General features: G+C 69.5%; 225 protein-coding genes, 2 pseudogenes and 1 riboswitch (2 of these 228 only partly in view). Of the genes and pseudogenes, 73 read left to right on the top strand and 154 right to left on the bottom strand.

Annotation, left to right across the window (positions count from 1 at the left end):
* The 3 genes in view from AB0E56_RS05800 to AB0E56_RS05790 are tightly spaced (each overlapping or abutting the next) and all read left to right on the top strand, a layout consistent with a single transcriptional unit that may run on beyond the window.
* Nucleotides 1-269, top strand: partial view of a hypothetical protein gene (locus AB0E56_RS05800; RefSeq protein ID WP_359797364.1) — the 3' end only. It extends 436 nt beyond the left edge of the window; 269 of the gene's 705 nt are visible here — the last part of the coding sequence; the start codon falls outside the window, past its left edge; the stop codon is at nt 267-269.
* The gene (locus tag AB0E56_RS05795) at nt 266-826 is read left to right on the top strand and encodes a hypothetical protein (RefSeq protein WP_359797363.1); all 561 of its coding nucleotides are present in this window, start codon (nt 266-268) and stop codon (nt 824-826) included. Before AB0E56_RS05800 ends, AB0E56_RS05795 begins: the two co-directional genes overlap by 4 nt.
* Complete coding sequence (locus tag AB0E56_RS05790) at nt 823-1,422, top strand: hypothetical protein (protein WP_359797362.1); 600 nt, start codon at nt 823-825, stop codon at nt 1,420-1,422. The genes AB0E56_RS05795 and AB0E56_RS05790 overlap by 4 nt, the downstream gene beginning before the upstream one ends.
* Here the strand turns inward: AB0E56_RS05790 and AB0E56_RS05785 are convergent.
* Together AB0E56_RS05785 and AB0E56_RS05780 are read right to left on the bottom strand one after the other, a co-directional pair.
* Nucleotides 1,377-2,777, bottom strand: coding sequence for a hypothetical protein (locus AB0E56_RS05785; protein ID WP_359797360.1), 1,401 nt, complete (start codon nt 2,775-2,777; stop codon nt 1,377-1,379). The genes AB0E56_RS05790 and AB0E56_RS05785 overlap by 46 nt on opposite strands.
* A gap of 43 nt (nt 2,778-2,820) precedes the next feature.
* A complete protein-coding gene (locus tag AB0E56_RS05780) occupies nt 2,821-3,381 on the bottom strand; it encodes an acyl-CoA thioesterase (RefSeq protein ID WP_183151003.1) in 561 nt (186 codons plus the stop codon).
* Between the two features lie 131 nt (nt 3,382-3,512).
* Here AB0E56_RS05780 and AB0E56_RS05775 point away from each other — a divergent pair, with 131 nt between their 5' ends.
* Together AB0E56_RS05775 and coaE are read left to right on the top strand one after the other, a co-directional pair.
* Nucleotides 3,513-4,022, top strand: coding sequence for a GNAT family N-acetyltransferase (locus AB0E56_RS05775; RefSeq protein ID WP_183151004.1), 510 nt, complete (start codon nt 3,513-3,515; stop codon nt 4,020-4,022).
* Between the two features lies 1 nt (nt 4,023).
* Nucleotides 4,024-4,632: a dephospho-CoA kinase gene (gene coaE / locus AB0E56_RS05770; protein WP_359797357.1), complete on the top strand. Its 609-nt coding sequence runs from the start codon at nt 4,024-4,026 to the stop codon at nt 4,630-4,632.
* Nucleotides 4,633-4,657: 25 nt separating this feature from the next.
* Here the strand turns inward: coaE and AB0E56_RS05765 are convergent, their stop codons facing one another.
* From AB0E56_RS05765 to AB0E56_RS05730, 8 genes are read right to left on the bottom strand one after another with little or no spacing between them, the layout of a single operon-like run.
* Nucleotides 4,658-5,857 carry an acyl-CoA dehydrogenase family protein gene (locus AB0E56_RS05765; RefSeq protein ID WP_359797356.1) on the bottom strand — a complete coding sequence of 400 codons (1,200 nt, stop codon included), beginning with the start codon at nt 5,855-5,857 and terminating at the stop codon, nt 4,658-4,660.
* The gene (locus AB0E56_RS05760; RefSeq protein WP_359797354.1) at nt 5,857-6,867 is read right to left on the bottom strand and encodes an NADPH:quinone oxidoreductase family protein; all 1,011 of its coding nucleotides are present in this window, start codon (nt 6,865-6,867) and stop codon (nt 5,857-5,859) included. The genes AB0E56_RS05765 and AB0E56_RS05760 overlap by 1 nt, the downstream gene beginning before the upstream one ends.
* Nucleotides 6,867-7,274, bottom strand: coding sequence for a MaoC/PaaZ C-terminal domain-containing protein (locus AB0E56_RS05755; protein ID WP_359797352.1), 408 nt, complete (start codon nt 7,272-7,274; stop codon nt 6,867-6,869). The genes AB0E56_RS05760 and AB0E56_RS05755 overlap by 1 nt, the downstream gene beginning before the upstream one ends.
* Nucleotides 7,271-7,720, bottom strand: coding sequence for a MaoC family dehydratase N-terminal domain-containing protein (locus AB0E56_RS05750; RefSeq protein WP_359797350.1), 450 nt, complete (start codon nt 7,718-7,720; stop codon nt 7,271-7,273). Before AB0E56_RS05750 ends, AB0E56_RS05755 begins: the two co-directional genes overlap by 4 nt.
* Before the next feature lie 53 nt (nt 7,721-7,773).
* Nucleotides 7,774-8,652 carry an SDR family oxidoreductase gene (locus AB0E56_RS05745; protein WP_359797349.1) on the bottom strand — a complete coding sequence of 293 codons (879 nt, stop codon included), beginning with the start codon at nt 8,650-8,652 and terminating at the stop codon, nt 7,774-7,776.
* Between the two features lie 42 nt (nt 8,653-8,694).
* Complete coding sequence (locus tag AB0E56_RS05740) at nt 8,695-9,792, bottom strand: nitronate monooxygenase family protein (RefSeq protein ID WP_359797347.1); 1,098 nt, start codon at nt 9,790-9,792, stop codon at nt 8,695-8,697.
* Nucleotides 9,789-10,547 (bottom strand): CoA-transferase, encoded by a 759-nt coding sequence (locus tag AB0E56_RS05735; RefSeq protein WP_359797345.1) that lies wholly within the window; start codon nt 10,545-10,547, stop codon nt 9,789-9,791. The genes AB0E56_RS05740 and AB0E56_RS05735 overlap by 4 nt, the downstream gene beginning before the upstream one ends.
* Nucleotides 10,544-11,380, bottom strand: a complete 837-nt coding sequence (locus AB0E56_RS05730) for a CoA-transferase (protein WP_359797343.1) — start codon at nt 11,378-11,380, stop codon at nt 10,544-10,546. The genes AB0E56_RS05735 and AB0E56_RS05730 overlap by 4 nt, the downstream gene beginning before the upstream one ends.
* A 90-nt stretch (nt 11,381-11,470) precedes the next feature.
* On the opposite strand from AB0E56_RS05730, the gene AB0E56_RS05725 reads away from it, so the two are divergent.
* Both AB0E56_RS05725 and AB0E56_RS05720 read left to right on the top strand, forming a co-directional pair.
* Nucleotides 11,471-12,097, top strand: coding sequence for a TetR/AcrR family transcriptional regulator (locus AB0E56_RS05725; RefSeq protein WP_359797342.1), 627 nt, complete (start codon nt 11,471-11,473; stop codon nt 12,095-12,097).
* Nucleotides 12,094-13,134 (top strand): phosphotransferase family protein, encoded by a 1,041-nt coding sequence (locus AB0E56_RS05720; RefSeq protein ID WP_359797341.1) that lies wholly within the window; start codon nt 12,094-12,096, stop codon nt 13,132-13,134. The genes AB0E56_RS05725 and AB0E56_RS05720 overlap by 4 nt, the downstream gene beginning before the upstream one ends.
* 12 nt (nt 13,135-13,146) lie before the next feature.
* Here the strand turns inward: AB0E56_RS05720 and AB0E56_RS05715 are convergent, their stop codons facing one another.
* Both AB0E56_RS05715 and AB0E56_RS05710 read right to left on the bottom strand, forming a co-directional pair.
* Nucleotides 13,147-14,175 carry an MBL fold metallo-hydrolase gene (locus tag AB0E56_RS05715; protein WP_359797340.1) on the bottom strand — a complete coding sequence of 343 codons (1,029 nt, stop codon included), beginning with the start codon at nt 14,173-14,175 and terminating at the stop codon, nt 13,147-13,149.
* Nucleotides 14,172-14,579: a thioesterase family protein gene (locus AB0E56_RS05710; RefSeq protein ID WP_359797338.1), complete on the bottom strand. Its 408-nt coding sequence runs from the start codon at nt 14,577-14,579 to the stop codon at nt 14,172-14,174. Before AB0E56_RS05710 ends, AB0E56_RS05715 begins: the two co-directional genes overlap by 4 nt.
* Before the next feature lie 130 nt (nt 14,580-14,709).
* Between AB0E56_RS05710 and AB0E56_RS05705 the strand changes: the two genes are divergently transcribed.
* Nucleotides 14,710-15,630, top strand: a complete 921-nt coding sequence (locus AB0E56_RS05705; protein ID WP_359797337.1) for an SDR family oxidoreductase — start codon at nt 14,710-14,712, stop codon at nt 15,628-15,630.
* Nucleotides 15,631-15,639: 9 nt separating this feature from the next.
* Nucleotides 15,640-16,245 (top strand): TetR/AcrR family transcriptional regulator, encoded by a 606-nt coding sequence (locus AB0E56_RS05700; protein WP_359797336.1) that lies wholly within the window; start codon nt 15,640-15,642, stop codon nt 16,243-16,245.
* 78 nt (nt 16,246-16,323) lie between these two features.
* On the opposite strand, the gene AB0E56_RS05695 is transcribed toward AB0E56_RS05700, so the two are convergent.
* The 13 genes from AB0E56_RS05695 to AB0E56_RS05635 form a co-directional block, all read right to left on the bottom strand.
* A complete protein-coding gene (locus AB0E56_RS05695; protein WP_359797335.1) occupies nt 16,324-17,985 on the bottom strand; it encodes a class I adenylate-forming enzyme family protein in 1,662 nt (553 codons plus the stop codon).
* Nucleotides 17,982-18,701: an ATP-binding cassette domain-containing protein gene (locus tag AB0E56_RS05690; protein ID WP_359797334.1), complete on the bottom strand. Its 720-nt coding sequence runs from the start codon at nt 18,699-18,701 to the stop codon at nt 17,982-17,984. Before AB0E56_RS05690 ends, AB0E56_RS05695 begins: the two co-directional genes overlap by 4 nt.
* Entirely contained in the window at nt 18,698-19,492 is a 795-nt protein-coding gene (locus tag AB0E56_RS05685) for an ATP-binding cassette domain-containing protein (RefSeq protein WP_359797332.1), read from the bottom strand. The genes AB0E56_RS05690 and AB0E56_RS05685 overlap by 4 nt, the downstream gene beginning before the upstream one ends.
* A complete protein-coding gene (locus AB0E56_RS05680) occupies nt 19,489-20,514 on the bottom strand; it encodes a branched-chain amino acid ABC transporter permease (RefSeq protein ID WP_359797331.1) in 1,026 nt (341 codons plus the stop codon). Before AB0E56_RS05680 ends, AB0E56_RS05685 begins: the two co-directional genes overlap by 4 nt.
* Nucleotides 20,511-21,386 (bottom strand): branched-chain amino acid ABC transporter permease, encoded by an 876-nt coding sequence (locus tag AB0E56_RS05675; protein WP_359797329.1) that lies wholly within the window; start codon nt 21,384-21,386, stop codon nt 20,511-20,513. The genes AB0E56_RS05680 and AB0E56_RS05675 overlap by 4 nt, the downstream gene beginning before the upstream one ends.
* 1 nt (nt 21,387) lies before the next feature.
* Complete coding sequence (locus tag AB0E56_RS05670; RefSeq protein ID WP_359797328.1) at nt 21,388-22,605, bottom strand: ABC transporter substrate-binding protein; 1,218 nt, start codon at nt 22,603-22,605, stop codon at nt 21,388-21,390.
* A gap of 160 nt (nt 22,606-22,765) precedes the next feature.
* Nucleotides 22,766-23,509, bottom strand: coding sequence for a CoA-transferase (locus tag AB0E56_RS05665; RefSeq protein WP_359797326.1), 744 nt, complete (start codon nt 23,507-23,509; stop codon nt 22,766-22,768).
* The gene (locus AB0E56_RS05660) at nt 23,506-24,351 is read right to left on the bottom strand and encodes a CoA-transferase (RefSeq protein ID WP_359797325.1); all 846 of its coding nucleotides are present in this window, start codon (nt 24,349-24,351) and stop codon (nt 23,506-23,508) included. Before AB0E56_RS05660 ends, AB0E56_RS05665 begins: the two co-directional genes overlap by 4 nt.
* On the bottom strand, nt 24,351-25,109 hold the full coding sequence (locus AB0E56_RS05655; RefSeq protein ID WP_359797323.1) for an enoyl-CoA hydratase family protein: 759 nt from the start codon (nt 25,107-25,109) through the stop codon (nt 24,351-24,353). The genes AB0E56_RS05660 and AB0E56_RS05655 overlap by 1 nt, the downstream gene beginning before the upstream one ends.
* Before the next feature lie 10 nt (nt 25,110-25,119).
* Complete coding sequence (locus AB0E56_RS05650; RefSeq protein ID WP_359797321.1) at nt 25,120-25,977, bottom strand: sugar phosphate isomerase/epimerase family protein; 858 nt, start codon at nt 25,975-25,977, stop codon at nt 25,120-25,122.
* A complete protein-coding gene (locus AB0E56_RS05645; RefSeq protein WP_359797318.1) occupies nt 25,974-26,891 on the bottom strand; it encodes an NAD-dependent epimerase/dehydratase family protein in 918 nt (305 codons plus the stop codon). The genes AB0E56_RS05650 and AB0E56_RS05645 overlap by 4 nt, the downstream gene beginning before the upstream one ends.
* Nucleotides 26,888-27,670 (bottom strand): MaoC/PaaZ C-terminal domain-containing protein, encoded by a 783-nt coding sequence (locus AB0E56_RS05640; RefSeq protein WP_359797316.1) that lies wholly within the window; start codon nt 27,668-27,670, stop codon nt 26,888-26,890. The genes AB0E56_RS05645 and AB0E56_RS05640 overlap by 4 nt, the downstream gene beginning before the upstream one ends.
* Nucleotides 27,667-28,569, bottom strand: a complete 903-nt coding sequence (locus AB0E56_RS05635) for an SDR family oxidoreductase (protein ID WP_359797315.1) — start codon at nt 28,567-28,569, stop codon at nt 27,667-27,669. The genes AB0E56_RS05640 and AB0E56_RS05635 overlap by 4 nt, the downstream gene beginning before the upstream one ends.
* Before the next feature lie 161 nt (nt 28,570-28,730).
* On the opposite strand from AB0E56_RS05635, the gene AB0E56_RS05630 reads away from it, so the two are divergent.
* Nucleotides 28,731-29,804: a nitronate monooxygenase gene (locus AB0E56_RS05630; protein ID WP_359797313.1), complete on the top strand. Its 1,074-nt coding sequence runs from the start codon at nt 28,731-28,733 to the stop codon at nt 29,802-29,804.
* Nucleotides 29,805-29,858: 54 nt separating this feature from the next.
* Here AB0E56_RS05630 and AB0E56_RS05625 read toward each other — a convergent pair whose 3' ends face one another.
* The 3 genes from AB0E56_RS05625 to AB0E56_RS05615 are packed head-to-tail and all read right to left on the bottom strand — an operon-like array spanning nt 29,859 to nt 32,982.
* The gene (locus AB0E56_RS05625) at nt 29,859-31,010 is read right to left on the bottom strand and encodes an acetyl-CoA C-acetyltransferase (protein WP_359797311.1); all 1,152 of its coding nucleotides are present in this window, start codon (nt 31,008-31,010) and stop codon (nt 29,859-29,861) included.
* Between the two features lie 20 nt (nt 31,011-31,030).
* Nucleotides 31,031-31,819, bottom strand: a complete 789-nt coding sequence (locus tag AB0E56_RS05620; RefSeq protein ID WP_359797310.1) for an SDR family oxidoreductase — start codon at nt 31,817-31,819, stop codon at nt 31,031-31,033.
* On the bottom strand, nt 31,816-32,982 hold the full coding sequence (locus AB0E56_RS05615; RefSeq protein WP_359797308.1) for an acyl-CoA dehydrogenase family protein: 1,167 nt from the start codon (nt 32,980-32,982) through the stop codon (nt 31,816-31,818). Before AB0E56_RS05615 ends, AB0E56_RS05620 begins: the two co-directional genes overlap by 4 nt.
* 106 nt (nt 32,983-33,088) lie before the next feature.
* Here AB0E56_RS05615 and AB0E56_RS05610 point away from each other — a divergent pair, with 106 nt between their 5' ends.
* The 4 genes from AB0E56_RS05610 to AB0E56_RS05595 are packed head-to-tail and all read left to right on the top strand — an operon-like array spanning nt 33,089 to nt 37,192.
* The gene (locus AB0E56_RS05610) at nt 33,089-33,952 is read left to right on the top strand and encodes an enoyl-CoA hydratase (RefSeq protein ID WP_359797307.1); all 864 of its coding nucleotides are present in this window, start codon (nt 33,089-33,091) and stop codon (nt 33,950-33,952) included.
* Nucleotides 33,949-35,118 (top strand): acyl-CoA dehydrogenase family protein, encoded by a 1,170-nt coding sequence (locus AB0E56_RS05605; protein WP_359797305.1) that lies wholly within the window; start codon nt 33,949-33,951, stop codon nt 35,116-35,118. The genes AB0E56_RS05610 and AB0E56_RS05605 overlap by 4 nt, the downstream gene beginning before the upstream one ends.
* Nucleotides 35,118-36,083: an acyl-CoA dehydrogenase gene (locus AB0E56_RS05600; RefSeq protein ID WP_359797304.1), complete on the top strand. Its 966-nt coding sequence runs from the start codon at nt 35,118-35,120 to the stop codon at nt 36,081-36,083. The genes AB0E56_RS05605 and AB0E56_RS05600 overlap by 1 nt, the downstream gene beginning before the upstream one ends.
* On the top strand, nt 36,083-37,192 hold the full coding sequence (locus tag AB0E56_RS05595; protein ID WP_359797303.1) for an acyl-CoA dehydrogenase family protein: 1,110 nt from the start codon (nt 36,083-36,085) through the stop codon (nt 37,190-37,192). Before AB0E56_RS05600 ends, AB0E56_RS05595 begins: the two co-directional genes overlap by 1 nt.
* A gap of 128 nt (nt 37,193-37,320) precedes the next feature.
* Here AB0E56_RS05595 and AB0E56_RS05590 read toward each other — a convergent pair whose 3' ends face one another.
* The 3 genes from AB0E56_RS05590 to AB0E56_RS05580 are packed head-to-tail and all read right to left on the bottom strand — an operon-like array spanning nt 37,321 to nt 39,115.
* On the bottom strand, nt 37,321-37,761 hold the full coding sequence (locus AB0E56_RS05590; protein ID WP_359797301.1) for a nuclear transport factor 2 family protein: 441 nt from the start codon (nt 37,759-37,761) through the stop codon (nt 37,321-37,323).
* On the bottom strand, nt 37,758-38,375 hold the full coding sequence (locus AB0E56_RS05585) for a gamma carbonic anhydrase family protein (protein ID WP_359797300.1): 618 nt from the start codon (nt 38,373-38,375) through the stop codon (nt 37,758-37,760). The genes AB0E56_RS05590 and AB0E56_RS05585 overlap by 4 nt, the downstream gene beginning before the upstream one ends.
* Nucleotides 38,375-39,115, bottom strand: coding sequence for an SDR family oxidoreductase (locus tag AB0E56_RS05580; protein WP_359797298.1), 741 nt, complete (start codon nt 39,113-39,115; stop codon nt 38,375-38,377). The genes AB0E56_RS05585 and AB0E56_RS05580 overlap by 1 nt, the downstream gene beginning before the upstream one ends.
* A 53-nt stretch (nt 39,116-39,168) precedes the next feature.
* Between AB0E56_RS05580 and AB0E56_RS05575 the strand changes: the two genes are divergently transcribed.
* On the top strand, nt 39,169-39,606 hold the full coding sequence (locus tag AB0E56_RS05575; RefSeq protein WP_359797296.1) for a VOC family protein: 438 nt from the start codon (nt 39,169-39,171) through the stop codon (nt 39,604-39,606).
* Here the strand turns inward: AB0E56_RS05575 and AB0E56_RS05570 are convergent.
* Complete coding sequence (locus AB0E56_RS05570; RefSeq protein ID WP_359797295.1) at nt 39,600-40,484, bottom strand: aldo/keto reductase; 885 nt, start codon at nt 40,482-40,484, stop codon at nt 39,600-39,602. The genes AB0E56_RS05575 and AB0E56_RS05570 overlap by 7 nt on opposite strands.
* Entirely contained in the window at nt 40,481-41,203 is a 723-nt protein-coding gene (locus AB0E56_RS05565; protein WP_359797292.1) for an SDR family oxidoreductase, read from the bottom strand. Before AB0E56_RS05565 ends, AB0E56_RS05570 begins: the two co-directional genes overlap by 4 nt.
* A gap of 91 nt (nt 41,204-41,294) precedes the next feature.
* Here AB0E56_RS05565 and AB0E56_RS05560 point away from each other — a divergent pair, with 91 nt between their 5' ends.
* Together AB0E56_RS05560 and AB0E56_RS05555 are read left to right on the top strand one after the other, a co-directional pair.
* Nucleotides 41,295-42,161, top strand: a complete 867-nt coding sequence (locus AB0E56_RS05560; RefSeq protein WP_359797290.1) for a CoA-transferase — start codon at nt 41,295-41,297, stop codon at nt 42,159-42,161.
* The gene (locus AB0E56_RS05555; protein ID WP_359797288.1) at nt 42,158-42,934 is read left to right on the top strand and encodes a CoA-transferase; all 777 of its coding nucleotides are present in this window, start codon (nt 42,158-42,160) and stop codon (nt 42,932-42,934) included. Before AB0E56_RS05560 ends, AB0E56_RS05555 begins: the two co-directional genes overlap by 4 nt.
* 28 nt (nt 42,935-42,962) lie before the next feature.
* On the opposite strand, the gene AB0E56_RS05550 is transcribed toward AB0E56_RS05555, so the two are convergent.
* Entirely contained in the window at nt 42,963-43,574 is a 612-nt protein-coding gene (locus AB0E56_RS05550) for a TetR/AcrR family transcriptional regulator (protein ID WP_359797287.1), read from the bottom strand.
* A gap of 110 nt (nt 43,575-43,684) precedes the next feature.
* On the opposite strand from AB0E56_RS05550, the gene AB0E56_RS05545 reads away from it, so the two are divergent.
* On the top strand, nt 43,685-45,286 hold the full coding sequence (locus AB0E56_RS05545) for an AMP-binding protein (RefSeq protein WP_359797285.1): 1,602 nt from the start codon (nt 43,685-43,687) through the stop codon (nt 45,284-45,286).
* Between the two features lie 139 nt (nt 45,287-45,425).
* Here AB0E56_RS05545 and AB0E56_RS05540 read toward each other — a convergent pair whose 3' ends face one another.
* Both AB0E56_RS05540 and AB0E56_RS05535 read right to left on the bottom strand, forming a co-directional pair.
* Nucleotides 45,426-46,646 carry an acetyl-CoA C-acetyltransferase gene (locus AB0E56_RS05540; RefSeq protein ID WP_359797283.1) on the bottom strand — a complete coding sequence of 407 codons (1,221 nt, stop codon included), beginning with the start codon at nt 46,644-46,646 and terminating at the stop codon, nt 45,426-45,428.
* Complete coding sequence (locus tag AB0E56_RS05535; RefSeq protein ID WP_359797282.1) at nt 46,643-47,461, bottom strand: SDR family oxidoreductase; 819 nt, start codon at nt 47,459-47,461, stop codon at nt 46,643-46,645. The genes AB0E56_RS05540 and AB0E56_RS05535 overlap by 4 nt, the downstream gene beginning before the upstream one ends.
* Before the next feature lie 73 nt (nt 47,462-47,534).
* Between AB0E56_RS05535 and AB0E56_RS05530 the strand changes: the two genes are divergently transcribed.
* Genes AB0E56_RS05530 through AB0E56_RS05520 form a run of 3 tightly spaced genes read left to right on the top strand, consistent with a single transcriptional unit; the run spans nt 47,535 to nt 49,392 of the window.
* Nucleotides 47,535-48,368, top strand: a complete 834-nt coding sequence (locus AB0E56_RS05530; protein WP_359797280.1) for an SDR family NAD(P)-dependent oxidoreductase — start codon at nt 47,535-47,537, stop codon at nt 48,366-48,368.
* On the top strand, nt 48,365-48,913 hold the full coding sequence (locus tag AB0E56_RS05525; protein WP_359797278.1) for a nuclear transport factor 2 family protein: 549 nt from the start codon (nt 48,365-48,367) through the stop codon (nt 48,911-48,913). Before AB0E56_RS05530 ends, AB0E56_RS05525 begins: the two co-directional genes overlap by 4 nt.
* Nucleotides 48,910-49,392 (top strand): nuclear transport factor 2 family protein, encoded by a 483-nt coding sequence (locus tag AB0E56_RS05520; protein WP_359797276.1) that lies wholly within the window; start codon nt 48,910-48,912, stop codon nt 49,390-49,392. Before AB0E56_RS05525 ends, AB0E56_RS05520 begins: the two co-directional genes overlap by 4 nt.
* On the opposite strand, the gene AB0E56_RS05515 is transcribed toward AB0E56_RS05520, so the two are convergent.
* From AB0E56_RS05515 to AB0E56_RS05495, 5 genes are all read right to left on the bottom strand, one after another.
* Nucleotides 49,362-49,850, bottom strand: coding sequence for an ASCH domain-containing protein (locus tag AB0E56_RS05515; protein ID WP_359797274.1), 489 nt, complete (start codon nt 49,848-49,850; stop codon nt 49,362-49,364). The genes AB0E56_RS05520 and AB0E56_RS05515 overlap by 31 nt on opposite strands.
* Nucleotides 49,851-49,886: 36 nt before the next feature.
* Nucleotides 49,887-50,606, bottom strand: coding sequence for an ABC transporter ATP-binding protein (locus tag AB0E56_RS05510; RefSeq protein WP_359797272.1), 720 nt, complete (start codon nt 50,604-50,606; stop codon nt 49,887-49,889).
* A complete protein-coding gene (locus tag AB0E56_RS05505; RefSeq protein WP_359797271.1) occupies nt 50,599-52,416 on the bottom strand; it encodes a branched-chain amino acid ABC transporter ATP-binding protein/permease in 1,818 nt (605 codons plus the stop codon). Before AB0E56_RS05505 ends, AB0E56_RS05510 begins: the two co-directional genes overlap by 8 nt.
* 2 nt (nt 52,417-52,418) lie before the next feature.
* A complete protein-coding gene (locus tag AB0E56_RS05500) occupies nt 52,419-53,276 on the bottom strand; it encodes a branched-chain amino acid ABC transporter permease (RefSeq protein ID WP_359797269.1) in 858 nt (285 codons plus the stop codon).
* Nucleotides 53,277-53,375: 99 nt separating this feature from the next.
* A complete protein-coding gene (locus AB0E56_RS05495; protein ID WP_359797268.1) occupies nt 53,376-54,599 on the bottom strand; it encodes an ABC transporter substrate-binding protein in 1,224 nt (407 codons plus the stop codon).
* Nucleotides 54,600-54,730: 131 nt separating this feature from the next.
* Between AB0E56_RS05495 and AB0E56_RS05490 the strand changes: the two genes are divergently transcribed.
* Nucleotides 54,731-55,510 (top strand): SDR family oxidoreductase, encoded by a 780-nt coding sequence (locus AB0E56_RS05490; protein WP_359797266.1) that lies wholly within the window; start codon nt 54,731-54,733, stop codon nt 55,508-55,510.
* A 30-nt stretch (nt 55,511-55,540) separates the two neighbouring features.
* Here the strand turns inward: AB0E56_RS05490 and AB0E56_RS05485 are convergent, their stop codons facing one another.
* A complete protein-coding gene (locus AB0E56_RS05485) occupies nt 55,541-56,113 on the bottom strand; it encodes a PadR family transcriptional regulator (protein ID WP_359797265.1) in 573 nt (190 codons plus the stop codon).
* A gap of 81 nt (nt 56,114-56,194) precedes the next feature.
* On the opposite strand from AB0E56_RS05485, the gene AB0E56_RS05480 reads away from it, so the two are divergent.
* The 6 genes from AB0E56_RS05480 (at nt 56,195) to AB0E56_RS05455 (ending at nt 62,604) form a co-directional block, all read left to right on the top strand.
* On the top strand, nt 56,195-57,121 hold the full coding sequence (locus tag AB0E56_RS05480; protein WP_359797264.1) for an alpha/beta hydrolase: 927 nt from the start codon (nt 56,195-56,197) through the stop codon (nt 57,119-57,121).
* Nucleotides 57,118-58,716: an NAD(P)/FAD-dependent oxidoreductase gene (locus tag AB0E56_RS05475; protein ID WP_359797262.1), complete on the top strand. Its 1,599-nt coding sequence runs from the start codon at nt 57,118-57,120 to the stop codon at nt 58,714-58,716. The genes AB0E56_RS05480 and AB0E56_RS05475 overlap by 4 nt, the downstream gene beginning before the upstream one ends.
* A gap of 84 nt (nt 58,717-58,800) precedes the next feature.
* A complete protein-coding gene (locus tag AB0E56_RS05470; protein WP_359797260.1) occupies nt 58,801-59,544 on the top strand; it encodes an SDR family oxidoreductase in 744 nt (247 codons plus the stop codon).
* Nucleotides 59,541-59,978: a nuclear transport factor 2 family protein gene (locus AB0E56_RS05465; RefSeq protein ID WP_359797258.1), complete on the top strand. Its 438-nt coding sequence runs from the start codon at nt 59,541-59,543 to the stop codon at nt 59,976-59,978. Before AB0E56_RS05470 ends, AB0E56_RS05465 begins: the two co-directional genes overlap by 4 nt.
* Before the next feature lie 71 nt (nt 59,979-60,049).
* A complete protein-coding gene (locus AB0E56_RS05460; protein ID WP_359797256.1) occupies nt 60,050-61,447 on the top strand; it encodes an MFS transporter in 1,398 nt (465 codons plus the stop codon).
* Nucleotides 61,444-62,604, top strand: a complete 1,161-nt coding sequence (locus AB0E56_RS05455; protein ID WP_359797255.1) for an NADH:flavin oxidoreductase/NADH oxidase — start codon at nt 61,444-61,446, stop codon at nt 62,602-62,604. The genes AB0E56_RS05460 and AB0E56_RS05455 overlap by 4 nt, the downstream gene beginning before the upstream one ends.
* Before the next feature lie 468 nt (nt 62,605-63,072).
* On the opposite strand, the gene AB0E56_RS05450 is transcribed toward AB0E56_RS05455, so the two are convergent.
* From AB0E56_RS05450 to AB0E56_RS05425, 6 genes are all read right to left on the bottom strand, one after another.
* Nucleotides 63,073-63,522 carry a nuclear transport factor 2 family protein gene (locus tag AB0E56_RS05450; RefSeq protein ID WP_359797253.1) on the bottom strand — a complete coding sequence of 150 codons (450 nt, stop codon included), beginning with the start codon at nt 63,520-63,522 and terminating at the stop codon, nt 63,073-63,075.
* Nucleotides 63,519-64,265: a hypothetical protein gene (locus AB0E56_RS05445; RefSeq protein ID WP_359797251.1), complete on the bottom strand. Its 747-nt coding sequence runs from the start codon at nt 64,263-64,265 to the stop codon at nt 63,519-63,521. Before AB0E56_RS05445 ends, AB0E56_RS05450 begins: the two co-directional genes overlap by 4 nt.
* Before the next feature lie 51 nt (nt 64,266-64,316).
* Complete coding sequence (locus AB0E56_RS05440) at nt 64,317-64,949, bottom strand: hypothetical protein (RefSeq protein ID WP_359797249.1); 633 nt, start codon at nt 64,947-64,949, stop codon at nt 64,317-64,319.
* Between the two features lie 839 nt (nt 64,950-65,788).
* The gene (locus tag AB0E56_RS05435) at nt 65,789-67,228 is read right to left on the bottom strand and encodes a cytochrome b/b6 domain-containing protein (protein ID WP_359797247.1); all 1,440 of its coding nucleotides are present in this window, start codon (nt 67,226-67,228) and stop codon (nt 65,789-65,791) included.
* Between the two features lie 308 nt (nt 67,229-67,536).
* A complete protein-coding gene (locus AB0E56_RS05430; RefSeq protein WP_359797245.1) occupies nt 67,537-68,508 on the bottom strand; it encodes an electron transfer flavoprotein subunit alpha/FixB family protein in 972 nt (323 codons plus the stop codon).
* A gap of 1 nt (nt 68,509) precedes the next feature.
* Nucleotides 68,510-69,286, bottom strand: coding sequence for an electron transfer flavoprotein subunit beta/FixA family protein (locus tag AB0E56_RS05425; RefSeq protein ID WP_359797244.1), 777 nt, complete (start codon nt 69,284-69,286; stop codon nt 68,510-68,512).
* 175 nt (nt 69,287-69,461) lie between these two features.
* Between AB0E56_RS05425 and AB0E56_RS05420 the strand changes: the two genes are divergently transcribed.
* Nucleotides 69,462-69,998, top strand: a complete 537-nt coding sequence (locus tag AB0E56_RS05420; protein WP_359797242.1) for a MarR family transcriptional regulator — start codon at nt 69,462-69,464, stop codon at nt 69,996-69,998.
* A 51-nt stretch (nt 69,999-70,049) separates the two neighbouring features.
* Entirely contained in the window at nt 70,050-70,493 is a 444-nt protein-coding gene (locus tag AB0E56_RS05415; protein ID WP_359797241.1) for a YdeI/OmpD-associated family protein, read from the top strand.
* On the opposite strand, the gene AB0E56_RS05410 is transcribed toward AB0E56_RS05415, so the two are convergent.
* The 4 genes from AB0E56_RS05410 to AB0E56_RS05395 all read right to left on the bottom strand — a co-directional run bounded on the left by AB0E56_RS05410 (nt 70,490) and on the right by AB0E56_RS05395 (nt 75,023).
* On the bottom strand, nt 70,490-71,266 hold the full coding sequence (locus AB0E56_RS05410) for an enoyl-CoA hydratase (RefSeq protein ID WP_359797238.1): 777 nt from the start codon (nt 71,264-71,266) through the stop codon (nt 70,490-70,492). The genes AB0E56_RS05415 and AB0E56_RS05410 overlap by 4 nt on opposite strands.
* Nucleotides 71,267-71,431: 165 nt before the next feature.
* On the bottom strand, nt 71,432-72,319 hold the full coding sequence (gene mmsB, locus AB0E56_RS05405; protein WP_359797236.1) for a 3-hydroxyisobutyrate dehydrogenase: 888 nt from the start codon (nt 72,317-72,319) through the stop codon (nt 71,432-71,434).
* Entirely contained in the window at nt 72,316-73,497 is a 1,182-nt protein-coding gene (locus tag AB0E56_RS05400) for an acyl-CoA dehydrogenase family protein (RefSeq protein WP_359797233.1), read from the bottom strand. Before AB0E56_RS05400 ends, mmsB begins: the two co-directional genes overlap by 4 nt.
* Before the next feature lie 26 nt (nt 73,498-73,523).
* Entirely contained in the window at nt 73,524-75,023 is a 1,500-nt protein-coding gene (locus AB0E56_RS05395) for a CoA-acylating methylmalonate-semialdehyde dehydrogenase (RefSeq protein WP_359797232.1), read from the bottom strand.
* Nucleotides 75,024-75,439: 416 nt separating this feature from the next.
* On the opposite strand from AB0E56_RS05395, the gene AB0E56_RS05390 reads away from it, so the two are divergent.
* The gene (locus AB0E56_RS05390; protein WP_359797230.1) at nt 75,440-76,024 is read left to right on the top strand and encodes an antibiotic biosynthesis monooxygenase; all 585 of its coding nucleotides are present in this window, start codon (nt 75,440-75,442) and stop codon (nt 76,022-76,024) included.
* A 13-nt stretch (nt 76,025-76,037) separates the two neighbouring features.
* Here AB0E56_RS05390 and AB0E56_RS05385 read toward each other — a convergent pair whose 3' ends face one another.
* Nucleotides 76,038-76,931 (bottom strand): LysR family transcriptional regulator, encoded by an 894-nt coding sequence (locus tag AB0E56_RS05385; RefSeq protein WP_359797228.1) that lies wholly within the window; start codon nt 76,929-76,931, stop codon nt 76,038-76,040.
* 94 nt (nt 76,932-77,025) lie between these two features.
* Between AB0E56_RS05385 and AB0E56_RS05380 the strand changes: the two genes are divergently transcribed.
* The gene (locus tag AB0E56_RS05380; protein WP_359797226.1) at nt 77,026-77,691 is read left to right on the top strand and encodes a type 1 glutamine amidotransferase domain-containing protein; all 666 of its coding nucleotides are present in this window, start codon (nt 77,026-77,028) and stop codon (nt 77,689-77,691) included.
* 6 nt (nt 77,692-77,697) lie between these two features.
* Here AB0E56_RS05380 and AB0E56_RS05375 read toward each other — a convergent pair whose 3' ends face one another.
* Both AB0E56_RS05375 and AB0E56_RS05370 read right to left on the bottom strand, forming a co-directional pair.
* Nucleotides 77,698-79,185: an MFS transporter gene (locus AB0E56_RS05375; protein ID WP_359797224.1), complete on the bottom strand. Its 1,488-nt coding sequence runs from the start codon at nt 79,183-79,185 to the stop codon at nt 77,698-77,700.
* A 164-nt stretch (nt 79,186-79,349) separates the two neighbouring features.
* A complete protein-coding gene (locus AB0E56_RS05370) occupies nt 79,350-80,291 on the bottom strand; it encodes a sugar-binding domain-containing protein (protein ID WP_359797222.1) in 942 nt (313 codons plus the stop codon).
* Between the two features lie 112 nt (nt 80,292-80,403).
* On the opposite strand from AB0E56_RS05370, the gene AB0E56_RS05365 reads away from it, so the two are divergent.
* Genes AB0E56_RS05365 through AB0E56_RS05350 form a run of 4 tightly spaced genes read left to right on the top strand, consistent with a single transcriptional unit; the run spans nt 80,404 to nt 84,657 of the window.
* Nucleotides 80,404-81,780: a sugar ABC transporter substrate-binding protein gene (locus AB0E56_RS05365; RefSeq protein WP_359797220.1), complete on the top strand. Its 1,377-nt coding sequence runs from the start codon at nt 80,404-80,406 to the stop codon at nt 81,778-81,780.
* A gap of 51 nt (nt 81,781-81,831) precedes the next feature.
* On the top strand, nt 81,832-82,689 hold the full coding sequence (locus AB0E56_RS05360; protein WP_359797219.1) for a sugar ABC transporter permease: 858 nt from the start codon (nt 81,832-81,834) through the stop codon (nt 82,687-82,689).
* On the top strand, nt 82,686-83,570 hold the full coding sequence (locus tag AB0E56_RS05355; RefSeq protein WP_359797217.1) for a carbohydrate ABC transporter permease: 885 nt from the start codon (nt 82,686-82,688) through the stop codon (nt 83,568-83,570). Before AB0E56_RS05360 ends, AB0E56_RS05355 begins: the two co-directional genes overlap by 4 nt.
* A 40-nt stretch (nt 83,571-83,610) precedes the next feature.
* Nucleotides 83,611-84,657: an NAD(P)-dependent alcohol dehydrogenase gene (locus AB0E56_RS05350; RefSeq protein WP_359797215.1), complete on the top strand. Its 1,047-nt coding sequence runs from the start codon at nt 83,611-83,613 to the stop codon at nt 84,655-84,657.
* A 50-nt stretch (nt 84,658-84,707) separates the two neighbouring features.
* Here the strand turns inward: AB0E56_RS05350 and AB0E56_RS05345 are convergent, their stop codons facing one another.
* The 7 genes from AB0E56_RS05345 to AB0E56_RS05315 all read right to left on the bottom strand — a co-directional run bounded on the left by AB0E56_RS05345 (nt 84,708) and on the right by AB0E56_RS05315 (nt 92,494).
* Nucleotides 84,708-86,315: an FGGY-family carbohydrate kinase gene (locus tag AB0E56_RS05345; protein ID WP_359797214.1), complete on the bottom strand. Its 1,608-nt coding sequence runs from the start codon at nt 86,313-86,315 to the stop codon at nt 84,708-84,710.
* Nucleotides 86,312-87,019 (bottom strand): L-ribulose-5-phosphate 4-epimerase, encoded by a 708-nt coding sequence (locus AB0E56_RS05340; protein ID WP_359798261.1) that lies wholly within the window; start codon nt 87,017-87,019, stop codon nt 86,312-86,314. Before AB0E56_RS05340 ends, AB0E56_RS05345 begins: the two co-directional genes overlap by 4 nt.
* A 192-nt stretch (nt 87,020-87,211) precedes the next feature.
* The gene (locus AB0E56_RS05335; RefSeq protein WP_359797212.1) at nt 87,212-88,345 is read right to left on the bottom strand and encodes a bifunctional 2-methylcitrate synthase/citrate synthase; all 1,134 of its coding nucleotides are present in this window, start codon (nt 88,343-88,345) and stop codon (nt 87,212-87,214) included.
* A gap of 2 nt (nt 88,346-88,347) precedes the next feature.
* Nucleotides 88,348-89,250 (bottom strand): methylisocitrate lyase, encoded by a 903-nt coding sequence (gene prpB, locus AB0E56_RS05330; RefSeq protein ID WP_359797211.1) that lies wholly within the window; start codon nt 89,248-89,250, stop codon nt 88,348-88,350.
* Nucleotides 89,250-90,776, bottom strand: coding sequence for an MmgE/PrpD family protein (locus tag AB0E56_RS05325; protein ID WP_359797210.1), 1,527 nt, complete (start codon nt 90,774-90,776; stop codon nt 89,250-89,252). Before AB0E56_RS05325 ends, prpB begins: the two co-directional genes overlap by 1 nt.
* The gene (locus tag AB0E56_RS05320; protein WP_359797208.1) at nt 90,773-91,453 is read right to left on the bottom strand and encodes a GntR family transcriptional regulator; all 681 of its coding nucleotides are present in this window, start codon (nt 91,451-91,453) and stop codon (nt 90,773-90,775) included. The genes AB0E56_RS05325 and AB0E56_RS05320 overlap by 4 nt, the downstream gene beginning before the upstream one ends.
* Before the next feature lie 90 nt (nt 91,454-91,543).
* Nucleotides 91,544-92,494: a DMT family transporter gene (locus tag AB0E56_RS05315; RefSeq protein WP_359797207.1), complete on the bottom strand. Its 951-nt coding sequence runs from the start codon at nt 92,492-92,494 to the stop codon at nt 91,544-91,546.
* Nucleotides 92,495-92,533: 39 nt separating this feature from the next.
* Between AB0E56_RS05315 and AB0E56_RS05310 the strand changes: the two genes are divergently transcribed.
* The 6 genes from AB0E56_RS05310 to AB0E56_RS05285 all read left to right on the top strand — a co-directional run bounded on the left by AB0E56_RS05310 (nt 92,534) and on the right by AB0E56_RS05285 (nt 97,190).
* Complete coding sequence (locus AB0E56_RS05310) at nt 92,534-93,076, top strand: CGNR zinc finger domain-containing protein (RefSeq protein WP_359797205.1); 543 nt, start codon at nt 92,534-92,536, stop codon at nt 93,074-93,076.
* Nucleotides 93,077-93,180: 104 nt separating this feature from the next.
* The gene (locus AB0E56_RS05305) at nt 93,181-94,041 is read left to right on the top strand and encodes a fumarylacetoacetate hydrolase family protein (RefSeq protein WP_359797203.1); all 861 of its coding nucleotides are present in this window, start codon (nt 93,181-93,183) and stop codon (nt 94,039-94,041) included.
* A complete protein-coding gene (locus AB0E56_RS05300) occupies nt 94,038-94,790 on the top strand; it encodes an SDR family oxidoreductase (RefSeq protein ID WP_359797201.1) in 753 nt (250 codons plus the stop codon). Before AB0E56_RS05305 ends, AB0E56_RS05300 begins: the two co-directional genes overlap by 4 nt.
* Before the next feature lie 49 nt (nt 94,791-94,839).
* Nucleotides 94,840-95,517, top strand: a complete 678-nt coding sequence (locus tag AB0E56_RS05295) for a FadR/GntR family transcriptional regulator (protein ID WP_359797200.1) — start codon at nt 94,840-94,842, stop codon at nt 95,515-95,517.
* A gap of 75 nt (nt 95,518-95,592) precedes the next feature.
* Nucleotides 95,593-96,651 carry a PLP-dependent cysteine synthase family protein gene (locus AB0E56_RS05290; RefSeq protein WP_359797198.1) on the top strand — a complete coding sequence of 353 codons (1,059 nt, stop codon included), beginning with the start codon at nt 95,593-95,595 and terminating at the stop codon, nt 96,649-96,651.
* Between the two features lie 23 nt (nt 96,652-96,674).
* Nucleotides 96,675-97,190, top strand: coding sequence for an ACT domain-containing protein (locus AB0E56_RS05285; protein ID WP_359797197.1), 516 nt, complete (start codon nt 96,675-96,677; stop codon nt 97,188-97,190).
* Between the two features lie 589 nt (nt 97,191-97,779).
* Here AB0E56_RS05285 and AB0E56_RS05280 read toward each other — a convergent pair.
* Genes AB0E56_RS05280 through AB0E56_RS05270 form a run of 3 tightly spaced genes read right to left on the bottom strand, consistent with a single transcriptional unit; the run spans nt 97,780 to nt 100,798 of the window.
* Nucleotides 97,780-98,793 (bottom strand): aldo/keto reductase family protein, encoded by a 1,014-nt coding sequence (locus AB0E56_RS05280; RefSeq protein ID WP_359797195.1) that lies wholly within the window; start codon nt 98,791-98,793, stop codon nt 97,780-97,782.
* Nucleotides 98,794-98,802: 9 nt separating this feature from the next.
* Entirely contained in the window at nt 98,803-99,315 is a 513-nt protein-coding gene (locus AB0E56_RS05275; RefSeq protein ID WP_359797193.1) for a hypothetical protein, read from the bottom strand.
* A 10-nt stretch (nt 99,316-99,325) separates the two neighbouring features.
* Nucleotides 99,326-100,798, bottom strand: coding sequence for a PLP-dependent aminotransferase family protein (locus AB0E56_RS05270; RefSeq protein ID WP_359797191.1), 1,473 nt, complete (start codon nt 100,796-100,798; stop codon nt 99,326-99,328).
* A 52-nt stretch (nt 100,799-100,850) separates the two neighbouring features.
* Here AB0E56_RS05270 and AB0E56_RS05265 point away from each other — a divergent pair, with 52 nt between their 5' ends.
* Nucleotides 100,851-101,138 (top strand): hypothetical protein, encoded by a 288-nt coding sequence (locus AB0E56_RS05265; RefSeq protein WP_359797190.1) that lies wholly within the window; start codon nt 100,851-100,853, stop codon nt 101,136-101,138.
* A 40-nt stretch (nt 101,139-101,178) separates the two neighbouring features.
* Here AB0E56_RS05265 and AB0E56_RS05260 read toward each other — a convergent pair whose 3' ends face one another.
* Nucleotides 101,179-102,666 (bottom strand): DUF4407 domain-containing protein, encoded by a 1,488-nt coding sequence (locus AB0E56_RS05260; protein ID WP_359797188.1) that lies wholly within the window; start codon nt 102,664-102,666, stop codon nt 101,179-101,181.
* A gap of 94 nt (nt 102,667-102,760) precedes the next feature.
* Nucleotides 102,761-103,333, bottom strand: a complete 573-nt coding sequence (locus AB0E56_RS05255; protein WP_359797186.1) for a TetR/AcrR family transcriptional regulator — start codon at nt 103,331-103,333, stop codon at nt 102,761-102,763.
* Nucleotides 103,334-103,398: 65 nt separating this feature from the next.
* Between AB0E56_RS05255 and AB0E56_RS05250 the strand changes: the two genes are divergently transcribed.
* Nucleotides 103,399-104,022, top strand: a complete 624-nt coding sequence (locus AB0E56_RS05250; protein WP_359797184.1) for an NAD(P)H-dependent oxidoreductase — start codon at nt 103,399-103,401, stop codon at nt 104,020-104,022.
* Here the strand turns inward: AB0E56_RS05250 and rlmN are convergent.
* The 15 genes from rlmN to AB0E56_RS05175 form a co-directional block, all read right to left on the bottom strand.
* A complete protein-coding gene (gene rlmN / locus AB0E56_RS05245; protein WP_359797183.1) occupies nt 103,971-105,260 on the bottom strand; it encodes a 23S rRNA (adenine(2503)-C(2))-methyltransferase RlmN in 1,290 nt (429 codons plus the stop codon). The two genes, AB0E56_RS05250 and rlmN, sit on opposite strands and share 52 nt — an antisense overlap.
* 53 nt (nt 105,261-105,313) lie before the next feature.
* Nucleotides 105,314-107,224 carry a 3D-(3,5/4)-trihydroxycyclohexane-1,2-dione acylhydrolase (decyclizing) gene (gene iolD, locus AB0E56_RS05240; RefSeq protein WP_359797181.1) on the bottom strand — a complete coding sequence of 637 codons (1,911 nt, stop codon included), beginning with the start codon at nt 107,222-107,224 and terminating at the stop codon, nt 105,314-105,316.
* Nucleotides 107,224-108,153, bottom strand: a complete 930-nt coding sequence (gene iolB, locus AB0E56_RS05235) for a 5-deoxy-glucuronate isomerase (protein ID WP_359797179.1) — start codon at nt 108,151-108,153, stop codon at nt 107,224-107,226. Before iolB ends, iolD begins: the two co-directional genes overlap by 1 nt.
* Before the next feature lie 18 nt (nt 108,154-108,171).
* The gene (locus AB0E56_RS05230) at nt 108,172-109,689 is read right to left on the bottom strand and encodes a CoA-acylating methylmalonate-semialdehyde dehydrogenase (protein ID WP_359797177.1); all 1,518 of its coding nucleotides are present in this window, start codon (nt 109,687-109,689) and stop codon (nt 108,172-108,174) included.
* A 16-nt stretch (nt 109,690-109,705) separates the two neighbouring features.
* Nucleotides 109,706-110,605 carry a deoxyribose-phosphate aldolase gene (locus AB0E56_RS05225; RefSeq protein WP_359797176.1) on the bottom strand — a complete coding sequence of 300 codons (900 nt, stop codon included), beginning with the start codon at nt 110,603-110,605 and terminating at the stop codon, nt 109,706-109,708.
* A 1-nt stretch (nt 110,606) separates the two neighbouring features.
* Entirely contained in the window at nt 110,607-111,563 is a 957-nt protein-coding gene (gene iolC / locus AB0E56_RS05220) for a 5-dehydro-2-deoxygluconokinase (RefSeq protein ID WP_359797174.1), read from the bottom strand.
* 61 nt (nt 111,564-111,624) lie between these two features.
* The gene (locus tag AB0E56_RS05215) at nt 111,625-114,312 is read right to left on the bottom strand and encodes a hypothetical protein (protein ID WP_359797172.1); all 2,688 of its coding nucleotides are present in this window, start codon (nt 114,310-114,312) and stop codon (nt 111,625-111,627) included.
* A gap of 43 nt (nt 114,313-114,355) precedes the next feature.
* Nucleotides 114,356-115,612 carry a CehA/McbA family metallohydrolase gene (locus AB0E56_RS05210; RefSeq protein WP_359797170.1) on the bottom strand — a complete coding sequence of 419 codons (1,257 nt, stop codon included), beginning with the start codon at nt 115,610-115,612 and terminating at the stop codon, nt 114,356-114,358.
* Entirely contained in the window at nt 115,612-116,685 is a 1,074-nt protein-coding gene (locus AB0E56_RS05205; protein ID WP_359797168.1) for an ABC transporter ATP-binding protein, read from the bottom strand. Before AB0E56_RS05205 ends, AB0E56_RS05210 begins: the two co-directional genes overlap by 1 nt.
* Complete coding sequence (locus tag AB0E56_RS05200; RefSeq protein WP_202045679.1) at nt 116,685-117,539, bottom strand: carbohydrate ABC transporter permease; 855 nt, start codon at nt 117,537-117,539, stop codon at nt 116,685-116,687. Before AB0E56_RS05200 ends, AB0E56_RS05205 begins: the two co-directional genes overlap by 1 nt.
* A complete protein-coding gene (locus AB0E56_RS05195; protein ID WP_359797167.1) occupies nt 117,536-118,480 on the bottom strand; it encodes a sugar ABC transporter permease in 945 nt (314 codons plus the stop codon). The genes AB0E56_RS05200 and AB0E56_RS05195 overlap by 4 nt, the downstream gene beginning before the upstream one ends.
* A gap of 2 nt (nt 118,481-118,482) precedes the next feature.
* Nucleotides 118,483-119,892: an extracellular solute-binding protein gene (locus tag AB0E56_RS05190; protein ID WP_359797166.1), complete on the bottom strand. Its 1,410-nt coding sequence runs from the start codon at nt 119,890-119,892 to the stop codon at nt 118,483-118,485.
* Nucleotides 119,893-119,957: 65 nt separating this feature from the next.
* A complete protein-coding gene (locus AB0E56_RS05185; protein WP_359797165.1) occupies nt 119,958-121,121 on the bottom strand; it encodes a Gfo/Idh/MocA family oxidoreductase in 1,164 nt (387 codons plus the stop codon).
* Nucleotides 121,118-122,026: a TIM barrel protein gene (locus AB0E56_RS05180; RefSeq protein WP_359797164.1), complete on the bottom strand. Its 909-nt coding sequence runs from the start codon at nt 122,024-122,026 to the stop codon at nt 121,118-121,120. The genes AB0E56_RS05185 and AB0E56_RS05180 overlap by 4 nt, the downstream gene beginning before the upstream one ends.
* 71 nt (nt 122,027-122,097) lie before the next feature.
* Nucleotides 122,098-122,793, bottom strand: coding sequence for an MgtC/SapB family protein (locus AB0E56_RS05175; RefSeq protein ID WP_183151095.1), 696 nt, complete (start codon nt 122,791-122,793; stop codon nt 122,098-122,100).
* Between the two features lie 178 nt (nt 122,794-122,971).
* Between AB0E56_RS05175 and AB0E56_RS05170 the strand changes: the two genes are divergently transcribed.
* The 4 genes from AB0E56_RS05170 (at nt 122,972) to AB0E56_RS05155 (ending at nt 125,991) form a co-directional block, all read left to right on the top strand.
* A complete protein-coding gene (locus AB0E56_RS05170; protein ID WP_359797163.1) occupies nt 122,972-123,733 on the top strand; it encodes a GntR family transcriptional regulator in 762 nt (253 codons plus the stop codon).
* Between the two features lie 146 nt (nt 123,734-123,879).
* Nucleotides 123,880-124,518 carry a bifunctional 4-hydroxy-2-oxoglutarate aldolase/2-dehydro-3-deoxy-phosphogluconate aldolase gene (locus AB0E56_RS05165; protein WP_359797161.1) on the top strand — a complete coding sequence of 213 codons (639 nt, stop codon included), beginning with the start codon at nt 123,880-123,882 and terminating at the stop codon, nt 124,516-124,518.
* Nucleotides 124,519-124,555: 37 nt separating this feature from the next.
* Nucleotides 124,556-125,248, top strand: coding sequence for an ankyrin repeat domain-containing protein (locus AB0E56_RS05160; protein WP_359797159.1), 693 nt, complete (start codon nt 124,556-124,558; stop codon nt 125,246-125,248).
* A complete protein-coding gene (locus tag AB0E56_RS05155) occupies nt 125,245-125,991 on the top strand; it encodes a sulfite exporter TauE/SafE family protein (protein ID WP_359797158.1) in 747 nt (248 codons plus the stop codon). Before AB0E56_RS05160 ends, AB0E56_RS05155 begins: the two co-directional genes overlap by 4 nt.
* A gap of 43 nt (nt 125,992-126,034) precedes the next feature.
* On the opposite strand, the gene AB0E56_RS05150 is transcribed toward AB0E56_RS05155, so the two are convergent.
* Complete coding sequence (locus tag AB0E56_RS05150) at nt 126,035-126,865, bottom strand: NAD(P)-dependent oxidoreductase (RefSeq protein WP_359797156.1); 831 nt, start codon at nt 126,863-126,865, stop codon at nt 126,035-126,037.
* A gap of 53 nt (nt 126,866-126,918) precedes the next feature.
* The gene (locus AB0E56_RS05145; protein ID WP_359797155.1) at nt 126,919-127,677 is read right to left on the bottom strand and encodes an SDR family NAD(P)-dependent oxidoreductase; all 759 of its coding nucleotides are present in this window, start codon (nt 127,675-127,677) and stop codon (nt 126,919-126,921) included.
* Between the two features lie 118 nt (nt 127,678-127,795).
* Here AB0E56_RS05145 and AB0E56_RS05140 point away from each other — a divergent pair, with 118 nt between their 5' ends.
* Both AB0E56_RS05140 and AB0E56_RS05135 read left to right on the top strand, forming a co-directional pair.
* Nucleotides 127,796-128,155 (top strand): DUF488 family protein, encoded by a 360-nt coding sequence (locus AB0E56_RS05140; RefSeq protein WP_359797153.1) that lies wholly within the window; start codon nt 127,796-127,798, stop codon nt 128,153-128,155.
* A 34-nt stretch (nt 128,156-128,189) separates the two neighbouring features.
* The gene (locus AB0E56_RS05135; protein WP_359797151.1) at nt 128,190-128,924 is read left to right on the top strand and encodes an aminoglycoside 3'-phosphotransferase; all 735 of its coding nucleotides are present in this window, start codon (nt 128,190-128,192) and stop codon (nt 128,922-128,924) included.
* Nucleotides 128,925-128,980: 56 nt separating this feature from the next.
* Here AB0E56_RS05135 and AB0E56_RS05130 read toward each other — a convergent pair whose 3' ends face one another.
* The 3 genes from AB0E56_RS05130 to AB0E56_RS05120 form a co-directional block, all read right to left on the bottom strand.
* Nucleotides 128,981-129,772, bottom strand: a complete 792-nt coding sequence (locus AB0E56_RS05130) for an energy-coupling factor transporter transmembrane component T (RefSeq protein WP_359797150.1) — start codon at nt 129,770-129,772, stop codon at nt 128,981-128,983.
* Nucleotides 129,763-131,226 carry an ABC transporter ATP-binding protein gene (locus AB0E56_RS05125; protein WP_359797149.1) on the bottom strand — a complete coding sequence of 488 codons (1,464 nt, stop codon included), beginning with the start codon at nt 131,224-131,226 and terminating at the stop codon, nt 129,763-129,765. The genes AB0E56_RS05130 and AB0E56_RS05125 overlap by 10 nt, the downstream gene beginning before the upstream one ends.
* Nucleotides 131,226-131,867, bottom strand: coding sequence for an ECF transporter S component (locus AB0E56_RS05120; protein WP_359797147.1), 642 nt, complete (start codon nt 131,865-131,867; stop codon nt 131,226-131,228). The genes AB0E56_RS05125 and AB0E56_RS05120 overlap by 1 nt, the downstream gene beginning before the upstream one ends.
* Nucleotides 131,858-131,969: riboswitch (TPP riboswitch) on the bottom strand. Its footprint overlaps the gene before it by 10 nt.
* 81 nt (nt 131,970-132,050) lie before the next feature.
* Between AB0E56_RS05120 and AB0E56_RS05115 the strand changes: the two genes are divergently transcribed.
* Nucleotides 132,051-133,937 carry a D-alanyl-D-alanine carboxypeptidase gene (locus AB0E56_RS05115; RefSeq protein ID WP_359797146.1) on the top strand — a complete coding sequence of 629 codons (1,887 nt, stop codon included), beginning with the start codon at nt 132,051-132,053 and terminating at the stop codon, nt 133,935-133,937.
* A gap of 120 nt (nt 133,938-134,057) precedes the next feature.
* Here the strand turns inward: AB0E56_RS05115 and AB0E56_RS05110 are convergent, their stop codons facing one another.
* On the bottom strand, nt 134,058-136,319 hold the full coding sequence (locus tag AB0E56_RS05110) for an ABC transporter ATP-binding protein (RefSeq protein ID WP_359797145.1): 2,262 nt from the start codon (nt 136,317-136,319) through the stop codon (nt 134,058-134,060).
* A complete protein-coding gene (locus AB0E56_RS05105) occupies nt 136,316-138,043 on the bottom strand; it encodes an ABC transporter ATP-binding protein (protein WP_359797144.1) in 1,728 nt (575 codons plus the stop codon). Before AB0E56_RS05105 ends, AB0E56_RS05110 begins: the two co-directional genes overlap by 4 nt.
* 267 nt (nt 138,044-138,310) lie before the next feature.
* Here AB0E56_RS05105 and AB0E56_RS05100 point away from each other — a divergent pair, with 267 nt between their 5' ends.
* Complete coding sequence (locus AB0E56_RS05100) at nt 138,311-139,360, top strand: hypothetical protein (RefSeq protein ID WP_359797143.1); 1,050 nt, start codon at nt 138,311-138,313, stop codon at nt 139,358-139,360.
* Nucleotides 139,357-139,752, top strand: a complete 396-nt coding sequence (locus AB0E56_RS05095; RefSeq protein ID WP_359797142.1) for a GntR family transcriptional regulator — start codon at nt 139,357-139,359, stop codon at nt 139,750-139,752. Before AB0E56_RS05100 ends, AB0E56_RS05095 begins: the two co-directional genes overlap by 4 nt.
* A 103-nt stretch (nt 139,753-139,855) precedes the next feature.
* On the opposite strand, the gene AB0E56_RS05090 is transcribed toward AB0E56_RS05095, so the two are convergent.
* A complete protein-coding gene (locus AB0E56_RS05090; protein ID WP_359797141.1) occupies nt 139,856-140,917 on the bottom strand; it encodes an enoyl-CoA hydratase/isomerase family protein in 1,062 nt (353 codons plus the stop codon).
* A 112-nt stretch (nt 140,918-141,029) separates the two neighbouring features.
* On the opposite strand from AB0E56_RS05090, the gene AB0E56_RS05085 reads away from it, so the two are divergent.
* Nucleotides 141,030-143,270 carry an ATP-binding cassette domain-containing protein gene (locus AB0E56_RS05085; protein ID WP_359797140.1) on the top strand — a complete coding sequence of 747 codons (2,241 nt, stop codon included), beginning with the start codon at nt 141,030-141,032 and terminating at the stop codon, nt 143,268-143,270.
* Between the two features lie 98 nt (nt 143,271-143,368).
* Here the strand turns inward: AB0E56_RS05085 and AB0E56_RS05080 are convergent, their stop codons facing one another.
* The 11 genes from AB0E56_RS05080 to hemE form a co-directional block, all read right to left on the bottom strand.
* Nucleotides 143,369-143,818, bottom strand: coding sequence for a hypothetical protein (locus AB0E56_RS05080; RefSeq protein ID WP_183151112.1), 450 nt, complete (start codon nt 143,816-143,818; stop codon nt 143,369-143,371).
* 147 nt (nt 143,819-143,965) lie between these two features.
* Nucleotides 143,966-145,288, bottom strand: a complete 1,323-nt coding sequence (locus tag AB0E56_RS05075) for a glutamate-1-semialdehyde 2,1-aminomutase (protein WP_359797139.1) — start codon at nt 145,286-145,288, stop codon at nt 143,966-143,968.
* Between the two features lie 13 nt (nt 145,289-145,301).
* Nucleotides 145,302-146,279 (bottom strand): porphobilinogen synthase, encoded by a 978-nt coding sequence (hemB, locus tag AB0E56_RS05070; protein WP_359797138.1) that lies wholly within the window; start codon nt 146,277-146,279, stop codon nt 145,302-145,304.
* On the bottom strand, nt 146,276-147,073 hold the full coding sequence (locus tag AB0E56_RS05065; RefSeq protein ID WP_359797137.1) for a uroporphyrinogen-III synthase: 798 nt from the start codon (nt 147,071-147,073) through the stop codon (nt 146,276-146,278). The genes hemB and AB0E56_RS05065 overlap by 4 nt, the downstream gene beginning before the upstream one ends.
* Nucleotides 147,074-147,079: 6 nt before the next feature.
* Complete coding sequence (gene hemC, locus AB0E56_RS05060; RefSeq protein WP_359797135.1) at nt 147,080-148,069, bottom strand: hydroxymethylbilane synthase; 990 nt, start codon at nt 148,067-148,069, stop codon at nt 147,080-147,082.
* 5 nt (nt 148,070-148,074) lie between these two features.
* A complete protein-coding gene (hemQ, locus tag AB0E56_RS05055) occupies nt 148,075-148,755 on the bottom strand; it encodes a hydrogen peroxide-dependent heme synthase (protein WP_359797133.1) in 681 nt (226 codons plus the stop codon).
* Nucleotides 148,756-148,853: 98 nt separating this feature from the next.
* On the bottom strand, nt 148,854-149,126 hold the full coding sequence (locus AB0E56_RS05050; RefSeq protein WP_183151117.1) for a hypothetical protein: 273 nt from the start codon (nt 149,124-149,126) through the stop codon (nt 148,854-148,856).
* On the bottom strand, nt 149,113-149,520 hold the full coding sequence (locus AB0E56_RS05045; protein ID WP_359797132.1) for a phage holin family protein: 408 nt from the start codon (nt 149,518-149,520) through the stop codon (nt 149,113-149,115). The genes AB0E56_RS05050 and AB0E56_RS05045 overlap by 14 nt, the downstream gene beginning before the upstream one ends.
* A gap of 1 nt (nt 149,521) precedes the next feature.
* Nucleotides 149,522-149,944: a hypothetical protein gene (locus AB0E56_RS05040; RefSeq protein WP_359797130.1), complete on the bottom strand. Its 423-nt coding sequence runs from the start codon at nt 149,942-149,944 to the stop codon at nt 149,522-149,524.
* Between the two features lie 151 nt (nt 149,945-150,095).
* Entirely contained in the window at nt 150,096-151,661 is a 1,566-nt protein-coding gene (locus AB0E56_RS05035) for an FAD-dependent oxidoreductase (protein WP_359797128.1), read from the bottom strand.
* A gap of 37 nt (nt 151,662-151,698) precedes the next feature.
* Entirely contained in the window at nt 151,699-152,721 is a 1,023-nt protein-coding gene (gene hemE, locus AB0E56_RS05030) for a uroporphyrinogen decarboxylase (protein WP_359797126.1), read from the bottom strand.
* 86 nt (nt 152,722-152,807) lie between these two features.
* On the opposite strand from hemE, the gene AB0E56_RS05025 reads away from it, so the two are divergent.
* From AB0E56_RS05025 to AB0E56_RS05015, 3 genes and pseudogenes are all read left to right on the top strand, one after another.
* The gene (locus tag AB0E56_RS05025) at nt 152,808-154,112 is read left to right on the top strand and encodes a glutamyl-tRNA reductase (RefSeq protein ID WP_359797125.1); all 1,305 of its coding nucleotides are present in this window, start codon (nt 152,808-152,810) and stop codon (nt 154,110-154,112) included.
* Nucleotides 154,113-154,143: 31 nt separating this feature from the next.
* Nucleotides 154,144-154,230: pseudogene (locus tag AB0E56_RS05020) on the top strand (Fe-S cluster assembly protein HesB); the annotation flags it as partial.
* Nucleotides 154,231-154,264: 34 nt separating this feature from the next.
* Entirely contained in the window at nt 154,265-155,665 is a 1,401-nt protein-coding gene (locus tag AB0E56_RS05015; RefSeq protein WP_359797123.1) for a recombinase family protein, read from the top strand.
* A 20-nt stretch (nt 155,666-155,685) separates the two neighbouring features.
* On the opposite strand, the gene AB0E56_RS05010 is transcribed toward AB0E56_RS05015, so the two are convergent.
* The 9 genes from AB0E56_RS05010 to AB0E56_RS04970 all read right to left on the bottom strand — a co-directional run bounded on the left by AB0E56_RS05010 (nt 155,686) and on the right by AB0E56_RS04970 (nt 160,774).
* The gene (locus AB0E56_RS05010; protein ID WP_359797121.1) at nt 155,686-155,988 is read right to left on the bottom strand and encodes a thioredoxin family protein; all 303 of its coding nucleotides are present in this window, start codon (nt 155,986-155,988) and stop codon (nt 155,686-155,688) included.
* Complete coding sequence (locus AB0E56_RS05005; protein ID WP_359797120.1) at nt 155,985-156,644, bottom strand: recombinase family protein; 660 nt, start codon at nt 156,642-156,644, stop codon at nt 155,985-155,987. The genes AB0E56_RS05010 and AB0E56_RS05005 overlap by 4 nt, the downstream gene beginning before the upstream one ends.
* Nucleotides 156,644-156,922 (bottom strand): hypothetical protein, encoded by a 279-nt coding sequence (locus tag AB0E56_RS05000; protein ID WP_359797119.1) that lies wholly within the window; start codon nt 156,920-156,922, stop codon nt 156,644-156,646. Before AB0E56_RS05000 ends, AB0E56_RS05005 begins: the two co-directional genes overlap by 1 nt.
* A gap of 322 nt (nt 156,923-157,244) precedes the next feature.
* Nucleotides 157,245-157,817 carry a hypothetical protein gene (locus tag AB0E56_RS04995; RefSeq protein WP_359797118.1) on the bottom strand — a complete coding sequence of 191 codons (573 nt, stop codon included), beginning with the start codon at nt 157,815-157,817 and terminating at the stop codon, nt 157,245-157,247.
* On the bottom strand, nt 157,814-158,122 hold the full coding sequence (locus AB0E56_RS04990; RefSeq protein WP_359797116.1) for a WhiB family transcriptional regulator: 309 nt from the start codon (nt 158,120-158,122) through the stop codon (nt 157,814-157,816). Before AB0E56_RS04990 ends, AB0E56_RS04995 begins: the two co-directional genes overlap by 4 nt.
* Nucleotides 158,123-158,347: 225 nt before the next feature.
* Nucleotides 158,348-159,424 carry an AAA family ATPase gene (locus tag AB0E56_RS04985; RefSeq protein WP_359797114.1) on the bottom strand — a complete coding sequence of 359 codons (1,077 nt, stop codon included), beginning with the start codon at nt 159,422-159,424 and terminating at the stop codon, nt 158,348-158,350.
* 23 nt (nt 159,425-159,447) lie between these two features.
* Nucleotides 159,448-160,176, bottom strand: a complete 729-nt coding sequence (locus tag AB0E56_RS04980) for a bifunctional DNA primase/polymerase (protein ID WP_359797112.1) — start codon at nt 160,174-160,176, stop codon at nt 159,448-159,450.
* Nucleotides 160,173-160,565: a hypothetical protein gene (locus tag AB0E56_RS04975; protein WP_359797110.1), complete on the bottom strand. Its 393-nt coding sequence runs from the start codon at nt 160,563-160,565 to the stop codon at nt 160,173-160,175. Before AB0E56_RS04975 ends, AB0E56_RS04980 begins: the two co-directional genes overlap by 4 nt.
* Nucleotides 160,562-160,774, bottom strand: coding sequence for a hypothetical protein (locus AB0E56_RS04970; protein ID WP_359797109.1), 213 nt, complete (start codon nt 160,772-160,774; stop codon nt 160,562-160,564). The genes AB0E56_RS04975 and AB0E56_RS04970 overlap by 4 nt, the downstream gene beginning before the upstream one ends.
* Nucleotides 160,775-161,507: 733 nt before the next feature.
* Here AB0E56_RS04970 and AB0E56_RS04965 point away from each other — a divergent pair.
* Nucleotides 161,508-161,996: pseudogene (locus AB0E56_RS04965) on the top strand (HhH-GPD-type base excision DNA repair protein); the annotation flags it as partial.
* A complete protein-coding gene (locus tag AB0E56_RS04960) occupies nt 161,993-162,418 on the top strand; it encodes a DUF1801 domain-containing protein (protein WP_359797107.1) in 426 nt (141 codons plus the stop codon). The pseudogene AB0E56_RS04965 and the gene AB0E56_RS04960, both read left to right, overlap by 4 nt.
* A gap of 18 nt (nt 162,419-162,436) precedes the next feature.
* On the opposite strand, the gene AB0E56_RS04955 is transcribed toward AB0E56_RS04960, so the two are convergent.
* Together AB0E56_RS04955 and AB0E56_RS04950 are read right to left on the bottom strand one after the other, a co-directional pair.
* A complete protein-coding gene (locus AB0E56_RS04955; protein WP_359797105.1) occupies nt 162,437-164,101 on the bottom strand; it encodes an ABC-F family ATP-binding cassette domain-containing protein in 1,665 nt (554 codons plus the stop codon).
* A 340-nt stretch (nt 164,102-164,441) separates the two neighbouring features.
* Entirely contained in the window at nt 164,442-165,590 is a 1,149-nt protein-coding gene (locus AB0E56_RS04950; RefSeq protein WP_359797104.1) for an epoxide hydrolase family protein, read from the bottom strand.
* Between the two features lie 68 nt (nt 165,591-165,658).
* Between AB0E56_RS04950 and AB0E56_RS04945 the strand changes: the two genes are divergently transcribed.
* Nucleotides 165,659-166,618, top strand: coding sequence for a WYL domain-containing protein (locus tag AB0E56_RS04945; protein ID WP_359797103.1), 960 nt, complete (start codon nt 165,659-165,661; stop codon nt 166,616-166,618).
* Nucleotides 166,619-166,666: 48 nt separating this feature from the next.
* Here AB0E56_RS04945 and AB0E56_RS04940 read toward each other — a convergent pair whose 3' ends face one another.
* Nucleotides 166,667-168,052: a glycine--tRNA ligase gene (locus AB0E56_RS04940; RefSeq protein WP_359797100.1), complete on the bottom strand. Its 1,386-nt coding sequence runs from the start codon at nt 168,050-168,052 to the stop codon at nt 166,667-166,669.
* 113 nt (nt 168,053-168,165) lie between these two features.
* Here AB0E56_RS04940 and AB0E56_RS04935 point away from each other — a divergent pair, with 113 nt between their 5' ends.
* Nucleotides 168,166-169,635 carry an oligopeptide:H+ symporter gene (locus tag AB0E56_RS04935; protein ID WP_359797098.1) on the top strand — a complete coding sequence of 490 codons (1,470 nt, stop codon included), beginning with the start codon at nt 168,166-168,168 and terminating at the stop codon, nt 169,633-169,635.
* A gap of 35 nt (nt 169,636-169,670) precedes the next feature.
* Here the strand turns inward: AB0E56_RS04935 and AB0E56_RS04930 are convergent, their stop codons facing one another.
* The 3 genes from AB0E56_RS04930 to AB0E56_RS04920 are packed head-to-tail and all read right to left on the bottom strand — an operon-like array spanning nt 169,671 to nt 172,389.
* Nucleotides 169,671-170,360 carry a GNAT family N-acetyltransferase gene (locus tag AB0E56_RS04930; RefSeq protein WP_220173702.1) on the bottom strand — a complete coding sequence of 230 codons (690 nt, stop codon included), beginning with the start codon at nt 170,358-170,360 and terminating at the stop codon, nt 169,671-169,673.
* 50 nt (nt 170,361-170,410) lie between these two features.
* On the bottom strand, nt 170,411-171,031 hold the full coding sequence (locus AB0E56_RS04925) for a hypothetical protein (RefSeq protein ID WP_359797096.1): 621 nt from the start codon (nt 171,029-171,031) through the stop codon (nt 170,411-170,413).
* 32 nt (nt 171,032-171,063) lie between these two features.
* The gene (locus AB0E56_RS04920; RefSeq protein WP_359797095.1) at nt 171,064-172,389 is read right to left on the bottom strand and encodes an alpha-hydroxy-acid oxidizing protein; all 1,326 of its coding nucleotides are present in this window, start codon (nt 172,387-172,389) and stop codon (nt 171,064-171,066) included.
* A gap of 61 nt (nt 172,390-172,450) precedes the next feature.
* Here AB0E56_RS04920 and AB0E56_RS04915 point away from each other — a divergent pair, with 61 nt between their 5' ends.
* Entirely contained in the window at nt 172,451-173,890 is a 1,440-nt protein-coding gene (locus AB0E56_RS04915; protein WP_359797093.1) for an MFS transporter, read from the top strand.
* Between the two features lie 91 nt (nt 173,891-173,981).
* On the opposite strand, the gene AB0E56_RS04910 is transcribed toward AB0E56_RS04915, so the two are convergent.
* From AB0E56_RS04910 to AB0E56_RS04835, 16 genes are all read right to left on the bottom strand, one after another.
* Nucleotides 173,982-175,868 (bottom strand): sialidase family protein, encoded by a 1,887-nt coding sequence (locus AB0E56_RS04910; protein WP_359797092.1) that lies wholly within the window; start codon nt 175,866-175,868, stop codon nt 173,982-173,984.
* Nucleotides 175,869-176,054: 186 nt separating this feature from the next.
* A complete protein-coding gene (locus AB0E56_RS04905) occupies nt 176,055-176,420 on the bottom strand; it encodes a RidA family protein (protein WP_183151125.1) in 366 nt (121 codons plus the stop codon).
* Nucleotides 176,417-177,379, bottom strand: coding sequence for a DUF4862 family protein (locus tag AB0E56_RS04900; RefSeq protein WP_359797089.1), 963 nt, complete (start codon nt 177,377-177,379; stop codon nt 176,417-176,419). The genes AB0E56_RS04905 and AB0E56_RS04900 overlap by 4 nt, the downstream gene beginning before the upstream one ends.
* A 34-nt stretch (nt 177,380-177,413) precedes the next feature.
* Complete coding sequence (locus tag AB0E56_RS04895) at nt 177,414-178,184, bottom strand: IclR family transcriptional regulator (RefSeq protein ID WP_359797088.1); 771 nt, start codon at nt 178,182-178,184, stop codon at nt 177,414-177,416.
* Nucleotides 178,181-179,179 carry a M14 family metallopeptidase gene (locus AB0E56_RS04890; RefSeq protein WP_359797086.1) on the bottom strand — a complete coding sequence of 333 codons (999 nt, stop codon included), beginning with the start codon at nt 179,177-179,179 and terminating at the stop codon, nt 178,181-178,183. The genes AB0E56_RS04895 and AB0E56_RS04890 overlap by 4 nt, the downstream gene beginning before the upstream one ends.
* Nucleotides 179,172-180,281: a pyridoxal-phosphate dependent enzyme gene (locus AB0E56_RS04885; protein ID WP_359797085.1), complete on the bottom strand. Its 1,110-nt coding sequence runs from the start codon at nt 180,279-180,281 to the stop codon at nt 179,172-179,174. Before AB0E56_RS04885 ends, AB0E56_RS04890 begins: the two co-directional genes overlap by 8 nt.
* Nucleotides 180,278-181,129 carry an ATP-binding cassette domain-containing protein gene (locus tag AB0E56_RS04880; protein WP_359797083.1) on the bottom strand — a complete coding sequence of 284 codons (852 nt, stop codon included), beginning with the start codon at nt 181,127-181,129 and terminating at the stop codon, nt 180,278-180,280. Before AB0E56_RS04880 ends, AB0E56_RS04885 begins: the two co-directional genes overlap by 4 nt.
* Nucleotides 181,126-182,124, bottom strand: a complete 999-nt coding sequence (locus tag AB0E56_RS04875; RefSeq protein ID WP_359797081.1) for an ABC transporter ATP-binding protein — start codon at nt 182,122-182,124, stop codon at nt 181,126-181,128. Before AB0E56_RS04875 ends, AB0E56_RS04880 begins: the two co-directional genes overlap by 4 nt.
* The gene (opp4C, locus tag AB0E56_RS04870; RefSeq protein ID WP_359797079.1) at nt 182,121-183,017 is read right to left on the bottom strand and encodes an oligopeptide ABC transporter permease; all 897 of its coding nucleotides are present in this window, start codon (nt 183,015-183,017) and stop codon (nt 182,121-182,123) included. Before opp4C ends, AB0E56_RS04875 begins: the two co-directional genes overlap by 4 nt.
* 9 nt (nt 183,018-183,026) lie before the next feature.
* Entirely contained in the window at nt 183,027-183,986 is a 960-nt protein-coding gene (locus AB0E56_RS04865) for an ABC transporter permease (RefSeq protein ID WP_183151134.1), read from the bottom strand.
* 89 nt (nt 183,987-184,075) lie between these two features.
* Nucleotides 184,076-185,659 carry an ABC transporter substrate-binding protein gene (locus AB0E56_RS04860; protein ID WP_359797078.1) on the bottom strand — a complete coding sequence of 528 codons (1,584 nt, stop codon included), beginning with the start codon at nt 185,657-185,659 and terminating at the stop codon, nt 184,076-184,078.
* A 173-nt stretch (nt 185,660-185,832) separates the two neighbouring features.
* Nucleotides 185,833-186,957: a sialidase family protein gene (locus AB0E56_RS04855; protein WP_359797076.1), complete on the bottom strand. Its 1,125-nt coding sequence runs from the start codon at nt 186,955-186,957 to the stop codon at nt 185,833-185,835.
* Nucleotides 186,957-187,877, bottom strand: coding sequence for a dihydrodipicolinate synthase family protein (locus tag AB0E56_RS04850; RefSeq protein WP_359797074.1), 921 nt, complete (start codon nt 187,875-187,877; stop codon nt 186,957-186,959). The genes AB0E56_RS04855 and AB0E56_RS04850 overlap by 1 nt, the downstream gene beginning before the upstream one ends.
* A gap of 33 nt (nt 187,878-187,910) precedes the next feature.
* On the bottom strand, nt 187,911-188,663 hold the full coding sequence (locus AB0E56_RS04845) for an SDR family oxidoreductase (protein ID WP_359797073.1): 753 nt from the start codon (nt 188,661-188,663) through the stop codon (nt 187,911-187,913).
* On the bottom strand, nt 188,660-189,391 hold the full coding sequence (locus AB0E56_RS04840; protein ID WP_359797071.1) for an MBL fold metallo-hydrolase: 732 nt from the start codon (nt 189,389-189,391) through the stop codon (nt 188,660-188,662). Before AB0E56_RS04840 ends, AB0E56_RS04845 begins: the two co-directional genes overlap by 4 nt.
* Before the next feature lie 78 nt (nt 189,392-189,469).
* Nucleotides 189,470-190,267, bottom strand: coding sequence for an SDR family oxidoreductase (locus AB0E56_RS04835; protein ID WP_359797069.1), 798 nt, complete (start codon nt 190,265-190,267; stop codon nt 189,470-189,472).
* 123 nt (nt 190,268-190,390) lie between these two features.
* Between AB0E56_RS04835 and AB0E56_RS04830 the strand changes: the two genes are divergently transcribed.
* Nucleotides 190,391-191,392, top strand: a complete 1,002-nt coding sequence (locus AB0E56_RS04830; RefSeq protein WP_359797067.1) for a Gfo/Idh/MocA family oxidoreductase — start codon at nt 190,391-190,393, stop codon at nt 191,390-191,392.
* 20 nt (nt 191,393-191,412) lie between these two features.
* Nucleotides 191,413-192,375: an acetylxylan esterase gene (locus AB0E56_RS04825; protein WP_359797065.1), complete on the top strand. Its 963-nt coding sequence runs from the start codon at nt 191,413-191,415 to the stop codon at nt 192,373-192,375.
* Nucleotides 192,376-192,403: 28 nt separating this feature from the next.
* Here the strand turns inward: AB0E56_RS04825 and AB0E56_RS04820 are convergent, their stop codons facing one another.
* The 8 genes from AB0E56_RS04820 to AB0E56_RS04785 form a co-directional block, all read right to left on the bottom strand.
* On the bottom strand, nt 192,404-193,177 hold the full coding sequence (locus AB0E56_RS04820; protein WP_359797063.1) for an IclR family transcriptional regulator: 774 nt from the start codon (nt 193,175-193,177) through the stop codon (nt 192,404-192,406).
* Nucleotides 193,178-193,265: 88 nt separating this feature from the next.
* Nucleotides 193,266-194,702: a M81 family metallopeptidase gene (locus tag AB0E56_RS04815; RefSeq protein WP_359797062.1), complete on the bottom strand. Its 1,437-nt coding sequence runs from the start codon at nt 194,700-194,702 to the stop codon at nt 193,266-193,268.
* A 14-nt stretch (nt 194,703-194,716) separates the two neighbouring features.
* A complete protein-coding gene (locus AB0E56_RS04810) occupies nt 194,717-196,003 on the bottom strand; it encodes an aminotransferase class III-fold pyridoxal phosphate-dependent enzyme (RefSeq protein WP_359797061.1) in 1,287 nt (428 codons plus the stop codon).
* 90 nt (nt 196,004-196,093) lie between these two features.
* Nucleotides 196,094-196,489 carry a hypothetical protein gene (locus tag AB0E56_RS04805; RefSeq protein ID WP_359797059.1) on the bottom strand — a complete coding sequence of 132 codons (396 nt, stop codon included), beginning with the start codon at nt 196,487-196,489 and terminating at the stop codon, nt 196,094-196,096.
* A 122-nt stretch (nt 196,490-196,611) separates the two neighbouring features.
* Complete coding sequence (locus AB0E56_RS04800; RefSeq protein WP_359797058.1) at nt 196,612-197,577, bottom strand: serine hydrolase; 966 nt, start codon at nt 197,575-197,577, stop codon at nt 196,612-196,614.
* A 112-nt stretch (nt 197,578-197,689) separates the two neighbouring features.
* Complete coding sequence (locus AB0E56_RS04795; RefSeq protein ID WP_359797056.1) at nt 197,690-199,654, bottom strand: M13-type metalloendopeptidase; 1,965 nt, start codon at nt 199,652-199,654, stop codon at nt 197,690-197,692.
* Between the two features lie 25 nt (nt 199,655-199,679).
* The gene (locus tag AB0E56_RS04790) at nt 199,680-200,840 is read right to left on the bottom strand and encodes a HAMP domain-containing sensor histidine kinase (protein WP_359797054.1); all 1,161 of its coding nucleotides are present in this window, start codon (nt 200,838-200,840) and stop codon (nt 199,680-199,682) included.
* Nucleotides 200,837-201,535, bottom strand: a complete 699-nt coding sequence (locus AB0E56_RS04785; RefSeq protein ID WP_359797053.1) for a response regulator transcription factor — start codon at nt 201,533-201,535, stop codon at nt 200,837-200,839. The genes AB0E56_RS04790 and AB0E56_RS04785 overlap by 4 nt, the downstream gene beginning before the upstream one ends.
* 166 nt (nt 201,536-201,701) lie before the next feature.
* Here AB0E56_RS04785 and AB0E56_RS04780 point away from each other — a divergent pair, with 166 nt between their 5' ends.
* Nucleotides 201,702-202,148 (top strand): DM13 domain-containing protein, encoded by a 447-nt coding sequence (locus AB0E56_RS04780; protein WP_359797051.1) that lies wholly within the window; start codon nt 201,702-201,704, stop codon nt 202,146-202,148.
* The gene (locus AB0E56_RS04775; protein ID WP_359797050.1) at nt 202,145-202,606 is read left to right on the top strand and encodes a DoxX family membrane protein; all 462 of its coding nucleotides are present in this window, start codon (nt 202,145-202,147) and stop codon (nt 202,604-202,606) included. Before AB0E56_RS04780 ends, AB0E56_RS04775 begins: the two co-directional genes overlap by 4 nt.
* Here the strand turns inward: AB0E56_RS04775 and AB0E56_RS04770 are convergent.
* From AB0E56_RS04770 to AB0E56_RS04720, 11 genes are all read right to left on the bottom strand, one after another.
* Nucleotides 202,596-203,297, bottom strand: coding sequence for a GntR family transcriptional regulator (locus AB0E56_RS04770; protein ID WP_359797049.1), 702 nt, complete (start codon nt 203,295-203,297; stop codon nt 202,596-202,598). The two genes, AB0E56_RS04775 and AB0E56_RS04770, sit on opposite strands and share 11 nt — an antisense overlap.
* A 76-nt stretch (nt 203,298-203,373) precedes the next feature.
* Nucleotides 203,374-204,603: a membrane dipeptidase gene (locus AB0E56_RS04765; protein ID WP_359797047.1), complete on the bottom strand. Its 1,230-nt coding sequence runs from the start codon at nt 204,601-204,603 to the stop codon at nt 203,374-203,376.
* Nucleotides 204,604-204,614: 11 nt separating this feature from the next.
* Complete coding sequence (locus AB0E56_RS04760; protein ID WP_359797045.1) at nt 204,615-205,625, bottom strand: ABC transporter ATP-binding protein; 1,011 nt, start codon at nt 205,623-205,625, stop codon at nt 204,615-204,617.
* Nucleotides 205,612-206,622 carry an ABC transporter ATP-binding protein gene (locus tag AB0E56_RS04755; protein WP_359797043.1) on the bottom strand — a complete coding sequence of 337 codons (1,011 nt, stop codon included), beginning with the start codon at nt 206,620-206,622 and terminating at the stop codon, nt 205,612-205,614. The genes AB0E56_RS04760 and AB0E56_RS04755 overlap by 14 nt, the downstream gene beginning before the upstream one ends.
* On the bottom strand, nt 206,619-207,470 hold the full coding sequence (locus tag AB0E56_RS04750) for an alpha/beta hydrolase (RefSeq protein WP_359797042.1): 852 nt from the start codon (nt 207,468-207,470) through the stop codon (nt 206,619-206,621). Before AB0E56_RS04750 ends, AB0E56_RS04755 begins: the two co-directional genes overlap by 4 nt.
* Nucleotides 207,467-208,639, bottom strand: a complete 1,173-nt coding sequence (locus AB0E56_RS04745; RefSeq protein ID WP_359797041.1) for a Xaa-Pro peptidase family protein — start codon at nt 208,637-208,639, stop codon at nt 207,467-207,469. The genes AB0E56_RS04750 and AB0E56_RS04745 overlap by 4 nt, the downstream gene beginning before the upstream one ends.
* Nucleotides 208,639-209,514, bottom strand: a complete 876-nt coding sequence (locus AB0E56_RS04740; RefSeq protein WP_359797039.1) for an ABC transporter permease — start codon at nt 209,512-209,514, stop codon at nt 208,639-208,641. Before AB0E56_RS04740 ends, AB0E56_RS04745 begins: the two co-directional genes overlap by 1 nt.
* Nucleotides 209,511-210,464: an ABC transporter permease gene (locus AB0E56_RS04735; protein ID WP_359797038.1), complete on the bottom strand. Its 954-nt coding sequence runs from the start codon at nt 210,462-210,464 to the stop codon at nt 209,511-209,513. The genes AB0E56_RS04740 and AB0E56_RS04735 overlap by 4 nt, the downstream gene beginning before the upstream one ends.
* 42 nt (nt 210,465-210,506) lie before the next feature.
* Nucleotides 210,507-212,129: an ABC transporter substrate-binding protein gene (locus tag AB0E56_RS04730; RefSeq protein ID WP_359797037.1), complete on the bottom strand. Its 1,623-nt coding sequence runs from the start codon at nt 212,127-212,129 to the stop codon at nt 210,507-210,509.
* Between the two features lie 3 nt (nt 212,130-212,132).
* Nucleotides 212,133-213,335, bottom strand: coding sequence for a membrane dipeptidase (locus tag AB0E56_RS04725; protein ID WP_359797036.1), 1,203 nt, complete (start codon nt 213,333-213,335; stop codon nt 212,133-212,135).
* A 148-nt stretch (nt 213,336-213,483) separates the two neighbouring features.
* Nucleotides 213,484-214,047, bottom strand: coding sequence for a DUF1992 domain-containing protein (locus AB0E56_RS04720; RefSeq protein WP_359797034.1), 564 nt, complete (start codon nt 214,045-214,047; stop codon nt 213,484-213,486).
* A gap of 95 nt (nt 214,048-214,142) precedes the next feature.
* Between AB0E56_RS04720 and AB0E56_RS04715 the strand changes: the two genes are divergently transcribed.
* Nucleotides 214,143-215,465 carry an MATE family efflux transporter gene (locus AB0E56_RS04715; protein WP_359797033.1) on the top strand — a complete coding sequence of 441 codons (1,323 nt, stop codon included), beginning with the start codon at nt 214,143-214,145 and terminating at the stop codon, nt 215,463-215,465.
* Nucleotides 215,466-215,897: 432 nt separating this feature from the next.
* Here the strand turns inward: AB0E56_RS04715 and AB0E56_RS04710 are convergent, their stop codons facing one another.
* Both AB0E56_RS04710 and AB0E56_RS04705 read right to left on the bottom strand, forming a co-directional pair.
* Nucleotides 215,898-216,365 carry a VOC family protein gene (locus AB0E56_RS04710; protein ID WP_359797031.1) on the bottom strand — a complete coding sequence of 156 codons (468 nt, stop codon included), beginning with the start codon at nt 216,363-216,365 and terminating at the stop codon, nt 215,898-215,900.
* A 64-nt stretch (nt 216,366-216,429) separates the two neighbouring features.
* Nucleotides 216,430-217,107: a TrmH family RNA methyltransferase gene (locus tag AB0E56_RS04705; RefSeq protein ID WP_359797029.1), complete on the bottom strand. Its 678-nt coding sequence runs from the start codon at nt 217,105-217,107 to the stop codon at nt 216,430-216,432.
* 121 nt (nt 217,108-217,228) lie between these two features.
* Between AB0E56_RS04705 and AB0E56_RS04700 the strand changes: the two genes are divergently transcribed.
* The 6 genes from AB0E56_RS04700 (at nt 217,229) to AB0E56_RS04675 (ending at nt 221,140) form a co-directional block, all read left to right on the top strand.
* Nucleotides 217,229-218,497 (top strand): Nramp family divalent metal transporter, encoded by a 1,269-nt coding sequence (locus tag AB0E56_RS04700; protein WP_359798260.1) that lies wholly within the window; start codon nt 217,229-217,231, stop codon nt 218,495-218,497.
* Between the two features lie 19 nt (nt 218,498-218,516).
* Complete coding sequence (locus AB0E56_RS04695; RefSeq protein ID WP_359797027.1) at nt 218,517-218,816, top strand: hypothetical protein; 300 nt, start codon at nt 218,517-218,519, stop codon at nt 218,814-218,816.
* A 57-nt stretch (nt 218,817-218,873) separates the two neighbouring features.
* Nucleotides 218,874-219,506, top strand: a complete 633-nt coding sequence (locus tag AB0E56_RS04690; protein WP_359797026.1) for a metal-dependent transcriptional regulator — start codon at nt 218,874-218,876, stop codon at nt 219,504-219,506.
* A 66-nt stretch (nt 219,507-219,572) separates the two neighbouring features.
* Nucleotides 219,573-220,385, top strand: coding sequence for an HAD-IIA family hydrolase (locus AB0E56_RS04685; protein ID WP_359797025.1), 813 nt, complete (start codon nt 219,573-219,575; stop codon nt 220,383-220,385).
* Between the two features lie 3 nt (nt 220,386-220,388).
* Nucleotides 220,389-220,967 (top strand): YdeI/OmpD-associated family protein, encoded by a 579-nt coding sequence (locus AB0E56_RS04680; RefSeq protein ID WP_359797024.1) that lies wholly within the window; start codon nt 220,389-220,391, stop codon nt 220,965-220,967.
* Complete coding sequence (locus AB0E56_RS04675) at nt 220,964-221,140, top strand: hypothetical protein (RefSeq protein ID WP_359797023.1); 177 nt, start codon at nt 220,964-220,966, stop codon at nt 221,138-221,140. Before AB0E56_RS04680 ends, AB0E56_RS04675 begins: the two co-directional genes overlap by 4 nt.
* Before the next feature lie 104 nt (nt 221,141-221,244).
* Here the strand turns inward: AB0E56_RS04675 and AB0E56_RS04670 are convergent, their stop codons facing one another.
* Nucleotides 221,245-222,037 carry the 3' portion of an ABC transporter ATP-binding protein gene (locus tag AB0E56_RS04670; RefSeq protein ID WP_359797022.1) on the bottom strand. The gene runs 836 nt beyond the window's last position, so 793 of the gene's 1,629 nt are visible here — the last part of the coding sequence; its start codon lies beyond the right edge, outside the window — the gene reads right to left on this strand; its stop codon occupies nt 221,245-221,247.

Below are 222,037 nucleotides of genomic sequence, written 5' to 3'. Positions count from 1 at the left end.
TCCGCATCGAGGGGCTCGACGAGAAGGGCGACGTCCTCCGTGCCGACGACGGCGAGCGCGCCCCACGGTTGCAGCCCGATGTCCCCGCCCGCCTGCTGCTCACCTGGACAGTCGGACCGGATGACTTCCACGACGGCGACGAGATCACTCTCACGCTCCCCGAGTCGGACCACTACGTCGGCCAGAGCGTGATGCGCGGCGACTACTGGGTGGACGTCCGCGTCGGAGCGACCCTGCCGGCGACCATCGACGAGGTGAGCGCACCGTGAAGAAGCACATCCTGATCTGGGTCGCCACGGCCGCGCTCCTCGTCTGCGCGTGGGGCGTGTCGAAGGCGACGCTTCCCGACGACGCCCCGAACGCCCCGTTCTCCACGGTCGCGCAGATCGGCGAGGAGGCCTCCACGCGCAATCTGGTCGTGACCGTGACCGACGTGCACCTCGCCGACCGGGTCACGGATGCGGAGGGCTGGTCGGCCGACGGCACCTGGCTCGTCGTCGACCTCGAGGCCGCCACCGGCGTGACGCAGGATCAGAGCTCGTCCCGGCTTGCGGAGCTCACGATCGGCGACCGCACGTTCAGCGCGACGGATCGCGGCACCACCTTCGTCGACCAGCGCCTGGTCACCGGCGTCCCCCGCTCCGGGAGCCTCGCATTCGAGCTCCCCGACGACGTCACCGGCGACCGCGCGACGCTCCGACTGGGCATGCCCGGGTCCGGCCTCGGAGAGGTGCGGCGCGACACCGTGATCGACCTGCCGATCGACCTCGCCGCGCTCCCCGACGAGGCTGAGGTGCTCCTGGACGAGAACGGCTGGGCCCGATGACCATCCCGCCGCCACTCGTGCCGCCCGCGCCCCAGGAAGACCCGGTGCCGGCGGATGCCCCGGCGAAGTCGCCCTCCTGGTGGCGGCGGAACACCCTGGCGCTGGTCGCACTCGTCCTGCTCTTGCCGGCGACCGCCATCGCGGTCGGGTGGCAGGAGTGGTACCAGTACTTCGGATTCGGGGCCCGCGCGGTCACGCCCGTGGTGGTCGCCGAAGACGAGACGACCGATCTCGCCGGCGCAGACTGGGGTCCGGTGCGCGGCGGAGAGATCGAAGAGCTCTCGGGTCTCGACGTCCCTCCGAACACGCGCCTGATCGCGGTCGGGGTGCCGGTGGATCCTGACACGGAGGGGATCGGGTGCGAGACACCGACCCTCGTCGAGCAGTCGACGGGGCGCGAGTGGAGTCCCGTCCGCGCCGAGATCGGGCTGGACTGGAGCCCGGACGAACCGGACACCTGCCTCAGCGAACAGGCCGGCGCCTACGAGCTGATCGTGCCGTTCGTGGTGCCCGATGACGCCGAGGGCCCCTTCTGGGTCGACGTGCGCCCTTACGACGCCGGCGGCTCCTTCGTGAGGTTCGAGTTCGAGCCCTGACCCTCGACGCTGTCCCTGGCCGGTGCGGTGACCATCGCGGCGGCGACGGCGTCCACCGATGAGGGCAGGAGTCCTGCGGCATCGGCGACCGCGCGCATCTCCCCTTCCGCCTCCGAGACGCCCGCCGTGTCGGTGCGGTCCTGCTGGCGCTTGCGGAGCCGCGCCAGAGTGGCGTCGTACGCCCCGCTGATCACCGCGATGCGCACCGGCTCCATCAGCAGGAGCGGCACGAGCGACACGAGGGGCGCGGCGATCGCCCAGAACACGAATTCCTGCGGCCCCACCAGCCGGGTGATGCCGAAGCCGAGGTACGACTCGAGCGCCTTGACGATCACGTACAGCAGCGCATAGGACCCGACGAGCAGCGGGCCGGCGCGCCACATCAGCAGCAGTGCCCGCCCGATCGGCCGGAAGCGGGCACCGAGCTCCTCCCCGAGGTCCTTGAGCCGGCGCACGAGCGGATTCGGGATCACCGCCGCGTGGGCACGCACGCGGGCGATGAGCTCGCTCTCGACCCGCAGCTTCTCGGCGACGATCGCCTGCCCGAAGACCACGCCGGCGATCGTGAGCCAGGCGAGCGGGGCCAGGAGCACCGGCCCCGCCTCGGAGAGCAGCCAGCCGATCCCCTCCCACAACCAGCGCAGCGGGGCGACGGCATCCAGGACCTGCTTCCTGACGGTCTCGAGGAAGGCCATGGCCGCGCGGCTGTCGACCCACCCCTTGATCGCGTCGAAGATGTCGCCGAGCACCATCACCGAGAAGAAGACCCAGACGACCTCGAAGTAGACCGCCACCGGCGACAGCCACTTCGCGAGCTTCGGCGACCACTTCGACCAGGCCCAGCGGCCGGCGAACGCGAGCACGATGATCGAGATGGTCCACACATTGATCGGCAGGTTCAGCACGGTGTCATCCGAACTCACGGGCGGTTCGCCGTTCACGCTCGCCGTCCAGATGATGCCGTTGCGCACCTCTAGAGCGCGCATCGAGTAGGCCCGCACGTCCTCGCCGAGCAGCCCCTGCGCCCAGTACACGGCGAAGAAGGGGAGGATGCCGGCGAGAAGAGCCGACAGGAAGGTACGACGCCGATCCGCCGCGGCCTCCGGCAGCGGGGCGACCTCCTGCAGGTTGCGCAGCCCGTCGCGCAGCACGAGGAACATCGCGACCAGGCTGATCAGCCGGGCGAGGATCGCGATCGGCAGCACCAGGAATCCGAGCGTCGCCGACGAAGCGCCGACGAAGCCCGCGATCTCGGTGATCACGTAGTGCACCAGGACGCCGGCCAGGTACCACGCCATCAGCGCGGGCCAGTGCCGCCAGAGCACACGCCCGGTGGTCGTCAGGATCGCCAGCACACGCCTAAGCTACCGCGCCGGACGCGCGACGACGGCGCACGGCTCAATTCCAGATGCTCGGCGCCTTCGTCCGCACAGGCGGGAGGGCGGACGCCGCAGCCCAGTCGTGCACCCACGCGTCGATCTCCGGCACGCCCTCCGGCTTGCCCACCGCGGCGAACAGCTCCTCGTTGCTGACGGTGCCGCCGGTGCGGCGCAGCATCCGCGCCCGCACGATGGCCCTGGCATAGACCTCGCCGTCGACCACGGCCCTGTGCTCCATGAAGAGGGCCTTGTCGTCGTGGCCGATGAACCGCGACTGCACCTCGAACCGCTGCCAGAGCTGCAGCGACTTGCGGAACGTGATGGTCTCGCTCGACACCACCGCGTACCAGCCGCGCTCCTTCATCGCGTCGAACAGACCGGTGCGGATGAGCTGGTCCCAGCGCCCGAGGTCGAACAGCGACAGGTAGCGGCCGTTGTTCATGTGCCGCAGGATGTCGAGGTCCGTAGGGAGGGTGGTGACGCGCACACTGCCCACCGCGGTGGGATCGAGAGTCTTGCCCTGCCGTACGCGACGGCGAGCGCCGAGGATCACCAAGAGGGTGCGCCAGATCACATTCACGAGGATCGATCGTAGCCAGGCGTGTACGAATCGCGAACATCGTTGTGCAGATCCTCCATGCAGCGGTTCCGCGTCTCGTCACGCGTCCCCTCGATTTCCCCTTCTCGGATGCCCCGCGTAGAGTCGCGACCATGAGCGCCGAAGCCCAGCCTGAAGTCATCGTCCGTCCGGTCCGTGATGTGGATGCGGAAGCCCTCGGTCGCGTGCACGCGCAGTGCTGGCACGAGACCTACGACCACCTGATCAGCAAGGCTGCGCTCGAGAAGGTCTCCCCTCGTCGCATGGCCGAGCTGTGGACCCACTGGGCCGCCCAGGGACCCGAGTTCAAGATGAACGCCGCGCTCGTCGACGGCGAGATCGTCGGGTTCGTCGGCTCCGGCCCGGCCCGTGACAAGGACGCCCCGGCGTTCCGCGAGCTCTACTTCATCTACCTGCTCGACGCGTATCACTCCACCGGCATCGGCCAGAAGCTGTTCGACGCCGCCGTCGAGAAGGACGAGCCGCTGTATCTGTGGGTCGCCGAGGACAACCCCCGCGCGCACCGCTTCTACACGCGCAATGGATTCCGTCTCGACGGCGCGACCCACACCGAGCCCTTCCTCGGCGAGACCCTGACCGAAGTCCGCTTCGTCCGCCCGTGAGGTGAGGCTGGTCGCGGTCACCGGCGGTATCGGAGCCGGCAAGAGCACGGTCTCGCGTGCGCTGGCCGCGCGAGGAGCGCAGGTGATCGACGCCGACGCGACGGCCCGCAGAGTGGTCGACCCGAACGACCCTCGAGGGCCGCGGGTGCTGGCGCAGATCGCCGCCCTGCTCGGCGCCGAGGTGCTCGCCGACGACGGTTCGCTCGATCGGGAGCGCGTCGCGGCCGTGGTCTTCCACGATGAGGAGCTGCGGCACCGCTACAACGCGATCGTGCACCCGGCGATCATGCAGGCCACGGCCGAGGAGATCGACGCCCACCGCGGCACGGAGGCCGTCGTCGTGCACGAGATCCCGCTGCTCACCGCCGACACCGCCGCCCTGCCGTGGACGTACGACCTGGTCGTCACGGTCGAGGCCGACGCAGAGGCGCGTGTGCGCCGGCTTCAGGACGGTCGCGGATACACGCGCGAGCATGCGGAAGCCCGCGTGCGGGCTCAGGGCGGCGAGGAACGGCGCCTCGCGATCGCCGACGTCGTGATCCGCACCGACGGCTCGCCGGCCGACACCGAGCGGCGCGCCGACGAACTGTGGCGACGCCTGACCGCCTGATCCGTCGCCCGTCGGCGCCGGCAGCTCACCGGTACTTGCGCAGCTCCTGACGGGCGACCGAACGCAGGTGCACCTCGTCGGGGCCATCGGCGATGCCCAGGATGCGGGCGCTGGCCCACATGCGCGCGATCGGGGTGTCATCCGTCACGCCCTTGCCGCCGAACGCCTGGATCGCCCGGTCGAGCACCGAGCGGGCCGCCCGCGGTCCGACGATCTTCACGGCGGCGATCTCGATCGCCGCGCCCTTCGCTCCGACCTCGTCGATCATCCACGCGGCCTTGAGCACCAGCAGGCGCGCCTGCTCGATCTCGAGCCGCGACTCGGCGATCCAGGTCTGGATGACGCCCTGATCCGACAGCGGACCGCCGAACGCCTCGCGCTGCATGACCCGCCTCGCCATCATCTCCAGCCCGCGCTCGGCCATGCCGATGCAGCGCATGGCGTGGTGGATGCGCCCGGGTCCGAGCCGTGCCTGCGCGATCGCGAATCCGTCGCCCTCGCCGGCGAGCAGGTTGCCCACGGGCACGCGCACATCGCTGAACACGATCTCGGCATGGCCCTGCTGGTCGTGATAGCCGAAGATCGGCAGCGAGCGGATGACCTCGACACCCGGGGTGTCGATCGGCACGAGGATCATCGACTGCTGCCGATACGCCTCCGCCGCCTGGTCGGTCTTGCCCATCAGGATGAGGATCTCGCAGCGCGGGTCGGCCGCCCCCGTCGTCCACCACTTGCGCCCGTTGATGACGTACTCGTCGCCGTCGCGCACGATCGAGGTCGAGATGTTGCGCGCATCGGAGGACGCGACATCCGGCTCGGTCATCGAGAAGCCCGAGCGGATACGGCCGTCCATGAGGGGGGCGAGCCACCGCTCCTGCTGCTCCCGGGTGCCGAACATGTGCAGGATCTCCATGTTGCCCGTCGACGGCGCCGAGCAGTTCAACGCCTCGGGGGCGATGTAGGGCGAGCGGCCGGTGATCTCTGCGACGTGCGCGTAGTCGAGGTGGGTCAGGCCGGACAGGGCAGGCAGGAACAGGTTCCACAGCCCCCGGGCGCGGGCCTCGACCTTGAGCTCCTCGATGATCGGGGGCACCTCGTGGCTGCGGGGCCCGTGTGCCTCGAGCTGCGCCTGATACACGGGCTCGGCCGGGTACACGAACTCGGTCATGAAGGCGTTCAGACGGTCGATGACCTCCTGTGCCGCGGGGCTCGGTGACAGGTGCATCAGCTCTCTCCTCTCTCGTCGCGCTCGACGGTGTCGGTCGTGGTCGCCAGGATCACCTTGCCGAGCGCCCCACGACCCATCACGACCTCCAGCGCCGCCGCGGCATCCGCGAGGGGATGCACGGCGTGGATGTGGGGACGCAGCTCTCCGCGGGCGTACCACTCGAACATGCGCGCCATGTTCTGCGCGTTGGATGCGGGATGGCGGCGGGCCCATGCTCCCCACAGCACCCCGAGCAGCGAGCCCCCGCACACCAGGAGCCGGTTCATGCCGACCCGGGGGATGTCGCCGGAGGCGTAGCCGACCGTCAGGTAGCGACCGCCCCAGGCGAGGGCACGCACCGCGGTCTGTGCGTGCTCTCCGCCGACCGGGTCGTAGACCACGTCCACACCCCCCGGCGCGAGTCGTCGCAGCTGTTCCTGCAGCGCGCCCTCGGAATAGTCGATGACCTCGTCGGCGCCGTGCTCGAGGCACAGGCGGCGCTTCTCCTCGCTCGACGCCGCGGCGATCACACGGGCGCCGAGCGCCGCGGCGATCTCGACCGCGGCCAGGCCCACTCCGCCCGAGGCTCCGAGCACCAGCACGGTCTCGTCCTTCCTCAGGTCGGCCCTGTCGACGAGGGCGTGGAACGAGGTGCCGTACGCCACCGGGAAGCCGGCCGCATCGACGAACGACATCTCGTCCGGTATCGGGAAGACCATGTCGGCCGCGACGAGCACCCGCTCCGCATACCCGCCCATGCCCGTGAAGGCGAGGACCCTCGCGCCGGGGCCGACGCCGGAGACATCCGCCCCCACCGCGACCACCACCCCGGCCACCTCGGATCCGGGTGTCAGGGGCGGCTCGGTCCTGGTCTGGTAGGTGCCGGCGACGATGAGCCCGTCGGGGAAGTTCACCCCCGCCGCACGGACGTCGATGACGATCTGACCGGGCCCCGGTGTCGGAGTGTCGACCTCGTCGAAGCGCAGCACGCGCGGAGTCCCCAGCCGGTGGGCGACGTGCGCACGCATCAGGAGTCGCCCTCCGGCGCGACGAACGTGGCCCACGCCGTCGCCGCGATGCCGCCCGTCTGGCGGGTGCAGTCGAGCTCGACGTCGATCAGCGCGACGCCGTCCTGCTCGTACTCGCGCAGGACGCGACCGGTGCAGGTGAGCACGTCTCCCGGCCACACCTGCTCCCTGAACCGCGTCCTGAACGAGCGGACCCCATCGGCGCCCAGCCAGTCGGTGGCGTACGTGCCGAGGAGTCCCGCCTGCAGCATCCCCACCGAGAAGGGCGAGGGGTAGCCGGCGGCCTCGGCATAGGTCTGATCGTGGTGGATCGGGTTCATGTCCCCCGACGCGCCCTGATAGCGGACGAAGTCGGTGCGCGTCTGCGGCTCGATGATCCACGGCGCAGGACTCGGGCGAGGGGTCATGACTCCTCCTTCGCGGCGCGGGCGGTCTCGACGCCGGTCATGGTGGAGCGCGCGACGAGCACGCCCTCCTCGTCGACGAAGTCGGTGACCATGACGACGAAGGTCAGCGCGCCGCCTCGCCTCCCCTCCTTGACGTACATGTCCGCGATCCGGGAGGTGCAGTGCAGGCGCGTGCCGGCGGACGGCGGAGGGCCGAAGAACTCGTACTGCTGCTCGGCGTGCAGCACCCGCTTGCCGTCGAGCTGCGCCGCCTCCCACGGGTTGCCGGCGGGCGGCTGCCAGAGGTTGGTCACCGTGAGGAACGTGGGAGGGCTCACCGGCACCTCACGCTCGAGATAGGCGGGGTTGCCCGAGCGGGTCGCTCGCGCGAACTCCCGTATCTTGCCCCGCTCGACATCGAGCACGTACGTCTCACCCACGGTTCCCACCGCATCGAGATCGGCCATGTCCGCTCCTCTCTCAGGCGTGCCGGCTGCGGACCGACACGGGAACGATCTGCTCAGACAAGGTCGACCATCTCCGTCTTCAGCTCTTCGACGGTCCACCGATCACCCTTGTCGATGACCTTGCCGTAGCTCCACGGCAGGAATCTGCGGACCTCACCGCCCTTGGCGTAGAACACCGCGCCGGTCGCGGGGCAGTCCGCGGTGAGCAGATAGGCCACGAGAGGCGAGACGTTGCCAGGGTGGAACACGTCGAAGGCGTCGGGATCCTCCGGTGCCGCGACGAGCTCCTTGATGCCCGGCACATCCTGCGTCATCCGGGTGCGGGCCACGGGAGTGATCGCGTTGGCCCGCACGCCGTAGCGACCGAGCTCCTGCGCGATGATCTGCGTGAGCGAGGCGATGCCCGCCTTCGCCGCACCGTAGTTGCTCTGACCCACCGCGCCGATGAGCCCCGACGTGCTCGACACGTTGACGATCGACGCCGAGACCGCGTCGCCCGCTTTGGAGCGGTCGCGCCAATGCGCGCCGAACATGCGGCACGGCGCGAAGGTCCCGCGCAGCTGCCCGGTGATCACGTCGTCCCACTCCTCCTCGCTCATGTTGACGAACATGCGGTCGCGCAGGATCCCGGCGTTGTTGACCAGCCCATGCACCTCGCCGTAGACCTCGAGCGCGGTGTCGAGCACCTGTTGCGCCCCTGCCAGCGTGGTGATGTCGACGGTGCTCGCCACCGCCGAGCCGCCAGCGGCGGTGATCTCGTCCACGACGGCTGCCGCGATCGTGTCGTCGGCGCCGCTGCCGTCCGCAGCGGTGCCGTTGTCGTTCACGACCACGCGCGCGCCCTCTCGCGCCGCGAGCAGCGCGTGCTCGCGGCCGATGCCGCGGCCCGCCCCCGTGACCACGATCACGCGGCCGTCCAGTTGCTTCGTCATCGTTCTCTCCTCATCGGTGTCTGCGTCGCCGGTGCGGCGCCGTCATTCGTGTGCGGTGCCGGACATCCGCCCGGCACCGAGTCGTTCGAGAACCGTCTGGGCCTCGGTCATGATCCGGTCGATCAGCTCGGCGACAGTCGGGACGTCGTCGATCAGCCCGACGACCTGTCCCGTCGCCATCACGCCGGTCTCCGCATCACCGTCCCGCAGCGCCGCGCGGTAGAGCATCGGCGCATTCGCCGCCATGATCACCTGGCTCCAGGTCAGCCCCTCGTGGCGACGCATCGCGAGCCCCTCGCGGATCATGTGCGACCACGGCGTGCCGGACAGCCGCTGGAATCGGACGGCGTTGCGCGCGGCGCGAAGCATGCGCTGCGGTCCGCGCGTCGATTCGAGGGCATCGATGGTCCCCGCTCGGAGCACACGCTGCGGCACGCCGTCGATCTCGCGGGTGACGACCGTGTCGGTGACGCCCTTCGACAGGTACACGTCCTTCACCGCCTGTGCGACCGGGGAGTCGGTCGTCATCATGAAGCGCGTCCCCATGGCGATGCCGTCGGCGCCGTAGGCGAGCGCGGACACGAGGCCGCGTCCGTCGAAGTAGCCGCCGGCCGCGATCACCGGGATGTCGACGGCGTCGACCACCTGGGGCAGCAGCAGGCTGGTGGGCACGGCGCCGGTATGGCCCCCGCCCTCGCCGCCCTGCACGATGACCGCATCCACACCCCACTCGGCGACCTTCTCGGCATGCCGACGCGCTCCGATCGACGGCACGACCACCAGGCCGGCATCCTTGAGGTGGTCGATCAGCTCGCGCCGCGGGGCGAGGGCGAAGGAGGCGACCTTCACGCCCCTGCGGATGAGGAGGGCGACCCGCTTGTCGACGTCTTCCTGGTTGGCGCGGATGTTCACGCCGAAGGGCGCGGAGGTGTGCTGCTGCACGTGGTCGATGGCCTGAGCGAGCTCGTCAAGCGAGAGCATGCCGCCTGCGATGATGCCGAGCCCACCGGCACGCGCGGTCGCGGCGGTGAGCGTCGCATCGGACACGTACCCCATGCCCGTCTGCACGACCGGATGGCGCACGCCGAAGAGATCGGTGACGCGGGTCCGCAGCGACGGCACGACCACCGGACCGGTCACCCCCGCACCTCGAGGTCGCGCAGGCCCCGCGGATCGATCACGGTGCGGATGAGGTCGAGCTCGTCCGCCGTCGGCAGGCGGGTCTCGGGAACCGCATCGGGAAGCACGAGGTCGAACCCCGTGGCCGCGACCACGTCGTCGACGCTCACCCCCGGATGCACCGATTTCAGGCGCAGCCGCCCCGAGCCCTCCTCGTAGTCGAACACGGCGAGGTCGGTGATCACGTATCGCAGATCGTGGTGCTTCTGCGCCGACGGTCCCGCCGCCCGCGCGTTGTCGTTGCCGACGCCAGACACCATGTCGACCGCCGGCACGAACACGCGGGTGCTGTGAGCGGGAACCCAGTAGCTGGTCGGGTGGTACACGGAGTTGCCGGGGGCTCCGCGCACGCCGAGCAGTTGCACCGTCGGCTTCGCGTGGTCGCCGATGGCCGAGATGTTGGCGTTGCCGTACGCGTCGAGCTGCGTGGGGATCATCGTGATGTGACGCTTGCCGTGCCACACCAGGGTGAAGATCTGGTTGAACGGCAACCAGGCCTCGACCTCGCCGTCGGGCGGACCGCCGAGCGCCCAGGTGCCGCGCATCGCGGTGGCCTCCCCATCGGAGAGCACGAGATCCGGAGAGAACGTGTGACGGGCGAGGCGCACGCCGATCGCGGGGACCGTCCCGAATGCACTCGCGATGATCTCGCCGTCGTCGCGATAGGCGTCGGCACAGGCCACGGCGCAGACCTCGGCGCGGGTGGCGTCGCTCATGAGAGTGCTCCGCTCGCGGTGGCGGCGGGCTGGGCGAGATAGCGGTCGAGGAATCCCTGCCACTGCTCTGGGTCCTTCGCGGCGGCGACGTATTCGCGTTGGAGCTGTTCGTCGCGGTCGTAGTCGGGAACGCACGAGGTGAAGTGGGCACCACCGGGGGCTTCGACGACCCCGCTGACGAGCAGCCGGGGGATGCGGATCGTGGCGGGGTGGGCGTCGGCTGTCAGCTCGGCCGTGGCGACGATGCGCTCCACCGAGACGTAGGCGTTCTCGGCGGCGAGGCAGAAGAGGTCGTCGAAGTACAGGTCGGGCCCGAGGTACTGCGCGTTGCCGTGGATGTCCGCGCGGTTCATGTGCACGAGGGCGGCGTCGAGCGGGATCGCCGGCATCGCCACCAGGGTCTCGCCCTCGTAGGGATCGACGACCGTCTGCAGATGGGGGTTGACCCGCATCACGTCGGAGCCGAGTCCCGCCCGGGTCGGCAGATACGGAAGCCGTATGCCGGCGGCCTGAAGCCCCCACTGCAGCATTCCCTCGTCGTACTCCTCGACCTCGATCGTGCCGTTCTGGCGTGCGGCGCGGAAGTGCGGGTCGAGAGGGATGGAATCGAGCGACACGAAGCCGAAGACGACCTTCTTGACCTTGCCCGCCGCGCACAGGATCCCGACGTCCGGCCCGCCGTACGACACGATCGTCAGCTCCTCGAGATCGGAACGGACGATCTCCTTGACGAGCGACATCGGCTTGCGCCGTGAGCCCCATCCGCCGATTCCGATGGTCATGCCCGACCGCAGCCGGCCGACCACCTCCGCTTCCGTCATCGTCTTGTCCACCACTGCGATCCTCACTGACCCGTCGACACCTAACAAGTGCTTGCTTTTCATCAACGTAGCAAATGCTTGATTGGTTGTATAGTCGGCGGCATGGAGACACCACACGAAGCACGCATGGAGCGGTCGGAGCGCACCGACCTGATCCTCGAGTGCGCCGCCGAGCTGTTCGCCGAGAGGGGCATCGCCGGCACCACGGTGCGTGACATCGCCGGGCGGACGGGCATCCTCTCCGGCAGCCTGTATCACCACTTCCCATCGAAGGACGCGATCGCCGACCGCATCGTCACGCTCTACCTCGATGAGCTGATCGCCCGTTACGAGAGCGTGCTCGCCGCGGGGGGCGACGCCCGCTCCACGCTCGGCGGGCTGGTGCTCGCATCATCACGGGTGAGCCGCACGAATCCCCACGCCTCGGAGATCTACCAGCGTGAGACGGCCTACCTGCGCCAGCTCCCCAGCCGCGACCGCATCCGCGAGGCCACCCGCGCGATCAGGGAGACCTGGATGACAGCCCTCGAACGCGGCGTCGCCACAGGTGATCTGCGCCGAGACGTGCCGGTGGAACTGCTCTACCTGCTGGTGCGGGATGCCGTGTGGCTGACCTCCCGCTCCTTCTCCCCCTCCTCCACGCTCGACCAGGAGGGGATCGCGCGGTCGATCCTGTCGGTGTTCCTCGACGGGGCCACCGCGCAACCGGAGGAGAGGGCCCGCCGATGAGCGCGCACCCGACCGACCGGGGACTCCGCCCCGACGCCGTGTCGGCCTGGTTCGCCGAACACATCGACGGGGCATCAGGTCCCCTCACGTTCGCGCAGATCGCCGGCGGGCGCTCCAACCTCACCTACCTCGTGCAGAACGACTCCGGCGCGCGCTGGGTGCTGCGCCGCGCGCCCCTCGGGATGGGCGACTCCCGCTCGCACGACGTCCTGCGCGAGGCCGGAGTGCTCACACGACTCGCCCCCACCCCGGTGCCGGTTCCCGCCGTGGCAGGGCGCACCTCGGATGACGCGATCACGGGTGCTCCCTTCTACGTCATGGAGCACATCGACGGCGTCGTCCTGCGCGACCCCGCCGCCGTCGAATCCGCCGTGACTCCCCCGCGACGCCGCGCCTTCGCCGCCTCCCTCGTATCGCGCCTGGCCGACCTGCACGCGGTCGACCCCCGCGATGTCGGCTGGGGCGAACTCGCCGAACGCGACGACTACCTCTCGCGCCAACTGGGCCGATGGCACGCGAACTGGGCCGCGGACCGGGTTCGGGTCCTCGACGACATCGGCCGCGCGCACGACCGGCTGCGCGAACTCGTCCCCGCCCAGACCTCGGCGCGGATCGTGCACGGCGACTACCGGATCGACAACTGCGTGTACGGGCCGGACGGCTCGATCCGCGCCGTGTTGGACTGGGAGCTCACCACGGTCGGCGACCCCCTGGCCGACCTCGGTCAATTGCTGACGTACTGGGCCGAGCCCGACGACGAGGTGCGGGCCCTGCAGAACCCCCCGACCCTCGCACCCGGCTTCCCGACGCGCGAGGAGCTGATCGGGATGTACGTCGCGGCCGCCCCGTCCACCGATGTCTCCCGCCTCGACTTCCACGTCGCCTACAACTGGTGGAAGGTCGCGTGCATCGTCGAGAACGTGTACACGCGGATGGCCCGCGGGGCGATGGGCGCGAGCGACCGCCCGCCGGCGTCGTTCGCCGCGCAGGCCGAACGCATCGCGGCGGAGGCGTGGCGCCTCACGCGTGAGCTCTGACGGCCCGAGCCCTCACGCGGACGCGGCCGACAGGCGCCGGCGCGCGCCCTCGGTGCGCGCGTACTCGCGATGCAGGGCGGTCTGACGCAGGGCCGAGTGCAGCCAGAATCCGCGCATGCCCGCCCAGCCCGCCGTCCAGGTCAGCCGCCGCGCGTACTCCCAGACGGGCGCGTCACCCAATTCGTCCTGCAGGGCCGCGACCTCCGCTGTGCGGCGCAGGTGGTGCGCGATCAGCTGGGCCCGCCGCGCGGCGAGGCCACGGAAGCGGTACTCGTGGCCGGGGAGCACCGTGTAGCGGTCGTAGGGGGCGAGCCGATCGAGCGAGTTGAAGTAGTCGCCGAGGGGGTCGCTTCCCGGCAGGGTGCCGATCCCGATGCCCGAGTAGATGCGCGGGAGCACGTGGTCTCCGGAATAGAGGAGCCCGCGCTCCTCATCCACGAGACAGACGTGGCCGTCGGTGTGCCCCGGCGTCGCGATGACCCTGAGCCTGTGCCTGCCGAGTTCCAGCACGGAGTCGTGTCCGATCGGCAGATCCGGCGCACCGGACGAGACCAGACTCGGTCGATCGAACGACGCGAGCAGCTCGTCCCACTCGCTGTCGGGAACACCCCACTCGCGCAGCGTGGTGCGGTAGGTCTCGGCGTCGGTCGCCTCCGGTGCGGTCTCGCTCCGGAGCACGCGCTGCTCGACCGCCGAGAACACCACCCGCGCGCCGACGAGTTCCCGGAGGACGCTCGCAGCCCCGAGATGGTCGGGGTGGAAGTGCGTGGCGATCGACGTGCGCACATCGCCGAGTCGCGATCCCGCGCTGCCGAGCCCCGCCTCCAGCGCCTCGATTCCGGCGTCGTCACCCCATCCTGGGTCGATGAGATGGACGCCCCCGTCATCGAGCAGGGCGTAGCAGAGCGTGTGCGGGATCGTCCCCGCGGGAATGGGCACCGGGATCGCCCAGACGTCGGGCGCCACCTGCTCCGCCACGGGCGTCGCACCGGCGTCCCACGCGGCCAGCTGGGGGACGCTCAACGGTTCGACGACGGTCATCGCGCCCACTCCTCCAACCGACTGCGGAAGTCCGGAGGAATGGGGATCGCACGCTGCGCACCGTCGACCAGGACGATCGTGGTGGTCGCCCGGGACACGAGCGCGTCGTCGTCGAGGCGCACCATGCGGTATTCGAGCGGGAACGACGTCGTGCCCGCCGGCCCGATCCGCAGCTCGAGGCGGATCTCGTCGAACAGCCGCGCGGCCACGAGGTACTCGCACTGCGTGGCCCGGGTCACCGTCGTCCATCCGCGGGCCGCGAGCGAGCGATCCTGCCGGAAGCCGTTGCGGAACAGGAAGTCGCTCCAGAGCGCCTCCATCTTGGGGAACCAGCTCGCGTAGTACAGGATGCCGGCGGGGTCGGTGTCGGCGTACGTGAGCCGACGAGTGTCGCTGTGCAGCATCGCACCCCTCCCTGCCAAGCAAACGCTTGTCCCGAGATCGTATCGCGACGCGCGGGGCGCCACAAGGTCTGCGTTTACCTAGCGTTTGTTTGGTACAGTCGCCCCATTCAGCCCCTCGAAGGAGACGGGAATGGTCGGCACCCTCGACGAGCTCGGCGGTCGCAGCGTCGCGATCACCGGAGCCGGATCCGGCCTCGGTCGCGCCTACGCCCTGGCGGCCTCGCGCGCCGGGGCCCGAGTGCTCGTCGCCGACATCGACGAGCACGCTGCCGAGAAGGTCGTCGAGGAGATCGTCGCGGGCGGCGGCGATGCCGTCGCCCTCGCGGTCGACATCTCCACCGTCGGAGCCGGCGCCCGCATCGTCGACGCGGCCCTCGCTGCGTACGGACGGCTCGACGGCTTCGTCGCGAACGCGGGACTGCTCAGCCCCGGCCCCCTGCTCGCTCAGAGCGCCAGCACCATCCGCCGCACCCTGTCGGTGAACATCGACGGCACGATCGACACGGTCGTCGCCGCGGCACGGGCGATGCGCGCGGGCGGGAGCATCGTCGTGATCGTGTCGGGTTCGCTCCTCGGCTCGGCGGACCTCGCGCTGTACGGGACGACCAAGGCTGCGGCCCTCGGACTCGTCTACGGCCTCGCCGTCGAACTCGAGGGGACAGGCATCCGCATCACCGGTCTCGCGCCCCGCGCCCGCACCGGCCTGTCGGGGCAGATGGGCACGGCCGGCGAAGACAAGGGCGGTGCGCCGGAGGGCGTGGCTCCCGCCGTCACGTACCTGCTCAGCGACGCATCGGTCGCCCTGCACGGGCACGTGCTCCGCTTCGACGGCGAGCGCCTCGCCCTGTTCCGCCCTCCGCACATCGCGCGGGACCTCGCCGCTGAGCGATGGGACGCCGCCACGGTCGCTGCGGCGATCGCCGGACCACTGCGCGACGAGGTCGACGCGGCTCTGCCAGGAGTCGCACGCCGCGCTGGTGGCGGAGCCGACGATGTGCTACACGTTGATACCGCGCTCTCCGGCACGAGCTCGAGCGCAGAGGGGGGCTAGGTGCGTCGAATGCCTGCAGCCACGAAGAGCAAGGCGGAGCAGAGCTCCGAACGACGGGACGAGATCCTCGCGATCGCCGCACGACTGATCGCCCATCACGGGTACTCGGCGACGACCGTCCGCGACATCGCGGACGAGGCGGGCATCCTGTCGGGCAGCCTGTACCACCACTTCTCCTCGAAGGAGGCGATGCTCCAGGAGATCCTGCACGGCTTCATGAGCAGACTCCTCACGAAGTACGAGGAGATCGCCGCCGAGACGACCGACCCCCGCGCGGGGATCGACGCGCTCGTCGAGTGCGCCTTCGCCACGATCGATCGCGAACCGTCCGCGGTCGGGCTCTACCAGAACGAGGCCGCGTTCCTCGCGACCCAGCCCGGCTTCGAGTTCCTGGTCGCCGAGAGCGAGCGCATCGAGAAGATCTGGATCGATCAGCTCAGCTCCGGCGCCGAGCAGGGCATCTTCCACGTCGGAGACCCGTCGGTCACGTACCGCTTCATCCGCGACGCCGTGTGGTCGACCGTCCGCTGGTATCGCCCGGGCGGACGCCACACGGCCGCCAGCCTGACCGAGCAGTTCCTGCAGCTGCTGCACGGCGGCCTGCTCGCGCGCTGACGCCGAGCCGCTCGCGCCCCGGCCAGGGGACGGGAGAGGGCTGCGCTCCGGCGACGCCTCTCCCGCCCTCAGCGGGCCTCACTCGGCGAGCACGCCCCGCAGATCGGCGTCCGCCACGGTCTGCGCCGCGACGATCTCGCGCACCGCACCCTTGGCCACCTTGCCGCCCGCGGCCCGCGGGAGCTCGTCCAGGACGACGATCCGCTCGGGATACAGGTGCTTGGAGATGCCGCGGTCTGACAGGTACTGCGTGATGTCGGCGACCGTCACCGCCGGGCCGTTCACCGTCACCGCCACACCGATGCGCTCTCCGAACACGTCGTCGGGCACGGGCACCGCCGAGGCCATCAGCACGCCGGGATGCTGCTCGACGAGCTCCTCGACCTCGACGGCGGAGATGTTCTTGCCGCCGCGGATGATCAGGTCGCTCGTGCGACCGACGACGCGCAGGTAGCCGTCGCTGTCGACCGTGACGAGATCGGGCATCATGAGGCGTCCGTCGTGGAACAGCTCCTCGTTGGCAGCGGGGTCGCCGTAATAGCCCATGCAGATCGTCGGCCCGCACACTCCGGGGCGACCGGGGCCCCCGGTCTCGGTGATGTCCCTGCCCTGCGCGTCGTAGAGGCGCATGTCCATCACGTCGATCACGCGTCCCGCCGTGCGCAGGCGCTGGTCGGCCGTGTCGCGCAGGCTCGTGTTGCTGATGGCGCCCGACTCGTTCGAGCCGTAGAACTGCAGCACCTTCGCCCCCACGCGTTCCTCGAACTGCAGCGCCCGCTCGTAGGGGACGGCCTCGCCGCCGGTGAACATCGCGCGCAGGCTCCCGAGCGACGCCGAGCCCAGCGCCGGCGCATCGAGCATCATCTTAAACTGCGTGCTCACGCACGCCAGGATCGTGACCTGCTCCGCGTCGATCAGACGCAGCATCTCGTCGACGGTGAACCGCTCCATCAGGACGGTCTTCATCCCGAGCATGGCGCTCGCGTAGTGCGCGGTCCACAGCCCGAATCCGAACGGCCCGGGGACGGCGCCGAGCATCACATCGTCAGCGGTGAAGTCCGCGGCCTCGAACGCCATCTTGGAGAAGGCGATCATGCGATTCGCGAACTGGGTCACGAGTTTCGGCCGTCCCGTGGTCCCCGAGGTCGAGTTCAACATCGCCAGCTCGTTGGGGCCCGCCGCGCGCGCCCTGGTCAACTCGATCGACGCGTGCGGGACCTCTTCGACCGTCGCGGTGCCTCCCTCGAACCGGTGGACGCGGACGGGGCCGGACGGGTCGACGATGATGAGCGTGTCGACGGTCCAGCCGTCCTCGGCGAGATCGGCGACGTGATCGAGGGCAGCGCGATCGCGGTGGCTCTCGCGCATCACGAGCACGGTGGCCTCCGACCGCGACATCAGATGCCTGACCTCGTCGCGACCGGACCGCGCGCCCATGCCGACCGCGACCGTTCCGCTGCGCTCGGCCGCGCACAGGGCGACGTGGAACTCGGCCGAGTCGGGCAGCAGCATCCCGAAGCGGGCCCCGCGGGGCATCAGGGCGACGAGCGCGGTCGCGAGCAGGTCGATCTGCTCGTCGTACTCCTTCCAGGTCAACCGGGTGCCGTCGGCGACGTAGGCGACGCGGTCGGGGGTCTCCCGCGCGTTCTTCGCCACGTAGTCGGCGACGGTCAGGTCACCCCACCACCCCTGTGCGACGTACTCGGCCGTCAGCTGCGCGTCCTGTGCCGGGATCTTCATTCCGCTCCCATCTCCTGTTGGATGATTCCCATCGCGCGCTGATAGCCGTCATCGAGGGCCGCGACGTCGTCATAGGCCCCGCTGAGCTGCGCACGCAGCAGCACGTAGCCGCGATCGATCACGCGCTGCAGCGGCCCGATCGCCGGATCGACGATCAGCACGCTGGCTCCCCGATCGGCGATCTCACGGATCGCGTCGGCGAGTCCGCTGACGATCTTGGGCGCGAGGCCGGTCATCATCTCGTCCAGCACGAGGCAGTGGGGCTCGCCCATCAGCGCTCGGCTCACGACGAGCATCTGCTGCTCGCCGCCCGACAGCACTCCGGCGAGGCGGCTCTCGCGTTCCCTGAGCACCGGGAAGCGGTCGAGCGCCTCGTCGACGGCCGCCTTCTTCAGACGGAGCATCTCGGCCATGACCTGCAGGTTGTCTCGGACGGTGAGCTTGGGGAAGAGCTGACGCCCTTGCGGGACGATCGCCAGCCCGGCCCTCGCCCGCTCGATCGATGCGAGCGACGACAGGTCGGTGCCGCCGAGGTCGATCCCGCCCGTGGCCGCGACGGCACCGTAGACGCCGAGCGCGAGGCTCGACTTCCCGGCGCCGTTGGGACCGACGACCGCCGTGATGCGCCCGGCCGGCGCGGTCAGCGTCGCCTTCTCGACGGCGGTCGCGCTGCCGTAACGGACGGTCAGGTCGGTGATGGTGAGATCAGCGCTCATGCGGCATCCTCCTCCGTGGTCCCGAAGTACACGCGCTGCATCTCCGGGCTCGCGAGGCAGTCCTCCGGAGCACCCTCGAACACGCGTCGGCCCTGCGCGAGCAGCATGACGCGGTCGGCGAGGGAGGTGAGCAGATCGACGTTGTGGTCGACGAGGATGACCGCATGCCCGCGGGACTGGACCTGCCGGATCGCGTCGATGATGCCCGCGATCGAGTCGGCGTCGGCTCCCGCGAACGGTTCGTCGAGCAGCATGACCTGCGGGTCCTGCGCGAGGGCCCTGGCGACCTCGACGAGGCGCTGCTCGCCCAGGGAGAGGTTGGCGCACAGCTCGTCGAGCCCTGGCACGCCGAGTTCCTGGGCGACCCGCGTGACGCGGTCCTGCTCCTGGTCGCGGTGCCGGATTCCGTCTGTGATCACGCCGGCGGTCATGCGCCACCACGAAGGGAACCGCTCAGCGGAGGCGCCGACCAGGATGTTCTCCCGCACCGTCAGCTCGAGCGCCAGATGCGGATGCTGGAACGTGCGCGAGAGCCCCTTGCGCGCGCGGACGGCCGTCGGCCCGCTCAACCGCTCCCCGTTCAGGGTGAGCGTACCCGAGTCGGAGCGCTGGATGCCGGTGATGAGGTCCACGAGGGTGGTCTTGCCCGCACCGTTGGGGCCGACGAGCCCGAGGATCTCCCCCCTGCCCACGTGGAAGGAGACGTCGTCGAGGGCGACGAGACCGCCGTATGCCTTGCTCAGACCCTCTCCGCGCAGGACGACATCGTCCCTGGTTTCGCCGATGTTCATCCGCGTGCCTTTCCGATGCGGCCGCGCACCCAGCCGACGAGGGCCTTCCCGTAGCCGATGAGTCCTGCCGGTGCGATGAGCAGGATCAGCAGCACCCCGATCGCGAGCACGAGCTGGCCGGAGCCCTCGAACGCCGACGGCATGTTCGACGTGAGCTGGATGACGACGATCGCCCCGATCACGCAGCCCCACGCTGTGGCCTGCCCGCCGATCAGCGGGACGAACAGGGCCATGAACACGATGGACAGCGTGAAGGTCTCCGGAGTGATGCTCAACATGAAAGACACGAACAGCGCGCCCGCCAGCGAGGCGACGGCCGCGCCGACCGCGAGGGTGACCGTGGTGAGCGTCGTGGTGCGGGTGCCCATCGCCTCGACGGCCGACGGCACGTCGCGCATGGTGCGTACGGTGACGCCCCATGCCCCGGTGCGGATGCGCTCGATGAGCGTCGCGACCACGACCACCAGCAGCAGGGCGATCGCGAGCAGCAGCAGTCGCGGCGGCTCCCAGCCGAAGAAGGTCGGCGACGGGATGCCGCCGATGCCGGCCGACCCGCCCGTGATCGGCTCGAGCGCGATCACCCACGGCTCGAACGCCATGCTGAACAGCAGCGTGACCGCCGCGAGGTAGAAGCCGTTGAGCCGCCGGGTGAGAAGGCCGAGCACGACCGCGACCGCAGCGGAGATGAGCGGTCCGATTATCCACCCCAGGATCGGCGGCAGTCCGGTCTCGGTGGTGACGATCGCGACGCTGTAGGCGCCGATGGCCGCGTAGGCGGCGTAGGCCATCGACATCGAGCCCGCCATCACGAACGGGATGTACATGCCGAGGGCGATGAGCGCGTACACGGCGACCATGACCAGCAGGTCCTGACGGAATCCGCTGTTGCCCGCCCAGACGAGGGCGATGGCACCGACGGCGACCGCCACGGCAGGGACGATCAAGGCACGCGATCCTGCGCGACGTCTGGCGCCGGGAGCCGGCGCGAGCATCGAGTTCACGGGCATCTCCTGAGTGGTCATATCCGGACCCGCGTCGAGAACAGGCCCTGGGGGCGGAAGGCGAAGAACAGCAGCGCGATCAGCAGGACCATCGTGGTCGGCCCCATGCTGCCGAAGTAGAACGGTGCGAACACCTGGATCGCTCCGAGCACGAAGCCGCCGAGCAGCGGTGCCCAGGTGCGCCCCGTGCCGCCGATCACGAGCGCGAGGAAGCCGACCAGCGTCCACGACAGTCCGCTGGTGAAGGCCACGCCGGTCTTCGGTGCGTACAGCAGCCCGGCCGCGCCTGCGATCAAGCCCGCGAGCAGGAAGGCGATGAGCCGGATCCGCCCGACCGGGAGCCCCAGCAGGGCGGCGGCGCCACGGTTGTCACCCACCGCGCGCAACAGGCGCCCGGTGCGGCTGTGCCTCATCCAGAGCGACACGGCGAGGAAGATCAGGGCCGTGGCGACGATGAGGACGACGGCCGTTCCGGAAATGTACGCCGACCCGATCTGCCACGGCCCGAAGGAGAAGAGCACCTGCCCGGGCAGAGCGGGGCGCCCGAAGATGGCACCCGCGCCCTGCTGGACGATGAACAGCACAGCCGTGACCGCGACGAGGGCAGGCAGCTCGCCGCGCCCCGACCGCTTCTGCACCTGGCGCACGACGAGGAGCTCCGTCAGTCCGCTCGCCACCACCGCGATCACGAGCCCCAGCACGAGGCTGAGGGCGATCGGCAACCCGATCTCGAGCGTGAGCCAGCTGGCGCCGAGAGCCGCCGCCATGGCATACGGCCCGATGGCGAAGTTGAAGAACCCGGCGCCGATGAGGGTGAGTTGATACGCGAGGGCGATGAGTCCGAAGAAGCTGCCGATCTCCAGGACCGAGAGCCACAGCTGAGGGTCGGTCATGTCACTCCGACTCGCAGGCGACCTGGTAGTCCTCCCAGGCACCGCTCGGCTCGTTGTCCTCGTCGAACCCCGAGAGCACGAGGCCGCACAGTCCGTCGGCGCCCATGTGCTTGTCGGGACTGAACGAGAGCGTGAAGCCGGGCTGCCCGAACGAGGCCTCGAACCCGGTGATCTCGTCCAGCGCATCGCGCACGGCGACGGGGTCGTCGGCCCCGCCGGCCGCCTCGATCGCCGCCTTGAGGAGGTAGACCGAGTCATAGGCCTGGGCGTCGTAGGCCGTCAGCCGGTAGTCGTCGCCGTTGGCCTCCTTCAGCTTCTTCTCCAGCTCCTGCGTCTTCGGGTTGTCCATGTCGAGCGCGCCCATGTAGACGACATCGGCGAGCGCACCCTTGTTGGTGCGGGCCCACGAGTCCGGCTGGTTGCCGATCGATGCGAGCGAGAAGCGCAGCACTCCGGGGATCTGCTGGTGAAGCGTGTTGTGCGCGAGCACCTCGAAGTTGCCACCGAGGCTCGAGACCAGGATCGCGTCGGGGTCGGCCTGCTTGATGCGCGCGGCCTGCGCCGTGAGGTCGGCGGCGTCGACCGGCGCCGACTCCTCGGCGACGACCTCGACGCAGTCCTCGAGGATCGGGATGATGAGCTTGTTGATGTTGTCGATGGCCGGGGAGGCGTCGGACAACACGGCGATGCTCTCGTAGCCCTTGGTCTCCATCGCGCCGCAGTAGGCCTCGGCGAACTGGTCGACGCCGTTCGCGAGCATGTAGGTGAACTCGTTGTCCGGGGCCTCCGCGACCGAGGTGGTCACGGCGGTTGGGGCTATGGCCGGGATACCCGCCTGCTTGACGACCGACTTGCCCTGCAGCACGGCCCCGCTGCCGGTGTCGAGCAGGATCACCTGCGCCCCGTCGTCGACGAGCTTCCGCACGACCGTCGGGGTCTTGGTGGGGTCGGACTCGTCGTTGCCGACCACGACGCGGATCTGCTGGCCGTCGATCCCGCCCGCGGCGTTGATCTCGTCGATGGCGAAGCGGATCGTCTTGCCCGCGATCACCGCGTAGGCGGCGCCGGGACCGGTGCTGTCCTCGTCGAGACCGAACACGATCTCGCCGTCCGCGGCGCCGGCGTCACCCGAGCCCGATGTGTCGTCGGCCGCGCAGGCGGCGAGTGAGACGGCAAGTGTGGCAGCTCCCAGCAAGGCGAGCAGTCGCTGTGACTTCACGTGAAACCTCCATTGGTTTCCTCGGTGCCTGGCGCCGCTGTGCGCCAAACAAATGCTTGGTTGCTGCAACCATACCCAGCACGACGGATGACGTCAACGCCGTCGTCGACACGAATCCGGCAGGGGCCACGCACCCGGGTCACCCGCTGCCGGGGGCTCGTCAGACGTCGGGAACCTCTCGCGAACGCAGGCCCCGCGGGTCGAGCACCGTACGGATCAGGTGCAGCTCCTGCTCGTCGGGCACGCGGGTGAGCGGGACATCGGTCGGGATGTCGAGGGGGAAGCCCGTCGCGGCGACGACCTCGTCGACCCGCACCCCCGGATGCACGCTGACGAGCCTCATGGTGCCGTCGGCGCCGGCGAGATCGAGCACCGCAAGGTTCGTCACCACGCCGCGCAGATCGTGGAACCGCATCCCCAGCCGCGCGGCACGATCGGCGCCGACACCCGTCACGGTGTCGACCTCCGGCACGAAGACGCGGGTCGAATGCCGCGGGACGAAATAGCTGGTCGCGTGATTCGCCGTGTTGGTCGCCGCGCCCCGCGCACCGACGAGCTGGTGCGTCGGGCGATCGCGGGGGCCGATCGCCGAGAGATTCTGGTTGCCGTGCCGGTCGATCTGCGGCGCCCCCATGATCACGTGGCGCCGCCCGGTGGCGATCAGCTCGAACAGCTTCGCGTAGGGCAGATGGCCCTCCGGTCGCGTGAAGGGCCGGTCGACGGCGGGGGTGTCGGCGAACAGTGTCGCATCGCCGTCACTGAGGAGGAGTTCCGGCGCATGCGTGAGCCGCGCCAGGCGCACCCCGATGGTCGGCACCACACCGAAGGAGCTCGCGAGGATCGCCCCGGAGCCGCGGAACAGGTCGGCGCAGGCTGTCGCGGCGACCTCGGAACGCGTGATCATCGCGCTTCGCCTCCTTCCGCGGCGGACACCGCGTCCCCACCGTCGAGATACCGCTCGAGGTACCGCTGCCAGGCCTGCGCATCGCGCGCCGAGTCCGCGTACTCGCGCTGGGCCTCCTCGTCACGCGGATATTCCGGGAGCAGGGCCGTGAACCCTGCGCCGCCTGGGGCCGCGGTCACGACGCCCGTCTCGGTACGGTTCAGGATCAACGTCGACGGGTGCGCGGCGGCGAGCTGCTCCGTGCCGACGATGCGCTCCGCCGAGACGACGGTGAGAGTCGCCGCGCGCGCCATGATCTCGTCGAAGAAGGGATCGGGCCCCAGGCACTGCGCGTTGCCGACGCCATCGGACTGCTCGACGTGCACGAGCGCGATGTCGAGCGGGATCGCGGGCATCGCGACCAGGGTCTCCCCGTCGTCGTAGGGCGACACGATGGTCAGGATCTCCGGGTTCTCGGTCACCGCATCGGAACCGATCCCGTTGCGGAGCGCCTCGAAGGGGAGACGCCGCGAAGCCGCCCGCAGACCCGCGACCAGCATGGCCTCGTCGAGCTCGGTGGTCGCCACCACACCGCGCCGTCGTGCGGCGGCGAAGTGGGGGTCGATCGGGATCGAGTCGAGCGACACGAACCCGTGCACGATGCGCGCGGCCTGTCCGGTCGCGCAGAGGATGCCCGCATCCGGACCCCCGAACGTCACCACGGTGAGGTCGCGCGCACCGCTGCGCACGAGCTCTCGCAGCAGCGCCATCGGTTTGCGACGCGACCCCCACCCGCCGATCCCCACCGTCATGCCGTCGCGGAAGAGCCCGGCGATCTCCTCGATCGGCCGCAGCGCCGCCATCAGGTCTCCAGCGTGTTGCCGGTGGCCACGAACTCGTCGCGATGTTCGTCGGCGACGCCCGCCAGATTGAGCTCGAACGTGAAGCCCTGCTCGAAGCGGTAGCTGCGGTTGACGTCGATCGGGTCGATGCCGTTGAGCGCCTCCTTCGCCGCGCGGATCACCCTCGTGTCCTTCGCGGCGATCCGGGCGGCGAACGCGAACGCCGCATCGTCGAGTTCGGCGCGCGGCACCACCTGATCGACCGAGCCGAATTCGGCCAGTCGCTGGGCCGTGACAGTGCGGGCGGAGTAGTACATCGCGCGCAGCATGTGGTGCGGCACGAGCCGCGCGAGGTGCGTCGCGGCGCCGAGAGCACCTCTGTCGACCTCCGGAACCCCGAAGTACGCGTCGTCGGAGGCGATGATGACGTCGGAGTTGCCGACGAGCCCGACCCCGCCGCCCAGGCAGAAGCCGTTCACGGCCGAGATCACCGGGACCGGGCATTCGTAGATGGCCTTGAACGCGTCGAAACAGCCGCGGTTGGCGCCGAGCAGACCGCGGAACCCCTCGATACGCTGCATCTCCTTGATGTCGACTCCGGCGTTGAAGCCCTTGCCCTCTGCCCGCAGGACGACCACGCGGGTCGACCCGTCGGCACCGGCTTCGCGCATCGCGTCGGCCACATCGAACCACCCCTGCACCGGCAGTGCATTCACGGGGGGATAGTTCATCGTGACGACGTGTACGCCCTTGTCCTGCGTGGTGATCTCGATCGACATGAGTGCCTGCCTAACTCTGCTTCCGGTTGTTCTGGTTGTCCTGCCGGTCCGGTGCCTGGGCGACCTGCGACCGGATCCAGGAGACCGATCGGCGAAGCGCCGACTCCGGTCCTTCCTCCTCGATCGCCGGGCCGATCAGCTCGGCATCGACGATGCCCTCGTACCCGGCACGCAGGACCAGGGCGAGAAGCTGCCGCATCGGCAGATCCGCGTCGCCCGGCACCCATCGGTTGGGGAACGACGACGTGCCGAGCACGAAGTCGGAGACCTGCACGATCTCGATCTGCGCCGTCCTACCGGCGACGAGGGCGCCGAGGCCGCGCTCCTGCCAGCAGCAGTACAGGTCGAGGCACACGCCCATCCCCGCTCTCTCGGCGAGCGCGAACGCGTCGGCAGCGGTGTGGGTGAAGCTGATGTCGCTGCGCAGCGACATGGTGTTCTCGACGGCCAGACGCACGTCGAGCGACCCGGCGAGCTGCACGAGAGGTGCCAGGCGTCGGGCGAAGAGGTCTGCCGCACGCTCCCAGTCCAGGTGCCCCGAGGGACCAGAGGTGAGATACACCGTGCCGGCGCCGAGGTCATGCGCTCGGCGCACTCCGTCGGCGAGCACCCCGAGCTGCCTCTCCCACCCCGCGTCGTCGTCCGGGTGCGCGCTGAGCGGATGCACCAGGTAGCCCAGGCGCACGCCGTGCCCCTCGAGCAGGTCGTACACACGCGCGGTGTCATACCCTGCTGTCTTCGCCACGGGCAGTCCGACGAGATCCGTGCCGGTGCGCCCGTACATCGCGATCTCCTCGTCGAGGTCCCAGGACAACGCCGCCATGCCGCTCACGCACACGGCAGGACCGGGGATGCGGGCGTAGATCATGGTCGCGCGTCGACGCCGGCCACGATCTCGGCGAGCGCGCGCTCGACGTCGTCGCGGTCGTATCCGAGCACCGCGGTCTCGTCGGCGTCCGGCTCGAACGCGATGACGGCTCCCCGCCCCTGCACGATGAAGCGGTCCGGCTGGAAGGGGTGCTCTTCGTCGCGCTCCTCGATCACGTGCCGGCTGCCTGCGGCCTCGGCCAGGAGCTGGAAGTACTCGCGGTAGGTGAGGTTGCGATCACCCACGAGGTAGGCGTGCCCTGCGGCCCCCGAATCGAGCGCCCCTTGCACGGCCTGCGAGAGCGAGCGGACCGACATGTAGTTCGTGCCGCCAGGAGGGGCGACCAGCGCCGGGTCTTCGACCTCTCCGCGCACCCACGCCACCATGCGGGCGAAACGTCGGAGTCCGCGCTCATCGGCCCCGACGATCGAGGGCGGATTCAGCGTGATCGCGGAGAAGCCGTCTCCGCTGAGAGCGCGCGCCCCGTCATCGGCATCCCGGCGCGCCGCCACGTAGGGGATGCGCTCCGCCCACTCCGGGTGCAGCTGGTGGTAGTAGCTGCCGATCTCCACGAAGCGCGAGACCCCCGCGGCCTTGGCGAGGGCGGCGAACCGCGGCACGCCCCCGCTCTGCGTCCGCTCCCAGAAGTCGGCGTCCTCCTGCTCCGCCGGGACATGACGGATGTCGTTGCCCGCCGAGAACACGATCGCGTCGAAGCCCTCGAGCGCCACGGGAGCGGACTCGGTCTCGGTGTAGTCGCCGATCAGCCGCGGCATGCCCGCCACGGCGCTCGGGTCGCGGTCGGAGGGGCCACGGCGCGACATGACCGTGACCTCGTCGCCCCGCGCCGCGAGGTCGGCCGCGATGCGACTCCCGATCATGCCGGTCGCACCGACCACGAGCACCCGACTCATGCGAACACCGCCTTCGCGTCCGAGATCACCTGCGCACCATGGCGGCGCAGCTCGAAGGCGCCGTCCGGCCAGCTCTCCAGCTCGAGCACATCGCCGGGCACGACGGGACCGCTGAAGCGTCCGTGCAGCGACGTGAGGTCGGCGGGGTGGGCGCCGCGGTCACGCGCCATCACGAGCGTCGCGGCGGCGAGGGTGCACAGTCCCTGGAGGATGGGGATCGGCTGACCGATGCGCGCCGACGCCTCGGGGTCGATGTGGATGTGGTGGCGGTCTCCGGTGAGTCGGTAGAGCGCGGCCTGCGTGGGGAACGTCGGCACGGCGCCGATCGTCCCGGACCCGCGGTCGGCGGCGGTTGCGCGTGCCGGCCCTCGTTCTCCGCCGAAACCGCCCGTCCCGGGGGCGAACAGCGACCACATCGCGGTGAACTGCGCGCACTCGACGATCACCTCGAAGACCGAGGCGGTGCCCTTGTCCCACACGTCGCCGACGCGAGCGTTCAGGGTGATCTCCCCCGACCTGGGCAGGGGGCCGTGCACCTCGAGCGTCTGGGATCCGTGCACCGCGGCATCGCCGTATGCACCGGCCTCGGCGAGGACGTCGGGTGCCCATTGCGCGAGAGTGAGGCCGAACGACGGCAGCACGCGCAGGCGGTCCTCGAACACGAGGTCGAGATCATCGGCGCGAGCCCCGACCGCGAGGGCATAGAGGATCGCGTCCCTGTCGTCGTAGCCGACGACGCGCGTGCCGAGCGAGCGTCCCGCCCATTCGCCGCTGTTCATGCGCCGTACACCGCCTCGGGGCTGGCGCCCTCATCCACGAGCGCGCGGACCGCGTCGCCGATCTCGGCGGCGGCCCAGCGGCGATCGAGCTCGCGCACCGGCCCGTGGCGCCATCCCTCTTCGAGACAGATCCGACCGCCCTCGATCTCGATCACACGGCCCGTGATGTCGCAGTCGGGGCTCGCGAGCCAGGCCACGAGCGGCGAGACGTTGGCGGGGTCCATGCGGTCGAAGCCCTCGACGGGCGCGGCCATCGCGTCGGCGAAGGGCCCCTCGGTCATGCGTGTGCGGGCGGACGGCGCGATCGCGTTCACGGCGACCCCGTAGCGGCCGAGCTCCTGCGCGGCGACGAGGGTGAGCGAGGCGATGCCGCCCTTGGCCGCGGAGTAGGCCGCCTGGCCGACGCTGCCCTGGAGCCCTGCACCCGACGAGGTGTTGATGACGCGGGCTACGGGGACCCTCCCCTCCTTGGCCTCGGCGCGCCAGTACGCACCGGCGTGCCGGAGCGGGGCGAAGTGTCCTTTGAGGTGCACGCGGATCACCGCGTCCCACTCGTCTTCATCGGCGTTGACGAGCATCCGGTCGCGCACGAAGCCCGCGTTGTTGACGAGGATGTCGAGGCGCCCGAAGGTGGAGGTCGCCTGCGCGATGAGCTCCCCCGCCTGCAGGAAGTCGGCGATGTCGGCACCGTTGGCGACGGCTTCGCCCCCCTCGGCGCGGATCGTGTCGACGACGTCCTGAGCGGGGCCGACCGAGTTCCCCGCTCCGTCGAGCGCCGTACCCAGGTCGTTCACGACGACCCTGGCGCCCTGCCTGGCGAGTTCGAGCGCGTGCTCACGGCCGAGACCGCGTCCGGCGCCGGTCACGATCGCGACCCGTCCATCGAGAATTCCTGCCATGTCCGACTCTCCTTCGAGACCGCGCCGGTGTGTGCGACCGACGGAACACCCTCACCCTAGCAACCAAGCAAACGCTAGGGCAAGTGCGGTAGGCTGCACGCACATGGTCGGTATCCGGCCTGGCGCGCGACACGATGCACGACACAGAGAGGTGTTCCGACATGACCACTCCCCCTATGCTCTCGACGGCACTCACGCGCCTGACCGGCGTCGACCACCCCGTCGTGCAGACCGGCATGGGCTGGGTGGCGGGCGCCCGCCTGGTCTCGGCGACGGCCGAGGCGGGCGGCCTCGGCATCCTCGCCTCGGCCACCATGGACACCGCCGAGCTCGAGCGGCAGATCATCGAGGTCAAGGAGCGCACGGACCGGCCGTTCGGCGTGAACCTGCGCGCGGATGCCGGCGACGCCGAGCAGCGTGTCGACATCATGATCCGTCACGGCGTCAAGGTCGCCAGCTTCGCCCTCGCCCCTCGACGCGAGCTGATCGAGAAGCTCAAAGAGCACGGGGTCGTCGTGATCCCCTCGATCGGGGCGGTGCGTCACGCCGAGAAGGTCGCCGCCTGGGGCGCGGATGCGGTCATGGTCCAGGGCGGCGAGGGCGGCGGGCACACGGGCGCCGTGCCCACGTCGATCCTGGTCCCCTCCGTCATCGCGGCCGTGGACATCCCGGTGATCGCCGCCGGCGGCTTTCATGACGGGCGCGGGCTCGCCGCGGCCCTGGCGTTCGGTGCCGCGGGCGTCGGAATGGGTACGAGGTTCCTGCTCACGCGCGACAGCGCCGTGCCCGACGCCATCAAGCGGCGCTACCTGGGCTTCGGGCTCGACGGCACGGTCGTCACCACGAAGGCCGACGGGATGCCGCACCGCCTGCTGCGGACGGAGTACATCGAGGGTCTGGAGCGGCGAGCCGGCATCCGGCAGCTGCTTCCGACACTTCGTCGCTCGCTCGAGTTCAAGCGCATGTCGGGGATGAGCTGGCGCGGCCTCGCCGCAGACGCCGCCTCGATGAAGAAGGCGACCGGCCGCTCCTGGTCGCAGATGACTCTCGCCGCGAACACACCCATGCTGCTGAAAGCGGGCCTCGTCGACGGCGACACCCGCGCGGGGATGCTCGCGGCCGGACAGGTGGTCGGCCTGATCGACGATCTGCCCAGCTGCGAGGAACTCGTCGACCGCATCGTGCGCGACGCCGTCGTGCACGTGCGCGCCGCAGCATCCTGCATCATCGACTGAGGCCTCGGCGCCGAGACCGGGACCCCGCCGTCCGCGGCGAGGTCCCGGGAGCCGTCAGAGGCGTTCGATGATCGTGACGTTCGCGAGCCCGCCGCCCTCGCACATGGTCTGCAGGCCGTAGCGGCCGCCGGTGCGCTCGAGTTCGTTGAGCATCGTGGTCATGAGCCGCGTGCCGGTCGCGCCGATCGGATGCCCGAGCGCGATGCCGCCGCCGTTGACGTTGACCTTCTCCCGCGGCACTCCGGTCTCCTTCATCCAGGCGAGCACGACCGACGCGAAGGCCTCGTTCACCTCGAACAGGTCGATGTCGTCGAGGCTCATGCCCGCACGCTCGAGGGCGTACTTCGTGGCGGGGATCGGCGCCGTCAGCATGAACACGGGGCTGTCTCCGCGCACCGACATGTGGTGGATGCGGGCGCGCGGGGTGAGTCCGTGGTCCGCGACGGCCTGTGCGCTCGCGACGAGCACCGCGCTGGAGGCGTCGCTGATCTGCGAGGCGACCGCCGCCGTGAGTCGCCCGCCCGGGGTGAGGGTCTGCAAGCCTGCCATCCGCTCCAACGAGGTGTCCCGCCGCACGCCCTCGTCGTGGTCGAGTCCGTTCAGCGGCGCGATCTGGCTCAAGAAGCGGCCCTCGTCCTGTGCGGCCGCAGCGCGCTGGTGGCTCTCCAGCGCGAACTGCTCCATCTCCTCGCGGGAGATGTCCCACTTCTCGGCGATCATCTCGGCGCCGACGAACTGCGAGATCTCCTGGTCGGGGTACCGCTCCTGCCATCCGGGCGACTCGGCGAACGGCGTGGTGAAGCCGTAGGCCTCACCGGCGACCATGGCCGACGAGATCGGCAGCCGCGACATGTTCTGCAACCCGCCGGCGATCACCAGGTCGTTGGTTCCGCTCATCACGGCCTGCGCCGCGAAGTGCACGGCCTGCTGGCTCGATCCGCACTGGCGGTCGATCGTGACGCCGGGCACGTGCTCGGGGAATCCGGCGACCAGCACGGCCGAGCGGCCGACGTTGCCCGCCTGGCCGCCGATCGTGTCGGTCGCACCGATGATGACGTCGTCGAGGGCCGCCGGATCGATGCCGGTGCGTTCGACCAGAGCCTTCAGGCTGTGCGCGCCGAGGTCGGCCGGGTGGATGCTCGAGAGCGAACCGCCGCGCTTGCCGACGGGCGAGCGGACGGCGTCGACGATGTATGCCTCTGCCATGTTCTTCCTTCTTCCTGATCTCACGCGTGCTGACTGCTGACGGCGACGACCTCGCCGGTCATATAAGAGGAGTATGCGCTGGCGAGGAACACCATGACGTTGGCGACCTCCCAGGGTTCCGCCGCCCGGCCGAAGGCCTCTCGGGCCTTGAGCTCCTCGAGCAGTTCGGGCGTCGTGACCTTCTCGAGGAACGGGTGCATCGCCAGACTCGGCGAGACCGCGTTGACGCGTATGCCATGCGGGGCGAGGTCCATCGCTGCGCTGCGGGTGAGCGCCATCACGCCGGCTTTGGCCGCGGCGTAGTGGGCCTGTTCGACCTGGGCGCGCCAGCCGATGACCGAGGCGTTGTTCACGATCACGCCCGCGGTGCCCGCAGCGACCATGCGACGCCCGACGGCGCGGATGCAGCGGAACGTGCCGGTCAGCGTCACGTCGAGCACGATCCCCCACTGCTCATCCGTCATGTCGAGGATCGAGACGGAGCCGCCGAGGCCGGCGTTGTTGATCATCACGTCGATCGGACCGCCGTCTTCGGCCAGATCGAGGAACGCGGTGATCTGCTCCTCGACCGTCACGTCGCACACGGCGGTGCGCACCCGGTCGGCGCCGAAGCGCGCGCCCAGCTCCTGCTGCGTCTGCTCCAGCCGACCTGCATGCGTGTCGCCGAGCACGACCAGTGCGGCGCCCTCCTCAAGACAGCGGACTGCGGCGGCCTGCCCGATTCCTGCTCCGGCGGCCGCGGTGATGACGACGCGCTTCCCGGTCAGAAGGCCGTGGCCGGAAACGTACTCGGGGGTGGTGGAGCTCATGGACGGGCCTCTCGGGGTAGGCCGAGCACACGCTCGGCGATGACGTTGCGCTGGATCTCATCCGAGCCGCCGTAGATGGTGTCGGCTCGGCTGAACAGGAACAGGGTCTGCAGGTCGTCGAGCGCGTAGTCCGGCCCGACCAGGAGCGATGCGGGGCCGGAGACGTCCATCGCGAGTTCGCCGAGCGAGCGATGCCAGTTCGACCACAGCAGCTTCGTCACCGAGGCGCCGTCACCCTGCGCGCCGCCGAGCGTGCGCAGCGCGTGCTGGCGGATCACCTCGAGCTCCATGCGCGCCCGAACCAGCCGGTCGCGGAGCACGGCGTCGTCGATCGCTCCGGTGCGCGTGGCCGTGTCGATCACGGCATCCAGCTCGCGTCGGAAGGCGATCTGCTGGGCCAGGGTCGACACTCCGCGCTCGAAGCCCAGCGTCGCCATCGCGACCTTGAAGCCGTCGCCCTCGGCGCCGACCACGAGATCGGCGTCGGTGCGGGCGTCGTCGAAGAACACCTCGTTGAACTCGCTGGTCGCCGTGAGCTGCAGGATCGGCCGCACCTCGACGCCGGGCTGGGCCATCGGGACGAGCAGGTACGACAGTCCGCGGTGACGGGTGGACCCCGGCTCGGTGCGGGCGATCACGAAGCACCAGTCGGCGTGCTGGGCGAGAGAGGTCCACACCTTCTGCCCGGAGATCGACCACTCGTCGCCGACGCGGTGCGCCCTCGTCGACACGGCGGCGAGGTCGGAACCCGCACCCGGCTCGGAGTACCCCTGGCACCAGAGCTCTTCGACGGCGATGATGCCGGGGAGGAAGCGTGCCCTCTGCTCGGGGGTGCCGTGGGCGATGAGCGTCGGCCCGAGCAGCTCCTCGCCGAGATGGTTCACCCTGGCCGGAGCGTCCGCCCTGGCGTATTCCTCGTGGAAGATGACCTGCTGGGCGATGCTGAGTCCGCGACCCCCGTGCTCGACGGGCCAGGCCACGCAGGTCCATCCGGCGGCAGCCATGTGACGGTTCCACTCCAGCCGCGCCTCGAAGTCCTCGTGCTCGCGTCCGGAGCCCCCGCGTCCCCGCAGCGCGGCGAAGCGACCGGCGAGGTTCTCCTCCAGCCAGCCGCGGATCTCGGCGCGGAAGCGTTCATCCGCGTCGTGCTGCGTCGCGTCCATCTGTGCTCCTCATCGAGTCGTGGTCTTCGGCATGCCGTTCACGTATAGTATCAAGGAAACCAAGCGATTGTTTGGTTTGATGCTGGAGTTCAGAGAGGAACCCGTCATGCCCGTCGAATCCGCCGATGCCGTGGTGACCTACGAAGTGCGGGGGTCGACCGCGATCGTCAGGTTGAACCGCCCCCAGTATCGCAACGCGCAGAACTCGAAGGTCACCTATGCGCTCGACGCGGCCTTCACCCGGGCGGTCGACGACGAGACGGTCAAGGTCATCGTGCTCGGCGGCAACGGGAAGCACTTCTGCGCCGGCCACGACATCGGGACTCCGGAACGCGACATCGACGAGAGCTTCGAGCGCAAGGCCGTGATCTGGTGGGACCATGTCGGCGCGCAGGGCGTCGACTCCCGGTTCGCCCGCGAGTCCGAGGTGTACCTCGGGATGTGCCGCCGGTGGCGCGAGATCCCCAAACCGGTGATCGCGATGGTGCAGGGCGCCTGCATCGCCGGAGGACTCATGCTCGCCTGGTCGTGCGACTTCATCGTCGCGGCAGACGACGCCTTCTTCCAGGACCCCGTCGTGGCGATGGGCATACCCGGCGTCGAGTACTTCGCCCATCCCTGGGTGACCAACCCCCGCGCGGCCAAGGAGATGCTGTACACCGGGGACCGGATGCCCGCTGCCCGCGCGCACGAGCTCGGCATGGTGAATCACGTCGTGCCCCTCGACGAGCTGGAGCAGCGGACCCTCGAGCTCGCCGACCGCATCGGCCGGATGCCGCGCCTCGGACTCGCCCTGGCGAAGAAGGCCGTCAACCAGGCGGAAGACCTCCAGGGCATGCGGGCCGGCATGGACTCGGTGTTCGGCCTGCACCACGCCGCGCACGCGCACAACGCCGAAGTGGGCGGCGACTCCCTCGGCGGAGTCGACGTGCGCTCCATCAAGGCCGATACGAAGGGGGCCGCGCAGTGAACCTCGATCTGACCCCGGAGCAGGAGGCGTTCGCCGCGGAGGCACGCGCCTGGCTCGCGCAGCACGTCCCGGCCACACCGCTGCCGTCGATGGACACCGAGGGGGGATTCGCCGCCCACCGCGAATGGGAGGCGACGCTCGCGTCCGGCCGCTGGTCGGTCGTCTCCTGGCCCGAGCAGTACGGCGGGCGCGACGTCGGCATCACCGAGTGGGTGCTGTTCGAAGAGGAGTACTACCGCGCCGGCGCTCCGACCCGCGTCGCCCAGAACGGCATCTCGCTGCTCGCGCCCATCCTTTTCGAGCACGGCACCCCGGAGCAGCACGAACGGTTCCTCGGCCCCATGACCGATGGCTCGCTGATCTGGGCGCAAGCCTGGTCGGAGCCGGGCGCCGGCAGCGACCTGGCCGCGATCCGCAGCACCGCGCGCCGCGACGACGCCCGCGGCGGATGGGTGCTCAACGGTCAGAAGATCTGGAGTTCCAGAGCCGTCTGGGCAGACCGCGGTTTCGGACTGTTCCGCTCCGACCCCGAGGCGCAGCGGCACCATGGGCTCACGTACTTCCTGTTCCCGATGGATGCGGAGGGCATCACGGTGCGGGCGATCGCCCAGCTCGACGGCACCACCGGGTTCGCCGAGATCTTCTTCGACGACGTGTTCGTCCCCGATGACGACGTGCTCGGCGCCCCGGGCGACGGCTGGCGGGTGGCCATGAGCACCGCCGGCAACGAGCGTGGACTCTCGCTCCGCGCTCCTGGGCGCTTCCTCGCCGCGACGGATCGGCTGATCGCCCTGCAGTCGGGGTCGGGTCGCGACAGCGAGGACTCCGCGGTCGTCGATGCCTGGATCGGCGCAGAGGCCTATCGGCTCTTCACCTGGCAGACGGTCAGCACCCTGCTCGAAGGCGGATCGGTCGGCGCCGAGGGCAGCGTCAACAAGGTCTTCTGGTCGGAGCTCGACGTGCACATCCACGAGACGGCGCTGCGCATCCTCGGCCCCGAGGGCGAACTGCGCGGGGCCACGGCCGTCGACGGGGGCCGCTGGGTCGACGACTATCAGTTCTCGCTCGCCGGCCCCATCTACGCGGGGACGAACGAGGTCCAGCGCAACATCATCGCGGAGCGGATCCTCGGACTCCCCCGCGGCGGAGACGGAAGGCGTGCATGATGCGGTTCCTGCCCACGGAAGAACAGGTCGCCTTCGCTGAGGCGATCGACGAGATCGTCGAAGGGTCGGGCGGCGCGGACATCGCGCGCAGCTGGGCCGACGGCGACACCGCGCCGGGGCTCGCCCTCTGGGAGCAGTTCGCCGAGCTCGGCCTGCTCGGTCTGCGGGTGAGCGAGGGGGCAGGCGGCTTCGGGGGCACGGTGAGCGATCTCGTCGTGGTGTTCGAGCGCCTCGGCTACCACGGTGTGCCCGGCCCCTACCTCGAGACCGTCGCCCTGCTGCCCGGACTCGTCGACGATGACACGCGCGGCGAACTCGCCGCGGGTGCGATCGCCACGGCTGCGGTCGACGAGGTCGCCCCCGCGGCGCTCGATGCGGCTCTCGCGAGCAGGCGCTACCTCGTGCGAGACGGAGCACTTCATCGGGGCGACCTCGCCGATGAGCTGACCTCGGTCGCGCCCACCCGGCGCCTCGCACGCCTGACCCCGCGCGGCGACGCGACGCCCCTCGAACCCGGCGCGCTGGACGCGGCGCTGAACGAGGCCGCGCTCGCTGCGGCGGCCACGCTCGTCGGCGTCGGTGAGCGGCTGCTGGAGGAAGCGGTGTCCTACGCCAAGGTGCGCGAGCAGTTCGGCCGCCCGATCGGCGAATTCCAGGCGCTCAAGCACCAGCTCGCCGATGTGCGCATCGCCCTGAGCTTCGCGCGCCCGCTCGTCTGGAACGCCGCCCTCCGCGTCGACGAGCCCGACGAGGACCGCGCGATCTCCGCAGCGAAGGTCGCGGCGGGCGACGCCGCCCTGCTGGCCGCCCGCGTTTCTCTCCAGGTGCACGGCGCGATCGGCTACACCGCCGAGCACACGCTCCGCATCTGGCTCGGCCTCGCGCCCGCGCTGTCTGCGGCCTGGGGCACACCCGACTTCCACCGGGCGCGGATCGCCCGCGACATCCTCACGAAGGAGCGGTGATGTCATTCGACCCCGATGAGGACCAGCGGGAGCTCGTCGCGCTCGTGCGCGGAGTCCTGGACCAGCGCGCCGACAGCGCGGCGACGCGTCGCGCACTCGACACCGACGAGCGCTTCGACGTCGACCTGTGGCGCCTGCTGTGCGAAGAGATCGGGATCGCCGGCATGGCCATCCCCGAGGAGTTCGGCGGCGCCGGATTCACGCTGCGAGAGGCACAGCTGGTGCTCGAGGAGATCGGCGCCTCCCTCGCCCCGTCGCCCTACCTCGGCTCCGTCGCCATCGCCGCGCAGGCGGTCCTCGCGAGCGGCGACGCCGAGGCCGCCGCACGACTGCTGCCCGGCATCGCTGAGGGATCGTCGTCGGCCGCCTTGGCCTGGGCGGCCCCCGACGGGCGCTTCGCCCCGGAGCGGATGGGCGTGCGCGCCGAGAACCGCGACGGCTGGACCCTCAGCGGGACGAGCGGCTTCGTGCTCGACGGCGCCTCCGCCGACGTGCTGCTCGTGATCGCCTCGTCACCCGAGGGCCCTCGCCTGTTCGAGGTGCAGGACGTGTCCGCCGTGCGCCGCGAGGACACCGCGACCATGGATCAGACCCTCCGCCTGACGACTGTGCACTTCGACGCGGTGCAGGCTCGCCCGCTCGGGGCCGCCGATCCGACCGTGCTGGAGACGGTGCGCGCGCTCGCCCTCGCCGCGGTCAGCGCGGTGCAGGCGGGGACGGCCACCCGAGCCCTCGACGAGACCGTGGCATACGCGAAGCAGCGCGTGCAGTTCGGACGCACGATCGGCTCGTTCCAAGCCATCAAGCATCGCCTCGCCGACATGCACGTGCGGGTCGAAGTGGCCCGGACCGCGTCGCGCGCCGCATCCGACGCCCTCGCCTCGGGCGCCCGCGACCGGTTCGAACTGGCCGCGATCGCGAAGGCCACCTGCTCCGAGGCGCTGGAGCACGTCGCGGCGGAGATGATCCAGCTGCACGGCGGCATCGCCATCACGTGGGAGCACGACGCGCACCTGATCTTCAAGCGCGCTCATGCCCTGGGGCAGCTCTTCGGCACCGCCGGGGAAGAGCGCGAGCGCGCGGCGGACTGGGCTCTCGCTCACGGCTGAGCGGATCGGTTCAGCGCGGCTCAGCGCTCGTACACGTCACGACGGTGCCCGGCATGCACGACGACGACGGTGAGCACGCGTTCCTCGGAGGTCACGGACTCAGACCGACCTCCGTCGCCGGTGATCGGTCAGCGCCGCAGCAGCGACGTCTCGGTCCAGTCGGTGTACTTGCGGCGCTCCCGGAAGAGCCAGTCCTGGCCGACACGGACGAGCGCGTCGTTGTAGCGATCGGCGAGCGTGAACCGCACCCGGCCTTCCGAGGTCTCCCTGATGTGATGCGACATGCAGTAGGTGTGCGCCCGTGCCGTGTCGCCCTCGATCTCGATGTCGCTCGGGGAGAGCACATGGCTGGTGGCCACGAAGGCGGCGAGCGCGTCGAACGCCGCGATCAGCTGCTCACGCCCCTGGGGCGACTCGGCGGGCTCCACGGCGCGCGGTCGGAACATCAGCATCCGCCCGTCGACCGTGAACAGGTCGGCCATGTCGGCGGAGCGCCGCTGGTCGGCGTAGCGCCCGTACCGGGAGATCGTTCGCGTGATCGCGACCCAGTCGTCGAAGCCCTCGTTCACGATGCGCCCTCGGCGCGCTGTCGGTGCAGCGGGGTCGCGGCATCCGGCGGCCAGGAGGTACGCCGGCGGTCCGGCTCCACCGCGACCAGGGGTTCGACCCGGCGCAGGGTCTCCCGACTGCGCCGGGCGAGTTCCTGATAGATCCGCACCCCGTTGCGCTTCCACGCCAGCGCCTGCTCATCGAGGGCGCCGACCACTCTCGCCGGGGCACCGAGCACCTTCGAGCCCGGAGGGACCACCGTGCCCGCCGTCACGACGGCTCCGGCGCCGACCAGGCAGTCCGCGCCGATCTCCGCACCGTCGAGCACCGTCGAGCCGATGCCGATCAGGGCGAACGACCCGATCCGGCAGCCGTGCAGCACGACCCCGTGGCCGACGTGACTGTTCGGCTCGAGCACGGCATCGGCACCGGGGAAGGCATGGACGACGCACGAGTCCTGCACGTTCGCCCCCTCCCCCACGACGATCCGTCCGAAGTCGCCGCGGAGGCTCGCGAACGGGCCGATGTAGCACCCGGGGCCGATGATGACGTCTCCGATCAGGCTCGCGGTCTCGTGCACGAACGCGGTCGGATCGACCACGGGCACGACGCCGTCGAAGGCGTAGCTCGGCATCAGGCGACCTGCCCGCCGTCGATGATGAAGTCCTGGCCGGTGCAGTAGCTGCTGGCAGAGCTGGCGAGGTAGGCCACGAGGTTCGAGATCTCCTCCGGGCGTCCGGCGCGCGGGATGGGGATGCGGGAGATGAAGCCGACGCCCGCCCTGGCGTCTTCGCTGATCATGGGCGTGTCCACCGCTCCAGGGCACACCGTGTTCACGCGGATGCCCGTGCCCGCGAACTCGCGGGCGAGAGCGCGGGACACCCCCCGCAGGCCCCATTTCGAGGCGGAGTACGGAACGCGGTTCGCGTACCCCGCGACACCGGCGGTGGAGGCGATGTTCACGATCGACGCGCCGTCCCCCATGAGGGGCAGCATCGCCTGCACCCCCAGCATCGGGCCGATCAGGTTCACATCGAGCGTGAGGCGGATGACGCGCTCCGTCGTCTCGGCCAGGGGTCCCTCCGGACAGAATCCGGCATTGTTGACGAGCACGTCGACGTGCCCGAACTTCTCCTCCGCCGCAGCCGCCACCTGCGCCCAGGCCTCAGCCGACGAGACGTCGTGGGCGAGTCCGATGGCGCGGTCGCCGAACTCCGCAGCGACGTCGACGACGGCAGCTCCGTCGAGATCGGTGAGCACGAGGTTCGCGCCGAGCGCGTGGAACAGGGCCGCGTGCGAGCGGCCCTGACCGCCGGCTGCTCCGGTGATCACGGCGACCCGGCCGGTGAGGTCGATGACGGGCGTTGCATTCATGGGTGTCCTCCGGGATAGTTATCGAACAAGCGCTAGTTTGACAAGGAGTGAGGATGCCACGGCTCCACCACATCGGCATCACGGTGAGCGACACGGCCGCAGCGACCGCGTTCTACGCGGCGGCGACCGGCGGCGACGTCATCGGTCCCCTGTCGAAGAGCGGCCCCGCGGTCGAGGCCGCCACCGGCTATCGCGGAGTCGAGATCCTGCTCACGTTCATCCGCCTCGACGACGGAGTCTTCCTGGAACTCGCCGAGTACCAGGGCGCCGACAACCCCCGCATCGACCCGGACAACGGTCATACCGGGGCCGCGCATCCTGCCGTGGTCGTGCCCGACATCGAGGCGAGTCTCGCCCGACTGGCGGCGCTCGGCTACGAACCCCTGTCGCAGACGATGACGGCCACGGCCGGGCCGCTCGACGGTTACCGCTACGTCTACGTGCGAGGCCCCGACGACGTGCGGGTGGAACTGCTGCAAGAGCCTCACTGAGCACTCACCGCCGGCGCGGCCACGGCATCGAGCAGACGCAGATCGTCGTCGTCGAGCACCAGGCCGAGCGCGGCGGCCGAGTCCCGCACGCTCTCCGGCCGACTCGCACCCGGGATCGGGATCAGCACGGGCGAGCGTCGGAGCAGCCAGGCGAGCACGACCTGCTGCGGGCTCACCCCGTGCCGCTCGGCGACGAGGGCGACAGACGACGACGACGTGCCGAGCCCCTTGGCCGCACGCATGCCGCCGAAGGGACCCCACGCCAGGAAGGCCAGGCCGTGCGCCTCACAGAGCTGCAGCACGGGATCGCTCGAGCGCTCGAGCAGCGAATACTCGTTCTGCACGCTGACCAGGGCATCGCCGACCACCCGGATCGCCGTGTCGAGTTGGGCGGCATCGACGTTCGAGACGCCGACGCGGACCACGATCCCCTCGTCGACCAGCTGCCGCATCGCCCCCATCGACTCCGCGAACGGCACCTTCACGTCGGGGCGGTGGTGCTGATACAGCGGGAGGGCATCGAGCCCGAGGCGCTGCGCCGAAGCCCTGGCCGCGGCGGCGAGGTGCCCCGGAGAGCCGTCGACCCACCAGGTCGCTGCCGGACCTCGGGTGTGACCGCCTTTCGTGGCGATGACCACCCGATCGAGCGCGGACGGATGCCGTCGGAGCGCCTCGACGAGCGCCCGCTCGTTCACGCCCATCTCGCCCGACGGTCCATACGAGTCGGCGGTGTCGAACAGGGTGATGCCGGCGTCCACCGCGGCGTGCACGGCGCGGATGCCGCGAACGGAGTCCACACCCGGCACCTGGGTCAGGGTCATCGCGCCCATGCCCAGCGCCGAGACCTCGAGGTCGCCGAGCGCGCGGGTCGGCATCATCGTCCGACGGCCGTCCAGCCGCCGTCCACCGGCAGGCACTGTCCGATCACGTGGGTGGCGTCGCGCAGCATCCACACGATCGCGGCCGCGATCTCGTCGGGGTCGGCGAGGCGCCCGCGCGGGGTGCGCTGCTCGACCGCCGCGAGGTCGTACCCGTGGTCCACCATGTCCTGCACCATCGGGGTCAGCGTGTGTCCGGGGGCGACCGCGTTGACGCGCACGCCGCGGGGCGCCCATTCGATCGCGAGGTTCTCCATCAGCTGACGTTCGGCGGCCTTGGCCGGCCCGTAGTCGGTCTGGTTGGCCCACCCGCGGTATGCGGTGGTCGACGACACCAGCACGATCGAGGCCGGCGCGGCATCGAGGCGGCGCACGAGCGCCCGCGAGACCGCGAGCGCACCCACCACGTGCACGTCGAACAGCAGGCGCAGCTGGTCGAGGTCGATCTCGAGCGCCGGAACATACGCGCCGCGCACACCATGGCAGGCCACGAGTCCCCCCACCGGCGCGTCGGCCCAGGTCTCGGCCATCGCATCCTCCACCGCGCCCTCGTCGCGCAGGTCGACGATGCGGGTGGTCACCCCGGCTCTTGCGCTCGGCCGCAGGTCGAACACGGTCACGGCGATACTCCGGTCGAGCAGCTGCGCGACCACCGCATCGCCGATTCCACTCGCTCCTCCGGTCACCACGACGTGGTCGGCGATCGACTCTGCGGTCATGCGCAGCTCCCTTGCTGGTCGTCCTTCTGGGCATGCTACTGTGATTCCCAAACAAGCGCTAGGTCAGCGCGGGTCGCGCGAAGGAGCGGGGATGTCGGACAAGCGGGTGAGCATCGAGGAGGCGGTCGCCACCATCGAGAGCGGGATGACGATCGGCATCGGCGGCTGGGGCTCGCGACGCAAGCCCATGGCCCTCGTGCGCGAGGTCCTGCGGCGCGACCTCACCGACCTCACCGTGGTGGCCTTCGGGGGACCCGACGTCGGGCTGCTCGCAGCCGCCGGCCGCATCCGCCGCCTCGTCTACGGGTTCGTGTCGCTCGACAGCATCCCGCTCGACCCGCTCTTCACCCGGGCACGCGAACGCGGCGACCTCGAGATCGAGGAGTACGACGAGGGCATGTTCGTCACCGGCCTCCGCGCCGCGGCCTCTCGCCTCGACTTCCTCCCCATCCTCGCCGGCCTGGGGTCGGACGTGCTGCCGGCGAACCCGCGACTGCGCACGGTGGCATCGCCCTACTCCGACGCGCAGTACGTCGCCATGCCTGCCCTTCCCCTCGACGTCGCGCTCGTGCATGTGAACCGCGCCGATGCGCAGGGCAACGCGCAGTACCTCGGACCGGACCCCTACTTCGACGACCTGTTCGCCATGGCCGCGACGCGCACCATCGTGTCGGCCGAGAAGGTGATCCCGACCTCGGCGCTGCTCGACGAGGGCTCGTTCCACACGCTGCTGTTCAGCCGCATCTACGCCTCCGCGGTCGTCGAGGCTCCGGGGGGAGCCCACTTCACCACCTGCGCTCCCGACTACGAACGCGACGAGGTCTTCCAGAAGCACTACGTCGCCGCCGCGAAGGATCCGAGCGCCTGGGCGGAGTTCGAGCGCACGTTCCTGCAGACCGACGAGGCCGGTTATCGCGCGGCCGTCGCCCAGTTCCACGCCGATCGAGGAGAGTCATGACCAGCGTCGCCACCCCCGAGACAACGCTCGGTGCCAGCACCGCGGAGGTCTGCATCGCGGCCTGCGCCGACACCTACCGCGACTCGGGCGAGATCCTCGCGCACGCGGTCGGCATCATCCCCGCCCTCGGCGCCCGCCTGGCGAAACTCACCACCGCCCCCGAGATCGTGCTCAGCGACGGCGAGGCCTTCTTCCTCTCCGATCCTCCGATGCCGGGCGACCCCGCCGCTGCGGCCCCCGCGATCGAAGGATGGGCGCCGTTCCGTCGCGTCTTCGACATCGTCGCCACCGGCCGACGCCAGAGCATGATGGGCGCCAGCCAGATCGACCGGTTCGGCAACCAGAACATCTCGCTCATCGGCGACTGGGCACGCCCCACCCGTCAGCTCATCGGCGTGCGCGGCGCACCGGGCAACACCGCCAACCACCGCGTGGACTACTGGGTCGCTCGGCACAGCACCCGCGTCTTCGTCGAGGCGGTCGACATGGTCTCGGGAGTCGGCAACGACCGCGCGCGCGAGGCCGGCCTCCCGCACCATCACCTCGGTGTGATCGTGACGAACCTCGCCGTACTCGGTTACGGCGCCGACGGCATCGTCACCGTGCTGTCGGTCCACCCCGGGGTCGATCCGCAGACCGTGACCGACAGCACCGGATTCGCGCTCGACGCGACGGATGCTCCGCTCACGCGGACTCCCGACGCGGAAGAGCTGCGGTTGATCCGCGAGGTGCTCGACCCGCGCGGCACCCGCAGCCGAGAGGTCGCGGACTGACGGACCCTCCGTCCCGTCCCCGGTGCACTCAGTCGGCGAGGAGGCCCTTGTGCAGCAGATCCAGGAAGTTGTCGGTCAGGCTCGTCGCCGTGTGACCGCGGCCGGGTCGGTACCAGGCGACCGTCGACCACACCGCGTCGCGGATGAACCGATAGGCGATCGGAGCGTCGATCGAGTCGCGGAACACCCCGACCTTCTGCCCCTCGGTGATCTGCGAGAGCCAGAGCGCCTCGATGCGCTCGCTGTTCTCGCCGAGGAACTCGAAGCCGGGCTGACGAGCGAGGAACGACAGCTCGTTCTGGTAGAGACCGACCGCGTCGGGCTGGCTCTCGATGGTCGCGAAGGCGTGCGCGATGAGCTTGTCGAGGATGTCACGCGGGCTGCCGCCTTCGGCGACGATCTCCTCGAAACGTCCGAGCAGTCCCGTCATGAAGCTGCGCAGGATCTCCTGGAGGATCGCCTCCTTCGAGGAGAAGTGGTGGTACAGACTGCCGGAGAGGATGCCCGCCTCATCGGCGATGTCGCGGACCGTCGTCGCGGAGTATCCGCGCTTGGCGATGAGCCGAGCGGCGATCGAGATGATCTGATCCCGTCGCTCGGAGCTCTGCTCCTGGCGGCCCCCGCTTCTGGTCGTTGCCATCACTGCTCCTTCACCGAAAAAATTCACAAGCGCTTGCTCAGTGTGTCGCACAGAACTGTTTTCCCGAAACACCCTCTCGGAGTGTACGCATGATATTGGAAAGGACGACCATGACAGTCTCGGAAGCGACGACAGTGCCCGCCCTCCTCGCGGAGGTGGAGACTCTGGGCGATCATCCCGCCATCGTCGACGGCGAGACCGTCATCAGCTACGCCGACCTGCACGACCGTGTGCGTTCCGTCGCCAGGGCATACCTCGCGCAGGGAGTACGACCGGGGGACCGCATCGGTCTCTGGGCCCCCAACCGGCACGAGTTCATCCTCGCGATGCTCGGCGCGCAGCTCGTCGGCATCGCGGTCGTGCCCCTGAACACCCGCTACACGGGACACGAGGCCGCCGAGATCCTCGCCCGCTCCCGCGCCACCGCGTTGGTGCTCGCCGACGGGTTCCTCGGCAAGTCCTACAGCGCGGCGCTCCGCACGGCTGCGGCCGAACGCGTCACCGACGGGTCGACCATTCAGGGGCTGCCGCACCTGCGAACCGTCGTGACGCTCGACGAGACACGAGACGCCGGAGTCCTCTGCTGGACCGACTTCCTCGCCGCCGGCGAGACGATCGACGAGAACCTGGTGTCGGCGGCGGCCGCTGCGGTGACGCCGGACGACATCATGGACGTGCTCTTCACCTCCGGCACGACCGGCGTCCCGAAGGGGGTGCTCAGCGCGCACCGGCAGACCCTCTCCGTCGCCAGGGCGTGGGGTCTCGGAGCGCGACTGACGCCAGAAGACCGTTACGCCGTGGTCAACCCGTTCTTCCACGGCTTCGGCTACAAGGCGGGAATGATCGCCTCGCTGATGGGAGGGTGCACGATCTACCCGCTCGCGGTGTTCGACGTCGACCGGGTGCTCGAGCTCGTGCAGTCGGCGCGCATCAGCGTCCTCCCCGGCGTGCCCACGATCTTCACTTCGCTGCTCGACCACCCCCGCCTCGGGGAGTACGACCTGTCGTCGCTGCGGTTCGCGATCGCCGGGGCCACCGCCGCACCGGCCACGCTCTTCCACGACATGGTGAACGTGCTCGGTTTCGAGACCGTGGCCCAGGCCTACGGACTCACCGAGTGCGTCGTCGCCACCCTCTCCCGATCCGGCGAATCGCTCGAGCACACCGCGCAGACCACCGGCCCGGCCGTCGAGGGCGTCGAGATCCGGGTCGTCGACGAAGACGGGAACGATGCCGGGCTCGACACCGATGGCGAGATCCTGCTGCGCGGCCCCAACGTCATGCTCGGCTATTTCGAGGATCAGGCCGCGACCGACGCGGTGCTCGACGCGGACGGCTGGTTCCACACCGGCGATGTCGGACGCCTCGACGAGCACGGCTGCCTCAAGATCACCGACCGTCTCAAGGACATGTTCATCGTCGGCGGCTTCAACGTGTATCCCGCCGAGGTCGAGAACGCTCTGCGCAAGCATCCGGCCGTCAACGAGTCCGCCGTGATCGGGGTGGACGACGAGCGCCTCGGCACGGTCGGCCGCGCCTACGTCCTGCTGCTGCACAACGCCGACCCTCGTCCGGACGCCGCCGACCTCGAGGCCTTCTGCCGCACGCACCTGGCGAACTTCAAGGTGCCCCGCGAGTTCGTCTTCGTCGAGGACTTCCCCCGCAACGCGACCGGCAAGATCCTGAAGTCGGAGCTCCGCGCCCACGCCTGACCCCCTTCCCTCCTCCCCCTCCCCATCGATGCCGAGCGCACGGCATCGTGTCGAGCGCACGGCTTATCGGCGCAGGCATCCCGTGTACTCGGCGCGAACCCGTGCACTCGGCTGGGGCGGGGCGGGGGCGGGGCGGGGGTCAGCTCAGGCGCTCGAGCACCATCGCCATGCCCTGGCCGCCCGCGGTGCACATGGTCTCGACGGCAAACTGCTCATCGCGCTCGCGGAGGGCGTTGATCGCGGTGGTCGTGATGCGGGCGCCGGTCATGCCGTAGGGGTGTCCGAGGGCGATCGCACCTCCGTTGACGTTGACGCGCTCGGGGTCGATGCCGATGTCGGCGATCGAGGGGATGACCTGTGCCGCGAAGGCCTCGTTGATCTCCAGGATGTCGATGTCGCCGATCGACATGCGGGCGTACGCCAGCGCGCGCTCGACGGCCTGCACAGGGCCGAGGCCCATGATCTCGGCCGACAGCGCGGACACCCCCGTCGACACGACACGCGCGAGCGGGGTCAGGCCGAGCTCCGCGGCCCGGGTGTCGCTCATGATCACGAGTGCGGCGGCGCCGTCGTTGAGCGGGCAGCAGTTCGCGGCGGTCACGGTCCCGTGCGGACGGAACACCGGCTGCATGCCGCTGATGCCTTCCAGGGTCACACCCGCTCGCGGCCCGTCGTCCTTCGTCACGAGCGTGCCGTCGCCGAGGCGCACCGGGGTGATGTCCGTCTCCCAGAAGCCCCTCGCGGCCGCGGCTTCGGCGCGGTTCTGGCTGAGCACCGCCCACTCGTCCTGCTCTCGGCGCGACACTCCGCGGAACGAGGCCACGTTCTCGGCGGTCTCCCCCATCGCGATGTAGATGTCCTCCAGCTCGCCGCGCTCGAGCGGATCCGACCACACGAAGTCGGGGTCCTGCGCCTCCCGCGCCGTGCGCGCGGCGGCATCGGCCCACCGCGGATTCTTGGTGTCGGGCATGCCGTCCGACTTTCCTGACGCGAACTGCGACACGGCCTCGACCCCGGCGGAGACGAACACGTCGCCCTCGCCGGCCTTGATCGCGTGGAACGCCATCCGTGTGGTCTGCAGCGACGACGCGCAGTAGCGATTGACCGTCGTCCCCGGCACCGCATCCCAGCCGAGCTGCAGCGCCAGCATCCGCCCGATGTTGTACCCCTGCTGGCCCGCGGGCTGTGCGCATCCCACCATCAGGTCGACGATCTCGTTCGGGTCGAGGCCCGGCACCGCGTCGACCGCCGCCCGCACCATCTGCGTCGCGAGGTCGTCGCCGCGCATGTCCTTCAGGCTGCCCTTGAACGCGCGCCCGATGGGCGAACGCACGGCGGAGACGATGACGGCTTCGGTCATGAGGGGTTTCCTTCGGTGATGTCGAGACGATCGGCCTGCTGCACGATGTCCGCGTTCGGGGTGTGGGTGAGGAAGGCGGGCCATTCGCCACCGCCGTCCACAGGGACGACGGCGCCGGTGACGTGCGCGGAGAAGGGAGAGGCGAGCATCACGCACACGGCGCCGAGCTCCTGCGGTGAGGCGAGACGACCGCGCGGGATCGTGCGCGCGATCTCGGCGTACTGCTCGGGGGTGCCGTAGTGGTCCACCGCGCTCTCGGTGTGCACGAGTCCGCTGCTGACCGCATTGACGCGGATCTCCGGCGCCCACTCGACGGCGAGACTGCGGGTCAGACTCTCGAGCGCAGCCTTCGCGGCCCCGTACACGGCCGTGCCGGGGCTGGGTCGCCGCGCGCTGATCGAGGTGATGTTGATCACACTTCCCCGGTGGGCGCGCAGCGGCTCGAATGCGGCTCTGGTCGCGACAGCGGCCGACAGGAAGTTGATCTCGGTGATGGCCTGGAAGTAGCGGGGAGACCCGGCCTCGAAGCGACCGAACGGCGAGCCGCCGACGTTGTTGACGAGGACGTCGAGGCGGCCCCGTCGATTCACGATGCCGTCGATCCACGCCTGGTTCTGCGCGGCGTCTCTCACATCGACGGGGCGGAAGGATGCGGTGCGGCCATCGCGCGAGGGAAGGGTCTCCGGCTCGGCTCGGCCGCAGAACTCCACCTCTGCCCCGGCGTCGAGGAACGCCTCGACCACGCCGCGCCCGACGCCGCGGGACCCGCCGGTGACCGCGACGACCTTGCCCGCGAAATCCATGACCAGGCTCACTCCGCCTCCTCCGTGAGCGGTGCTCCGATGCACCGACCTGTCCATGCTACCAACCAAATGCTAGGTTAGTCGCATGAGTCACGATGATGTTTCTCCAGGGCATCCGCGCACGGTCGTCGTCACCGGCGGCGCGCTCGGCATCGGCGGCGGGATCAGCCGTCGTCTCGCCGCAGACGGAGACCACGTCGTCCTCGTGGACATCGATGCGGATGCCGCTGCCGCGACCTCCGGCGAGATCGAGACGGCCGGCGGACGCTGCACTGTCCTGGTCGGCGACATCACCCAGGACGAGACGGTCGACCGGCTTGCGGCCCTCGTCGAGCGTGAACAGGGCCACGCGGACGTGCTCGTCAACAACGTCGGCGACTTCCGACCGGCGAAGTCGTTCTTCGGGAAGAGCCCGCCGGAACAGTGGCGCCGCCTGCACGAGCTCAACCTGTGGCACGTGTTCACCGTGACCCGCGCACTGCTGCCCGGGATGATCGCCGCCGGTGGCGGGAGCATCGTCAACGTCTCGACCGTCGAGGCGTTCCGCGGCATCCCGGGCAACGCCGTCTACTCGGCATACAACGCCGGCGTGTCCGCCTTCACGAAGAGCCTCGCCGTCGAAGTCGGTCCCTCCGGTGTCCGTGTCAACGCGATCGCCCCCGACCTCGCCGACACTCCGCAGACGCCGGCGGATCTGATGCTGGGCGGTCGCGACCCCGCCCTGCTGCGCTCCTGGCTCCCGGCCGGACGATTCGGACGGCCGGAGGACTACGCGGGGGTCGTGGCTTTCCTCGCCTCACCGGACGCCGCGTTCATCACCGGTCACACGATCCCCGTCGACGGAGGGACGCTCGCGGCATCGGGCTGGTACGGCAAGGCATCAGGGCGCGGGTGGACGAATATGCCGGATCAGGCATGAACTCGCTCGGCGAGCTCTCCGACCGTCAGGAGATCCATGACCTCGTGCTGCGCTACTGCTCGGCCGTCGATCGCGCCGACTACCTGATCGTCCGCGGCGTCTACGCGCGCGATGGGGTCGACCACCACACCGGCTTCTCGGGAACGGCCGACGACTACGTCGCCTGGCTCCGCGAACGCACGGCCGTGTTCGACGGCACCATGCACATCGTCGGCAACCACCGGGTCGAGCTGTTCGGCGACCACGCCTTCGCCGAGACCTACGGCACCGCTGTGCATTGGGGGCGGCCATCGACCGACGAGAGCCTCAACTTCACGAGCGGCTTCCGCTACCTCGACCATATGCGCAGAGAGCCCGACGGCTGGCGCATCGTCGAGCGGACAGCCGTGCGGGAATGGACGCGGTCGGATGCCGGGCGTCTGCGCGAGCCGGAAGGTGAGGGGCCGCGCGGCCGACGCGGACCAGACGATCCCTCGACCGCATGCCGCGACCGCGTGCGTCGAGCGGCGACCGCGCACCCCCTCGAACGAATGGAGCGACCATGACCCGCAGCATCGAGCAGCGCCTGCAGGCACTCGAGGACCGCCTCGAGATCATCGACCTGGAGGCCTCGTACGCGCGGTCGTTCGACGAGCGCGACGGCGACGCGTGGTGCAGCCTCTTCACCGAGGACGGCATCTACCAGTCGAGGCCGATCGGCGAAGCGGCGCCCGTGACGTTCGTGCAGGGGCGTGCAGCCCTCCGTGCCTTCTGCAGCGACGCCGCCTTCGCCGGCATCCACTTCCTGCATCTGCCGCAGCTCATGCTCGACGGCGACACCGCGACCGCCCGCATCCATCTGGAGTTCCACGGCGACTACGCCGAGGATGCAGGCGCTCCGCGTCTGGCGATGCGGGGCTTCTACGACGTGTCGTACCGTCGGGTCGACGGCCGCTGGCGCATCGCCCACCGGGTGACCTCGGCCTTCAGCCGGGAGCAGTCGACGGTGCTCGGCTACCCGGCGGCCTCCGCGCTGCCGGGCTGAGCCGGAAGCAGCAGGCGGAACCGCTCGCACACCACCGGCATGTCCGGCTCGAAGCCGCGAGGGTTCTCGGAGTGCTCCCGCCAGTACCGCTCGTGCACCTCACGCCAGTGCGCGAGCGTGCGGTCGCCCTCGCCCTCGGAGAACGCGTGCTCGGCGCTCACTTCGTCGAAGGGCACGATCGCGATCGCGGTCGTCTCGATCACGGCCCGAGGAACGCCGGCGCCGTCGAGGATGATGCTCACATCGCCCGCGGCCGGAAGCGGATCGCCCGTCGCGTCGTAGTCCCACAGCGATGACGCCGTGCCCGTCTTCACGCCGTCGAGCACGAGCGCCAGCAGTTCATCCGCGTGCTCCGGGATCGCCCCGAAGCCCCACGCCTCCGGCAGGGTCTCCGGCAGGTCGGGCAGCGCCGCCAGCGCCTGGCGCCAGAAGGTCTCGATCGCAGCGTTCTCGGTCACCGATCCAGCGTAGGCGACCGACCATCCGTCCTCCGCCTACGCGACGGCGCCGAAGTACGCCTTCTGCAGATCTTCGAGCGAGACATCGGCTGCGGCGCCGGCCAGGGTCGTGCGCCCCATCTCGATCACCGTGACCTCGTCGGCGATGGCGACGGATTCCTGCACCGCCTGCTCCACCAGGAGGATGCCGATGCCGGTGGCCTTGAGCTCGTGCACCCGCTCCATGACCTCCTTCACGATGACGGGGGCCAGGCCCTGACTCGGCTCGTCGAGGATGAGCAGCTTCGGCTTCGCCATGAGCGCCTGGCCGATCGCGAGCATCTGCTGCTGCCCGCCCGACATGCTCGCGGCAGGCAGGGCACGCTTGCTCCCGAGGATCGGGAAGAGCTGGTAGATCTCGTCTGCGGCCGACACGAGTGCGCGCTTGCCCATCCCGCGCGAGAATCCGCCGAGGATGAGGTTCTGCTCGATCGTGAGCTCGCGGAAGACCTTCTTGCCCTCCTGCACGTACGAGATGCCGCGCGCGACACGCTTGTGCGGAGCATCCGCCAGCGGTTCCCCGAGGTAGGAGACCGTGCCACCGGACACCTTGTTCAGTCCGGTGATCGCCCGCAGCGTGGTCGTCTTGCCGGCACCGTTGCGACCGAGCAGCACCGTGATCTCGCCGGTGCGCACCGTCAGCGAGACGTCGCGCACCACCGTCAGGTCGCCGTAGCCGGTCTGCAGGCCCGACACCTCCAGCAGCACATCACTCATGGTCGCCGCCTCCTGCCGCGTTGGTCTCCGCCGTGACACCGAGGTACTCCTCCATGACACGCGGGTTGCTCTCGATCTGCTCCGGTGTGCCGTGCGCCATGACCGCGCCCTGTGCGAGCACGTAGATGTCATCGGCGACGCGCAGCACCAGCTGGAAGTTGTGCTCCACCAGGATGACCGTCATCCCGGCGTCGCGCAGCCGCATCACCAGACCCTCAAGGACCTCGAGCTCGTCCTCGTCCAGTCCGGAGGCGACCTCGTCGAGGAGCACGACCTTGGGCGAAGCGGCGAGGCTCCTGGCCACTTCGAGCAGACGCCGGTTGCCCAGGGGCAGGGAGTCCGCCGGCTCGTCCCGCTGCGCGCTGAGGCCGACGAGGGCGAGCGCCCGCTCCGCCGCGGCGCGGTTCTCGGCGCGGGTGCGCCAGAACGTCGGAAGACGCAGCACCGAGGCGACGATGGTCGGCCGCTCGGTCGCGTACCTGCCCGCTTCCACCGCCTCGAACACCGTCAGCTTCTCGGGGATGTTCGGCGTCTGGAAGGTGCGCGACACCCCCGCCCTGGCGACCCGGTACGACGACAGTCCCTGGATGGACGTGCCGTCGAGCTCGATGGTCCCGGCATCCGTCTTGTAGAAGCCGGAGATCATGTTCAGCAGGGTCGTCTTGCCCGAGCCGTTCGGACCGATGATGGCCGTCACGGCACCAGGTGCCGCGTCGATCGACACCTTCGACAGCGCCTGGTTGCCGCCGAACGCCTTGGAGACCCCTTCGGTGCGCAGCAGGGCTCCGTCGAGCTTCTCGACCTCGGCGGGCGCCGCCTCGATCGGCTTCATCCCGACCTTGGCCTTCGCCGCATTGTCGGCCTTGCGCAGGAGGCTCCGCAGGAGCCCGGCCAGTCCGCCGGTGAAGGCCACACCGCCGATGAGGAGGAAGGCGCCCGAGATGATGAGGCCGAACTTGCTGAAGTTGGTCGACTGGTTCATGCCGAACTGCAGCACGGCCGCGCCGATCAGAGCTCCGTAGATGCTGGCGGACCCGCCGAAGATCGAGGCCGCGAGCACCGTCATCGCGAAGGAGAACGCGAAGGCCTCCGGCGAGATGAACAGGTCGAGGTTGGCGAACAGCACGCCGGCGATGCCCGCGGGGACCGCACCGATCGCGTACGCGGTGAGCTTGGCGCGGAACACCGAGATGCCCATCGACGACGCCAGGACCGGGCTCTGCTTGAGCACGCGGAGAGCGGTGCCGTGACCGGAGAGCACGAGGTTGCGGATCAGCGCGAACGCCACGATCGTGACCCCCACGATGATCACGTAGTAGGTGCGCCCGTCGATCATCTGCCCGAAGGAGGTGGCGGGCATGATGCCCGCCAGGCCGTTGCGCCCGCCCGTCTCCTCTTTGAAGATCGACAGCACGTCGGGGACGATCAGGATCAGGAAGAACGACGTCATCGCGAGCGACCAGCTGCCGAGGCGAAGACCGGGGATGCCCGAGATGAGTCCGATCACCAGGGCGGCCGCCGCGCCGATGAGCAGCTGCAGCCAGATGTCGGTGACACCCGCCTTGTTCGCGAGGCCCGCGGCGTATGCGCCCGCCGCGTACATGGCGACCTGCCCCATCGCGAGTTCACCGGCGTAGCCGAGGGAGAGGTTCAGGCCCAGCACGATCAGCGCCAGGATGAGCGTGAGCTCGATCTGCCGTGTCGCGGCATAGCCGAGACCGAGGAAGGGGAGGGCGAGCAGCACGACGCCGACCGCGAGGGGCCAGATCCAGCCGGGGACGGCACGCAGTTTCAGCCAGAGAGCAGCCATGGTCACACCGTCCGTTCCACGCGACGGGTGAAGAGTCCCGTCGGTTTGACCATCAGGATCACGATGAGGATGAAGAAGACCGTCAGGCCCGCGTAGTCCGCGCCGATGTAGCGCGTGGCGAGGGCCTCCGCGAGACCCACGATCAGACCGCCGACGAGCACCCCGCCGAGCGACCCGAACCCGCCGATCGCGAGGACCACGAAGCCCTTGAGCGCCAGCGACGCGCCGAGGGTCGCCACCGCGTAGGTCTTGGGCCCGACGAACACCCCGAGGAATCCGGCGAGGATGCCGGTGAAGATGAACGCCATCAGGGCGAAGCGCCGCACGTTCACACCGCGCAGCTGAGCAGCTTCGCGATTCTCGCTCATGCCGAGCAGGGCGATGCCGGTCATGCTCCGTTTGGCGTACTGCGTGAGCACGACGACCAGGACGATGACCAGCACGATCAGAGCGAGCTCGACCGGGTAGACGCGCCCCCCGAGGAACTCCAGAACCTGGTCGCCCATGAAGAAGGGCACCCGCTTGGGCTCGCCGCCCCAGATCACCTGGGCGACACCCTCCATGATGATCGAGGCGCCGAGGGTGGTGACGAGCAGGTTGTGCGGGTCTTTGACGGGCCGGATCGCGACGCGCTCCTCGAGGGCGGCGATGGCTCCGACGATGACGGCGGCGGCGATGGCGACGAGCCACCACGGCAGACCCCAGACGACGATGCCCACGTACGCGAGGAACGCCCCGAGCATCATGAGCGCCGCCTGGGCGAAGTTGAAGGTCTTCTGCGAGAGGAAGACGATGTTGTAGCCGATCGCCACCAGTGCGTAGATCGCACCGAGAGCCAGGCCGGACCAGATGATGGTCATTGCGGTCGGGTTCCTTCCATCACTTTGGCTTGGTGTGCCGACGGCTCGGATCCGAATCGAGATCCGAGCCGTCGGCGGTGTTCACGGCGCCAGCTGCCGTCAGGGCTGGAACTGGCCGTTGACGAGCTCGCCCGGCGGGATGAACGCGAACTGGTCGGGGCTCACGTGGGGGCTGTGTGCATCATCCTCGAACGCGTAGTTCGCGAGGATGGCCGTCTCGGCCGCCTTCTGCACCTCGGGGTCGATGAGGGCTGCCACCAGGGCGTCCGGGTCGTCGACGCCGCCCGCCTTCTCCGCCGCGGCCTTGAACAGCAGGGCCGAGTCGTAGTTGTAGGCGAGGATCAGCGACGACTTGATGTCGCCCGCGGCGAGCATGCGCTCGACCGCGTCGTTGACCTTGGTGTCGTCGGGGTCGTACTGCGTGCTGGAGTACACCTGCATCGTGAGGTTCTTCACCTGGTCCGTGCCGAGCACGCCGTCGGGGGCGGGCGTGGCGATCAGTCCGGTCGCGGCGACCGAGGAGTTGCCCATCACCGGGACGTCCCAGCCGAGCTTCTCGAGGCTCTGCAGCACGTAGCCGAGCGGGGCGCCGTAGGCGTCGAGCACGAGGACGTCGGGGTCGCCCTGCTGGAGGGCGGACAGCTGCGCGGTCATGTCGAGCGCCGCGTTATCGAAGCCCTCGTTCCCCGTCACGGTGAAGCCCGCGTCGGCGAACGTGGTCTCACCGAGCGAGCCGAAAAGCTCGCCGTAGGCGCTGGAGCCGTGCAGGATGGCGACGTCCTCGTAGTCGCGGTCCTCCATCTCGGCGACGAACGATCCGAGGTAGTCGGGAACGGAAGCGCTGAGGTCGAAGCTGTAGGGGTTGACCGAGGGGTCGCCCGAGCCTGTGGTGGGGCCGATGTTGAACGACACGATCTTGTTCTGCGTGAGGATCGGCAGCATGGCTTCGGTGATCGTCGAGGGACCGGAGTTCATCACGAGGTCGGGCTTGCCCTCGGTGGCGATGTATTCGCGGAGCTTGGTGACGGCGACCGTCGGGTCGGCGTTGTCTTCGAGGTGGGTGATCTCGACCTCGCGGTCGAGGATCCCGCCCATGTCGTTCACGGCGTCGACGGAGGCGAGTGCCGCCGTGACGGCGGTCGTCGCGTTGTCCGCGAGGATCCCCTCGGCACCCATGCCACCGAGGACCACGAGCTTGATCGGGTCGCCGCCTTCGCCGTCGCCCCCGTCGCCGGACCCCTCCGCGTCGCCGGCGCAACCGGCGAGCACCACCGTCGAGACCACGATCCCTGCGGCGACTGCCGCGAGTCTGTTGAACCGCATATCCGAACCTCTCTCATCGTTGAGTTAGAGCGACCAAACGCTTGCTTAGTAAATCACACACCGACGCCACCGGCAACGCCCAACCGGTCAATTGCTTGGTTACGATCCGGACACCTGTTAGATTCCGGCTCATGGACAGTGCACAGACTCCCGAGAACCGCCGCCTCCGCGACCTGCCCGGCATCGCCGTGGTGACCGGAGGGACCGGTGGGATCGGCTCCGCGATCGCCAGGACGCTCGCCGCGGAGGGGGTTCGGGTCGCGATCACGCACCGCTCCGACCCCGCGCCCGAACTGCTCACCGCGCTCGGCGAGCAGGGTGAGGCGCATCGGCTCGACGTGCGCGACGATGCGGGCGCCGCAGCCCTCGCCGACGACCTCGTCGCGCGGCACGGCGCCGTGCACACGGTCGTGCATGCGGCGGGTCCGCACGTGCCGATGGTGCACCTGTCGAAGGTGTCCGTCGAGCAGTTCGCCCGACAGGTCGACGACGACCTCGTCGGCTTCTTCGCCATCGCCAGGGCCTTCCTTCCCGCTCTTCGAGACGCGGCCGGCTCCCTCACGGTTGTCACGAGTGCGGGCACCCGTCGATACCCGGTGCGCGACGGCCTCTCGGTCGCCCCGAAGGGCGGTGTCGAAGCCCTCGCGCGCGGACTCGCCGCCGAGGAGGGGCGGTTCGGTGTGCGTGTGAACGCCGTGGGTCCGGGGATGCTGTGGGATGGGATGTCGGCTCGGCTGATGGCGTCCGGCGATCTGGACGAGCGTGCGCTCGAGGTCGCCACCGCCAACATCCCGCTCCGCCGATTCGGGACAGCAGGAGACATCGCGGCTGCCGTCGCGTTCCTGGCCTCGCCCGCCGCAGGGTTCATCACCGGGCAGAAGCTCGACGTCGACGGCGGATTCGGGCTCTGAAGCCCTCGGCGGTCGCTCGCGCCGACGCGCTCATCTCATGCCCTTCAGACGCTCGATGAGCCAGTCGATGCGGGCGGCCTCGTCGCGGTAGAAGCGCTCGGACCATTCCAGGGCGACACCGGAGAACCGCCAGTCCTCCTCCCGGCGCGCTCCGACCGCGTGAGCACCCGCCTCGTCCGCGGTGCGCAGCGCCTCATCGCGGTACGCGGCCAGACTCTCCCGCAGCCGGTCGAGGTCGCCGTTGTGCGCCGCCCACAATCGCAGGATCTGCGAATGCTTGAGCACCACGGGCTCGGCAGCGACCTCGTCGGACCACTGCCGCATGCTCCGACGCCCGAGCTCGGTGATGCCGTACAGCCGACGGCTCTTCGCCGCGTGCGTCTGCTCGACTCGCGAGACCGCCATCCCCAGCTGCTCGAGCCGTCGCAGTTCGGTGTAGATCTGGCTCTGCGACGGCGCCCAGTAGAAGTACGCGAGGCTCTGATCCGCCCATTGCTTGACGTCGTAGCCCGACAGCTCGGTGCCGAACGACAGGATGCCGAGCACGGCCCAGCTCGTCGCCGGCAGTTCAGGTCGTCGGTCGGTGTGCTCACGGTCGCTCACTTGACCTCCTCGTCGATGAGTGAGATATTCCTGATCGTACTATGACTAACAGTCATACCGCTGCTGATCGAAGGAGATCATGTGGACGAGACGACGCGCATGCTGGACCTGCTGAATGCGACGTTCCCCGCGCTGGCGACGATGGACCCGCTCGCCGGACGCGCAGCCGCCGACGAGCGGATCCGCCCCGCGAGCAACGTCGACGACGTCTCGTCGACGGACGACCTCGTCATCGATGCCGGCACCCACCGCATCCCGATCCGGGTGTACCGTCCGCACGAGTCACGGCCGGACGCGCCCACGACCGTGTACGCCCACGGCGGCGGCTTCCTGCACGGGTCGATCGCCGGACACGACGGTTTCTGCCGTCGCTGGTCGCGCGCCACGGCGAGCGTGGTGGTCTCGGTGGACTATCGGCTCGCCCCGGAAGCGGGGCCCGGCGCCGCCCGCGACGACGTCCTCGCCGCCGTCGACTGGACGGTCGCCGCCGGCCTCGCCGATCACGGGGTCGTCCTCGCCGGCGACAGCTCGGGCGGGAACGTCGCGGCGGGCGCGGCGGTCGGCCTCCGCGACCGCGGTGCGAGCCCGGTGGTGGGACAGGTGCTGCTGTATCCCTTCCTCGACCCGACGATGTCGGCGCCGAGCCACCGCACGAGAGCGAGCGGGTACTTCGTGACATCCGAGCTCCTCGCGCACTACTGGCGCACCTTCCTCGGCGACCGCCCCGACCGCTTCGACGCCGACGTCACCCCGCTCGCCGTCGACGATCTCGGTGGCCTCCCGCCGGCGATCGTGGTCACAGCCGGCCTCGATCCCCTCTGCGACGAGGGCGCCGTCTTCGCCCGTCGACTGCGCGAGGCCGGAGTCCCGGTCATCCTTCGTCACCACCCCGACCAGTTCCATGGCTTCCTGACCATCCCCGGCTACGGACCGGGCGTCAGCGCGGCCGACATCCTCTGGAGCGACCTGCACTCCCTGACCACCCTCGACGCGAAGGACCGCACATGATCCCCGAACACGACGTCATCATCGTCGGCGCCGGCTTCGCCGGCCTGTACTCCACCATCCATGCGGCGGCAGCGGGCCTCGACATCCTCGGCATCGAGGCGGGCGACGACGTGGGCGGCACCTGGTATTGGAACCGCTACCCCGGCGCACGCTGCGACGTCGAGAGCATCGACTACTCGTTCTCGTTCGACGACGACCTGCAGCGCGAGTGGCGGTGGAGCGAGCGCTATGCGACGCAGCCCGAGATCCTGCGCTATCTGAACCACGTCGCCGACCGTTTCGATGTCCGCCGGCACTACCGGTTCGGGGAGCGCCTGTCGGCGGCGTCCTGGAACGAGCCGGAGCAGCGGTGGGATGTGCGCACCGAGTCAGGGTTCGAGGCGTCGGCGCGCTGGCTGGTCATGGCCACGGGAGGACTGTCGAAGCCGCAGCTGCCCGACCTCGCAGGCCGCGACACGTTCACGGGCACCGTGCTCCAGACATCGGCCTGGCCCGAGGACCCCGTCGACCTGCGTGGCAAGCGCGTCGCCGTGATCGGCACCGGATCCTCCGGGGTGCAGACCATCCCGCTGATCGCCCGCGACGCCGCGGAGCTCACGGTCTACCAGCGCAGCGCCAACTACAGCGTCCCGGCGTTCAACCGGATGCTCGACGACGAGGAATGGCAGCGCCAGCAGGAGGAACTCCCGCGGCGACGCGAACTGTCCTGGAACGGCGCAGCCGGCTCACCCTGGACGAGCCACCCCACGCCCTTCGCGGAGGCCGACGAGCAGGAGCGCGCTGAGGTGTTCGAGGAGAGCTGGACGCGCGGGGGCGTGCTCTTCGCCAAAGCCTTCCAGGGCCTCACCGTCGACCCGGTGATCAACGATGCGGCCAGGGTCTTCTTCGAGCAGAAACTCGCGGAGCGCGTACCCGATCCGCAGACTCGGGCCACACTGACCCCGCAGGACCATCCCGTCGGCACGAAGCGCATCTGCACCGACACGGGGTACTACGAGACGTTCAACGAACCGCACGTCGAACTGGTCGACCTGAGACGAGAACCTCTCGCAGAGGTCACTCCCACCGGCATCCGCACCTCCGAACGCCACCGCGAACACGACGTGATCGTCTACGCCACGGGGTTCGACGCCATGACCGGAGCGCTCACCGCGATCGACATCCGCGGCCGCGACGGGCTCTCGCTGCGCGAGGAGTGGGCAGGCTTCCCCTCGACCTATCTCGGCGTCGCCCTGCCCGGCTTCCCGAACCTGCTCGTGCTCAACGGGCCCGGCAGCCCCAGCGTGCTGTCGAACATGGCGCTCACCTCGGAGCAGCAGGGCGACTACGCGCTGCGCATCATCGCGCACTGCCGCGCCGAGGGGTACACGTCGATCGAGGCGCGGGCAGATGCAGCGGCCGCCTGGACGGCGCACTCGCTCGAACTCGCCGACCGCACGCTCTTCGGCGCAGCTCCGTCGTGGTACACCGGCGCGAACATCGCGGGCAAAGCCAGGGGTTTTCTGCCCTACATCGGCGGCTTCAAGAACTACATCGACCACTGCGAAGAGATCGCGGCAGCGGACTACCGGGGGTTCGTGCTGTCATCCCGGTGATGCGGCATGGAGAAGCGGGGCTGGTCTTCGATGCGCAGCGGCACTAGAGTAAAACAAGCAAACGCTTGGGCAAGGGAGCACGGGATGAGTGCAGTCGACTTCGGATTCGCAGCAGGAGACGCGGTGCTCATCACCGGCGCAGGCAGCGGCATCGGGCGGGCGACAGCCCGGCATGCCGCGGAGCTCGGTCTCGCCGTCAGCCTGTGGGACCTGAATCCCGCGGGACTCGCGGAGACCGCGGACGAGGTGCGCGCGACAGCCGCCGCCGTGCACACCTGGGCAGCCGACGTCTCCGATGACGCGGCGGTCGACGCCGGCTTCACGGACGCCGTGCGCACGCTCGGACCGATCCGCTACCTGCACAACAACGCCGGGCCCGCCTCGAGCTCCGACATCCCCTTCGACCGGGCGCTGGAGATCTGTGTCGGGAGCGTCCGCCGCATGACCGATACGTGGGCGGCCACCGGTCCGGGCAAGGGCGCGGCCATGGTCGCGACGACCTCGGTCGCGGGCAATCTCGTCGGCACGGACAACGCCTGGTACTCGGCATCCAAGGCCGCGATCATGGGGTACATCCGCCACCTCGCTGCCCACCGCGCCGCGGAGTTCCGCTCCAACGGCGTCGCACCCGGCATGACCGACACCCCGCGCCTCGCGGGCTTCGCCGGCAGCGAGACGGGGCAGCGGGTACTGACCCGCATCCCTCTGAAACGCATGGCCACGCCCGACGACATCGCCTGGGCGACGCTCTTCCTGCTCTCCCCGCTCGCCGGCTACATCAACGGCGTCTTCCTCCCGGTCGACGGCGGATGGACGGTGACGCAATGACCGAGGTCGATCTGCGGACGATCGGCGACCGCCAGGACATCGCGATCCTCCTCGCCCGCATCGCGCAGCTCGCCGACGCGGGAGACCCGGAGGAGTACATCCAGTGCTTCACCACGGATGCCGTCTGGGACCTCACCGATGCCACCGACCTTCCCATGGACGTGCAGAGCATCACAGGGCGCGAGGCGCTCCTGGCCGGCGTGCACGAGCGCAGGGCCGCGGGCATCCAAGGGCCGGGCAGTCACACCCGCCACGACGTGTCCAGCATCACGGTCGAGGTGCACGGCGACCGTGCGAGCGCCCGCTCCTACTTCCGCTATTACCGCGGCACCGACGGCATCCCGTCGCTCGCGGCGATGGGCGTCTACGCCGACACGTTCGTGCGGGGCGAGGCGGGGTGGCGGCTGCACCGTCGCACGATCACGCGGGGCTGAGGGCACCCCCTGCCTTGGGGATCTCGCCAACGGAACGAAGGGGACGCCGCTCCCCCGAGGGAACGGTGACAGTGAAGTCGGAACGAGAAGGCCAGGAGCGCGTGGTGGTGGGTCTCCTCGCCGCGTGCGGCATGCTGACGTCGCTGCAGTTCACCCTGATCGTCCCTCTTCTCCCCCTGATCCCCTCTCTGCTCGACACCACCGCCGCCGATGCCTCGTGGCTCATCACCGTCACGCTCCTCGCCGGGGTGGTAGGCACCCCGGTCGTGACACGCCTCGCCGACATGCACGGTCGACGCCGCATGCTCCTGCTGTCGATGGGGCTGCTCGTGGCCGGCTCGGTCATCGCCGCGGTGATCCCCGGTTTCACGGCCGTGCTCATCGGTCGCGCCCTGCAGGGTTTCGGCACCGCGGTCGTCCCGATCGGCATCGGTCTCCTGAGCGCGCTCGTCTCCCGCCGCCGCGCCGTCCTCGGCATCGCGCTCATGAGCGGCACGCTCGGCATGGGGTCAGCGCTCGGTCTCGTGCTCGCGGGGCCTCTGCTCGACGGAGGAGGGCTGCCGACCGTGTTCTGGTGCTCGGCGATCGTCGGCGCGGTGTTCTGCGCCCTGATCCGCTGGCGCATCCCGGAGGCTCCGGCCGGAGACTCCCGCGGGTTCGACCTCGTCGGAGCGGTGCTCCTCACCGTCGGTCTCACCTCGCTGCTGCTGGCGATCTCCCGCGGACAGTACTGGGGCTGGACCGCTGCGCTCACTCTCGGACTCGCTGCTCTCGCCGTCGCGACCCTGGTGCTGTGGATGCTGTGGGAGCGACGACATCCCGCCCCGCTCATCGATGTGCGCACGGCCATGCGTGCACCGATCCTGCCGATCAACGTCGCGTCGTTCTTCGCGACCTTCGGCATGTACGCGAATCACCTTTTGACCACTCAGGAAGCCCTCGCACCGCGATCCACCGGGTACGGCCTCGACGTCGCCACCGCAGCGGCCGGCATGTTCCTGCTGCCCTCGGCGCTGACCATGATCGTCCTCGCACCGCTCGCCGCGCGGGTGATCACGCGTTTCGGCGGGCAGCGGGCCCTTCTTCTCGGGTCGGCGATGATGGCGCTCGCTTTCGTGTTCCGGATGCTGTTCCACGGCGGCGCCGTGCCCGTGCTGATCGGCTCCGCGCTGGTCGGAGCCGGAGTCGCGTTCGCCTTCGCCGCGATGCCCTCTCTCATCACGGCATCCGTCCCCGCAGACGAGGTCGCCACCGCCAACGGCGTGAACTCCGTCATCCGCACCCTCTCCGGAGCCGTCGCAGCCGCCCTTTTCGGGTTCGTGATCGCGGCACTGCCCTCCGAGACCGATCCCGCGTTCCTCTCGGAGCAGGCGCTCCAGATCTCGCTCGGTTTCGCGGCGGCCTGCGGTGTCATCACCGCGCTGTTCGCGACCTTCCTCCGCCGCCCGCACCCCCAGGAGCCCGCATGACCCTCTTCTCGCCGCTGCACCTGCGTGAGGTGACCCTGCCGAATCGCATCGGGATCTCCCCCATGTGCATGTACGCCTCACAGGACGGTCAGGTCTCCGACTTCCATGTCGCTCACCTCGGCCGGTTCGCCCTCGGCGGGGCAGGACTGGTGATCGCCGAGGCGACGGCCGTGCACCCCCACGGCCGTATCTCCCCCTTCGACACGGGGCTCTGGAGCGACGAGCAGGTGCCGGGATGGCGACGCGTCACGGCGCTCGTCGCCGCATCCGGATCCGTTCCGGGCGTGCAGCTCGGTCATGCCGGAAGGCGCGCGGCCGTGCGGGAGCCCTGGCGTGCAGGAGCCCCGCTCGACGAGACGGATGCCGCCGCGGGCTTCGCGCCATGGCCCCTCGTCGCACCCAGCGCGCTGCCGGCGGGACCGGGTCACGCGATGCCCGCAGAGCTCACAGCGCGGCAGATCGCCCATTCGGTGCAGGACTGGCACGACGCGGCCGTGCGCGCGGTCTCGGCGGGCTTCCGCTTCATCGAGCTGCACGGCGCGCACGGATATCTGCTGCACTCGTTCCTCTCCCCGGTGTCGAACCGCCGCACCGACCGTTACGGCGGCAGCGCCGAGAACCGCCTGCGGTATCCGCTCGAGGTCGTGGCCGCCGTCCGCGATGCGATCGGCGACGGCATCCCCCTGTCGTTCCGGGTCTCGGCCGTCGACGGCGCGGAGGGCGGCTCGGGCATCGAGGAGACCGTCCACATCGCCCGCCGTCTCGCCGCGGCCGGGGTCGACCTGATCGACACCTCATCCGGAGGCATCACCACCGACCGTTCCACCGACACCCGCATCCGCCGGGGCTTCGCGTTCCACGCCGACTTCTCCCGTCGGATCCGCGACGAGGCCGGAGTCCCCACCGCGACCGTCGGCCTTGTCGTCGATGCAGAGCAAGCCGAACGGCTCCTCGACCACGGCGACGCCGACATGGTGCTCCTCGGCCGCCAGGTGCTCGACGACCCGAACTGGCCGCACCACGCGCGCATCGCCCTGGGCGACGACAGCCACGACTCCTGGGATGTGCGATACGGCAGCGCGCTCGGCCCCCGCGCCCGCACACTCGCCCGCCTCACCGCATCCGGCGAAACCCCTCTCACCCGCTTCTCCCCCTGACCCCCACCCCGGCACCCCCGGCACCCCCGGCACCCCCGGCACCCCCGGCACCCCCGGCACCCCCGCCCGGACCCTACCCGCGGGCACACCTGCACGACCCGGGCCCACCTGCACGACCAGACCCACACATCCGTCGTGCATCCGTCCCTCCGTCGTGCACCCGTCCCCCGTCGTCCCCCGCGGCTACGCCCGCCGCGCACCCTGCACCCGAGCACGCCTGCACGATCCGGGCACACCTGCACGACCAGATCCACACCTCCAACGTGCATCCGTTTCCCCGTCATGCATACTCGTCCGCCGTCGCCCACCCCTCCGTCGCCCGCCCCCTCCATCGCTCGACCCCGGGCACACCCGCTCGACCCCGGGCACACCCGCACGACCCCGGCACACCTGCACGACCAAACCCGCGCATCCGTCGCGCATCCGTCCCTCCGTCGCGCATCCGTCCCCGCCACCCACACCTCCGCGTCAGGGGCCGAGCAGCTCCCGCGCAGCGGCATCGCCGTCGAGCAGACGGTTCCGACGACGGTGCACACGCCACCCCTCACCCGTGCGAAGAAGCTCCCACCTGTTCGCGCTGACCCGCTCGCCGACCCACCGCTCCCCCTCGCGCAGCATCACGACCGAGTGCGTCACCGCCACCGCGCGGTCGCCGTCGATGTCGATGCGCGGCGCCGACACGATGTGCGCGCAGCCTCGACGCATGTACTCGCGGTGCGTGGGGATCGTCACGAGCGAGCGGATACCCTCGGCATCGAGCACCGTCTCGTCGAACTGGTAGGTGCCGTCCGGAGCCCAGAGCGCCGCCACCGCATCGGCGTCTCCGGCATCGGCGGCCGGGCCGTACCGCGCGATGAGTTCCGCGATCTCGGCACGATCCTCGAGTGCGCGCAACCGCCGCTCCAGCGCCTCGCTCACCAGTCCTGCCAGGGGATGATCGTCTTCACCGGGGTCGACAGCATCGGCTCGCCCGCCGAGGGGAACCGGTCCTCCACCGCTCGGAGTGCGGGCGCGACCACCGCCGGATCGTGTTCGAGGTACACGAGGCGGATCCGGATGCTCCCCGGCGCATCGGACGGCGACTCGTCGAAGGGAAGCGAGGAATGCCGTTGCGGGTGACTGTAGGAGAAGGTCCACACGCCCGCCACGCCATCGACCTCGAGAAGTGCCGGGATGATCTCGCGGTCCTCGCGTTGGTGGGCGGCATGGGCCTCGGAACTGTGCGGGTCGGCGAAGCGCGTCGCGGTGAGGTGCACCCCGCGATTCGGCCGATACGGCAGCACCTGCGCGTCGACCAGGGCGCGCGGCGCCGCATACCCCTTCACGGGTCGGAAGAACGCCAGCAGCGGACGATGGATGCCGGGGATCAGCGGACCACGCCCCCACTGGAACGAGGCTTCGCCGAGTGCATCCCAGGCGGCGACGGACTCCTCCACCGGATCGCGGAACCAATACATGGCGACGAAGTCGACCTCTCCCGCGAGGGAGCCGCTGCCGAGGTCCACGTACTCCGGCCGCACGTCCCACCGGTCGCCCCAGGCCACCCCGGGGAGGGCGAGGTTCTCCGGCCGATGGTCGAGTTGGTGCCAGCGGCTGTACTCCCCATGCAGGGAGCGGTCGTCGACGCGGACGAAGGAGAAGAAGGCGAGAGGCGCGAACACACCGTCAGTCAAGCGCTTGCTTGGTTGTGTGTCAACACCGACGGCCGGTGTCTACGAGTCCCCCGACGGGGATGCAGAAGCGGGATCCACCGAGGACGGCAGACCGAGCGACAGCAGCAGACTCACGAAGCCGAGGCCGAAGGTCGCCACGAGAACCCCGAGCACCCCCAATGCCACGAAGAGATCGGCCGTGTGGATCAATGCGGTGGGCGCCGCAGTTCCGACGAACTGGGGAATGAACCACACCGCGACCTGGATTCCCAGCACCCACAGCGGCATGCGGTTCCACGGGGCCGGGACGACACGAGCGCGAGCGATGTGGGCCGAGACGACCAGCCCGGCCCCCAGCGCGACCAGGGGTGACACATAGTTCCAGGCGACCCCGGCGCGCGCCTCCGCCGGCGTGTCCGGACCACCGAAGAGGTCCATCAGAGCGTCGACCGTCGGCCACACCGCGAGGACGGCCGACGCCACCAACGCCGACCGCCGACGCCCGACGACGCTCTCCCGCCGATGGAGACCGAGCGTCAGGGCGAGGACCGCCACTCCCCACAGCACCGCACCCAGAACCGCCAGCGCGGCCGCCGCTGCGGACGAGGCGATCGAGATCCGGACCACCTCGACGGCACCGCTCACCGTGAACCCGACACCGCCGATGAGCCCCGACACGCTGCGCAGTTCCATGTCCATACGTTAGGACGGCCACCCCGAAACGTCAATACCATATAAAACTATAAATCTCTTGTTTAACACGCTAGATATTGCAATAGTGAGGGCAGGCGGGCAAGAGCGAAGGAATGATCATGAGTATCAGAGCAGTCGCCGTAGCTGGTTTCGCCGTCGCTGTCGCACTCGCCGCCGGCAGCCCCGCACTCGCTTCGGAAACCCCGCCGGTTACGTCGCCCGACGTCGCTACCGACCCCATCCCCGTCGAGCCGCTGGACGCCACACTGGTGATCGACGGCACGCCCACCGACATCGCGGTAATGCCTGACTTTGATCCGCGGGCTCCGGCCTTAGTTCTTGACAGCGGCGGCAGCCCAGTCGCGGTTCACGATATCGAGCTCGTGCGAGGGAATGGAACGAGGGCGACGGTCCGACTTGTGGATACGACAAGTAGATCCGCCCTCGCGGGCTGCAGCTGGTACTCCTGGGTCGCGCCGGGTACGGGCACCTGGTACGGCTCTGTGAACGGTTGCTCATTCATCGGTCTGACCGCAGCGACCCCGGTCGGCTACAGCTGGACCGTCGATGCTAACTCCGTCGGCTCTGCCTGCCTCAAGGGCCGGGGCTATCAGTACCTCACTTGGCCGGGTGGCGGCGGATACTCCGAATTCTACGGACCCATCGGCTGCGGGAGCGGCGGGAGTGCGGGTGGCGACTCACTCCCCTGGGGGAATGTGGCGTCGACGAAACGCCTACAGATGATCTCCTACTCCGCTCCAGCAGGCGCCGCAGGCATGTTCCAGTAGCCCGGGGTATAGAGGGCGGGCGCGGGCAAGAGACTCGCGCCCTGCCCGCCGTCAGCGACCCGAGACCTTGCCGAAGACCTTCGCGATCGGTGCGAGCACGAGCGGCCGAGCCGCGACCCACCCGATCGCGATCACCACGAGCGACACGATGAAGACCCAGAAACCCGTCCACGTGACCGCATCCTGCGACGCGAACATGTGGTTCAGGTTCCGCAGGAAGCCGGTCAGCATCACGAGCGCGACGTGGGCGATGATGAACGCGACGAAGTACAGCATGATCGGGAAGTGCAGGGCGCGCGCCCACTCGACCGGGTACGCCTTCGACAGCCGCTCGGCCCTCTTCGGCCACAGCCCCGACATCCGGAAGCCCGTGATCGCGGCCAGCGGCGCGGCGATGAACACCGTCACGAAGTAGGCGAGCTGCTGCAGGCTGTTGTAGTTGTTCCAGCCGTTCTCGTGCGGCCAGTCGAACGAGACGTACTGCAGTGCAGCCGAGAGCGCGTTCGGGAACACCTCCCAGCTCGTGGGCACGATCCGCACCCAGTGCCCCGTGACGAACAGCAGCACCACGAAGATCACGCCGTTCACGAGCCACAGGATGTCGAGCGACTGGTGGAACCAGAGGTTCAGGCTGATCTTGCCCTTGGCGTTGCCGCGCGGCGTCCAGAAGACGGTCGGCCGCTTCTCGGTGCGCACCTGGAGTCCCGAGCGGATGATCAGCACCATCAGGAACATGTTGAAGAAGTGCTGCCACCCGATCCAGGGGGCGAATCCCGGCTCGACGGCGATCGCCGGCTCGTACTCGCCGGGGAACGCCGCGAGGAAGTCCTGCATGAACGGGAAGCTCAGGAGCGTGCGCACGAGAGCGATCGCCGCCCCCGCGAGCACGCCGAGCGCGGCGGCGCCGAACAGCACGGCGATGGCCTGCGTCCAGGTGGGACGACGACGGTCGGATGCCGGAGCCGTGGCGATGCGGCGCGGAGCCCGTCCGTTCCACACCGTGCGACTCGACGGCAGGGGAGCGCTGAGGTCGGCGACGGCGGGGACCGCGACGACGGACGTCGCAGCGGCGGCACTCTCGGCCCCGACGCTCTCCGACGCGGTCGGAGCGGGGGCGAGCGCGGCGTCGGTCGCAGACACCGTGTCAGAAGCGGCCGATGCCTGCTCGACACGCACGGCCGGAGCTGTGCCCGCTGGCGGCCAGGGCTCTCCCCCGACGACGCGCGGCAGGCCGCGACGGACGCCCGAGGCGACGGCAGCGGCCTGTGCGGTCGGCGTGCGTGTCGACCGCACAGCAGTCGCCGGCGCCGCAGCGGTGGGAGCCGTCGTCTCGGTCGTCGCACCGGTCGTCGGAGCAGCAGCGGCAGTCACCGGAGCTCCGGTCGCGGCGGCCGGTGCCGCTTCGGAGAGGACGGCTGCGTCGGCTCCGGCCACCGCGTCGACCGGCGGCCAGGGCTCGCCGCCCGGCACACGCGGGAGGCCACGACGCACGCGCGATCCAGCCTGAGCGGACCGCGCGTCCGTCGAAGGCCCCGCGACAGACGCGGCACCAGCTGCGACGGACGCAACCGCAACGGGCTCAGCCCCAGCGGACTCAGCCCCGACAGGCTCAGCCCCGACAGGCTCCGCCGCAACGGACCCAGCCGCGACAGGCTCAACCCCGGCTGATCCGTCGACGACCTCCGACTCCGCAGCACGAGGAGAATCGTCCACGACCTCGGCGGACGCATCCGCAGGGGGCCACGGCTCTCCACCGGGCACACGCGGAAGACCGCGTCGCAGCATCCGCGTCGCCATGCCTACTTCTTCCGTGCCTCGAGGGCCGCGATCACCTGCGGCACCACGGCGAAGACGTCGCCGACGATGCCGAAGTCCGCGACCTCGAAGATCGGCGCCTCGGGGTCCTTGTTGATCGCGACGATGTTCTTGGAGGTCTGCATGCCCGCACGATGCTGGATCGCACCCGAGATGCCCAGGGCGACGTACAGCTGGGGCGAGACCGAGACGCCGGTCTGCCCGACCTGATGGGACTGCGGGATGTACCCGGCGTCGACCGCCGCCCGTGACGCACCGACCGCGGCACCGAGCGCGTCGGCGAGCTGTTCGACAAGCACGAACTTCTCCTTCGACGCGAGACCGCGACCCCCGGACACCACCCGGGTCGCACCGCGCAGCTCAGGACGGGAGGAGGCGACCTCGAGGACCTCGACGGGTCCGGCCGTCGCGGCGACCGCACCGGATGCCGTGACGGAGAGTGCTTCGACCGAGTGGTTCGCCACAGCTTCGGCACGCGCCTCCACGGCGCCCTGACGGACCGTGATCACCGGGGTGCCGAACGTGGGAGCCGAGTCGACGAGGTAGGCGCCGCCGTAGACGGAGTGGTGGGCGACGACGCCCTCGTCATCGCGCGAGACCCCGACCGCGTCGACCGACAGCGCGCTCTTCGTCCGCACGGCGAAGCGTCCTGCCACGTCGCGGCCCGAGATCGAGTTCGAGATGAGCACGGCGTCGGGGCGCACCTGCGCGGCGGCGGCCTCGAGGGCATCGACGATCGGGACCGTGAGCGATGCGGCCTCGCCGTCGGCGGTCAGCACGACCGCCGCACCCGCCGCAGCGACCTGGTCCACGGCCGCCGGGCTGCCGCCGACGATCAACGCGACGGGCGAGCCGATGGTCGCGGCCGCGCCGATCAGGGCCGCCGTGCTGCTCGCGGCAGACCCGGAGGGGTCGATGTCCACGAGGACGAGGATCGGGTTCTCGGACGAGGTCATCTCACACCAGCCTGTTCTGCACGAGGAACTCGACGAGCTTGTCTGCGGCGTCGCCTTCGTCCGTGATCTTCACGCCGGCCGCCCTCGGGGGCTTCTCCGACACCGCCGTCATGATGGTCCGCGGAGCGAGGGATGGGTCAGCCGACACCCCGAGGTCCGCGAGGGTGAGCACCTCGAGGGGCTTCTTCTTCGCCGCCATGATGCCCTTGAAGTTGGGGAAGCGCGCATCGGGGAGCGCCTCGGTGATCGAGATCACGGCGGGCAGCGGAGCACTGACCTGCTGTCCTCCCGCGTCGGCGGCCCGTGTTCCGGAGACGCCGTCGGCGGTGATCTCGACCGAGCCCAGCGCCGTCGCCTGCGCATATCCGAGGTGCTCGGCCAGCATCGCCGGGATGACACCGCCGGAGCCGTCTGTCGAGAGGTTGCCCGTGATCACGAGGTCGGGCGCACCGCGACGGATCGCCGCGGCGAGCACCTCTGCGGTGAGACCCAGATCCGCGCCGGCGAGGTCCTCGTCGGCGATGTGCACGGCAGATGCCGCGCCGATCGCGAGTGCGCGGCGGACGGAGGCCGTCGATCCTGCGGGAGCCATCGACACGGCGACGACCTCGGTGCCGTCGTTCTTGTCGGCATAGCTGAGCGCGACTTCGAGGGCTCGTTCGGTGATCTCATCGAGCACGACATCGCCTGCCGCCCGATCGGCGAGCCCGGTCTCGAGATTCAGTTTGCGATCGCCATAGGTGTCCGGCACCTCTTTGACCAGGACGAAGATCTTCATCGAATGCTCCTCACGACACGGCGAGTCTATCCGTATCGCCCTCTATGTAGCCAAAAGCGAAGTTATTCACGGCCGGAGGGCCCGAATCCGGGTGACAATGTATACATAATCGACAACGCGACGGATGCTTGGCCCAGCGCCCTGCCGCATCGTCCCGCGCCGGTACCGTAGAGACGTGACCCGACCCCGCCCCCTCCCCGTGGACCCGCTCGCCGAGGCGAAGAGGCAGTGGATCGCGCACGGGTGGGCGGATGCCGCCGACGGCATGGCGGTGGTCACCTCGGTCATGCGCGCCCAGCAGCTGCTGCTCGCCCGCGTGGATGCGGCGCTCAAGCCGTTCGCGCTCAGCTTCGCCCGGTTCGAGGTGCTGCGCCTGCTGGCGTTCAGCCGCGCCGGTCGCCTGCCCCTGTCGAGCGTCGTCGCACGTCTCCAGGTGCACCCGACGACGGTGACCAGCACGGCGGAGCGTCTCGTCCGTGACGGCCTGGTGGTGCGCGAGCCGCACCCGCACGACGGCCGCGCAGCCCTCCTCGCCCTCACGGACGCAGGACGCGAGCTGGTCGAGCGCGCCACCAACGCCCTCAACACCGAGGTGTTCGCCGATCCGGGGATGGACGACGGCGATGCGGCTGAGCTCGTCGCGATCGTGGCACGGCTGCGCAAGGCGGCCGGCGACTTCGCCGATCCGCGTCCCCAGCCCGACGCTCTCTGACCGGTCTCGGCTCCTCCCGCGATGGGTTCCCTCGGGGCGTACGATCTCGGCATGAGCGAACTGCGCCTGCACACCACCCTCACCGGCCGCGGACCCGCTGCGGCCATCCTGCTCGACGACGAGCAGGTCGCATCCCTCGGGGCGGGGAAGGCGTTCCCCGTCGCGGTCACGATCGGCGGCCGCACCGCCCGACTGCGACTGGCGCGCATGGGAGGCGAGAACATGATCGGGTTCAGCAAGGCGGTGCGCGCCGAACTGGGCGTCGAGATCGACCAGGAGATCGATGCCGTGATCCGCGTCGACGGCGCGGAGCGCACGGTCGACGTTCCCGCCGAGCTCGCGACGGCGCTCGATGCCGACCCGAAGGTGCGTGCCGCCTTCGACGCGCTCAGCTACAGCGTCCGCAAGGAGCACGCGCGCGCGGTCTCCGAGGCCAAGCAGGATGCGACCAGGGAGCGGCGCATCGCGAAGATCGTCGACGGCCTCACCGGCTAGCGGTTCTGAAAGTCGGGCGCCCGCTTCTCACGGAAGGCCGACATGCCCTCCTTCTGGTCCGCGGTGTCGAACAGTGCGGCGAAGGCCTGCTTCTCGTGCGCGAGGCCGTCGGTCAGGGTCGTCTCCATCGCGGCATCCAGTGCCGCTTTGGCCGCGTACACAGAGGGCAGCGACTTCGAGGCGATCGTGTCGGCGAGGGTGGTCGCCTCGGCGAGGAGGTCGGCTGCCGGCACGACGCGTGACACGAGACCAGAGCGCTCCGCCTCCTCGGCGCCCATGAACCGGCCGGAGAGCACGAGCTCGGCCGCCTTGTAGTAGCCGACAGCGCGGATCAGACGCTGTGTGCCGCCCATGCCGGGGATGACGCCGAGGTTGATCTCGGGCTGACCGAACTTGGCCGTGTCGGCAGCCAGGATGATGTCGCACATCATCGCCAGCTCGCAGCCCCCGCCGAGGGCGAAGCCGGACACCGCCGCGATGACGGGCGTGCGCACCGCCGCGAACTCGTGCCAGACGCCGAAATGGTCGGTCGAGAGCATCTCCGCCGCGGACATGCTCTCCATCTCCTTGATGTCGGCACCGGCCGCGAACGCCTTCTCCGAGCCGGTCAGCACGATCGCACCGACGCCCTCGTCCGCATCGAACGCGACGGCGGCGGCGGTGACCTCGTCGGCGAGCCGGCTGTTCAGCGCGTTGAGCGCTTCCGGTCGATTCAGGGTGATCCACCCGACCCGTCCGCGCTGCTCGACCAGGATCGTCTCGTACTCGCTCATATCGCCTGCCTTCGTGTCGTGTCGTGTCGCGTCGCTGTCCAGTATCGTCCTTCGCCTCTCGCGCGCCCCGCACCCGCACCCGCCGCGCTGAGGGGTCAGGACACGCCGCATACCGCACGGCGGCGCGGCGTGTTGTGACCCCTCACGGCCGCGCTCGCACGGGACTCACACGACGCCGTCGCGGATATCGGTGATGATGCCGGAGAAGTCCCTGGTCGCACCGTCACCCGCGGCGAAGGCGGCGTACAGCTCCTGCGCGAGCCGGCCCATACGCGCATCCGTCGAGGTCTGCTCGATCGCCTGCAGCGCGAGGCCGAGGTCCTTCGCCATGAGCGCCCCCGCGAAGCCGGGCTGATAGTCGCGGTTGGCGGGGCTCGTCGGCACGGGGCCGGGCACGGGGCAGTTCGTCGTGATCGACCAGCATTGACCGGACGCCTGCGACACGACGTCGAACAGCGCCTGGTGCTCGAGCCCGAGCCGCTCGCCGAGGACGAACGCCTCGGCGACGGCGATCTGCGACACCGCGAGCACCATGTTGTTGCACACCTTGGCCGCCTGTCCGAGCCCCGAGCCTCCACAGTGCACGATGCGCTTTCCCATGACCTCGAGCAGCGGCAGAGCGGCGGCGTAGTCCTCGTCGGAGCCGCCGACCATGAACGCGAGCGTCCCGTTCTCGGCACCGACCACCCCGCCCGACACCGGAGCGTCGACGTTGCGGTGCCCGGCGGCGAGCGCGAGTGCATGCGCCGCCCGCGCCTCGTCGACCGCGATCGTGGACGACTCGATGAAGAGGGTGTTCGGCCGCGCGGCCGCGAGCAGTTCCGTCCGGTAGGCCTCGATCACGTGCTTCCCCGCGGGGAACATCGTGATGACGACGTCGGCGTGCGCCACGGCATCCGCTCCGCTGGCCGCCACCGGGATCCCGGCCGCCTGTGCCGCCTCGATGGCCGCGGGCACGAGGTCGAAGCCGTGCACCTCGTGGCCGGCAGCGACGAGGTTCACCGCCATCGGCAGCCCCATGTGTCCGAGACCGAGGAACGCCACGCTCGTCACGATGCGCTCCTCATCGACGCCGACCCCGCCGGCCTCAGCATCTCGCGTCCGACGATGAGTCGCATGATCTCGTTCGTCCCTTCCAGGATCTGGTGCACCCTGAGGTCGCGGACGACCTTCTCGATGCCGTAGTCCTGCAGGTATCCGTAGCCGCCGTGCAGTTGCAGCGCACGGTTGGCGACGTCGAAGCCGGCGTCCGTCGCGAAGCGCTTGGCCATCGCACAGCGCATGGTCGCGTCCGGCGCCTTCTCGTCGACCGCCTGGGCCCCGTCGCGCACCATCAGGCGTGCGGCGTGCAGGTCGGTGCGCATGTCGGCGATCGCGAACAGGATCGACTGCTTCTCGGCGAGCGGCTCTCCGAACGCCATCCGCTCGTGCACGTACTGCACGGCCCTGTCGAGCGCCCACTGCGCCCCGCCGAGCGAGCAGGCGGCGATGTTGAGGCGTCCGCCGTTGAGAGCAGACATCGCGATCGCGAAGCCTCGTCCCTCGTCGCCGAGCATGGCGGATGCCGGAACCCGGACGCCGTCGAAGATCACCTGGCGGGTGGGCTGCGCATGCCAGCCCATCTTCTTCTCGGGAGCCCCGAAGCTCAGCGCCTCCGCATCACCGGGGACGAGGAAGGCGCTGATCCCGCGCGCTCCCGGTTCCCCTGTGCGCGCCATCACGACGTAGACGGCGGCCTCGCCCGCGCCGGAGATGAACTGCTTCACGCCCGTGAGCACGTAGTCGTCACCGTCGCGGACGGCGCTGGTGGCGACGTTCGCAGCATCCGAGCCGACGCCGGGTTCGGTGAGGCAGTAGCCGCCGAACTCCTGCATCGCCGTGAGCTGCGGCAGCCACTGCGCGCGCTGCGCATCGTCGCCGTAGCTGTCGATCATCCACACCACCATGTTGTGGATGGAGATGTAGGCGGCGACCGCAGGATCGCCCTTGGCGAGCTCCTCGAAGATCGCCACGGTGTCGGTGCGGCTCAGGCCCGTGCCCCCGAACTCCTCGTCGACGTAGATGCCGCCCAGACCGAGCTCGCCGGCGCGGTTGAGGGATTCGCGGGGGAACAGGTGCTTCTCGTCGCGCTCGGCGGCGTAAGGGGCGAGTTCGGTCTCGGCGAACTCGCGTACGGCGCCGAGGATCGCCTCGCGCTCCTCGGCGGTGGTGGTGACGGTGGTCATGGTCATCGCGATTCCTTGGGGAGATTCCGGGCCTAGTGCATGGTGGGGATGACGAAGCTGGCGCCGTCGCGGATGCCGCTGGGCCACCGGCTCGTCACCGTCTTGGTCTTCGTGTAGAAGCGGAAGGCGTCGGCGCCGTGCTGGTTGAGGTCGCCGAACCCGCTGCGCTTCCAGCCGCCGAAGGTGTAGTACGCGATCGGCACCGGGATCGGCACGTTCACGCCGACCATGCCGACCTCCACGCGCGCCGCGAAGTCGCGGGCCGCATCGCCGTCGCGCGTGAAGATCGCGACACCGTTGCCGTACTCGTGCTCCGACGCCATGCGCAGCGCCTCCTCGTAGTCGGCGGCGCGGGCGATCACGAGCACGGGGCCGAAGATCTCCTCGCGATAGATCGCCATGTCGGTCGTCACGTCGTCGAACAGCGTCGGTCCGAGGTAGAAGCCTTCTTCGTGCCCGTCGACCCTGAAGCCGCGTCCGTCGGCGAGAAGCGTCGCCCCTTCGTCGATCCCCTGCTGGATGTACCCCTCGACGCGTTCGACCGCGGCGCGCGTGACCAGCGGTCCGTAGTCGACGTCGGCGGCGAGCGAGGGTCCGACCCGCAGCTGCGCGACGCGCTCGACGAGCTTCGCCGCCAGCGCGTCGGCGGTCTCCTTCCCGACGGGGACGGCGACCGAGATCGCCATGCACCTCTCTCCCGCCGATCCGTAGCCCGCGCCGATCAGGGCGTCGACGGCCTGATCGAGGTCGGCATCAGGCATCACGATCATGTGGTTCTTCGCGCCGCCGAAGCACTGGGCCCGCTTGCCGTGCGCTGTGGCCGTGGCGTAGATGTACTCGGCGATCGGTGTGGAGCCGACGAATCCGACCGCACGGATGCGGTCGTCGGTGAGCAGAGCATCGACGGCTTCCTTGTCGCCGTGCACCACGTTGAGCACCCCGGCCGGGAGCCCGGCCTCGAGGAACAGCTCGGCCAGGCGCACCGGCACAGAGGGGTCGCGCTCGCTCGGCTTGAGCACGACGGCGTTGCCTGCCGCGAGTGCCGGACCTGCCTTCCAGAGCGGGATCATGGCGGGGAAGTTGAACGGGGTGATCGCCGCCACGACGCCGAGCGGCTGCCGCATCGAGTACACGTCGATCCCTGCGCCGGCGCCCGTGGAGTACTCGCCCTTGAGCAGGTGCGGGGCTCCGGCGGAGAACTCGATGACCTCGAGGCCGCGCTGGATGTCACCCTTCGCATCGTCGACCGTCTTGCCGTGTTCGCTCGCGAGGAGCTCGGCCAGCGACGTCATCTCCTGCTGCACCAGGTCGAGGAAGCGCAGCAGCACGCGGGCGCGTTTCTGGGGGTTCGTCGCCGCCCAGGCGACCTGCGCCTCCTCGGCGTTCGCGATCACGCGCCGCACCTCCTCCGCCGAAGCGAGAGGGACGCGCGCCTGCACGGCACCTGTGCTCGGATCGAACACGTCCGCGAAGCGACCCTCATCCGGCGTCAGAAGCGATCCGCCTACGAAATGGGCGATGGTACGAGTCATTGTGTGACACCCCTCCGTGCCGTCGTTGGCACTTTGACGAGTTTACTCGGACGACCGGAGATTTACTAGGACATCCTTGCATCGACGCGTTCCGGACGTTCACTGCGACCCGTGGGTTGTTCGCGCCGCGTTCACCGTCCGTCCATCTCGTCCGACTACAACTGCAAGTGCGCGGACAAAGACTCAGACCGGATCGGGTGTCACGTCATCCGCGCGATGGTGAGCGCTCTTGCTCCCGTTGCGGCGCCCACGCCGCAAGACCCCCGCCGAATCGGGTCGGCGGGGGTCTTTCTCGTGCGGCGCCGGACGGCCGGCATCGCGCGGCCGCCGAACTAGAATCGACGATGCGCCGCCACCCTGGCGCATCCGCCTCGACGCCCCGACCCAGGGCGCCCGTTCCGCCCGAGGAGCGCACCATGTCCGAACCCGTCACGGTCTCCATCCGCCGCGAAGTCGACCCCGGCCGCATCACGGAGGCGACCGCCTGGGTGCAGACCGGCGTGAACCTCGCGACGAAGTATCCGGGCTTCCTCGGCTCCGGCTGGGTGCGCGCCGGCGAGGACTCGCAGGTGTGGCACATGCTGTACCGGTTCGCGAGCGAGGAGTCGCTCGTCGCGTGGGAGCAGTCCGCCGAGCGTACGTGGTGGCTGTCGATGGGCGAGGGATTCGTGCGCAGCGAGCGCTCCAAGCGTCGGACAGGGATCGAGGGCTGGTTCGATGAGCCGACGACGGGGACCATCACGCTCCCGGCAGCCGACGGGAGCACCGAGACGGTGACGGTCGCTCCCGCTCCCCCGCGGTGGAAGCAGGCGACCTCGATCTGGCTGGGGTTCTTCCCGGTCAACGTGGCCTTCACATACGCGATGAGCCCCGTCCCCGGGTGGGACTCCCTGCCGATCTGGCTGCGGGTGCTGGTCACGACGCTCGTGCTCACGCCGATCATGGCGTACTGGGTGCTGCCGTTCGTCACGCGTTCGCTGCGGAGCTGGCTCACCCGCTGATCGTCGGCGCCGCTCACCCCACGGCGAGCCGGAGCACTCTGTCGATCTCCGCCACCGCATCGGTGAGCGGGCCGGGTCGACGCACCAGGTAGAGCGTGTTGATCGGCGCATCGTCGGTCTCGCGCAGGACGACCAGGCGGCCATCCTCCAGCTCGTCGGCGATCAGATACGTCGGCAGCACGGTCGCTCCCGCCCCGGCGACCGCCGCTGCCGCGAGCGCACGGAGGTCGGGGACGATGAGCGTGGGCGTGCGCTCGAGCCGCGTGGCGAAGACGTGCCGCCAATACCGGCGCAGGATCGGCACATCCCCCGCATAGGCGAGGAGAGGCACGCCCTCGAGGTCGGCGGGGCCCAGTCCGGTCGACGGAACCACCCCGAGAGACGGGGCGGCGACGAGAGCGAACTCCTCATCGATCAGCGCGGCACACGGAAGGGCGCGGCCCCGGGGGCGCACGGCCGAGACAACGACGTCGAGGCTCCCGGCCCGAAGCTGCGTGAGCAGTTCCTCTGCCAGGTCCTCGACGACCGTGATGCGCCGCCCGGCCGCGATCATCGGCGCCACTGCGGGCATCACCACACGCTCGACGAACTCCGCCGCTCCGCCGATGCGCACGGGCGGAGTCTCCGCCGACCCGCGGGTCCCGACGGCGAGAGCGAGCGCATCGAGCGGGCCTGACACCCGCACGGCCAGGTCGTCCGCGCGGGGCGTCGGGCGGATGCCTCGTGCATGGCGGACGAAGAGAGGCTCCCCCACGATCCGCTCCAACGCCTGCAGCTGCGTGGTCACCGACGACTGGGCGACGCCGAGCATCCGTGCGGCGGCGGACACAGACCCCGAGCGGTGCGCGGCGAGGAAGGTGCGCCAGAGACCGAGGTCTCGCAAGCCATCGCCATTTCGATCACTCATATCGCGAATCTATCGGAAGCAGGTGTGATCACCCGCCGTTGTCCCAGGTATCGCATCCGCACGGCCTTCGCCGTCCGACCATCTGGGAGCACCAATGTCTTCTGTCCTCTTCGTCGTCACCGGCGCCCGCACCTGGACCCTCGCCGACGGCACGATCCATCCGACCGGCTACTGGGCCGAAGAGCTGCTGGTCCCCTATCGCGCCCTGCTCGACGCCGGGCACACGGTGACCTTCGCCACCCCCGGTGGCGTCGTGCCGATCGCCGACCCGGCCAGCATCGGCGATCATGACACCGCGGCGATCGACGCGATCGCAGGCCTCGACGCTCCCCTCGTCCTGGCCGACATCGACCCCTCCGCGTACGACGCGGTCTACTACCCCGGCGGTCACGGACCGATGCAGGATCTCGCGACGGACGAGGACTCGGCATCGCTCATCACCGCCACGGTGTCGGCAGGCCGCCCGCTGGCCGCCGTCTGCCATGGGCTCGCCGCGCTTCTCCCTGCTCGCACCGCGGCGGGCGCACCCGTCGTCGCGGGCAGACGCATCACGGCGTTCACCGACGAGGAGGAGCGCATCGGCGGTCTCGCCGAGCGGGCTCCGTTCCTCCTCGAGAGTGCTCTGCGCGCCGAGGGGGCCGACCTCGCCGTCGCGGAGCCGTGGAGCGACCACGTCGTGGTCGACGGGCTGCTGATCACCGGCCAGAACCCGCAGTCGTCGGCCTCCACCGCCGTCGCACTCATCGCCGCACTCGGCTGAGCGCGTCTAGGACGTCGTCCCCGCGCCCCCGGGCGTGACCGGCGTGTCCGCGGGTTCCACAAGAGAAAGAGGATCCGCGATGTCCTCGAGCGACTTGCCCGCGGCGCTCACCCCGAACACACCGCACACGATGCCGCCGAACATCATGATCGCAGCCCCGAGCACGTAGCCCCAGAACAGCGGGCCGCGGTCGCCCGACTCGGCGCTCGCGCCGATCAACGCGCCATAGAGCACCGGAGCGACCGCGCCGACGAGCTGGCCGATCGAGAAGACGTAGGAGATCACCTGGCTGCGCAGCTCCAGCGGGAAGATCTCGCTGACGGTCAGGTAGGCCGCAGACGCACCGGCGGAGGCGAAGAAGAAGGAGGCGCACCAGAACGCGGTGTGCGTCGCCGCGTTCAGCACGCCCGCGTTGAAGAGGAATGCGCTGACGAGGAGGATCGCGCCTGCGAGCACGTACGTCGAGAACAGCATCCGGCGCCGGCCCCAGGTGTCGAAGAAGTGGCCGAGGATGAGCGCGCCAGCGAGGTTGCCGACCGCGAACACGATGAAGTACTGCGATGCCGACGCCGGAGGCGTGTCGTAGAAGTTCTCCAGCACGAGGGCGTAGGTGAAGAAGATCGCGTTGTACAGGAACGACTGCGTCACCATCATCGTGATGCCGACGAGCGTGCGCCGCGGGTATTTCTTGAACAGCACCTTCGCGATGACGAGGAACGGCACGCTGCCGTACTCCTTGACCGTGATGGCCTTGCTCTCGTCGACCGGATCGATGGTCTTGCCCTCTTTGCGGATGCGCTCCTCGATCTGATCGACGTTGCGCTCCGCCTCCTCCTCACGGCCGTGCGTCATCTGCCACCGCGGGCTCTCCGGGATGTGCCGACGGAGCCAGATGATGAGGATGCCGAGCACAGGACCGACGAAGAAGCTGAGCCGCCACCCGAGGTCGGCGGGAAGGAGGTCGGTGTTCAGGAAGAACATGTTCGCGACGGCACCGAGAGCCGCACCGCCCCAGTAGGTGCCGTTGATGGCGATGTCGACACGTCCGCGGTACTTGGCGGGGATGATCTCGTCGATCGCCGAGTTGATCGCCGCATACTCGCCTCCGATACCGGCACCGGCCACGAACCGCCAGATGTAGAAGAACCAGGGTGCGAAGGCGAGACCGGCGACGGCGGACCCGACGAGATAGACCGCGAGCGAGACGAGGAACAGGTTCTTGCGCCCCAGCCTGTCGGCGAGGCGTCCGAACACCAGGGCGCCGAAGACCTGCCCCAGGAGGTAACAGGTGCCGGCGAGGCCGACTTCCGCCGGCCCCATGCCCAGGGTCGCCGCGTACCCGTTCGCCGCGACGATCTGCACCTCGAGCCCGTCGAGGATCCACGAGAACCCGAGGCCGACGATGATCATCCAGTGGAATCGCGACCAGGGAAGACGGTCCATGCGGGCCGGGACGAGAGACCTGACCTCCGTGACGGCGTCGGGAGCAGACATGGATCCTCCTTCGCGGGCGACCCGTTCGCCCCGCATCTGTCTTACTCCCCGGAGGAATTCGTCGCATGGTCTTGACCGGGGCGTCGTCCGGGCGCTACACGACAGGCGCGGCAGTGCCGGCCTGACCCGCGGGAACTGCCGACCGACCCCACCGCCGGAGCGGATCAGTCCGCCGCCGCGTCCAGCGCGAGCGACGCCGAATGCGCATCCGTGATGACGACCTGTGCGATGCCGGAGTCGAGGACCGCCCGCACCGCGCGCGCCTTGTCGGCGCCGCCGCCGACGGCGACGCGGAGCGGGATCGCACGGGTGGCGTCCTCACCGATTCCGACGATCAGGTCTTCGAAACCCGAGATCGAACGCCCGCTGCTGTCGAGGAGCACCGTTCCGATCTCCGCGACCACGTCGCGGTCCGCGAAACGATCCATCTCGCCGACCTCCGCGACCTGCGTCGCCAGCAGCGAGGCGTCCGGCCATCCGCCGATCGTCAGATACGCCGCCGTGACCGCGGAGAAGCGCTGCACCGTGCGGGCGTTCGCGGGGTGGCGGAGAATGCCCTCCTTCTGCCCGTCCGGGACGAAGATCGGCGCGTAAAGGGGGAAGGTCGCTCCGCCGCTCATCCGCCCGATGTTGAGGATCGCCTCGACGCCGTTCGCGAGGTTCGGATCCCCGACGCCGGTCAGCTGCACGACATCCAGCCAGGGCAGCTGCTCCACGCACCGGGACATCGCGACGGAGGTCCGGCCGGGGGTCATGCCGACCACATCGTCTTCGACGGCGTGCTCGACGAAGAACCGGGCCGCCACCGCGGCGAGCGCTGCCCGTACGTCGGCGACCCCCGTCGACGGCGTCGCCACGACGATGGCGGACTCCAGACCGTACCGGCGTGCGAGACGAGCGGACAGATCGACCTCGACGGGATCATCCACCACAGCTCGGACTTCGATCAGTCCGAGCTCCCGCGCACGCCGCACCATCCGCGCCGCGGCGAACCTCGATATGCCGAGCTCCTCGGCGATCTCGTTCAGGGGCCGCCCTTCGGCGAGGTTCTGCATGGCCACGTACACGTAGGCGACCCGCTGATCGATTCTCGGTTTTGCGCTCATATGTGCACCATACCTTCCAGAGCGAGCGGTCGAGACACAATGATCCGGTGATCCTCCCGAGCAAGGCCCGATCACCCGCACGACCACACCCCGATGACCAGAGGAGGTCATTTTGCTGCGCTCAGCACACCACCGCCACCGCCGTTCCGCACTCGCCGGCATCGCGCTGCTCTCCGCGGGGCTCGTCCTCAGCGGCTGCGCCGCCGACGGATCCGCATCGGAGACGCAAGCCCCGCTCGACGGGTTCGACTGGAAGAACTTCCAGGGGCAGGAGCTCAACCTCCTGATGAGCGAGCACCCGTACTCGAACGCGATCAAGGCGCACCTCGACGAGTTCGAGGACCTGACCGGAATCGACGTCAACCTCGAGACCCTGTCCGAGACCGACTACATGGTGAAGCTCCTGACCGAGCTGCAATCGGGCTCGGGCAACTACGACGCGTTCATGACCTCCCAGCCCATGAACTACCAGTACGCCGCGGCGGGGTGGGTCGAAGATCTGCGTCCCTGGATCAAAGACGAGACGCGCACGTCGCCCGACTGGGACTTCGACGACTTCTACCCCGCGCTCATCGACTCCCTCCGATGGGACAAGACCGAGTACTCCGGCGCCGGCAAGGGCGGGCTCTGGGCTCTGCCGGTGAACGAGGAGGGGTACGCGCTCTTCTATCGGAAAGACATCCTCGACGCCGCGGGCATCGCGGTGCCCCAGACGATCGACGAGCTGCTCGCGGCCGCGAAGCAGTTGAACGGCACCGAGTACGACGGACACAAGATCTCGGGATTCGTGAGCCGCGGCGACAAGACCTACCCGACGCTCAACCCGTTCAGCACCTTCCTGCTCGCCCACGGCGCGAAGGACATCGTCGACGGGAAGGCCGCGGTGAACTCACCGGAAGCCGTGGCTGCGACCCAGCAATGGGTCGACCTCATGCAGTACGCGCCGAAGGCGGCGAGCACCTACACGTGGTACGAGGCTCAGCAGGACTTCATCGCCGGCAATGCCGCCTTCTACATCGACGCCGACCACATGGCACCCGACTTCGAGAAGAGCGCGATCGGCGGCAAGGTCGGCTACGCGCTGCCTCCCGAGGGTCCGGCGGGCCGCGGCTCGAGCATGTGGGTGTGGTCGCTCGGCATGAACGCCGCGTCGGAGCACAAGGACGCGGCCTGGCTCTTCATGCAGTGGGCCTCGTCCAAGGAGACGCTCACCAGCGCCATCGCGAACGGGAACATGAACCCGACACGGCAGTCCGTGGCGCAGAGCCCCGAGATGTCCGACGCCACCGCCGACTGGGGCGGTTACAACGAGACCTGGCAGAAGATCCTCTCCGACTACGCCACGTGGGCGTACACCCCCTCGTCCACGTGGCCCGAGATCGGCGACGCCTGGGCCATCGAACTCCAGTCCGCGGTACTCGGGCAGAAGACCGCGAAGCAGGCGGCAGACGACGCCGCCGACGAGATCGATCAGATCATCTCCGAGTGAACCAGAGGGGGCGGCCCGGTTCGGGCCGCCCCCTCTGCGGGAAAGAAGCCGATGAAACACAAAGCGTCCCTGCCCTACCTGCTCGTCCTCCCCGGCCTCGCCGTGCTCGTGGCCATCATGTACCCCTTCCTGACGGGTGTCGCCTGGTCGTTCACCTCGTACCGGCTGAGCCGCGGAGCGCCGGAGATCAACGGAGGGAAGAACTTCCTTGTGCTGTTCAGTTCGGGCGACGGGTGGCATGCGATCCTCGTCACCCTGCTGTACGCCGTCGGCGTGGTGGCCGTCGAGCTCACCCTCGGGATCCTCATCGCTCTCGCGCTCAACCACGGTCGCTACGGCAGCGTCTTCCGGATCATCGTCGTGCTCCCCCTGCTGATGCCGCCGGTCATCGCGGCACTGATGTGGAAGGTCATGCTCACCGAGAACGGCGTGACGAACTGGCTCATCGAGGCGCTCGGGGGCACGGGTTCGCTGTGGTTCAACGGACCCGACACCGCGCTGCTCTCGGTGATGCTCGTCGATGTCTGGCTCTACACGCCGTTCGTGGTCCTGCTGATGCAGGCGGCCCTCAAGAGCGTGCCTCCCGAGCTCCGCGAGGCCTCGGCGGTCGACGGCGCCGGCAACGTCCGCCACTTCTTCGCGATCACGGTGCCGATGATCACCCCCGTGCTCGTCGTCGTGGTCGCCTTCCGCGGGATCGACTCCCTCAAGATGTTCGACGTCATCTACACGACGACGAAGGGCGGTCCCGTCGACGCCACGACGAATCTCCACGTGCTGGCCTACCTGGACGGCATCCGGAACCTCAACTTCGGAGCTTCGATGGCCGCGCTGGTCGTCCTGTGGGCGATCTGCTACGCGCTCTCGTTCCTGCTCCTCAAAGCGCGCCGGAAGGAGATCTCCGCATGACCACGCCGGAGAACGCCCGCACGATGACCATCCCATACGTCTCCCGCGGCACCAGACGCTCTCGGCGCACCACCGCTCACGGACTCGTGGTCGCCGGCCTCTCCCTGTGGTCGCTGTTCACCCTGGGGCCGATCGCGTGGATCTTCCTGATTTCGCTCAAGACACCGGACCAGATCGTCTCCAATCCGCCGCTCTTCCTCTTCGCCCCCACGCTCGACAACTACATCGAGGTCTTCAGCGGTCCCGAGTTCCTGACCCCGTTCGCCAACTCGCTGATCGTCACCGCCGGCTCGCTCCTCGTCACCCTGGTAATCGGGCTGCCCACCGCCTATGCCCTCGCGCGCTTCTCGTTCCGTGGCAAGGAGAACATCGCCTTCGGCATCCTCTCGCTCCGCTTCGCGCCCGAGCTGCTGATCATCCTGCCGCTGTACCTGATCTTCCAGAAGACGCACCTCGCCGACAGCTACCTCGGCCTGATCCTGGCGTACCAGCTGGTGACGCTGCCGATGCTGGTGTGGATGCTGCGCTCGTTCATCGAAGATCTGCCGGGCGAACTCGAGGAGGCGGTGGCCGTCGACGGCGGCACCCGCTGGACGGCGTTCCGGCACGTGCTGTTCCGCCTGATCGCTCCCGGCCTGGCGGCGAGCCTGATGCTCTCGTTCGTCTGGGCGTGGAACAACTACACGCTGCCGCTCGTGCTGGCCGGTCGCCACACGCAGACGGTGACGACGGGGTTGCAGCAGTACATCGGCTACCAGTCGATCGAATGGGGCCCGATGGCCGCCGCCACCATGGTCTCGATCGTCCCCGGCATCCTCTTCGCGGTGTTCTCGCTGCGGTGGATCGTCGGTGGCCTGACGGCGGGAACCGTCAAGGGCTGACCATCGCACATCCGTCCCCGAGAAGAAGGAGAGAACCACCATGACCGCCACCCACCCCGAAGACATGCTCGCGAGCGTGCTCACCGCGCCGCGCACCGTCGAACTCCGCCGCGTCCCGGTGCCGCCGGTCGGTCCACGCCAGGTGCTCGTACGCGTCGAAGCCGTCGGCGTCTGCGGATCCGACACCCACTTCTACGAGACGGGGCGGATCGGCGACATCGTCGTGCACGGCGACGTCGTGCTCGGACACGAGTCGGCGGGCACGATCGTCGCGGTCGGCTCCGACGTGTCGGCAGACCGGATCGGGACGCGCGTCTCCGTCGAACCGCAGACCGTCTGCCGTCGGTGCGAGTACTGCAAACGCGGGGACTATCACCTGTGTCGCGCGGTGGAGTTCTACGGCGCCTGGCCCTGCGACGGGTCCTTCGCCGAGTACGAAGTCATCGACGACGACTTCGCGCACCGCCTGCCCGACGGCGTCTCCTTCGAGCAAGGAGCGCTGGCGGAGCCCGTCTCCGTCGCCGTCCATGCCGTTCGGAGATCCGGCATCACCGCCTCCTCGCGCGTCTTCATCACCGGGGCGGGTCCGATCGGCGTGCTGAACGCCCAGGTGGCTCGCGCCTTCGGCGCGACCGAGGTCGTCATCAGCGATCCCGTGGCAGGTCGGCGAGAGCATGCGCTCGCGCACGGAGCGACCGCGGCGATCGATCCGGCTGACGTCGATCCAGCCGACTATCAGGAGCGCTTCGACGTGTACATCGACGCCTCGGGCAACGCCGCCGCGATCGTCTCGGCGATCCCGACGCTGCGCCCCGGCGGCACGGCCGTCCTGGTGGGGATGGGAGCGGACCGTCTCGAACTGCCCATCGCGATGATCCAGCACCGGGAGATCACCCTGACCGGAACGTTCCGCTATGTCAACACGTGGCCGACGGCGCTCGATCTCATCGCCACCGGGACCGTGAGCGTGGACTCCCTCATCACCGGTCGGTACGGACTGCAGGACGCAGGCGAGGCGCTCATGAAAGCCAAGACGGACCCCACCGCGATCAAGACGATCGTGGTCCCTGCGCTCACCGCCCGGTGACGTGCCCCGCGGGTCGGAGACACGCTCGACGACTCCGACCCGCGGCGGTCTCAGGTGCGCGGCGTCATCGCGTCGACCGCAGCCGCCTCGATCGCGAGACCAGCCTGGTACCGCTCGAGATAGCTCGCGAAGCCGGCGGCATCCCGCTCGTCCGGGGCGATCACGACGGCGTCGTTCTCGGGGAAGACGCACTCGTCCAGGTACCTGCCCAGTCCGGTCCGCTCCGCGTGGGCGAGATACGACGCCAGGACCGCGATCCCCCACGCGCCGCCCTCTCCGGCGAGACTGCCGACGGCGACAGGAACGTTCAGCGCCCCGGCGAGCAGCCGCTGCGCCACCCCGCGCGTGCGGAACAGACCCCCGTGCGCGAACAGCCGGTCGAGCCGCACGCCCTCCTCCGACAGGACCCGCATGCCGAGGGCGAGCGCCCCGAACACGCCGTAGAGGTGCGACCGCATGAGATTCGCCAGCGTGAAGGAGTCCGCGGGCGAACGGACCAGGAGCGGATGGCCGGCGGAGAGACCGGCGATCGGTTCGCCGGCCAGATAGTGGTAGGAGAGGAGGCCCCCGGCATCCGCTTCCCCATCGAGAGCTTCACGGAAGAGCACGTCGAAGGCCACGTCGTCGTCAACCGGGCGGTCCGCCGCCGCAGCGAACCGCACGAAGAGGCGCGCCCAGGCCGCGATGTCACTGGCGCCGTTGTTGCAGTGCACCATCGCGACCTCGTCGCCCGCCGGAGTCATCACGACGTCGAGCTCTCGGTGGGCCTTGCTCAGCGGCCGCTCCAGCACGACCATCGCGAAGATGCTGGTGCCGGCGGAGACGTTGCCCGTGCGCGGTGAGACCGCGTTGGTCGCGACCATGCCCGTCCCGGCGTCGCCCTCGGGAGGACACAACGGGATGCCTGACTGCAACAGCCCGGACGGATCGAGCAGCAGGGCGCCCTCGACCGTGAGCTGACCCGCCGGCGTCCCGGCGCGCTGGACCTCGGGGAGGAGGTCGCGGAGGGGGCGCGGCAGCTGATCGCGTACGAGGTCGTCGTACGCCGCGAGCATCCGTTCGTCGTATGCGCCTGTCGCCGGATCGATCGGGAACATGCCCGATGCGTCGCCGATGCCGAGCACGCGATGACCGGTGAGGCTTTCGTGCACGTATCCGGCCAGCGTGTTCAGCGCGGCGATCCGCTCCGTGTGCGCCTCTCCCGCACGCACGGCATGATGCAGGTGCGCCACCGACCAGCGCTGCGGCACGTGCACCCCGAAGAGTGCGCTGAGTTCGGCTGCCGCGGCGGCCGTCCCGGTGTTCCGCCACGTGCGGAAGGGCGTCAGGAGTGCCCCGTCGGTGTCGAAGGCCAGGTAGCCGTGCATCATGGCGGAGATCCCGATGGCGCCGAACGTGGTGGGTCGGATGCCGTACCGGTCGTGCACATCGGCCACCAACTCCGTGTACACGGCGCGCAGCCCCTCCCACACATCGTCGATGTCATAGCTCCAGACGCCGTCGACCAGGCGGCTCTCCCACGAGAACCCTCCCGTCGCCAACACGTCTGCCAGGTCGGCCCCGACGAGACAGGCCTTGATGCGCGTGGAGCCGAGCTCGATGCCCAGACTCGTCCGCCCAGCGAGGATGTCTGCGCGTGCCGTGCCCTGCGCCCTCATCGCCGGACGTCCGTGCTCTGCCCGTACACATCCTGGTACCGCGCGTACAGGCGGTCGATCGTGTCCGCGGGCAGGGTCAGGAGCTCACCTCCCGCGCGCGCGTGATGGACCGTGCGCGCGATGTCCTCGACCATGACGGCCGCCTTCACCGCGTCCCTCGCATCCGCTCCGATCGTGAACGGCCCGTGGTTGCGCATCAGCACCGCGCGTGAACGCCGACCGCTGAGGGTCTCGACGATGCCGCGTCCGATCGAGTCGTCTCCGATGACTGCGAGAGGTCCGACGGGCACCGGTCCACCGAACTCGTCGGCCATGGCCGTCAGCACGCAGGGGATCTCCTCCCCCCTGGCCGCCCAGGCGACCGCGTATGTCGAGTGCGTGTGCACCACCCCACCCACCTCGGGCATGTTCCGGTACACGTAGGCGTGCGCGGCGGTATCGCTGGACGGCGCGAGGTCGCTGCCCGGTGTCCCGGCGATCGCGCGACCATCGAGATCGCACAGGATCATGTTCTCCGGGGCGAGGTCGTCGTACGACACCCCGGAGGGCTTGATCACGAACAGCTCGTGGCCCGGCACGCGAGCGGAGACGTTGCCCCCGGTCCAGACCACGAGTCCGTAGCGCACGAGCTCGCGATGCAGACGCGCGACCTCGACGCGGAGCTCGTGGATCGAGCGACGGAGTTCGGGCGAGAAGTGGGGTATGTCGACACTCAAGAGGGACCTCGGGCTAGCTACCGGTAAGAAGGGTCGCCCGCGCGGGCGACCGTGACATGTTACCTTCCACCTGTCCGAGACGGCGACTCCGAGACGGATCAGCGTGCCGCATGGCTGCCGGCCCCCACACGCGACGGACGCGCCCCCCGAGCGGGAGGCGCGTCCGTCGAACTGTCGAGATCAGTCCTCGATGTGCCGCTCCTCTGGACCGTCGTAGTGCGAGAGCGGACGGATGAGCGCGTTGGCTCCGGCCTGCTCGATCACGTGCGCCGTCCATCCGGTCACGCGCGCCGCCACGAACAGCGGGGTGAACGTGAGCGTGTCGAAGCCGATGAGGTTGTACGCGGGTCCCGAGGGATAGTCCAGGTTCGGGTAGATGCCCTTGCGCGCCACGAACTCCGACTCGAGCGCGTCATACAGCGCGGCGACCTCCGGGCGGTCGTAGTGCTCCACGAGGGTGTCGAGCGCCGCCTTCATGGTGGGCACACGGGAGTCGCCCTTCTTGTAGACGCGGTGCCCGAAGCCCATGATCTTGCGCTTCTCGGCGAGAGCCTTGTCGAGCCAGGGCCCCACGTTCTCGGCCGAGCCGATGTCGTCGAAGATATGCAGCACGGCTTCGTTCGCACCGCCGTGGAGCGGCCCCTTGAGCGCACCGATCGCGCCGACGACCGCCGAATACAGGTCGCTGAGCGTGGAGGTGATCACGCGAGCCGTGAAGGTGGAGGCGTTGAACGAGTGCTCCGCGTAGAGGATCATCGAGCGGCTGAAGGCATCGACGACGACCTGGTCGGCCTCTTCGCCGAACGTCATCCACAGGAAGTTGGCGGAGTAGTCGAGGTCGTCGCGGGGGGCGATGGCCTCCTGGCCGCGACGACGCCGCTGCCCGTAGGCCACGATCGCGGGAAGGGCCGCGAAGAGGCGGATGCTGCGCTCGAGGTTCTGCTCGGGGCTGCCGCCCGCATCGAGCACGGATCCGCCGGCACCGGGGTCGGACGCGCCGATCAGGCTCACGGCGGTGCGGACCTCGTCCATCGGATGCGCCTCCAGCGGCACGAGGTCGATCGCGGCCTTGACGTTGTCGGCGAGCGCGCGGTGTATGCGCTCCTCGACGCGGAACGCCGCGAGCTCCTCCGGCGTCGGCAGCTCGCCGTGCCACAGCAGGTAGGCCACCGCCTCGAATGGCTGCGTCGCCGCGAGCTCCTGCACCGGGTAGCCGCGGTACAGCAGGCTGTTCGTCTCGGGGTTCACCTTCGAGATCGCGGTCGTGTCGACGACGACGCCCGCAAGGCCCTTTTTGATGTCCGGCTCGGTCATGGTCACTCCTTCGTGATGGTGAAGTTGAAGACGCCGGAGTCGAAGTGGTTGTACGACTCGTAGTCGATCAGGTCGTAGAGATCGGCGCGGTGCTGCATCTCGCCGAGCTTCGAGGTCAGGTGCCCCTCGTCGTTCAGAGTATCCAGTGCACGGCCTGCCGCCCCCATCGAGATGCGCAGCAGCGACACCGGCCAGATGACCAGGTTCACTCCCGCGTCTCGCAGCTGATCGACGGAGAACAGCTCGCTCTTGCCGAACTCGGTCATATTCGCCAGGATCGGCACGTCGAGCGCCTCGGCCATGGCCTCGAACTCGGCGAGCGTGCGCATGGCCTCGGGGAAGATCGCGTCCGCCCCCGCATCGACCAGCGCCTTGGCGCGGTCGATCGCGACGTCCAGACCCTCGATCGCGCGGATGTCGGTGCGCGCCATGATGAGGAAGTTCTCGTCGCGGCGGGCGTCGGCTGCGGCACGGATGCGCTTGATCGCGGTGTTCTCGTCGACCACGGCCTTGCCGTCGAGGTGGCCGCACCGCTTGGGGTTGATCTGGTCCTCGATGTGCGTGCCGGCGAGACCCGCGTCCTCGAGCTCCTGGATCGTGCGGGCGACGTTCATCGGCTCACCGAAGCCCGTGTCGGCGTCGACGATGGCGGGGAGGTCGGTCATGCGGGCGATCTGCTTGGCGCGGCCGGCCACCTCGGTGAGCGTGGTCAGGCCGATGTCAGGCAGGCCCAGGTCGGCGGACAGCACGGCTCCGGAGATGTAGACGCCGTCGAAGCCCTTCTGCTCGATCAGGCGGGCGCTCAGCGGGTTGAATGCGCCGGGGAAGCGCAGCAGCTCTCCGCTCGCCAGCCGCTCCCGGAACAGTCTCCGCTTCTCGGCCGGTGTGATGGTGGAGTACAGCATCAGAACAGTCCCTGGGGAGCCGGAGCGGCGTCGAGCACGCCGGGCTTCGCGACGATCGAGAGCTCGCCGACCTCGGCGGCCGTCAGCTCGGGCAGGCGCTGCACGAGGGCGAGGAACCGCTCGATCTCGGCGGGTTCGAGCACGGGTTCTGCCAGCAGACGGAACTTCGCGATGTAGTTCTCGCGCGCGAACGGACGTGCTCCCAGCGGATGCGCGTCGGCCACGGCGATCTCGTCGACCACGGTCGACCCGTCGGTCAGACGGATCTCGACGCGGCCGCCGAACGCCTTCTCGTCCGGGTCCTCGGAGTGGTAGCGGCGCGTCCACTCGGCATCCTCGGCCGTGGTGATCTTGTGCCACAGGGCGACCGTGTCGGCACGGCCGGCGCGCTCGGGGGCGTAGGAGTCGACGTGGTGCCAGCCGCCGTCCTGCAAGGCGACCGCGAAGATGTAGGGCACCGAGTGGTCGAGCGTCTCGCGCGATGCGGTCGGGTCGTACTTCTGCGGGTCGTTCGCGCCGGAGCCGATCACGTTGTGGGTGTGGTGGCTGGTGTGGATGACGATGGCGTCGATGTTCTGCGGGTCGCGCAGCGCCGGGTTCTCGATCCCGAGCTTGCGGGCGAGGTCGATCAGCGCCTGGGCCTGGTACTCGGCCGAGTGCTCCTTGGTGTACGAGTCGAGGATCGCGCGCTTGGGCTCGCCCGCGGCGGGCAGCGGCACGTCGTAGGCGGCACCCTTGCCGTCGAGCATCCACGCGATCACGCCGTCTTCGCCTTCGTAGATCGGCGCGGGGCTGGTCTGCCCGCGCATCGCCCGGTCGACCGCCTCGACGGCCATCTTGCCGGCGAAGGCCGGGGCGTGCGCCTTCCAGGTCGAGATCTCGCCCTTGCGGCTCTGACGCGTGGCGGTCGTGGTGTGCAGACCCTGTCCGACGGCCTGGTAGATCGTCTCGACGTCGAGCCCGAGCAGGGTGCCGATGCCGGCGGCGGCCGACGGGCCGAGGTGGGCGACGTGGTCGATCTTGTGCTTGTGCAGGCAGATCGCGCGCACCAGGTCCATCTGGATCTCGTAGCCGGTCGCGATGCCGCGCACGAGCGCCCGTCCGTCCTTGCCGGTGTGCTGCGCGACCGCGAGGATCGGCGGGATGTTGTCGCCGGGGTGCGAGTACTCGGCGGCGAGGAAGGTGTCGTGGTAGTCGAGCTCGCGCACGGCCACGCCGTTCGCCCACGCCGCCCACTCCGGGCTGGTGCGGCGGTCGAGTTCTGCGCCGAAGAGGTTCGCGCCGACGCCGCCGGTCGAGACGGGGTGGCTGAAGGCCTGTGCGCGGGCCGCGTTGATCGGGGCACGGGTGAGCGAGGCCGCCGCGACCGACGCGTTGTCGATGATGCGGTTGATGATCATGTCGACGACGTCCTGCTCGACCTCGACGGGGTCGGCGGCGACCTCGGCGATCTTCCAGGCCAGCTGGTCTTCACGGGCGAGGTTCTCGTCGCTGCGGTGCACGCGGACGTGGTGGGTGACGGTCATGAGCGTCCTTCGCTGTTGTGGGGAGAGTCGTCGGGGAGGGAGTCGAGGATGCCGGCGAGCGCGTTGTGCAGGTGCACGTGCGTGGCATGGGCTGCGAGGTCGCCGTCGCGCGCCGCCAGGGCCTCTGCGATGATCCGGTGCTCGGCGGCCGAGGCAGCGAGGCGGGCGGGCTTGTCGCGGGCCATGCGTCGCACGCGCACGAGGTGCGTGCGCACGGTCCGCAGGGCCGAGGCGATGTAGTCGTTGTCGACCGCCGCGTCGAGCGCGGCGTCGAAGCGCGCGATGAGCGCGTAGTACGCATCACGGCCTTCGGCGGCGTGGAGGTCGACGTGCGCGAACTCGTCGGCGAGCGCGGCGAACAGCGCGGAATCCCCTCGTGCGGCGGCGAGGCGGGCCGAGCTCTCCTCGAGCGCACGGCGGATCTCGAAGAGCGAGCGGATGTCGTCGGCGTCCAGATCGGCGACGACCGTGACCCGCGGCGACTGCTGGACCACGAGGCCGTCGGCAGCGAGACGACGCAGCGCCTCACGCATGGGCGTGCGGCTCACGCCGAGCCGTTCGGCCTGCTCGACCTCGCCGAGCACGGCGCCGGCCGCGAGCACGCCCGACTGGATGTCGTCCAGCAGGGCCGTGTACGCGCGATCGCTCGCGGAGGTCCGCTCAGCGGGAAGGGTCATCCCCTCAGTGTATACATAAGGTTGATCCGGATGCCCCTTTTCCTCGTAGATGCGTTCCGGCGTATACATTCTCCGCAGAAGCCGGCGGCGTCAGGACGGGGGTGCGACGGGTTCGCCGAGCTTGACCACGATGACGCCGACGAGCACGAGCACCCCGCCGAGCGCCTGCAGCAGGTCGGGGAGCTGCCCGAGCAGCAGCCACCCGTACAGGAGCGCGGCGACGACCTCGGCGAGCGCGACGAACGAGGCGAGCCGGGATCCGAGCATCCGCGTCGAGGCGATCCCGAGCCCGTACCCGAGCGCGGTGGCGATGACACCCATCGCAAGGACAGGGACGAACCAGGGCACGCTGCCGAATCGGTAGGAGACGTCATCCGTCGTCCACGCGATCGGGGGGATGCCGACGGCACCCGCGAGAGCGAGGGCGACAGCACCGAGCAGCAGACCGCTGCCGGCGAGGGCGATGGGCGGCAGACCCGTGTCGGCCTTGGCGGAGAGCACGAAGTAGGCAGCCGCCCCCACCATGGCCCCGAGCGCCCACAGGATGCCTGGCACGTTCACCTCGGCGCCGGTGACGACGTCGAGCATCAGCACCAGCCCGACGAAGGCGATGACCGCCCCGATGACGCTCTTCCTGCTCGGCCGCTCCCCTCGGCGCAGCCACAACCACAACAGCACGGCGATCGGGGCGGTGTACTCGACGAGCAGCGCGATGCCGACATCCATCACCGCGACAGCCTGGAAGTAGAAGAGCTGGGTGGCCGCCACCGCGAGCAACCCGTAGGCGAGGATCATGCCGAGGTTGCGCCGCAGGAGACCCCAGCGGCCGCGGAGCGCCAGGATCGTCGGGACGAGGAGGACGACGGCGGCGACGCAGAGACGCGCAGTGACCGCCGCCCCCGGCGTCCATCCGGCGTCGATCAGGCCGCGCGCCCACCCGCCGGACATGCCGAAAGAGAACGCGGCGGCGATCGCGAGCGGCATTCCGAGGCGCACCCCGCCCGCCGAGGCGATCGCCGTGTCACTCGTCAACCTCCTCATGATCGATGACGCTACGCGCGCCCCAAGTAAGATGTCAACATGATCTTCACCGATGACACGGAAGAGGCTCTGCGGGCTGCCGTCTGGCTCGTGAACTCCGCCGAAGAGCCGGACACCCTGGCCGACCTCGACGACGAGGCGGCATTCCTCCGGGAGTTCCCTTACACCGGGCGGCTCGATCGCGACGACCGCGAGGTCTCCGCCCTCCGACGTCTGCGCCCGCGACTGCGCGCGATGCTGCTCGCCGGACGCGACGAGATGGCCGAGCGGGTCAACGATGCGCTGGCCGAATCGCGCCTCACTCCTCGACTGCGCCGCCACGACGGCGCCGACTGGCACCTGCACGCCGTCGCCGACGAGCAGCCGCTGGCCGAGCGCATCCTGATCGAGACCGCGATGGCTCTGATCGATGTCATCCGCACCGACGAGGGATCCCGCCTCAGCGTGTGCGAGGACGACACCTGCCTGTCCATCGCCCTCGACCTCTCGCGCAACCGCTCGAAGCGGTACTGCTCGACGACCTGTGCGAACCGGAACGCCGTCGCCGCGTATCGTGCGCGTCGCGCGACCACGGCTCCCTGAGTCGACTCGTTCGCCCCGGACCTCGACACGCGTAAACATCCGATGTCTATACTGGCTACGACACGGGCTGCGGCGTCGCGGCCTCCCGATCGATCAGGAGAATCATGAAGTTCGCGCGGCTCGGCACCCTCGGCTCGGAGATCCCCGTCCTCGTGGAGGATGACCGTTACCTCGACCTGCGTCCCGTGACATCCGATGTCAACGGCGATTTCCTCGAGAGCGATTTCGTCTCTCGTGTCGCGTCGGCGCGCGACGCCGGCCAGCTGCCCGAACTCCCGGATGCCGACGGGATGCGCATCGGCGCCCCCATCGCCCGTCCGAGCGCCGTGATCTGCATCGGGATGAACTACGCGGCGCACGCCGCGGAATCGGGCTCGGAGCCGCCGACCATCCCGATCCTGTTCCTGAAGACCCCGAACACCGTCGTCGGGCCCAACGACCCCGTGACGATCCCGCGGGGCAGCGAGAAGACCGACTGGGAGGTCGAGCTCGGCATCGTGATCGGCGCCCGCGCCGCGTACCTGGACTCCCCTGCGGACTCGCTCGCGCACGTCGCGGGTTTCGTCACCGCGAACGACGTCTCCGAGCGCGCGTTCCAGATCGAGGTGTCGGGCGGACAGTGGTCCAAGGGCAAGATCGCCCCGGGGTTCAACCCCACCGGCCCGTGGCTGGTCACTCCCGACGAGGTCGACCACCAGGCGCTCGGCCTGCGCAGTTTCGTCAACGGAGAACCGCGGCAGGACTCGAACACGAGTGACATGATCTTCACGGTCGAGCACATCGTGCATCACCTGTCGCAGTACGTGACCCTCGAGCCGGGCGACCTGATCCTCACCGGCACTCCGCAGGGTGTCGCACTGTCGGGCCGGTTCCCCTACCTCGCCGCGGGCGATGTGGTCGAGATCGAGATCGACGGTCTGGGCCGTCAGCGCCAGGAGTTCGTCGCCTGGGAAGCACGGCGATGACCGGATCGCTGGAGGGGCTGGTCGCGATCGTCACGGGCGGCTCCTCCGGCATCGGTGCGGCGATCGCTCGACGCCTGGACGCCGACGGAGCCACGGTCGCGGTGCTCGACCGTGGCCGCTCGACAGCCGCCCCCGCGTTCCCCACCTTCGTGGCTGACGTCTCGGACCGTGCGAGCGTCGACGCCGCGGTGGCTCGCGTCGCCGAGGCGTTCGGCCGCATCGACATCGTCGTGAACAACGCCGGAGTCGGCGCACAGGGCGATATCGCCGCGAACGACGACGACGAGTGGGCGCGCGTGCTCTCGGTCAACGTGACCGGCATCGCCCGCGTGACCTCGGCCGCGCTCCCCTGGCTGCGGCAGTCGCCGTCCGCCGCGGTGTGCAACACGGCATCCGTCGCGTCCACGATCGGCCTCCCGCAGCGCGCGCTGTACAGCGCCTCCAAGGGCGCCGTGTCGGCTCTGACCCGCGCGATGGCCGCCGATCACCTGCGCGAGGGCATCCGCGTGAACGCCGTCGATCCCGGCACCGCGGACACACCCTGGGTGGGCCGACTGCTCGACGCGTCCGCCGATCCGGCAGCGGAACGCTCGGCGCTCGAAGCACGGCAGCCCCACGGCCGCCTGGTCGACCCCGACGAGGTCGCCGCTGCCGTCGCCTATCTCGTGAGCCCGGAGGCGGGCTCCACCACGGGCGTCGCCATCGAGGTCGATGGCGGCATGTCACGGCTGAGACTCCGACCGGAGTGAGCACGGCACTCGACCGATCCGACTTCGGATCATGCACCAGGAGGACGCCATGGCGGTGACAGACGACGCGATCGCGAAGATCAAGGCGATGATCGTGTCGGGCGAGCTCGCCCCAGGCGATCGCCTTCCCCCGGAGAAGGAGCTGTCCGAACGGCTCGGCCTCTCCCGGAGCTCCATGCGCGAGGCGGTCAAGGCGTTGGAGGTGATCCGTGTGCTCGATGTGCGCCGGGGCGACGGCACCTACGTGACGAGCCTCGAACCGCATCTGCTGCTCGAGGCCGTCTCGTTCGTCGTCGACATGCACGACGACGACTCGATGCTCGAGATCTTCGCCGTCCGCCGGATGCTGGAGTCGCAGGCGTCGGGCCTTGCCGCCACCCTCGGCTCGGACGAGCAGATCGCGGCACTGCAGCGCGAGGTCGACGGGGTCGACGCCTCGGTCAACATCGACGAGCTCGTCGACCACGACATCCGGTTCCATCGCGACATCGTGGAGATGGCAGGCAACGCCTACCTCGCCAGCCTGATCGAGCACATGAGCAGCCAGACGGTCCGCGCCCGCGCCTGGCGGGGTCTCACCGAGGCCGATGCGCTCGACCGCACGCTGTCGGAGCACCGAGCGATCGCCGACGCCATCGCGATGCGCGACCCCGCGCTGGCCACCTCTCTCACCACCGCGCACATCGCCGGAATCGAGCGCTGGCTGCGTCACGCGACCTCTCCCTGAGCGTCACCGTTTGCGCTCCGCTGCGGCGACCGTCCGCCCCGTTCGGCGTCGGATGCGGCCGGTAGTGTCGATGGCATGACCTCCTGGACCAGCACCGCCATCGCCCTGCTGGAAGCCGACGCGAACCGCAGCGCCGACACGCACCTGCACCTGTTCCCGCTGCCGCCGGAGTGGGGCATCGACCTGTACCTCAAGGACGAGTCCGTGCATCCGACCGGTTCGCTCAAGCACCGCCTCGCGCGCTCGCTCCTCCTCTACGGCCTGGTCAACGGACGCATCCGTGAGGACACCACGCTCGTGGAATCGTCGAGCGGATCCACCGCCGTCTCCGAGGCGTACTTCGCCCGGATGCTGGGACTGCCGTTCATTACGGTCGTCCCACGGTCGACCGTGCAGGAGAAGATCGACCTCATCGAGTTCTACGGCGGCACCTGCCATTTCGTCGACCGTGCGGAGGACATGTCGTCCGAGGCGCAACGGCTCGCCTCGGACTGCACGGGCCACTACCTCGACCAGTTCACGTTCGCGGAACGCGCGACCGACTGGCGCGGCAACAACAACATCGCCGAGAGCGTGTTCAGCCAGCTCGCACAGGAGCGGCACCCGAGCCCCCGGTGGATCGTGACCGGCGCGGGTACGGGCGGGACCAGCGCGACCTTCGGGCGCTACGTGAAGTACCGCAGGCATGAGACGCGGATCGCCGTGGTCGACCCCGAGGGCTCGGCCTTCTACGACGGGTGGGCGGGCACCGTGGATCCCCCGGTCGGACGCCCCAGCCGCATCGAGGGCATCGGCCGCCCCCGCGTCGAGGCCTCGTTCGTGCCGACCGTGATCGACGAGATGATCCGCGTCCCCGATGCGGGCTCGATCGCTGCGATCCGGCTGCTGCGCGAACACACCCTGCACTGGGCAGGAGGCTCGACCGGCACCAACCTGTACGGCGCGTTCCAGCTCATCGCGCGCATGCGTGCCGCGGGCGAGACGGGCAGCGTCGTGACACTCATCTGCGACAGCGGCGTCCGTTACGCGAACACCTACTACTCCGACGAGTGGGTGGCCGCGCAGGGCTGGGACCTCGACCCGCACCGTGCGCGGATGGAACGCTTCCTCACGGACGGCCTCTGGGTCGAGTGAACACCGCGGGCTACGCTGGCCGCATGACAACTCTGATCCTCACCGTCGCGGGTGCAGACCGTCCTGGCCTCGTGGCCGCCGTCGCCGATGTGGTCGATTCCCACGGGGGCAACTGGGAGAACAGCTCACTGGCGGAACTGGCCGGAACGTTCGCGGGAGTGATCGAGGTCTCGGTCGGTGACGACAGGTCCGACGAGTTGGCCTCTGCGCTGCGCGGGCTCCAGGGCCAGGGACTCCTCACGGTCGCCGTGCTCACGGGGGCACCCGAGCGAGGGGCCGACGACGATCAGGTGCTCGAGATCCAGGTGCTCGGCAACGACCGGCCGGGCATCGTGCGAGAGGTGTCCGGCGTGCTGAACGCGCACGCGCTGAGCATCGAGGAGCTCACGACCGAGACACGGGATGCCGCGATGGCCGGTGGCCGACTCTTCGAGGCCTCCGTCGTGGCGAAGGTCCCGGCCTCCGTCGATCTGGATGCTCTGCGTGCAGACCTCGAGCGTCTCGCCACCGAGATCCAGGTCGACATCACCCTCGGCTGAGACCGCCCCCGTCTCACCGAGACCCCGCTTTCACGCCGCGATCCCGCCTTTGCCGGCGTCGGTAGGGGGCGGTTCGTACGTACGGGGCCGGGTCGGTGCGGCGCCGACGTTCAGGCCGGGCGCGAAGGATCAGCCTTCGCGCTCCGGGCCGGCCAGACGGCCTAGGCGAGAGCCTGCCCAGAAACCAATCAGCAGCATGCCCGCGCCACCGACGATCGCCGATGCCACAGAGAGGTTTGTGATCGCGTACGTCGGCTGTATGGGGTTGGCGAACGCCATCGACGGAATGCCCGCCCATCGAACTCGATCCGCAATGAGACCCACACCCGCCCCCAGCGTCAAGACGACACCGAGAAACACCGATGATCAGTTCAGCGCGCACCTTGAACGCCATGTCGCCCCCTCGCTTGTTGTCGTCACCCAGGCCCACTCCATGGGGAACACCAAGTGAATCATACGTGGTAGAACGTTACATGTCTTGGCTGCAGGAGGTCGAAGGAGCGCCGACCCACCCGCATTGCACGAACCGGCCCCCTGCGAACATCCGCAGGGGGCCGGTTCGTGCGTCAGGGCCCGGTCGGTGCGGGCCTCAGACCAGGCGTGACTTCGGCGAGACCGAGTACGTGCTCTCGGCGTCGCGGTTCACGGTGTCGCCGAGGGCGGTGTCGATCGCGGCGAGGGTGTCGGCATCGAGCTTCACACCCGAGGCCTTGACCGTCTCGGCGAGCTGCTCCGGACGCGAGGCACCGACCAGCGCCGCCGCCACGTTCGGGTTCTGCAGCACCCACGCGATGGCGAGCTGCGGCATCGACAGCCCCGCCTGCTCGGCGATCGGCTTGAGGCGCTGCACCGCCGTGAGGATGTCGTCTTTGAGGAAGCTCTTGATGAAGTCGGCGCCGCTGTGCGGGTCGGTCGCTCGCGAGCCGTCTGGCACCGGCTGACCGGGGAGGTACTTGCCGCTGAGCACGCCCTGCGCCATCGGCGACCACACGATCTGCGAGATGCCGAGCTCTTCGGACGCGGGCACGACCTTGCCCTCGATCACTCGCCACAGCATCGAGTACTGCGGCTGGTTCGAGATGAGCTGGATGCCGAGCTGCTTCGCCAGTGCGTGGCCCTCGCGCAGCTGCTCCGCAGTCCACTCCGAGACGCCGATGTAGAGCGCCTTGCCCTGACGGACGACGTCGGCGAAGGCCTGGAACGTCTCCTCCAGCGGGGTCTCGTAGTCGAAGCGGTGCGCCTGGTACAGGTCGACGTAGTCGGTGCCGAGGCGCTGCAGCGAGCCGTTGATCGACTCGAAGATGTGCTTGCGGCTCAGACCGGTGTCGTTCGGGCCCTTCGGTCCCGTCGGGAAGTACACCTTCGTGAAGATCTCCAGACCCTCGCGGCGCTGCCCCTCGAGGGCCTTTCCCAGCACGACCTCCGCCGCGGTGTTCGCGTACGTGTCGGCCGTGTCGAAGGTGGTGATTCCGGCGTCCAGGGCGGCGTGCACGGTCTTGACCGCGGCGTCGTCCTCGACCTGAGAGGCATGGGTGACCCAGTTGCCGTACGTGATCTCCGAGACCTTGAGACCGCTGTTGCCGAGATAGCGATAGTTGACCATGGATCAACGCTACTGGCTGCCCGCGACGGCGGGGCCGGGCTCGGCCGGTCGCCGACGCGCGGCCGTCACGATCGCCCCCACGAAGAGGGCGATCGCGGCGAGGGCACTCACGACGTACAGCGGCCGCGCCCAGGGCGAATAGTCCGCACCGCCGATGCCGAACGTGTCGGCGAGCGCCATGCCCGCACCGAACGATGCGACGAAATACCCGATCGCACCGAGCATCAGGAGCACGAGGAACCCCATCGCGACGACCAGGGGATGCGCCCGCGTGAGGACGGCGAAGAGCGCGAGGCCTACGGCCAGAGCCACCCCGATGCCGAGGATCACGAACGCCGGCACCGGCATCAGGCTCTCCCCCGCTTCCGACATCTCGAACCGGATCTGCGCGAGCGTGAGGCCAGGGGCGGCGGCGAGCGGATTGAGCACCAGGATCTGCACCGCGGCGAGCGCTGCATAGGCGGTCACGGCGAGTACGCCGACGATCGAGATCCACAGGGTCGTGCGCAACGTCGCTGTCATGCGGGTCATCCTAGGAAGCCATCCCGAGAGTCTCCCGATATTCTCGCCAGGCGGCTCCGAGCCGGCGGATGCCTTCCGCCAGCACGTCGTCGGAAGCGGTGAAGGGGATGCGGATGTGATCGTCGGGAGAGGCCGACACCGCGAAAGCGGCGCTCCCGGCGATCGAGACGCCGTGCGTGGCGGCGACCCTGGCGAGGGACGCCGCCGACCCCGCCGGCAGCCGGACCCAGAGCGAGAGTCCGCCGCGGGGAGGCTCGACGTTCCAGTCGGGCAGGTGCTCCGCCATCACCGCCTCGAGCAGACGCAGCCGCTCCTGGTGGATGCGGCTGTTCGCCCGACGGAGGTCGTCGGCACGGGCGATCAGGTCGAGTGCGAGCAGCTGACCGGGGACGCTCGTGGACTGATCGGCGAGCTGCCGAGCGCCGCGCAGCCGCCGCACGAGCACGGGGTCGGCGCGCAGCCACCCGATGCGCAGCCCCGCCCACACCCACTTCGACACCGACTCGACGACGATGATCGGTGCATCGGCGCGTTCGGCGGCGAGGGAGGGCGGCACGACGCCGTCGAAGGAGATGCCGGCGAGCACCCGGTCTTCGATCACGGGGACGCCGTACTGGGCTGCGAGTTCCGCGACACGGTGCCGAGCGGCCGCGGGCAGCCGCGTTCCCGTGGGGTTCTGGTGGTGCGGATTGAGCGCGACGAGCACGGGCCGGAGCCGCGCGATGGCCTGCTCCAGAGCATCGACGTCGAGCCCGTCGTCGCCCATCGGGACTCCGTGCACGGTCCCCCCACGCAGACCCACCGAGTCGGTGACACCCGGCCACGTGATCTCCTCGGCCAGCACGACGTCGCCCGGACCGACGAGCGCGTTGACGACCAGGCTGATGGCCTGCTGAGCGCCGTGCGTGACGAGGATCTGCTCGGGCGTGGTCGGCGTGCCCTCAGCGGCGTACATGTCGGCGATCAAGGTCCGCAGCGCAGGGAGGCCCGCAGGGTCAGTCTCCGGCAGCAGCGCGAGCTCGAGGCGCGGTGTGTGCTCGCGGATGAGCTGCACCCCGAGGTCGGAGATCTGCGGCACGGTGCGCAGCAGGTCGATCGCATTCGGCAGTGCGGAGAACAGCGCCTCTCCCCTGCCGGGACGCTGCACCGGGGCGACAGCTGCCGCAGCTCCGGCGATGCGTGTACCGCTGCCCTGACGCCGTTCCACGAGTCCGCTCTCGGCGAGCGCGGCGTAGGCGGCGACCACGGTCCCGCGCGACACCGAGCTCATCGCCGCGAGCGCACGCTCCGCCGGCAGCCGATCTCCCGGTCGCAGTTCTCCGCTCGCGACGAGACCCTCGATGCCGCGGGCGAGGCGGGCGGCCAGGGTGCCGTCGCCCTGCGTCCAGCGACCGAGTCGCGCGGACAGCGACTCGGACGAGACCTCGCCTGCCTGCACGAGCGCGGCCGCCCGAGCCGGAACCGTGGCCGAATCGTGGACCACTGGCCGGGTATTGGCCCTGTCATCGCTGCGCATGACATCCGATTCTGGACCAATGAACAGGCCATTGACCACCAACGACGTCGAACTCGGTCCAATCGACCCCGATTGGACCATCACCGAGCTGCTCGACTGGCTGAGCAGCGATGACGCACGCCAGCACGACGTAACCCTTCAGCACCCGCTCGCCCGCATCGAGGCAGCGCTGACCGGGGAGGACTGGTCGCGGATGCCGTCGACGGTCGCGCTGATCCGCGCCCTAACGCTCCTCGCACCCGCTCACGGGTCGACCGTGATCGCGGACATCCTCCGCGCATCGCAGATCCTGGCGAGGGTCGCATAGATCGCATCGGAGGCTGCGACGCGAGGGCAGGACGGCGACGTCAGGTGGCCTGCGCGGAAGGAGGCGTCGTCACGATCTCGGCGCGGTCACGGAACCCCTCGGCCGTCACCTTGTCGAGCGCGACCTGCTTGCGGATCGCGGCCGCCTTCTCGTACAGGCTCGGATCGCCATAGCTCGTGAGCACCTTCACCAGCACCGGCAGCAGCTCGATCATGAAGAACAGCGCCGCGATGAGGATGTGAGCCCACAGGATCGCGGGCTCCTTCTCACTCAACCGGTTCAGGCCGCTGATCTGGCTGAGCAGGCCGACAGCACCCGCGTTGCCCTGCGCGACGGCATCCGCTCGGGCGTTGTAGGCCGCGAGCGCCTGGTCGTAGGTGTCGCGCGCGGTCGGGAGCTGCGACTTCGCCTGCTCGCGGTTCTGCGCCTCGGACGAGGAGGTGTTCTCCTTGGCCGCAGTCCCGGCGGCGGCGAGCTCCTCGTTGGCCGTGCGCAGCTGCGCGGCGAGCGCGTCGTAGGTCTGCTGGGCCTCGGCGAGCTGTGCCTTGGCGGCATCCGAGCTCGCACCCTCGCCGTTGACTCCGGTGCAGCCCGGAACGGTGCCTGCGCCTTCACCCGTCAGCTCGCACTGGTACAGCACGCGTGCCTGATCGATCACGGCCTGCTGCGCCGTCATCTTCGCGGTCACGTCGTCGACCGTGGCCTGGGCTGCCGACTCCGTCGCCGAAGAGGACTCCGTCCCTGCGACGATGCCGGTCGCGGCCTGGTTCTCGAGCTCGGCGACCTTGGCGGATGCCGCATCGAGCGCGATCTTCTCCGGCCCCGACTCCAGAGCCTCCTGGTCGGACTGCGACTGCGTGATGTTGGTCGACGCGACCTCCCGGGCGATGTCGTTGTGGAAGACCTGGAGCACGAGCGGCTCGGCCACGACGAAACCGATGATCGCGGCCATGATCACCCGCGGGATCGCGAGACCGATGAGCCGCCAGACGTTGCGCGTCGAACTCATGGTCGAGGTGAGGAAGCGGTCGAGGTTGAAGATGATGAGCGCCCACACGATCGCCAGCGGGACGGCCAGCCAGATCGCCGCCTGCACACCGGTGGTGAGGGCGAAGAGCATCGAGATCGCCGAGACGAGGGCGGTGCCGGCGAGGACGAAGAACATCTGCACGAAACGGGGTGTCTCACCGGGGACGCGGTCGAGGATCTCGCCTTCCGCCCCACCGAGGATCGCCAGCGTGCGTGCGCGCGAGCCCGGAGTGCGCGGGGCGCGCGTGCGGCGGGGCTTGCGGACACGAGGCTCGCGCGCGGGCTTCACCGGCGCGGGCTCGTCGGCGGCGACCGCATCGGCGATCGGGGTCGCCTCGGCAGGGTCTGCGACGGGAACCTCGCGGGTGGCGTCGTCGGTGCCGGTGGGCTCGAATTCGCGCAGGAAGTCGAGGTCATCCGTGACGGCTTCGGGCTCGCTGTCGAGGATGATCCGACCCTGCGAGTCGTAGCGACCCGGTCGGTGGGCGGAATAGGGCATCCGAACAATCTACGAAATACCGCCTGTGGATACCGTGGAAAAGTCCTTGGAGCGCCTCACAGGAAGCTCCCGCTCCTCCGGAACTCGAACGCGGTCAGGATGCCGGGAGCAGCCGGTCGAGCGCCGCGGCGTAGGCGGCGAGGGCGTCGTCGAGCGTGAAGTGCCCGGCCGCGGCGAGCGTGCCAAGGCCATGGATCTGGCCCCACAGGGCGACGACATCGGTGGGACGGTCGAGTCCGGCCGCGGCGGCGGCCTCGGCGAGCACGGCCTCGAGCCCGTCGATCAGAGGCGCCATCGTGGCGGTCGGAGACCCGGGGATGCAGACCGTGGGGTCGTAGACGGCATCGAACGCGTGCGGGTGCTCCACGGCGAAGCGGATGTACGCGGCACCGCCGTCCTCGAGTGCCGCCCGCGGAGTCGATGCCTGCGCGGCGGCCGCACGGACCTGCGCGAGGAGGTCGGCCATGCTGCGCTCCGCGAGCGCCTTGAGCAGCCCGAGCCGGTCGGAAAAGTGGTGGTACGGCGCGTTGTGACTGACGTTCGCGGCGCGCGCGACCTCGCGGAGGCTGATCTCCGCGGCCGGCATCCGCTCGAGCAGCTGCATCGCCGCATCCTCCAGCGCGCGGGCGAGATCGCCGTGGTGGTACCCGTCCTTCGAACTTGACATGAGCAACATCCTCTCCTATCTTGACAGTGTCCACCAGCTTGACACTGTCCAGATAGGAATCCGCCATGTCCACTCTCGTCATCGACGGCCACCCCGACGCGCACTCCCTGACCGCCTCGCTCGCGCAGCGCTACGCCGCGGGCCACGGAGATGCGCGGGTGCTCGCCCTGCGCGACCTCGACTTCGACCCGCACCTGCGCTTCGGCTACCGGGAGCGCATGACGCTCGAGCCCGACCTCGTCGATGCGAAGCAGGCTCTGCACGACGCCGACAGCATCGTCGTCGCCGCCCCGCTCTGGTGGGGATCGGTCCCCGCGCTGCTCAAGGGATTCTTCGACCGCGCCCTGCTGCCGCAGCAGGAGTACCGCTACTCGAAGCTCGGTCTTCCCGAGGGCCTGCTGCCCGCTCGACGGGGACGGCTGCTGCTGCTCGCCGACACCCCCTGGTTCGCGGTGCCCTTCACCGGGCTGCCGGCGCAGACACAGGTGGTCCGCAACACGCTGCGCCTGTGCGGCGTGAGCTCGGTGCGCACGACGCGCATGCTCGGGGTCAAGGGGGCGGACACGGCGACCATCGCGCGGTGGCTCGACCGGGCCGAGCGGCTCGGTGCGATCGACGGCAGCCGGACGCGGGCGCCTCAGGCCATCGCGGCCGACGCGGCCTCGTCTTCCGTCGTCGCGACCAGCTGACCGCAGGCGCCGTCGATCTCCTTGCCGCGGGTGTCGCGGAGGGTCGTCGGGATGCCGGCGTCGTTGAGCCGGCGCACGAACTCGTTCGTGACATCCTTCTCGGATGCCGTCCAGATCGAACCGGGCGTCGGGTTCAACGGGATCGGGTTCACGTGCACCCAGCCGCGGCCGCGCTGGTTGAGCTTCTCGGCCAGCAGATCGGCACGCCAGGCGTGGTCGTTCATGTCCTTGATCAGCGCGTACTCGATCGAGACCCGGCGGCCGGTCTTGGCGTAGTAGTCGTAGGCGGCGTCGAGGGCCTCGTCGACCTTCCACCGCGAGTTCACCGGGATGAGCTCGTCACGCAGATGGTCGTCGGGCGCGTGCAGCGACAGCGCGAAGGTCACCGGGATGTTCTCGTCGGCGAGCTTCTTGATCGCTGGCACGAGGCCGACCGTCGAGACGGTGATGCCGCGAGCGCTCATGCCGAGGCCGTCGGGCTGCGGGGCGACCATCGAACGCACCGCATCCATGACGCGCTTGTAGTTGGCGAGCGGCTCTCCCATGCCCATGAAGACGATGTTCGACACGCGGTCCATGCTGTGGTCGTCGGCCTTCTTACCCCCGAGGCCGCCCTCGGCGATCAGACGGTTCGCTCGCACGATCTGCTCGATGATCTCGGCCGTCGACATGTTGCGGGTCAACCCGGCCTGACCGGTCGCGCAGAACGGGCAGTTCATGCCGCAGCCCGCCTGGCTCGACACGCACAGCGTGATGCGGCCCGGGTAGCGCATGAGCACCGACTCGACCAGCGCGCCGTCGTGCAGTCGCCAGAGGAACTTGATCGTGTCGCCGCGGTCGGTCTCGAGGCGCCGGACCTCGGTGAGCAGCGGGGGCAGGAGTCCGGCCACCAGCTCGTCGCGGATCCCCGCGGGGAGGTCGGTCATCTCGGCGGGGTCCGACGTGTAGTGGCGGAAGTAGTGGGTCGACAGCTGCTTCGCGCGGAAGCCGGGCAGCCCGAGCTCCTTGACCTTCTCGGTGCGCTCGGCCGGAGTGAGGTCGGCGAGGTGCACGGGCGGCTTGCCGCGCTTCGGGCTCGCGAACTGCAGGAGCGGACGCCCCTCGGCGTCCTTCTGCTGCGTCCAACCCTCGGTCGCAGGGCGCACCTGGGGTGAACGGGTCTCGCGGATCGCCCCCGAGCGGGACGACGCGGGCGCTGCGTGTGGCCGCGTCTCGCGCGTGCGGGGGTTCTCGGTCATACCTCCAGGGTACCGGCGCCAGGGTGGGAGACGGCTGGGCCGGACGGCCCCGCTCAGCCGAGCAGGGGGCGCTGCGCCGCGCGCTGCCGCTCGTACTCGGCCCGCGCGTGCTGCGCGGTGGCGGTGTCTGCCACCTCGGCGACCGGTACGTCCCACCACCCCTCGCCGTCGGGTCCATAGACCAGCGGGTCGCTCTCGATGTGGATGAGCGTCGCCCGGTCGGACGCCTTCGCAGTGCGCATGGCCGCACGCAGGTCGTCGATCGCCGTTGCCCCCGGCGCGATCTCGATCACGTCGATGCCGTAGCTGCGGGCGTTCATGGCGAGGTCGACCGGCAGCGGATCGCCGTCCTGGAAGCTGCGGGCCTCGGGATCGTAGCTGCGGTACTTCGTGCCGAACCGCTCGGAACCGACCGTCTCGGACAGGTGCCCGATCGACGCGAACCCCTGGTTCTGGATCAGCACGACGATGACCTTGAGGTTCTCGGCGACGATCGTCGCGAGCTCGGAGCTGAGCATGAGGTACGAGCCGTCGCCGACCATGACCACCACGTCGCGTTCGTCGCCCGCCGCCTCGAGCCCGCGCTTGACCCCGAGACCGCCCGCGATCTCGTAGCCCATCGTGGAGAACGCGTACTCCACGTGATAGCCGAGCGGATCGCTCACGCGCCACAGCTTGTGCAGGTCGCCGGGAAGGGATCCCGCCGCCTGCACGACGACATCGGCGTCGGCGACTTCGGCCCGCACCGCGCCGATGATCTCGGGCTGGCCCGGCAGCGCTCGTCCGGTCGGGGTGAGAGCCGCGTCGACCACGGCGTCCCACTCGCGCTTCTGCGCGGCGACATCGGCCGCGAGCTCCCCGCTCACCCGTACGTCTTCGAGTTCGGCCGTCAGCGCGACGATGGCCTCCCGTGCATCGGCGATGAGCGGAAGCGAGGTCCCGTGCTTGTACGCGTCGAAGGCGGCGACGTTCACGTTGACGAACACCGCGTCCGGATGCTGGAACGCCGTGCGCGAGGCGGTCGTGAAATCGCTGTAGCGGGTGCCGATGCCGATGATCACGTCGGCCTGGGCGGCGAGGCGGTTCGCGGCCGTCGACCCCGTGGCACCGATCCCCCCGACGTACTGGGGGTGATCCCAGGGCAGCGCGCCACCACCCGCCTGCGTCGTGCCGACCGGGATGCCGGTGGCCTCCGCGAACGCCCGCAGCGCCTGCTCGGCGCCCGAGTAGATCACCCCACCGCCCGCGACGACCAGGGGCCGTTCGGCACTCCGGATCGCGGCGACGGCCCGAGCGAGCGGTCCGTGCTCGGGCAGCGGGCGGCGGATGTGCCACTCGCGGTCCTGCAGGAACTCGAGGGGCACGTCGAGCGCCTCGGCCTGCACATCCTCCGGAAGCGCGATCGTCACGGCGCCGGTCTCGACCGGGTCGGTCAGCACGCGCATCGCCGCGAGCGCGATCGAGAAGAGCTGCTCCGGGCGCTGCACGCGGTCGAAGAACACCGAGAGCGGACGGAACGCGTCGTTCACGGTCAGCCCGATGTCGTGCGGCCGCTCCAACTGCTGCAGCACGGGGTCGGCGACCCTCGTGGCGAAGGTGTCGCTGGGGAGCAGCAGCGCGGGGAGCCGGTTCGTCGTCGCCAGGGCGGCTCCCGTGAGCATGTTCGTGGCACCGGGACCCACCGACGCGGTGCTGGCGAACGTGGCACGTCGACGGTGCATCCGCGCGAAGCCCACGGCCTGATGCACCATCGCCTGCTCGTTGCGCGCCTGGTGATAGGGCATCAGGTCGGGCTGTTCGAGGTTGTACTGCTGCAGCGCCTGGCCGAGACCGGCGACGTTGCCGTGCCCGAAGATGCCGAACATCCCGGGGATCGTCCGCTCCCGGATGTCGCCGTCGACCGTCCACTGGTGCGACAGGAACTCCACGAGGGCCTGCCCGATCGTCATCCGCTTCGTCGGCATCACTGCGCTCCTTCTGCTCGTCCGGAGGATCGTGCGCGATACGGGAGTCGGGGGTCGAAGTCCTGCCCGCTCCAGCTGTCCCGCACCCAGGCGTGTGCGGGGTCGTCGGTGATGAGCCAGGCACGATCGCGATCCGGGCCGGCCATCACGTTGAGGTAGTAGAGGTCGTAGCCGGGCGCGGCGACGGCGGGGCCGTGGTACCCGAAGGGCACCAGCGCGATGTCTCCCGTGCGGACGCGCTCGGCGATGTCGATCTCGCCGGCGGCCGAGGAGTAGGTCGCGAACATCCCGAACGCCGCATCGGCGCGCGCGGGGTCGCCGTAGGTGCGCGTGGGTGCGGCCTCGAAGTAGTAGATCTCCTCGAGCCGCGACTCCCGCCCCGGGACCTGCTCGTCGTGCTTGTGGGGAGGATACGACGACCAGTTCTCGGCGGGGGTGATGACCTCGCACACGATCAGGCGCTCGGCATCGAGGGCCTCCGGCGTGCCGAAGTTGTGCACCTGGCGGCTCGAGGCGCCGGCGCCGCGCAGCTCCACGGGAGTCTCCTCGGCTCTGACGTGCCTGGTCGGATGCACGACGTCGGTGCGCGCGGCGGCGACGGCGACTCGCCCCCGGCCGCGGACGACGGCGGTGGACGCGCAGGACAGATAGAGCACGTCGGTCGGCCCCTCGAACACCGACGCGCGTCCGGTCAGGACGGTCTCGGAGACGGCCCCCTGCTCGGTGTGCTCCACCGTGAAGGAGCCGTGGAGCGGGACGATGATCCGCTCCATGCCGGTGTCGGCGAGGGCCAGCTGCTCCCCCTCGGCGAGCGTACCGATGCGGATGGCGGTGTGCTGCCACCCCGGTGTGCGCTCGTCGACCACGCTCTCCCAGCCGTCACGGCCGAGCGTGCCGCGGCGGTGGAACCACTCCCGATCCTCGGTCATGCCACTCCTGTCCGTGCGTCAGCTGTTCTGTGGGAAGCCGAGGTCGATGCCCCCGTGGGTGGCCGGGTCGAGCCAGCGGCTCGTGATGGCCTTCTCGCGCGTGAAGAACTCGAACCCGTGGACACCGTACGCCTTGGCATCCCCGAACAACGACGCCTTCCATCCGCCGAACGAGTGATAGGCGACCGGCACGGGGATGGGGACGTTGATCCCGATCATCCCGACCTGCACCTCGTGCTGGAAGCGACGTGCGGCACCTCCGTCGTTCGTGAAGATCGCCGTGCCGTTGCCGAAGCGCCCCGAGTTGATGAGGTCGAGCCCCTCCTGGAACGTCTCGACGCGCAGCACCGAGAGCACAGGGCCGAAGATCTCGTCGCGGTACGCCTGCGAGGTCGTCGGAACCGCGTCGAGCAGTGTCGGCCCGAACCAGAACCCGTCCTCCCGGCCCTCGACCGTCAGACCGCGGCCGTCGACCACGATCCTGGCGCCGTCGGCCTCGGCGACGTCGACGTAGCCGGCGACCTTGGCGCGGTGCTCGGCGCTGATCAGCGGGCCCATGTCGGGCTCGCCCGCACCGTCGCCTGCGCCGTCGCCGATCCGCAGGCGGCCGATCCGCTCCGAGATGCGTTCGATCAGCGCGTCCGCGACGGGCTCGACGGCCAGCAGCACCGAGACCGCCATGCAGCGCTCACCCGCCGCCCCGAAGCCCGCGTTCACCGCCTGATCCGCGACGAGATCGAGGTCGGCATCCGGCAGCACCAGCATGTGGTTCTTCGCCCCGCCGAGCGCCTGCACGCGCTTGCCGTTGCGCGCAGCGGTCTCGTAGATGTACTGCGCGATCGGAGTGGAGCCCACGAACGAGATGGCCGACACCTCGTCGCTGTGCAGCAGTCCGTCCACGGCCTGCTTGTCGCCCTGCAGCACCGTGAACACGCCGGCCGGAAGCCCGGCCTCCGACCAGAGCTCCGCCATCCACAGGGCGGCCGAGGGATCCTTCTCACTGGGCTTCAGGATCACGGCGTTGCCCGCGGCGATCGCGATCGGGAAGAACCACATCGGCACCATCGCCGGGAAGTTGAAGGGAGAGATGATGCCGACCACGCCCAGCGGCTGCTTGAGCGAGTAGACGTCGATCCCCGTCGACGCGTTCTCGGAGTAGGCGCCCTTGATCAGGTGCGGGAAGCCGGTCGCGAGCTCGACGACCTCCTGCCCCCGCAGGATCTCGCCCATCGCGTCCGAGAGGACCTTTCCGTGCTCGGCGGTGATGATCGCCGCGAGCTCCTTCTTGCGCGCGTTCAACAGCTCCCGGAAAGCGAACAGCACGCTCTGCCGCTTCGCGATCGACCACCCGCTCCACTCGTCGAACCCGCGCCGCGCCGAGGCGATCGCGGCCGCGATCTCGGCCTCGTCGGCGAGGGCGACACGGCCGCTGATCCGCCCGGTCGCGGGATTGAACACCGGCGCCGTGCGCGTGCTCGCCGACGGACGCGGAGCACCATCGATCCAATGGCCGATCTCGGGGATGTCGGAGGTCATGGAGTCCTTCTACGGGTCAGGCCGTGCGGCCGGGGTGGACGAGGGAGGCGGCGACGTCGATGGCCGCTGCCACGTCGATGTCGGAGGAGTACAGCAGCGTGCGGCCGACCGTGAGGCCGCGCACACCGGGGAGGGACAGGGCGTCCTCCCACGAGGAGAACGTGTCGTCGGGGTCGGCGCCCGCGTCGCCGCCGAGCAGCAGCACCGGCATCGTGGTCGCGGCCAGCACGCGCTCCATGTCGTCCACCACGGGGAGCTTGAGCCAGGTGCTGGCGCTGCTCGCCCCGAGGCCGCTCGCGATGGCGATCGACAGCATCACGGCGTCAGGACTCAGGTCGTTGACCACTCTTCCGTCGAGGCGGCGGCTGAGGAAGGGCTCGAGCATGATCGGGAGGTCGGCACGCGCGGCCGCGGTCACCGCGTCGGCCGTGGAGGCGAGTGTGGGCGCCGTCCCGTCGTCGTCGAGGTTCACGCGGAGCAGGGCCTTGGCGAAGTCGATGCCGGAGTCGACCATCGCCGGCACGTCGTACCCCGTGTAGCGGTCGTCCATCTCGAAGCTCGCGCCGCGCAGCCCGCCGCGGTTCATCGAGCCGACCACGATCTTGTCGTCGAGCAGGCCGAGCACGGCGAGGTCGTCGATGATGTCGGGGGTGCCGAGCACGCCGTCGACGCCGGGGTGTCGCAGCGCGATCGCGAGGCGGTCGAGCAGCTCGTACCGGTCGGCCATGGCGTACGGCGATCCGCCCACCGCCAGGGCCCCGCGGGCGGGGTGGTCGGCGGCGATGATGAAGAGCCGTCCGTCGTCGCGGATGATGTCACGGCGACGGCGCCCGGCGAGGGTCTCGCGGATCGTGTGCGGCGACTCGGCACGCACGGCGCGAAGCCGCTGGAAGTCCGCCTCGGTCAAAGCTGTCATCTCACGCATCTCCGTTCACGACCTCGGCGACCTCGCGCTCTGTCGGCATCGCCGTCGAGCACTCCCGTCGGCCGGCCACGATGCCGCCCGCCGCGTTCGCGTAGGTGAGGGTCTTCTCGAGTTCCCAGTCCGCCAGCAGCCCGTGGCACAGCGCTCCGCCGAACGCGTCGCCGGCGCCGAGCCCGTTCACGACCTCGACCGCGGTCGCGGGGATCTCGACCTGTCGCGACCGCGTCTTCGCGAGGACCCCGCGGGGGCCCTGCTTGACGATCGCCAGCTCCACATCCCGTTCCAGGAGCGCGTCGGCCGCCCGCTGCGGGTCGGTCTCGCCGACGGCGACCTCGCACTCCTCACGATTGCCGACGGCGACCGTGGCGAAGCGCAGGGCGTGCTGGATCTGCGCCCTGGCGTGCTCCGGCGTCTCCCAGAACATCGGCCGGTAGTCGAGGTCGAACACGGTGTGGGCGCGTCGGCCACGCCTCTCGAGCAGGTCGAGGTGCGTCTGCCGGCTGGGCTCCTCGCTCAGGCCGGTCGCGGTGAACCAGACGAGCGCCGCCTCCCGCACAGTCTCGTCGTCGACGTCGTCCGGGCGGATCTGCAGGTCGGGTGCGGTCGGCTCGCGGTAGAAGTACAGCGGGAAGCCGTCGGGCGGGAAGATCTCGCAGAACGTGATCGGCGTCTTGTAGGTCGGGTCGGTCGCCACGAAGTCGTTGCGCACCCCGAGCCGCTGGAGTTCGTCGCGGAGATACTGCCCGAAGGGGTCGTCTCCGACGCGCGAGAGGAGGGCGGTGTCGTGCCCGTACCGCGCGGCGGCCACCGCGACGTTGGCGGCGCTGCCTCCGAGGTACTTGCCGAAGCTGGTGACCTCGCCGAGTCCGACGCCGTCCTGGAGCGGATACAGGTCGACGCCCAGCCGACCGATGGTCAGGATCTCGGTGATCGATCGTTCCTCTGTCATCGCGCCCCCTCTCCCTCTCGCATTTGTCTTAACATTAGCACTTAGTTGACCTTCCGAGCACTCAGTCGATCGCGCGACGGATGCTGAGCATCCCACCGCCCACCACGCGGGCGGCCGCCGCATCGAAGGCGCCCCCCTGCGCCTCACCGGCCAGGTCGACCCGCGTCCACTCGCCGGGCGATGTGAACTCCAGGTCGCGCTCCTCGTCGAGGTAGTTCACGAACCGCAGCTCGGCCTCTCCCCCCACGCGCCGCGCCGACTCGAGCACGACATCTCCGGAGACCACGGCCGGGAAGGCCGCCTCGGGCAGCGGACCATCGACCTCGCCGGAGCCCCGGACCACGAGCGGGTCGTACCGGAAGAGGTCGCCGGCGCGCACGGCACCCGCGTCGTCGGCACCGACCATGATCGCCAGGTCGGTGTGCACCGCGACGCCCAGGTACTGCGCACCGGGGACGGGGATCTCGGAGCCGGCCGGCTCATCGCGCAGCGGGTGCACGTTCACGCTCATCATCCCCACCGAGCGCGACAGGGTGACCGCGAGCGCATCGGGGGCATCCGGCGTCGAGACCAGCTCGTACTCCGACAGCTTCTGCACCAGCACCGCCGTCGACCCCGCGGCCGCGAAACGGTAGGCCGGATAGGTGGGCAGCGGGAACTCGCCCCAGCCGCCCTCGGCCTCGCGCCCGCGCACCGTCGTGCCGTACTGCCCCGCGCTGCGGGAGGAGTCGAGCCCCGTGCCGTCGACGGGGACCAGCACCCGGAGCCGGTGGTCGGACGCGGTGTTCACGTAGTCGATGCCGACCCGCAGGAACCCCTCGCCCTCGCGCAGCTCGATCGTGGTCTCGGTCTCCAGCGGCACCGTGCGGGTCGAGCGGCGGCGGTCCTGGTCGAGGCTCACCGGCAGGTCGTAGGTCCGGCGGATGCGGATGCGACCGCGCAACGGACCCTCCTCGACCACGGTCACCTCGACCGACGACGGCGTGGACACCGCGGAGGCCGCATCCACCGGACCGTAGTTGTACGAGTCGCCGCAGTCGCCCTCGTCGACGAAGGCGAGCGCGCCGTCGATCGACGATCCGTCCGCCCCATCGATCCGGACGGTGCCGTCGGGGTTCACGGTCGCCGTCAGCGCCGCGTTGGAGAGCGCCTCCGCGGTCACCGTGACCGGGTCGGCGGAGGCCGCAGCGCTCGTCTCGTCGACCGCGGCGAGCGCGAGTCCGTCGACGTCGACCGCGAGCAGAGCGCGGTGCCGCTGGTCGGCGATGGTCTCGACGTGCCAGAGGCCTTCGCCCCCGGCATCCGCCGCCACGCGTTCCTCCAGCTCGACGGTGAAGGCCGCCAGGTCCCACACGCCCTGCGCGCTCTCGGCGACCTGGAAGCGCAGCGATCCGTCGCCCCACTCGTAGCCGTTGATCTGCTGCCCGAACAGCTCGCGACCGTGGATGCGACGGAGGATCTTCGGCAGGTCGGCGGTGCGCATGCGCTCGTCGCCGAGCACGGTCGGCAGCGGGTCGAGCAGCTGCACGCCGGGAGCGAGCGCGCCGGGGTCGACGCCGTGCAGCGTGACTTCGACCTGTGCGCGCCGCGCGAACCCCGAGGGGTTGAACACCAGATGCCGTGCCGGCGAGACGGCAGCCGACACGTCGCGCAGCACGCTGTCGATCACGCCACGGGCGATGTGCCCCGCGGTGTGGATGCGGGTGCCGACCTGTTCGGCGGTGGCGTCGACGCCGCAGCCCGTGACCGAGTCGTGCGCGGTGCTCTCCACGATCCGGTACCAGGCGGTGTCGAAGAAGGAGCGGTGGTCGCGCGTGCCGTACAGGAGGTCGAGGCGCTCCGCCGCAGTGAGCGCCTGCTCGGACCGGGCCATCTCGCGCTTGAGGTTCGTGCGGATCGAGAAGACACCGGGCAGCAGGTTCCCCCTGGCGTGCGAGCGCATCTCGCCGTGCACCTGCGGGAGGGCGGCGAGCGCGTCGGCGTCGGTCGCGTACCGCGCGAGGTGCTCGTCGAGCGTCGCGATCGAGAGGTGCGGCTCCTGCCCCGCGGCGTCGTACTCGCGGATGACCTCGGCGAGGTCTTCGGGCGGTGCGGAGTGGTCGGTGCCGAGCATCGCGAGCACCGGGTCATCGCCGTACCACGACGCGGTGCGCTCGGCGTAGTCGGGGGCGAGCGCGGGGAGCTGACCGGGCAGCGCGAACATGTCGAGCCCGTTGCCGTACCCGTCGAAGAGGTACTCGCAGCGCACGGCGTCGCCGTTCGGAGCCACCCAGGCGAACGCATGCTCGGCGACATCGGCGGGGACCCCGCGCCAGAGGGCGCTGTGGCGGATGCCGAACCCGGCGAGGATCTGCGGCATCTGCGCCGCGTGACCGAACATGTCGGGGAGGTAGCCGACGGGCATCGCGCGACCGAGGCGCGCGCTCGCTGCCCGGCCGAGCTCGAGGTTGCGGATGATGGTCTCGCCGTCGCAGCCGAACTCGTCGAGCAGGATCAGGAACGGTCCGATGCTCAACTGCCCGCGCTCGACCAGGGTGACCACGCGGTCGCGCATGTCGGGGCGCATCTCGAGGTAGTCCTCGACGGCCGCGGCCTGACCGTCGAGCGTGAACCGGTACGACGGCTCCGCCTCGAGGATGCCGATGAGGCGGTCGAGCATGTGCACGAGCCGGAGGCGGAACACATCGTGCGGCTCGTACCACTCGCGATCCCAGTGGGTGTGGGGGACGACGACGATCTCACTGCTCACGGGCGGGGACTCCTGAATCTCTGGGTGGGACGTTCGGGCGCGGTCAGGCGCAGAGGGCGGCGATGCTGCGGTCGGCGTGCAGCAGGTAGTAGGGGCCGGAAGCGGGATCGCCGTCGAAGGAGGCGCTGTCGCCGTGCACCGAGCGTCGCTCCCCCTCGCCGTCGACGAGGATCAGGCCGTCGGCGTCGATCGCGAGCAGCTCTCCGTCGACCCGCAGCAGCACCGGCGCGGTGAACAGGTCGGGCACGCTGAGGCCGTCTCGCACCGAGACCCCGCCCATGATGGCGGTGCGACCGGCGGCGACCCCCGCCAGGATGGCCTCGACCGAGTCGTCTTCCGCCGCCACCCAGGTGGTCGGCGTGCCGGGTCCGACGCCCTGGCTCCGCATGTGGAAGTCGGCGCCGCCGAGGAGCACGGCGCTCTTGTCCCACCGCTCGTGGAAGGCGAGCGGTGAGGTGGCGATGAGCTCGCGGTACCAGGTGGAGTGCCACAGCTCGATCGCGCGCGGGGTGCGGTCGAGGGGGTGCAGCCACGAGCAGTCGCCCGAGATCGGGTGGTTCACGCTCAGCACGCCGCCGCGTCGCTCGACCTCGTCGACCCACTCCTGCGCCGGTCGGCGGAAGTCGATCCAGCCGATGTCGCCGAACGCGTTCGCGTGACCACGGTGCGTGGTGACCTCCTGTCCGGGGAGCAGCGTGATGCCCTGCTCCGCCCCGACGACGGGCAGGTGCGCGTGGTGGCTGACCGTGTTGTGGTCGGTCACGGCGAGGAAGTCGAGCCCGGCGCGCACGCCGAGCGCTGCGAGGCCGGCGATGCTCTCCCGGCCGTCGGAGTGCAGCGTGTGCGCGTGGAAGTCGCCCGCGTACCAGCGCAGACCGTCGGCCGCAGGGAGGTTCCTGCTGCTGCCGCGAGGCACACCGTCGACGCGGTCGGGCACCGGACCGTGATCGATGCCGGACTCCGCGGGCAGCAGGATCTCGACCACGACGTCGGCTCCTCCAGCGCTCAGCCGGTGCACCCCGAGGATCACGTTCCACTCGCCCTCTTCCGGACGACCTGGGAGGTAGCCGGGGGTGGCGTCGTCGGCACGGATCACGTAGTCCTGCCGTGCACCGCCCGACCATCCGCGCCACCCCGCGGCGCCCTCGCAGCCGAGGTCGATCACCGCCGCCTCCGCGTCATACGAGATGCGCACCTCGAGCGAGTCCGTGCCGCGGGGCACGTCGAACGGCACGCGCACGTAGCGGTCCTCGTTCTGGATCTCGTGAGTGAGGTGGAGGGTGGTGCGGATGCTCGCCATCAGCCGATCCGCTCCGTGCTCTCGGCGTCGAACAGGAGCGCGCGGTTCAGCTGCGGCACGACCCAGCCGCGGTCGCCGGCGACCGGCTCCTGCTCCTCGGGGACGACGACCTGCATCTTGTGCTCGCCGGCGCTCACCAGCACGAGGCTCGTCGCGCCGAGGGTCTCGGTGACGACGACCTCCGCCGCGATGCCGCCGTCGACCGGCTCCGTCGACCAGCGCAGGTACTCCGGGCGGATGCCCCAGCTCACCGTCTGGCCGTCGCGCACCGTGGCCGCTGCCTCGACGGGAACCGGCACGTCGGCGTCGCCGATGCGCACGGTGCCGCCGGTGACCGTGGTCTCCAGCAGGTTCATGGGCACCGAGCCGATGAACCCGGCGACGAAGGTGTTGTTCGGGCGGTGGAAGATCTCCCTCGGCGAACCGATCTGCTGCAGCTTGCCGGCCTTCATCACCGCGATGCGGTCGGCGAGCGCGAGCGCCTCCGCCTGATCGTGCGTCACGAACACCGTGGTGACACCGAGGTCGCGCTGCAGCTCCTTGAGGAAGGTGCGCGCCTCGAGCCGCAGCCGCGCGTCGAGGTTCGAGAGCGGCTCGTCGAGCAGCAGCACGTCGGGGCGCGTCGCCACGGCGCGGGCGAGAGCCACGCGCTGCTGCTGACCGCCGGACAGCTGTCCAGGGCGGCGCTCGATGAGTCCGTTCAGAGACAGGCCGTTGGCGACGGACTCGGCCGTGGTGCGGCGCTCGCCCTTGGCCACGCGGCGGATCCGCAGCGGATAGGCGATGTTGTCGCCGACGTCCATGTGCGGGAAGAGGGCGTAGTCCTGGAAGACCATCGCCACCCCGCGCTCGCCTGGCTCGGCGTTCGTGACGTCCTTGGTCCCGATCGTGAGCTTTCCCGAGGTGATGCTCTCGAGGCCCGCGATGGAGCGGAGGAGCGTGGTCTTCCCGCATCCGGACGGACCGAGGAGGGCGAAGAACTCGCCGTCCGCGATCTCGACGTCGACGCTGTCGACGCCGCGCACCCCACCGGGGTACTCCTTGACGAGTTCTGTTGCGATGATGGCGGCCATCAGGACTTGATCCCTCCGTGGAAGCGGAAGCCGTAGCGGCGGTTGACGAAGAAGTAGATGAGGAGGACGGGCACCGAGAACACCAGCGAGAACGCCGAGATGAGTCGCAGATCGGCCTGGCCGCTCTCGGTGTAGAAGGTGTACATGAGCACGGCGGCCGGCTGCATGTCGGGCGTGCGCAGCAGCAGGAACGGCACGAGGAAGTTGCCCCACACCTGCACGATCGTCCAGATCGCGATGAACGCCAGGCCCGGCCGGGCGATCGGCACGACGACGTCCTTGAGGATGCGGAACGGCCCTGCACCGTACAGTCGCGCCGATTCCTCGTACGACTTCGGGATCGAGTCCATGAAGTCCTTGAGGATGAAGATCACCGTGGGCAGGATGCCGCCGGCGAGCACCAGGATGACTCCGACGTGCGTGTTGATCAGCTGCAGCTGGTTGATGAGCTGGAACGTGGGGACCATCGCCGCGGTGCCGGTCACGATCGACGACAGCAGCAGCAGCCCGTACAGGATGCCGTCGCGCCCGGGGATGTTGATGCGGCTCATCGCGTACGACGCCAGAGCGCCGAGGACGATCACGAGCGCCATCGTCCCGATGCCGAGGATGAGCGAGTTCAGGATGGACTTCATCGCGTACGGGTTCTCCACCAGCCGCGCGAAGTTGTCGAGGGTCCAGTCCGGCCACGACACGGTCAACGAGGGGGTCGCGTCGAACGGCGCGAGGATCAGCCACACCATCGGCAGCGCGAAGAACAGCGACACGAGCACGAGCACGAGCGTGAACAGGATCCGCGACACGAAGTGGGTCACCGAGCGGTCGCGAGCCACCGTCTTGATGGTCGTCATCATGAGCGCACCTTCTTCTTCGTGCTCCGGCCCCGCGAGACGCGCGTGTACATCAGCGCGATGACGAGGTTGATGAGGAGCATGATCAGCGAGATCGCGGCGCCGAGTCCGAGCTGTCCGCCCGGGATGGCGGTCTGGTAGATATACACCGAGAGGATGTCGGTCTGGCCGTTGGGCCCACCGGCCGTGAGCAGGTACGGCGTGAACGTGTTGAAGGTCCACAGCGTGATCAGCAGCGTGTTGGTCAGCAGGTGGCCCTTGATGTTGGGCAGGATCACGTCGCGCAGCTGCTGCCACGTGTTGGCCCCGACCATGCGGGCGCTCTCCAGCTGCGACGGCGGCACGGCGCTGATCGCCGAGGAGAACAGCTGCATCGAGAACGCGGTCCCGACCCAGATGTTGAAGATGATGATGCACTCCATCGGGTGCTCGATCAGCCACGCCGCTCCCTCGGTGCCGAGCAGGGCGTTCAGCGTCCCGGTGCGTCGGTCGAGGAGGGCGAGCCACAGGAATGACGCGACCGAGGCGGGGATGACCCACGCGGCGAGCACGAGCGTCTCGACGAAGGTCTTGACCCCGGCGCGCACGTTGCGCAGCATCCAGGCGAGAGCGAACCCGAGGACCGTCTGCCCGATGATGCCCGAGACGAGCACGAACACGAGCGTGAGCCACAGGGAGTTCCAGAACCGCGGGTCGTTCAGCGCGGTCGAGAAGTTCTCGAGTCCGACGAACTGCGGGCTGGCGGCCGCGAAGCCGGTCAACCGGTAGTTCGTCATCCCGAGGTAGACGGTCCAGATCGCCGGGAAGAGGAGGAACAGCCCAATCAGGAGCAGGCCGGGCGCCGCGAACAGCGTCGCCCGTGCCCGCCCGAGACCGGCGACATCCTCCGCGCGGCGCCGGCGGGGAGCGGTGACGCTCCCCGCCGGCATCGTTGCGTGCGTCATGGTCACTCGGAGATCGAGTCCGGACCCACGACGCCTTCGAGTCCGCGGACGTACGTCTTCAGGGTGTCGTCGACCGAGGTTCCGGTGGCGACGTCGAGCGTGGCCTGCTGCAGCAGCACCGAGACCTGCGGGTAGGCCGCGAGGCCGGGGCGGTATGCCGTGATCGGCAGCACCTCCTCGCTCACGAACGTCAGCATCGGGTCGGACGAGAGCAGCTTCTCGTTCACGTCGTTGCGCGGCGAGATCGCGAGGGTGCCGGCGGCGCGGGCCTCGTACGCCTCGGGCGAGTTCATGAACGCGAGCAGCTCCCACGCCAGCTCGGCGTGCTTCGAGTTGGGGTTGAGCACGCGGCCGGTGCCTCCCGACATCGACACGTAGTCCTGGCCCTCGATGCCCTCGCCCGGTTCGATCGCCGGGATCTTGGCGTAGCCGACGACGTCGTCGCGGTCTGCCATCGGCGCGGTGCCGACGCCCTCGGCGGGGTTGATCACCGAACGCCAGAAGTAGTCACCCTCCAGGAGGATGCCGATCTTACCCTCGGCGAAGAGCTGGAACGAGGTGTCGCGGCCCGAGGCCTCCTGCTGCAGCACCGGATCGCCGAGCCCCTCGTCGACATAGATCGTCTTGTAGAGGTCGAGCACCTCCTCCATGCCGTCGGTGGCGCCGATCCACTTGCCGTCCTCGAAGACCTGCTCGCCGGTGCCGACCAGCATCGGCAGCAGCCCCTGCATGGTCGTCGCCTCACCCATCGCGGTTCCGGCGTTGAGCTGGATCGGCGTGACGCCGTCGAGCTTCTTCAGGTCGCCAGCCGCGTCGAGGATGTCGTCCCAGCTCTCGGGAGCCCAGTCCTCGTCGAGGCCGGCCTGCGCGAAGAGATCCTTGTTGTAGTAGAGCACCCGGCCGTCGGCGCCCTGCGGCACTCCGTAGCGCTCACCGTCGAACGACAGCGCGTTCTGCACGGCATCGGGGATCTGCGCCCAGCCGTCCCAGTCGTCCACGGCGCTGCCGCCCACCTCGGCGAGCGGCTTGATGTACCCGGCCTCGGCGAACTCGCCGACCCAGATGCCGTCCATGCCGATGATGTCGGCGCCCTTGCCCGACTGGAGGTCGAGGGCGATCTTCGTCTTGTAGTCCTCGTCGTCCACGCCCTGCGGCTGGAACTCGACGGTGACGTCCTTGCCGTCCTCCTCCATCGCCTTCTCGAACTCGGGGATGACCCAGTCCGCGATCCAGTCCGCTTCGGCGGCGTTCTTCCCGCCGGTGATGGAGTTGGTGGTGAGGGTGAGGGTGACGGGGCCAGACGACTCCTCCGTCTCGGGCTCCGAGCTTCCGGAGCAGCCGGCCAGGACGACCGCACCGACGGTGGTGAGGGCGAACGCCGCGAGCAGGCGGCGCTTTCCATACGTGACCATTTCCGACCTTTCTGTGTCGCTGATCGCCGAGCGGGAACCGCTCGGATTCGGGTGTTGCGGGGTGTCTACTGCGCGGCTTCGGCGCCCGGTGCGAGTGCGAAGCCCTTCGAGAGCGCGAGAGCGCGGATCATCCGCTGCCCGACGCGCACGTCGGCGACCGACTCCTCGACGCCCGCCCCGGAGGGGCGTTCGCCGCGGACCAGCGCCGCCAGCGCGTACAACTCGTTCTCGAAAGCCTCTTGCTGCATCCAGCGCGATTCGCTCACGCGGATGCCGAGCTCCGGGTGACTCTCGGTCACGCGGAGGATGGTGGGGAGGTTGGTCACGTACGGCACTCCGAAGACGAGCTCGATCGTTCCGGTCTCGTGGTGGAAGGTGACGGTCTCCTGGTAGTCGGGGTAGCCGTCGATGTAGTGCCAGTCGACGGTCCACGGCGTCTCGTCGCGCGCGAGCGCTCCCCGCAGGTGCACGGAGCCCGGCATCTTCGGCCCCCAGTGCTGTGCGAACGACACCTCGCCCAGTCCTCCGACGAGCGACCGGAGCAGGCCGACGTCGTGCACGATCGAGCCGAGCACGACGTTCGTGTAGAGCGTGCGGAGGTCGGCGGGCAGGTCCGAGCCGACGGCGCCGTCGACGATCGAGGAGGTCGCGGCGAGGAGGGGTTCCAGCGCCTCGCGCGGAACGTCTCCGGTGGGCGCGGCGAGGCGTGCGTAGGCGAGCTGCGAGCCGTCGAGCGGATGCATCACCTGCACGCTGACGGCGCGCAGGCTCACGTCGGCCAAAAGGTCCTTCGCACGCAGCGAGGCCGTGTCGTACTCCTTCATGTAGCCGACGCGCACCCAGTCGCGCAGGTCGATACCCGCGTCGTCGGCGTACGCGGTGAGTGCATCGAGCTCGGCCACGGAGTAGGCCAGCGGCTTCTCGGCGAGCACGCGGATGCCGGCACGGACGAGGCGCAGGGTGTCTGCGGCATGCGACCCGGTGGTGGCGAGGATCGCGGCGTCGACCTCGAGCGCACCGTCGACCTTCGCGGCGACGAGGTCGTCGACCGAGGTGAACCTGTGCGCGTCGGCCACGCCGTATCGCCCGCCCATGTCGGCGGCGCGCTCAGCGGAGAGCTCGACGAGCGCCGCGATGGCGAACGTGTCGGCGTTCCTGCGCAGCAGGGGGAGGTGCACGCTCTGGCTGATCGCACCGAGACCGATGACGGCGACGCGTGTGACGCTCATGCGAACCACCGCCGCAGGGCCTCGCGGTTGGCGACCTGGTCGGCCTTGGCGCGCTCGACGTCTGCCGCCGAGCGCGGCACGACGTCCTGCTCGACGATGAGCCAGCCCTCGTATCCGCTGGCGACGATCTCGTCCAGCAGTTCGGTCACCGCGAGGTCGCCGTCGCCGAGCGGCACGAAGACGCGCTTCTCCCACACGGAGCGCATCGGATCGTCGTCCTGGAGCGCCTCGTCCAGGATCCCGGTGCGGGCGTCCTTGAGGTGGAGGTGGTTGATGCGGTCCCGCCAGCGACGGAAGTCGGCCAGAGGATCTCCCCCGCCGATGAGCAGGTGACCGGAGTCGAAGGTGAGGCCGACGTCGGTCGAGGCGAGGAGCGCATCGACCTCCTCGGGAGTCTCGACATGCGTGCAGGCATGGTGGTGGAACGTGGGTTCGAGTCCGCGTTCGCGCACCCGGGAGACCGCGGCGTTCACGCGGTCGGCGAATCGCGCCCAGGCGTCGCCGCGCAGCGTTAGCTCCGGCGCTCCGCCCGGCTTCGCCTTGCGCTCCGCGCTGCCCGAGTCGGCGAGCGTCGGCAGGGGCGCCATGTCCTGGTCGTTCTCGGCGGCGGTGACGAACACATCGAGGATGTCGTCCAGCGCGGCGAGAGCCGCGGCGAACTGCTCGTCGTCGGCCGCGAAGGGAAGATCGGCCCAGCCACCGGCGAGTTCGAGGCCGTGTCGGTCCAGGCGATCCGTGAGATCCGCGCCACGCCCGAGCAGCCCCACGGGGCCGAGGTCGATGCCCTGGTAGCCGGCCTCGCTGATCCAGCGGGCGAGCTCCTCCCCCTGCGGCAGAGCGACGAGGTCCGGCCGAGCCAGCTCGAAGACTCCGTAGCTGACCGGAGCGTTCGCGATGCGGATCACGCGTGTTCCTTTCTCCATTGAATGGTCGGACCCAGGTCCGTTGAGAATGTTAGCAGGTCATGACATATGCATCAATCGTCTTCCGAGAAGCCCTGAACGACCACCGATCGCACGCCGTCCAAGCGGGCGATGTCGTCGATCAGATCCGATCGCGCGTCCGGCGCCGCCTCGGCGAATTCGAGGGTCGCCCGCATGTCCGAGTCGCCGTGGATCCGGGCAGCGCCCAGGAGCGTCGCGGGCAGTCCGCGCCGCTCAGCCGCCGCCATGACCTCGCGGAGCGCGCCGCGATCCGCCGCATACTGCAGCGTGACGCGCAGGCGCTCCGGCTCAGGGCGCACCCGATCGCGCAACCGGGACAGCGGCCCCACCGTCAGCAGATGCAGGGCGGTGCCCGCGATCGCCAGCAGGGGCATGTTCGCGCCGCATGCCATGCCGATCGCGGCGACCACCCAGATGGTCGCGGCCGAGGTGAGCCCCGAGACGGCGTTGTTGCGTACGAAGATCACTCCGGCACCCAGGAAGCCGATCCCGGAGACGACCTGTGCAGCGATGCGCGAAGGATCGACCGCGACGTCGGGGCCCAGCACGCCCTCGAACCCGTAGGCCGAGATGAGCGTGAAGATCGCCGACCCCAGCCCCACCAGAACGTGTGTGCGGAGCCCCGCGTTCTTCTGCTTGCGCGAACGTTCGACGCCGACCGCGAGCGAGAGCACGAACGCGAGACCGAGGAGCCCGAGCTCGACGAGGAGGTGCGGATCGCCGATCACGCTCCTGTCCCGTCATGCATGTCAGCACAATAGCACTTTAAGCATATCCGCCGGCGCGCTGCGGCCTTTTCGACGCCTGAAGGCCCCCTCAACCCCGGAAAAACGGGGGAAGTCGAGGATGGATCGGATCGTATGATTGTCGCTACAATGTGACTCCCTGACACAGAGTGGAGCACCCATGGCCGATGTCGTCACCCCGTGGCCGAACGACCTCTTCGCGGACATCGACCGCACGGGCCCTGTTCCGCTGTACTTCCAGGTGTCGACCCGCCTCCAGAGCGCCATCCAATCGGGGGCCATCCCCGCAGGCGCCCGGCTCGAGAACGAGGTGTCGATCGCCGAACAGCTGGGACTCTCCCGACCCACCATCCGGCGCGCGATCCAGGAGCTCGTCGACAAGGGGCTGCTCGTGCGGCGACGAGGGATCGGCACGCAGGTCGTGCAGGGGTCCGTGACGCGGCAGGTCGAGCTCACCAGCCTGTTCGAGGATCTGCAGAGCGCCCATCACGAACCGGGCACGCAGGTGCTCACCCACGAGGTGATCGCCGCCTCCGACGAGATCGCGGCCGCGCTCGCCCTCCCCGCCGGTACCGAGGTGCTGCATCTGCGGCGTCGACGCAGCACCGACGGCGTCCCGGTCGCCGTGCTCGAGAACTACCTGCCGAAGGAGTTCGCCGACATCGCCGTCGAGCAGCTCGAGTCCCGGGGTCTCTACCAGGTGCTGCGCGCCAGGGGCGTCGCCATCCGCGTCGCCAAGCAGAAGATCGGCGCCCGCCGCGCGGAGGCGGACGAGCCGGAGCTGCTGGAGATCGAGGCGGGCGGACCGCTGCTGACGATGGAGCGCATCTCGTTCGATCAGTCCGGCGCGGCGATCGAGTTCGGGCACCATTGCTATCGTCCAGACCTCTACCGGTTCGAGACGACGCTCGTCGCCAAGTAGCCCCGCTGCTGCGGCAGCACACCAGCCTCGGGCTGAAGGAGTCGAAGGATCTGATCGACACCTGGGAACCGGCGGGCGCTGACCCTGGGCGACGAACCCCGCCGGCGCAGAGGAGAATGGGACCGTCCCCCACCGCAAGGAGTCTCATGCCCGACCGTCTCGCCCATGCCCGCACGACCGGGATCCTCGCCGTGCTCAGAGCTCCGTCGCCCGAGCTGGCACTGGAAGCATCCGAGGCGATCATCCGCGGCGGAGTCACCGGCATCGAGGTCACCTTCTCCACTCCCGACGCGCCCGCCGTGATCCGCGAGCTGATCGCTCGGCACGGCGATGCCGCGTACATCGGTGCCGGCACCGTGACGACGGCGGCCCACGCGGAGCAGGCGGCCGACGCGGGCGCGCAGTTCCTCGTGAGCCCGGGGACTCTCCCGCACCTCACCCGCACGATGCTCGACACCGACCGGGTGGTCATGACCGGCGCGATGACCCCGACCGAGGTCATGAGTGCGCTCGAGCTCGGCGTCGATGTGGTGAAGATCTTCCCCGCCTCGCTGGGCGGACCCGGCTACCTCGGCGCCCTGCGCGGCCCCTTCCCCGATGCGCCTCTCATGCCGACCGGCGGCGTGAACCCCGACAACCTCGCCGCCTGGTTCGCTGCGGGAGCCGTCGCCGTCGGCGCGGGCGGAGACCTCGCGAACGGGGCGTCGATCGCCTCCGCCGACTGGGCCGACATCGAGCAGCGCGCGGCCCGGTTCACCGCGGCTCTCTCCGCCGCACGGAACTGAACGAGCGCCACTGCGCCGGATTTGGTATACCGGATGCATGCGCGTGCTACGGATGTTGAGGGCGGGCGTCGCGGCCGCGATGCTGCTGACGACGGGCTGCACGGCCGCGCCGCATCCGACCCCGCCGACCCAGGAGGCCCCCGTGACCGACGCCACGATTGATCTGCTCGACGCCGCCACTGCCGGGGATGCCGATGCCGTTCGCGTCGCACTCGACGAAGGCGCCGACATCGAGGCGCGGGGGGACTCGGGGATGACGGCCCTGGTCGCCGCGACCAAGGCCGACCACGTCGAGGCCGCCCGAGCGCTGATCGAGGCCGGCGCCGACGTCAACGCGAAGGACGACATCCAGGACTCCGCGTACCTGTACGCCGGCGCGCGGGGGCATGACGAGATCCTGCTCCTGACGCTCGAGAACGGCGCCGACCTGACGAGCACGAACCGCTTCGGCGGGACGGCGCTGATCCCGGCATCCGAGCGGGGACTCCTCGCGACAGTAGAGATCCTCCTCGACGCCGGCGTCGACCCCGACCACGTGAACAACCTGAACTGGACGGCCCTGCACGAGGCGATCGTGCTGGGAGACGGATCCGCCCGCTACGTGGACGTCGTGCGCGCGCTCATCGACGGCGGTGCGGACGTCGGCATCCCCGACGGCGACGGCGTGCTGCCGGTCGACCTCGCCCGTACCCGCGGCTACGACGCGATCGTCGCCGAACTCCAACGGTGATCGCCCTCGACCCCTGGGCCTGGGCGGCTCTCGTCGTCGCCGCGGTCGCGATCGGCATCTCCAAGACGGCACTGCCCGGCGGCAGCATCCTCGCGATCGCCCTGTTCGCTGCGGTGCTGCCCGCCCGCACCTCGACCGCCGCGACCCTGCTCCTGCTCATGGTCGGCGACGTGTTCGCGTTGATCGCCTACCGCCGCCACGCCCACTGGCCCACTCTGCTGCGCCTCGCTCCGGCGGTGATCGCCGGACTGCTCGCGGGGTTCGCCTTCCTCGCCCTGGCGGGTGACGGCATCGTGCGCCGCGCGATCGGCGTGATCCTGCTGCTCATGATCGCCGTGACCCTGTGGCGGCGGTGGAGACAGAGCAGGACGGATGAGACGCCACCGGGGTCAGGGATCCTGCTCGCCGGCGCCTACGGCACTCTGGGCGGCTTCACGACGATGGTCGCCAACGCGGGAGGACCCGTGATGTCGATGTACTTCCTCGCCACGCGGACCCCGGTGCAGGTGTTCCTCGGCACGTCGGCATGGTTCTTCGCGATCATCAACGTCGTCAAGGTGCCGTTCCTCGCAGGACTGGGCCTGTTCGAGGCTCCCGTGCTGCTGATGGATGCCGTGCTCGCCCCGCTCGTGGTCGTCGGTGCGCTCCTCGGGCTCGCTGTCGCACGCCGGATGAATCAGCGCGTGTTCGACCGCATCGTGATCGTGCTGACGATCCTCGGCGCGGTCTACCTGCTGATCTGAGCGACCTGGCCCGGCACTCCCGGCCGCGCCTCCTTCCCGGCGCTCAGTCGAGGAAGATGTCGGGGAAGAGCGCGGTGTCCGGTGTGCCGGGTACTGCCGCGTACCGTGAGAAGTCGGTCACGCCGTCGGCCTCGAGCACGTCCTCGACGATGAGCGTCTGTCCTGTGTACGACGCCGCGGGCTTGAGCAGCACGGCATAGGCGGCATCGGCGTAGATGTCGGGCGTGCGGCTCGCCGCCATGACCTTGTCTCCGCCGAGGAGGTTCTGCACCGCCGCCGTCGCGATCGTGGTGCGGGGCCACAGCGTGTTGGCGGCGATCCCGTCGCGCGCGAACTCCGCAGCGAGTCCGAGGGTCGCCATGGTCATGCCGAACTTCGCGAGGGTGTATCCGGTGTGCGCGCCGAGCCACTTCGGCGTGGGGTTGAGGGGCGGCGACAGGGACAGGATGTGCGGGTTCTCGGCATCCTTGAGGATCGGCACCGCGGCGCGCGACAGCATGAAGGTGCCGCGCACGTTGACGTCCTGCATCAGGTCGTACTTCTTGGCGTTCAGATCGAGCGAGCGCGAGAGGTCGATCACGCTGGCGTTGTTGATGACGATGTCGATGCCGCCGAACTCGCCCTGGGTCTTCATGACCGCTTCGGTGATGTCGTCGTCGTCGCGCACGTCGCCCACGATCGGCAGCGCCTGTCCGCCCGCCGCCCTGATCTGTTCGGCGGCGGTGTGGATCGTGCCCTCGAGCTTGGGGTGCGGGGTGTCGGTCTTCGCGAGCATGGCGATGTTCGCGCCGTCCGCGGCTGCCCGCAGTGCGATCGCGAGTCCGATGCCGCGGCTGCCACCCGACATCAGGATCGTCTTTCCAGCCAGTGTCATGAGTTCTCCTAGGTTCTGATCGCGAGTGCCGTTCGTTCCCGTCGAGGCGTGGGTCAACGCGGGGCCATGCGGATGGCCCCGTCGAGGCGGATGGTCTCGCCGTTGAGGTAGCCGTTCTCGACGATCTGCTGCACGAGGGCGGCGTATTCGTCGGGGCGACCGAGCCGTGCGGGGAACGGCACCTGCTGGCCGAGCGAGTCCTGCGCCTCCTGCGGCAATCCCATCAGCATCGGGGTCTCCATGATGCCGGGCGCGATCGTGCAGACACGGATGCCGTGCCTGGCGAGTTCGCGGGCGACCGGGAGCGTCATGGCGTGCACGCCGCCCTTCGATGCGGAGTACGCGGGCTGCCCGATCTGCCCGTCGAACGCGGCGACGCTCGCGGTGTTCACGATCACGCCGCGCTCCTCATCGTGCAGTTCGTTCTTCGCGATCACGGCAGCAGCCTGAGCGACGACGTTGAAGGTGCCGACGAGGTTGATCCGGATCACACGCTCGAAGTCGGCGAGCACGGCGGGGTGACCCTCGCGGTCGAGCACCTTGGCCGGCGGTGCGATCCCGGCGCAGTTCACGACGATGCGCAGGGGCGCCGCGGCCTGCGCAGCGGCGACGGCGGCTTCGACCTCTTCGGCACTCGTGACGTCGGCGGCGACGAAGAGCCCGCCGAGCTCGGTCGCGATGTCGGCGCCCTTCGACGAGGCCAGGTCGATGATCGTGACGTGGGCGCCCGCGGCGACGAGTCGGCGCGCGGTGGCCAGGCCGAGGCCGGAGGCCCCGCCGGTGACGAGTGCGCCCTGTCCGCTGATCTGCATCTGATGTTCTCCTTCGAACGTCGACGTGCGACTGAGTCCCAGCCTACGTGGTTCCTGGTTCCAGAACGAACCGCCTCACACGCTGGCGCGAGACCCCGTTCGGGTGTTGGCTGGACGCATGGAACTGCGTCGAAAGCGAGCCTACGACACCGCCTCGGCAGACGACGGGTTCCGCGTCCTGGTCGACCGGCTGTGGCCGCGCGGCGTATCGAAGGAACGCGCCGCGATCGACCTGTGGGCGAAGGACACGGCGCCGTCGCCGGAACTCCGTCGCCAGTGGCACGGCGCCCCTGCGGAGGAGTGGAGCACGTACGCGGATCGCTATCGCGCAGAGCTCGCAGAGGACTCGGCGCACGCGCTGGAGGACCTCGCCGCACAGCTGCGGAGCCACCGCGTGGTGACCCTCGTGTACGCCGCACATGACCTGGAGCACAACCACGCCGTGGTGCTCGAAGAGGCGCTGCGCCCGCTGCTTTGACCCTCGGTCCGGGTGGCTCAGGCAAAATGGGGGCATGTCGATCCCCGTCGAAGACATCGCCGTGCCCGACCGCGTCCGCCTTCTCGCCGGAGACGCCGACCTCGAATGCGTCTGGCGCAACGACTACGGCGGCCTGACGTTCCGTGCCACCGGAGTCTCCGAGCCCTTCTTCGTCAAATGGGGGCCGCGGAACCTGGAGTTCACCCTGAGCGACGAGGCCGAGCGGATGCGCTGGGCGTCACGCTGGATCACGGTTCCCACCGTGCTCGACAGCGGCTCGGATGAGACGCACGAGTGGATGGTCACCGCCGCGCTCGACGGACTCAGCGCCGTGGACCCGCGGTGGGTCGCCGAACCGGCGACGGCCGTCCGCGCCGTGGGCGAGGGGCTGCGCGCGATGCACGATGCCCTGCCCGTCGCGGAGTGCCCCTGGGAGTGGAGCGTGCCTTCCCGCATCGCGAATGCGGAACATCGCGGCATCGTCGTCCCGGAGTCGTTGCGCACAGCGCCCGAGGTCGACCGTCTCGTCGTGAGCCACGGCGATGCGTGCTGCCCGAACACCCTGGTGGGCGACGACGGCCGCTGGCTCGCGCACGTCGACCTGGCGCTGCTGGGCGTGGCCGACCGCTGGGCCGACCTTGCCGTCGCATCCATGAGCACCGAGTGGAACTTCGGCCCCGGCTGGGAGGACGCACTGATCGAGGCTTACGGCCTCGAGCCCGACCGGGAACGCCTCGCCTACTACCGCGACCTCTGGAACGCCGCCTGAGCCCAGGCCCTCTTTCGCGCGCGCTTCCTGTGTAGATCTGCGCGCGCCGGGCCGACTCAGGCGCCGGGTCCCAGGATGAAGTTCCAGGCGCCGGTGGCGACGGCCGCGGCGATCGCGACACCGGAGATCGCGGCCCCGACGGCGAGCAGCGCCCACTCGGGCCCGCCGAACCGCGACTCGCGCGCCCAGGTACGACGCCCTGGCGCCCCGAAGCCCCTGGCCTCCATGGCGGTGGCGAGCTTGGCGCCGCGACGGATGGAGAGCACGAGCAGTGCGAAGGCCATCCCGAGGAACCGGCGGATGCGCCCTCGGTCGGCGACGCCCCTGGCGCGGCGCGCGAGTTCGAGCGCACGCCAGTCGTCGAGGAACAGGCCCACCATGCGCAGTCCGGCGAGAGCACCGAGTACGAACCGCGCCGGCAGCCGCACGATCTGACCGAGGCCGTCGGCCAGGTCGGTCGGGTCGACGGTGATGAACAGCACGACCGAGGGCAGGGCGATCGCGAGCACGCGCAGCATCGTCGCGAGCGCGAGAGCCAGCGACCCCTCGCTGATGCGCAGCACGAACCAGTCGACGTAGACCACGCCACTCGTCTCTCCGTAGAGCGCGATGGTCAGACCTGTGAGAGGGGCGGCGAGCCACACCGGCCAGGTGCGAACCCAGAACTCGCGCCACCCGATCCCGGCGAACAGGAACAGCACGAACTCGAGCACGAGGGCGACGGACGCCGACACCGGATCGAGGGTCAGGATCAACGGCACCGCGATCAGGGCGCTCACCCCGAGCTTGGCGACGGGATTGATCGCGGCGACGGCTCCCGTGCGTGCGCGTGTGTCGATCAGGGCCATCGTGCGCCCCCGAGTTCGAACCTCTCGGCGTGCAGCGCCCTCGCCACATCCAGGTCGTGCGTGATCGTCACGATCGCCGACCCCTCCTCGCGCAGCATGGCGAGCATCGCGACGAGCTCGGCCCAGGTGCGGGCGTCCTGCCCGAAGGTCGGCTCGTCGAGCACGAGCACCCGCGGTCGGGTCGCGATGGCCGCGGCGACCGTCAGCCGGCGCTTCTCACCGCCCGACAGCGTGTACGGATTGGCGGCGGCGAGATGCGCGAGCCGCAGGCGGGAGAGCAGTTCATCGCTGCGTGCGGCGATCTCATCCTCACCCACGCCGAGCGCACGGGGGCCGACGGCCAGCTCATCGCGCACGGTCTTGCTGAGGAGCTGGTGCTCCGGCTCCTGGAACACCATGCCGATGCGGGTCAGCAGCTGCTTCGATGCCCAGCGGATCGGCGAGGGACCCGCGCCGGCGGCGAGCACGTCCGACGCGGTCAGGTCGCCGCTCGCCGGAGGGAGGAGTCCGGCCACCGTCAGCCCCAGGGTCGACTTGCCCGCCCCGTTGGGTCCTGTGATCGCGAGCACCTGTCCCGCGTGCACGTCGAGGTCGATGTTCTCGGCGACCGGTCGCCCCTTGACGCGCGCGACAGCCAGGTCGCGCGCCGACAACAGCGGAGTCCCCGGCGCTCCCCGCGGGGGCGGCGGCTCCGCCGGCGGATGCCCTGGCACCCAGACGCCGTCCGCGGCGAGCTGCGCGCCCTGAGCTCCGAGGACCTCGGCCGGGGCCCCGTCTGCGACCACGCCGCCCGCCCCGAGCACGATCACCCGCGTGATGAGGGGCAGCCACACGTCGAGGCGATGCTCGACCACGATGAGCGTCGCCGGGTGTACCCGCAGCATCCGTTCCACCGCGTCGCGCACCTCGCCGACTCCCGCGGGATCGAGGTTCGCCGTCGGCTCGTCGAGCAGCACCAGCCCCGGTCGCATCGCGAGCATTCCGGCGAGCGCGAGCCGTTGCTTCTGCCCGCCGGACAACGCCTTGGTCGGGTGGTCCAGCGGCACGTCGAGGCCGACGGCGGCCAAGGCGGATTCCACGCGCGGCCAGATCTCCGCACGGGGAACCCCCAGGTTCTCGCAGCCGAACGCGACGTCGTCGCCCGTGCGCGCCAGGATGACCTGCGAGTCGGGATCCTGCAGCACGAGGCCCGCGCGCCCCCGGGTGGCGACGGCAGGGGCGTCGCCGACGAGCAGCTCGCCTGCGCTCTCGCCCTCTTCCTCGCCGCCGAGAACGCCCGCAAGTCCGTGCAGCAGCGTCGACTTGCCCGCGCCGGAGGCCCCGAGCACCAGGACGCGCTCGCCGGGATCGATGCGGAACGAGATGTCGCTCACCGCCCAGGCGAGCCGACTCGCATGACGCCACCCCCAGCCGCGCGCCTGCACGGCGGCCGGGGTGGACCGATCCGTCGACATCAGACCCGCACGCGCGCCTCGCGGCCGGAACCGAAGCGGTCGAGGGCCCCGGTCGCGGCGATGCCGCGCGCCAGCACCCAGGACAGGGCACCGGCGATGACCGCACCCGAGATGACCGTGCTGACGAGATAGATGATCGTGAAGGCAGGACCCGAGCCCGCATACCAGAGCACGAGGTTGTTGATGCCGCCGGCCAGCGCGGCACCGGCGCCCGCGAGGATCGCGACCGGCAGCGACCAGCGACGGTAGAAGAAGAGCAGGAAGATCAGCTCGGCGCCCAGGCCCTGCACGAGACCGGCCTCGAGCGTGAGGAACCCGCCCCACTGGTTGCCGATGAGGGCCGACACGACCGCGGCGAGGAGCTCGACGTAGATCGCCGCGCCCGCCTTGCGGATGATGAGCCCGCCGAGCACCCCGGCGAAGAGCCATGGTCCGTCGAGGAGGCCCTGGATGCCGGGAAGCAGCGGCTCCAGGAGCGCCTTCGGCCCGAGGTAGCCGACGTTCCAGGCCAGGAAGATCAGGCCGGCGGCGACGCCGATCACGCTGGCGACGACGATGTCGACGATGCGCCAGCGCAGGAAGCTCCTGGCGGGGGCAGCGGTCTGCGTCGTGGACGCGGATGTGGATGTGGACGTACTCATCTGAACTCCTCCCTGCGCTGGCATTACCCAGATCAGGTTCGACGGTCGAAGCGCGATTCGCTCCCTCTCAGCCCGGCTCGCCGGACTCCCGTGGTTGTGGTGAAGATCTTACCCGCTGACGACACCCGCGTGGCGACAGGGCCAGCGCCGCGGAACACGCCCGGGATTGGGTACCGTAAACGAGTGACTGCTTCAGATCCCGCCGACGAGGCGACGGGCGTCGTTCACGACGACGACCCGTCGGACACCCCCGCCGACGCTGCGGTCGAGCCGGCGGTCGCTGCGGCAGCGGGTCCGCGCGGCGGTTCGGGCTTCGCCGCCGATCGCCTGTTCGCGGGCGACGCACCTCCGCCCGACACTGCGATCGCTCCCGCGATCCCCGTCGATTCGGCTGCTCTGGGTGCGCTGTTCACGGTGGACGACGCCGGTCGCGATGGCGAACCGGAACCCGTGGGCGACGGGGACCGCGCGATCGTTCCGGAGGATGTGATCGCCCCCGAGGACGTGATCGAACCTGAGCACGTGATCGAACCTGAGCACGTGATCGACCCGGGGCCCGCTCCCGAGCATGTGATCGACCCGGAACCCGTGACAGAGCCGACCCTCTCGCCTCCTCTGACGAAGCCGCCGTTCACGCCGAAGTCGCCCCGCGTCGAGGAGATCGCACCCGAAGACGCCGACGCCCTGCTCGACGCGAACGCTCCGCAGTGGGCGAACGACGAGACCACGGCGACGGCCCTGACCTGGGTCGACGCCTCGGCGGTCGCCGCGCACTCCCCCACGGCGACTCTCGACCAGGCCGCGGAGCCCGAGCGGAACGGTGGCCTGCTGCGCGGAGCCCGACTGCGTCCGGCCGTCGCCCGCCCCGGGATCCTGGCGCCGTTGGCCACGCTCGCCGGTCTCGTCGCGGTGTACGCGGGTACGACGCTGCTCTGGCCGTTGCACGAGGTACCCCCGACTGTCGCTGTGGTCGAGTTCAGCGCCGCACCGGCTCCCCCGGCGGCGCTCACCTGGCCGGGAGAGGGCAGCGCAGCCGTCGGCATCGCGGGGTTGAACACCGCCGCGTCCATCGCCGACCCCGTGAGCATCGCGAGCATCACCAAGGTCGTGAGCAGCCTGATGGTGCTCGATCGCATGCCGCTCGCGCTCGGCGAGCAGGGCCCCGAGTTCGGCTTCACCTATCGCGACAGCGTCGAGTACTGGGACTATCGGCGCAGCGACCAGTCCGCCCTCGACGTACCGGTCGGCGGCGTGCTGACCGAGTACCAGCTGCTCCAGGGCACGCTCCTCGGCTCGGCCAACAACTACATCGACCGCCTGGCGTCGGAGATCTGGGGCTCCGACCGGGAGTTCGCGGCGGCTGCCGAGGTCTGGCTGCGCGAACGCGGTCTCACGGGCATCACTGTGGTGACCCCTTCCGGCTTCGACGAGCGCAACGTGTCGACCCCTGAAGCCCTGATCGCGCTGGGCGAGCTGGCCATGCAGAACCCCGTGTTCGCCCAGATCGTCGGCACCACGTCGGTCGACCTCCCCGGCGCGGGAACCGTCGTCAACACCAACGGCATGCTCGTGGACCCGGGCGTCGTCGGCATCAAGACCGGGACCCTCGTCGGGTGGAACCTGCTCACGGCGAAGGACGTCACGATCGGCGACACGACCGTTCATCTGTACGCCGCGGCGCTCAACCAACCCGGTGACGACGAGCGGCTGGCCGTCACGCGCTCCCTGTTCTCCGAGACCGAGGCGGCGCTCGCGGCCCAGGCACCGGCTGTCGCCGAGGGCACGGTCGTCGGTCGGGTCACGACGCTCTGGGGCGAAGATGTCGACGTCGTCACCGAGAGCGATGCCGATGTGGTGCTCTGGAACGGCGCCCTCGCGACCACCACCACGACGTTCGATCTCGGTGACGAGCGCGATGACGGCGGTCGGGTGGGTACGATGACCGCGGCCGGCCCACTCGACAGCACGACGGTGCCCCTGGTGCTGGCCGAGGACGTCGAGGGGCCGAGCCCCTGGTGGCGTCTGACCCATCCGCTCGAGCTGCTGGGCGTCACCGCCGACCGTCCCTGACACCCGCTCCGCCGACCGCCGACCCGACCGGGAGCACAGGCACGGAGCGCAGACACGGCGTGCACGCGACAGCGCCCCACCCCGGCATGCCGGAGGGGGCGCTGTCGTGACGTCTCTCGCTCAGGTACGGTCGGCGGTGCCGTCCGCTCCGTCGTCGAGAAGCGCCTGGGCTGCCGCGGTCTCGGCCGCGGGCAGGTTCGCCCCGACGGACGCGCCGGCCACGGCGGCCACCGTTTCCGACTCGGCCCTCTCCTCCGCTCCGGCGTCGCCTGTAACGACGACCGGCGTCGATCCGGTGAGCGCGTCTTCGGCGTCGATGTCGGTGGCGGCCTGCTCGAACTGCGACTGGTACAGGCGCCAGTAGGCCCCCTGCGCCGCGATGAGCTCATCGTGCGTGCCCTTCTCCACGATGTCGCCGTGCTCCATCACGAGGATGAGGTCGGCGTCGCGGATGGTCGACAGGCGGTGCGCGATCACGAACGACGTGCGTCCTTCGCGGAGCGCGGCCATCGCGTGCTGCAGCAGCAGCTCGGTCCGGGTGTCGACCGCCGACGTGGCCTCATCCAGGATGAGGATCGACGGCTGCGCGACGAATGCCCTGGCGATCGTGATGAGCTGACGCTCACCCGCCGACACGTTCGCGGCATCCTCGTCGAGCACCGTGTCATAGCCCTCGGGGAGCGCGTGCACGAAGCGGTCGACATAGGTGGCCTTGGCCGCCGCGAGAACCTCGTCGTCGGTCGCGGTGGAGCGACCGTACCGGATGTTCTCACGGATGCTCCCGGCGAACAGCCACGGGTCCTGCAGCACCATGCCGGTGCGCGACCGCAGCTCGTCGCGGGTGACCTCGGCGATGTCCTGCCCGTCGAGCATGATGCGCCCGCCGCTGAGCTCGTAGAAGCGCATGATCAGGTTGACCAGGGTGGTCTTGCCCGCACCGGTCGGACCGACGATCGCGACGGTCTGACCCGGCTCCACGCGGAACGACAGGTCACGGATGAGCGGCCGCTCCGGCGTGTACGAGAACGCGACGTTCTCGAACTCGATGACGCCCTTGCCGTCCACCAGCTCGGGGGCATCGGCGTCGTCAGCCTCCTGTTCGTCCGCATCGAGCAGTTCGAAGACCCGCTCGGCCGACGCCGTACCGGACTGCACCACCGCGGCCATGCCGCCCAGCTCGGACAGCGGCTGCGTGAACTGCTGCGAGTACTGGATGAACGCCTGCACATCGCCGAGTCGCAGCTGCCCGTTCGCGACCATCAGACCACCGAGCACCGCGATGCCCACGTAGCTGAGGTTTCCGACGAACATCATCGCCGGCATGATGATGCCGGAGAGGAACTGCGCCTTGAAGCTCGCCTGGAAGAGCTCTTCGTTCTCGACCTGGAACTTGTCGAGCGCATCCTTCTCGCGTCCGAACACCTTCACCAGCGCGTGACCCGAGAAGGCCTCCTCGACGCGCGCGTTCAGTCGGCCGACCTTGCGCCACTGCGTGCCGAAGGCCTTCTGCGACCGCGGCCCGATGATGCCGAAGATCACACCCATCAGCGGCAGCGTGACGAGGGCGACGAGGGCGAGCTGCCACGAGATGGAGAACATCATCACGAGCACGCCGATCACGGTCAGCACCGAAGTGAGCGCGCCGGAGAGCGACTGCTGCATGGTCTGCGTGATGTTGTCGATGTCGTTCGTGACACGCGAGATCAGCTCACCGCGCTGCACCTTGTCGAAGTACGACAGGGGCAGGCGGTTGATCTTCGCCTCGACCGACTCGCGCAGACGCCACATGGTGCGCACCATGATCACGTTGATGACGTAGCCCTGGATCCAGGTGAGGAAGGCCGCGGCCACATAGATCCCGAGAACAGCGGCGATGACCAGACGCAGCGCATCGAAGTCGATGCCCTGGCCGACGGTGAAGTCGCCCAGCGCCCCGACCTGGTTCGCGAAGTCGTCTTGACCCGCACCCCGCAGCGCATCGACCACGACGTCTTGCGGCGTCCCCGCCGGGAACCCGGGGAAGTCGTCGGTCGGCTGTCCGAGTTGGATGGAGATGAACCCCTTGTAGACGAGGTTGGTGGCCTCGGCGAGCACCTTGGGTGCCGCAACCGTGAGGACCACGCCGATCGCACCGAGGATCGACACGAAGACGAACCAGATGGCTGAGGGCTTGAGCAGCCCGATCATGCGCGCGAAGCTCGGACCGAAGTTGTCGGCCTTGCCCGGAGCGACGCTGTCCCAGTCGCCGGAGTTCTGGCGCGCCTGCTCGGCGAGCTCGGCCTCGTACTTCTCCTCGGCGCTCAGCTCGACCTCGGCGACCGCGGCTGCCGGAGTGCCGCGACCGCGCCTTGCCTTGCGCTTTTCGTTGTTCTGCTCGCTCATGCGTCCACCCCCAGCTGCGACTCGACGATCTCTCGGTAGGTGTCGCTCGTCTCGAGCAGCTCCTCATGCGTGCCGACGCCGACCATGGTGCCTCCGTCGAGGACGACGATGCGGTCGGCATCCGTGATCGTGGAGATCCGCTGCGCGACGACGATCTTCGTCACGTGCGGCAGTTCCCGCCACAGCGCCTGGCGCAATCGTGCGTCCGTCGTGAGGTCGAGAGCCGAGAACGAGTCGTCGAAGACGAGGATCTTCGGCTGGTGGACGATCGCGCGCGCGATCGCGAGACGCTGACGCTGACCGCCCGAGACGTTCGTGCCGCCCTGGGCGATGCGGGACTCGAGGCCCTCCGGCATCTCCTCGACGAAGTCGCGACCCTGCGCGATGTCGAGCGCGTGCCAGAGTTCTTCGTCCGTGGCCTCTTCCCGCCCGTAACGCAGGTTCGACGCGACCGTGCCCGTGAAGAGGAACGGACGCTGCGGCACCAGGCCGATGCTGTCCCAGAGCGACTCGACGTCGGCCTCGCGCACGTCGGTCCCGCCCACGCGCACGGAACCGCCCGAGACGTCGAAGAGTCGCGGGATGAGCGAGATCAGGGTCGTCTTGCCAGAGCCGGTGGAGCCGACGATCGCCACGGTCTCGCCCGGCTGGGCGGCGAAGCTGATGCCCGTGAGCACCGGGGAGTCGGCTCCGGGGTAGGTGAACTCGACGTCGTCGAGCGCCACGGATCCGGGAGCCGGGAACTCGGTGACGCCGTTGTCCGGACGCACGAGCGTGGACTCGGAGTCGAGCACCTCGCCGATGCGCTCGGCCGACACCGCGGCGCGCGGGATCATCATCGCCATGAAGCTCGCCATGATGACGCCGCCCATGATCTGGCCGATGTACTGCATGAAGGCGAACAGCGTGCCCACCTGCACCGTGCCGTTGTTGACCTCGATGCCGCCGAACCAGATGACCGAGACGACGGTGACGTTGAGGATCAGCATGAACAGCGGGAACAGCAGCACGAAGAGCGAGCCGACCTTGCGGCCGACGACCATGATGTCGGTGTTGGCGCCGCGGAAGCGCTCTTCCTCGATGCGCTCGCGCACGAACGCACGCACCACGCGGACGCCGGTGAGCTGCTCGCGCATGATGCGGTTCACGTTGTCGAGCTTGCCCTGGTAGCTGCGGAACAGCGGCACCATGCGCCCGATCACGAGCGCCGCCAGGATCAGCAGCAGAGGGACGGAGACCGCGATGAGCCAGCTGAGGCCGACGTTGGTCTGCACGGCGAAGATGATCCCGCCGATCGCGAGGAGCGGCGCGGTCACCAGCATCGTGGCGCCCATCATCGCGAGCATCTGCACCTGCTGCACGTCGTTCGTGTTGCGGGTGATGAGCGAGCCGGCGCCGAACTGAGAGACCTCACGCTCGGAGAACGCGCTGACCTTGCCGAACACGTCGGCGCGGATGTCACGACCCGCGCCCATCGCGGCGCGTGCGGCGAAGTAGGTCGCGGTGACCGAGGCGATGATCTGGCCGAGGGACACGGCGAGCATGAACAGCCCGGTGCTCCAGATGTAGGCGGTGTCCCCTCGGGCGACACCCTTGTCGATGATGTCGGCGTTCAGGCGAGGGAGGTAGAGGGTCCCTGCGACGCTGGCGAGTTGGAAGACCAGGACGGCGAGCAGCAGCCATCGGTATCGGGAGAGATAACGGAAGAGGATTTTTCCCAGCACAGGCGGACTTTCTAGGAAGGATGAAGCGGCGGATCTCCCGGCAGACGGATGCCGACCGACGATCGGCCACAAGACAGAGTGCCACGTTCCGCCGACATTCGTATCCCCCTCGGGGCTGACCTTCGCTCACAGCGAACCACTTCCCGCGGCGACCGGAGGTTCCTGCACGCAGGAGAACAAATGCGGAAGCCGACGCGTACGCATCTTGTGTTCCCCGGCTGGCACAACTTGTGATAGACATATGGCACAAGACAGAACGGACCCCGCATGCCTGCTCACCTCGCATCCCTGATCGACCCGGCGCAGCTGGCGGGTGCGCTCTTGTCGCTGCCGTTGGTCTCGCTGCTCCTCGCGGCGATCATCGCGGTCGGGATCTCCGTCTCGCCCCGATGGGCGGAACGGAGGCGGAGCCGCGTCCGGCTCACCCCGTCGGCCGCGGCCGCGGTGTCGGCCCGCTACGCACCGGAGCACGTCGCCCTCGGCATCGCGGCGATCGCCGTGATCGTGATCTTCGCCGCAGAGAACCTGATCACCGGATACGTCCTCGACCTGTTCGGCGTGAGCCTCAACGGGGTCGTCTCCTGGTGGCGGTACGCGACGCCGGTGTTCACGGCATCCGTCGGCGTCGCCGTCCTTCTGGCGCTGATCGCGACACGAGGCAGCACCCCTCCCGAGCAACCCGTCGTCGCCGCGCGCCGGACCTGGCTGACCTTCACCTCCCCGGGGGCATGGGTGGGCACCGCCCTCGCCCTTCTCGCCCTCACGACGACCACGCTGCTCGCCGGAGTCTCCTCATCGAACATCGACGAGGGCCCGTACGTCTATCTCGAGATCGACGTCCCCAACGAGGCCATCGATCCGATCCGCCCCTGGTTCTACGGCTGGGCGTACGGCGTTCCCGTCCTGATCTGCGCCGCCGTCCTCGTCGCCGTCACCGTGGCGGCACTGCGCGCCAACGCGGCCCGCGCTTTCCTCCGCCCTGAGACGGTCGACGCCGAGCAGCGCGAACGTCGCGACATCGCGAGCGGGATCACCCGACTCACGACATCGGCAGCGCTGCTCGCTCTGGCGGGGGCTCTCCGGTTCATCGCCGAAGCGGGATCCGTCGCCGGGCTCACGGTCGAGGGCGACGGCCGCAGCGACACTTACGACGCCGTCTGGCGATACGGAGAGATCGCGGCTGTCGGCGGCTGGCTGGCACCGGTGCTCGAGGTCACGGCGTTCGTGCTTCTATTCCTCGTGACCGCTCACCTCGCGCACGTCTCCGAGTCCGCCGCCTCTGCCCAGCCCACCGCCGACGCGAGGGCCGCACGGTGAGCCCGAGTCCGAAGCTGTCGCCGGCCGACGAGGCGAATCCCGCCCTCGACATCTACCGACAGCTGCGCGGCCTCATCGTCTCGGGCCAGCTCGGCGCCGGCGAACGGCTGCCGACCGTACGCCAGACCGCGAGCGACCTCGGCGTGGCTCCCGGCACGGCCGCCCGCGCCTACAAGATGCTCGAGGCCGAGGGACTCGTGGTGTCGCGTACCGCGGCGGGCACTCGGGTCGCCGAGTCCGCAGGGGTGCTCCCGGCAGCGGTTATCCGGCGCATCCGCGATCTCGTCGACGAGGCCTCCTCGGTCGGCGCGGACCCCGACGACGTGGTCGACGTGCTCCGGACGATCTGGCAGACGCGCACGGCCGACGCGCCCGCGGTTCCGAATCCGTGACGGGCCACCTGTCGGGAGCTTCGACGCGGATCGCCGCGAAACGTGTCGGTCCGCCCGACAGGCGTGCATCCGTCCGACGAGTGCGCGGGCGGAAGACGGGGACTCAGAACAGCGGAGGCTGCGGCACGTAGGCGCGGGCGGGGGCTCCCGCGTCCGGGGCGAGCTCGGCCAGCGTCGGCGGATCCCACCGAGGGTTCCGATCCTTGTCGACCAGCTGCGCGCGGATGCCCTCGACGAGATCCGGATGCTGGTTCACGAACCACATCACACGTCGATACTCGCCTTCCAGCGCGGCGCGGAGGCCAGGAAGATCGCGCGCCTCGCGCACGGCATCGAGCGTGACGGTGAGGCCTGTGGGCGCGAGCCCTTCGAGGAGGTCGGCCACGGCGACGGCCTCCGTCGTCCCCTGGGCGTGCAGGCGCTCGATGATCTCGCTCACCGTCGGGGCGGAGAACGCGGCATCGATCCAGTCCTTCGACTCCGGCAACCGGGTGGGCTCCGGCGTCTCGTCGAACAGCAGCACGATCTCGCTCGGTCCGGTCGGATCCGCGCGGAAGGCGAGGGCCTCGCTCAGCGCCTCCAGGCGGTCGGACGGGACGAAGTGGTCGGCGAAGCCCAGATACACGGCATCCGCGCCGCTCATCGTCGCGCCGGTCAGACCGAAGTACTCGCCGAATCGCCCGGGCGCCCGGCCGAGGAGCCAGGTGCCGCCGACATCGGGCGTGAACCCGATCCGCGTCTCGGGCATCGCGAGCTTCGAACGCTCCGTGACGATCCGGATGGCCGCGTGACCGGCGAGCCCGATGCCGCCGCCCATGGTGATGCCGTCGGCGAAGGCGACGATCGGCTTCGGATACTCGGCGATCATGGCGTTCAGGGCGTACTCGGCGCGGAAGAACTCCGCCGTCTGCTCGGCCTCTCCCGCCACGATCTGCGCGTGCAGCGCACGGACGTCCCCGCCGGCGCACATGCCACGGTCCCCTGCTCCGTCGAGCAGCACGATCTGCACGTCGGAGTCGTCGCGCCACGCGTTCAGGGTGTCGGTCAGGATCTCGATCATCCCGACGTCGAGCGCGTTGATCGCCTCCGGGCGATGGAGAGTGAGTCGCCCGAGCGCTCCTTCGGTGCGGACGAGGACTCGCGATGCAGCCAGAGAATCGGTCACGCGTGCCAGGCTACCCCGTCGGCGAGGGCGGGGATTCCGCGCGAAATGCGGGATCCGACAGGCTTTTCCGGCAGGATAGGGAGGAACTGTTCACTCCGAAGAGAGGTCACGGATGCCTGAAGGACAGGTGCTGGAGTTCACGCACGTGACGAAGCGCTTCAATGAGGTTACCGCCGTCTCGGACTTCTCCGCGCGCGTCGAACCCGGCGCTGTGACCGCCTTCCTCGGCCCGAACGGTGCAGGCAAGACGACATCGCTGCGCATCCTGCTCGGTCAGGTGCGCGCGACCTCCGGGACCGCCACGATCGGTGGCACCGCTTACGCGGAGCTGCGTCAGCCGCTGCGCACCATCGGCTCCGTGCTCGAAGAGACCGTGTATCGCCCCCGGCGCACGGCCGAGCGGCAGCTGACGATCGCCGCCAAGGCGAACGGCATCCCGCTCGCGCGCGTCGGCGAGGTCCTCTCCCTCGTCGGGCTGGAGGGCGAGGGCGACTCCCGGATCGGCGGATTCTCGCTCGGTATGCGTCAGCGGCTGAGCGTCGCGCACGCGCTTCTCGGTGACCCAGGCGCACTGGTGTTCGACGAACCGGCCAACGGCCTCGACCCCGAGGGGATCCGCTGGATGCGGCTGCTGATGCGCCGCCTCGCCGACGAGGGCCGCACGGTGCTCGTGTCGTCGCACGTCCTCAGCGAGGTGGAGCAGGTCGCCGACAACGTGCTGGTCCTGTCGAAGGGCCGCCTGGTGCTGTCCAGCGGCATCGAGACGCTCGCCGACCCGAAGGGCGGTTCCGTCGTCGTCGACGCCGCTGATCGAGGGGCGCTCACGGCCGCCCTGGCCCAGGCCGGGTTCGACATCGAGGTGCTGCGGTCGGGCCTGACCGTCCGCGGGGGTGACGCCGGCACTGTCGGAGCCGTCGCCGCCGAGGCCGGGATCGCCCTGAGCACGCTCGTGCAGCGCGGGCCCACGCTCGAAGACGTCTTCATCGATCTGATGCGCGGAGGACGGCTCGCTTCTCCGACTGGAACACCTCTCCCGTCCGAGTCCTCGCCCGCAGTCGCTGGGACCGCCGTCGACAACACCGCCGAGACCGCAGAGGAGCCCTCCGTACCGGCCGAGACCCTCGTCGCCGTCCCCGTCGCAGCGGCCGCCGCCTGGGCGGCGCAGGCCACCGCGGCACCCGCCGATTCCGAGGAGTCCGCGGACGCGCTCGCAGCCGCGGATGACGCGACGCAGAGCCCTGCCGACGAGACTCCGGCGGCTGAGGATTCGCCCGCGGCGGAAGAGACGACGACGGCTGACCTCGCGACGTCGACGGAGGAGGCGACGTCGTCGGAAGAGGCGGAGACGTCGGAAGAGGCGGAGACGCCCGCGGACTCCGCCGACTCAGCTCAGACGGACGAGGGAGGGGAGCCGGCGGCGGTCATCACCTCGGACGAGGAATCGCCCCGGCGATCGTTCGACGAGATCCTCTTCGGCTCGGCAGCTCCGGTCGCCCCCGCGACCACGAGCGCAGGTGAGGCGAGTCACGGCGTCGCCGAGATCTTCGAGAGCACTCACGACGCCGGCGATGGGTCGGTCGCGCGCGCAGGCGATGAAGACGACATCGCGACCCCGGTCGACGCCGACCCCGACGTGGATGAGACCGCGTCGAACGTGGACGGCACGGACGCGGACGCCGAAGCTGCCACCGAGGCTGCCGCCGACACCGACGCTGCCGACACCGACGCTGCCGACACCGATGCGACCGACGCAGAAGCAGACGCAGCTGACACCGATGCCGGCGACGTGAGCGACGACATCGAAGGCGAGCACGTGGGTGTCGAGATCTTCGCCGACCTCGCCGACACCGACATTGACACCGACGCCGACACCACCGAGGATTCAGGTGCCGACGACTCGAGTGGCGACGGGTCGGGCGCCGACGCCGTCGATTCCACAGACGCGGACGCCGTCGATTCCGCAGAGACCGACGACGCCGATCCGCGCTCGGCGGCCGTCAGTTCGATGCTCGCTGCTGCGGCTCGCGCCTATTACGAGGACGAACCGAAGGACTACCCGCTGGGCGACGAGTCCGAGGCGACCCCGGCTGAGTCCGGCGACGAGGGTGCGCACTGGAGCATCGCCTCCACGGGCGTCATCGACACCGTGCCGCTGTCGGCATCCGACACGACCGCCGAGGAGTCTGCGCAGCCGGTTGCCGACGGGAGCCCGGCCGAGGACGGCACGCAGGCGGAAGGCGCCGATGCCGAGGTCGACGGCCAGCACCACGACGGTGAGCACCACGACGGTGAGCACCACGACGGTGAACACCACGACGGCGATCGCCACGACGGTGAGCACCACCGCGACTGAGGCCTCCGCATCGACGAGAACGCCCTCCCGACCCGACGGTCCGGAGGGCGTTCTCGATTCCTGAGGCGCTGGATACGCGACTCGCGCCCTTGATCGGATCAGGCAGGCCGAGGGCGGATGACCGGTCGCCGACTCCCCTTCGTCACCGGCGTCGGCGCTGTGGCGACGATCTCCTCGACGTTCGCCGGCTCGGCAGAGACATCGAGTCGCAGAGCCTGAGTGAGGGCGAGTCCGTGGCGCGTGGTCAGGATCAGCCGACGGTACTGCTCGTCGCCGTCGAGGTCGATCACGACGCTCGGCCGCCGTCGTCTGATCAGGACGAAGTCGAGGCTCCCCGCTGCCTTCCAGCTGCCGGCCGCGAGGACGCCAGGGATGTGCGTGCCGGGGTTCGGCACACCGCGAAGCCAGGTCCACGCGTCTTCGGTCAGCTGAACCTTGGTGATGGTGTCGCGGGCGATACGGAGGTTCTCCCGGTGGAAGGTGGCGGCACGCTCGATCGGCGAGAGCACGACCTCGAGTTGCGTCTGGTCCAGCAGCAACGTCACCATGCCACTCAGTCTGCCAGCGCCGCCCTGCCAGTTGTCTGGAAGTTGCTCACAGGAACGCAACGATCCCTTGTCGATGAGCACCAGTCTCGACCTTCCCGCTACCGACTTTCGCAGGAAGGCTCCACACGTGACCGGCGCCCGCGGCAGTTACGGGCGCGCGGCGGCCGCGGCCGCGGCGGCAGCGGGGAGGGCGGCCTCGATGTGCTGCAGCTCCTCCTCGCCATGCGCTGCCGTGAGGAACCAGGCCTCGAACACACTCGGCGGAAGAGCCACACCCTGCTCGCGCAGCGAGTGGAAGAACGGAGCATAACGGAACGACTCCTGCGCCTGCGCCTCGGCGTAGGTGCGCGGCGCCGACGCGCGGAACGACGCGCTGAACAGGTTGCCCGCTGAGGCGACCGCATGAGTCACGCCCGCCGACGTCAGTGCGGCATCGAGGGCAGCGGACACGCGTGCGGATGCCGCGTCCACGGTCGCGTACACCTCGGGCGTCGCGAGTCGCAGCGTCGCGAGCCCGGCCGCGACCGAGAGCGGATTCCCCGACAACGTACCCGCCTGATACACGGGTCCGAGCGGCGCGAGCAGGTCCATGACCTCGGCGCGACCACCCAGCGCGGCCAGCGGCATCCCCCCGCCGACGACCTTGCCGAACGTGAAGATGTCGGGGAGGTACTCCTCACCCGCCGCGGCCTGGAGACCCCAGAAGCCCGCCGGATGCACGCGGAAGCCGGTCAGCACCTCGTCGAGGATCATCAGGGCGCCGTGTGCGTGCGCGGTCTCGGCGATGAGGCGGTTGAACCCGGGCAGCGGAGGCACGACCCCCATGTTCGCGGCCGACGCCTCGACGATGACCGCGGCGATGCGCTGACCGTGCTCGGCGAACACCGCAGCCAACGCCTCGGGGTCGTTGTACCCGATGACGAGGGTCTGCGCGGCGATCGGCGCAGGCACACCCGCGGATCCGGGAAGAGCGAGCGTCGCGACGCCCGAACCCGCCTCGGCGAGGAGTCCATCCGAGTGGCCGTGGTAGTGCCCGGCGAACTTCACCAGCAGGTCTCGGCCGGTGGCACCGCGCGCGAGGCGGATCGCCGTCATCGTCGCCTCGGTCCCGGTCGAGACCAGGCGCACGCGCTCGATCGGACGGGTCTCGCCGAACCTCACACGGTCGGCGATCAACGCCGCGAGCTCGACCTCACCCTCGGTCGGGGCACCGAAAGACAGCCCCCGTGACGCCGCCTCCTGCACCGCGGCGACGATCTCGGGGTGGGCGTGCCCGAGCAGAGCCGGACCCCACGACGCGACCAGGTCGACATACTCGCGCCCGGCCGCATCCGTCACCCTGGCGCCCTTCGCAGATGCCAGGAACCGCGGCGTCCCGCCGACGGAGCCGTACGCGCGCACCGGCGAGTTGACGCCACCGGGGATCACTGCACGGGCAGCGGAGAACAGGTCGTCGTTGCGGTCGGTCATGAAAACTCCTCAGTCAGCCGCGCAGCCAGCCCGCAGCCTCGGTCGCCCAGTACGTCAGCACCGCATCGGCGCCCGCACGGCGGATCGAGAGCAGGGACTCCAGCACGGCGGCTCGGCGGTCGATCCAGCCGTTCGCGCCGGCGGCCTCGATCATCGCGTACTCACCCGAGACCTGGTATGCCCACACCGGAATGCTCACCGTGTCGCGCACCTCGCGCAGCACGTCGAGGAAAGCCATCGCGGGTTTCACCATCACGATGTCCGCGCCTTCGGCCTCGTCGACGACAGCTTCGCGCACGCCCTCTCGACGGTTACCCGGGTCGAGCTGGTAGGTGCGCCGGTCGCCGGTCAGCTGCGAATCGACGGCCTCGCGGAACGGTCCGTAGAACGCACTCGCGTACTTCGCGGCGTAAGCGAGGAGCAGAGTGTCGGTGAAGCCTTCCGCATCCAGGGCGGCGCGGATCACGGCGACCTGACCGTCCATCATCCCCGACAGACCCAGCAGCTGCGACCCGGCCCTGGCCTGCGCGAGCGCCATGGATGTGTAGCGCTCGAGCGTCGCATCGTTGTCGACCGAGCCGTCTGCCGCGAGCACACCGCAGTGGCCGTGGTCGGTGAACTCGTCCAGGCACAGATCGGTCTGCACGACGAGCGCATCACCGACCTCGGCGGCCAGCGCCTCGGTCGCGATGTTGAGGATGCCACGGGGATCGTCGGCCCCGGAGCCGCGCGCATCGCGCACGGCCGGCACACCGAACAGCATCACGCCGCCCACGCCGGCTTCGGCGGCTTCCACAGCCGCGGAACGCAGGGAGTCGAGCGAATGCTGGGCGACTCCTGGCATCGAGCCGATCTCGACCGGCTCGGAGAGACCTTTGCGGACGAAGAGCGGGAGCACGAGCTGTCGGGGCTGCACCGAGGTCTCGCGCACGAGATCGCGCACCGCCCTCGACTGGCGCAGTCGCCTCAGGCGGACATCCGGGTAGCTCACGGCGCGAACTCGTCAGCGGCGTGCGGAAGTGTGAAGTGCGAGACCGCCTCGATCAGGGCGTCGACGGTCTGACGATCGGCGACGACCGACACCGGCAGGCCCGCTCGCTCGGCGTCCTTCGCGGTCCGCGGCCCGATCGCGGCGAGCAGCGTCTCGTCGGGGATCTCCGGGAACTGCTCGCGCACCTGCTCGGCGACAGAGCCGCTCGTGATGAGGATCGCGTTGATCCGACCGTTCTCGACATCGCGGCGGATGCGCTCCGTGACCGGCACGCCGACCGTGCGGTAGGCGACGACACCGTGCACGTCGTGCCCGGCTTCGGACAAGAGTTTGCTGAGCACGGGCTTGGCGATCTCGCTGCGCAGGGCGAGGATGCGGCGCGGCTCCTTCTCGAGGGCGATGAGCTGCTGAGCCATCCCCTCCGCCGAGTTGTCCTGCTCGGGGACCAGCGTGACCTCGTAGCCGACCGCCTGCAGCGCCGTCGCCGTCGTCTCGCCGACCGCGGCGATCTTGGTCGAGCGGGGCACCTGTGCCCGGTGTGCGAAGAGCACATCGACCGTGGTGGCGCTCGTGACGGTCAGCCAGTCGAACTCCCCCGCCGCCAGCTGCGCCAGGGCGGCGTCGAGCGTGGCCTGGTCGGTCGTCGGGGCGAAGTTGATGAGGGGCGCCACGACGGGGACGGCACCCAATGCACGGAGGCTCGCGGCGACGCCGTCGCCCCAGGGCCCGCCGCGGGGTACGAGGATTCGCCAGCCGTCCAGCGGTCGGTCCTGCTTGATTTCGGAAGTGGTCATGAGGATTTATTGCTCTCGGGGTACGAGGCCGGCCGCCCCTTGATCGAGCAGCCGACGGGCAACAGTGAACCCGAGCTCGCGCGCTGCGTGCATCGGGTCTGCACCATCGGCAGCATCCGCTCCATTGCCACTGCCGTTCCGACGAATATACTCCCCGTTCAGGGCTTCGGTGACGTCGAGGCCGATCCGGCGGCTGCCGTCGAGGGCGTAGACCACCGTCCTGACGCGGATCGAGGAGCCGTCGACGACGGCGTGCGCTGCCATGGGAGCCTGGCACCCCGCGTCCAGTCCTTCGAGGATCGCACGCTCCACCGTGATCGCCAGGCGGGTCGGCGCATCGTCCAGTTCCGCGAGAGCCGACAGCAGTTCGTCCGGGGCATCAGTGCGCGTCTCGACCGCGAGCGATCCCTGCCCCGGAGCGGTCGGCCATTCGGCGAGACCGAGCTCCTCCCGGCGCAGCGGCGAGTCGGTCTCGAGCCGTGACAGACCCGCGGCCGCGAGGATCACCGCGTCCAGCTCTCCGGAGGCGACACGTGCCAGGCGGGAGTCGACGTTGCCGCGGATGTCGACGACCTCGGCACCGGGCGCCCTGCGGTGCACCTGCGCGATCCGACGCGGCGAACCCGTGCCGACCGTGCTCCCGGAGCGCAGTTCGTGCAGGGGGACGCCGTGACGGGTGAGGACGACGTCGCGCGCGTCTTCGCGCCGGGGCGTCGCCGCGATCAGCAGCCCATCGGGGACGGCCGTCGGCAGGTCCTTCAAGGAGTGGACGAGGAAGTCGCACTCGCCCGCGAGCAGTGCTTCGCGGAGCCGGGTGGCGAAGATGCCCTGCCCGCCGATCTCGGAGAGCGACGCACGGTTCGTGTCGCCCTCGCTCGTGATCGGAACGAGTTCGACCCGGCGGCCGGACACCTTCTCGAGTGCCGCGGCGACGTGACCCGATTGCGCCTGCGCGAGCGCACTGCGACGGGTACCCAGACGGATGGCGGTGCTCATGACGTCTACTGGAGCACGTCCGCGATCTCGTCGAAGCGGAGTCTGCGCCCGGTGTAGAAGGGCACCTCCTCCTTCACGTACATGCGCGCATCCGTGTAGCGGAGGTCGCGCATCAGGTCGACGAGGTCGGTGAGCTCATCGGCTTCGAGCGGAAGCAGCCACTCGTAGTCGCCGAGTGCGAAGGATGCGACCGTGTTGGCGAGCACGCCCGTGAACGCGGCACCACGGCGGCCGTGGTCGGCGAGCATCGTGCGGCGATCCTCCTCGGGAGCGAGGTACCACTCCGGAGTGCGCACGAACGGATACAGGCACAGCCATTCCTTGGGCTCGACACCGCGGAGGAAGCCCGGTACATGCGCGCGGTTGAACTCGGCGTCGCGGTGCACGCCCATCACGTTCCACACCGGGAGCAGCGACCGCAGCAGTTCGGTGCGACGGAGCCGGCGCAGCGCCTTCTGCAGCTCTTCGGCGGTGTCGCCGTGCAGCCACACCATGAGGTCGGCGTCGGCCTTGAGCCCGGAGACGTCGTAGAAGCCGCGGACCGTGACGCCGGAGTCCTCGATGTAGGAGACGATCGTCTCGAGCTCGGTCGAGTCGTTCTCGGTCACCGGCACGTCGGGATTCCGTCGCCAGACGGCCCAGAGGGTGAAGCCGGACGGGTTCTCATCGCGCTCTTCGGACATCATGCTCCCCAGTCTGCCTCGTTTGCGGAGGAGCCGCTAATCACCCCAGGACGAGCGGACGACGGCCTCCGGAATGACGGGTCCTCGTGTGCGCAGGTGCGTCAGCGGGCGATCGCGCGTGCGATGGCCCACACGGCGCCACCCACGACCGCCGCGACACCCACCGCGGCGGCGATCGCGCCGATCGGATTGCGGTCGGCGAAGACTCTGGCTTTCGCGGCGCCGCGCACCGATGCCTTCTCGATGCGACGAGGGATGTTCCCCTTCACCTCGATGGCGGCGAGAGCGGCCTTGAGCTCGGCGCGGGCCGACGCGACGGGATCGACGATGCCGCCGGGGACAGCAGTACGCGGCAGCGACTCAGAGTTCGTCATCGCCGGCCTCCTTCACGAGTCGGATGTCTTCGGCCACGGCCTGCGCCGGGTTCTGGCGCCGGAGCACCTTGCGGAACTTGAGGATGCCGAGCAGGGCGAACAGCAGCACGGCGAGGATCAGGATTCCGAAGACGGCGATCGCGGAGAGCCACACCGGCCACCAGGACGACAGCCCGGCGATCGCGAAGACCAGGATCACGGGCACGGCCCAGAACAGGAAGAACAGGGCGACGAGGAACCACACCGAGCCGATGCCGGCGTCTTTCGAGGTGCGCGAGATCCAGGCCTTGGCGGCATCGATCTCCGCCTTGACGAGGTTCGTGACGAGTTCCGGAAGATCCCCGAGGAGGGTCAGCAGACTGTCGTCGGCACGATCTCGGTATCCGCGGGGCATGTCAGGCGCCGGACTTCTTCGGGGCCGACTTCGCGGCCGCCGGCTTCTTCGCGGCGGGCTTCTTCGCGGTGGAGGTCGACGATGCGGTCTCCTTCGCGGCCTCGACCGCCTCTTCGGTTGCTTCGGCCAGATCCTCGGCTGCCTCGCGACCGGTGGCGATGGCGGAGTCGAGGCGCTGCCCCGGGGTACCGGAGCCGGTCACCGACTTCGCGACCTTGACGACACCGGTCCAGAGCGCTCCGGGAACAGCCGCGGCCTTGTCGCCGACGAAGCCCTTCACCTTGGAGACCTGCTCCTGCACCGGGTCGAGGTGCCACACCTTCAACCACTGCGTCTTGATCTGCTCGTAGCGCTCACGCCCGGCACGGGTGCCGAGGACGTAGCCCACGCCGAGCCCGACGACGAGTCCGATCTTCCCCTTCATGGGGTCTCCTCACCTTGTTCCGGTTGTCCGGCCAGATTCGCCCGGTTGGGATGTGGCCGCAGGCTTCCGCTCCCCTCGGCCAGGTACCCAGCGTAACCCCGTATGCCGATTTCGGCATCTACGGGTCAGAGGGTTGACACGGAGCGTTCGATCACTCCCACAACAGGGCGCGACGGATTCGGTCGGCCTCGTCACGCGCATCGGGAATCACCTGTGCGAGCCCCGTGCCGGCGAGCCAGGCGCCCACCACGGCGACACCGGGAACGGCCCGGATCGCGGCGCGCGCCGAGGTGCGCCGTTCGCCGGAGCCGATGATCGAGGCCGGCTGCGACTGGACGAAGCGGCCGCGGTGCGACGCGATCACGGACTCCGGGGCGAGTGCGACTCCGAGCAGGGCTGCGGCTTCGCGCCGCGCGAGGTCTGCCGCCTCGTCATCGGTCATCCCTGCGGTCGCAGCCGGCTCCCCCTGAGCACCGAACGAGACGCGGACGATCTGCCGGTCACCCGCAGCATCGCGCACCCATCCCCACTTCGCGGTCGAATGCGTGAGGGCCTTCGCCGTGTGGCTGCCAGGGACGGTGAGCACACCGGTGCCCCGCGGGGCGGCAGCCAGTCCGGGTGCGTCGAGGAGGAGCGTGACGATCTCGATCTCGGGCGACGAGGCGGCCTCGGTGCGCTTCAGCGCGGGCACCGCGACCGCGAGGATCTCCCGTGCGACGGCCTCGGGTGTCGCGACGATGACGGCGTCGGCCGCCACCTCCTCGACCGTCGGTTCCGCCGCCAGGTCTTCCACGATCCGCTCTGCGATGACGGGGTCTGCGTCGTCCAGCGCGGAGACCTCGCCGGGAGCGACCTCCATCTCGATCGACCACGCGTCGCCGACTGCGCGGACGCCGCGCACCCGCACGCCGGTCCTCACCTCGGCCCCGAGTTTCGCGAGGTCCTCCGAGAGCGCGTCGACGAGAGTGCTCATGCCTCCGGCCAGCCCCTCGACCGCAGCGCCGGGCGTCTTCGCTGCGGCCGGGGGGCCTGCGACCGTCGCGGCGGCCTCATCCCGAAGCGCCTGCACCGCACCGGAGAGCGAGCCGACCCGGGTCAGTGCGGCGTTGAGTCCCGGCGCTGCGACGTCGATGTCGACGTCGTCGGGGGATGCCGAGTAGACACCGGTCGTCACAGGTGCGACGAGACGGTCCCGCACCTTCGTCCCCATCCGCGAGGCGACGAGCTTTCCGAGGCTGAGCTGGTGTCCGATCGTGAGCGGCGGGCGGACGCGATCGAGGTAGGCACGCCAGACGCCGGACCATCCGATGATGCGGCGGACGTCGTCCTGGAACGGATTGGCGGGGATGCCCAGGATGCCGCCGGCCGGAAGAGGGGCCGCCCCTGTACCGGGGATGCCCGCGAGCCATGCGCCGCCGGCCTGCGGCACCACGATGCGGTCAGCGAGGTCGAGCTCCTCGACGAGCGCGCGCACGATGCCGCCTCTCGTGGCGTAGCTCTCGGCCCCGGCATCGACGGTGACGCCGTCGAGATCGACGCGGCGGATCGCCCCGCCGAGCACATCGGCGGCTTCGAGCACCGTGACACGCATTCCGACCTTCGCGCACTCCCTCGCCGCGACGAGGCCCCCGATGCCGCCCCCGACCACGACGACATGCTTCTCCGCCGCGCGGGCGGCGAGGTCGGACGGCTCGGACGAGGAAGGCTGGGTGGTCATCGGTGTCGATTCTCCGATCGAGGTGATCCGGTGGATGTCAGATCGTGTGGGCCAACTCGACGATGCGGGTGAGCTGGTCGGGGTCGGTCTCGGGCGGAACGCCGTGCCCCAGATTGAGGATGTGCGCGCGTGCGGCTCGCCCGCGTTCGACGACGTCGCGCACATGCGCCTCCAGCACGGGCCACGGGGCGCCGAGCAGTGCCGGGTCGATGTTGCCCTGCACCGTGACGTCCGGTCCGAGGATCGCGGCGGCCTCGTCGAGGGGCTGCCGCCAGTCGACCCCGACGCCGTCGGCCACGCCGTCGAGGCGCATGTCGTCGAGGAACCGTCCGGTCCCCACGCCGAAGTGGATGGTGGGGAGACCGATGCCCGACAGCGCGGCGTGGGAGTGCGGCGCGACGAAGGCGCGGTAGTCGGCCGTGCTGAGGGACCCGGCCCAGCTGTCGAAGAGCTGCACGACCGAGGCTCCGGCATCGCGCTGCGTCTCGAGGAACCGCCGAGAGACCTGCGCGAGCCACCCCGCGAGACGGTTCCACGACGCGGGATCCGCGTGCATCATCGCCCGCGCCCGCAGGTGCTCCTTGGAGGGCCCGCCCTCGACGAGATAGGCCGCGAGAGTGAAGGGCGCGCCGGCGAACCCGATCAACGGGGTGTCGCCGAGCTCCGCCGTGACGAGTCTGACGGCTTCGGCGATCGCCGTGCCGTCCAGGTCGTCCGGATCGATCGCGGTGATGCGGTCGACATCCGCTGCCGTGCGCACCGGATCGGCGAACACCGGGCCGCGACCGGGCTCGATCTCGACGTCGACACCCGCGAGCCGCAGCGGGATGACGATGTCGCTGAAGAACACGGCGGCGTCGACGCCGTGACGGCGGACCGGCTGCAACGTGATCTCCGCCGCGAGGTCCGGGGTGAGGCACGCGTCGAGCATCCGCGTGCCGACCCGCAGGTCGCGGTACTCCGGCAGCGACCGACCGGCCTGGCGCATGAACCACACCGGGGGGTGGTCTGGACGGTCGCCGGCGAGGGCGCGCAGGAGCGGGGCGTCGGAGAGGGCCATGCCTCCATCCTCCCATTCCTCCCTTGTGCGCCTGCCGAATCGGGCCGTGCGAATCCGGTCGGCGGACACTCCGGTACAATCGGTATGTGCTGCTGTGTGTGACGGCGAGTCACAAGACCGCCTCCTTCGAACTGCTCGAACGCCTGAGCCGCACCCCCGACGACGTCGCTCCCACCATCGTGGGCATGACGCCGTGCGTGCAGGGTGCCGTGGTCCTCGCGACGTGCAACCGGTTCGAGGCGTACGTGGAGATGGATGAGCCGGTCACGGCCGCCGGCGCCATCGGCGTCGAAGCCGTGATCGAAGCGGTCGAATCCGCGACCGGCATCCCGGCCGCCGACCTCGACGGGGCCTACACCGTGCACTCGGGCCGCCGCGTCGCCGAGCACCTGTTCTCCGTCGCCTCAGGCCTCGAGTCGGTGGTCTCCGGCGAGGGCGAGATCGCCGGACAGGTGCGCCGCGCGCTGAAGTCCGCGCGCAAGGACGGCACGACATCGCCCGAACTCGAGCGCCTGTTCCAGCGCGCCAGCCAGGCCCAGCGCAAAGTCAAGAACGTCACCGCCCTCGGCCGCGCCGGCCGTTCACTCGTCCGCCTCGCGCTCGAGCTCGCGGACAGCCGCATCGCCGACTGGTCCGCCGAGCGCGTGCTGTTGGTCGGCACCGGATCCTATGCGGCGGTCACCCTCGCCACCCTCCGCGAGCGCGGCGCCGTGAACATCTCGGTGTACTCGCCCTCCGGCCGTGCCGAGGTGTTCGCCGCGAAGCACGGCATCCGGGCGATCACCGCCGAGGAGTACGCCCCGACCGCCGCCCGGTCGAGCCTGCTCATCACCTGCACCACCGCCACGGAACCGGTGCTCGGACCGGAGCACCTTCAGCTGCCGACCGGCCTCGCCCCGGCGGGCTGCCCCGTCGGCGCGCACAGCCAGCTGGTGGTCGACCTCGGCATGCCCCGCAACGTCGACCCCGCGGTCGCCGCTCTCGAGGGAGTCGCACTCCTCGACCTCGAGACCATCCGCCTGCACGCACCGCTCGAGGAGCTGCAGGCGACGGACGCCGCGCGCAGCGTCGTCCGCGAAGCCGCAGAGACCTTCCATGTGGTGGGCGCACGTCAGAGTGTGACCCCGTCGGTCGTTGCCTTCCGCTCGCACATCTTCGAACTGCTCGAGCGCGAGATCGATCGTGCCCGCGCTCGCGGCGACGAAGACGGCAAGGTCGAGCAGGCTCTGCGGCACCTCGCCGGGGTGCTCCTGCACACGCCGACCGTCCGCGCGCACGAGCTCGCCGCCTCCGGTCGCGCCGACGAGTTCGCCTCCGCGCTCGCGGCCCTGTACGGCATCGCGCCCGAAGCCGACGGCGACTCGGCGATTGGCGACGCCGCGACCGCCTGACGCGCTCGGCCGCAGGTGGGACACTGGAGGCATGGCCCTTCACATCACCGGAGACACCGCCGCCGACGAGCTGCTGACCGAGAATCCCCTGGCCCTGCTGGTGGGCATGCTCCTCGACTAGCGTGTTGGCTAACCATAGTTAGTATGTAACCGTGACAAAGGCAGCGATCTACACGCGGATATCTCTCGACACTGAGGGCGAGGCGCTCGGGGTGGCCCGTCAGCAGCAGGACTGCCGGGAGCTTGCAGCCCGTGACGGCCTCGACGTGGTGGCGGTGTTCACTGACAATGACACCGGCGCTAGCACCCGCTCTCGGAAGAAGACGCGCCCCCAGTACGCCGACATGCTGCGCCGCGCACGGGACGGTGAGTTCGGGGTGATCGTGTCGTACTCCAATAGCCGCCTGACGCGCCGCCCCCTGGAGCTTGAAGAGATCATCACACTGTACGAGCGCCATGGGGTGCGGTTCGTGACCGTGGTGTCGGGCAATGACGACCTAAGCACGGCTGACGGCCGTATGGTGGCGCGCATCAAGGCCTCCGTGGATGCAGCCGAGGTGGAGCGCACCGCTGAGCGCGTGGCCCGGAAGCACCTGGAAAGCGCGCGTGAGGGCAAGCCGGTAGCCGGAACACGACCGTTCGGCTGGCAGCAGGGAGGGCGGGAGCTTCACGCCAAGGAGGCCAAGCTGATCCGTGAGGCCGCAACTGACATCATCGCCGGTGTCGGCACGTACGCCATTGCCAAGCGGTGGAATGACGCAGGGGTGACGACCTCGACGGGGCGACCGTGGCAAGGGCACGTACTGACGCGCATGATGAAGTCCCCCCGGCTGGCGGGCTGGCGTATCCATCAGGGCCAGATCGCTATCGGGCGTGACGGGCAGCCGGTACGGGGTCAGTGGGAGCCGGTGCTGGATCAGGCCACACACGACGCCGTTGTCGCTGCCCTCAGCCCGGAGGACAACCGCTCCCGCGTGCCCCGGAAGAACGCGCGTCACTACCTGCTAACGGGCACGCTGCGGTGCGGCCTGTGCGGGGCGGTGATGTATGGCAACGCTGCGAAGTACCCGACGTACGGGTGTTCAGGAAACGGGCACGTGGTGGCCGCGAGCGTTGCGCCGGTTGATGACCTTGTCACCCGCGTGGTGCTGACACGACTGGCCGATGTGGCCGTGAAGTCCCCCAAGCTGGAGTTCGACGGGGCCGCGCGCCTTGCTGAAGTCGAAGGTGATATCGCGCGGCTCATGGCCTCGTTCACGGCGCGCGAGCTGTCCGCCGAAGTGGTGTTCCCCGCCGTTGCCCAGCTTGAAGAACAGCGTGACGAGCTGCGCAGCCAGAAGCGCCGCGTCGAGGCAGCGGGGGCAGGGCCAGACTTCACGAACGTGGACCGCGCAGCGTGGGGCCAGATGGGCGTAGATGAGCGGCGAGCGGTAGTTGAGACACTGCTGGCTGCGGTGCTGGTCCGCCCGGCCACACGCAAGGGGAATCAGTTCGACCCTGACCGCATTGAGTTCGTGTGGCATGACACCCCGGCAGCCGAGGGCATGGCCTGATCAGGCGGCTGCACCTCCGGTCATAGCGCCGCCGCGAGGGCGTCTGAGACCTGCTGTTGGGTCGGTAGTCCCGCCAGCCCTGCCGGGGTGATGTAGACGCGGCAAGCGAGGTCGGCGGTCTGCTCGCCGGGGAACAAGTCGGTGCCGTCAAGCGTGATCGTCGGCGAGCCTCCGAATCCCGAACTTGTCGCTTCTTCGGGACTGTTGATCAATCGATAGGTGACGCTCTCGGAGCGGCCGAGCGAGGCGAGCGCGCGCGATACTCGGGCTCCCGCTTCCTCCCAGTTCGGGCAATCCACGATGTGCAGCACTTCAAGGTTCATGAGTCTATTGTGGCGCGGTCGGCGAGAAGGAGGCGCTTCTGCGCGGCGGCGACCGTGCCGACTGTCCACGTGGTGCCGGTGGCCGTGGTGAGCCCCTCGGCATTGAGCGCGTCAGCCGTGGCAGCGAGCGTGAGGGTGCGCCGTAGCTCCATGAGCCGTTCCCCCGTGGCCTGTGGCAGCACCGAGACCCGCCCCATGTGACGCCCCGCCCGCTTGGCTGCCTGCATGGCGACGGACGTGCGCTCACCGATCACGCGGCGCTCCCACTGTGCGACGGACATCATCAGGTTGGCTACGAGCTCACCTGTCGGGCTTGAAGTGTCCACCCCGAGGTCGATAGCGACCAGTGCCCACCCCCGCGCACGGGCGAGTTCAAGCACGCCTGCGAAGTCCACGACGCTGCGGCTCAGGCGGTCGAGCTTGGCCACCACGATGCCGTCAACGTCGCGCCGCTTCGGGTGCAGCCGGGTGAGCGCGGCCTGTAGCTGCGGGCGGTCGAGGGACTTGGCGCTGAGGCCTTCGTCTACGTGCCAGACCATGTCCCAGCCGTGCGCGTCTGCATACCGCTGGATGGTGTCACGCTGCGCATCCAGCCCGAGGCCGCTGCTGGCCTGCTCCTCGGTGGACACCCGCAGGTAGCCGATCATGGTGGTCATCACTTGGCCTTGCGCGCCGGGGCGGTCTTGGCGGCAGGCTTGGTCACCTTCTTGGCCGGTACAGCCTTGGCGATGGGCGCAGGTGAGCCCTCCCGGCAGCCGTCACAGAAGTCGATGCCGTGGGTGTAGTAGGCAGCTGACTGGGTCGGCGCGTAGACGTGCGTCTTGTGCTCTTCGCAGAAGGTGACCCACTTGCCGCCTTCCGGGTCAAGCCCGATTTCCTCAGGGTGAGCAACGGTGAGCTTTTCGCCCGTGGCGCGGATGGTGCGAGTGAACATGTTGGCCTCCTTAGCGGATTCGAACGTTTGTTCGATATATGACACATTACATGGAAGGGGACCCTTCAACAAACACAATGTTCAAACTTGCCTCTTGACACTGAGCAATGTGCTGAGCCCACAGGACCAGCGCGGGCCAGGTGCGCCGCTGCCTACCCGTCGGCGAGCGCTTCTGAGTGCCCTCTCACGGACCTAGCGCCATGCCCTGCCCCCAGGTACGCCAGAGGCCCCCCAGCATGTGCCAGGGAGCCTCTGGGTGCCGGGCGATGCACCGCCCAGCGGGTGAGGGCAAAGGAGTTGAAATCCCTCACCCAGTCAGGGGTCAGATGTTCGGCGCCGCGTACGTCATCTGGTTCGCCATGTTGTAGGCAGCTCCCGACGTGTTCGCCTCGACGTAAGCCAGCGCAGCCGCAGCACCGGCCGTCTCCGGGAACGCAGCCTGCCACGTCTCGACCACACCGGACATGCCCGTGTTGCGAGCACGGTTCCCGATGGCGTGGGCCATCTCGGCGTCACCGTTGGCGATGGCGTCGTTGAGCATGTCCACCGCCTCCTGCTGGTCGATGATCTTGCGGGCACGGTCGGCGGCGTCACGGCGCAGCATGATCGAGTTGGCATCCGTGGGCTGGTTGCCACGGAACTCCTTCTCGACCTGGTCGCGCAGGTTCTTGACGAACGCCTCCTGCTCGGCCTTGATCCCGTCGAGCTTGCTGCGAGTGTCCTTGTCCAGCGCTTCCCGCTTGTCGCGCTTGGCGAGGTCGCTGGTCATCGGGTCATCCTTGATCGCCTGGAGAGCGGCACGGTGCGCCTCCTTCACCTGCGCGGCCTGCTCCTTGAAGCCGTTCAGGGCGGCGGGGAGGGTCTGCTCGACGGACTTGGCGGTTGCCTTGCTCATGATGGTTCTTCCTTCTGTGTGATGGGTGCCGGAGGTACCGCCCCGGCGTCGGTGGTTGATGTGCGCGGGCGACCGCTGCCCCGTCCTGCTCGGTCGATGCCAGCCCAGAAGCCGGAGTCAACTCGCGAAGCGACGGCGAAGTGGTTGCACAGGTCACGGATGGGACAGCGCGCACATATGACGGCGCACGCGTCCCGCTGGTCGTCGGTCCGAGAGTCGGCGGTAAACAAGTGCAGGCCGCTGCAAGGTGGCGCGTAGTGTTCCAGCGCGGCTTTCAGGTCTTCCCATGCCTCATCAGCGCTCATGGCAGCCCTCCTGCGTGCTGCTGTGAACCGCCGTACAGCCGTGAAGGTTTTTCATGGCCCGCGCCCACCTATACGCGCTGCGCAGGCGAAAACGACTCGGAGTCATTTCCCACCCCCGCCTGGACCCGTTTACCGTTTTGCCTAAGGGCGGCAAACGGGAAAACGGCTCGCTGGCACCTCTTGGCAAACCGCTGAAAACGGGTGCAAACGACAAACGACGAGTGCTCATTCGGAGTCCTCCGAGCTGTCTTCGTACATGCGGATGAGCGTGTGCAGCAGCCCGCCCCGCGCACCCGGTGATTGCTCGATGTAGCCGCTGTCAACGAGCCAGTCGATAGCAGCGCCCGCCTTCGTGGAGTCACCCCCGGCTGCCATGCGCAGCGCCGTCTTCGACATGGGCTTGTCGGCCTCGACCAGCACCTTGCAGATCTTCACGAGCCGCGCCTTGTAGGCGATCTCGTCAGCGAGCTCACGCGGCATCGGTGCGACCAGGCTGAACCTGCTGCTCCGGCCGGCGACCACATCAACCTTCAGCTCGGCTACCGTCTCGCCCTCCGCGAAGTTGCCGAGGCGATCCTTCGCGCACACCAGCCGCGCCCTGCCTGACTGCTTCTTGCTGAACGGGGTCACGACCTTCTGCAAGTACTGAACGCCGGTGATTGCCGACCGCTTGCGCTGGCTGCCGATAGGCCAGAGGCTGTCACCCTCGGTGTTCTTCGGGCTGTGATCCAGCAGCAGCACCGCAGGCCCGAGCCGGGACACGTAGCGCGGTGCCAGCTGGAACCACTCGACAATGTCGTCATCGTCATTCGGCTTGAAGCCTTCCATCGCGAGGGATTCGCCCGTGGAGTCGAACACGACCAGCGACGGTGACAACCGCTCGATCAAGTCACCCACGACCGCAGGCGCGAACCGGCCTGTAGGCGAGATGTACGTGAACCGGTTGCGGATCACCTTCGGCGGCACCTTGTAGTTGTGAACCAGGCGCTCCAGGATGCCCTGCGTCGTGTCCTCGTAGTCGATGTAGACCACGCGGTTGCCCGCATTGAGCTCCTGCGCGCAGGCGATCAGGGCCGTCCACGACTTCCCCGCGTTGCTGTGCCCGTGGATGCCGTTGACGCGCCCCGCGTACAGCAGGAACTCCGCGCCCTCGACGGCCAGTAGCTCCGGCTCGATGGGTGCCAGCGTGCCGTTGACGATGCCGCGCAGCACTTTGCTGAAGTCCTCCGGCAGCCAGCCCGACGCCTCCGCTTCTAGCTCCTGCACTTCGTCCTCCGGCACCAGATCGGCCTCCGGCACCACGGGCGCGCTCTTCTTTCGGACGGTCATGCGCCCAGCCCCTTCCCGGCCGACTCAACTACACGGCGGGCCTCCCTGGGATCCATGCCGATGTCCTCGGCAGCGTCGATGAGGCGATCCAGCCCGCGCTGATCTACCCCGGCTTCATGCGCACGGCGCGCGGCCCAGTGCAACCCGTCATGCTTCTCCCCCGGCTGCAAGGTGCGAACGAACGCGGCCAGCGCGACAGGGTCGGTGGCCCGGGGGTTGCGGCGCGTGATCCGGGTGCGCGGCAGCATCAGCGCGACGACCTGACGGGGCAGCCGAGCAGCCTCGCGGTAGACCCACTCGTAGGGCTTTCCGGTGTCCGGATGAACGCTCGGCGGCATGACCATGTAGCCGTTGGTCTTCAAGTCGATGCCAGCGGGGATGCCGCCCCTGTACGGCTGCCGGAACGGGCGCAGGAAGTACAGGTGACGCCCGCCGTCACGGCGACCGCTGATGACCTCGAGCGTGGGCGGTAGCTCAACCCCGGCGCGCTGCTCCAAGGCTTCGAGGCTGCCACCATTGCGGGGGTCGACGTCGAACACGAGCAGACTGTCAGGCACCGGGGAGCCGATGTTCCAGTCACCATCAGCCCACATGCGCCGGATGATGCGGGGATCGGTCGAGGCGTCCAGGTGGCCGTGAGGCGTGACGGGGCGCTTGCCGTCGAGCGGCAGTACCGCCCATCCGTTCTCGGCGAGGTTGAGCGCAGCGCGCAGCATGGGGGTCATCGGGTCACCCCCATCGGCAGCCGCAGCAGGCGCGGATCGGAGGGGAGCCACCAGAACACCCCGTGGCATTCGTGATCGTTCAGGTACCCGTTGACGTCGAACAGGTGCCAGTCGTGCGCGGCGTAGAGGCGTTCCATCCCCCAGCGCAGCTCATCCGGCGACCAGAACCCCACGTTCTCCCACACGGGCGGCTCGTCCCATTCGCCGTGAATGTGGATGTACCCCCACGGCGGGGCGGTGCGCGGAGCTACGCCAGCATGCTCAGCGAACGGACGGAACCATTCGATCTGGGGACCGAGGCGCAGCACGACCATCGCCTCGGAACGTGACAGCCTCGGCTTCGCTGGGTACTCGACTTCGGTGAACGGCGCGGCTGCCAGGGTGCTCATTTCACACCTCGCAGCAGGGCGGTCAGCCGGTGGATCTGCTGGTTGGTCAGCGGGGGCGCTGCGGCAAGCGCACGCTTGACGGCGTCGGCAATCTTGGCTTCGGCCAGGTCGCGACGGCCCTTGGCTTCACGTTCGGGATCATCGAGGCGACGCCCGACCATGATGTCGGACTGTGCCTTGGCACGGGTTGGAGGCTTGGAGCTAGCCATGGGAGCTTCTTCTTTCGCGGGATGAAGAAGCTCCCGCTAAGAAGCTCGACCGGTTGGTCTAGGCACCGAGGTTGTGTGTCCGCCCCTAGTGCGGCTCCCGTCGGCTTGTATGCCATGTCATGAGGCCATAATGTTTACCGCGCCGACCACCAGCGCTATTCAGTTGTGGGTACTGCAAGCCTAGATGAAGAGCACACCCTCCGCCGCAGCGGCGCGGTGTAGCTCGTCCTGGAAGGTGTAGCTCGTCCTGGAAGTTGTCGTGCTCGTACACCCGTTCCCGTTCGCACCCGGCGACCGGGCACTTGAACTCGGGGCGCGGGTACTGCTCCACATCGTCGTCTGCCTTGCGCACGAACCATTCGTCGTGGCGGCCGTCAACGCGCACGAACGCGCCCTCAGCGTCGTCCCACACGTATCGGCGCAGCCGGACAAGTCGCTTGTGTGCCGTGCCCTTGGGGCAGGCGACAAGGACGCCCTTCGCCTTGACTGCGGATTCCATGTACGCTATTGTGCCCCCCTCGGTCGCCAATGGCACAATTCGGTTCTCTGCGGCGTGTTTAGCTCTGAGGCGTGCGCTGGCCCCGGAGCAGGGGGTAAGGGCGGCGAGGGGCCGTTAGACCGCCTCGGAGGCGCTCAGAGCCGCTCGCTACGACCCCTGCTGCTCCGCCCGATGGGCCGGTAGAGTCGTGGCATGCCCTCGCCGCAGGCTGTAGGTGGCCAACGCACACGCTGTGACCAGCAGGTTCCGATGGAGACCGCGTTCGCCGGTCCGCTCAAGATCGAGCAGCGCACCGGGGCTGCGGATGCTACCGCGATCGCCACCATGGCCCCCGATGAGTTCCTCGAGGCGTTCCGGCAGACTCCCGCCGTGCACCGGTTCCCGGGGTCGATGGCGACGCGCGTGCAGACACTGTGCCAGACCCTCGTCGACGACTGGGGCGGCGACGCCGCGGCCCTGTGGACCGAGGGCGATCCGGACGGACCCGAGGTGCTGAAGCGCCTGAAGGCCCTCCCCGGATTCGGCGAGCAGAAGGCGAAGATCTTCCTCGCGCTCCTCGGAAAGCAGTACGGCTTCACGGGCGAGGGCTGGCGCGAGGCGTCGGCGCCCTATGGCGAGGACGGCTCCTACCGCAGCGTCGCCGACATCGTCTCCCCCGAGTCGCTCACGAAGGTGCGTGAGCACAAGAAGGCCATGAAGGCCGCGGCGAAGGCGCAGAAGTGAAGCCGACGGGCCACGACGTCGCCGGACTCATCGCCCGTTCCTCCCCCGCGATCCGCCGTCGCGACGCCGAGACGCTGACCGCGCTCATGCAGGAGATCACCGGCCGCGAACCGCAGACGTGGGGCACGATCATCGGTTTCGGCTCGTGCCATTACCGCTACCCCACCGGCACGGAGGGCGACAGCGGACTGCTCGGCTTCGCCCCGCGCAAGGCGGCGACCACGATCTACCTCTTCGACGGCGCCGACGCGCACGCGGACGCCCTCGCAGAACTCGGCCCGCACACCACGGGCGTCGGGTGCCTGTACATCAAAGACCTCGAGCAGGTCGACCTCGACGTGCTGCGGGGCATCCTCGAGCGTTCGCTGGCCTGGGTCGAAGCCGGGGGAACGCCCGAGGTGCAACTCACCGTCACCGGATGAGTGTGCGAGCCGACGCAATCATCCGCGGAGCACGACAGCTCCCCCCTCGGGCACTCGGACGTGCCGGACGCCCTGCCGCTCCGCGTGTCGTCGCCACCGGCGATCGTGCGTGACCGTGACGATCGCCCCGGGGTGACCGATCAGGGCTGACTCGAGCTGATCCACCAACTCCGGGTCCAGGTGGTTCGTCGGCTCGTCCAGCAGGATCACGTCCGCGGGCGAGGCGAGTGCGACGGCGAGATCGAGTCGGCGACGCTGCCCCACGGAGAGCGAGCCGACCGACCGGGCGGCGTCCTCCTCGCGGAGCAGACCCTGACCGATCAGCACGCCCAGAGCGTCTGCGAGAGGCACCCCCGACCGGGTCGCGAAGGACTCGACCGCGGTGGCCGTGCCGCGACCCCGCACATCCTGGCGGAGCCATGCCATCCGCACCCCGGCACCACGATCGACCATACCCGCGTCCGGTGCGAGCTCGCCGGAGACGAGAGCGAGGAGTGTGGTCTTGCCCGCCCCGTTGGGCCCGGTCACCAGCCACCGCTCCCCAGGACGCAGCGTCCAGTCCTCCAGGCGCAGACGTCGGTCACCGTGGTCCAGACGAAGGCCGTCCACCCTGATCAGGGCACTGTCCGAAACCGTCTGCTCCCCCGCCGCCATGCGGAAGCGCAGCGGCTCCGGGGGCGGCGGACACGGGTGCGCGCGCAGTCGGGCGACGCGCTCCTTCGCCATGCGGATGCGTCCGGCAGCGCCGTGCTCCCTGCTGCGGGCCCGGAACGCACCGTGTCCGAATCCGTCGAGTTCGAGCTTTCGCGGGATGGCATCCATCCGGAAGGCGTTCGCGGCGATCAGGGCCTCGTTGCGCGCAAGATCGGCCTTCCATTCCTCGTGACGCTCCGCCAGCCGCCGCCGCTCCGCCAGCCGCGCGCGGAGGAACCCGGCGTACCCGTCCCCGTACCGACGCAGCGCCCCGTCCTGGACCTGGACGATGTCGATCGCGAATCGCTCGAGGAAGTCCCGGTCGTGCGTGACGACGATCAGCGCACCGCGATGCCCGTCGAGCCGCTCCGCCATCCACGAGAGCGCCTGGTCGTCGAGGTCGTTCGTCGGTTCGTCGAGCAGTAGCAGCTCCGCATCGGCCGACAGCGCCACGGCGAGCGCCAGCCGCGCGCGTTCACCGCCGGACAGCGTCGACACGGGGCGGCCGCGGCGCAACCCGCCGACTCCGAGCTGATCGAGCGCGGCGTCGATGCGATGATCCACGTCGTAGCCGCCGCGCGCCTCGAAGCGATCCTGCAGCACGGTGACCTCCGCCATCGCCCGCTCCTGGTCCTGCCCGGTGGTCGCGGTGACGAGCGCGTACGCGCGTTGGAGGTCGTGCTCGAGGATCCGCAGATCGCCGAGCAGCAGGTCGATGGCCGCGTCGATCGTCGCGCCGGGAGGGAATGTCGGATCCTGCGCGGCGTGCGCGATCCCACCGGGGACCTCGATCACCGCCTCTCCCGCGTCGGGCGTGATGACCCCGGCGAGGAGATCGAGGAGGGTGGACTTCCCGACGCCGTTGTCGCCGATGATCGCCAGCCTGTCGACGGGGCCGACGACGAGATCGACGCGGTCGAGCACGATGCGATCGGCGAAGCGGACGCTCGCGGAACGGAGCTCGCAGCTCCGGTGGGCGCGGGAGCGCACGAAGGGAGTCGACGAAGATGCAGGGGTCGATGAGAGTACAGGGAACATGGGATTCCTCTCCGACGGCACGTTCGTGCCGTGGGACACGCGTCCGTGGACGCAGTTCGGGAAGGGACCTCGAACGCACCGGCGCCCGGCTGCGTTCGCTCAGGACCCGCCGCGGAGAGGAGCTCTCGACGCGGCGTCCCGATCTATCGGATCAGAGTACCCACGAGGAGAGAACATAGCAGGCTCCGACCACTCAGCACCAGCATCGGGTCCGCGTCGACCTCGCCACACGCGAACCACCCGCACGGACACCGTGCGGGTGGTTCTGCGAGAGGGTCATCGCGAGAGGTGCTCAGCGCCCGTCGGCGAAGAACGCACGGATGTCGGTGGCCAGCACATCCGGACGCTCCAGGGCGGCGAAGTGCCCGCCCTCGTCGAAGCGGCTCCAGTGCACGATGTTCGCGTTGTCCCGCTCGGCGAAGACCCGGATCGTCTGGAAGTCGTCCGCGAAGACGGCGACCCCCGTCCGTGCGGCGTTGATCCGGGGCTCGGCGCCCTCCGCGGCGGCATCCGCCCTGGCGTTCTCCAGGTAGCTGCGGCTCATGCCCGAGGCCGCGTTCGCGAACCAGTTCACGCTGACCTCGAGCAGGATCTTCTCCAATGGCACGAGCGACGTGCCGTTGCCGAACGAGTTGAACAGTTCGCTGTACGCCAGCAGCCCCACCGGGGAGTCGCTGATGCCCACCGACACGGTCTGCGGGCGGGATGCGTTCATGGCGTTGTATCCGCCGACCGACTGGAACCACTGCATGTGCTCGAGGCCGGCGTAGTCCGCGGGCTCGAGCTTCTCGAACTCCGCCGGGTCGCCCGAGGGGAACGAGAACAGCTGCAGCACGTGCAGTCCGAGGAATCCTGCGGGTTCGATCAGGCCCAGCTCGCGCGCCACCATGGCGCCGTTGTCCGAGCCGTGGATGCCGTAGCTGTCGTAACCGAGGGCACGCATCAGACGGTCGTACGCCGCCGCGACGCGCGCCGTCGTCCACCCCGCCGCGGCCAGAGGCTGCGAGAAGCCGTAGCCGGGAGCATCCGGGATCACGACGTCGAAGGCGTCTTCGGCACGGCCGCCGTGTGCCACCGGGTCGACGAGACGGTCGATCAGGTCGAGGTAGTCGACCGAAGAGCCGGGGTAGGTGTGCGCGAGCAGCAGTGGCGTCGCGCCCTCGTGCGCGGAACGCACATGGATGAAGTGGATCGTCTGCCCGTCGATCTCGGTGGTGAAGCGCGGGACGGTGTTGAGCCGGTCCTGGGCGGCCTTCCAGTCGAACGCCTGCCAGGCGGCGACCGCCTCGCGCAGATAGGAGTTCGGGGTGCCGGCGTCCCAGTCGTCCGTCGGCGACGGCTGCGGGAGGCGGGTGCGGGCGAGACGATCCTGGAGATCGGCGACCTCGGCGGCGGAGACCGAGACGGTGAAGGGGCGGAAGGTGAGCGTCGTGTTGTTCATATCTCGAAGGTAGAAGCGCATTAGGCTGGATTCGTTCCTAACTACGAACGACTTTCGGAAGGGGCCCGGTGGCTGATCCGACCGCGCGGCTGCTCGCACTGCTGGCCCTGCTGCAGACCGGCCCTGCGCGCTCGGGTGCCGATCTCGCCGCGCGACTCGGCGTCTCCTCCCGCACCGTGCGGCACGACGTCGAGCGGTTGCGCGCCCTGGGCTACCCGGTCGACGCCACGCGAGGACCCATCGGCGGATACCGTCTCGCCGCGGGCGGCAGCCTCCCTCCCCTCCTCCTCGACGACGAGGAGGCCGTGGCGGTCACGGTCGGGCTCCGCGCCGCAGCGGGCATCGCGGGCGTCGCCGAGTCGGGAGCCAGGGCTCTCGCCAAGCTCGAGCAGGTTCTGCCCTCCCACTTGCGCCCTACCGTCGATGCCCTCCGCTCGAGCGTCGACCGCGCCCCGGAGAACAACGACACCGACGCCCCCGACCCCGAAGTCGACGCCGCAACCCTGCGGGCCGTCGCGAGTGCGATCCGCAATGCGGAGTGGCTGCGCTTCGACTACGAAGGCACACCGGTGCTGGTCGAGCCGTATCGACTGCTCACCTGGGTACGACGCTGGTACCTCGTCGCGCGCGACCCGCGGACCGAGGACTGGGGAACGTATCGCGTCGACTGGATGGAGCTTCGGATGCCGACGCATCGGCGCTTCGATCCGCAGCCGCTCCCCGGCGGCGACTACACGGCGTTCGCGATGCGGACCATCGCCGTGAGCGGCTGGAAGGTGCACGCCCGACTCCGGATCGACGCCCCGGCGGAAGCCGTGCTGGACCGCATCCATGCCGCCGTCGGCGTGGTCGAACCCGTCGACGACGAGCACTGCATCCTCGTCACCGGCGCCGACAGTCTCGATACCGTCGCCGCGTACATCGGCATGCTGATGATGGACTTCACCGTCGAGAGCCCACCCGAACTGCTCCCGCGCCTGCAGCTTCTCTCCGAGCGCTACGCGCGGGCGGTCGCGGGGAGCAGCTGAAAGACCCCGCCGGCCACTCGGGTCGACGGGGTCTCGGGCGCTGCGTGCTCAGGCGCCGCGGAGGCGCTCCGCGAGGTACGCGTGCAGCTCGTCGATCGAGACGCGCTCCTGCGCCATGGTGTCGCGATCGCGCACCGTGACGGCACGGTCGTCGAGCGAGTCGAAGTCGACCGTGACGCAGAACGGGGTGCCGATCTCGTCCTGGCGGCGGTAGCGGCGGCCGATCGCGCCCGCGTCGTCGAAGTCGACTGCCCACGAGCTGCGCAGCGTGTCGGCGACCTCACGGGCGAGCGGCGACAGCTTCTCGTTGCGCGACAGCGGCAGCACGGCGGCCTTGACCGGGGCGAGGCGCGGGTCGAGCTTGAGCACGGTGCGCACGTCGGTGCCGCCCTTGGCGTTGGGCACCTGCTCCTCGCGGTAGGCGTCGACGAGGAAGGCCATCATCGCGCGGGTGAGGCCGAACGACGGCTCGATCACGTACGGCGTGTAGCGCTCGCCCGTGGCCTGGTCGAAGTACGTCAGGCTCTGGCCCGACGCCTCGCTGTGGCTGGAGAGGTCGTAGTCGGTGCGGTTGGCGACGCCCATCAGCTCGCCCCACTCCTTGCCCGCGAAGCCGAACTTGTACTCGACGTCGATCGTGCCGGCCGAGTAGTGCGCACGGTCGTCTTCCGGTACGTCGAACTGCCGCATGTTCTCGGGGTCGACGCCGAGGTCGATGAACCAGTTCCAGCAGGCCTCGACCCAGTGGTCGAACCACTCCTTCGCCTCGGCCGGCGGCGTGAAGAACTCGATCTCCATCTGCTCGAACTCGCGGGTGCGGAAGATGAAGTTACCCGGCGTGATCTCGTTGCGGAACGCCTTGCCGACCTGGCCGATGCCGAACGGCGGCTTCTTGCGACTCGCGGTGAGCACGTTCGAGAAGTTCACGAAGATGCCCTGGGCGGTCTCGGGGCGCAGGTAGTACAGGCCGGACTCGTCGTCGACGACGCCGAGGTACGTCTTCACCAGACCGGAGAACGCCTTGGGCTCGGTGTACTGGCCCTTGGTGCCGCAGTTCGGGCAGGGGATGTCGGCGAGACCGTTCTCGGCCTTGCGCCCCTTGCGCGCCTCGAAGTCCTCGATGAGGTTGTCCGCGCGGAAGCGCTTGTGGCACTGCAGGCACTCGACCAGGGGGTCGGTGAACGTCGCGACGTGACCGGACGCCTCCCACACGCGCTTGGGCAGGATGATGCTCGAGTCGAGGCCGACCATGTCACCGCGACCGCGCACGAACGTCTGCCACCACTGACGACGGATGTTCTCCTTGAGCTCCGTGCCGAGGGGGCCGTAGTCCCAAGCCGACCGAGAACCGCCGTAGATCTCACCCGCTTGGAACACGAATCCGCGGTGGCGGGCGAGGGCGATGACCTTGTCGAGACGGGACTGTTCGGCCATGGTGGCTCCAATGGTCGGATGCGGAGAAGCCCGTGAGCACGGGCACCGTTATTCTACCGGTGGTCGCAGCGCGTCCCCTGGTCGCGGCCGCCCCCGGAGAGTAGCTTCCTGGCATGAGCACCGCAGCTTCCGCACCGCGTACCCGCGACGACGACACCCGCTTCTTCGGGCAGCCCTGGTCGCTCGTGCACATCTTCGGCGTGGAGATGTGGGAGCGGTTCAGCTTCTACGGCATGCAGGGCATCCTGCTCATCTACCTGTACTACTCGGTCGCCCAGGGCGGCCTCGGTATCCCCGAGGCGGTCGCGGGCGGCATCGTGGGCGCGTACGGCGGCTCGGTCTACCTGTCGACCATCCTCGGCGCCTGGCTGGCCGACCGGCTCTTCGGCGCGGAGCGCGTGCTGTTCGTCAGCGCGATGGTGATCGTCGCGGGCCACCTCGCGCTCGCGCTCCTGCCGGGGCTCGTCGGGGTCGGCGTGGGTCTCGTGCTGGTCGCCCTCGGCTCCGGCGGCCTCAAGGCGAACGCGACCTCGGTCGTGGGCAGCCTGTACACGCCGGAGGACCCGCGCAGGGACGCCGGCTTCTCGCTGTTCTACCTCGGCATCAACCTCGGTGCGTTCCTCGGCCCCATCCTCACCGGCATCCTGCAGTCGACCCTCGGCTTCCACTGGGGCTTCGGGCTGGCGGCACTCGGCATGACCCTCGGTCTGGTGCAGTACTCGTTCGGACGCCGGGCGCTCCCGGCCTCCGTGCGCGAGGTCCCGAACCCGCTCCCCCGGTCGCGTTATCCGCTGGCCGGGATCATCGCGGGCGCCGCGATCCTCGTCCTCGTCGTGCTCGTGCTGACCGGCGTGATCCGCGCCGACAACCTGGCGACCATCGTCATCATCGGCACGGTCGTCGCTGCGGTCGCCTACTTCGCCGTGATCCTCTCGAGTCGCCGCATCGACGCGACGGAACGGTCGAGGGTCTGGGGGTTCCTGCCGCTGTTCGTCACGAGTGTCGCGTTCTGGTCGCTGTACCAGCAGCAGTTCACGGTGCTGACGGTGTACTCCGACAAGCGCCTCGACCGGAACCTGTTCGGCTGGGAGATGCCGGTCTCGTGGGTGCAGTCGATCAACCCCGTCTTCATCATCATCCTGTCCGGCGTCTTCGCCGCGATCTGGACCCGGCTGGGAAAGCGTCAGCCCTCGACACCGGTGAAGTTCGGACTCTCGGCGATCATCATGGGGTCGGCGTTCCTGCTGTTCCTGCCGTTCGCCGGTGGGGGCGCGAACTCCACGCCGCTGCTGGCGATCGTCGGCATCCTCTTCGTGTTCACGGTCGCGGAGCTGCTGCTCTCGCCCGTCGGGCTCTCGGTGACGACCAAGCTCGCACCGACGGTGTTCCACACCCAGATGGTCGCGCTGTTCTTCCTGTCGATCGCTCTCGGAACGGCGATCTCGGGCGAGCTCGTGAAGTTCTACAACCCCGACGACGAGGTGCCGTACTTCTCGATCCTCGGCGGCATCGCCATCCTGGTCGGCATCGGCCTGCTGCTGAGCGTGAAGCCCGTGCTCAGGCTCATGCGCGGGGTGCGCTGAGCACTGCCGCGTGAGCGGATCAGGGGCACCGGGCTTCAGACGGTGAAGAGGTAGCCGCGCGCGTTGTCGTAGCCGGCGACCTTGAGGCCGCTCCCGAGCAGGCCCTCCATCTGCGCCCGCAGGCGGAGACGCCACTCATGGGCGGCCGCCGGATCGGAGACGCGCAACGACTCGATGTCGTCCGGGATCTCGAGGGTCTCGACGACCGCGTCGTCGGCCGGGGGCTTGGCGATGTCCGCGAGCGCCCACTCGACGTCGAGACGGTCGCTCTCATCGCCCGCGTCGCCGCCGCCGAAGATGCCGTAGCGGTTGACCGAATAACCGGTGGCGCGGGCGCCCAGCACCGTGAAGAAGAAGTGCGCGTTGCGTGCGACCAGCGGATCGAAGACCCACGTGATGCGGCCGACATCACGCGAGAAGGCCCACTGACGCTGGTGCTCCTTGAGCTCGCGCCCCCACCCGCGTCCGCGATACTCGGGCAGCAGCGCGGTGATGTGCGAGTGCATCGCACGCCGGGCCGGCTCGCCGAAGAACGCGATGGAGGCCCCGACCATGCGCTCCTCGTCGCCTTCGCCGTCGAAGAAGCCGACGACGTAGTTGCCCGATTGCTGCAAGGCGCGCAGCGTGCCGGCATCCACCACGCGCTGCGGGCCCCGGATGGAGTCGAGCAGGCCCTGCGCGTCGAGGATGAGTTCAACGGTGTCGAGGTCACGGATGGTTCGCACGCACCCAGTCTGCCCCTCCCCGGCCCGTTCGAGGAATCGGGATCGCCGGATCACCGGTACGGGAACGCCTCGCCTCCGCCAGCGGCGAGCGCCTCGGCGACGATGCGGATGTGCTCCTCCGCCATCTCCGGTGGCAGCGGAGGGAGGATCTCGTCCCAGAACGCGAGCACGGCTCCGCGACCCTGCATCATGCCCGCTGGGCGTCCCAGCGCCCACAGGTGCATATGCGCCGAACCGTCGTTCCAGCGGCCGAAGTGGCAGCGCGCGACACCCGGGACGCTCTTGACCGCCTGCGAGACGCGCTGCAGGAGCGGGCCCAGTGCGGCGAGCACGTCGTGCGGGGCGTTCTCCAGGAGCCAGTGCTCACGCGGGGCGACTCCGCCGATGAAGGGCAGCCCGCCGACGTCCCATCCCGCGCGGACCTGCCAGAGCTCGTCGTGCCAGAGCGTGTACTCACTGGGCCCGCAGTGCCCGCACTCCTCCGGGTCCGTCTCTCCGGCGCGGGGCTTCTCCGGCACGAGCATCGGCTCGAGCGGCCGCATGGTCACCGTCTCGAAAGCCCAGGGCAGGCCGTCCGCGATGGCCGAGGCATCGAGCACCTCGCCGATCGGGAGTCGGCGGTGGTACGCGGAGTCGGCGGGGTGCTGTTCGAAGGCGGCGTCGTCGCTCATCCCGCCATGCAATCATGCCGCCGGCGCGGGAGTCAGACCTTCCGCAGCGCGTCGCGATCCAGCTCCGCCACCGAGGTGAGCCCGGCGAGACCGAGCGTGATGTCGAGTTCGGCGAGCACGTTGCGCACGACTTCGCGCACCCCCGTCTCCCCCGCGACGCCGAGACCGTAGGCGTAGGGGCGCCCCAGCGCGACGACGGTCGCCCCCAGCGCCAGCGCGATCACGGCGTCCGCCCCACCTCGTATCCCGGAGTCGAACACGATCGGCATCCGTCCGGCGACGCGCTCCGCGATCTCGGGCAGCACGTCGAGCGTCGGCACCGACCGGTCGATCTGGCGGCCGCCGTGGTTCGAGATCCAGATCCCGTCCATGCCCGCGTCCAGCGCGGCCTGCGCGTCGTCGGGGTGCACGACGCCCTTCAGGATGATCGGCAGGCTCGTCCACTCGCGGGCCTTCGCCAGATCGGTCCAGGTCAGCGCCGGGGTGGAGAACACGTCGAGGAAGGTCTCGACCGCAGCCCGCGGCAGCGGGGATCGCAGGTTGTCGCGCAGAGACCCGCCGCCCGTGAGAGGCGCCCCCTTCCGTGCGATCGTGAGCGCGGCGGCGACCGCCTTCGGTGTGACCTTGACGCCGGGAGCATCGCCCTTCGGCACGGCGGCGCGCTCACGCACCAGCTCCTGGAACACCGCATCGCTCGTGTACTGCGCGATGCCCATCCCGCGGGTGAACGGCAGGTAGGCGAGATCGAGGTCACGGGTGCGCCAGCCGAGCAGGTGCGTATCGAGCGTGACGACGATCGCCTCACACCCCGATGCCTCGGCGCGGGCGAGCAGCGAGCGGTTGAGGTCGTCCGACGCCGACCAGTAGAGCTGGAACAGCCGGGAGCCGAAGGGCGTCTCCCGAGCGATCCGTTCCATCGGGAACGACGCCTGGTTCGACAGTGTGTACGGGATGCCGAGGGACGCCGCGGCACGCGCGACCGCGAGGTCGGCATCCGGGTGTGCCATCTCCATCACCCCGAGCGGCGCGAGCAGCAACGGGGTCGGACGCGTCTTGCCGAGGAACTCCACGCCGAGATCACGGGTCGAGACGTCGCGCAGAGGGCGGGGCCAGACCTGCCAGCGGTCGAACGCCGCACGGTTCGCGGCCATGGTGCTCTCAGCGCCCGCACCACCGGCGATGTACGCGAAGGCCTCGGCGCTCAACGCCTTGCGGGCGGCCGCCTCGAGTCCCGCGGCGTCGATCGGCACTGCCGGCCTCGTGCCGCTGATGCCGGCGCGGTAGATGTCGGACTGGGTACGCCGGGAGATGCCGCGGTGGGCGGCGGGATCGTCCGGAGCGACGCTGCTCGTGACCATGTCGACATGCTAGCCAGGCGCGAACGGCCCCGCACCGTCCGATCGCCGATAGCCTTGGCCGGTGGGTGCGAACGACGAGAGAGCCAGGAAGCGCCTCTCCCGCACCCCGCCGAAGTGGGCGATCGTCGCCGTCCTCGCCTTCGCCGGACTGTGCTCCTCGTTCATGTTCACCCTCGTCGTGCCGCTGCAGGCCGAACTGCCGCAGCTGCTGAACGCCTCGCGCGAAGACACGAGCTGGGTCGTCACGGTCACCCTGCTGGTCGCCGCCGTCGCCACCCCGATCTCGGGACGCCTCGGCGACATGTACGGCAAGAGGCGCGTCGTGATCGCACTGCTGACGATCCTCGTCCTCGGTTCCGTGATCGCCGCGGTGTCGGGCTCCATCGTCGGCGTGATCATCGGACGCGCACTGCAGGGAGCCGTGACGGGTGTCGTCCCGCTCGGCATCGCGATCATGCGCGACGTGCTGCCGCCGGAGCGTCTCGGAACTGCTGTGGCCCTGATGAGCGCGACCATGGGCGTCGGTGGCGCGATCGGGATGCCGGTGGCGGCGTTGCTCGCCCAGAACGCCGACTGGCACATGCTGTTCTGGCTCGCCGCAGTGCTCGGGGTCGTCGGGCTCCTGCTCGTGCTCGCTGTGATCCCGGAAGACGTGCTCCGCTCCCCCGGCCGCCTCGACGTGCTCGGCGCCATCGGCCTCGCAATCGGCCTCACCGGCATCCTGCTCTTCGTCTCCCGCGGCGCCGAATGGGGATGGACGGCGCCGCTCACCCTGGTCTGCATCATCGGCGGGGTCGCGGTGCTCCTGCTGTGGGGCTGGTACCAGTTGCGCAGCAAGGACCCGCTGCTCGACCTGCGTGTGGCCGCTCGACCCGCGGTGCTCTTCACGAACATCGCCGCCATCGGGATGGGCTTCGCCCTGTTCGCGTCGAACGTGACCTTCCCGCAGATGCTCGAGATGCCCGCGGTCGGCGGCGCCGGATTCGGGCTCGACATGGTCGCGGCATCCCTCGTGATCATGCCGGCCGGTCTGGTGATGATGATCATCTCCCCGCTGTCGGGCTGGCTCGAGCGCACGGTCGGCCCGCGCCCGCTGTTCACGGTCGGCGCCGCCGCGATCGTGCTCGCCTACGTCTTCGTGCTGCTGTGGTCTTCCGAGGTGTGGCACATCTTCGTCGCCAACATCTTCATCGGGGTCGGCATCGGCTTCACGTTCGCCGCCATGCCGATGATCATCATGCGCTCGGTCCCCGCGAACGAGACCGGCGCCTCGAACGGGCTCAACGCGCTGTTCCGCTCGGTCGGCACCTCGAGCGCCTCGGCCGTCATGGGCGGGATCCTCGCCGCGATGAGCGTGGAGGTCGGCGGTGTCGCCGTGCCCACCCGCGCGGCCTTCGAGGTGTGCTTCTGGCTCGCGATCGCGGCGGGCGTGATCGCGGTGGTGCTGTCGCTGTTCATCCCGAAGCAGCGCAGCTCCGAGCAGCACCCCTCCCTGCCCTGAGCCCCCGCCGAGTACGGTCGCAGATTCGCACCGAGGGCGCAGGTCCTCGCGGGGACCTGCGACCTCGGGCGGGGTCACGACGACGCCGCGATCACTCGATCGTGACGGTGACGTCCTTGTGCGTCTGGGTGACGAGCGTGTACCCGCCGGCCGTGTCGGAGAAGCGCACCTTCACGTAGGGCGTCGCGGCGTCGATCGCGTCGATCGTCACGACGCTCCGTCCGGAGACCGTCGCCTTCGACACGGTGAACCCGGTCACCGGCGTCCAGTTCGTGCCGTCGGAGCTGCGGTACACCTGGATGTTCGACGCGGCGATCGCATTGCTGCTGTTCGAATCGCGCAGGTGGATCGCGGCGATGACCTCTCCCGCGGAGAGGGGGTGGTTCACCACGAGGCTGCGTCTCTTGATGTCCCATCCGGCGTTGATCCCGAGGGCGTCGTCGAAGTTGCTCGCCCGCCGTGTGAGGGGCCGGTCGTCGTGGTCGACCATCCCGACCCGCAGCTGCGATCCGCCGGTGCGGGGGGAGGATGCCGAGATCACGTCGCCCGAGACGAGCCCGGCACCGCCCACTGTTCCCGTCGTGGGAAGCGCGACCCCGTCATGGTGCAGGGCGAGGGGACCAGACCCTGCGGACATGAGGCTGACGGCCGTGGTTCCGAGCGCGCTCATCGTGGTCGCGGGTGTGACGGTGGTGCGCCGGTACGCGTAGGGATAGTCCCAGTCCACCGCGTCCGACCGTTGCACGAAGAGGGTCGGGTTGGCCGCGTTCGCCGCGTCGCTGGCCGCCTGCTCCGCCGCGCACTCCGTGGCGTCCGACTCGTTCAGGATGTTGAACGCGAGACGGTTGTTCCCGGTGAAGAGCACGAACAGTCGCCCGTCCGACAAGTATTCGGCGTCGGCGTAGATCGGGTTCGTGACCCCGGTGGGCAACTGCACGTCGGTCGCATTGCCGAATGTGGTGCCGTCGTCGTAGGTGGTGTACATCTTCAACGCGGAACCGACGGCCGTCGTGAAGAGCACCTTGGAGCGATCGGCCGTCAGCCCGTCCGAGCACGAGGCGACGAAGGCGGCAGGACCGCGGGCGGCGAGGCCGGTCGGAACCGGCTCGGACCAGGTGAGGCCCTCATCGTCGGAGTACATGCGGAAGCCGGTGCGATCGACGAGACGCGAGTCGTAGCGCATGACAGCCATCAGGCGACCGTCTCGCAGGGGGACGATGGTCGTCTCGTTCAGCCCCGCGGGCATCCAGGACGAGCCGAGGGGGCGCAGCGGTGCGTCGAGCTGCGGATCGAACGGGCTGAAGTCGCCCCAGGTCGCTCCGGCATCCTCCGATCGCAGCACTCCGCTGAGCAGCGGCTCGGGGTTGAGATTGGCGTAGTCGGTCGACGCCGGTGGCTCGGAGCTGCCCCAGACCGGCATGAGGAGGGTGCCGTCGTCGAGCTCGACGATCTCGCCGAACTGGAACGCGCCGTACCAGTCGGGGGTGATCGTCACGGGCGCGCTCTTGCCGGTCCACGTCGTGCCGCCGTCTGTCGACCGTGCGATGAAGATGTCGGTCTCCCGATCGAGGTAGTGCTGGTGGATCGTCTGCAGGTTGTACGGCAGCAGGATCGTGCCGTCCTCCAGGGTCGTAGCCGATCCCGCCGAAATGCGCGACTCGGGGTCGGTTGGCGCCGCGAACTCGACCGGGGCGGTCCAGGTCGCACCGTCGTCCGCGGAGCGTGTGGTCATGATGCCCACGTCGGCGGCGCCGTCGTTGCCGGTGTTGTAGAACGCGATCAGGTCGCCGTCGGCGTTCTTCGCGAGAGTGGAGATCACGACCGGAGCGGCGCTGCTCCCGGTGTGGATCACCCCGCTCGAGACGATGTGGATGGCTGGGTCGGCGGCATACGCCGCAGCGGGAGAGAGGAGGGCGATGGCGCTGCCCGCGATCACCGCGAGGGACAGGGCTCTGAAAGGGCGTGCGGATCGTGACATGTCAACTCGTTTCATTAGGTGAAACTGCTGTTTCATTATCTACGGCGACACTAACCAGCACATCCGCATCGGTCAAGGACCTCCGCCTCGGGCGCGACCCGGTTCGCGGGCTCGACACGGAGGCGGGAGACGAAAGGCACTCAGCCGGGAATTCCTCACGATCCCGCCCCCGTGGGCTTGCAGGGTTCAGTCGCCGAGGTAGGCCACGGCCTCGATCTCGAACTGCAGGAACCCGAACCCCATCGCGATGGTCGTCCTCGCAGGACGCGGATGCGCGAAAGTCTGCAGATACAGCTCGTTGTATCTCGGAAGCGCGTCCTCGTCGCGCACGAAGACGCCGAGGCGCACCAGGGCGCCGCGGTCGGCACCCGCCTCGGCGAGCGCTCGGTCGAGGTTCTCGACCGAGCGTCGGAACTCCTCGTCGAACGTGCCGGGGACGAACGCCCCGGTCTCCGGGTCGGTGGACGCCTGCCCCGACACGTAGAGCCAGTCCCCCGCTCGCACGGAGCGGCTGAGCACGCGGTCGGGGTGGGCCCCGAAGTGGTCGATCATCTCTTCTCCATCCCGGCGCTGATCGCGCCGATCGCCCTTCTCAGGGGTGCGAGCCTGTGCTCGAACTCCACGGAATCCTCGGGGTCCTGCACCTTGGCACCCAGGAACAGCATCCGTTCCCAGGACGCCGCATCGATCTCGTCAAGGGTCATCCGCACGCCGTCGCCATCCAGCAGAGATGCCGGATCGTCGGACCGCAACGGGTTGTGAAGGTCGTCCCAGGCTGCACCGAGCGCTCCCGCCGTCGCCGGCGCCCCGGAGAACATCAGCCCTGACAGAGTCCCCGCCCGGACGAGCTGCCGGACGTGTTCGACCGGGGTGCGCGCCGAGCGACCCTCGATCGCGGATCGGCCCCAGTTCACGGACTGACCGGACACCGCGCCCGCTGCCTGCGCCTCGGCGACCGCGGCCTGCTCCGCGGCCAAGGACAGGTATCCCTTGACCGGTGTCTGCCCCGCGAGGAGGGCGTCGCAGTGCTCGACGATCAGCGCAGTCCCTTCGGCCGCGTCCGTGAGCTCGCGCAGGGACAGGGCGAGCGCCGACGCGTCCGCACTCACGCTGTCGACCGCCCGCGGAGCCGAGTGCAGCTCGATCGCGCGCACGGCCGTCCTCCCGAGCACGGCGTCGAGGCGCCGCGCCTCGGCGAGAAGCCGTCTGATGTCGTCCACGGCCGCACGCCGACCGTCGGCATCCGACGAGGCGAGCCCATAGCGAGGGTCCGTCGCGCTGCCGGCGATGGCCTGGGGAAGTGCAGTGACGACAAGATGCCACCCCTCAGGAAGCAGCTGCGCGAGATGCTCCGGTCCGCGCGGGTGCAGCGTCCCCCGGAAGAAGACCTCGAGGCCGCGTGCGCCTTCGATGGCGGCGAGCGCTTGGAACCACCTCCGCTCGGATCGCTCGTCGAACGCAGGCCTTCGCGGCTCGGCGGCGTAGGCGCCGAGGGTGAGTCCGTCGATCATCGTGGTCGTCGTTCCGACCCGACTCGCGCCCTTCTCACGCGGGGACCCCGGAGGCAGCGCCGAGATCGCTGTCGGCGAAGGCCGCTGCAGCGCCGATCATCTCGCTCATCCCGCGGGCGACGGCGGCGGTCTCCGCGACCGACAGACGACTCGTCGGCGCCGACAGGCTCACCGCCACCGGCAGCGTGGTGCGCGGCACGAGGACAGCAAGGCAGCGTCCGCCGATCTCGTTCTCCTCGTCGTCGAGCGCATACCCCCGTTCCCTGGTGCGCTCGACCTCCGCCAGGTACTCGTCCTGGTCGACGATCGTGTTCTCCGTCAGCGCGGGCATGCCCTCCTGGTGCAGGATCGCCCGCACCTGCGCGGTGGTCATCCGCGTGGCGAGGACCTTGCCGAGCGCCGTGGCGTGGATGAACTCCCGTTCCGCGGCACGTGGAGCGTTGCGGATCGACGCGCGGCTCTCGACGATCTCCAGGTACGCCACCCGCGAGCCGTCGAGGAGTCCGAGGTTGATCGTCTCGCCGAAACGGTCGCGCATGGCGACGAGCTGAGGGCGCAGGCGCCGCGAGAGGGTTTCGAGCCGATCGCCGTTCAGGGAGATCCCCATGCGGTAGTCGCCGCTGTCATCGCGCTCGACGTACCCCCGCTGTTCGAGCGTGCTGAGGTAGCGGAACACCGAGCTCTTGGGGAGCTCCGTGGCCTCGGCGAAGTCCATGAGACTGAGTCCGTCGGAGGTCGCCTGGACCAGGTCCAGGATGTCGCAGACCCGCTGCACGGAGCGGATGGAGTAGTTGGCGTCGCTCATAGTGGATTCCTTGTCGTGACGAGGTCGTCGGAGGCGAGACCGAGCACTCCGGGCCGGACGGGCGTCACACCGACCACCGGCTGACCGGAGACGATGGCGGCCGCGCGCTGCAATGTGGTGACGATGCCGTCGCTCGGGGCGATGACGATCTCCTGCTCCCGCCCGAAGACGTCGATGACACGACCGACCGGATCGCCTCGACGGACGGGGTCGAGGAGCGCCACGATCCGTTCGAAGAAGCCATCAGACGTCACGGCGGAGAACGCATCGGTGTCGCCGTCCCCATGCACCCACAGCGCAGGGGTGGGACGCGTACGCGGCGGGGTCTCGGCGGCGACCAGCCCGCAGGCTTCGAGCACGGCGCGCACGCCGTCTGCGTACGCGTCGACGTATCTGCGTTCCAGGACCCCGCCGAGGGGCGACTCGACATACAGCGCCGGGATCCCCCGCTCCGCCGCGACGGTGAGCGTGCGGCCGGGACCGAGGCGCGGATGTGTCCAGAGCATCGGCATTCCGAGCCCGAATGCGAGGCGGACGGCCTCGTCCGCAGCGGCGCTGCCGTCGTCGAGGCAGCCGACGAAGAGCGGCATGTCCGCCGCGCTGTTGGAGGTGTGAAGGTCGACGATCACGTCGGCGTGCGCGAGCACCTCGGACGTGAGGAGGTGCGCCAACTGCTCCGTCTGACTGCCATCCGCACGGCCGGGGAAGCTCCGGGCGAGGTTGCCGCCGTCCTCGGGAGATACCCGCATGTCGGCGCGGCGTGCGGCCTCGTGCGCGACCGGGATCACGGTCACCCGACCGGCGCGCAGGGTACGGATGGTGTCGGCGACGGTCCCTGCCGCGACGATCCCCCCGATTTCGTCACCGTGCACGCCTCCGAGCACCACGACGTGCGGGCCGTCCTGGCGGCCGCGCTGCTCGAACACGTCCACGCCGATGCGTCCGTCGGCGGTCGAGAGCCGCCGAGCCAGCGGATCCGCTCCGTGCTCACTCATCCATCTGCCTCTCTGTGAGCCGTGCGAGCACGCCGGCGACGGCATCGGCAGGGATCACCGGGACCTCGTGCGCGCCGGCGATCCGGCGTAGCGCCTCGACGTCCTTGTATCCGGCGCCGGTGAGGACCACGGCGACCCGATCGTCGTGACCCACCTTGCCCGAGCGGACGTCGGCGATGACTCCGGCGAGCGCCGTGGCACCGGCGGGCTCCACGAGGATGCCGTGCTCCCTGGCGAGCAGTCCCTGCACGTCGCGCACATCGTCATCGCTCACGGCCGTCGCGTGTCCGCCGGAGGAGAGCACCGCGCGGGATGCGCCCTCGGCGTCGTACAGGATCGCCATCTGCAGACCGGAGATCGAGGTCTGCACGGGACCTCGCATGCCGGACAGATCGCCCCCGAGCGCTGCGGGCAGCGCCGCCGCCCCCTCCGGATGCACCCCGACGACGCGCACGGATCCACCCGCCGTTGCGAATCCCCTGCCCAGGCCCGTGAGCAGGCCACCGCCGCCGACCGGGGCGTACACCACGGAGAGGTCTGGCACGTCCTCGGAGATCTCGTACGCGATCGTCTCGACTCCGCTCATCGCCTCGGGCGCGTAGTGGAAGCCGGTCAGCATCGGGTAGTGCCCGCTCGTGCGCGCGGCTGCAGCGATGGCATCGGCAACGGCCGCCGTCGAGGCGGCATCATGGCCGACTCCCTCGACCCGGTACGCCGTCCCTCCGGCTGCCGTGATCTCCAGCAGCTTGACCGGCACGGTGTCGGAGAGGGTGAAGAGGACGGCTCGACTCCCGGCCGCGGCGGCGTAGGCGGCGGCTGCGGCTCCTCCGTTTCCCGACGACGTTCCGACGAGGCCCGCGAGGCCGTCCTGCCGCACGAGTGAGGCGGCGACAGACGCGATCCTGGCTTTGAAGGATCCGGTCGGATTGCGGTCCTCGGCCTTCAGGTGCAGCGAGCCGAGGCCGAGCCGTCTCCCCAGAGTGTCGCTGAGGTCGAGGAGGGGCGTGTCGCCTTCCCCGAGCGAGACGATGTGTCGCGGGTCGCGGATCGGCAGGCGGTCGTGGAATCGCCACATGCCCCGGCACGGGAGGGGAGCGCTCATGTCGTGACCTCCGTCTCGTGACGGACGCCTCGGCGCCGCAGGCGGGGATCGGGCACCGGCACGGAGGCCAGGAGGCGACGCGTGTAATCGTGCTGCGGGTCGTCGAACACCGACTCGGTCGACCCCTGCTCCACGATCTCGCCGAGGTACATCACCGCGACGCGATGTGCGATGTGGCGCACCACGGCGAGGTCATGCGCGATGAAGAGGTAGCTGAGCCCCAGCTCCGCCTGTAGATCGGCGAGGAGGTTGATCACCTGCGCCTGGATGGAGACGTCCAGCGCCGAGACGGGTTCATCGAGGATGAGCATCCGCGGTTCCAGGGCGAGCGCACGCGCGATGCCGACCCGCTGCCGCTGTCCGCCGGAGAACTCGTGCGGGTACCTGGCGGCGAACTCCGGGCGCAGTCCGACGAGGCCGAGCAGTTCGCGCACCCGCGCGCGCCGTGCGTCCCGGTCGCCGACGCCGTGGATCCGCAGGGGCTCCGCGATGATGTCGCCGATCGGCATCCGGCTCGGGAGCGAGGCGTAGGGGTCCTGGAAGACGAACTGCAGCTCTCGGCGCAGCGGGCGCCAGGCCGCGGGGCGCAGCCGGGTGATGTCGCGTCCCTCGAACTCGATGCGCCCCTGGGTCGGGGCCTCGAACCCCATGATCGTCTTGGCCACGGTGGTCTTGCCCGAGCCGGACTCGCCAACGATCGCCAGGGTCTCACCCGGTGCGACGTGGAAGGAGACGCCCCGGACCGCCTTGACGGCTCCACGCTCGCGTCCGATCAGTCTCTGACGCCCCGGGTACTCCTTGACGAGGTCCTCCACCAGGAGGATCGGCGTGGTCGTGTCCGCGCTCATGACAGCACCTCGATCCGCTCGCTCTGCGCATAGGCCGGGTCGACGTAGTGGTCCTCCCCCACCCGCACGAGCCGATGGTCCCCGGAGGGCGCTCCGCTCCCCGGGAGGGCGACGGTGCCGGTCGGCGGCAGCTCGGGGCGCGCCCCCACGGTCGCCAGACGTGTGGTGCTGCGATCCATCCGCGGAAGGCTCGAGAGCAGCGACTGCGTGTACGGATGCCGGGTGTCGTGGAAAAGAGCGTCCACGGGCGCCTGCTCGACCACCCTTCCGCCGTACATGACCACCACGCGATCCGCCATCTCGGCGATCACGCCGAGGTCGTGGGTGATCAGCACCAGCGCGGCATCGACCTCGTCGCGCACGCGCACCAGCAGGTCGAGGATCTGCGCCTGGATGGTCACGTCGAGCGCGGTCGTCGGCTCGTCCGCGATGATGAGCTTCGGCCGGTTGGCGATCGCGATCGCGATCATCACGCGTTGTCGCATTCCCCCGGAGAACTGATGCGGGTACTGTTTCGCCCGCCGCGCGGCGTCGGCGATGCCGACGTCGCTCAGCAGCTCGTGCACCCGGGCTCGGACCGCCGGTCTGCCGAGTCGCCGGTCGTGCCGCCGGATCGACTCGGCAATTTGCTCACCGATGGTCATGACGGGATTCAGGGCCGTCATCGGGTCTTGGAAGATCACCCCGATGTCACGACCGCGCCGACGGGAGAGCTCCTTCTCCGATTCCGTCAGCAGGTCGTGTCCGGCGAAGTAGGCATGGCCGCCACGGACGACGGCCGACGGCGGGAGAAGACCCAGCGCCGACATCATGGTCACGCTCTTGCCCGAGCCCGACTCCCCGACCACGCCGAGGCACTCCCCTGGGCGCACGTCGTAGGACACGCCGTCCACCCCACGGACCGTCCCCGACTCGGTGCGGAACTCGGTCACGACGTCCTGCAGCGAGAGGAGAGAGCCGACGGGGTCGGATGTGAAGTAGGTGTTGTCGATCATCGGTGGCTCCTCGGGTCGGAGGCGTCGCGGAGGCCATCGCCGATGAAGTTCACCGCGAGAACGGTGATCGCGATCGCGCATCCCGCAGGTATCCACAACCAGGGCATCGATTGGAGGACGGTGAACGACTGCGCTTCGTTGAGCATGTTCCCCCAGCTCGCGGTGGGCGGCGGCACGCCGAGTCCGAGGAACGACAGCCCGGCCTCGAGCAGGATCGCCTGCGCCACCAGGATCGTCGCGACCACCGTGAGGGGGGCGATCACCGAGGGGATGACGTGCCGGACGAGGATGTGCGCGGTGCTCGCGCCGAGTCCGCGCACCGCCCTGATGCTGTCCTGGTCGCGGAGCGAGAGCACGAGTCCGCGCACGATGCGGAACGCTGTCGGCCACTCGAAGAGCCCGACGGCGAGGATCATGGTGGTGATGCTGGGCCCGGTGAACGCCACGATGATGATCACGACGATCAGGGTCGGGAACGACAAGACCACGTCGGTGATGCGGCTGAGCACCGAATCGACCCAGCCGCCGAAGAAGCCGGCGATCGCACCGAGCACGAGTCCGATGACAGTCGCGGTCAGGGCGACCGTGAGCCCGACCAGCAGCGAGACCCGCCCACCGGCGAGCAGACGCGCGAGCACGTCGCGACCGGCGGAGTCGGTGCCGAGGAGGTGCTCGGCGTTCGGGGGCTGACGGATCGCCGACGGATCGACGGCGTTCGGATCGAACGGGAGGAGTAGCGGCCCCACGACGGCGGCGAGCACGACGACAAGCAGCACGACGGCGCCGACGACGGCGAGACGATGGCGGAGGAACCGGCGGAGGGCGAGCCTGCGCGGACTCAACTCCTGAGGTGCGCCGGGCGAGGAGACGGGTGCTGCGACAGTATCGGTCATGTCACGGCCTCACAATCTGATCCGCGGGTCGATGATCGCGTAGAGGATGTCGGCCACCAGGTTGCACAGCAGCACCAGCAGCGCGATCATCATCACGAAGCCCATCAGGATCGGGTAGTTGCGCGCGAGGATGGCGTCCAGCGCCATGCGGCCGACGCCCGGCCAGGAGAACAGCTGTTCGATGATCACGGCCCCGGCGAACAGCACCGGGATCTGCAGGGCGACGACCGTCACGAGCGGGATCAGCGCGTTGTGCAGACCATGACGCAGCACGATCCGACCGCTGCTGAGCCCCTTGGACCTCGCCGTCGTCATATAGTCCTGACCGAGCACCTCGATCATGCTCGACCGGGCATAGCGCAGGTACGGCCCGGCGAGCATGAGACCGAGGATGCTGCCGGGCAGCAGCAGATAGTAAAGCGCATCGAGGAATCCTCCGCCGCCTCCTGGTGACCCCATTCCCGCGGTGGGCAGCCAGCGCAGGGTGAGTCCGAAGACGAAGATCCCGACCAGCGCGACGAAGAACGGCGGCACCGAGATCATGATCAGGCTGACGAAGCTGAGTCCGTAGTCGGCGATCGTGTTTCGGCGGAGGGCGGCGATGATTCCCAGCGAGATGCCGACCACCAGGGCGATGACGAGCGCGAAGCTCACGAGCCGCACGGTGGCGCCCAGCCGCTCCGACAGGACGACGGCGACCGGGCGCCCGTCCGTGTAGGAGTAGCCCAGGTTGCCCTGGAGCAGCTCGCCGATCCACCGCACATACTGCACGGGGAGCGATTGCGTCAGGCCGAGCTGTTCCCGCAGGCGTTCGAGAGCGGCTTCACGGTCACCCACGAAGCCGATCGGATTGAGCATCATCTCCGCCGGATCGCCCGGCATCGTGCGCACGAGGATGAAGAGGAGGAGGCTGATGCCGAACAGCACGGCGACGGAGATCAGCAGCCGACGGACGAGGAAAGCCGCCATGTGCGCCCTTTCTTCGGAGTGGGAGGGGATGCGGGGATCGGCGCCGCGGGATCATCGAGCCCGCGGCGCCGATCGATGGGTGTGTCAGCTCACTCGACGGTCCATTCCGCGATGTTCCAGAAGGCGTTCGTCGGGAGCGGGTTCACCTTGAACCCCTTGAGCCGCTCGCTGGTCGCCGCCAGCGTGTCCGGCACGTAGAGCGGGAAGATCGGCAGCTCGGTGTTGATGATGTGCTGCGCGTCGGCGTACGCCGCCGCCCGTTCGTCCTGGTCCGTCGTGGCGATGCCCGCGAGCAGCGCGGCGTCGAGGTCGGGGTTGCAGTAACCGGAGAGGGCGCCGTTGTCGCACAGGAGCCGCACGTTCAAAGCGGCAGGGTCGACGTTGAACAGTCCGTAGCCCGAGATCAGCAGGTCGAAGTCGCGGTTCTTGATGGCTTCGCCGAGCGCGGCGTTGTCGTACTGCGTCACCTTGGCGTTCATGCCGATCTCCTGCAGCTGACCGGCGATGATGGTCAGCGCCTGCTCGCGGTCCTTCGGACCGGGGACGATCTCGAGGCGGACCTCGGTCGCCGGGTCCCAGCCGGCCTCGGCGAGGAGTTCCTTGGCCTTGTCGACGTCACGGGTGTAGTGGACCAGATCGTCGGGCACAGCCCAGTCCGGCCCGTGCTGGACGGTGTCGACGACTTCGCCGTACCCGGCGATCACCTGGTCGACGAGGGCCTCACGGTCGATGCCGTACATGATCGCCTGTCGCACCCGCGGGTCGGACAGCTTGCCCGCGTCCCACGCGTTGTGCAGCGCCATGATGCCGGGGCCGCCGATCTCGTGGAAGGACACCCCGGAGAGCTCGCGGATGCGATCGGCGTCAGAGGCGGCGACCTGCGAGAAGTCGATCTCTCCGGTCTGCAGCTGCGCCTGAGACGCGTCCGTGGCCATGAACTTCGCGTAGACGTGGTCGAGGCCCAGGTCTTCCCGGTACTCGGGGTTCGGAACGAACTCGACCTCCTCGTCGGTGACCCACTTCGAGAACAGGTACGGTCCGATCCCGACCTCCGGCTCCCGGAAGGCGGGGTTCGTCGCCAGGTCGGCGACGGGCATCTCGCCGTAGACGTGCTCGGGGAGCATGAAGTACTGCGGCTCGGCGAAGTCGATGATCTTCGCCGAGTTCGGGTGGGTCAGGGTGAGCGTGACCGTGGTGTCGTCGACGGCCTCGATGCCGCTGACGGAGTCTGCTGTACCTGCGGCGACCTCGGCCGCACCGACGATGTCGGCGAAGACCCCGGAGATCTGCGATCCCGACTCGGGGTCGGCCATCAGGTTGAGCGTGTACACGACGTCGTCGGAGGTGAACGGTTCGCCGTCGCTCCAGTTCACGCCCTCGCGGAGGTGGAAGGTCCAGACCGTCGCATCGTCGCTGACCTCCCAGCTCTCGGCGAGGCGGGGTTCGAACTGACCCTGGTCGTCGACGCCGACGAGGCTGTCCCAGTGCAGGGTCTGGATCAGCTGGTTTCCGCCGACCTGGAGGATCAGCGGGCTGAAGGTGCTGGGGGCGTTGTAGAGCTGGACGCTGACATCGCGGGATCCCGTCTCGTTCGGCGTGCTCGGCGATGAACAGCCGGCCAAGGAGAGCGCGACAACGCCCGCGACGACCGCGAGCAGTGTTCTCTTCTTCACAGCGGGTACCTTTCTCGGAATGCGTTTCGGGAGGTGGCTCCGTGAACCCCGCGAACCGGCGTCTCATCTGTCGGCACTACAGGTTTCATTTCGCAATACTCCCGCGTCTTCTTCTCAAAGGGAAGAGGAGATTGTCTCATTCTTGTAAACTTCGCGTTTCATTTACTGAAACCTCACGGTCTCGCGAGTGTGTTCCAGCCGACGTAGCGACCGCTGCGCTCGTCGTACGAATAGAAGTAGACCCGGAAGGCGGAGCCCTCGCGCACGACGGCGGGATACCCGCACTGGTACTCGGCGGTCAGCCGTCCGTCGCGCGGGTCCCGCAAGGCCACGGGTTCGCTCCACGTGGCCCCTTGCGGGTCGCCGACCCGGGCCTCGACGGCCGGCTCGATCCCGCTCCCCTCCGGCGCGCAGCGCCGCGAGACGAGCAGCAGCCGCCCGTCGCCGAAGCGCGCCAGGGCCGGGGACATCCCGGAGAACGCCAACTGCTCGTACGGCGTCCAGGTCGCACCCCTGTCGGCGGAGTACGCGCGATGGAACCGCAGCGTCTCGTCTCGGCCGACGCCCTGCTGCCGCAGGACCGCGAGGAGTCGACCGTCCTCGAGCAGGCACACGCTGGTCTCCGAGAATCCGTCGGTGGGGTCGTGCGGGCGGAAAGACGGGTCCGATGTGTCCTCGTCGCCGTCCGCCCTGTCGCCGTTCCCGGTGTCGACGTACGCACCCGTGAGAGAGGCATCCGGGTCGAAGGCGATGGTCCCGGCGATCCGCCAGGATGCTCCGGCGTCCCGCGAGCTCAGCACGGCCGAGCGCCACTTCTCCTCCGCTCGCTGCCGCCCCCAGATCGGCCACAGAAGCTCACCGTCGTCGAACTCCAGGATCTCGCCGTAGACCGCGGGCCAGTGGAAGTCGATCCGCACGTCGTCGCCGGCGTCCCAGGTCGCGCCGTCGTCGCGGGAACGCACCAGCCGGAGGGCGATGCGGCGACCGGCCGTGCCCTCCCCCGGGGTCCAGCGGACGGTGTTGACCGGGAGGAGGATCGTGCCATCGGACAAGCGCGCCATGCCGATCGCCCCGAGCACCGCCTCCTCGTCGCCGCGCGGCACCGCGACAGGCACCGCGCGGGTCCACGTCGCTCCGCCGTCGAGGGAACGGGTGACGTGCACCTCTCCCCCCGGCCAGCCGTCCGGCACCGTCGAGTAGGCCACGACGTGGGCGGTCGGGGTGCGCACGGCTGCGGGGAACATCGCCGGCGCGTCGGCGACGATGCCGACATCGTCGATGCGGAGGGCGTCCGACATCATGACTCCCGCGCGGCGTCGACGATGCCTCGGATGCGGGAGGCGAAGCCGTCGGTGGGCGCCGTGAAGGGCTCGGCGACGGGAGACACGGGAAGGCCGAGCGTGTGAGCGGCCCCGACCTTCAGCGCGTTGATCGCCGCCGCCGGGCCTCCCGCTCCGTCGAGGCTCACGCGCAGCACCTCGAAGAGCGCCAGGTATCGGCGCACGGATTCGAGGTCGGCCGCGCCGTCGCGGTGCGCGTCGTACATCGCCACCGCCGGCGCGGGGAGCACGTTGGCGAAGCCCGGCACGATGCCGTCGAAGCCGAGGACGAATGCCGCATCGATCGTGATCTCCGACCCGATGTAGGTGCGGAACCCCTCGATGCCCGACACAGCCTCGACCAGGAGCCGTCCCGCGGTCAGGTCGCCCGATGAGTCCTTGACGCCTGCCAGCGCGCCGTCGGTCGCGAGCCGGGCGATGACGCCGGCCGGGAGCTTCCTCGGCGTGCGCGGCGGTACGTCGTAGGCGACCACCGGCACATCGACCGCTGCGGCGACGAGCGAGAAGTGCCGCTCCAGTTCGCTGTCGCTGGAGTCGAAGAACAGAGGAGGGAGCACGAGCACGGCATCGGCACCGGCGGCGACCGCATCGCGCGCGGCGACGACGGCCTCGTCGGTGCCGAGTCCGGCGACCCCTCCCCAGACCGGGACACGGCCGGCAGCGGCATCGACGACGACCTCGATGGTCCTGGCGCGACGAGCAGGCGTGAGCGAACCGAGCTCGCCGGTCGAACCGACGGCCAGGAGACCGTGGATACCGGCGGAGATCTGCGCCTCGGTGAGGACGTTCATCGCCGCGGCGTCGGGTTCGCCGTCGGGGGTGAGGAAGGTGACGAGAGGAGTGACGATTCCAGAGGGCAGCGCGTCACGGGTTGTCATTTGAGACTCCAAGGTCGGGTTGGGTGGTGGAGGTCAGGAGAGGAGGAAACCGCCGTCGACGAGGATGTCGATTCCGGTGAGGTATCCGGCGTCCACGCTCAGAAGGAATCGCACGACCGCGCCGATCTCCTCGGGGCGTCCGCGACGTCCGGCCGCGGGGGTGCGCACCGCACGCTGATCGGGCGGACTCGGCGGTGCGACGCTGGAGGGCGTGTCGATGTCGCCCGGCGAGACGGTGAGCACGCGGATGCCATACGGAGCGAGCTCGAGAGCCGCGCTCCGCGTGAATCCGAGGAGCCCCGCCTTGGTGGCCGAGTACACCGCCGCCGCCGGTGCGGCGGTGTGGGCGAGGACGGACGCGGTGCTGACGATGACTCCGCCGCCCGCCGCGATCATGTGCCGGGCCGCGGCCGCGCTGCACCGGATCGCGGCGCCAAGATTCACGGCCAGCATGCCGTCGACGTAGACATCGTCGACGTCGAGCAGCGCGCGATGGGCGGGCGGCCCGGTGATGGCCGCGTTGTTGACGAGGCCGTCGAGACCTCCGAGGATGTCGGCCGCGTGATCGACCAGGCGCTCGGCGGCCCCCGCCTCCGAGAGGTCCGACACGACACCGTCGACCCGATCGCCGAGACCGGAGGCGGTGAGGGCGTCATCGAGCTCGGCCCTGGTGCGTTGCGCCACCACGACACGGGCTCCCGCCTCGAGGAGCGCGGCACTGATCGCCGCCCCGATGCCGGTCGCGCCGCCCGTGACGAGCACCCGACGCCCTGCGAGCGCGGTCATGCGACGAGTCCCGCCGGTCGCCCGCCCTGCGCGTAGGCCGCGACGGCTGCCCGGATGTGCTGGTCACCCGCACTGAGCGCGACGGCCCCGTGTCCGGGGAAGAGCTGCGCGACACCCAGCTCGTCGACGGCGCGGAGGCTGCGGAGGTAGGCGACCTCGTCCGTGTCAGGCGTGTCGAGCACGGCGGTCCTCCCCTGCGCGAAGACCAGATCGCCGCTGAAGAGCGCACGCCCGCTCGGCAGCTCGGCGAGGTACGCGGTGTGATCGGCGCTGTGACCGGGTGTCGGCACCGCATGCACGACGACCGAGCCGACCGCGATCCTCTCGGCGACCTCGACGCCGGCGACGGCGTGCAGCACCTGATCGGCGGGATACACGCCCGTCCGGCGCGCTTCCGGCAGACCGATGGCCTCCTCGTCCGCGACCGCGAGCCACTGCGCCGTGAGCGCCGAGGCGAAGACGGGCGCGCCGAGCTCGCCCGCGAGATCAGCGGTCCCGCCCGAGTGGTCGACGTGCCCATGCGTCACGAGGACGCCCATCAGCGTGCGCCCTTCGAGAGCGGTGCGGACGCGAGCGAGAAGCTGCTCCGGCGCACGCCCGGCACCGGTGTCGATGAGCACCGCCTCACGGCCCGAGGTGAGCAGGTAGGCATGCCCATCCCATGGATCGCTGATCCCGAATCCGAGATAGCCGCTCGCGACGAGCGTGCAGTCGGCGGTCAGCTGCACCGGAGGCTCCCTTCAAATGAAACTTCCTGTTTCATTTCCATGCAGTCTGTCGGCCACCGTCGCCGGTGTCAAGAGAAATCACATCGACGACCAGCCGCCGTCGACCGGGATGACCGCGCCGGTGACGTACGAGGCCGCATCCGAGGCGAGGTAGACGAGCGTCCCGGTCACGTCGTCCTCGTCCGCGAGTCGGCGCAGCGGCACGCGGCGCTCGTAGGCGTCGACGAACCGTTCATCCTGGCCCTCCGAGCGCAATCCGCCGGGGCAGATGCAGTTGGCGCGCACACCGAGGGGACCGAGGGCAGCGGCGAGGTACCGCGTGAAGCCGACCATGCCCGCCTTGTCGAACGAGTAGAAGGCCGGCATCGTCATACCGGTCCCCTCGTAGATCGAGAAGTCGGGGGCGACCACGCCGTAGATCGATCCGATGTTGATGATCGACCCCGACCCCCGATCCGCCATACCCTTCGCGAGGGACTGCGTGACGTGGAAAAGACCGCGGGAGTTGACCGCCGACGTCGACTCCCAGTCGTCGACGCTCGTCTCGAACAGCCCTCCCCCCGCGCGATGGACGGCGTTGTTGACCAGCACGTCCGGCGCACCGAACCGCTCGAGGAACGCCGAGGCGAAGCGTGCGGTGCTCTCGGCGCTCGCCAGGTCGAGCGACATCGCCGACGCCTCCAGTCCGTCTGCGCGCAGGGTGTCGGCCGAATGCTCCGCACGCCCCCCTTCGCGCGAGGTCACGACGACGTGGGCGCCCGCCTCGGCGAGGGCACGGGCGAAGAGGCTGCCGTAGAGGCCGCTGGCCCCGGTGACGACGACCGATCGCCCGCGCAGCGAGAACCGATCGAGGAAGGAGGAAGGCGAAGCAGACAAGGAGTCGATCCTTTCGGGAGGGCCGATTGACAGCGCCCCGGGGACGCGATATCAATGTGTCTCATAGAGTGGTGAAAATCATTCCACAGAATGAAACACTTCGAAAGCCCCGGAAGGACCCCTGTGCACCCGACCCGTCGTGTGGCCCTGAGCGGCCTCGGATCGATCGCCCGCCAGCACGCCCAGGCGCTGCGTCGGACCGCTGGCACGCGGATCGTCGCCTTCGACCCCAGCCCGGAGATGCGGGAGGAGGCGCTCTCCCGAGGTCTCGTGGACGAGGTCACGACGAGCTTCGACGCACTCGTCGACGGCGACCTCGACGCCCTCATCATCGCCGGGCCCGACCACGTGCACATCTCGCAGCTGTCCGCGGCCTCGCTTCGGGGTATCCCGACCCTGGTGGAGAAGCCGGTCGCGGAATCCTCGACGGCACTGACCGACGCCCTCCCGTCGCTGCGCGCGTCCGCCGCACCCGTGCTCGTCGGCTATGTGCTGCGACATCGACGCGTGGTCGAGACCGCCCGACGGATGATCCTCGACGGCGAGATCGGCCATCCCGTCTCGTTCCAGGTGATGCTCGGTGCCTATGGGACGATACCCGCGGCAGCCTCCCGCTTCGCGACAGCATCCGCCGACCGGCTGTACCGCGACTACTCGCACGAGTGGGACTACCTGCGGTGGATCTTCGGACCTGTGGGCGAAGTCGTCGCAACCGCCCGCACCGTGGATCACGTGCCGCATGTCGAGTCACCCAACCTCGTCGACGCGCTGCTGCGGCATCAGAGCGGCATCGTCGGCGCCGTGCACCTCGACTACGTCGACCAGCGCGGCACGCGCACGCTCCACGTGGTCGGCAGCGGCGGCACGCTGTTCGCCGACATCGCCCGCGGCACGATCTCGGTTCGACGTGCGGGCGAGAACCTGGAACGTCACCACGACTTCGCCGAGTCGCCGGCCGAACCGCTCGCCCGACAGGCCGCGCATCTGCTCGAGCTCGCGGGCGACCGCGGCGTGACACCCCGAGTGGGTCTGGACGATGGGCTCGCGGCCCTCAGCACCGCGGAGGCCCTCGTCCGCTCGGCGGCCGACGACCGCTGGACCGCCGTCGACGCCTCGGCCCCCTGACCGCGACCCGAAGGGACAGCATGTTCACGGATCTCGCCGAACCCGAGCTGCGCGCGTACCGGAGCGTGCAGCAGGAACCGGAGGACTTCGACGCCTTCTGGTCGGAAACGCTCAGGGAGAGCCGGGAGGCAGCGTGGACGCCGCGACGGGAGCGGGTCGACGCCGGCCTCACGACGCTGTTGGTGTACGACGTCACGTTCTCCGGCTACCTCGGCGATCCGGTGCGGGCCTGGCTGCGCCTCCCCCGTGGTGCACGAGGCCCCCTCCCCGCGGTGGTGCAGTACGTCGGTTACGGGGGTGGTCGCGGGCATGCGACGGACGATCTGCTGTGGGCGAGTGCCGGGTTCGCCCACCTCACGATGGACACCCGCGGCCAGGGCTCGTCGTGGAAGGCCGGTGCGACCGAGGATCGTCACGGCACCGGGCCGCAGTTCCCCGGAGTCATGACCCGAGGCATCCAGGATCCGCGCACCTACTACTACCGACGACTCTATGCCGATGCGGTGCTCGCGGTCGACGCCGTCCGCACCATGGCGGAGGTCGATCCGCAGCGGGTGGGCGTACTGGGCCGCAGTCAGGGCGGCGGTCTCGCCCTCGCGGCAGGAGCACTCGCCGACGACGTCAAGGCCGTGATCGCCCAGGTGCCCTTCCTGTGCGACTTCCCGCGGGCGCTCGGCCTCAACGACGAGCCGCCGTACAGCGAGATCACGCGCTTCCTCGCCGTGCACCGCGAGGAAGCCGCCACCGTCCGCCGCACGCTCGCCTACTTCGACGGCGTCAACCTCGCGCGCCGCGGCACCGGGGCGGCGACCTTCAGCGCAGGGCTCATGGACGCGACGTGCCCGCCGTCGACCGTGTTCGGTGCTTTCCACGAATGGCGCGGTCCGAAGGAGATCGAGGTCTGGCCCTTCAACGGTCACGAAGGCGGAGGCCCGACGTCGGATGCCAACGCACTCGCGACACTTCGACGACTGCTGACCTGACCCCCGCGGCAGCGACGCGCACAGGGGCTCAGGCGGGGCTGGCCAGCTCCTTCGTGAGGGCTTTGGCGACGCGGGAGAGCTGGGAGACCACGGTCGGCACCTCGTCGAGGGGCAGCTGCGTGTCCGGTGCGCTCACGCTCAGGCCGGCCGGGATCGCCGTGCCCTGCAGAGCGACGGCGACGCAGCGACCGCCGATCTGGTTCTCCGACTCGTCCATCGCATAGCCTCGCTCGCGCACCTCGGCGAGTTCCGCCAGATAGGCGTCGGGGTCGGTGATGGTCTTCTCGGTGTACCGCGGCATGCCGTGCATCGCGAGGATCGAGCGCACCGACTCCTCGCCGCGCACCGCGACCATGACCTTCCCCAGCGCCGTCGAATGGATGAGGCTTCGCTCGCCAACCCGCGCCGCGAGCCGCATCTGACGCGGGCTCTCGTACACCAGCGCGTGCACGACCTGACCGCCTTCGAGGTAACCGAGGTTCACGGTGAGGCCGAGGTCGTCACGGAGCCGCGTGAGGCGCGATTCTGCGAGGCGCTTGAGTCGCTCCAGCCCCACAGAGTCGGGGGCCTGGAAGGCGAGGCCCAGCCGGTAGAGCGAGGTGTCCGCGTCCCGCTCGACGAAGCTGCGTTCCTCCAGCACGGTCAGGTACCGGAAGGCCGTGCTCTTCGGCATACCCGTCTCGGTCGTGACCGTGAGCAGCGAGACCCCTTCCGAGCTGGCACGCACGAGATCGAGGACGTCGCACACCCGGTCGACCGCTCGAATCGAGTACCTGCTCGGGGTCGACGCCTCTGGGGCCACCGTGTGCTCTTCTCTCCTGGGCGAGTCCGGCCGGGAGAGCCCGACCGCGGTGCTCCATCGTACCCCCCGTGCCCCCTGCGGCCCGGGATCACGGGAGCTGCGGACGCGACCTCCGGTAGTCCAATCGCTCGAGCACGGAGTCGGTCTCCCCCGGTGTACCCGCATCCACGAAACCGGAGACGAGCGGCGCCCATCCGGCACGCAGCGCCGCGGCACCCTTGAGCAGGAGGACGTCGTACTCGCCGACGTCGATCCCCATGCTGCCGAACAAGTGGGGGTCGTTGGGCTGCCGCGCCTCCCCTTGCACGACGAGGTCCAGTCCGCCGGCGCGCACCCAGGCTGCGCCACCCATACTCACCTGCACGCCGGTGGCCATGGGACCTGTGTTGGCGAACACGCCGTCGGTCACCCTGAGCACCTCGACCTCGAGGTCGAGCGGCGGGCCGGATCGCGGCGATGCCCATCCCCCGAGACGGACCCCTATCGTGGCACCCTCGCCCGCTTCCTGGAGCAGAGCGAGCGCACGCGGATCCGCGATCGTCCCGAGGAACCGTCGTCCCGGATGAGCGCTCGCCTCGTGCGCGAGCCACGTGGTGTCTCCCGGTGACCCGCCGTTGATGTTGTCCCCGGTGTCGGCGATCACCTGAACCCCGGTAGCTCCCAGCGCGATCCGCACGGCCTCCGCTGCCCCCGGCAGGTCGCGTCGGAAGAGGGACGCCGTCCCGGTCGCGAGAGCGAGCAGCTCATCGGCGGCAGCCTCGGCGGCCTCGGCGTGATCCGGATCGGCCGTGATCTGGAATCCCATGCCCGTGAACGCGGTGTCGGCGTACGCGTAGCCCCCGTGCACGGTGGCGTTGCGGATCCCCGGACGAGCTTCGATCCGATCTGCCAGCTCCCAGAGCGAACGGAGCGGCTCATCCTCGGTCCGCTGCGCCGCCGGGGCAGCGACGAGCGGAAGCCCACGATGCGCCCGGTGCGGCACCGGCTCGCCGCGCAGCAGCGGTGCGAGCATCCGTGCCGCATCGACACCCCGCTCATACGTGTCGACATGGGGGTTGGTGCGGTAGCCGATCACGATCTCGACGTCGCGGAGTCGAGGCGCCGCCATGTTCGCGTGCATGTCGAGTGCGATCGCCACGGGGCGGCCGGGGAGCACCGCCCGCACGAGCTGGACGAGGGATTCCTCGGCGTCCCGCTCGCCGTCGACGAAGAGGTCGCCGTGCACCTCGAACAGCACGCCGTCGATGTCCTCCGCAGCCGACAGGGCCGACTGCAGCTCGGCCCGGATCGCCTCGAACGCCGCACGCTCGACCGTGCCGGAGGGCGTGGCGAAGGTCGCGAACAGGGGCACAGTCTCCAGGCCCGCCGCTGTGGCGCCGTCGAGGAACCCGCCGATCATCGTCCTCGTACCCTCGAACGCAGTGACGATCTCCGACCCGCGGTACCAGCGTCGGGCGAAGGCGTCGAGGCCGGTGCGCAGGGGCGAGAAGGTGTTGGTCTCGTGGTAGACGGCGAGGACCGCCACCCGAGGGTGCGATGTCACCGTCGACCGGCCGCGAACGCCGCGATCGACTCGTCGACCCTGGCGAGCGTGTCGTCGACCAGAGCCTCGTCGTGCGCGGTGGAGAGGTACCAGCGCCCACCCGGCACCGCGAAGACCCCCCGACGGAGCAGCTCGACCAGGAGGTCGGCGTACCCCTCCTGGTCGGTTCTGCGGAAGTCGTCGAAGTCGGTGATCGCCGCCACGCCGAGTCCGACCTGCACAACGGGACCGACCTGGTTGACTGCGGCGACGATGCCGTGCCGGGCCAGAGCCTCCCTCAGTCCGGAGGCGAGGCGCCCGCCGAGCCTCTCCAGCTCGTCGAAGGCACCGGGAGCAGAGAGCTCGGCCAGGGTGGCGGCGGCCGCTGCGAGCACGAGCGGGTTGCCGTTGTAGGTTCCGGCGTGCGTGACCCCCTCGAGCGTGAGGTCGAGATAGCGCGCCTTCCCGAGGAGCGCGGACAGGGTGAGCCCGCCGGCGACCGCCTTCGCCAGCACGACGATGTCGGGGATCACGCCGTAGCGTTCGACCGCACCGCCGCGCGCGATGCGCAGACCGGTGATGACCTCGTCGAACACGAGCACCAGCCCGCGCTCGTCGCAGATCCTCCTGACGCCTTCGAGGAAACCGACGGGTGGCTCGATCACCCCCGAGTTGCACAGCACGGGCTCCAGGAACACCGCTGCGATGTCATCGCGCGACGCGAGGAACGACTCGAGAGCCGCGAGGTCTCCCCACGGCAGGGTGTGCGCGTAGTCCGCCGAGCTGCCGAGCTGCCCGCGGCTCTCCACGGCGCCCATCGAGGCATCGCCCGGACGATAGCCCACGAGCATCGGGTCGGACCAGCCGTGGTAGTGCCCGCCGAACTTGACGAAGTGATCGCGACCCGTCGCGGCACGCACGATCCGCAGCGCCGCCAGGTCGGCTTCGGTGCCGGTGTTGGACCACAGCACCCGCTCCATTCCAGGGAATGCTTCGAGCAGCTGCTCGGCGACTTCGTACTCGAGGTGATGGCCGGACCCGTAAGTCGCTCCTCGGACGATCTGATCCTGCACGGCGGCGACCAGGCGAGGATTGCCGTGGCCGAGGATGTTCGGACCCCAGCCGAGCACGTAGTCGTGGTAGTCGTTGCCGTCGATGTCGGTGAGGATCGCCCCGGCACCGCCACGGAAGTAGATAGGGTGCGGTCGGGCGCTCGCGCGGAGCGCCGTCGCGACGCCGCCGCTGAGCGAGTTCCGGGCTCGCTCCCATGCTGCGCGGGAAGCAGGCCATTCGGTGATCGGCATATGGAGCAGTCCCTCACGTTTTGTCTAGTGCAACTAGGTGTTTCATAAACACTAGACAGCCGACGTCGGCGGCGTCAACTGTGCGCGAGGTCAGAGCACGCGCGGGTCGGGATCGCCGTCCTGGGGCGGACGCAGCCGGGCGGGGATCGGCCAGGCGAGGACGAACTGCGCGGTGGCCGGGCGGGTCATGTCGCCGAAGTCGTCCACCTTCACCACGATGCGTCCGGGCGCACCTTCCTCGTCGGGGGTGACTTCGAGGATGCGCACCCGCAACGGACGCTCATCCTCGCCCTCGAGCATCCACGGCTCGGCCAGCCAGGCGATGCCGTGGTCTTCCAGCGCCGCCTCGGCGTCGAGCCACTCGATCGGCGCGGACACCGGTCTGCCGAGCACGTCGACGGCGACCCAGTCGTCGCCGTCCGGATGTATCCACCCGAGCAGCTCGCCGTCGTCGCGGCGGTGCGGGGTCCAGTCTGGTCGCGGCATCCCCCGATGCTAGCGAGAGCAGGCGAACACGCGAGAACAGGCGGATTCGCGCGCAACCTGCCTGATGCGGCGCGAATGCCTGATGCGGCGTGCGCGCGTGGATGCAGAAGGAGGGACAACAGCTAGTGCGTGTACTCCATGAGCTCCACGCCGAGGACGCGGAAGACGTCGTGGGCCCGGAGCCGGTGCGTGATGGACAGGTCGTCGAAGCACACGATCAGCGCGTAGGCGATCCCGGCACGGGGACCGGCGAGGACGCCCGCTTCGGCACGGACGCCGCGGTCGCGGCCGGTCTTGTTCACGAACAGCAGGCCGTGGGCATCGTGGTCGTGGGCGAAAGGGTCGAGTCCGGTCGCCGACGCCACGAGGCTGAGGTCCTGGTTGAGGCTCAGCCACTCCGACACCTGCGCGCTGACCGCGGCGTCGACGACTTGCGAGTTGACGAGGGCCGAGAAGAGTCCGGCGAGTTCGCGTGCAGATCCCACGGCGACCTGGGGCGCGTCATCCGGTCCGCGCCGGTCGCGGAAGCGATCGAGCAGGGCCGTGCGACGCAGCCCGAGCGCTTCGATACGGGCGCGCACCCGGTCGTGCCCGACCTTCTGCAACAGGGCGTTCACGGCGATCGGGTCGCCCGCCGTGGCGGCGAGGACGGCGAGGTCTTCGAGAGGAAGCGCCGGCGCATGCAGGTGACGCCACAGGCCCGAGGTCTCGACGGCATCCACATCCGACCGCTCCACGATCTCGAACGGGTCGAGGGTGCCGTTCTCGAACCCCGCGGCGACCTCGATCAGCAGGGGTACGACGCCGAGACCCGCGACGGGCATGGTCACATGATCGTCGCCCGCGAGCACGTGGACGTGGCTGTCGAGGTCGACGACGTGCACCGACACCTGTGCCCCGGCCTCGACCAGCTCTTCCAGCGAACGCAGCGTCGACGTGAAGGACCGGCGACCGAGCGCTGCGCGACGCGGCAGGCGACGACTCGTGCGCTGGGAACGACGACCCGCGGGAGCGGACTCCTGCGCGGCACCGAGAGACTCGGGGACCGAGGAGTTGCGGAACCCTTCACCAGGCTCGAAAGCGCCCACGCGTGATCCTTAAGGAGGGGGGATTTGCGGGATGCCGAGGGGATGCGCTCCCCAGCGGCAGGGATATCGTAACCCCACCGCCGGGGGATGGCTCACAGAGTGCGCCGATCGGTCACCAGATGGTCACTCGCGACGCGGCAGGCAGCCACAGCGCATCGGCCTCGGTGACGCCGAACGCCTCGTAGAACGCATCGATGTTGCGCACGATCTGGTTGCAGCGGAACTCGTTCGGCGAGTGCGGGTCGATAGTCAGCAGTCGCAGCGTCTCGGCGTCGCGGCTCTTCTGCTGCCACACCTGGGCCCACGAGAGCAGCAGGCGCTGCACGCCGGTGTATCCGTCGATGACGGGAGCCTCCGCGCCGCCGAGTGAGAGCTCGTACGCCTTGAGCGCGATCCCGAGGCCGCCGAGGTCGCCGATGTTCTCGCCGATCGTGAGGGCGCCGTTGACGTGATGCTCCGCGTCGAGGCCCTCCGGAACGAGGGCGTCGTACTGCGCGATGAGCGCCGTGGTCCGCTCCTCGAACGCCGCGCGGTCGGCATCGGTCCACCAGTCCTGCAAGCGCCCGTCGCCGTCGTAGCGGCTGCCCTGGTCGTCGAAGCCGTGACCGATCTCGTGGCCGATCACCGCGCCGATGCCGCCGTAGTTCGCTGCCGCATCGCGCCCGGCGTCGAAGAACGGGTACTGCAAGATGGCCGCGGGGAACACGATCTCGTTCATCGACGGGTTGTAATAGGCGTTGACCATCTGCGGGGGCATGTGCCACTCCGCGCGGTCGATAGGCTTGCCGACCTTGTCGACGTTGCGGTCGTGCTCGAACATCGATGCCCTGCGGACGTTGCCGAACAGGTCGGTCCGGTCGATCTCGAGGCTCCCGTAGTCGCGCCACACCTCGGGGTGGCCGATCTTCGGGGTGAAGGCGTCGAGCTTCGCGAGCGCGCGCTCCCGTGTCTCGGGGGTCATCCACTCGAGGTCGGTGATGCTCCGGCGATAGGCCTCGACGAGGTTCGCGACCAGTTCGTCCATTGCAGCCTTGGCCGTCGGCGGGTAGTGCCGCTCGATGTAGACCTTGCCGATGGCCTCGCCGAGGGCCCCCTCCGTGAGGGAGACAGCACGCTTCCAGCGTTCCCGGATGGTGGGGACGCCGGTGAGCTCGGTGCCGTAGAAGGAGAAGTTCTCCTGCACGAGGTCGTCGGTGAGGTACGGCGCCGCCGCGTGCACGGCCTTGGACCGGAGCCACGCCTTCCAGTCGTCGAGGCGCTCGGCGGTCAACAGCGTCCCAAGTCCCTCGAAGAAGCTCGGCTGCGACACGACCACCTCGTCGAAGGCGGTGGGGTTCGACGGCGAGACGGACTCGCGCCACGGGACGAGGTCGACGCCCGCGAGCTCCTGCAGCTCGTCCCAGGTCTTCAGGTTGTAGGTCGCCACGGCGTCACGGCTGCGCACGTTGTCCCAGTGATGTGCCGCGAGCTCGGTCTCGAGCATGATCGCACGCTCGGCGTTCTGCGCGGCATCGGGGACGCCGGCGAGGTCGAGCAGCCGCTCGAGGTGCGCACGGTACGCGGCCCTGGTGTCGGCGAAGGTGTCGAGGCGGAAGTAGCTCTCGTCCGGCAGCGACAGCCCGGCCTGGACGAGCACCGGAAGGTAGCGCTCGGGGTCGCCGGGGTCGCCGTCGACGTAGAGACCGATGATCGCCGCACGACCATCCCGGTCATAGGCGCCGACCGTGCGGAGGAACGCGGGGATGTCGGCGATCGCGTCGATCTCGGCGAGGGTCTCGGCCAACGGTGCGACCCCGGCGGCGTCGATGCGCTCGGTGTCCATGAAGCTCGCGAACAGGTCGCCGATCTTGCGGTCGAGCGTGCCCTCCGCGGCGTCCTGCGACTCCTCGATGATCGTCCGCACGTCCTTCTCGGCCTGTTCGGCGAGCAGGTGGAACGACCCCCAGCGCGCTTTGTCGCCGGGGATCTCGGTGCGGGCGATCCAGGCGCCGTTCACGTGACGGTACAGGTCGTCCTGCGGGCGGATGTCGGAGCTGAACTCGTCGAGGGCGAGGCCAACGGGAAGAACGTCAGTCATGCGCACCAGCCTAAGACCCACCGGGTCACGTGAGGTCGGGGGCGCCGCCGAACGGAAGGAGCACGTTCATGCGGAAGCCCTCGTCCGTGTGCTCGGCGAACACCTCGCCACCATGGGCGCGTGCGAGACCGCGTGCGATCGACAGCCCGAGACCGGCTCCCGACGCGACGCCGTCGTGATCGACCGGGGATGTGCGCGCCGCATCTTCGCGCCAGCCCACGTCGAACATACGGTCGAGGTCCTCCACGGCGACGCCGGTCCCGTGATCGAGGACGCCGAGCACGAGCCGGTTCCGCTCGATCTCGGTGGCCGAGACGACGATCTCGGTGCCACGCGGGGCGTGCCGGATGGCGTTGGTCAGCAGGTTGACGATGATCCTGCCGAGGTGGTGCGGGTCCGCCCAGAGAACATGGCCACCCACTCCCCTCTCCACGATGCGCACACCGTGTCGGTCGGCCGCAGCGGCGACGTCGGCGACAGCGTCGGATACCACGTCGAGAAGCTCGACCTGCTGCGTCTGCACCTGCACCGCCCCCGAGGTCAGTGTGGAGAGCTCGAACAGGTCGTCGACCATGCGACTCATCGTCTCCACCTGCACCCGCACCTGCCCGGCGAAGAGCTCCGGCGCGTCCGCCGCGCCCACCTCGATCGACTCGGCGAGCGCACGCACCGCGGTCAGCGGGGTTCTCAGATCGTGCGAGATCCAGGCGAAGAACCGTCGTCGCGCCGAGTCGAGGCGTTCCAGCTCCGCCTTCGCGGCATCCACCCTCGCCGACGCATCCGCCAACTGCACCGACAGCTCGTCGAGCTCGCGGGATCCGCCCTGCGCTGCCGTGATGACGCCCCCGCGCCCCACCTCGTCGAGCGATGCCGAGAGGCGGCCGAACGACGACCGCATCGCCCGCGCGACGACCCACGCGGTGGCCAGCCCGAGGATGAGGGACACCCAGATCACGACGAGGAGAACGGTCAGGTCGTGCGGGGAGATGTACATCTCCACCGAGATCGCGACGACCCCCGCCGCCATCGCGACGACCCCGGCACTCGCGACGAGCATCAACTGCGCGCGGACCGACCGGCGTCGCATCAGACGCAGCAGCGCCAGTGTGACTGCGGCCACGCAGACCGCGGCGATCACGCACGTCAGCACGATCGTCAGGACGTCGGCGGCGGCGAGCTCGATCATGAACCGTCGCCCAGCGTCGAGAAGCGGTAGCCCACGCCCCACTCCGTGCGCAGGTGCACCGGGTCCCGCGGATCGCTCTCGATCTTCTCCCGCAGCCTCCGCACGTGCACCGTCACCGTCGACGGTTCGCCGAAACTCCAGCCCCACGCCTCACGAAGGATCTCCTCACGACCGAGCGGCCGCCCCTCGTTGCGCGCGAGGAAGAGGAGCAGGTCGTACTCGCGCCCGGTGAGCGCGATCTCCTCGCCACGCACGCACACGCGACGTCGAAGCGGATCTATCGCGAACACGCCGACGCGCACCTCCCCGGCCGATGCCTGCCCCCTCTGAGAGCGCCGGACGAGCGCGCCGACCCGCACCAGGAGTTCACGCAACGAGAACGGCTTCGCGAGGTAGTCGTCGGCACCGAACTCGAACCCCTCGATGCGGTCGTCCAGCTGCCCGAGCGCCGTGAGCATCATGATCGGCACGTCGGAGAAGGACCGCAGGTCGCGGCACAGCTCGTCGCCGCTGATGCCGGGCAGCATCCGATCGACGACGACCACGTCGGGGGTGCCGTCGCGCAGCGCCGTCCGCGCGGAGACGCCGTCGCCGAAGGTGGAGACCACGTAGCCGTTGGCCCGCAGATACGCCCCCACGGCTTCGCGCACGGTGGGGTCGTCTTCGACCACCACGACCTCGGCTGCCTCCTGCATGGGGTCGACACTAGTCGCGGCCGCTGCGGCCCCGACCCGTTCCTTACGGTTCCGAAAGGTCTTCCCCGCCGGGGGCGTCGGCTTCCTAGCGTTCTTCGAAGTGCGATCCGCCGCGGCATCCGTCGCTCAGGGCACAGACATCGCACACCGTGAACAGGAGATCCTCATGCGCAAGACAGCTCTCGCCGCCACCGCGGCTCTCACCCTCGCCCTCGCCCTCTCGGCGTGCAGTTCGCCTGCCGCGACCGAAGACCCCGCACCGGAGTCCTCGATGTCGCAGAGCACCGACGACGGCACGGCGATGACCATGACCGAGATGACCGGTGAGTTCATGGGCCTGAACGACAAGATGGTCTCCGGCACAGTCACCGTGTCGGACGACGAGATCGCCCTCTCCGACTTCTCGTCGGACGAAGGTCCCGACCTGCACGTCTACCTCACCAACGGCACGGACGAGGCCGCCGTGTCCGAGGGCATGCTCGTCGATGCCGTCTCGTTCGACACCGCCTCGCAGACCTTCATGCTCGACGATGTCGACACCTCGAAGTACTCCTACGTCGTGATCCACTGCGACAAGGCGAAGGCCGTGTTCGGGGCAGCCGAGCTGTCATGACCGGATCGCGACCGGCGTGGCACCTGATCGTCTCGGCGCTCGGGGGCGGGGCCAGGGTGGCGGTCGGGGTCCTGTGGCTGAACGAGGGCTTCGTGAAGTATCGGGCGGGCTTCGGGGCGGCCGACATCGCCTTGGTGGCCGGGAGCACGGAGGAGAACCCTCGGGTGCCGTGGTTCTTCGCGCCCGTCGGGTCGTTCATGCAGACGGCTCCGGGACTGTTCGGGGTGGTCATGCCCGCGCTCGAGGTCGCCCTGGGGCTCCTGCTGGTCGCGGGGCTGCTGACCAGGATCGCGGCGTTCCTGTCGATCGGGACGCTGATGCTCTATTGGAGCGCGGATCAGCTGACCGCCGCGTACCCGGCGATGGTCGTGCTCTCCGCTGTCGTGCTGCTCCTGCCGGCCGCGGGACGCTTCGGAGCGGACGGCTGGCTCCGAAGGCGGAGGCGGGTCAGCGCGTGATGCGCATCCGGAGCACGTCCGTGCGCTGCAGCGTCACTCCGTAGGCGAGAACCTCGCCCTGGACGTCGGTGGTCACCTGCTCCGTGCGCAGCACCGGCGTGCCGGCGTCGACGTCGAGCGCGGTGGCCTCCGGCTCCTCGAGCTGCACCGCCTCGATGTCGGTCGTCGTGTGCGAGACGACGTCGTCGATGTGTCCGTTGAGCATGTCGAACAGGCCGGAGTCGACCGTCGTCATGGGCGCGGGGTCGATCGCGACGCCGTGGATCGTCGCAGGGATGTGCTCGATCATCTGCGCAGACGGGGTGTCGTCGACCGCGAACAGCCGGTAGACCCGCCACACCCCCGACTCCGGCTCGACGCCCAGCACCTCGGCGATCTCGGGTGGAGCGGGCACGAGCGTGTACCCGGCCTCGCGCAGCGCGACCGTGCGTCCGACGGCGTGCACGCGGTCACGGTACGAGGCGATGGCCGACATGCTCAGCGACGACGAAGGTCGAGGCGCGCTGACGAACGTGCCGACACCCCAGTTGCGCGTCACGAAGCCCTCGGCCTCGAGCACCCCCAGCGCCTCACGCACGGAACCGCGGCTCACGTCGAGGCTCTCGGCGATCCGTTTCTCGTTGGGGAGCCTGTCGCCCACGACGTAGTCGACATCGATCAGCTGTCGCAGCGCCGCGACGGTGTTCCTCACTACGCTGTCACGCTTGGCCATCGGGTCCCATCGAGAAGTCTGCTGTCGTACGTCGAGAAGTTGTCCTCTCGGATTTCTACCAGACCTCGCCGAGAACACGCATCGCGTTGCCGCCGATGACCTTCGCGATGTCCTCGTCGCTGTAACCGTGTTCGACGAGCCAGGCCGTGATGTTCCAGAAGTTCTCGCCCGGGTTCTCGAGACCCTCGACGTACTCGACGCGCGGGTGCTTCTCATGCTCCGGCGACTTCTGCGCGTAGTTGCCCGCGTAGGCCTTGTGCACGGCGACGTGGTCTCCGAACATCGTGTCGGGGCCGAAGGAGACGTGATCGATGCCGACGAGGTCGACGCAGTAGCGGAAGTGGTCCATGACCGAGTCGATCGAGTGCGTGAGGTGGTCGGACGAGATCGTGGTGTGCGGAGCCGCCTCCAACCCGATGAGCCCGCCGCGCTCGGCGCACGCGATGATGGTCTCGTCGCTCTTCATGCGGTCGATCGGCCAGACGGCGCGCGCACCGGCATGGGTGATCATGACGGGCACGGCCGAGTGGTCGATCGTCTCCAGGCAGGTCCGGTCCCCCGAGTGCGAGATGTCGATCAGCATGCCGAGCTTGTTCATGCGATCGACGGCCCGACGACCGAAGTTGGTCAGACCGCCGTCCGCCGGCTCCGAGAGGCCGGAGCCGAGCATGTTCGACTGCGAATAGGCGATGCCCAGCTGACGCACGCCGAACCCGTACAGCATGTCGATGCGGTCGAGTTCGTTCTCGATCATGGTGGAGCACTCGAAGCCCGCGATCAGTGCCACCCTTCCGTCGCGCTTGGCGGCGTGGATGTCGTCCACGCTCGTGGCCAGCCGGACGTAGTCCTGCTTGGCGAGGTCTGCGAGGCGGAATCCGAGCGCGTAGATCATGTCATCCCACTTCCAGCCGCTCTGACTGGTCACGCAGGATGCCCCCGCCATGAAGTTGTCGATCACGGCGGTCAGCCCCGACCGCGACAATCCCTCGTAGCCCGTGCGCTGACGGCCGGTGCGGTTGTACCGCCGTACCTGGTCGCCGTCGTCCGGCAGCACGATCGCGTGCTCGTGCAGGGAGAGCACGATGTTCTCGTCCATCAGCCGACGCATGCGGGCCCGCTGCTCCTCGTCGAGGTCGAAGGCCCGTGCGGGGACGCGATCGACCTCCGCTGCGAGGTCGAAGTGCTGGTAGTCGCGGCCGGCCTCCAGGTAGCCGTACGCCGTGTATCCGGAGTACTGCGGGGCGTTCCCTGCGGGGAGGACGGGCGAAGAGGACGAAGAGGACATGACGGTGCTTCCTAGCGTGCGAGGGTGTTCTCGGGGATGAGGGGGAAGTGGCAGGCGACGTCTCGGTCGCCGGATGGTGCTGTGGCCCGCAACGGCGGCGCCTCGCTCGCGCAGACGTCCTGCGCCCGCACGCAGCGCGTGCGGAAACGGCATCCGCTCGGGGGATCGACGGGGCTCGGCGGATCGCCGGCGAGCAGCGAGCGGCGACCGCCCCGTCGCGTCGGGTCGGGCACGGGGACGGCCGCGAGCAGCGCGTCGGTGTACGGGTGGGCGGGGGTGTCGTAGACCTCGGCTCGGTCTCCGATCTCCGCGACGCGCCCCAGGTACATCACGCCGATGCGATCCGAGATGTGACGGACGACGGACAGATCGTGTGCGATGAAGACGTAGGCGAGGCCCAGTTCGCGTTGCAGCCGCTGGAGGAGGTTCACGACCTGCGCCTGCACCGAGACGTCGAGTGCCGAGACCGGTTCGTCGCAGATGATGACCTCCGGTGAGAGCGCGAGCGCACGCGCGATCCCGATGCGCTGGCGCTGACCGCCGGAGAACTGGAACGGGTAGCGATCGAGGTGGTCCGGGTTGAGGCCCACCAGCTCCGCCAGCTCCGCGATCCTCGCCTCTCGTCCGCCCCGCGGCGTCACCTCGGGATGGATCTGGAACGGCTGGAGCAGCGTCTCGCGCACGGTGCGGCGCGGGTTGAGCGAGGAGTACGGATCCTGCAACACGATCTGCACGCGCCGGCGCATGTCGTCGCGCTGCGCGCCCCGCAGGCGGTGCAGGTCGGCCCCGCGGAAGCGCACCGCACCGGAGGTGGGCGTCTCCAGGCCGACGATCGTGCGCGCCAGGGTCGACTTGCCGCATCCGGACTCGCCGACGATGCCGAGCGTCTCGCCCTTGCGCAGTTCGAAGCTCACGCCGTCGAGCGCGCGCACCACACGTCCTCCGCCACCGAATCGGCCGCCTCGCACCGGGAAGTGCTTGGTGAGGTCCTCGACCGTCAGCACCACGTCATGCTCGTCCACTGAGCACCTCCTCACGTCGATGGCACGCCGAGACGCGTCCGGTGTCGGCGCCGACGGGCCGTAGCTCCGGCCGCTCGGTCGCGCAGATGTCGATCGCCGCGTCGCAGCGGCCGCGGAACGCGCACCCCTGACCGAGGTCGAGCAGGTTCGGCGGAGCGCCGGGGATCGCCCACAGCACGTCGTCGTCGCGGTCGGGGCGTGGCATCGAGCGCAGCAGGCCCCGCGTATAGGGATGCGCAGTCCGCTCGAACAGCTCGAAGATGGTGCCGCGCTCGACGATGCGGCCGGCGTACATCACCGCGACCTGGTCGGCCACCTCTGCGACGACGCCGAGGTCGTGCGTGATGAGGATGAGCGCCATGCCCGTCTCCCGCTGCAGCTGCACGAGGAGGTCCATGATCTGCGCCTGGACGGTCACGTCCAGGGCGGTGGTCGGCTCATCGGCGATGAGCACCTTCGGCTCGAGGGCGATCGCGAGCGCGATCATGATCCGCTGCCGCATCCCGCCGGAGAACTGGTGGGGATAGTCCTTCGCGCGCTCCGCCGGCGAGGGGATGCGCACGCGGCCCATGAGCTCGACCGCACGCTCCCACGCCGCCCGACGGCTCATCCCCCTCCGCACACGCAGCAGCTCGGAGATCTGGCCGCCGACGGTGTACACCGGGTTCAAGGCCGACAGCGAGTCCTGGAAGACCATCGCGATGCCCTCGGCGCTCACGGTACGACGTGCGGCAGGATCCATCGTGAGCAGGTCCTGCCCCTCGAACAGGATCTCGCCCGCCGAGACCCGCCCCGGCGGGGTCTCGATCAGGTTCATGACGGTCTGCGCCGTGACGGACTTGCCCGACCCCGACTCGCCGAGGATGGCGAGCGTGCTGCCGGCCGGCACCTCGAAGGTCACGTCCTGTGCCGCGCGCACGACACCGTCCCGTGTCGTGAACTCGACGCTCAGGCCGCGCACGCTCAGCACCGGATCGCTCAGCACCGGATCGCTCATCCGCGCACTCCCGCTCTGTGCAGGAAGTCGCGCACGACCGCCTGGAACCTCTCGGGCTCCTCCAGCTGCGGCGAGTGCCCCGACTCCTCGAACACCACGAGCTCGGCGCCGGGGATGCGATCGACGATCTCCTGGGAGGCGGGGACGGGCGTGCGCCAGTCGTGCCGTCCGACCACGACGAGGGTCGGACACGCGATCTCCCCCAGCCGCGGAAGGAGGTCGTACTTCGGCATGTTCACGCCGAACGCCGCGTTGTGGGTCGCGTGGTGGTAGGTCGTCGCCCTCGCCTTGCGCTCGGTGGCCTCCGGGTCGTACGCGTGGTCGTAGAGGGGCAGGATGCCGCGCCAGTACCGCTCGAATTCGGCGTCGTCGGCAAAGTGCCCCGTCCCGATCCGCGCGATGGTCCAGTCGTCGATCACGACCCTGTCGGTCTGGCGCGCCCGTTCGACGGCCAGGTGGTCGTAGGCGGTGTTGGCCGCGGTGTCGCGCAGGATGAGCGCGCTCACCCGGTCCGGGTGGGCCAGCGTGTACTCCATCGCGAGGAAGCCGCCGTAGGAGCCCCCGGCCATCACGATCGTCTCCAGACCGAGGCTTTCGCGGATCGCATCGATGTCGGCGACCCATTGCTCGTGGGTGTACGGCGGTTCGTCCGCGGATTCGCCCGATCCGCGGGCATCGAACGTGACGATCCGGTAGTCGTCGCTGAAGGGTCCGAACGAGCGCACCGGCTCCGCACGGGAGCCCAGGCCCGGCGCCCCGTGATGCACGATGATCGCCGGGGCATCGTCGTCCCCGAGGATCTGCAGCTTGATCCTGGCGCCGTTGACGGTGTCGAAGTACTCGCTCATGCGATCGTGTTCTCCTCGAGAGTGCGCGGATATCTGGTGAGGCGCTGCGGACCGTCTGCGGTCACGAGCACCGAATCGGAGATGCGGTAGCCGGCGTGGCCGGGGATGTAGATCCCCGGCTCGCTGGAGAGGATCATGCCCGGGGCGAGCACGGTCGGGTCCCCGTCCTCGACCCACGGGGCCTCATGCTGGGCGATGCCGATCCCGTGGCCCTGTCGGTGGCGGATGTAACCGCCAAGACCCGCATCGCGGATGACGTCGAGGCACTCGGTGTTGACGGACGCGCAGGTGCGACCGACCGTCATCGCCTGCGTGCCGATCTCCTGTGCCCGCAGCGCGACGTCGAAGTACGCCCGCTGCGCGGCCGAGGGCTCCCCGATCACGAACGTGCGCTCGCTCTCGACGAACCGACTCCCGACGGCGGCGCCGAGCGACAGGATCAGCGTGTCGCCGATCTCGAGTCGACGGCGGCTGGGCAGCCCATGCGGACGTGCCGCATTCGGCCCCGCGTACACGAGTCCCCCCGCGAGCTTCGTGGTGTAGATCACATGCGAATAGCGCTCGTACATGCGGTCGGTGCCGAACCCAATCACCGCGCGGGCGAGCTCGCCCTCGGTGGGCAGCGGCCCCCCGGATCGCAGGGCCGCCTCGATGAGCGCCCTTCCGGCTCCGAGCATCTCGTCGCACACGTCAGCCGCCTGGCGGTGGAGCTCGATCTCCTCAGGTTCCTTCCGCAGCCGCAGATCGCTCAGGATGCGGGTGCGGATGAAGCTGCTCGAGGGGAGAGCATCCACCAGTGCCGCCTGAGCCCCGATCGTCAGGGCGCTGCTCACGCCGATCCGTGCGAGCGGAGTCCCGCTCTTCGCCAGCTCGTCGGCCAGATGCTGCTCCGGCGTTCGCACACCCGGGTACTCGAAGTAGGTCCGGATGTCGGCATGCACGCCCTGTGCTGCCGCGTACTCCGCGTCCAACTCCGGCAGCAGCGCGAACCGGGAGCCGTCGCGACCGAACCAGAGATAGACCGGACGTTCCGTCACGGCGTAGAAGAAGCCGATCAGGTAGGCGACGTCGCCGGGCACGGTCACGATCAACCCGTCGAGCTCGTCCTCGGCGAGGCGCGCGCGCACACGATCCTGGATGCGCTGGTAGAAGTCGTCTGCGAGCTTCATCACACACCTCTCAGGCGCGGGTCGCGCGAGTCGTTGTAGCGGATGCCGGCGATGGTCGCGGCGAGCACCAGGACGAGGATCGCGAGCGAGGGGAACAGGGTCTGCCACCATGCCGTCGCGATCACCCCGGACCGCTGCGCGTTGAGCAGGATGCGACCCCACGACCAGGTGCTGGGGTCGCCCATGCCGAGGAAGCTCAGTCCGGCCTCGGAGATCACCGCTCTTGCCGCCTGCAGCAGAACGCTGACCACGACGAGGGGCATGACTGCCGGGAGGATCTCGGTGGAGAGGATGCGGATCGGACCAGCGCCGAGTACCCGCGCCCCGTCGATGTAGGGCATCGACGACACGACCAACGCGTTGGAGCGGATGAGCCGGGCGACTTCCGCCCACGAGAGCACACCGATCACGACCGTGAGGGTCAGGACGCTCGGCCCGGCCAGCGCGGTCACCAGGATCATGAGGGGCAGCAGCGGGAGCGAGAGCATCACGTCGGTGAGCGTGGTCACGATCGGGTCGAGTCGTCGGACGTAGGCCCCGATCAACCCCAGGGCCGTGCCGATGACGATCGCGATGACGGATGCCGCGGCCCCGACGATCAGGCTCACCCTGGTTCCCCAGACCACTTGGGCGAAGATGTCCTGCCCGAGATCGTCCGTACCGAACCAGTGCTGCGCGGACGGGGGCTGGAGGATGTCGACGCCGAGTCCGCTCGGCTTGTCGACGATCATCGGCCCGAAGATCGCTGTCAGCGCGAACACGACGAGCACGCCGACCGAGAGCCATCCGGATGGCGAGGCGAAGTAGCCTCCGCCGCGACGTCGGCGGCGGGTCAGGGCGTCGAGGTTCGTCGGCGCGGGAAGTGTGGTGCTCATGTGCGGATCCTGGGGTTGAGGAACATGGCGATGAGGTCGGTGGCGAGGTTCGCCAGGACGACGGTGAGGGCGAGGATGACGAAAGCGCCCTGGAGCATCGGGTAGTCGAGCTGCTGAACCGACTCGTAGATGAGGCGTCCGACACCCGGGTAGGCGAAGATCGTCTCGGTGAGCACGGCTCCGCCGACGAGCGTTCCGAGCTGGAGGCCCATCAGCGTCAGCGCGGGGATGAACGCATTGCGCAGCGCGTGCAGCCAGATGGTCCGGCGGGGTGTGTACCCGCGTGATCGCGCGCTCTTGATGTAGTCCTCGCCGAGCACCTCGAGCATGTTGGTGCGGAGGGTGAGCGCGTACGGCCCGACTTGCACCAGGACGAGCGAGAACAACGGCAGCGCCAGATGCTGGAACAGGCTCAGGTAGGCGGCGAACCCTCTGGTGTCGGGGTCGATCGCGCCGCCGATCGGGAACATGCCCAGGTTCGCGGCGAAGACGACGAGCAGGAAGATGGCGACGCTCGGCACGAACAGAGCATTGCTGGTGATGCCGAGGAACTGTACGAGCTTGTCGACCGCCTTTCCACGCCCAACGGCTGCGTACACGCCGAGCGGGATCCCGATCAGGATCGTCAGCACGAACGCCGAACCCGCGAGCAGGAGCGTCCACGGCAGCCGCTCCAGGAGCACATCGGTCACGGGGACGAGCTGCCGGAACGAGACACCGAGATTCCCGGTGAGCAGCTCGCCGAGATACAGCAGGTACTGCACGAGCAGCGGCTTGTCCAAGCCGTACTGCTCGCGCAGCGCCTGCTGCATCTCCGGGGTCATGTCGCCCTCCACGACGAGGAGGGTGGGATCGGCCGGCAGCAGCCGCAGCAGGAAGAACGTGATGGTCACTGCGATCCAGATGGTGAGCATCGCCCGCAGGGCCTTCTTCGAGGCGTAATGCAGCATGCCGTCCCTTCCTCCTCGTCGTGTTCTGATCGATCGACCGGGTCAGACCGGTCGGACCTGCGCCAGCGAGTAGCCGGTCACCATGCCGAGCAGATCACTCGGCGACGGGTCGAAGCCCTCGAAACGGTCGGAGCGGTAGGCGAACCGGAACGTCTCGACGTACAGCGGGGTCAGCAGCGCCTGATCGTGGACGTACTCGTCGATCGCGCGGATCTTCTCGACGAACGCGTCCTTGTCGACCGTCACCGCGGCGTCGTCGATCAGAGCGTCGAGCTCGGGGTCCTGCACCAGGTTGTAGTTGATGCCGCCGGGGTTCGACGAGAGATAGGTGCTCCGCAGCTGGTCCATCGGGTTGTCGAAGACGCCCCACTGCGAGAGGTCGATGTCGTACTGGCCGTCCTTGGTGCGCGAGAGGAAGGTGTTGCGTTCGATGCACGCGACGGTCAGCTCGATACCGGCATCCACGGCGTCCTCGCGGACGACCTCGGCCACTCGGGTGAGGTTGGCGTTGGACTGGTCGCAGAGCACCTCGAACGACAGCCCGTCGAGCATCCCGTCGCCGTCGGCGTCGGTGTAGCCCGCGTCTTCGAGCAGCGCCTTCGCGCCGGCGGGGTCGAACGGATACGCCTCGAGGTCGGGGTTGTCGAACTCCCCGAAGATCGGCGAGATCGGACCGACCATCTCCTGGCCGTCTCCCTGGAGGATCGTCGAGATGATCGACTCGGTGTCCACCACCATCGACAGCGCCTGGCGCACCGGCTGCTCGGCGAGGGTCGCGTTCTGCATGTTGTAGGTGAGGTGGGCGAAGCCGAGGGATCCGACCTCCTGCATGGTGATGTCCGCTTCGGACTCGAGCGAGGCCGCTGCAGATGCGGGGACCGGCGTGCCCATGAGGTCGATGTCGCCGTTGCGCAGCGCCAGGATCATGGTGTTCACGTCGGGGTAGACGACGTATTCGACCGTACCGACCGCGGCACCGCCCTCAGGCGCGTAGGGATAGTTCTCATTCGCCTTGAGCACGTACCGCTGGCCGCGCTTCATCGAGTCGAGGACGTACGCGCCGGCTCCGACCCAGCCGTCGGCCTGATCGTTCGCGAAGGTGCTGAGGTCGCCGGCTTCGCTGAAGATGTGCTCGGGGACGACGCGCATCCAGAATCCGACGCCTTCGGCGAAGGGCGCGTACGGCTGGGTGAGGTGGAAGATCACCGTCGTGTCGTCGGGGGCCTCGATCGATTCCACCCAGGTGAGCTTCGCGGCGACGTTGCCGAGCTGGTTCTCCATGATCGCCTCGGCCGTGAACTTCACGTCGGAGGCGGTCACCGGCTCCCCGTCGCTCCACTCGAAGTCGTCGCGGAGCGTGTAGATCACGGTCGCGCCGTCGTCTTCGAGCGTGTACTCCTCGGCGAGTTCCGGCACCTTCTCCGCGTTGCCGTCGATGCGCAGCAACTGCGGGTACATCGCGTTGAGGATCCAGCTGTCGGTCTTGGACAGCGAACCGAGCGGGTTGAAGTTCGCGACGTCGGTCGTGGTGCCGATGCGGAGCGTCGATGCTCCGGCCTCGGTGTCGGGCTGTTCGCCCTGGTCCTCGTTGAGGCCGCAGCCCGCGAGGAGGAGCGCGGCCGCGGCGATGCCCGCGACGATTCCCGTGCCTCTGTATCTCTTCATGTGTTACCAGACCTCTTTCAGAACTCGCAGAATGTTCGTGCCGATGACTTTGCGGATGTCCTCGTCGCCGTACCCGTTTTTGACGAGCCAGCCGACGATGTTCGTGAAGTTCTCCGCGGGGTTCTCCAGGCCCGCGACGTGAGAGACGCGCGGATGCTCCACGTGTCCGTGTGCCTGACTGATGGTCAGGTGGCCGGAGAAGGAATCGTGGAGCCCGACGTGGTCTCCGAAGTTCGTGTCGGGGCCGAAGGCCACGTGGTCGATGCCGACCAGGTCGACGCAGTAGCGGAAATGATCCATCACCGACTCCAGCGAGTGCTCGGGGTGCTCGGCGGAGAGCGTCGTGTGCGGGGCGGCTTCGATGCCGATGACTCCGCCCCGTTCGGCACACGCGATGATGACCTCGTCGGGCTTCATCCGGTTGGTCGGCCAGACGCTGCGCGCACCGGCGTGTGTGATGAACACCGGCACGGACGATTCGTGGATCACGTCCATGCTGGTGCGGTCGGAGGAATGGGAGATGTCGATGGCGAGACCGAGTCGGTTCATGCGCTCGACGGCTCGACGTCCGAAGCTCGTGATCCCGCCGTCCTGGGGCTCTGCGAGTCCCGAGCCGAGCTGGTTCGCCATGGAATAGGCGATGCCGATCTGACGGATCCCGAGACCGTAGAGGATGTCGAGCCGGTCGAGCTCGTTCTCGATCGCGGTGGCGGCTTCGAGCCCTGCGACGAGGGCGATCCGACCTGTGGCCTTCGCGTTCTCCAGGTCGGCGACGGTCCGGGCGACGACGACGTGATCCTGCTGCGCGACGTCGGCGAAGCGCAGGCCGATGTCGAACACGACGTCGTTCCACTTCCACCCGTTCTCACTCGTGACGCAGTTGGTGCCGTTCATGAAGTTGTCGAAGAAGGCGGACATGCCCGATCGCGCGAGTCCGGCGAACCCCATGGCGTTGCGCCCCGTGTGGTTGTACTCGCGCAGCTGATGCGGGTCGGCCGTGAGGATCTTGGGGTGCTCATGCAGTGAGATCGCATGCTCGTCGGAGAGAAGGCGGGCGACCCGCTGCACCTGATCGGGGTCGAGCCCGAGCTCATACGCCGGAACGCGGCCGAACTCCTGCGCCAAGGCGAAGACGCGGTAGTCGACGTGCGGCTCCAGGTAGTCGAAGGAGGTGTATCCGCGATAGTTGCCGCTTGGCTCTTGCATGTGTCTCCAGTGGTCGGACCTCTTACCTCTCCGACTATAGGGATGCGACAATGCAGCGTCGAGCATCGCACGAACTTCGTAACACGGTGGTTACAAAGACTGGAGGTCCTACCTTTAGGGAAGCAGATTGCGGGTCACGACGCGGGCGTCACCCGCGGCGGAAGAGACGACGTCGGCGCCGCACAGGCTCGTCGGGCGCCGATTCAAGCCGTGCCGCGCGGCGCGCCGCCCAGGCCGCCACTTCGGCGTCGACGTCACGAGGAGCCGTCACGACGGGCGGGCCGCCCTGGAGCTGGCGGCGCGCCTCGCGCACCCGCCGGTTGAAGTCCTCCAGCACGTCACGCACGTCGGACTCGCGTCCGAGCAGGTCGAGTTGGTCGTTCAGCTCCCGATCCTCCGTACGCAGCAGGATGGCGGGCGGTCCGAGGCCGGTCAGGTTCTCGGTCTCGATCTTGCGGCGGATCCACCAGTCAGGGTCATGGTGGGCGCCCAGTCCTTCCAGAGGCTTGCCCGCGCCTGGCAGGTCGTCGAAGTCGCCGCGGCGGATCGCCACCTGGATGGCGGTCTCGATGAATGCGGCGCGATCGACGGCTGCCGCGATCCCTGGTGCGGTGCCCGACTCCTCGTCGCCGACCGCCTCGTCGCCGTCCGCGCTGTCTCCGCTCCGCCGGTTCGCGAGATACCGTGCCGCGGCGTCCCTGGGGTCCGTCATGATGCACCTCCGTGGCATCCGAGCTCCTCTCCACCCTACGACGGCGCCGGCACCGCAGGACGGACGAGGTCGGCCCCAGGTCATAGGCTCGGAGGATGACCGCGCGCACCTCCCTCAATCGAGAGATCCTGCGTCTGGCGGTTCCCGCACTCGGCGCGCTCATCGCCGAACCCGCCTTCCTGATCGTGGATGCCGCGCTCGTCGGGCACCTCGGCACGACTCCGCTCGCGGGCCTCGGCATCGCGGGGGCGGTGCTGCAGACCATCGTCGGACTGATGGTCTTCCTCGCCTACTCGACCACTCCGGCGGTCGCCAGACGCTTCGGCGCAGGCGACCCGGGGGCTGCGGTGTCGGTCGGCGTCAACGGGATGTGGCTGGCGCTCGGCCTGGGCGCCGTGCTCGCCGTGATCGGCGCGGTCTCCTCCCCCTGGCTCGTCTCGCTCTTCGGTGCGGGCGAGGCGGTGGCCGCCCAGGCCAACGAGTATCTCGTCATCTCGATGTGGGGCCTGCCTGCCATGCTCATCGTCTTCGCGGCGACGGGTCTGCTGCGCGGAATGCAGGACACGATGACGCCGCTGTGGATCGCCGGACTGGGCTTCGGTGCCAACGCCCTGCTCAACTGGCTGTTCATCTACGGACTCGGCTGGGGCATCGCGGGATCCGCCGCCGGCACGGTGACGGCCCAGTGGGGGATGGTCGCGGCCTACGTGCTGGTGATCCGCCGCCTCGCCACGCGCCACAGCGCCTCACTGCGCGCGCAACGCGCCGGGATCCGCAGCACCGCGACGTCGGGCGGCTGGTTGTTCCTGCGCACCGTGAGCCTGCGCGTGGCACTGCTCGCGACCGTGGGCGTGGCCACCGGCATCGGCACCGATGAACTCGCGGGGTGGCAGATCGTGTTCACGATCTTCTCCGCTGCGGCCTTCGCGCTCGACGCGCTCGCCATCGCCGCGCAGGCTCTCATCGGCAAAGAACTGGGTGCCGGTGACGAGCAGCGGGTGCACCGGGTGCTCGCCCGTACGGTCGCGTGGGGCGCCTGGTTCGGCGTGATCGTCGCGGCGATCATCGCCGCGCTGTCCGGGCTTCTCGGGATCGTCTTCACGGGTGATGCCGAGATCGCGGCGCTCGTGCAGCCGGCACTGCTCGTGCTGGCGGTCGCACAGCCGATCGCCGGCATCGTCTTCGTGCTCGACGGGGTGCTGATGGGGGCGAACGACGCCCGATACCTGGCGATCGCCGGCGGCCTCAACCTGGTGCCGTTCCTGCCCGCGCTGTGGGTCATCGCCGCGACCGGTGTCGACGGCAGCTCCGGCCTCGTCTGGCTCGCGGTCGCATTCTTCGGCGTCTATCTGCTCGCTCGGCTGGCCACTCTGGGCTGGCGGGTGCGCTCGGGGCGCTGGCTCGCCGCTGCGGCCTGACGCGGCCGCTCGTTCCTGCACGACCACGGATGAGAACGACTTATCCACACCAGCTGGATTTGGCGGAATACTACGTCGCCGACCCCTGGCTTCCCGCCGATGATCGGGGAATGCTGAAGGGATGCTCGGGATGACGGAACCACAGGTCTGGACACTGATCGGCGTCTTCGCCGCAGGGATGTTCGGCACACTCACACTCATGTCGACGATGTTCCTGCGCACGATGCAGAACGGATTCGAGGGGGTGCGCATCGAGATGCGCAATGAGTTCGCGAGCGTGCGCACGGAGTCCGGGAGCGAGTTCGCCGGCGTGCGCACCGAGATCCGGGCGATGCACGCATCGATCATCTCGATCGCGATGTCAGCGCGATCTACCGCCACATCTTCGGTATCGACCGCGGCTGATCGCCGCGGCGCCCTCCGCGGCTCAGCTCAGGCGATCTCGAGTTCCGCGATCACGATCTTCTTCATGTGCATGAGCGCCTGGATCTGCTCGGGCCGCTGCTGCAGGAGGTCGAGTCCGGCGGGGACGACCTGCCAACTGACGCCGAAGCGATCCTTGCACCAGCCGCACGCCTCGGCTTCCGGGACCGCCGACAGCGCATTCCAATAGTGGTCGATCTCGTCCTGGTCGGCGCACTCGATCATGAACGACACCGCCTCGTTGAACGTGAACACCGGGCCGCCGTCGATGCAGCCGAACCGAGTGCCGTTCAAGGTGAACTCGCCGTTGAGGACCTTTCCCGACATCCCCTCGAAGTGCTCGCTGAGATTCTCGTCCGGGTAGCGGGTCACCTGGTCGATCGACGAGTTCGGGAACACCGAGACGTAGTACTCCATCGCCTCCTGCGCACTGTCGACGAACCAGAGATAGGGACGGATGGGTGTGACGCCTGCCATGTCGGCCTCCTCGATCGGCACTCACGCTACGCCGAGGATTCGTGGCTGTCGAGGGGTCCGTCACTCAGCCGGCGTACCGTCGACACCACTCGTACATGATCACGGCGGCGGCGGCACTCGCGTTGATCGAGCGCGTCGACCCGTACTGGGTGATCTCGATGTGAGCGGATGCCGCGGCGAGCGCCTCCGCCGAGAGTCCAGGCCCCTCCTGGCCGAACAGCAGCACGCACCGCTGCGGAAGATCGGCCCTGTCGACCGGTACGGCGCCATCGACGTTGTCGACCGCGATGATCGGAAGGCCCTCAGCGGCGGCCCATGCGGCGAAGGTCTCGACGTCGTCATGGTGCACGACGTGCTGGTAGCGATCGGTGACCATGGCCCCGCGCTTGTTCCAGCGGCGACGGCCGATGATGTGGACGGTGTCGGCGAGGAACGCGTTGGCGCTGCGCACGATCGACCCGATGTTCATGTCGTGCTGCCAGTTCTCGATCGCGACGTGGAACGGATGCCGCTGCGTGTCGAGGTCGGCCACGATCGCCTCCATCCGCCAGTAGCGGTAGCGGTCGATCACGTTGCGGGTGTCACCGGCCGCGAGGAGCTCCGGGTCGTACTGCTCCCCCTCGGGCCATGCCTCCGCGCCTCCGGGCCATGGCCCCACTCCGTAGCCGGGCTGGGCGGTGGATCCGACGGCCGGCTCCACCCGCGCCGGAGGGTTCGGGCTCTGCGGTGCGGCGTCATCCATCCCGCCAGGCTATCGCCGCGACTCCCGCCGGGCCGCACCCGGGGCGAGGCATCGCGAAGATATTTAGGTGTACCGAAAAATGCGCTAGGGTTTCGGTGTGCCTAAAAATACCGCGCTCCCGCTGACGGCCCGGTCTGCCCGCCCTGCCGGTGCACCCCGCAGCCTGTGGCTGCTCGGACCGGCGCTCGTCGCCGGTGTCGCCTACCTCGATCCCGGCAACGTCGCCAGCAACATGACCGCGGGCGCGCAGTACGGGTACCTGCTGGTGTGGGTGGTCCTCGCGGGCAACGTGATGGCCTGGCTGATCCAGTACCTCTCCGCGAAGCTCGGCGTCGTCACCGGCCAGAGCCTCCCCGAGGTGCTGGGCACGCGACTGACCCGGCCGTGGGCCCGCCGGGCGTACTGGCTGCAGGCCGAGCTCGTCGCCATGGCCACCGATCTGGCTGAGGTCATCGGCGGCGCGGTGGCCCTGAACCTGCTCTTCGACGTTCCCCTGCTCCTGGGCGGTCTGATCACGGGCGCGGTCTCGATGGTCCTGCTCGCGGTGCAGAGCCGCCGAGGAGCGCGTCCGTTCGAGTTCGTGATCATCGGTTTGATGGCCGTCATCACGATCGGCTTCGTCGCCGGAGTGTTCGTGGCGCCGCCCGACCCGGCAGGAGTGCTCGGCGGGATGGTGCCGCGCTTCGAAGACACCGGTTCGGTCCTGCTGGCCGCCTCCATCCTCGGCGCGACGATCATGCCGCATGCGATCTACGCGCACTCCTCACTCGCTCGCGATCGGTTCGGCGCCACGACCGCTCATGTCGGCGACGAGGCGGCACGCACCGACACCTCCCGAATCCGCCGCCTGCTCACCGCCACCCGGTGGGACGTGTCGATCGCGATGGTGATCGCCGGCAGCGTCAACCTCTGCATCCTCCTGCTCGCCGCCGCCAACCTCGCCGGCGTCGAGGGCACCGACTCGCTCGAGGGCGCGCACGCCGCGCTCGCCGCAGGGCTCGGGCCCGTCGTCGCGACGTTCTTCGCCGTCGGGCTGCTCGCCTCCGGCCTCGCGTCGACGTCGGTCGGCGCTTACGCCGGCGCCGAGATCATGCATGGGCTCCTGCACGTACGGATCCCGCTGCTCGCCCGACGGCTGGTCACCCTGATCCCCGCGCTCGTCATCCTCGGCATCGGGTTCGATCCGACGCTCGCGCTGGTGCTCAGCCAGGTCGTGCTGTCGTTCGGCATCCCCTTCGCGCTGATCCCCCTGGTCGTGCTCACCGCCCAGCGCCGGACCCTCGGCCCCTGGGTCAACCGCCGAGGGACCACCGCAGCCGGGGTGCTCGCTTCCGTGCTCCTGATCGCGCTCAACGGTGCACTGCTCTGGCTGGTGCTGACCGGAGCCTGAGCCCGGATAGGCTCGACACATGTCTGCCGAGAGCGCCCGACGCAACGTCCGCATCCTCACCTGGATCAGCTTCGCGACCGGCGTGATCGGCGGCCTTCTCGTCGCGTTCCCGAAGGTCATCGGCGCCGGCAGCCCGTGGGTGCAGCTCGCACTGGGCGTCGCCACCCTCGTGCTGGCCTTCCGCGCCCGCAAGGTCGGCATCGCCGAAGTCGAGGGGTTCGACGGCCGACTCTCGCTGGCCGCCGCCCTCCTCGGCTTCCTCGTCCTGTTCTTCGCGGGTCAGGCTGCATACGGCATGCTCGCCGCCGCGACGAACTGAGCCGCACCTCCGGGCCTCACCGCGTGGGCCGGCGAGCGCACCACGTAGGCTGGGCAGGTGGCATCCCCGGCAGCTGACGACTACCTGAAGACCGTCTACGCGCACACCGAGTGGCAGGACGCGCCGATCACCCCCTCCGTGCTCGCCGCCAAGCTCGGGATCGCTCCGTCGTCTGTGACCGAGATGGTGAAGAAGCTCGCCGCCGCCGGCCTCGTCTCACACGTGCCCTATGGCGCGGTTCGGTTGACGGATGCCGGCACGGCTCGCGCACTCGCGATGGTGCGTCGGCATCGCCTGATCGAGACCTGGCTGGTGCAGGAGTTCGACTACGGGTGGGACGAGGTGCACGACGAGGCCGAGGTGCTCGAGCACACCATCAGCGACCGCCTGCTCGAGGGCATCGACGTCCGACTCGGGCGCCCCCGCTTCGACCCGCACGGCGATGCGATCCCCGACGCCGACGGCCGCATCGAACGCGAACCCTTCGTCCTGCTCGCCGATGCCCCGGTCGGGCACACCGGCCATGTGCTGCGCGTGGACGACCGCGACCCCGAACTGCTGCGGGCGCTCGACGCCCTCGGCCTCGCGGTCTCGTCGACCGTGACCGTGATGACATCCGGCGTCGAGGTCGGCGGTGTCGCGACGGCACTGCCGGATGGCGCGGCTCAGGTCGTCTGGCTCAGCGCCTGACGAGCGCACCACGGTCGGGCGCGACACGGTCAGGTGCGCGTCACCCTCGGCCTCTAGGCTGTGCACATGGCACAACGAGACGACATCGAATGCTGGCTCACCGACATGGACGGCGTGCTCGTCCATGAGAACGACGCCATCCCCGGAGCGTCCGAGCTGCTCGCCGGGTGGGAGAGCGCCGGCATCCCGTACCTGGTGCTCACGAACAACTCGATCTTCACCGCGCGCGACCTGTCGGCACGCCTCCGCATCAGCGGACTGCACGTGCCGGAGGAGCGCATCTGGACTTCGGCTCTCGCGACGGCCGACTTCCTGAAGCAGCAGTTGCCCGGTGGCTCGGCCTTCGTGATCGGCGAGGCCGGCATCCTCACCGCTCTACACGATGCCGGCTTCATCATGACGGAGACGAACCCCGACTTCGTGGTCGTCGGCGAGACGCGCAACTACTCGTTCGAGGCGATCACCAAGGCCATCCGCCTCATCATCGGCGGGGCGCGCTTCATCGTCACGAACCCGGACGCCACGGGCCCGAGCACCGACGGGCCGCTGCCGGCGACTGGCGCGATCGCCGCCCTCATCACGAAGGCCACGGGCAAGGAGCCCTACGTGGTGGGCAAGCCGAACCCGATGATGTTCCGTTCGGCGTTGAACAAGATCGGCGCGCACTCGAAGCGCACCGGCATGATCGGCGACCGCATGGACACCGACGTCGTGGCCGGCATCGAGGCGGGCCTGCACACCGTGCTGGTGCTCACGGGGATCAGCGACCAGGCCGAGATCGAGAAGTATCCGTTCCGCCCCGACGAGATCGTCCAGTCGGTGGCCGACCTGCTGCCGCGGATCACCGAGACGATCCCGACGGTGAAGACGAAGAAGTAGCCGGTGGGCGCGCTCGACGACGGTGAACGGGTCAGGGCGGCGGATGCCGCGGCCTGGCGCGCGTGGCTCGAGGCGAATCACGAACGGGCCGCGGGTGTCTGGCTGCTGAGCGTGCGCGGCTCATCGCACGGGGTCGGCTACGAGGATGCCGTGCGGCAGGCGCTGTGCTTCGGATGGATCGACGGCCCGGTGCGCGTGTTCGGCGACGGGACGGACGAGCGCGCGAACGGGCAGTGGTTCTCCCCGCGCCGACCGGGCAGCGGTTGGGCCGCGACGAACAAGGCGCGTATCGCGGAGCTCGAGGCGGAAGGATCGCTGGCTCCCGCCGGCATCCGGGCACTCGAGGTCGCGAAGGCGAACGGGTCGTGGACCGTGCTCGACGGGCCGGAGGCCGGCATCGAGCCGGAGGAGCTGACGACCGCCCTCGATGCCGTGCCCGCCGCACGTGAGAACTGGGACGCTTTCCCGAAGTCGGTCAAGAAGTTCGGACTCACCCAGATCGCGATGGCCAAGCGGGCAGAGACCAGAGCCGCCCGCATCGCCAAGATCGTGGCGGATGCCGCGGAAGGGAAGCGCCCATGAGCCAGAGCGACCTGCTGTTCCTGGTGATGTTCCTGATCCTGCTCAGCACGCTGACGGTGTTCATCGTGCAGCTGGTGCGCTCCCGCCGTCGCCGCGGACCGGACGAGGGTGCGGGCGACGGGCGTGCGGGCTGGTGGGAAGGCCCCTGGGACGACGACGACCGCAAGCGCTGAGCCCGGCGCTGCACGGATGTCGGGCGTTCGCGCGCATGTCGGGCGAATCGGGCGGATTCCGCGCCGATCCGCACATCCTCCCGACGGATGAACACCCCTCCCGGTCAGCCCGCGAGCGACGCCCCGGGGATCGCGGCGAGCAGCTCGCGCGTGTACGGGTGCTGCGGCGCGTCGAAGATGCGCTCCGGCGTGCCGCTCTCGACCACGACGCCGCGCTGCATCACGTGCACCTCGTCGGAGATCATGCGCACGACGGCGAGGTCGTGGCTGATGAACAGGTAGCTCAGCCCCAGACGGCGCTGCAGGTCGGCGAGCAGGTCGAGGATCTGCGCCTGCACCAGGACATCGAGCGCGGACACCGCCTCGTCGAGCACCACGAGTTCAGGCTCGAGGGCGAGCGCGCGGGCGATCGCCACGCGCTGGCGCTGCCCGCCCGACAGCTCATGGGGAAGCCGCTCGGCCATCGCCGCCGGCAGCGCGACCTGCTCCAGGAGCTCGAGCACCCGCGAGCGCCGCGTCGCCGTGGAGCCGATGCGGTGCACGCGCAGAGGTTCGGAGATCGACTGCTCGACCGTGTACCGGGGGTCGAGCGAAGCGTACGGGTTCTGGAACACCGGCTGCACGCGGCGACGCAGGGCGAACAGCTCCTTGCGGCGGAGCGTGGTCAGGTCGACCCCGTCGAAGAGGATCGCCCCCGAGGTGGCGTCTTCGAGACCGAGCACCATGTTCGCCGTCGTGGACTTCCCCGAACCCGACTCGCCCACGATCGACACCGTGGTCCCGCGGCGGATCTCGAAGCTCACTCCGTCGACGGCCGTGAAGCTCTGGGGCTCCCCCGCCTTGGGCGCACGGAGGGCGAACTCCTTGCGCAGGTCGCGGATCTCCACGAAGGGCGTG

Origin of the sequence: Microbacterium sp. NPDC028030, assembly GCF_040637855.1 — a bacterium.
Taxonomy (GTDB): Bacteria; Actinomycetota; Actinomycetes; order Actinomycetales; family Microbacteriaceae; genus Microbacterium.
Note: the sequence above shows the minus strand (reverse complement) of the source record. Positions and strands in the feature narration are given on the sequence as shown.

Excerpts from the sequence above, each read along its gene's own strand:
- AB0E56_RS05790 (WP_359797362.1), top strand. The coding sequence starts at position 823 with ATGACCATCCCGCCGCCACTCGTGCCGCCCGCGCCCCAGGAAGACCCG.
- AB0E56_RS05775 (WP_183151004.1), top strand. The coding sequence starts at position 3,513 with ATGAGCGCCGAAGCCCAGCCTGAAGTCATCGTCCGTCCGGTCCGTGAT.
- AB0E56_RS05765 (WP_359797356.1), bottom strand. The coding sequence starts at position 5,857 with ATGCACCTGTCACCGAGCCCCGCGGCACAGGAGGTCATCGACCGTCTG.
- AB0E56_RS05760 (WP_359797354.1), bottom strand. The coding sequence starts at position 6,867 with ATGCGTGCGCACGTCGCCCACCGGCTGGGGACTCCGCGCGTGCTGCGC.
- AB0E56_RS05755 (WP_359797352.1), bottom strand. The coding sequence starts at position 7,274 with ATGACCCCTCGCCCGAGTCCTGCGCCGTGGATCATCGAGCCGCAGACG.
- AB0E56_RS05750 (WP_359797350.1), bottom strand. The coding sequence starts at position 7,720 with ATGGCCGATCTCGATGCGGTGGGAACCGTGGGTGAGACGTACGTGCTC.
- AB0E56_RS05745 (WP_359797349.1), bottom strand. The coding sequence starts at position 8,652 with ATGACGAAGCAACTGGACGGCCGCGTGATCGTGGTCACGGGGGCGGGC.
- AB0E56_RS05735 (WP_359797345.1), bottom strand. The coding sequence starts at position 10,547 with ATGAGCGACGCCACCCGCGCCGAGGTCTGCGCCGTGGCCTGTGCCGAC.
- AB0E56_RS05725 (WP_359797342.1), top strand. The coding sequence starts at position 11,471 with ATGGAGACACCACACGAAGCACGCATGGAGCGGTCGGAGCGCACCGAC.
- AB0E56_RS05720 (WP_359797341.1), top strand. The coding sequence starts at position 12,094 with ATGAGCGCGCACCCGACCGACCGGGGACTCCGCCCCGACGCCGTGTCG.
- AB0E56_RS05715 (WP_359797340.1), bottom strand. The coding sequence starts at position 14,175 with ATGACCGTCGTCGAACCGTTGAGCGTCCCCCAGCTGGCCGCGTGGGAC.
- AB0E56_RS05710 (WP_359797338.1), bottom strand. The coding sequence starts at position 14,579 with ATGCTGCACAGCGACACTCGTCGGCTCACGTACGCCGACACCGACCCC.
- AB0E56_RS05705 (WP_359797337.1), top strand. The coding sequence starts at position 14,710 with ATGGTCGGCACCCTCGACGAGCTCGGCGGTCGCAGCGTCGCGATCACC.
- AB0E56_RS05700 (WP_359797336.1), top strand. The coding sequence starts at position 15,640 with ATGCCTGCAGCCACGAAGAGCAAGGCGGAGCAGAGCTCCGAACGACGG.
- AB0E56_RS05695 (WP_359797335.1), bottom strand. The coding sequence starts at position 17,985 with ATGAAGATCCCGGCACAGGACGCGCAGCTGACGGCCGAGTACGTCGCA.
- AB0E56_RS05690 (WP_359797334.1), bottom strand. The coding sequence starts at position 18,701 with ATGAGCGCTGATCTCACCATCACCGACCTGACCGTCCGTTACGGCAGC.
- AB0E56_RS05685 (WP_359797332.1), bottom strand. The coding sequence starts at position 19,492 with ATGAACATCGGCGAAACCAGGGACGATGTCGTCCTGCGCGGAGAGGGT.
- AB0E56_RS05680 (WP_359797331.1), bottom strand. The coding sequence starts at position 20,514 with ATGACCACTCAGGAGATGCCCGTGAACTCGATGCTCGCGCCGGCTCCC.
- AB0E56_RS05675 (WP_359797329.1), bottom strand. The coding sequence starts at position 21,386 with ATGACCGACCCTCAGCTGTGGCTCTCGGTCCTGGAGATCGGCAGCTTC.
- AB0E56_RS05665 (WP_359797326.1), bottom strand. The coding sequence starts at position 23,509 with ATGATCACGCGTTCCGAGGTCGCCGCGACAGCCTGCGCCGACCTGTTC.
- AB0E56_RS05660 (WP_359797325.1), bottom strand. The coding sequence starts at position 24,351 with ATGGCGGCGCTGCGGCCGATCGAGGAGATCGCCGGGCTCTTCCGCGAC.
- AB0E56_RS05655 (WP_359797323.1), bottom strand. The coding sequence starts at position 25,109 with ATGTCGATCGAGATCACCACGCAGGACAAGGGCGTACACGTCGTCACG.
- AB0E56_RS05650 (WP_359797321.1), bottom strand. The coding sequence starts at position 25,977 with ATGATCTACGCCCGCATCCCCGGTCCTGCCGTGTGCGTGAGCGGCATG.
- AB0E56_RS05645 (WP_359797318.1), bottom strand. The coding sequence starts at position 26,891 with ATGAGTCGGGTGCTCGTGGTCGGTGCGACCGGCATGATCGGGAGTCGC.
- AB0E56_RS05640 (WP_359797316.1), bottom strand. The coding sequence starts at position 27,670 with ATGAACAGCGGCGAATGGGCGGGACGCTCGCTCGGCACGCGCGTCGTC.
- AB0E56_RS05635 (WP_359797315.1), bottom strand. The coding sequence starts at position 28,569 with ATGGCAGGAATTCTCGATGGACGGGTCGCGATCGTGACCGGCGCCGGA.
- AB0E56_RS05630 (WP_359797313.1), top strand. The coding sequence starts at position 28,731 with ATGACCACTCCCCCTATGCTCTCGACGGCACTCACGCGCCTGACCGGC.
- AB0E56_RS05625 (WP_359797311.1), bottom strand. The coding sequence starts at position 31,010 with ATGGCAGAGGCATACATCGTCGACGCCGTCCGCTCGCCCGTCGGCAAG.
- AB0E56_RS05620 (WP_359797310.1), bottom strand. The coding sequence starts at position 31,819 with ATGAGCTCCACCACCCCCGAGTACGTTTCCGGCCACGGCCTTCTGACC.
- AB0E56_RS05615 (WP_359797308.1), bottom strand. The coding sequence starts at position 32,982 with ATGGACGCGACGCAGCACGACGCGGATGAACGCTTCCGCGCCGAGATC.
- AB0E56_RS05610 (WP_359797307.1), top strand. The coding sequence starts at position 33,089 with ATGCCCGTCGAATCCGCCGATGCCGTGGTGACCTACGAAGTGCGGGGG.
- AB0E56_RS05600 (WP_359797304.1), top strand. The coding sequence starts at position 35,118 with ATGCGGTTCCTGCCCACGGAAGAACAGGTCGCCTTCGCTGAGGCGATC.
- AB0E56_RS05595 (WP_359797303.1), top strand. The coding sequence starts at position 36,083 with ATGTCATTCGACCCCGATGAGGACCAGCGGGAGCTCGTCGCGCTCGTG.
- AB0E56_RS05585 (WP_359797300.1), bottom strand. The coding sequence starts at position 38,375 with ATGCCGAGCTACGCCTTCGACGGCGTCGTGCCCGTGGTCGATCCGACC.
- AB0E56_RS05580 (WP_359797298.1), bottom strand. The coding sequence starts at position 39,115 with ATGAATGCAACGCCCGTCATCGACCTCACCGGCCGGGTCGCCGTGATC.
- AB0E56_RS05575 (WP_359797296.1), top strand. The coding sequence starts at position 39,169 with ATGCCACGGCTCCACCACATCGGCATCACGGTGAGCGACACGGCCGCA.
- AB0E56_RS05570 (WP_359797295.1), bottom strand. The coding sequence starts at position 40,484 with ATGATGCCGACCCGCGCGCTCGGCGACCTCGAGGTCTCGGCGCTGGGC.
- AB0E56_RS05565 (WP_359797292.1), bottom strand. The coding sequence starts at position 41,203 with ATGACCGCAGAGTCGATCGCCGACCACGTCGTGGTGACCGGAGGAGCG.
- AB0E56_RS05560 (WP_359797290.1), top strand. The coding sequence starts at position 41,295 with ATGTCGGACAAGCGGGTGAGCATCGAGGAGGCGGTCGCCACCATCGAG.
- AB0E56_RS05555 (WP_359797288.1), top strand. The coding sequence starts at position 42,158 with ATGACCAGCGTCGCCACCCCCGAGACAACGCTCGGTGCCAGCACCGCG.
- AB0E56_RS05550 (WP_359797287.1), bottom strand. The coding sequence starts at position 43,574 with ATGGCAACGACCAGAAGCGGGGGCCGCCAGGAGCAGAGCTCCGAGCGA.
- AB0E56_RS05545 (WP_359797285.1), top strand. The coding sequence starts at position 43,685 with ATGACAGTCTCGGAAGCGACGACAGTGCCCGCCCTCCTCGCGGAGGTG.
- AB0E56_RS05540 (WP_359797283.1), bottom strand. The coding sequence starts at position 46,646 with ATGACCGAAGCCGTCATCGTCTCCGCCGTGCGTTCGCCCATCGGGCGC.
- AB0E56_RS05530 (WP_359797280.1), top strand. The coding sequence starts at position 47,535 with ATGAGTCACGATGATGTTTCTCCAGGGCATCCGCGCACGGTCGTCGTC.
- AB0E56_RS05525 (WP_359797278.1), top strand. The coding sequence starts at position 48,365 with ATGAACTCGCTCGGCGAGCTCTCCGACCGTCAGGAGATCCATGACCTC.
- AB0E56_RS05520 (WP_359797276.1), top strand. The coding sequence starts at position 48,910 with ATGACCCGCAGCATCGAGCAGCGCCTGCAGGCACTCGAGGACCGCCTC.
- AB0E56_RS05510 (WP_359797272.1), bottom strand. The coding sequence starts at position 50,606 with ATGAGTGATGTGCTGCTGGAGGTGTCGGGCCTGCAGACCGGCTACGGC.
- AB0E56_RS05505 (WP_359797271.1), bottom strand. The coding sequence starts at position 52,416 with ATGGCTGCTCTCTGGCTGAAACTGCGTGCCGTCCCCGGCTGGATCTGG.
- AB0E56_RS05500 (WP_359797269.1), bottom strand. The coding sequence starts at position 53,276 with ATGACCATCATCTGGTCCGGCCTGGCTCTCGGTGCGATCTACGCACTG.
- AB0E56_RS05495 (WP_359797268.1), bottom strand. The coding sequence starts at position 54,599 with ATGCGGTTCAACAGACTCGCGGCAGTCGCCGCAGGGATCGTGGTCTCG.
- AB0E56_RS05490 (WP_359797266.1), top strand. The coding sequence starts at position 54,731 with ATGGACAGTGCACAGACTCCCGAGAACCGCCGCCTCCGCGACCTGCCC.
- AB0E56_RS05475 (WP_359797262.1), top strand. The coding sequence starts at position 57,118 with ATGATCCCCGAACACGACGTCATCATCGTCGGCGCCGGCTTCGCCGGC.
- AB0E56_RS05470 (WP_359797260.1), top strand. The coding sequence starts at position 58,801 with ATGAGTGCAGTCGACTTCGGATTCGCAGCAGGAGACGCGGTGCTCATC.
- AB0E56_RS05465 (WP_359797258.1), top strand. The coding sequence starts at position 59,541 with ATGACCGAGGTCGATCTGCGGACGATCGGCGACCGCCAGGACATCGCG.
- AB0E56_RS05455 (WP_359797255.1), top strand. The coding sequence starts at position 61,444 with ATGACCCTCTTCTCGCCGCTGCACCTGCGTGAGGTGACCCTGCCGAAT.
- AB0E56_RS05440 (WP_359797249.1), bottom strand. The coding sequence starts at position 64,949 with ATGGAACTGCGCAGCGTGTCGGGGCTCATCGGCGGTGTCGGGTTCACG.
- AB0E56_RS05430 (WP_359797245.1), bottom strand. The coding sequence starts at position 68,508 with ATGACCTCGTCCGAGAACCCGATCCTCGTCCTCGTGGACATCGACCCC.
- AB0E56_RS05425 (WP_359797244.1), bottom strand. The coding sequence starts at position 69,286 with ATGAAGATCTTCGTCCTGGTCAAAGAGGTGCCGGACACCTATGGCGAT.
- AB0E56_RS05415 (WP_359797241.1), top strand. The coding sequence starts at position 70,050 with ATGAGCGAACTGCGCCTGCACACCACCCTCACCGGCCGCGGACCCGCT.
- AB0E56_RS05410 (WP_359797238.1), bottom strand. The coding sequence starts at position 71,266 with ATGAGCGAGTACGAGACGATCCTGGTCGAGCAGCGCGGACGGGTCGGG.
- AB0E56_RS05400 (WP_359797233.1), bottom strand. The coding sequence starts at position 73,497 with ATGACCATGACCACCGTCACCACCACCGCCGAGGAGCGCGAGGCGATC.
- AB0E56_RS05395 (WP_359797232.1), bottom strand. The coding sequence starts at position 75,023 with ATGACTCGTACCATCGCCCATTTCGTAGGCGGATCGCTTCTGACGCCG.
- AB0E56_RS05390 (WP_359797230.1), top strand. The coding sequence starts at position 75,440 with ATGTCCGAACCCGTCACGGTCTCCATCCGCCGCGAAGTCGACCCCGGC.
- AB0E56_RS05385 (WP_359797228.1), bottom strand. The coding sequence starts at position 76,931 with ATGAGTGATCGAAATGGCGATGGCTTGCGAGACCTCGGTCTCTGGCGC.
- AB0E56_RS05380 (WP_359797226.1), top strand. The coding sequence starts at position 77,026 with ATGTCTTCTGTCCTCTTCGTCGTCACCGGCGCCCGCACCTGGACCCTC.
- AB0E56_RS05375 (WP_359797224.1), bottom strand. The coding sequence starts at position 79,185 with ATGTCTGCTCCCGACGCCGTCACGGAGGTCAGGTCTCTCGTCCCGGCC.
- AB0E56_RS05370 (WP_359797222.1), bottom strand. The coding sequence starts at position 80,291 with ATGAGCGCAAAACCGAGAATCGATCAGCGGGTCGCCTACGTGTACGTG.
- AB0E56_RS05360 (WP_359797219.1), top strand. The coding sequence starts at position 81,832 with ATGAAACACAAAGCGTCCCTGCCCTACCTGCTCGTCCTCCCCGGCCTC.
- AB0E56_RS05355 (WP_359797217.1), top strand. The coding sequence starts at position 82,686 with ATGACCACGCCGGAGAACGCCCGCACGATGACCATCCCATACGTCTCC.
- AB0E56_RS05350 (WP_359797215.1), top strand. The coding sequence starts at position 83,611 with ATGACCGCCACCCACCCCGAAGACATGCTCGCGAGCGTGCTCACCGCG.
- AB0E56_RS05345 (WP_359797214.1), bottom strand. The coding sequence starts at position 86,315 with ATGAGGGCGCAGGGCACGGCACGCGCAGACATCCTCGCTGGGCGGACG.
- AB0E56_RS05335 (WP_359797212.1), bottom strand. The coding sequence starts at position 88,345 with ATGACCGAGCCGGACATCAAAAAGGGCCTTGCGGGCGTCGTCGTCGAC.
- prpB (WP_359797211.1), bottom strand. The coding sequence starts at position 89,250 with ATGCTGTACTCCACCATCACACCGGCCGAGAAGCGGAGACTGTTCCGG.
- AB0E56_RS05325 (WP_359797210.1), bottom strand. The coding sequence starts at position 90,776 with ATGACCGTCACCCACCACGTCCGCGTGCACCGCAGCGACGAGAACCTC.
- AB0E56_RS05320 (WP_359797208.1), bottom strand. The coding sequence starts at position 91,453 with ATGACCCTTCCCGCTGAGCGGACCTCCGCGAGCGATCGCGCGTACACG.
- AB0E56_RS05315 (WP_359797207.1), bottom strand. The coding sequence starts at position 92,494 with ATGAGGAGGTTGACGAGTGACACGGCGATCGCCTCGGCGGGCGGGGTG.
- AB0E56_RS05310 (WP_359797205.1), top strand. The coding sequence starts at position 92,534 with ATGATCTTCACCGATGACACGGAAGAGGCTCTGCGGGCTGCCGTCTGG.
- AB0E56_RS05305 (WP_359797203.1), top strand. The coding sequence starts at position 93,181 with ATGAAGTTCGCGCGGCTCGGCACCCTCGGCTCGGAGATCCCCGTCCTC.
- AB0E56_RS05300 (WP_359797201.1), top strand. The coding sequence starts at position 94,038 with ATGACCGGATCGCTGGAGGGGCTGGTCGCGATCGTCACGGGCGGCTCC.
- AB0E56_RS05295 (WP_359797200.1), top strand. The coding sequence starts at position 94,840 with ATGGCGGTGACAGACGACGCGATCGCGAAGATCAAGGCGATGATCGTG.
- AB0E56_RS05290 (WP_359797198.1), top strand. The coding sequence starts at position 95,593 with ATGACCTCCTGGACCAGCACCGCCATCGCCCTGCTGGAAGCCGACGCG.
- AB0E56_RS05285 (WP_359797197.1), top strand. The coding sequence starts at position 96,675 with ATGACAACTCTGATCCTCACCGTCGCGGGTGCAGACCGTCCTGGCCTC.
- AB0E56_RS05280 (WP_359797195.1), bottom strand. The coding sequence starts at position 98,793 with ATGGTCAACTATCGCTATCTCGGCAACAGCGGTCTCAAGGTCTCGGAG.
- AB0E56_RS05275 (WP_359797193.1), bottom strand. The coding sequence starts at position 99,315 with ATGACAGCGACGTTGCGCACGACCCTGTGGATCTCGATCGTCGGCGTA.
- AB0E56_RS05265 (WP_359797190.1), top strand. The coding sequence starts at position 100,851 with ATGAACAGGCCATTGACCACCAACGACGTCGAACTCGGTCCAATCGAC.
- AB0E56_RS05260 (WP_359797188.1), bottom strand. The coding sequence starts at position 102,666 with ATGCCCTATTCCGCCCACCGACCGGGTCGCTACGACTCGCAGGGTCGG.
- AB0E56_RS05255 (WP_359797186.1), bottom strand. The coding sequence starts at position 103,333 with ATGTCAAGTTCGAAGGACGGGTACCACCACGGCGATCTCGCCCGCGCG.
- AB0E56_RS05250 (WP_359797184.1), top strand. The coding sequence starts at position 103,399 with ATGTCCACTCTCGTCATCGACGGCCACCCCGACGCGCACTCCCTGACC.
- rlmN (WP_359797183.1), bottom strand. The coding sequence starts at position 105,260 with ATGACCGAGAACCCCCGCACGCGCGAGACGCGGCCACACGCAGCGCCC.
- iolD (WP_359797181.1), bottom strand. The coding sequence starts at position 107,224 with ATGCCGACGAAGCGGATGACGATCGGGCAGGCCCTCGTGGAGTTCCTG.
- iolB (WP_359797179.1), bottom strand. The coding sequence starts at position 108,153 with ATGACCGAGGATCGGGAGTGGTTCCACCGCCGCGGCACGCTCGGCCGT.
- AB0E56_RS05230 (WP_359797177.1), bottom strand. The coding sequence starts at position 109,689 with ATGACCTCCGACATCCCCGAGATCGGCCATTGGATCGATGGTGCTCCG.
- AB0E56_RS05225 (WP_359797176.1), bottom strand. The coding sequence starts at position 110,605 with ATGACAGCTTTGACCGAGGCGGACTTCCAGCGGCTTCGCGCCGTGCGT.
- iolC (WP_359797174.1), bottom strand. The coding sequence starts at position 111,563 with ATGACAGAGGAACGATCGATCACCGAGATCCTGACCATCGGTCGGCTG.
- AB0E56_RS05210 (WP_359797170.1), bottom strand. The coding sequence starts at position 115,612 with ATGGCGAGCATCCGCACCACCCTCCACCTCACTCACGAGATCCAGAAC.
- AB0E56_RS05205 (WP_359797168.1), bottom strand. The coding sequence starts at position 116,685 with ATGGCCGCCATCATCGCAACAGAACTCGTCAAGGAGTACCCCGGTGGG.
- AB0E56_RS05200 (WP_202045679.1), bottom strand. The coding sequence starts at position 117,539 with ATGATGACGACCATCAAGACGGTGGCTCGCGACCGCTCGGTGACCCAC.
- AB0E56_RS05195 (WP_359797167.1), bottom strand. The coding sequence starts at position 118,480 with ATGACGCACGCAACGATGCCGGCGGGGAGCGTCACCGCTCCCCGCCGG.
- AB0E56_RS05190 (WP_359797166.1), bottom strand. The coding sequence starts at position 119,892 with ATGGTCACGTATGGAAAGCGCCGCCTGCTCGCGGCGTTCGCCCTCACC.
- AB0E56_RS05185 (WP_359797165.1), bottom strand. The coding sequence starts at position 121,121 with ATGAGCGTCACACGCGTCGCCGTCATCGGTCTCGGTGCGATCAGCCAG.
- AB0E56_RS05170 (WP_359797163.1), top strand. The coding sequence starts at position 122,972 with ATGGCCGATGTCGTCACCCCGTGGCCGAACGACCTCTTCGCGGACATC.
- AB0E56_RS05165 (WP_359797161.1), top strand. The coding sequence starts at position 123,880 with ATGCCCGACCGTCTCGCCCATGCCCGCACGACCGGGATCCTCGCCGTG.
- AB0E56_RS05160 (WP_359797159.1), top strand. The coding sequence starts at position 124,556 with ATGCGCGTGCTACGGATGTTGAGGGCGGGCGTCGCGGCCGCGATGCTG.
- AB0E56_RS05150 (WP_359797156.1), bottom strand. The coding sequence starts at position 126,865 with ATGACACTGGCTGGAAAGACGATCCTGATGTCGGGTGGCAGCCGCGGC.
- AB0E56_RS05145 (WP_359797155.1), bottom strand. The coding sequence starts at position 127,677 with ATGCAGATCAGCGGACAGGGCGCACTCGTCACCGGCGGGGCCTCCGGC.
- AB0E56_RS05140 (WP_359797153.1), top strand. The coding sequence starts at position 127,796 with ATGGAACTGCGTCGAAAGCGAGCCTACGACACCGCCTCGGCAGACGAC.
- AB0E56_RS05135 (WP_359797151.1), top strand. The coding sequence starts at position 128,190 with ATGTCGATCCCCGTCGAAGACATCGCCGTGCCCGACCGCGTCCGCCTT.
- AB0E56_RS05130 (WP_359797150.1), bottom strand. The coding sequence starts at position 129,772 with ATGGCCCTGATCGACACACGCGCACGCACGGGAGCCGTCGCCGCGATC.
- AB0E56_RS05125 (WP_359797149.1), bottom strand. The coding sequence starts at position 131,226 with ATGTCGACGGATCGGTCCACCCCGGCCGCCGTGCAGGCGCGCGGCTGG.
- AB0E56_RS05120 (WP_359797147.1), bottom strand. The coding sequence starts at position 131,867 with ATGAGTACGTCCACATCCACATCCGCGTCCACGACGCAGACCGCTGCC.
- AB0E56_RS05110 (WP_359797145.1), bottom strand. The coding sequence starts at position 136,319 with ATGAGCGAGCAGAACAACGAAAAGCGCAAGGCAAGGCGCGGTCGCGGC.
- AB0E56_RS05100 (WP_359797143.1), top strand. The coding sequence starts at position 138,311 with ATGCCTGCTCACCTCGCATCCCTGATCGACCCGGCGCAGCTGGCGGGT.
- AB0E56_RS05085 (WP_359797140.1), top strand. The coding sequence starts at position 141,030 with ATGCCTGAAGGACAGGTGCTGGAGTTCACGCACGTGACGAAGCGCTTC.
- AB0E56_RS05080 (WP_183151112.1), bottom strand. The coding sequence starts at position 143,818 with ATGGTGACGTTGCTGCTGGACCAGACGCAACTCGAGGTCGTGCTCTCG.
- AB0E56_RS05075 (WP_359797139.1), bottom strand. The coding sequence starts at position 145,288 with ATGACCGACCGCAACGACGACCTGTTCTCCGCTGCCCGTGCAGTGATC.
- AB0E56_RS05065 (WP_359797137.1), bottom strand. The coding sequence starts at position 147,073 with ATGACCACTTCCGAAATCAAGCAGGACCGACCGCTGGACGGCTGGCGA.
- hemC (WP_359797135.1), bottom strand. The coding sequence starts at position 148,069 with ATGAGCACCGCCATCCGTCTGGGTACCCGTCGCAGTGCGCTCGCGCAG.
- hemQ (WP_359797133.1), bottom strand. The coding sequence starts at position 148,755 with ATGATGTCCGAAGAGCGCGATGAGAACCCGTCCGGCTTCACCCTCTGG.
- AB0E56_RS05050 (WP_183151117.1), bottom strand. The coding sequence starts at position 149,126 with ATGACGAACTCTGAGTCGCTGCCGCGTACTGCTGTCCCCGGCGGCATC.
- AB0E56_RS05045 (WP_359797132.1), bottom strand. The coding sequence starts at position 149,520 with ATGCCCCGCGGATACCGAGATCGTGCCGACGACAGTCTGCTGACCCTC.
- AB0E56_RS05040 (WP_359797130.1), bottom strand. The coding sequence starts at position 149,944 with ATGAAGGGGAAGATCGGACTCGTCGTCGGGCTCGGCGTGGGCTACGTC.
- AB0E56_RS05035 (WP_359797128.1), bottom strand. The coding sequence starts at position 151,661 with ATGACCACCCAGCCTTCCTCGTCCGAGCCGTCCGACCTCGCCGCCCGC.
- hemE (WP_359797126.1), bottom strand. The coding sequence starts at position 152,721 with ATGGCCCTCTCCGACGCCCCGCTCCTGCGCGCCCTCGCCGGCGACCGT.
- AB0E56_RS05010 (WP_359797121.1), bottom strand. The coding sequence starts at position 155,988 with ATGAACCTTGAAGTGCTGCACATCGTGGATTGCCCGAACTGGGAGGAA.
- AB0E56_RS05005 (WP_359797120.1), bottom strand. The coding sequence starts at position 156,644 with ATGACCACCATGATCGGCTACCTGCGGGTGTCCACCGAGGAGCAGGCC.
- AB0E56_RS05000 (WP_359797119.1), bottom strand. The coding sequence starts at position 156,922 with ATGTTCACTCGCACCATCCGCGCCACGGGCGAAAAGCTCACCGTTGCT.
- AB0E56_RS04995 (WP_359797118.1), bottom strand. The coding sequence starts at position 157,817 with ATGAGCAAGGCAACCGCCAAGTCCGTCGAGCAGACCCTCCCCGCCGCC.
- AB0E56_RS04990 (WP_359797116.1), bottom strand. The coding sequence starts at position 158,122 with ATGAGCGCTGATGAGGCATGGGAAGACCTGAAAGCCGCGCTGGAACAC.
- AB0E56_RS04980 (WP_359797112.1), bottom strand. The coding sequence starts at position 160,176 with ATGACCCCCATGCTGCGCGCTGCGCTCAACCTCGCCGAGAACGGATGG.
- AB0E56_RS04975 (WP_359797110.1), bottom strand. The coding sequence starts at position 160,565 with ATGAGCACCCTGGCAGCCGCGCCGTTCACCGAAGTCGAGTACCCAGCG.
- AB0E56_RS04970 (WP_359797109.1), bottom strand. The coding sequence starts at position 160,774 with ATGGCTAGCTCCAAGCCTCCAACCCGTGCCAAGGCACAGTCCGACATC.
- AB0E56_RS04950 (WP_359797104.1), bottom strand. The coding sequence starts at position 165,590 with ATGAACAACACGACGCTCACCTTCCGCCCCTTCACCGTCTCGGTCTCC.
- AB0E56_RS04940 (WP_359797100.1), bottom strand. The coding sequence starts at position 168,052 with ATGGCCGAACAGTCCCGTCTCGACAAGGTCATCGCCCTCGCCCGCCAC.
- AB0E56_RS04935 (WP_359797098.1), top strand. The coding sequence starts at position 168,166 with ATGAGCACCGCAGCTTCCGCACCGCGTACCCGCGACGACGACACCCGC.
- AB0E56_RS04925 (WP_359797096.1), bottom strand. The coding sequence starts at position 171,031 with ATGAGCGACGACGCCGCCTTCGAACAGCACCCCGCCGACTCCGCGTAC.
- AB0E56_RS04920 (WP_359797095.1), bottom strand. The coding sequence starts at position 172,389 with ATGGTCACGAGCAGCGTCGCTCCGGACGATCCCGCCGCCCACCGCGGC.
- AB0E56_RS04910 (WP_359797092.1), bottom strand. The coding sequence starts at position 175,868 with ATGTCACGATCCGCACGCCCTTTCAGAGCCCTGTCCCTCGCGGTGATC.
- AB0E56_RS04905 (WP_183151125.1), bottom strand. The coding sequence starts at position 176,420 with ATGATCGACCACTTCGGGGCCCACCCCGACCGCGTGCTCAGCCGCTCC.
- AB0E56_RS04900 (WP_359797089.1), bottom strand. The coding sequence starts at position 177,379 with ATGATCGACGGACTCACCCTCGGCGCCTACGCCGCCGAGCCGCGAAGG.
- AB0E56_RS04895 (WP_359797088.1), bottom strand. The coding sequence starts at position 178,184 with ATGAGCGACGCCAACTACTCCATCCGCTCCGTGCAGCGGGTCTGCGAC.
- AB0E56_RS04890 (WP_359797086.1), bottom strand. The coding sequence starts at position 179,179 with ATGAGTGAGCACGGAGCGGATCCGCTGGCTCGGCGGCTCTCGACCGCC.
- AB0E56_RS04885 (WP_359797085.1), bottom strand. The coding sequence starts at position 180,281 with ATGAGCGCTCCCCTCCCGTGCCGGGGCATGTGGCGATTCCACGACCGC.
- AB0E56_RS04880 (WP_359797083.1), bottom strand. The coding sequence starts at position 181,129 with ATGAGCGCGGACACGACCACGCCGATCCTCCTGGTGGAGGACCTCGTC.
- AB0E56_RS04875 (WP_359797081.1), bottom strand. The coding sequence starts at position 182,124 with ATGATCGACAACACCTACTTCACATCCGACCCCGTCGGCTCTCTCCTC.
- opp4C (WP_359797079.1), bottom strand. The coding sequence starts at position 183,017 with ATGACCGATACTGTCGCAGCACCCGTCTCCTCGCCCGGCGCACCTCAG.
- AB0E56_RS04865 (WP_183151134.1), bottom strand. The coding sequence starts at position 183,986 with ATGGCGGCTTTCCTCGTCCGTCGGCTGCTGATCTCCGTCGCCGTGCTG.
- AB0E56_RS04855 (WP_359797076.1), bottom strand. The coding sequence starts at position 186,957 with ATGTCGGACGCCCTCCGCATCGACGATGTCGGCATCGTCGCCGACGCG.
- AB0E56_RS04850 (WP_359797074.1), bottom strand. The coding sequence starts at position 187,877 with ATGACAACCCGTGACGCGCTGCCCTCTGGAATCGTCACTCCTCTCGTC.
- AB0E56_RS04845 (WP_359797073.1), bottom strand. The coding sequence starts at position 188,663 with ATGACCGCGCTCGCAGGGCGTCGGGTGCTCGTCACGGGCGGCGCGACC.
- AB0E56_RS04825 (WP_359797065.1), top strand. The coding sequence starts at position 191,413 with ATGTTCACGGATCTCGCCGAACCCGAGCTGCGCGCGTACCGGAGCGTG.
- AB0E56_RS04810 (WP_359797061.1), bottom strand. The coding sequence starts at position 196,003 with ATGCCGATCACCGAATGGCCTGCTTCCCGCGCAGCATGGGAGCGAGCC.
- AB0E56_RS04805 (WP_359797059.1), bottom strand. The coding sequence starts at position 196,489 with ATGCCGCGACCAGACTGGACCCCGCACCGCCGCGACGACGGCGAGCTG.
- AB0E56_RS04795 (WP_359797056.1), bottom strand. The coding sequence starts at position 199,654 with ATGACTGACGTTCTTCCCGTTGGCCTCGCCCTCGACGAGTTCAGCTCC.
- AB0E56_RS04790 (WP_359797054.1), bottom strand. The coding sequence starts at position 200,840 with ATGATCGAGCTCGCCGCCGCCGACGTCCTGACGATCGTGCTGACGTGC.
- AB0E56_RS04785 (WP_359797053.1), bottom strand. The coding sequence starts at position 201,535 with ATGCAGGAGGCAGCCGAGGTCGTGGTGGTCGAAGACGACCCCACCGTG.
- AB0E56_RS04780 (WP_359797051.1), top strand. The coding sequence starts at position 201,702 with ATGCGCAAGACAGCTCTCGCCGCCACCGCGGCTCTCACCCTCGCCCTC.
- AB0E56_RS04775 (WP_359797050.1), top strand. The coding sequence starts at position 202,145 with ATGACCGGATCGCGACCGGCGTGGCACCTGATCGTCTCGGCGCTCGGG.
- AB0E56_RS04765 (WP_359797047.1), bottom strand. The coding sequence starts at position 204,603 with ATGTCCTCTTCGTCCTCTTCGCCCGTCCTCCCCGCAGGGAACGCCCCG.
- AB0E56_RS04755 (WP_359797043.1), bottom strand. The coding sequence starts at position 206,622 with ATGAGCGATCCGGTGCTGAGCGATCCGGTGCTGAGCGTGCGCGGCCTG.
- AB0E56_RS04750 (WP_359797042.1), bottom strand. The coding sequence starts at position 207,470 with ATGAGCGAGTACTTCGACACCGTCAACGGCGCCAGGATCAAGCTGCAG.
- AB0E56_RS04745 (WP_359797041.1), bottom strand. The coding sequence starts at position 208,639 with ATGAAGCTCGCAGACGACTTCTACCAGCGCATCCAGGATCGTGTGCGC.
- AB0E56_RS04740 (WP_359797039.1), bottom strand. The coding sequence starts at position 209,514 with ATGAGCACCACACTTCCCGCGCCGACGAACCTCGACGCCCTGACCCGC.
- AB0E56_RS04735 (WP_359797038.1), bottom strand. The coding sequence starts at position 210,464 with ATGCTGCATTACGCCTCGAAGAAGGCCCTGCGGGCGATGCTCACCATC.
- AB0E56_RS04730 (WP_359797037.1), bottom strand. The coding sequence starts at position 212,129 with ATGAAGAGATACAGAGGCACGGGAATCGTCGCGGGCATCGCCGCGGCC.
- AB0E56_RS04725 (WP_359797036.1), bottom strand. The coding sequence starts at position 213,335 with ATGCAAGAGCCAAGCGGCAACTATCGCGGATACACCTCCTTCGACTAC.
- AB0E56_RS04720 (WP_359797034.1), bottom strand. The coding sequence starts at position 214,047 with ATGACGGACCCCAGGGACGCCGCGGCACGGTATCTCGCGAACCGGCGG.
- AB0E56_RS04715 (WP_359797033.1), top strand. The coding sequence starts at position 214,143 with ATGACCGCGCGCACCTCCCTCAATCGAGAGATCCTGCGTCTGGCGGTT.
- AB0E56_RS04710 (WP_359797031.1), bottom strand. The coding sequence starts at position 216,365 with ATGGCAGGCGTCACACCCATCCGTCCCTATCTCTGGTTCGTCGACAGT.
- AB0E56_RS04705 (WP_359797029.1), bottom strand. The coding sequence starts at position 217,107 with ATGGATGACGCCGCACCGCAGAGCCCGAACCCTCCGGCGCGGGTGGAG.
- AB0E56_RS04695 (WP_359797027.1), top strand. The coding sequence starts at position 218,517 with ATGTCTGCCGAGAGCGCCCGACGCAACGTCCGCATCCTCACCTGGATC.
- AB0E56_RS04685 (WP_359797025.1), top strand. The coding sequence starts at position 219,573 with ATGGCACAACGAGACGACATCGAATGCTGGCTCACCGACATGGACGGC.
- AB0E56_RS04675 (WP_359797023.1), top strand. The coding sequence starts at position 220,964 with ATGAGCCAGAGCGACCTGCTGTTCCTGGTGATGTTCCTGATCCTGCTC.